The sequence below is a fragment of the Streptomyces sp. JLSY215 genome, from assembly GCF_059682825.1.
In genome coordinates this window covers 5,781,520-6,012,205 of the sequence record NZ_CM185022.1, presented here as the reverse complement: position 1 = coordinate 6,012,205, position 230,686 = coordinate 5,781,520, and the positions used below count along the sequence as shown (strand labels likewise).

194 protein-coding genes, 1 tRNA gene and 2 pseudogenes (2 of these 197 running past the window's edge) are annotated in these 230,686 nt (G+C 71.4%); 81 read left to right on the top strand and 116 right to left on the bottom strand.

The features are described 5' to 3' along the window. The 3 genes from AC5677_RS26965 to AC5677_RS26955 form a co-directional block, all read right to left on the bottom strand. On the bottom strand, positions 1-424 hold the 5' portion of the coding sequence (locus AC5677_RS26965; protein ID WP_497190506.1) for a DUF6114 domain-containing protein. The gene continues 146 nt to the left of window position 1, outside the view; only the first 424 of its 570 coding nucleotides appear in the window; it begins with the start codon at positions 422-424; the stop codon falls past the left edge of the window. Between the two features lie 133 nt (positions 425-557). Next, positions 558-1,175, bottom strand: a complete 618-nt coding sequence (locus AC5677_RS26960; RefSeq protein ID WP_497190505.1) for a DUF6230 family protein — start codon at positions 1,173-1,175, stop codon at positions 558-560. A 619-nt stretch (positions 1,176-1,794) separates the two neighbouring features. Then, positions 1,795-2,766, bottom strand: a complete 972-nt coding sequence (locus AC5677_RS26955; protein ID WP_497190504.1) for a tetratricopeptide repeat protein — start codon at positions 2,764-2,766, stop codon at positions 1,795-1,797. A 412-nt stretch (positions 2,767-3,178) separates the two neighbouring features. Between AC5677_RS26955 and AC5677_RS26950 the strand changes: the two genes are divergently transcribed. Next, complete coding sequence (locus AC5677_RS26950; RefSeq protein ID WP_497190503.1) at positions 3,179-3,826, top strand: TetR/AcrR family transcriptional regulator; 648 nt, start codon at positions 3,179-3,181, stop codon at positions 3,824-3,826. A gap of 16 nt (positions 3,827-3,842) precedes the next feature. Here the strand turns inward: AC5677_RS26950 and AC5677_RS26945 are convergent, their stop codons facing one another. Further along, positions 3,843-4,868, bottom strand: coding sequence for a GDP-mannose 4,6-dehydratase (locus AC5677_RS26945; protein WP_497196772.1), 1,026 nt, complete (start codon positions 4,866-4,868; stop codon positions 3,843-3,845). A gap of 32 nt (positions 4,869-4,900) precedes the next feature. Then, positions 4,901-6,055: a UDP-N-acetylglucosamine--N-acetylmuramyl-(pentapeptide) pyrophosphoryl-undecaprenol N-acetylglucosamine transferase gene (locus AC5677_RS26940; RefSeq protein WP_497190502.1), complete on the bottom strand. Its 1,155-nt coding sequence runs from the start codon at positions 6,053-6,055 to the stop codon at positions 4,901-4,903. Positions 6,056-6,118: 63 nt separating this feature from the next. Here AC5677_RS26940 and AC5677_RS26935 point away from each other — a divergent pair, with 63 nt between their 5' ends. Both AC5677_RS26935 and AC5677_RS26930 read left to right on the top strand, forming a co-directional pair. Beyond that, on the top strand, positions 6,119-6,838 hold the full coding sequence (locus AC5677_RS26935) for a response regulator transcription factor (RefSeq protein ID WP_497190501.1): 720 nt from the start codon (positions 6,119-6,121) through the stop codon (positions 6,836-6,838). Then, on the top strand, positions 6,835-8,238 hold the full coding sequence (locus AC5677_RS26930; RefSeq protein WP_497190500.1) for a sensor histidine kinase: 1,404 nt from the start codon (positions 6,835-6,837) through the stop codon (positions 8,236-8,238). The genes AC5677_RS26935 and AC5677_RS26930 overlap by 4 nt, the downstream gene beginning before the upstream one ends. 11 nt (positions 8,239-8,249) lie before the next feature. On the opposite strand, the gene AC5677_RS26925 is transcribed toward AC5677_RS26930, so the two are convergent. From AC5677_RS26925 to AC5677_RS26915, 3 genes are all read right to left on the bottom strand, one after another. Beyond that, complete coding sequence (locus tag AC5677_RS26925) at positions 8,250-8,618, bottom strand: hypothetical protein (protein WP_497190499.1); 369 nt, start codon at positions 8,616-8,618, stop codon at positions 8,250-8,252. A gap of 35 nt (positions 8,619-8,653) precedes the next feature. Then, positions 8,654-9,850 (bottom strand): WXG100-like domain-containing protein, encoded by a 1,197-nt coding sequence (locus tag AC5677_RS26920; protein ID WP_497190498.1) that lies wholly within the window; start codon positions 9,848-9,850, stop codon positions 8,654-8,656. Between the two features lie 86 nt (positions 9,851-9,936). Beyond that, the gene (locus AC5677_RS26915; RefSeq protein ID WP_497190497.1) at positions 9,937-10,275 is read right to left on the bottom strand and encodes a DUF2563 family protein; all 339 of its coding nucleotides are present in this window, start codon (positions 10,273-10,275) and stop codon (positions 9,937-9,939) included. A 327-nt stretch (positions 10,276-10,602) separates the two neighbouring features. On the opposite strand from AC5677_RS26915, the gene AC5677_RS26910 reads away from it, so the two are divergent. After that, positions 10,603-11,091, top strand: coding sequence for a hypothetical protein (locus AC5677_RS26910; RefSeq protein ID WP_497190496.1), 489 nt, complete (start codon positions 10,603-10,605; stop codon positions 11,089-11,091). A gap of 97 nt (positions 11,092-11,188) precedes the next feature. Continuing rightward, a complete protein-coding gene (locus tag AC5677_RS26905; RefSeq protein ID WP_497190495.1) occupies positions 11,189-11,809 on the top strand; it encodes a hypothetical protein in 621 nt (206 codons plus the stop codon). Positions 11,810-11,890: 81 nt separating this feature from the next. Here AC5677_RS26905 and icmA read toward each other — a convergent pair whose 3' ends face one another. The 4 genes from icmA to AC5677_RS26885 form a co-directional block, all read right to left on the bottom strand. After that, positions 11,891-13,591 carry a coenzyme B12-dependent isobutyryl-CoA mutase large subunit gene (gene icmA / locus AC5677_RS26900; RefSeq protein WP_497190494.1) on the bottom strand — a complete coding sequence of 567 codons (1,701 nt, stop codon included), beginning with the start codon at positions 13,589-13,591 and terminating at the stop codon, positions 11,891-11,893. A 147-nt stretch (positions 13,592-13,738) separates the two neighbouring features. Further along, positions 13,739-14,071 carry a DUF3817 domain-containing protein gene (locus tag AC5677_RS26895; RefSeq protein ID WP_497190493.1) on the bottom strand — a complete coding sequence of 111 codons (333 nt, stop codon included), beginning with the start codon at positions 14,069-14,071 and terminating at the stop codon, positions 13,739-13,741. 99 nt (positions 14,072-14,170) lie between these two features. Next, positions 14,171-14,680, bottom strand: coding sequence for a MarR family winged helix-turn-helix transcriptional regulator (locus tag AC5677_RS26890; RefSeq protein ID WP_497190492.1), 510 nt, complete (start codon positions 14,678-14,680; stop codon positions 14,171-14,173). Positions 14,681-14,769: 89 nt separating this feature from the next. Next, the gene (locus AC5677_RS26885) at positions 14,770-16,080 is read right to left on the bottom strand and encodes an MFS transporter (RefSeq protein ID WP_497190491.1); all 1,311 of its coding nucleotides are present in this window, start codon (positions 16,078-16,080) and stop codon (positions 14,770-14,772) included. Positions 16,081-16,159: 79 nt separating this feature from the next. Between AC5677_RS26885 and AC5677_RS26880 the strand changes: the two genes are divergently transcribed. Then, positions 16,160-17,140 (top strand): ArsR/SmtB family transcription factor, encoded by a 981-nt coding sequence (locus AC5677_RS26880; RefSeq protein ID WP_497190490.1) that lies wholly within the window; start codon positions 16,160-16,162, stop codon positions 17,138-17,140. 5 nt (positions 17,141-17,145) lie between these two features. Here AC5677_RS26880 and AC5677_RS26875 read toward each other — a convergent pair whose 3' ends face one another. After that, on the bottom strand, positions 17,146-17,445 hold the full coding sequence (locus tag AC5677_RS26875) for an MTH1187 family thiamine-binding protein (protein ID WP_497190489.1): 300 nt from the start codon (positions 17,443-17,445) through the stop codon (positions 17,146-17,148). Then, positions 17,442-17,792, bottom strand: a complete 351-nt coding sequence (locus AC5677_RS26870) for a DUF3817 domain-containing protein (RefSeq protein ID WP_497190488.1) — start codon at positions 17,790-17,792, stop codon at positions 17,442-17,444. Before AC5677_RS26870 ends, AC5677_RS26875 begins: the two co-directional genes overlap by 4 nt. 193 nt (positions 17,793-17,985) lie before the next feature. Between AC5677_RS26870 and AC5677_RS26865 the strand changes: the two genes are divergently transcribed. From AC5677_RS26865 to AC5677_RS26850, 4 genes are all read left to right on the top strand, one after another. Then, entirely contained in the window at positions 17,986-18,624 is a 639-nt protein-coding gene (locus AC5677_RS26865) for an AIM24 family protein (protein WP_497190487.1), read from the top strand. Beyond that, on the top strand, positions 18,624-19,274 hold the full coding sequence (locus AC5677_RS26860) for an AIM24 family protein (protein ID WP_497190486.1): 651 nt from the start codon (positions 18,624-18,626) through the stop codon (positions 19,272-19,274). The genes AC5677_RS26865 and AC5677_RS26860 overlap by 1 nt, the downstream gene beginning before the upstream one ends. Further along, the gene (locus AC5677_RS26855) at positions 19,271-20,044 is read left to right on the top strand and encodes an AIM24 family protein (protein WP_497190485.1); all 774 of its coding nucleotides are present in this window, start codon (positions 19,271-19,273) and stop codon (positions 20,042-20,044) included. Before AC5677_RS26860 ends, AC5677_RS26855 begins: the two co-directional genes overlap by 4 nt. A 149-nt stretch (positions 20,045-20,193) precedes the next feature. Beyond that, positions 20,194-20,670, top strand: a complete 477-nt coding sequence (locus tag AC5677_RS26850) for a MarR family winged helix-turn-helix transcriptional regulator (protein WP_497190484.1) — start codon at positions 20,194-20,196, stop codon at positions 20,668-20,670. Positions 20,671-20,700: 30 nt separating this feature from the next. On the opposite strand, the gene AC5677_RS26845 is transcribed toward AC5677_RS26850, so the two are convergent. Together AC5677_RS26845 and AC5677_RS26840 are read right to left on the bottom strand one after the other, a co-directional pair. Then, complete coding sequence (locus tag AC5677_RS26845; RefSeq protein ID WP_497196771.1) at positions 20,701-22,101, bottom strand: sensor histidine kinase; 1,401 nt, start codon at positions 22,099-22,101, stop codon at positions 20,701-20,703. Positions 22,102-22,105: 4 nt separating this feature from the next. Beyond that, complete coding sequence (locus AC5677_RS26840) at positions 22,106-22,780, bottom strand: response regulator transcription factor (RefSeq protein ID WP_497190483.1); 675 nt, start codon at positions 22,778-22,780, stop codon at positions 22,106-22,108. 149 nt (positions 22,781-22,929) lie between these two features. On the opposite strand from AC5677_RS26840, the gene AC5677_RS26835 reads away from it, so the two are divergent. Then, on the top strand, positions 22,930-23,574 hold the full coding sequence (locus tag AC5677_RS26835; RefSeq protein ID WP_497190482.1) for a PepSY domain-containing protein: 645 nt from the start codon (positions 22,930-22,932) through the stop codon (positions 23,572-23,574). 563 nt (positions 23,575-24,137) lie between these two features. On the opposite strand, the gene meaB is transcribed toward AC5677_RS26835, so the two are convergent. Next, on the bottom strand, positions 24,138-25,097 hold the full coding sequence (meaB, locus tag AC5677_RS26830) for a methylmalonyl Co-A mutase-associated GTPase MeaB (protein ID WP_497190481.1): 960 nt from the start codon (positions 25,095-25,097) through the stop codon (positions 24,138-24,140). A gap of 37 nt (positions 25,098-25,134) precedes the next feature. Then, a complete protein-coding gene (locus AC5677_RS26825; RefSeq protein ID WP_497196770.1) occupies positions 25,135-26,310 on the bottom strand; it encodes an acetyl-CoA C-acetyltransferase in 1,176 nt (391 codons plus the stop codon). Between the two features lie 173 nt (positions 26,311-26,483). Here AC5677_RS26825 and mce point away from each other — a divergent pair, with 173 nt between their 5' ends. From mce to AC5677_RS26790, 7 genes are all read left to right on the top strand, one after another. Further along, positions 26,484-26,924, top strand: coding sequence for a methylmalonyl-CoA epimerase (gene mce, locus AC5677_RS26820; RefSeq protein ID WP_497190480.1), 441 nt, complete (start codon positions 26,484-26,486; stop codon positions 26,922-26,924). A gap of 208 nt (positions 26,925-27,132) precedes the next feature. Beyond that, positions 27,133-31,380 (top strand): polarized growth protein Scy, encoded by a 4,248-nt coding sequence (gene scy, locus AC5677_RS26815; protein ID WP_497190479.1) that lies wholly within the window; start codon positions 27,133-27,135, stop codon positions 31,378-31,380. 113 nt (positions 31,381-31,493) lie between these two features. Continuing rightward, positions 31,494-32,432 (top strand): cellulose-binding protein, encoded by a 939-nt coding sequence (locus AC5677_RS26810; RefSeq protein ID WP_497190478.1) that lies wholly within the window; start codon positions 31,494-31,496, stop codon positions 32,430-32,432. A 130-nt stretch (positions 32,433-32,562) separates the two neighbouring features. Next, positions 32,563-33,585, top strand: coding sequence for an ATP-binding cassette domain-containing protein (locus tag AC5677_RS26805; protein WP_497190477.1), 1,023 nt, complete (start codon positions 32,563-32,565; stop codon positions 33,583-33,585). Further along, positions 33,585-34,358, top strand: a complete 774-nt coding sequence (locus AC5677_RS26800; RefSeq protein ID WP_497190476.1) for an ABC transporter permease — start codon at positions 33,585-33,587, stop codon at positions 34,356-34,358. The genes AC5677_RS26805 and AC5677_RS26800 overlap by 1 nt, the downstream gene beginning before the upstream one ends. 129 nt (positions 34,359-34,487) lie before the next feature. Continuing rightward, a complete protein-coding gene (locus tag AC5677_RS26795) occupies positions 34,488-35,687 on the top strand; it encodes an ABC transporter ATP-binding protein (RefSeq protein ID WP_497190475.1) in 1,200 nt (399 codons plus the stop codon). Beyond that, entirely contained in the window at positions 35,684-36,946 is a 1,263-nt protein-coding gene (locus AC5677_RS26790; protein ID WP_497190474.1) for an ABC transporter permease, read from the top strand. Before AC5677_RS26795 ends, AC5677_RS26790 begins: the two co-directional genes overlap by 4 nt. 6 nt (positions 36,947-36,952) lie before the next feature. On the opposite strand, the gene AC5677_RS26785 is transcribed toward AC5677_RS26790, so the two are convergent. After that, positions 36,953-37,270 carry an Rv1322 family protein gene (locus AC5677_RS26785; RefSeq protein ID WP_497190473.1) on the bottom strand — a complete coding sequence of 106 codons (318 nt, stop codon included), beginning with the start codon at positions 37,268-37,270 and terminating at the stop codon, positions 36,953-36,955. A 223-nt stretch (positions 37,271-37,493) separates the two neighbouring features. Here AC5677_RS26785 and AC5677_RS26780 point away from each other — a divergent pair, with 223 nt between their 5' ends. Further along, complete coding sequence (locus AC5677_RS26780) at positions 37,494-38,534, top strand: LLM class flavin-dependent oxidoreductase (protein ID WP_497190472.1); 1,041 nt, start codon at positions 37,494-37,496, stop codon at positions 38,532-38,534. A gap of 169 nt (positions 38,535-38,703) precedes the next feature. Here the strand turns inward: AC5677_RS26780 and AC5677_RS26775 are convergent, their stop codons facing one another. Next, the gene (locus tag AC5677_RS26775) at positions 38,704-39,096 is read right to left on the bottom strand and encodes an SCO5389 family protein (protein ID WP_400068344.1); all 393 of its coding nucleotides are present in this window, start codon (positions 39,094-39,096) and stop codon (positions 38,704-38,706) included. A gap of 250 nt (positions 39,097-39,346) precedes the next feature. Here AC5677_RS26775 and nucS point away from each other — a divergent pair, with 250 nt between their 5' ends. Continuing rightward, positions 39,347-40,009, top strand: a complete 663-nt coding sequence (gene nucS / locus AC5677_RS26770) for an endonuclease NucS (protein ID WP_497190471.1) — start codon at positions 39,347-39,349, stop codon at positions 40,007-40,009. 54 nt (positions 40,010-40,063) lie between these two features. On the opposite strand, the gene AC5677_RS26765 is transcribed toward nucS, so the two are convergent. From AC5677_RS26765 to AC5677_RS26750, 4 genes are all read right to left on the bottom strand, one after another. Beyond that, on the bottom strand, positions 40,064-42,712 hold the full coding sequence (locus AC5677_RS26765; RefSeq protein ID WP_497190470.1) for an ATP-binding protein: 2,649 nt from the start codon (positions 42,710-42,712) through the stop codon (positions 40,064-40,066). Between the two features lie 367 nt (positions 42,713-43,079). Then, complete coding sequence (locus AC5677_RS26760) at positions 43,080-43,403, bottom strand: STAS domain-containing protein (protein ID WP_136742625.1); 324 nt, start codon at positions 43,401-43,403, stop codon at positions 43,080-43,082. 172 nt (positions 43,404-43,575) lie between these two features. Next, a complete protein-coding gene (locus AC5677_RS26755; RefSeq protein WP_497190469.1) occupies positions 43,576-44,424 on the bottom strand; it encodes a 3-hydroxyacyl-CoA dehydrogenase family protein in 849 nt (282 codons plus the stop codon). A 324-nt stretch (positions 44,425-44,748) separates the two neighbouring features. Further along, entirely contained in the window at positions 44,749-45,390 is a 642-nt protein-coding gene (locus tag AC5677_RS26750) for a TetR/AcrR family transcriptional regulator (protein WP_497190468.1), read from the bottom strand. Positions 45,391-45,471: 81 nt separating this feature from the next. On the opposite strand from AC5677_RS26750, the gene AC5677_RS26745 reads away from it, so the two are divergent. The 3 genes from AC5677_RS26745 to AC5677_RS26735 are packed head-to-tail and all read left to right on the top strand — an operon-like array spanning position 45,472 to position 47,635. Then, the gene (locus tag AC5677_RS26745) at positions 45,472-46,257 is read left to right on the top strand and encodes an ABC transporter ATP-binding protein (protein WP_497190467.1); all 786 of its coding nucleotides are present in this window, start codon (positions 45,472-45,474) and stop codon (positions 46,255-46,257) included. Between the two features lie 30 nt (positions 46,258-46,287). Beyond that, positions 46,288-47,052 (top strand): ABC transporter permease, encoded by a 765-nt coding sequence (locus AC5677_RS26740; protein ID WP_497190466.1) that lies wholly within the window; start codon positions 46,288-46,290, stop codon positions 47,050-47,052. Positions 47,053-47,062: 10 nt separating this feature from the next. Beyond that, positions 47,063-47,635, top strand: a complete 573-nt coding sequence (locus tag AC5677_RS26735) for a cob(I)yrinic acid a,c-diamide adenosyltransferase (protein WP_497190465.1) — start codon at positions 47,063-47,065, stop codon at positions 47,633-47,635. On the opposite strand, the gene AC5677_RS26730 is transcribed toward AC5677_RS26735, so the two are convergent. Beyond that, a complete protein-coding gene (locus AC5677_RS26730; RefSeq protein ID WP_497190464.1) occupies positions 47,632-48,222 on the bottom strand; it encodes a hypothetical protein in 591 nt (196 codons plus the stop codon). The genes AC5677_RS26735 and AC5677_RS26730 overlap by 4 nt on opposite strands. 125 nt (positions 48,223-48,347) lie before the next feature. On the opposite strand from AC5677_RS26730, the gene AC5677_RS26725 reads away from it, so the two are divergent. Together AC5677_RS26725 and AC5677_RS26720 are read left to right on the top strand one after the other, a co-directional pair. Beyond that, complete coding sequence (locus AC5677_RS26725) at positions 48,348-49,610, top strand: sensor histidine kinase (protein WP_497190463.1); 1,263 nt, start codon at positions 48,348-48,350, stop codon at positions 49,608-49,610. After that, positions 49,607-50,296: a response regulator gene (locus AC5677_RS26720; protein WP_497190462.1), complete on the top strand. Its 690-nt coding sequence runs from the start codon at positions 49,607-49,609 to the stop codon at positions 50,294-50,296. The genes AC5677_RS26725 and AC5677_RS26720 overlap by 4 nt, the downstream gene beginning before the upstream one ends. A gap of 271 nt (positions 50,297-50,567) precedes the next feature. Here AC5677_RS26720 and AC5677_RS26715 read toward each other — a convergent pair whose 3' ends face one another. The 15 genes from AC5677_RS26715 to AC5677_RS26645 all read right to left on the bottom strand — a co-directional run bounded on the left by AC5677_RS26715 (position 50,568) and on the right by AC5677_RS26645 (position 90,429). Next, complete coding sequence (locus AC5677_RS26715; RefSeq protein WP_497190461.1) at positions 50,568-51,026, bottom strand: DUF2550 domain-containing protein; 459 nt, start codon at positions 51,024-51,026, stop codon at positions 50,568-50,570. A 148-nt stretch (positions 51,027-51,174) separates the two neighbouring features. Then, positions 51,175-51,558 (bottom strand): F0F1 ATP synthase subunit epsilon, encoded by a 384-nt coding sequence (locus AC5677_RS26710; protein WP_497190460.1) that lies wholly within the window; start codon positions 51,556-51,558, stop codon positions 51,175-51,177. A gap of 161 nt (positions 51,559-51,719) precedes the next feature. Further along, a complete protein-coding gene (locus tag AC5677_RS26705; protein ID WP_497190459.1) occupies positions 51,720-52,922 on the bottom strand; it encodes a cytochrome P450 in 1,203 nt (400 codons plus the stop codon). Positions 52,923-53,017: 95 nt separating this feature from the next. Further along, positions 53,018-54,028, bottom strand: coding sequence for an LLM class flavin-dependent oxidoreductase (locus AC5677_RS26700; RefSeq protein WP_497190458.1), 1,011 nt, complete (start codon positions 54,026-54,028; stop codon positions 53,018-53,020). An 87-nt stretch (positions 54,029-54,115) separates the two neighbouring features. After that, the gene (locus tag AC5677_RS26695) at positions 54,116-55,105 is read right to left on the bottom strand and encodes an ornithine cyclodeaminase family protein (RefSeq protein ID WP_497190457.1); all 990 of its coding nucleotides are present in this window, start codon (positions 55,103-55,105) and stop codon (positions 54,116-54,118) included. After that, positions 55,102-56,334 carry an FAD-dependent oxidoreductase gene (locus AC5677_RS26690; RefSeq protein WP_497190456.1) on the bottom strand — a complete coding sequence of 411 codons (1,233 nt, stop codon included), beginning with the start codon at positions 56,332-56,334 and terminating at the stop codon, positions 55,102-55,104. Before AC5677_RS26690 ends, AC5677_RS26695 begins: the two co-directional genes overlap by 4 nt. Next, the gene (locus AC5677_RS26685; RefSeq protein ID WP_497190455.1) at positions 56,327-57,604 is read right to left on the bottom strand and encodes a DegT/DnrJ/EryC1/StrS family aminotransferase; all 1,278 of its coding nucleotides are present in this window, start codon (positions 57,602-57,604) and stop codon (positions 56,327-56,329) included. The genes AC5677_RS26690 and AC5677_RS26685 overlap by 8 nt, the downstream gene beginning before the upstream one ends. Then, positions 57,601-58,818, bottom strand: coding sequence for a cytochrome P450 (locus AC5677_RS26680; RefSeq protein WP_497190454.1), 1,218 nt, complete (start codon positions 58,816-58,818; stop codon positions 57,601-57,603). The genes AC5677_RS26685 and AC5677_RS26680 overlap by 4 nt, the downstream gene beginning before the upstream one ends. A 61-nt stretch (positions 58,819-58,879) precedes the next feature. After that, entirely contained in the window at positions 58,880-59,557 is a 678-nt protein-coding gene (locus tag AC5677_RS26675; protein ID WP_497190453.1) for a DUF5825 family protein, read from the bottom strand. Further along, entirely contained in the window at positions 59,554-61,467 is a 1,914-nt protein-coding gene (locus AC5677_RS26670) for a RiPP maturation radical SAM C-methyltransferase (RefSeq protein ID WP_497190452.1), read from the bottom strand. Before AC5677_RS26670 ends, AC5677_RS26675 begins: the two co-directional genes overlap by 4 nt. Next, a complete protein-coding gene (locus tag AC5677_RS26665) occupies positions 61,464-61,697 on the bottom strand; it encodes an MbtH family protein (RefSeq protein ID WP_497190451.1) in 234 nt (77 codons plus the stop codon). The genes AC5677_RS26670 and AC5677_RS26665 overlap by 4 nt, the downstream gene beginning before the upstream one ends. Beyond that, complete coding sequence (locus tag AC5677_RS26660) at positions 61,694-68,959, bottom strand: amino acid adenylation domain-containing protein (RefSeq protein ID WP_497190450.1); 7,266 nt, start codon at positions 68,957-68,959, stop codon at positions 61,694-61,696. The genes AC5677_RS26665 and AC5677_RS26660 overlap by 4 nt, the downstream gene beginning before the upstream one ends. After that, the gene (locus tag AC5677_RS26655) at positions 68,956-83,307 is read right to left on the bottom strand and encodes an amino acid adenylation domain-containing protein (protein ID WP_497190449.1); all 14,352 of its coding nucleotides are present in this window, start codon (positions 83,305-83,307) and stop codon (positions 68,956-68,958) included. The genes AC5677_RS26660 and AC5677_RS26655 overlap by 4 nt, the downstream gene beginning before the upstream one ends. Next, positions 83,304-89,207 (bottom strand): amino acid adenylation domain-containing protein, encoded by a 5,904-nt coding sequence (locus tag AC5677_RS26650; RefSeq protein ID WP_497190448.1) that lies wholly within the window; start codon positions 89,205-89,207, stop codon positions 83,304-83,306. Before AC5677_RS26650 ends, AC5677_RS26655 begins: the two co-directional genes overlap by 4 nt. 37 nt (positions 89,208-89,244) lie before the next feature. Then, positions 89,245-90,429: a CaiB/BaiF CoA transferase family protein gene (locus AC5677_RS26645; RefSeq protein WP_497190447.1), complete on the bottom strand. Its 1,185-nt coding sequence runs from the start codon at positions 90,427-90,429 to the stop codon at positions 89,245-89,247. Positions 90,430-90,749: 320 nt separating this feature from the next. On the opposite strand from AC5677_RS26645, the gene AC5677_RS26640 reads away from it, so the two are divergent. Then, positions 90,750-91,397, top strand: a complete 648-nt coding sequence (locus AC5677_RS26640) for a LuxR C-terminal-related transcriptional regulator (RefSeq protein ID WP_497190446.1) — start codon at positions 90,750-90,752, stop codon at positions 91,395-91,397. A gap of 143 nt (positions 91,398-91,540) precedes the next feature. Here AC5677_RS26640 and AC5677_RS26635 read toward each other — a convergent pair whose 3' ends face one another. From AC5677_RS26635 to AC5677_RS26520, 24 genes are all read right to left on the bottom strand, one after another. Then, a complete protein-coding gene (locus tag AC5677_RS26635) occupies positions 91,541-91,927 on the bottom strand; it encodes a F0F1 ATP synthase subunit epsilon (protein ID WP_497190445.1) in 387 nt (128 codons plus the stop codon). Positions 91,928-92,035: 108 nt separating this feature from the next. Further along, positions 92,036-93,478 carry a F0F1 ATP synthase subunit beta gene (atpD, locus tag AC5677_RS26630; RefSeq protein WP_497190444.1) on the bottom strand — a complete coding sequence of 481 codons (1,443 nt, stop codon included), beginning with the start codon at positions 93,476-93,478 and terminating at the stop codon, positions 92,036-92,038. A 5-nt stretch (positions 93,479-93,483) separates the two neighbouring features. Then, positions 93,484-94,401, bottom strand: coding sequence for a F0F1 ATP synthase subunit gamma (locus AC5677_RS26625; RefSeq protein WP_497190443.1), 918 nt, complete (start codon positions 94,399-94,401; stop codon positions 93,484-93,486). Between the two features lie 20 nt (positions 94,402-94,421). Then, positions 94,422-96,014: a F0F1 ATP synthase subunit alpha gene (gene atpA / locus AC5677_RS26620; protein WP_497190442.1), complete on the bottom strand. Its 1,593-nt coding sequence runs from the start codon at positions 96,012-96,014 to the stop codon at positions 94,422-94,424. 144 nt (positions 96,015-96,158) lie between these two features. After that, positions 96,159-96,974: a F0F1 ATP synthase subunit delta gene (locus tag AC5677_RS26615; protein ID WP_497190441.1), complete on the bottom strand. Its 816-nt coding sequence runs from the start codon at positions 96,972-96,974 to the stop codon at positions 96,159-96,161. Then, entirely contained in the window at positions 96,971-97,519 is a 549-nt protein-coding gene (locus AC5677_RS26610) for a F0F1 ATP synthase subunit B (RefSeq protein WP_497196769.1), read from the bottom strand. Before AC5677_RS26610 ends, AC5677_RS26615 begins: the two co-directional genes overlap by 4 nt. A gap of 57 nt (positions 97,520-97,576) precedes the next feature. Continuing rightward, positions 97,577-97,822 carry an ATP synthase F0 subunit C gene (gene atpE / locus AC5677_RS26605; RefSeq protein WP_030065540.1) on the bottom strand — a complete coding sequence of 82 codons (246 nt, stop codon included), beginning with the start codon at positions 97,820-97,822 and terminating at the stop codon, positions 97,577-97,579. A gap of 79 nt (positions 97,823-97,901) precedes the next feature. Beyond that, complete coding sequence (gene atpB / locus AC5677_RS26600) at positions 97,902-98,699, bottom strand: F0F1 ATP synthase subunit A (protein ID WP_497196768.1); 798 nt, start codon at positions 98,697-98,699, stop codon at positions 97,902-97,904. A 282-nt stretch (positions 98,700-98,981) separates the two neighbouring features. Next, complete coding sequence (locus AC5677_RS26595; protein WP_497190440.1) at positions 98,982-99,419, bottom strand: hypothetical protein; 438 nt, start codon at positions 99,417-99,419, stop codon at positions 98,982-98,984. 288 nt (positions 99,420-99,707) lie between these two features. Then, positions 99,708-101,045: an MraY family glycosyltransferase gene (locus tag AC5677_RS26590; protein ID WP_497190439.1), complete on the bottom strand. Its 1,338-nt coding sequence runs from the start codon at positions 101,043-101,045 to the stop codon at positions 99,708-99,710. A 109-nt stretch (positions 101,046-101,154) separates the two neighbouring features. Continuing rightward, positions 101,155-102,495 (bottom strand): serine hydroxymethyltransferase, encoded by a 1,341-nt coding sequence (gene glyA / locus AC5677_RS26585; protein ID WP_497190438.1) that lies wholly within the window; start codon positions 102,493-102,495, stop codon positions 101,155-101,157. A gap of 128 nt (positions 102,496-102,623) precedes the next feature. Continuing rightward, positions 102,624-103,301 carry an arsenate reductase/protein-tyrosine-phosphatase family protein gene (locus AC5677_RS26580; RefSeq protein ID WP_497190437.1) on the bottom strand — a complete coding sequence of 226 codons (678 nt, stop codon included), beginning with the start codon at positions 103,299-103,301 and terminating at the stop codon, positions 102,624-102,626. Further along, complete coding sequence (locus tag AC5677_RS26575) at positions 103,298-103,945, bottom strand: L-threonylcarbamoyladenylate synthase (protein ID WP_497190436.1); 648 nt, start codon at positions 103,943-103,945, stop codon at positions 103,298-103,300. The genes AC5677_RS26580 and AC5677_RS26575 overlap by 4 nt, the downstream gene beginning before the upstream one ends. 198 nt (positions 103,946-104,143) lie before the next feature. Next, a complete protein-coding gene (gene prmC / locus AC5677_RS26570) occupies positions 104,144-104,983 on the bottom strand; it encodes a peptide chain release factor N(5)-glutamine methyltransferase (RefSeq protein ID WP_497196767.1) in 840 nt (279 codons plus the stop codon). Positions 104,984-105,090: 107 nt separating this feature from the next. Then, positions 105,091-106,170: a peptide chain release factor 1 gene (gene prfA, locus AC5677_RS26565; RefSeq protein WP_497190435.1), complete on the bottom strand. Its 1,080-nt coding sequence runs from the start codon at positions 106,168-106,170 to the stop codon at positions 105,091-105,093. A 153-nt stretch (positions 106,171-106,323) separates the two neighbouring features. After that, positions 106,324-106,548 (bottom strand): 50S ribosomal protein L31, encoded by a 225-nt coding sequence (rpmE, locus tag AC5677_RS26560; RefSeq protein ID WP_030065532.1) that lies wholly within the window; start codon positions 106,546-106,548, stop codon positions 106,324-106,326. 244 nt (positions 106,549-106,792) lie between these two features. Beyond that, positions 106,793-107,917 carry an LCP family protein gene (locus AC5677_RS26555; protein WP_497190434.1) on the bottom strand — a complete coding sequence of 375 codons (1,125 nt, stop codon included), beginning with the start codon at positions 107,915-107,917 and terminating at the stop codon, positions 106,793-106,795. 370 nt (positions 107,918-108,287) lie between these two features. After that, positions 108,288-110,339, bottom strand: a complete 2,052-nt coding sequence (gene rho, locus AC5677_RS26550) for a transcription termination factor Rho (RefSeq protein ID WP_497190433.1) — start codon at positions 110,337-110,339, stop codon at positions 108,288-108,290. A 377-nt stretch (positions 110,340-110,716) separates the two neighbouring features. Beyond that, a complete protein-coding gene (gene thrB, locus AC5677_RS26545; protein WP_400068394.1) occupies positions 110,717-111,634 on the bottom strand; it encodes a homoserine kinase in 918 nt (305 codons plus the stop codon). 351 nt (positions 111,635-111,985) lie between these two features. Then, a complete protein-coding gene (thrC, locus tag AC5677_RS26540) occupies positions 111,986-113,071 on the bottom strand; it encodes a threonine synthase (RefSeq protein WP_497190432.1) in 1,086 nt (361 codons plus the stop codon). Between the two features lie 8 nt (positions 113,072-113,079). Then, on the bottom strand, positions 113,080-114,372 hold the full coding sequence (locus AC5677_RS26535) for a homoserine dehydrogenase (protein ID WP_497190431.1): 1,293 nt from the start codon (positions 114,370-114,372) through the stop codon (positions 113,080-113,082). 156 nt (positions 114,373-114,528) lie between these two features. Continuing rightward, the gene (gene lysA / locus AC5677_RS26530) at positions 114,529-115,920 is read right to left on the bottom strand and encodes a diaminopimelate decarboxylase (RefSeq protein ID WP_497190430.1); all 1,392 of its coding nucleotides are present in this window, start codon (positions 115,918-115,920) and stop codon (positions 114,529-114,531) included. Between the two features lie 34 nt (positions 115,921-115,954). Continuing rightward, positions 115,955-116,971 carry an ArgS-related anticodon-binding protein NrtL gene (gene nrtL, locus AC5677_RS26525; protein WP_497190429.1) on the bottom strand — a complete coding sequence of 339 codons (1,017 nt, stop codon included), beginning with the start codon at positions 116,969-116,971 and terminating at the stop codon, positions 115,955-115,957. 79 nt (positions 116,972-117,050) lie between these two features. Then, a complete protein-coding gene (locus tag AC5677_RS26520; protein ID WP_497190428.1) occupies positions 117,051-117,632 on the bottom strand; it encodes a response regulator in 582 nt (193 codons plus the stop codon). 226 nt (positions 117,633-117,858) lie between these two features. Here AC5677_RS26520 and AC5677_RS26515 point away from each other — a divergent pair. Beyond that, positions 117,859-117,930 (top strand) — tRNA-Arg (locus tag AC5677_RS26515). A gap of 616 nt (positions 117,931-118,546) precedes the next feature. Beyond that, positions 118,547-119,779, top strand: coding sequence for a hypothetical protein (locus AC5677_RS26510; protein ID WP_497190427.1), 1,233 nt, complete (start codon positions 118,547-118,549; stop codon positions 119,777-119,779). On the opposite strand, the gene AC5677_RS26505 is transcribed toward AC5677_RS26510, so the two are convergent. From AC5677_RS26505 to AC5677_RS26475, 7 genes are all read right to left on the bottom strand, one after another. Next, on the bottom strand, positions 119,763-121,577 hold the full coding sequence (locus AC5677_RS26505) for an asparagine synthase-related protein (protein ID WP_497190426.1): 1,815 nt from the start codon (positions 121,575-121,577) through the stop codon (positions 119,763-119,765). The genes AC5677_RS26510 and AC5677_RS26505 overlap by 17 nt on opposite strands. A 1-nt stretch (position 121,578) precedes the next feature. Further along, a complete protein-coding gene (locus tag AC5677_RS26500) occupies positions 121,579-122,133 on the bottom strand; it encodes a lasso peptide biosynthesis B2 protein (RefSeq protein ID WP_497190425.1) in 555 nt (184 codons plus the stop codon). A gap of 568 nt (positions 122,134-122,701) precedes the next feature. Then, positions 122,702-123,064, bottom strand: coding sequence for a hypothetical protein (locus AC5677_RS26495; RefSeq protein ID WP_497190424.1), 363 nt, complete (start codon positions 123,062-123,064; stop codon positions 122,702-122,704). A gap of 301 nt (positions 123,065-123,365) precedes the next feature. Next, positions 123,366-124,604 carry an HTTM domain-containing protein gene (locus AC5677_RS26490; RefSeq protein ID WP_497190423.1) on the bottom strand — a complete coding sequence of 413 codons (1,239 nt, stop codon included), beginning with the start codon at positions 124,602-124,604 and terminating at the stop codon, positions 123,366-123,368. Then, positions 124,601-125,194 (bottom strand): DUF5819 family protein, encoded by a 594-nt coding sequence (locus AC5677_RS26485; RefSeq protein WP_497190422.1) that lies wholly within the window; start codon positions 125,192-125,194, stop codon positions 124,601-124,603. Before AC5677_RS26485 ends, AC5677_RS26490 begins: the two co-directional genes overlap by 4 nt. Before the next feature lie 177 nt (positions 125,195-125,371). Continuing rightward, positions 125,372-126,298 (bottom strand): hypothetical protein, encoded by a 927-nt coding sequence (locus AC5677_RS26480; RefSeq protein WP_497190421.1) that lies wholly within the window; start codon positions 126,296-126,298, stop codon positions 125,372-125,374. Positions 126,299-126,610: 312 nt separating this feature from the next. Beyond that, positions 126,611-127,222, bottom strand: a complete 612-nt coding sequence (locus AC5677_RS26475; protein ID WP_497190420.1) for a LuxR C-terminal-related transcriptional regulator — start codon at positions 127,220-127,222, stop codon at positions 126,611-126,613. Positions 127,223-127,633: 411 nt separating this feature from the next. On the opposite strand from AC5677_RS26475, the gene AC5677_RS26470 reads away from it, so the two are divergent. After that, positions 127,634-127,831, top strand: coding sequence for a hypothetical protein (locus AC5677_RS26470; protein WP_497190419.1), 198 nt, complete (start codon positions 127,634-127,636; stop codon positions 127,829-127,831). Between the two features lie 301 nt (positions 127,832-128,132). Here the strand turns inward: AC5677_RS26470 and AC5677_RS26465 are convergent, their stop codons facing one another. After that, the gene (locus tag AC5677_RS26465; protein ID WP_497190418.1) at positions 128,133-129,419 is read right to left on the bottom strand and encodes a cytochrome P450; all 1,287 of its coding nucleotides are present in this window, start codon (positions 129,417-129,419) and stop codon (positions 128,133-128,135) included. A gap of 351 nt (positions 129,420-129,770) precedes the next feature. Continuing rightward, positions 129,771-131,021, bottom strand: a pseudogene (locus AC5677_RS26460) (RNA-guided endonuclease InsQ/TnpB family protein). Positions 131,022-131,319: 298 nt separating this feature from the next. On the opposite strand from AC5677_RS26460, the gene AC5677_RS26455 reads away from it, so the two are divergent. From AC5677_RS26455 to AC5677_RS26440, 4 genes are read left to right on the top strand one after another with little or no spacing between them, the layout of a single operon-like run. Next, a complete protein-coding gene (locus tag AC5677_RS26455; protein WP_497190417.1) occupies positions 131,320-132,771 on the top strand; it encodes an FtsW/RodA/SpoVE family cell cycle protein in 1,452 nt (483 codons plus the stop codon). After that, a complete protein-coding gene (locus AC5677_RS26450) occupies positions 132,768-134,264 on the top strand; it encodes a penicillin-binding transpeptidase domain-containing protein (RefSeq protein WP_497190416.1) in 1,497 nt (498 codons plus the stop codon). The genes AC5677_RS26455 and AC5677_RS26450 overlap by 4 nt, the downstream gene beginning before the upstream one ends. A 10-nt stretch (positions 134,265-134,274) precedes the next feature. Next, the gene (locus AC5677_RS26445) at positions 134,275-134,769 is read left to right on the top strand and encodes an HD domain-containing protein (protein ID WP_497190415.1); all 495 of its coding nucleotides are present in this window, start codon (positions 134,275-134,277) and stop codon (positions 134,767-134,769) included. 34 nt (positions 134,770-134,803) lie between these two features. Beyond that, positions 134,804-135,673 (top strand): ABC transporter ATP-binding protein, encoded by an 870-nt coding sequence (locus AC5677_RS26440; protein WP_497190414.1) that lies wholly within the window; start codon positions 134,804-134,806, stop codon positions 135,671-135,673. Here the strand turns inward: AC5677_RS26440 and AC5677_RS26435 are convergent. Then, on the bottom strand, positions 135,670-136,566 hold the full coding sequence (locus tag AC5677_RS26435) for an ADP-ribosylglycohydrolase family protein (RefSeq protein WP_497190413.1): 897 nt from the start codon (positions 136,564-136,566) through the stop codon (positions 135,670-135,672). The two genes, AC5677_RS26440 and AC5677_RS26435, sit on opposite strands and share 4 nt — an antisense overlap. Before the next feature lie 218 nt (positions 136,567-136,784). On the opposite strand from AC5677_RS26435, the gene AC5677_RS26430 reads away from it, so the two are divergent. The 3 genes from AC5677_RS26430 (at position 136,785) to AC5677_RS26420 (ending at position 138,778) form a co-directional block, all read left to right on the top strand. Further along, the gene (locus AC5677_RS26430; protein WP_497190412.1) at positions 136,785-137,186 is read left to right on the top strand and encodes a hypothetical protein; all 402 of its coding nucleotides are present in this window, start codon (positions 136,785-136,787) and stop codon (positions 137,184-137,186) included. A gap of 65 nt (positions 137,187-137,251) precedes the next feature. Next, positions 137,252-138,376, top strand: a complete 1,125-nt coding sequence (locus AC5677_RS26425) for a hypothetical protein (RefSeq protein WP_497190411.1) — start codon at positions 137,252-137,254, stop codon at positions 138,374-138,376. Between the two features lie 90 nt (positions 138,377-138,466). Then, on the top strand, positions 138,467-138,778 hold the full coding sequence (locus AC5677_RS26420; protein WP_497190410.1) for a hypothetical protein: 312 nt from the start codon (positions 138,467-138,469) through the stop codon (positions 138,776-138,778). 52 nt (positions 138,779-138,830) lie between these two features. Here AC5677_RS26420 and AC5677_RS26415 read toward each other — a convergent pair whose 3' ends face one another. Continuing rightward, a complete protein-coding gene (locus tag AC5677_RS26415; RefSeq protein WP_497190409.1) occupies positions 138,831-139,937 on the bottom strand; it encodes a ferritin-like domain-containing protein in 1,107 nt (368 codons plus the stop codon). A 268-nt stretch (positions 139,938-140,205) separates the two neighbouring features. Between AC5677_RS26415 and AC5677_RS26410 the strand changes: the two genes are divergently transcribed. The 4 genes from AC5677_RS26410 (at position 140,206) to AC5677_RS26395 (ending at position 143,455) form a co-directional block, all read left to right on the top strand. Then, positions 140,206-141,153 carry an AurF N-oxygenase family protein gene (locus tag AC5677_RS26410; protein ID WP_497190408.1) on the top strand — a complete coding sequence of 316 codons (948 nt, stop codon included), beginning with the start codon at positions 140,206-140,208 and terminating at the stop codon, positions 141,151-141,153. A gap of 73 nt (positions 141,154-141,226) precedes the next feature. Next, positions 141,227-141,967 carry a TetR/AcrR family transcriptional regulator gene (locus AC5677_RS26405; protein ID WP_497190407.1) on the top strand — a complete coding sequence of 247 codons (741 nt, stop codon included), beginning with the start codon at positions 141,227-141,229 and terminating at the stop codon, positions 141,965-141,967. Between the two features lie 64 nt (positions 141,968-142,031). Beyond that, on the top strand, positions 142,032-142,310 hold the full coding sequence (locus AC5677_RS26400) for a DUF8847 domain-containing protein (RefSeq protein ID WP_497190406.1): 279 nt from the start codon (positions 142,032-142,034) through the stop codon (positions 142,308-142,310). Positions 142,311-142,426: 116 nt separating this feature from the next. Next, entirely contained in the window at positions 142,427-143,455 is a 1,029-nt protein-coding gene (locus AC5677_RS26395; RefSeq protein WP_497190405.1) for a coiled-coil domain-containing protein, read from the top strand. A gap of 90 nt (positions 143,456-143,545) precedes the next feature. On the opposite strand, the gene AC5677_RS26390 is transcribed toward AC5677_RS26395, so the two are convergent. From AC5677_RS26390 to AC5677_RS26370, 5 genes are all read right to left on the bottom strand, one after another. Continuing rightward, complete coding sequence (locus tag AC5677_RS26390; protein ID WP_497190404.1) at positions 143,546-144,799, bottom strand: styrene monooxygenase/indole monooxygenase family protein; 1,254 nt, start codon at positions 144,797-144,799, stop codon at positions 143,546-143,548. A gap of 61 nt (positions 144,800-144,860) precedes the next feature. Further along, complete coding sequence (locus AC5677_RS26385) at positions 144,861-145,478, bottom strand: GTP-binding protein (protein WP_497196766.1); 618 nt, start codon at positions 145,476-145,478, stop codon at positions 144,861-144,863. A gap of 19 nt (positions 145,479-145,497) precedes the next feature. Continuing rightward, the gene (locus AC5677_RS26380; RefSeq protein WP_497190403.1) at positions 145,498-145,899 is read right to left on the bottom strand and encodes a DUF742 domain-containing protein; all 402 of its coding nucleotides are present in this window, start codon (positions 145,897-145,899) and stop codon (positions 145,498-145,500) included. A 73-nt stretch (positions 145,900-145,972) separates the two neighbouring features. Next, entirely contained in the window at positions 145,973-146,461 is a 489-nt protein-coding gene (locus tag AC5677_RS26375; protein ID WP_497190402.1) for a roadblock/LC7 domain-containing protein, read from the bottom strand. After that, positions 146,458-149,301 (bottom strand): sensor histidine kinase, encoded by a 2,844-nt coding sequence (locus AC5677_RS26370; protein WP_497190401.1) that lies wholly within the window; start codon positions 149,299-149,301, stop codon positions 146,458-146,460. The genes AC5677_RS26375 and AC5677_RS26370 overlap by 4 nt, the downstream gene beginning before the upstream one ends. A 628-nt stretch (positions 149,302-149,929) precedes the next feature. Between AC5677_RS26370 and AC5677_RS26365 the strand changes: the two genes are divergently transcribed. Next, the gene (locus tag AC5677_RS26365) at positions 149,930-150,775 is read left to right on the top strand and encodes a protein phosphatase 2C domain-containing protein (RefSeq protein ID WP_497190400.1); all 846 of its coding nucleotides are present in this window, start codon (positions 149,930-149,932) and stop codon (positions 150,773-150,775) included. A 70-nt stretch (positions 150,776-150,845) separates the two neighbouring features. On the opposite strand, the gene AC5677_RS26360 is transcribed toward AC5677_RS26365, so the two are convergent. Beyond that, positions 150,846-151,313 carry a MarR family winged helix-turn-helix transcriptional regulator gene (locus AC5677_RS26360; RefSeq protein ID WP_497196765.1) on the bottom strand — a complete coding sequence of 156 codons (468 nt, stop codon included), beginning with the start codon at positions 151,311-151,313 and terminating at the stop codon, positions 150,846-150,848. Between the two features lie 335 nt (positions 151,314-151,648). Between AC5677_RS26360 and AC5677_RS26355 the strand changes: the two genes are divergently transcribed. Then, on the top strand, positions 151,649-152,527 hold the full coding sequence (locus AC5677_RS26355) for a lysozyme (RefSeq protein WP_497190399.1): 879 nt from the start codon (positions 151,649-151,651) through the stop codon (positions 152,525-152,527). A gap of 136 nt (positions 152,528-152,663) precedes the next feature. On the opposite strand, the gene lon is transcribed toward AC5677_RS26355, so the two are convergent. Further along, positions 152,664-155,081, bottom strand: a complete 2,418-nt coding sequence (gene lon, locus AC5677_RS26350; RefSeq protein WP_497190398.1) for an endopeptidase La — start codon at positions 155,079-155,081, stop codon at positions 152,664-152,666. A gap of 111 nt (positions 155,082-155,192) precedes the next feature. Next, entirely contained in the window at positions 155,193-156,026 is an 834-nt protein-coding gene (locus AC5677_RS26345) for a pentapeptide repeat-containing protein (protein ID WP_497190397.1), read from the bottom strand. A gap of 167 nt (positions 156,027-156,193) precedes the next feature. Here AC5677_RS26345 and AC5677_RS26340 point away from each other — a divergent pair, with 167 nt between their 5' ends. Next, positions 156,194-156,697 carry a YfbM family protein gene (locus tag AC5677_RS26340; protein ID WP_497190396.1) on the top strand — a complete coding sequence of 168 codons (504 nt, stop codon included), beginning with the start codon at positions 156,194-156,196 and terminating at the stop codon, positions 156,695-156,697. Here the strand turns inward: AC5677_RS26340 and AC5677_RS26335 are convergent. Then, complete coding sequence (locus AC5677_RS26335) at positions 156,625-157,443, bottom strand: rhomboid-like protein (protein ID WP_497190395.1); 819 nt, start codon at positions 157,441-157,443, stop codon at positions 156,625-156,627. The genes AC5677_RS26340 and AC5677_RS26335 overlap by 73 nt on opposite strands. Before the next feature lie 193 nt (positions 157,444-157,636). On the opposite strand from AC5677_RS26335, the gene AC5677_RS26330 reads away from it, so the two are divergent. From AC5677_RS26330 to AC5677_RS26315, 4 genes are all read left to right on the top strand, one after another. Then, positions 157,637-158,386 (top strand): spermidine synthase family protein, encoded by a 750-nt coding sequence (locus AC5677_RS26330; RefSeq protein ID WP_497190394.1) that lies wholly within the window; start codon positions 157,637-157,639, stop codon positions 158,384-158,386. Between the two features lie 74 nt (positions 158,387-158,460). Beyond that, entirely contained in the window at positions 158,461-159,201 is a 741-nt protein-coding gene (locus tag AC5677_RS26325) for a response regulator transcription factor (protein ID WP_497190393.1), read from the top strand. After that, positions 159,198-160,328 carry a sensor histidine kinase gene (locus tag AC5677_RS26320; RefSeq protein ID WP_497190392.1) on the top strand — a complete coding sequence of 377 codons (1,131 nt, stop codon included), beginning with the start codon at positions 159,198-159,200 and terminating at the stop codon, positions 160,326-160,328. The genes AC5677_RS26325 and AC5677_RS26320 overlap by 4 nt, the downstream gene beginning before the upstream one ends. A 282-nt stretch (positions 160,329-160,610) precedes the next feature. Further along, the gene (locus AC5677_RS26315; RefSeq protein WP_497190391.1) at positions 160,611-164,378 is read left to right on the top strand and encodes a multifunctional oxoglutarate decarboxylase/oxoglutarate dehydrogenase thiamine pyrophosphate-binding subunit/dihydrolipoyllysine-residue succinyltransferase subunit; all 3,768 of its coding nucleotides are present in this window, start codon (positions 160,611-160,613) and stop codon (positions 164,376-164,378) included. Positions 164,379-164,480: 102 nt separating this feature from the next. On the opposite strand, the gene fxsT is transcribed toward AC5677_RS26315, so the two are convergent. The 7 genes from fxsT to AC5677_RS26280 all read right to left on the bottom strand — a co-directional run bounded on the left by fxsT (position 164,481) and on the right by AC5677_RS26280 (position 176,838). Further along, positions 164,481-167,498, bottom strand: a complete 3,018-nt coding sequence (gene fxsT, locus AC5677_RS26310) for an FxSxx-COOH system tetratricopeptide repeat protein (protein ID WP_497190390.1) — start codon at positions 167,496-167,498, stop codon at positions 164,481-164,483. 152 nt (positions 167,499-167,650) lie between these two features. Beyond that, positions 167,651-168,901, bottom strand: a complete 1,251-nt coding sequence (locus AC5677_RS26305; RefSeq protein ID WP_497190389.1) for an FxsB family cyclophane-forming radical SAM/SPASM peptide maturase — start codon at positions 168,899-168,901, stop codon at positions 167,651-167,653. A 164-nt stretch (positions 168,902-169,065) separates the two neighbouring features. Beyond that, a complete protein-coding gene (locus tag AC5677_RS26300) occupies positions 169,066-169,293 on the bottom strand; it encodes a YxD-tail cyclophane-containing RiPP peptide (RefSeq protein ID WP_497190388.1) in 228 nt (75 codons plus the stop codon). Positions 169,294-169,399: 106 nt separating this feature from the next. Further along, a complete protein-coding gene (locus AC5677_RS26295) occupies positions 169,400-172,693 on the bottom strand; it encodes an SAV_2336 N-terminal domain-related protein (RefSeq protein WP_497190387.1) in 3,294 nt (1,097 codons plus the stop codon). Between the two features lie 5 nt (positions 172,694-172,698). Beyond that, on the bottom strand, positions 172,699-173,757 hold the full coding sequence (locus tag AC5677_RS26290) for an AAA family ATPase (protein ID WP_497190386.1): 1,059 nt from the start codon (positions 173,755-173,757) through the stop codon (positions 172,699-172,701). 364 nt (positions 173,758-174,121) lie between these two features. Continuing rightward, a complete protein-coding gene (locus AC5677_RS26285; protein WP_497190385.1) occupies positions 174,122-176,416 on the bottom strand; it encodes a VMAP-C domain-containing protein in 2,295 nt (764 codons plus the stop codon). Beyond that, on the bottom strand, positions 176,416-176,838 hold the full coding sequence (locus AC5677_RS26280; RefSeq protein WP_497196764.1) for a CU044_2847 family protein: 423 nt from the start codon (positions 176,836-176,838) through the stop codon (positions 176,416-176,418). Before AC5677_RS26280 ends, AC5677_RS26285 begins: the two co-directional genes overlap by 1 nt. 151 nt (positions 176,839-176,989) lie before the next feature. Here AC5677_RS26280 and AC5677_RS26275 point away from each other — a divergent pair, with 151 nt between their 5' ends. The 4 genes from AC5677_RS26275 to AC5677_RS26260 all read left to right on the top strand — a co-directional run bounded on the left by AC5677_RS26275 (position 176,990) and on the right by AC5677_RS26260 (position 180,469). Then, positions 176,990-177,169, top strand: a complete 180-nt coding sequence (locus AC5677_RS26275; RefSeq protein WP_189295496.1) for a DUF6104 family protein — start codon at positions 176,990-176,992, stop codon at positions 177,167-177,169. A 143-nt stretch (positions 177,170-177,312) separates the two neighbouring features. Continuing rightward, positions 177,313-178,185 carry a DUF4097 family beta strand repeat-containing protein gene (locus AC5677_RS26270; protein ID WP_497190384.1) on the top strand — a complete coding sequence of 291 codons (873 nt, stop codon included), beginning with the start codon at positions 177,313-177,315 and terminating at the stop codon, positions 178,183-178,185. 2 nt (positions 178,186-178,187) lie between these two features. Next, entirely contained in the window at positions 178,188-179,291 is a 1,104-nt protein-coding gene (locus AC5677_RS26265; RefSeq protein WP_497190383.1) for a PadR family transcriptional regulator, read from the top strand. Between the two features lie 290 nt (positions 179,292-179,581). Beyond that, the gene (locus AC5677_RS26260) at positions 179,582-180,469 is read left to right on the top strand and encodes an SCO6745 family protein (RefSeq protein ID WP_497190382.1); all 888 of its coding nucleotides are present in this window, start codon (positions 179,582-179,584) and stop codon (positions 180,467-180,469) included. A 48-nt stretch (positions 180,470-180,517) separates the two neighbouring features. Here the strand turns inward: AC5677_RS26260 and AC5677_RS26255 are convergent, their stop codons facing one another. Both AC5677_RS26255 and AC5677_RS26250 read right to left on the bottom strand, forming a co-directional pair. Next, positions 180,518-181,075 carry a Clp protease N-terminal domain-containing protein gene (locus tag AC5677_RS26255; protein ID WP_497190381.1) on the bottom strand — a complete coding sequence of 186 codons (558 nt, stop codon included), beginning with the start codon at positions 181,073-181,075 and terminating at the stop codon, positions 180,518-180,520. Next, positions 181,075-181,284 carry a helix-turn-helix domain-containing protein gene (locus tag AC5677_RS26250; RefSeq protein ID WP_009718008.1) on the bottom strand — a complete coding sequence of 70 codons (210 nt, stop codon included), beginning with the start codon at positions 181,282-181,284 and terminating at the stop codon, positions 181,075-181,077. The genes AC5677_RS26255 and AC5677_RS26250 overlap by 1 nt, the downstream gene beginning before the upstream one ends. A 109-nt stretch (positions 181,285-181,393) precedes the next feature. Here AC5677_RS26250 and AC5677_RS26245 point away from each other — a divergent pair, with 109 nt between their 5' ends. Both AC5677_RS26245 and AC5677_RS26240 read left to right on the top strand, forming a co-directional pair. Further along, positions 181,394-182,194, top strand: a complete 801-nt coding sequence (locus AC5677_RS26245; protein WP_497190380.1) for an antibiotic biosynthesis monooxygenase family protein — start codon at positions 181,394-181,396, stop codon at positions 182,192-182,194. A gap of 2 nt (positions 182,195-182,196) precedes the next feature. Next, complete coding sequence (locus tag AC5677_RS26240; RefSeq protein ID WP_497190379.1) at positions 182,197-182,748, top strand: cupin domain-containing protein; 552 nt, start codon at positions 182,197-182,199, stop codon at positions 182,746-182,748. 108 nt (positions 182,749-182,856) lie between these two features. On the opposite strand, the gene AC5677_RS26235 is transcribed toward AC5677_RS26240, so the two are convergent. The 3 genes from AC5677_RS26235 to AC5677_RS26225 form a co-directional block, all read right to left on the bottom strand. Further along, positions 182,857-183,420: a HutD/Ves family protein gene (locus AC5677_RS26235; protein WP_497190378.1), complete on the bottom strand. Its 564-nt coding sequence runs from the start codon at positions 183,418-183,420 to the stop codon at positions 182,857-182,859. Between the two features lie 3 nt (positions 183,421-183,423). Continuing rightward, a complete protein-coding gene (locus AC5677_RS26230; protein ID WP_497190377.1) occupies positions 183,424-184,386 on the bottom strand; it encodes a zinc-binding dehydrogenase in 963 nt (320 codons plus the stop codon). A gap of 190 nt (positions 184,387-184,576) precedes the next feature. Beyond that, positions 184,577-185,812: an NAD(P)-dependent malic enzyme gene (locus AC5677_RS26225; protein ID WP_497190376.1), complete on the bottom strand. Its 1,236-nt coding sequence runs from the start codon at positions 185,810-185,812 to the stop codon at positions 184,577-184,579. 545 nt (positions 185,813-186,357) lie between these two features. Between AC5677_RS26225 and AC5677_RS26220 the strand changes: the two genes are divergently transcribed. The 3 genes from AC5677_RS26220 (at position 186,358) to AC5677_RS26210 (ending at position 189,182) form a co-directional block, all read left to right on the top strand. Then, entirely contained in the window at positions 186,358-187,332 is a 975-nt protein-coding gene (locus tag AC5677_RS26220) for an ABC transporter substrate-binding protein (protein ID WP_497190375.1), read from the top strand. A gap of 108 nt (positions 187,333-187,440) precedes the next feature. Continuing rightward, on the top strand, positions 187,441-188,382 hold the full coding sequence (locus AC5677_RS26215) for an amino acid ABC transporter permease (protein ID WP_497190374.1): 942 nt from the start codon (positions 187,441-187,443) through the stop codon (positions 188,380-188,382). A gap of 47 nt (positions 188,383-188,429) precedes the next feature. Beyond that, positions 188,430-189,182 (top strand): amino acid ABC transporter ATP-binding protein, encoded by a 753-nt coding sequence (locus AC5677_RS26210; RefSeq protein ID WP_497196763.1) that lies wholly within the window; start codon positions 188,430-188,432, stop codon positions 189,180-189,182. An 84-nt stretch (positions 189,183-189,266) separates the two neighbouring features. On the opposite strand, the gene AC5677_RS26205 is transcribed toward AC5677_RS26210, so the two are convergent. After that, positions 189,267-190,028 carry a class I SAM-dependent methyltransferase gene (locus AC5677_RS26205; protein ID WP_497190373.1) on the bottom strand — a complete coding sequence of 254 codons (762 nt, stop codon included), beginning with the start codon at positions 190,026-190,028 and terminating at the stop codon, positions 189,267-189,269. 105 nt (positions 190,029-190,133) lie between these two features. On the opposite strand from AC5677_RS26205, the gene AC5677_RS26200 reads away from it, so the two are divergent. Beyond that, on the top strand, positions 190,134-190,763 hold the full coding sequence (locus AC5677_RS26200) for a CGNR zinc finger domain-containing protein (protein WP_497190372.1): 630 nt from the start codon (positions 190,134-190,136) through the stop codon (positions 190,761-190,763). Here AC5677_RS26200 and sodX read toward each other — a convergent pair. Further along, a complete protein-coding gene (gene sodX / locus AC5677_RS26195; RefSeq protein ID WP_497196762.1) occupies positions 190,667-191,131 on the bottom strand; it encodes a nickel-type superoxide dismutase maturation protease in 465 nt (154 codons plus the stop codon). The two genes, AC5677_RS26200 and sodX, sit on opposite strands and share 97 nt — an antisense overlap. A 168-nt stretch (positions 191,132-191,299) precedes the next feature. Here sodX and sodN point away from each other — a divergent pair, with 168 nt between their 5' ends. From sodN to AC5677_RS26180, 3 genes and pseudogenes are all read left to right on the top strand, one after another. Then, a complete protein-coding gene (gene sodN / locus AC5677_RS26190; RefSeq protein WP_129244482.1) occupies positions 191,300-191,695 on the top strand; it encodes a superoxide dismutase, Ni in 396 nt (131 codons plus the stop codon). Positions 191,696-192,458: 763 nt separating this feature from the next. Beyond that, positions 192,459-192,972, top strand: a pseudogene (locus AC5677_RS26185) (PP2C family protein-serine/threonine phosphatase); the annotation flags it as partial. Between the two features lie 280 nt (positions 192,973-193,252). Next, positions 193,253-194,521 (top strand): ATP-binding protein, encoded by a 1,269-nt coding sequence (locus tag AC5677_RS26180; protein WP_497190371.1) that lies wholly within the window; start codon positions 193,253-193,255, stop codon positions 194,519-194,521. A 36-nt stretch (positions 194,522-194,557) separates the two neighbouring features. Here the strand turns inward: AC5677_RS26180 and AC5677_RS26175 are convergent, their stop codons facing one another. Next, on the bottom strand, positions 194,558-195,043 hold the full coding sequence (locus AC5677_RS26175) for a DUF5994 family protein (RefSeq protein ID WP_497190370.1): 486 nt from the start codon (positions 195,041-195,043) through the stop codon (positions 194,558-194,560). 605 nt (positions 195,044-195,648) lie between these two features. Between AC5677_RS26175 and AC5677_RS26170 the strand changes: the two genes are divergently transcribed. Then, entirely contained in the window at positions 195,649-195,984 is a 336-nt protein-coding gene (locus AC5677_RS26170; protein ID WP_497190369.1) for a hypothetical protein, read from the top strand. 58 nt (positions 195,985-196,042) lie between these two features. On the opposite strand, the gene AC5677_RS26165 is transcribed toward AC5677_RS26170, so the two are convergent. Next, positions 196,043-197,080 carry a S1 RNA-binding domain-containing protein gene (locus AC5677_RS26165; protein ID WP_497190368.1) on the bottom strand — a complete coding sequence of 346 codons (1,038 nt, stop codon included), beginning with the start codon at positions 197,078-197,080 and terminating at the stop codon, positions 196,043-196,045. A gap of 172 nt (positions 197,081-197,252) precedes the next feature. Here AC5677_RS26165 and AC5677_RS26160 point away from each other — a divergent pair, with 172 nt between their 5' ends. Together AC5677_RS26160 and AC5677_RS26155 are read left to right on the top strand one after the other, a co-directional pair. Continuing rightward, the gene (locus AC5677_RS26160; protein ID WP_497190367.1) at positions 197,253-197,621 is read left to right on the top strand and encodes a YciI family protein; all 369 of its coding nucleotides are present in this window, start codon (positions 197,253-197,255) and stop codon (positions 197,619-197,621) included. 62 nt (positions 197,622-197,683) lie between these two features. Further along, a complete protein-coding gene (locus AC5677_RS26155) occupies positions 197,684-198,973 on the top strand; it encodes an RNA polymerase sigma factor (protein ID WP_497190366.1) in 1,290 nt (429 codons plus the stop codon). Positions 198,974-199,009: 36 nt separating this feature from the next. Here AC5677_RS26155 and AC5677_RS26150 read toward each other — a convergent pair whose 3' ends face one another. Beyond that, positions 199,010-200,008, bottom strand: coding sequence for a LysR family transcriptional regulator (locus AC5677_RS26150; protein WP_497190365.1), 999 nt, complete (start codon positions 200,006-200,008; stop codon positions 199,010-199,012). A 215-nt stretch (positions 200,009-200,223) separates the two neighbouring features. Between AC5677_RS26150 and snpA the strand changes: the two genes are divergently transcribed. Then, entirely contained in the window at positions 200,224-200,871 is a 648-nt protein-coding gene (gene snpA / locus AC5677_RS26145) for a snapalysin (protein WP_497190364.1), read from the top strand. Positions 200,872-201,120: 249 nt separating this feature from the next. Here snpA and AC5677_RS26140 read toward each other — a convergent pair whose 3' ends face one another. From AC5677_RS26140 to AC5677_RS26125, 4 genes are all read right to left on the bottom strand, one after another. Further along, the gene (locus tag AC5677_RS26140; protein ID WP_497190363.1) at positions 201,121-201,693 is read right to left on the bottom strand and encodes a GNAT family N-acetyltransferase; all 573 of its coding nucleotides are present in this window, start codon (positions 201,691-201,693) and stop codon (positions 201,121-201,123) included. A gap of 87 nt (positions 201,694-201,780) precedes the next feature. Then, positions 201,781-202,155 (bottom strand): fluoride efflux transporter CrcB, encoded by a 375-nt coding sequence (gene crcB, locus AC5677_RS26135; protein ID WP_497190362.1) that lies wholly within the window; start codon positions 202,153-202,155, stop codon positions 201,781-201,783. Beyond that, a complete protein-coding gene (locus AC5677_RS26130; RefSeq protein ID WP_497190361.1) occupies positions 202,152-202,580 on the bottom strand; it encodes a DUF190 domain-containing protein in 429 nt (142 codons plus the stop codon). The genes crcB and AC5677_RS26130 overlap by 4 nt, the downstream gene beginning before the upstream one ends. After that, complete coding sequence (locus AC5677_RS26125; RefSeq protein WP_497190360.1) at positions 202,577-203,032, bottom strand: FluC/FEX family fluoride channel; 456 nt, start codon at positions 203,030-203,032, stop codon at positions 202,577-202,579. Before AC5677_RS26125 ends, AC5677_RS26130 begins: the two co-directional genes overlap by 4 nt. Positions 203,033-203,214: 182 nt before the next feature. Here AC5677_RS26125 and AC5677_RS26120 point away from each other — a divergent pair, with 182 nt between their 5' ends. Both AC5677_RS26120 and AC5677_RS26115 read left to right on the top strand, forming a co-directional pair. Continuing rightward, positions 203,215-203,958, top strand: coding sequence for a FadR/GntR family transcriptional regulator (locus tag AC5677_RS26120; protein WP_497190359.1), 744 nt, complete (start codon positions 203,215-203,217; stop codon positions 203,956-203,958). Next, entirely contained in the window at positions 203,951-205,246 is a 1,296-nt protein-coding gene (locus tag AC5677_RS26115; RefSeq protein ID WP_497190358.1) for a CynX/NimT family MFS transporter, read from the top strand. Before AC5677_RS26120 ends, AC5677_RS26115 begins: the two co-directional genes overlap by 8 nt. 15 nt (positions 205,247-205,261) lie before the next feature. Here the strand turns inward: AC5677_RS26115 and AC5677_RS26110 are convergent, their stop codons facing one another. The 3 genes from AC5677_RS26110 to AC5677_RS26100 form a co-directional block, all read right to left on the bottom strand. Next, positions 205,262-206,347: a magnesium and cobalt transport protein CorA gene (locus AC5677_RS26110; RefSeq protein ID WP_497196761.1), complete on the bottom strand. Its 1,086-nt coding sequence runs from the start codon at positions 206,345-206,347 to the stop codon at positions 205,262-205,264. A 106-nt stretch (positions 206,348-206,453) separates the two neighbouring features. After that, positions 206,454-207,617, bottom strand: coding sequence for a winged helix DNA-binding domain-containing protein (locus AC5677_RS26105; RefSeq protein ID WP_497190357.1), 1,164 nt, complete (start codon positions 207,615-207,617; stop codon positions 206,454-206,456). A gap of 49 nt (positions 207,618-207,666) precedes the next feature. Continuing rightward, a complete protein-coding gene (locus AC5677_RS26100) occupies positions 207,667-209,154 on the bottom strand; it encodes an MFS transporter (protein ID WP_497190356.1) in 1,488 nt (495 codons plus the stop codon). A gap of 122 nt (positions 209,155-209,276) precedes the next feature. Between AC5677_RS26100 and AC5677_RS26095 the strand changes: the two genes are divergently transcribed. The 4 genes from AC5677_RS26095 to AC5677_RS26080 all read left to right on the top strand — a co-directional run bounded on the left by AC5677_RS26095 (position 209,277) and on the right by AC5677_RS26080 (position 214,587). Beyond that, complete coding sequence (locus tag AC5677_RS26095; protein ID WP_497190355.1) at positions 209,277-210,296, top strand: helix-turn-helix transcriptional regulator; 1,020 nt, start codon at positions 209,277-209,279, stop codon at positions 210,294-210,296. 181 nt (positions 210,297-210,477) lie between these two features. Beyond that, complete coding sequence (locus AC5677_RS26090) at positions 210,478-212,757, top strand: heavy metal translocating P-type ATPase (RefSeq protein WP_497190354.1); 2,280 nt, start codon at positions 210,478-210,480, stop codon at positions 212,755-212,757. Positions 212,758-213,086: 329 nt separating this feature from the next. Next, on the top strand, positions 213,087-214,031 hold the full coding sequence (locus tag AC5677_RS26085) for a beta-ketoacyl-ACP synthase III (protein WP_497190353.1): 945 nt from the start codon (positions 213,087-213,089) through the stop codon (positions 214,029-214,031). 106 nt (positions 214,032-214,137) lie between these two features. Beyond that, complete coding sequence (locus AC5677_RS26080; RefSeq protein WP_497190352.1) at positions 214,138-214,587, top strand: VOC family protein; 450 nt, start codon at positions 214,138-214,140, stop codon at positions 214,585-214,587. A gap of 46 nt (positions 214,588-214,633) precedes the next feature. Here AC5677_RS26080 and AC5677_RS26075 read toward each other — a convergent pair whose 3' ends face one another. The 4 genes from AC5677_RS26075 to AC5677_RS26060 all read right to left on the bottom strand — a co-directional run bounded on the left by AC5677_RS26075 (position 214,634) and on the right by AC5677_RS26060 (position 217,502). Then, positions 214,634-214,861 carry a hypothetical protein gene (locus AC5677_RS26075; protein ID WP_497190351.1) on the bottom strand — a complete coding sequence of 76 codons (228 nt, stop codon included), beginning with the start codon at positions 214,859-214,861 and terminating at the stop codon, positions 214,634-214,636. 89 nt (positions 214,862-214,950) lie between these two features. Beyond that, positions 214,951-215,895, bottom strand: a complete 945-nt coding sequence (locus AC5677_RS26070) for a glutaminase (protein ID WP_497190350.1) — start codon at positions 215,893-215,895, stop codon at positions 214,951-214,953. Continuing rightward, complete coding sequence (locus tag AC5677_RS26065; RefSeq protein ID WP_497190349.1) at positions 215,877-216,638, bottom strand: hypothetical protein; 762 nt, start codon at positions 216,636-216,638, stop codon at positions 215,877-215,879. The genes AC5677_RS26070 and AC5677_RS26065 overlap by 19 nt, the downstream gene beginning before the upstream one ends. Positions 216,639-216,752: 114 nt before the next feature. Beyond that, positions 216,753-217,502, bottom strand: a complete 750-nt coding sequence (locus AC5677_RS26060; RefSeq protein WP_497190348.1) for a helix-turn-helix transcriptional regulator — start codon at positions 217,500-217,502, stop codon at positions 216,753-216,755. Between the two features lie 192 nt (positions 217,503-217,694). On the opposite strand from AC5677_RS26060, the gene AC5677_RS26055 reads away from it, so the two are divergent. The 3 genes from AC5677_RS26055 to AC5677_RS26045 all read left to right on the top strand — a co-directional run bounded on the left by AC5677_RS26055 (position 217,695) and on the right by AC5677_RS26045 (position 219,671). Beyond that, positions 217,695-217,928 (top strand): hypothetical protein, encoded by a 234-nt coding sequence (locus tag AC5677_RS26055; protein ID WP_403501343.1) that lies wholly within the window; start codon positions 217,695-217,697, stop codon positions 217,926-217,928. A 158-nt stretch (positions 217,929-218,086) separates the two neighbouring features. Continuing rightward, positions 218,087-218,677 (top strand): N-acetylmuramoyl-L-alanine amidase, encoded by a 591-nt coding sequence (locus AC5677_RS26050; protein ID WP_497190347.1) that lies wholly within the window; start codon positions 218,087-218,089, stop codon positions 218,675-218,677. Positions 218,678-218,732: 55 nt separating this feature from the next. Continuing rightward, positions 218,733-219,671: a 1-aminocyclopropane-1-carboxylate deaminase/D-cysteine desulfhydrase gene (locus AC5677_RS26045; protein ID WP_497190346.1), complete on the top strand. Its 939-nt coding sequence runs from the start codon at positions 218,733-218,735 to the stop codon at positions 219,669-219,671. A gap of 44 nt (positions 219,672-219,715) precedes the next feature. On the opposite strand, the gene AC5677_RS26040 is transcribed toward AC5677_RS26045, so the two are convergent. Then, on the bottom strand, positions 219,716-221,314 hold the full coding sequence (locus AC5677_RS26040) for a Na+/H+ antiporter (RefSeq protein WP_497190345.1): 1,599 nt from the start codon (positions 221,312-221,314) through the stop codon (positions 219,716-219,718). 385 nt (positions 221,315-221,699) lie between these two features. On the opposite strand from AC5677_RS26040, the gene AC5677_RS26035 reads away from it, so the two are divergent. The 4 genes from AC5677_RS26035 (at position 221,700) to AC5677_RS26020 (ending at position 224,246) form a co-directional block, all read left to right on the top strand. After that, entirely contained in the window at positions 221,700-221,960 is a 261-nt protein-coding gene (locus tag AC5677_RS26035; protein ID WP_497190344.1) for a UBP-type zinc finger domain-containing protein, read from the top strand. Positions 221,961-222,015: 55 nt separating this feature from the next. Then, positions 222,016-222,516, top strand: coding sequence for a GNAT family N-acetyltransferase (locus AC5677_RS26030; RefSeq protein ID WP_497190343.1), 501 nt, complete (start codon positions 222,016-222,018; stop codon positions 222,514-222,516). 304 nt (positions 222,517-222,820) lie between these two features. Beyond that, complete coding sequence (locus AC5677_RS26025; RefSeq protein WP_497190342.1) at positions 222,821-223,234, top strand: ATP-binding protein; 414 nt, start codon at positions 222,821-222,823, stop codon at positions 223,232-223,234. A gap of 43 nt (positions 223,235-223,277) precedes the next feature. Continuing rightward, positions 223,278-224,246 carry an RNA polymerase sigma factor SigF gene (locus AC5677_RS26020; RefSeq protein ID WP_497196760.1) on the top strand — a complete coding sequence of 323 codons (969 nt, stop codon included), beginning with the start codon at positions 223,278-223,280 and terminating at the stop codon, positions 224,244-224,246. A gap of 84 nt (positions 224,247-224,330) precedes the next feature. Here AC5677_RS26020 and AC5677_RS26015 read toward each other — a convergent pair whose 3' ends face one another. Then, positions 224,331-224,792, bottom strand: coding sequence for a hypothetical protein (locus tag AC5677_RS26015; protein ID WP_497190341.1), 462 nt, complete (start codon positions 224,790-224,792; stop codon positions 224,331-224,333). A gap of 96 nt (positions 224,793-224,888) precedes the next feature. Between AC5677_RS26015 and AC5677_RS26010 the strand changes: the two genes are divergently transcribed. Both AC5677_RS26010 and AC5677_RS26005 read left to right on the top strand, forming a co-directional pair. Next, positions 224,889-225,881, top strand: a complete 993-nt coding sequence (locus AC5677_RS26010; RefSeq protein ID WP_497190340.1) for a diacylglycerol/lipid kinase family protein — start codon at positions 224,889-224,891, stop codon at positions 225,879-225,881. 320 nt (positions 225,882-226,201) lie between these two features. Continuing rightward, positions 226,202-226,459: a WhiB family transcriptional regulator gene (locus AC5677_RS26005; protein ID WP_003983230.1), complete on the top strand. Its 258-nt coding sequence runs from the start codon at positions 226,202-226,204 to the stop codon at positions 226,457-226,459. Between the two features lie 180 nt (positions 226,460-226,639). Here AC5677_RS26005 and AC5677_RS26000 read toward each other — a convergent pair whose 3' ends face one another. Both AC5677_RS26000 and AC5677_RS25995 read right to left on the bottom strand, forming a co-directional pair. Further along, on the bottom strand, positions 226,640-228,115 hold the full coding sequence (locus AC5677_RS26000; protein WP_497196759.1) for a sensor histidine kinase: 1,476 nt from the start codon (positions 228,113-228,115) through the stop codon (positions 226,640-226,642). Positions 228,116-228,520: 405 nt separating this feature from the next. Continuing rightward, positions 228,521-229,198, bottom strand: a complete 678-nt coding sequence (locus AC5677_RS25995; RefSeq protein ID WP_497190339.1) for a TetR/AcrR family transcriptional regulator — start codon at positions 229,196-229,198, stop codon at positions 228,521-228,523. A 141-nt stretch (positions 229,199-229,339) separates the two neighbouring features. On the opposite strand from AC5677_RS25995, the gene AC5677_RS25990 reads away from it, so the two are divergent. Both AC5677_RS25990 and nagB read left to right on the top strand, forming a co-directional pair. Further along, a complete protein-coding gene (locus AC5677_RS25990) occupies positions 229,340-230,113 on the top strand; it encodes an SDR family oxidoreductase (protein ID WP_497190338.1) in 774 nt (257 codons plus the stop codon). Between the two features lie 183 nt (positions 230,114-230,296). Further along, positions 230,297-230,686 carry the 5' portion of a glucosamine-6-phosphate deaminase gene (gene nagB, locus AC5677_RS25985; protein WP_497190337.1) on the top strand. Its footprint extends 393 nt past the window's final position, so 390 of the gene's 783 nt are visible here — the first part of the coding sequence; its start codon is at positions 230,297-230,299; its stop codon lies off the right edge, out of view.

The window sequence follows — 230,686 nt, the reverse complement described above, 5'->3', positions numbered from 1 at the left end:
GTTCACCGGCGTCCTTCTTGCCCTCCGGCGCACCCGGCGCCCAGGCAACCGCCAGCGCACCGCCGATCATCCCCAGCAGATAGCCGGCCAGGAAGCCGCCGAAGTTCGAGACGACCAGGGAGACCAGGGACAGCAGAATGGCCGCCACACCGGCGAACACCCGTGAGACGGGCTGGAACCACATGGTGAGACCGAGCACGACCAGCAGTACGCCGATGATCAGCGAGCCGGCGCCGGCGGTGGTCGCCATGCTGAGGGTCATACCGCCGAGCGAGAGGTGCGCGTAGGGGAAGTACATGATCGGGACGCCGCCGAGCAGAGCCAGCATGCCGCCCCAGAACGGACGGCGGCCCCGCCACTCCCGGAACGAAAGGCGCTTTTGGGCGAGGGTCTCGATCAGCCGTGGTCGCGTGTCGGCGCTCATGTTGTACAGCTCCTCGGGACTGGCAAATCGGTGGTACTGAACTGGAGTGCCTACGTGGCGCAACCGTCGTACGGGCACGGGGCACGGCTCGAAATCGCCGTACAGCTCGCCCCGCGCCCGCACGCTCAGTGCGTCAGTAGCACTCGTTCTTGCCCTTGCTGACGCTCATCTTGAGGCCGCTGAGCTTGAACGTGCCGGCCGTGGTGGCCCAGGCGCGCTGCTTGACATTGGTCAGCACGGCCGAGTCGGCTTCCTGGGCGAAGGAGCCCGGGTCGGCCTTGTCGCCCTTGTGCATGCCGGGGCCCTTGGACGTCGAGCCCGCAGCAACACCGATGTTGATGTTGTTGAAGGTCGCGTCCGCGTCCAGCTGGTCGAGGTCGATGTAGAGGTTCTTCGCCTCGACGGGCGTGCCGCCGCCACCGGCGGACAGCTTCATCGACACATCGCCGAACACCGGGACCGGTACGACGACGGACTGGCACAGGTTCTTGATCTTGGCGTTCGAGAACCCCGAGACCGCCACCGGGACGTTCTTGCCGCCCTTCTGGGCGTCAACGGCTCCGTACTGAACGAATCCGGTGCCGTCCAGACGCTCGGTAGCAACCTTGAACTGCTGGCCGGAAACGCTGAACGACGCCGCGAGCGCACCCTGCGAGAGGGCTACACCGATCGCGGCCGTCGCGGCAACGCTCGGCACCATGACGACGGCGAACCGCTTCCATCTGGTCCCGCCACGAGCCAGGGACTCCATGACTTTCCTCCTTCTCGGACGTACATCTCCGGTACCCGCCCTCGAAGTTGAGAGCAGCCGCACCTGGGATGGGAGAAGTGCTACGTCCTCGGGAAGGAGAGCGCCCGTCCTCGGAGGCGATGTGCGTTCCGATTACCGGCGATCACCCCCGAGCGACAACCACTGGCCACGCTCTCGCGCAACCGCACTGGACAGGCCCTGCCGGAAGGGGCAGAGACCCCCCTGTCCAAGGCCGGCGCTCACTGCCGCCGACCACCCGGTGGGGACCCAAGTACCCCGCGGCGCCGACCGGATGCCGGGCTGCGGGAAGGGACCGAGCGTGGCCGATCGTCGTGCATTCGGAGCCGCCGCACAAGGGGCTCGTTACTTGCGGGTAACGGACCGATAAACGAGCCGCCACTCACCGATACCGAACGGGCACACACCGTGGCACTGACCGTGACGGAACATCGGTCATTCCGGGGCGCAACGACGCAAGGGAGGCGGCCGGACTTACTCCAAGTAACAGCGCCTACGATTACCAAGATTTGGTAAAACGTAGGCGCCGTTCCGTTTGGCGAGACACCCCGCGGAAGGTGTGGAGGTCAGACGGGGTCCACCCGCCGCGGCCGAGGGAAGGTCAGAACAGCACGCGGGCCAGGGCCGTGCGCCCTGCGGTCACCCGCGGGTCGTCCGCGCCGATCACCTCGAACAGTTCCAGCAGCCGCACCCGGGCGGCCTCGCGGTCCTCACCGGAGGTCCGCCGCACCGTGTCGACCAACCGCCCGAAGGCGTCCTCGACATGCCCGCCGACCAGGTCGAGGTCCGCGGCGCGGATCTGCGCCTCGACGTTCGCCGGGTCGTCCGCGGCCTCCCTGCGCACCGCCTGCGGGTCCAGGTCCTGCACCCGGCGCAGCAGCTCGGCCTGCGCCAGCCCCAGCTTGGCCTCCGGGTTGCCCGGGTCGTCGGCGAGGACGTTCTTGTACGCCTGGATGGCCCCGCCCAGATCGCCGGAGTCCAGCGCCTGGCTCGCCGCCTCCAGCAGCGCGTCGTACGGACCGACGGGCGCGGGACGCTCGGCCGCCTGCGGCTCGCCCTCGGCCGCCGCGTCGACCGGCGCGCCCACGATGCCGAACTGCTGCTCGGCGGCCTGCACCAGCTGGTCCAGCACCTGCCGGATCTGCGCCTCGGGGGCCGCACCCTGGAACAGCGGAACCGGCTGGCCGGCGATCACCGCGAAGACGGCCGGGATGCCCTGCACCCCGAACTGCTGGAAGAGCATCTGGTTGGCGTCGACGTCGATCTTGGCGAGTACGAACTTGCCGGCGTACTCGGTCGCGAGGCGCTCCAGCAGCGGACCCAGCTGCTTGCACGGCTCGCACCACTCGGCCCAGAAGTCGATGACGACCGGGACCTCGGTGGAGCGCTGCAGGACGTCCTGCTGGAACCCCGCCTCGTCGACGTCGAACACCAGGCGGGCGCCGCCCGCGGGCGCCTGGCCCGTGCGGGCCGCCTCGGCGCGCGCCTGTTCGGCCTTCTGCTTCGCTTCCCCGGCCGCCTTCACCGCTGCGAGGTCGACGACTCCACTCATGGACATGTTGCGTGGCTGCATGAGTCCATCCTCCCCCCTGGGCGCCTTGTTCCGAAAAGCGATGCGGAAATTGCGGCGGGATGGCACTGTCGTACCTGTCACGCCGGTATCTCCGGCCCCGTACCGCCGTTACCGCTTCCGCCGGACACAGCCCCCCGCGCGTACGCCCCGCCGGAATGCCGGCGTACGTCCGGGAAGGTGCCCGCGCCGGTCCCGAGGAGGACCGGCCCATGGTCCCGAGGAGGACCGCTTCGTTCGGCCCTGGGTCCCCACCCACGGCCTGTGGTTGTCGCTGTGTGAGCCCGTACGCTGCGAGCTCTTACGCTACGACCCGTAGCGTAACTGGCCGCGGCCCCCGCCCGGCACCCCGCCCCCGCCCACCGCGACGTGATCTACCTCACGGGCCTCGCCGACGGGCCGCCTACCGACCGGTATGGTCGCCCGCATGCACGACTCCACCAGCCCCCGGAAAGGCCGCACCGGCCGCCCGCGCAGCGCCGAGACCGACCGCGCGATCCTCGACGCGACCCGGGCCGCGCTCGTCGACCTGGGCTGGGGAAAACTCACCATGGGCGATGTCGCGGCGCGGGCCGGCGTCGCCAAGACCACCCTCTACCGCCGCTGGGCCAACAAGAACGAGCTCGTCGTGGACGCCGTGGCGGTCCTCTTCGACGAGCTCGAACTCCCCGACCGGGGCTCGCTGCAGGCCGATGTCGAGGGCGTGGTGCTCCAGTTCGGGGCGCTGCTCGCCCGGCCCGAGACCAAGACGGCGCTGATGGCCGTGGTCGCCGAGTCCACCACCGACCACGCGCTGCGCGAGCGGATCCGCTCGGCGATCGTCGACCGCCAGAAACGGCTGGTCGTCCTCGGCCGCGAACGCGCCCAGAAGCGCGGTGAACTGCCGCCCGACAGCCCCTGCCCCGAGGGCGCACAGGCCGCCGAGCAGGCCATCGGCCTGATCTTCGACGTCATCGCCGGCGCGATCGTCCACCGCACCCTGGTCAGTTCCGAACCGGTGGACCCCGCCTGGGCCCACCAGTTCTCGACGGTGCTGCTGACCGGACTGATCGGTCTGGGCTGACGGGCCGAGGCGTCGGTCAGACCTGGTAGCGGTCGGCCGCGAACAGGTGCAGGTTGTCGGCCACCCACCGCGAGGTCCGCTCCAGCCCCTCCTCCAGCGACACCCGCGGCCGCCACGAGGCCCACTCCCGCGCCCGGGAGTTGTCCGACAGCAGCCGCTCGACCTCGCTGCCCGAGGGCCGCAGCCGCGCCTCGTCCACCACCACCTCCGCCTCCCGGCCCGAGGCCGCGATGAGCGCCTCGGCGAGCGCCCCGATCGTGATCTCCCGCCCGGTACCGAGATTGACGACCTGCCCGAGCGCCCGGTCGCAGTCCGCCATCGCCAGGAAACCGGCCGCGGTGTCCGTCACATACGTGAAGTCCCGGGTCGGGGTGAGCGAGCCGAGCCTGATCTGCCGGGCGCCGGAGTGCAGTTGCGCCAGGATCGTGGGGATCACGGCGCGCGCGGACTGCCGGGGACCGTAGGTGTTGAACGGCCGCACGACCGTCACCGGCAGCTCGAACGCGTGCCAGTGCGACAGCGCCATCATGTCGGCGCCGATCTTCGAGGCGGAGTACGGCGACTGGGGCTGGAGGGGGTGTGCCTCGCTGATGGGGGCGGTCAGCGCCGTCCCGTACACCTCACTGGTGGAGGTGTGGACGAGGCGGCGGACGGCGTGCCGGCGGCAGGCCTCCGCGATGTTCTCGGTGCCCACGACATTCGTCTGGACGTAGGCGCCGGGCGAGTCGTAGCTGTACGGAATCCCGATCAGCGCGGCGAGGTGGAAGACGGTGTCGCACCCGGCGACGGCGTCGCTCACCCGGCCCGCGTCCCGTACGTCGCCCGCCATCATCTCGACGTCGTGCATCCGGTGGGCGAGATGGCCCTTCTCGGCGTACGGCTTGTAGTGGACGAGGGCCCGCACCTCGGCGCCGGCCTCGACCAGCATGTCGACCAGCGTGGAACCGATGAAGCCCTCGGCCCCCGTGACCAGCACCTTGCGGCCGGTCCAGCGCGTGGTCGGGGTGCTGTTGGCGTTGCCGTTGCCGTTGCCGTTACTCATGCTCATGCTCATGCTCATGCTCATGCTCATGCTCATGCTGCTTCCTTGATCGTCATCGGGTGGGGGTGGCCCGCCAGCTCCAGGGCCTTGGCGGCCAGCAGCTCGGCGGCGTGGGCGTGGGTGCCCGGGTCGGCGGCCGCGCCCATCGCGGCGAGCCGGTCCGGGTCGGCGAGCAGCGGGATCACCAGCGCCTCCAGCCGCTCGGCCGTGGTCTGCGCGTCCGGGAGCAGCAGGGCGGCCCCGGTGTCGGAGAGCACCCGCGCGTTGTGCGTCTGGTGGTCGCCGGGCGCATGCGGATACGGGACGAGGACGGCGGGCATCCCGATGGTGGCCAGCTCCGCGACGGTCGCCGAACCGGCCCGGCACACCACCAGATCGGCGGCGGCATAGGCCAGGTCCATCCGGTCCAGATACGGCACCGCCTCGGCGACCGCCGCCCCGCCGTTGGCCGCCAGCAGGGCCCGGGTCTCCTCCAGGGCGGCGGGCCCGGTCTTGATCAGCATCCGGAGGCCGGAACGGGAACGCCGGCGGCCGGCGAGTTCGACCGCGGCCCCGGTGAGCCGGGCCGCGCCCAGGCTCCCGCCATTGACCAGCAGCAGCCGGGCGTCGTCCGGCACCCCCAGCTCCCGCCGCGCCGCGGTCCGCAGCGCCGCACGGTCCAGCCCCGCCAGCGGGCCGACCAGCGGCATCCCCACCGTCTCCGCCCGCTCGCCGCCCGCCAGATGGGCGCGGCTGCGGTCGAAGGCGAGCGCGAGATGCGGGGTGAGCCGGGCCGCGAACTTGTTGGCCCGGCCGGGCACCGCGTTGGACTCGTGCACCAGGCTCGGCAGCCCGGCCAGCCGCGCCCCGACGATGACCGGAGCGCTCGGGTAGCCGCCCATCCCGACCGCCACCTGGGCGCGCTGCGCCTTGAGGATGGCCCGGCACTGGGCGCCCGATCTGAGCAGCGCGGCCGGCAGCAGATAGCGCCGGGCGCCGAGGGAGGGGTCGAAGGGGATCATGTCCACGGTGTGCAGCCGGTATCCGGCCTGCGGTATGAGCCGGGTCTCCAGCCCGCGTTCGGTCCCGACGAACGAGATCACCGCGTCCGGCACGGCCCGGCGGAGCGCGTCGGCGAGGGCGAGCCCCGGATAGATATGGCCGCCGGTGCCGCCCGCACCGATCACGACAGAGAGTGGTGTGCGCATGGCCGCCACGCTCGCCAAGCGCCGTAAGAAGCTTCTAAGAGAGCCGTTTGGGAGCCTTGGGACATGCCACACCAGCCACCGCAGCCACCCGCCGCCCCCAAGATCCTCGTCGTCGACGACGAACCGGAGGTGCGCGCCGCCGTCGAGGACTCACTCGCCGTCGAGGGCTATGCGGTGCGCGGCGCCGCCGACGGCCTGGCGGCGCTCTCCGAGGTCGCCGCCTGGCAGCCGGACGCCCTCGTCCTGGACGTGATGATGCCGGTCCTGGACGGGCTGGCCGTCTGCCGCCGGCTGCGCGCGCTGGACGACCGCACGCCCATCCTGGTCCTGACCGCACGGGACTCGGTCAGCGAACGCGTCGACGGCCTGGACGCCGGCGCCGACGACTACCTCGTCAAACCCTTCGCCCTGGACGAACTCCTCGCGCGGCTACGGGCCCTGCTCCGCCGCGCCGCGGCCCCCGTCGCCGACGACGACACCCTGGCCTTCGGCGACCTGGTCGTCGACCCGCGCACCCGCGGCGGCCACCGGGCCGGCCGGCCGCTCGAATTCAGCCGCACGGAATGGGCGCTGCTGGAGCTGCTCCTGCTGCACCCGGGGCAGGTGATGCCGCGTGAGGTGATCCTGGAGCGGGTCTGGGGCCGCGACTTCGGGCCGGACTCCAACTCCCTCGCCGTCTACGTGGGGTATCTGCGCCGCAAGCTGGAGGCGGGGGGCGAACCCCGCATCGTCCACACCGTGCACGGCGTCGGCTACCGCCTGGGCCCGCCGGAGGAGGCATGACCGGCCGGCGCGGGCTGGGCGGGCACTGGGTGCGCCGTCGCCCGCTGCGTACCCGGCTGGCGCTGGCCGCCTCCGCGGCGGTGGCGCTGGTCGCCGTCGGCGTCTGCGCGGCCGCGTTCGTGATCATCCGCATCCAGATGACCCGCCAGCTCGACCTCAACCTGGCCCAGACGGCCACCCAGCTCACCCATCAGACCCGGGGCTGGGGCCCGACCGCGGGCGACACCTCCTGCCGGTACCAGGCCGTGCCCTGCGTCCAGATCGTGCCGTCCGACCCCGCCAAGGACCCGCACGAGCGCTACGCGCTCCCGCTCGGGGCCGCCGCCCGCCAGGTCGCCGCCGGGCACCATCCCGCGTACTACACCAACCTGACGGTCGCCGGGCACCCGGTCCGGATGTACACCACGCACCTGGCGCACCGGGACCAGGCGCTCCAGGTGGCGCTGCGCTCCGACACCGTCGAGCGGGGCGTACGGCACGCCGCCTGGGCGCTGTCCGCGGTCGGCGCGACGGGGGTGCTGCTGGCCGCCGCGCTCGGCTACTGGGTGTCCCGTACGGGCCTGGCCCCGGTCGCCCGGCTCACCGCCACCGCCGAACGCATCGCCACCACCCGCGACGCCCGCCACCGCATCGAGCTGCCCGCCGGCCCGGCCGCCCGCGAGGACGAGGTCACCCGCCTGGCCACCAGCTTCAACATCATGCTCGGTGAACTGGAGCAGTCCGTCACCGCCCAGCGCCGCCTGGTCGCCGATGCCTCCCATGAGCTGCGGACCCCGCTCACCGCGCTCCGTACGAACGCCGAACTCCTGGCCCGCGGCGACCGTCTGACCGACGCCCAGCGCAACCGCGCCGCCGCGGCCCTCGGCCGCCAGCTGCGTGAGGTCACCACCCTCGTCAACGACCTGATCGAGCTGGCCCGCGACGAGGAGCCGCAGCCGCTGGTGGAGCAGGTGCGCCCGGCCGCCCTCCTGGAGCATGCGGTCGGCGCGGCCCGCGGACACTGGCCGGAGATCGCCTTCACCGCCCGCATCGACCCGGCCGCGGCCGCCGTCACCGTCCCCGGCGTACCGGCCCGCCTGACCCGGCTGCTGTCCAACCTCCTCGACAACGCCGCCAAGTTCTCCCCGCCGGGCGGCCCGGTCGAGACCGAACTCACCCTCGCTTCAGGGCAGTTGGACCTGACCGTTCGCGACCACGGCCCCGGGATCGCCGCCGCCGACCTCCCCCACGTCTTCGACCGCTTCTACCGCGCCGAGGCGGCCCGCGCCCTCCCCGGCTCCGGCCTCGGCCTGGCCATGGCCCGCCAGATCGCCCGCGCCCACGGAGCCGAACTCACCGCGGAGCAGGCACCGGGGGGCGGCGCGCTGTTCCGGTTGCGGGTACCGGCGGGGGCGCCGTAACGGGGCTGCCGTCAGGCTTCACGAGGCCGGTACGTGGCACCGACCCCCTCGGCCTCCGCCTGCTCCGCCTTCTCCTCGATGTCCGCCCGCAGCGCCTGCCGGTCCTGCGGCGACATCGATCGCCAGCTCTCCCGCATCCCGGAGATGCCGTCGGTGAGCGCCCGGTACCCGGACGGATCGTCCAGCACGTCCTTCAGCTCGACCCGGCCGCCGAGCATTTTGCGGGCGAGGTCCTGGAGTTCGGAGGGCGCGTTGGGGTTGTCGCGCACGGTGCGCAGAGCGGAGGTGAGGTGCTCGTTCTGCTCCTCGGCGAGGTCCCTCTCCTCGATGGGGTATTCGCGGTCGCCGGGGTTGGTGAAGGCGTTGTTGCTGCTGGCCATGGTGGTGGGCTCCTGTCGGGCGGTACGGGGCTGCGTCAGCCGAAGGCGTTGCGGACGCGTGCGGCCTCGTCCTGGCCGCCGTCGTTGTCGGTGTTGGCGTTGCTCTCGGCGCGGGACCTGGCAGCTCCACCCGAGGAGGCGGCGGACGACGAGTTCGAGCCGCCGGAGCCGCCGCTGGAGGCGGACGAGCCGCCGGAGCCACTGCTGGAGGACGACGAATCGCCGGAGCCACCCTCGGAGGAGCCACCGGACGAGCCGCCGGAGCCACCCTCGGACGAGCTGCCGGAGCCGCCTTCGGACGAGGACGACGAGGAGCCGGACCCGCCCTCGGAGGAGCCGCCGTCGCCGCCTTCCGACGACGTGCCGGAACCCGAGGCGGCCGGCTCAGGGTCCTTGTAGGTGGCGCCGTAAGCGGTCTTGGCGACCTTGGCGACCTTCTGCTCCCCCTCGTATGCTTGCTTGGCGCCCTCGGCGAAGTCGCCCTGCGCCATCTTTCCAAGACCCTGGCCCACCTCGCCGACGCCCTTGACGCCGTCGACGACCTCTTTCCCCTTGTCGACAAAGGGCTTGGCCACGGCCTCGCCCGCAGCGCCGAAGTCGAACCCCTTCTGCGCCCCGAAGTGACTCTTGATCCCCTGCGTGGCGAGGTTCCCGGCGAGCTTCTTGCCGGCGTCGATGCCGAGTTCCTTGGCCAGATCGATCACGATCTCCCTGCCCGACCGCTTCACCTTCTTGGCGATGGCGTCCTTGATGGCCTGGATGATCTGGTCCTTCGCCTTGCTGATGATCTGGCGAACCATGACCCGAGTCGTCGCCGTGGCGGCGGCCGCCCCGGCCTCGGAGGCACCCAGCGTGACCGGCGCTGCGGCCTGCGCGGCAGCGAACTCGATCGCAAGCGCGATGAGTTGGGCAATCACGGCGATCTTCATCACCATGATGATCGCGGCCACTATTTGGAGCACGATGGCAAGCGCCTCGGCGGCCTCGGCGGACTCATCAAGGAAGCCGTCGCCGGAAAACTTCTTCCATTTATCGTTGAATGCCTCAATCGCCTCGCCGGAGTTGGCGCCGCACACCGTTTGGGCGGCACCGTCTCCCTGCTGCTGGGCCTCGCGTACGGAGGCGGCGAAGCTGCTCCAGGCTTCGGCCGCGTCGCGCATCTTGTCCTCGTCGATATTGGGCCATTGGAAGCCCAGCAGATCGAGAACCCAGTCGACCTCGGTCGGAAGCATGATGGCCACTATGAGTCACTCCCCCGGGAAGCGTATTTTCGTTGATGTATGGGGTGTATGCGGGGGCGTCCCGAGCTGAATCTACGTCAATTCGCGAATTTGGGGCGGCTCGCCGCGTACTTGGCGAGGTGATCGTGCTGATCCTGCTCGGTGGTGGCGTAATGCTCGCCCGTCGCCTCGAGCTTTTCCCCGATCGTGGAGAGACCTTCACCGAGGGTGGGCATCGACTCGACGAGACCTGCACTCACCGGGGAGTAGACATCCATGAAATACTTGAGCAAATCATCGTCGCCCCAGTCCTCGGCCTCTTTGAGGGCGGCCGCCAACTTCTTGGCGGCACCGCTGAAATCAGAGCCGATGTCCTTGAAGACACCACCCTGCGCCTTGAGGACGGCCGGATCCACATCGTAGCCGGAGCCTGCCACGGGTCCCCCCTTGATCTGCGTTCACGCGAGTTGACAGGAATGCGTACGGATCTCGCAAGGATTGCATAAATCCTATGGCGTACGGTATCCGATGGCCGCGACCGCCGGATGGGAGGGCCGTGAAGATCACCTTCATATCCGGCGCATCGCCTGTTGCGCGACGGAACCACCGACAGCGGTTTCCTTGACCCTCCGAATCGAACAGAAAAGGAAATATCCGCCATGCCCCATTCTGGACGCGTAGCCGAAGTGAAGAGAGTGTGGGGCCGGTTCCTCCACTTGCTCTCCATCGTGATGCTGGTGGCGGCTAGTTGCATTTTCCTCTGGATGGGGCTGACCCAGACAGGCACCGTGGGCACGCACGGAACATTCACGGTCAGGGAGTGCCATCTCGTCACCCATCACACCACCTCCGGCAAGCATGGCGGTTCAATCTCACACAGCTACACCTGCACCGGGACATTCCGCCCGACCGATAGCAAGATCGCGATCGACGACAATTCGTTTATTAGTGATTTCGAGAAGGCGTACCCCAAGGGGCATCAGTTCTCGACCCAGCGGACCGGCGCTTCGGTCCTGCTGAACAGCCCACGCGAGGCCTTGAAGAACTTCCTTATCGGCTTCGCGTTCCTTCTCGCTGACGCCTTTGTGCTCTTCTGGTTCATCACGCGCTTCGACAAAAACGGCAAGACCCTGAAGGAAACCTGGCGTTCGACCAAGGGCACGGCAACCCGCCCGGCCGTGGTCACCATCGCGGCGGTGGCCCTCGCCGGCATGGCCATGAGTCCCGTGCTCGCCTTCACCCTGTCCGGCTGAGCCGGCGGCCCGCCACCGCTACTCCCGCCAGGCACAACTCCCCGGCGTCGCCCAGCCGTCGGATCCCGGCCGATGACCACGAAAGGGAACAACCGTCATGCCCAACTCTCCCCGCATGTCCGGCAGGACGTCTTTTAAGGCCCTATTGGCCTATACTGCGGGGTTCCTTGTCGCCTTGGTAGCCTTCGTCGTTTTGACATTGAAAGGGCTGACCGCAGCGGGCCTCACCGGCACGCACGGAACTTTCACGGTCAAGGAATGCTCCCGGCAAAGCACAAGTCGCCACTCCACGACCTCCCATGATTACGAGTGTGATGGCACCTTCCGCTCGGACGATGGGAAAGTCGTGGACAACAAGGCGTCCATGAGCAACCTCGACGACGAGTACGACCCGGGCGTCAAAATCACGACCCAGGGGCACAACGGCAGCACCGTTCTCAGCATTCTGTCCGCCGGGACCTATACCCTCGCCAGTCGTGGGGAGGTCATAGAGGACTTCTCGCTCGCCTTCTTCGCTGTTCTCCTCATCGTCCCCTATATGATCTTTGCCTGGCGCACGGAAGAAACCGGCGGCCCGCGCCTCAAGACGCGGGAGGCATGGCGATCGATCGCCGGCACCCGAACCCGCAAGATCGTGATCGGCGTCGCCGCAGGGGCCCTCTTCGGCGCGATCGTCGTCAGCCCGGTCCTCGGCTTCGCCCTCACTGCCGGAAGTTGAGCCGACCCGGTACTGATCGAGGGGGCGGGGTCGTCAACACGACGACCCCGCCCCCTCGATCCATACTCGGAAGAGTGGTGCTCAGAACCCGGCCGGCTCCGTGTAGACCCCCCACTCGTCCCGCAGCACCCCGCAGATCTCGCCGAGCGTCGCCTCGGCCCGTACGGCTTCCAGCATCGGCTCGATCATGTTGCCGCCGTTGCGGGCGGCGGCGAGCATGGCCTCCAGCGATGCCTTCACCCGGGCGTCGTCGCGGGCCGCCTTGCGGTCCGCCAGGACGCGTACCTGCTCGCGCTCGACCTCATGGCTGACGCGCAGGATCTCCAGATCGCCGGTGACCGAGCCATGGTGGCAGTTGACGCCGACGACCCGCTTGTCGCCCTTCTCCAGGGACTGCTGGTAGCGGAAGGCGGACTCGGCGATCTCGCCGGTGAACCAGCCGTCCTCGATGCCGCGCAGGATCCCGGAGGTGATCGGGCCGATCGGGTGTTGGCCGTTGGGGACCGCCCGTGCGCCGCGCTCCTTGATCTGGTCGAAGATCTTCTCGGCGTCCGCCTCGATCCGGTCGGTCAGCGATTCGATGAACCACGAACCGCCGAGCGGATCCGCCACGTTGGCGACGCCGGTCTCCTCCATCAGCACCTGCTGGGTACGCAGCGCGATCTCCGCGGCCTGCTCACTGGGCAGCGCCAGGGTCTCGTCCAGCGCGTTGGTGTGCAGCGAGTTCGTGCCGCCGAGCACCGCCGCCAGCGCCTCCACCGCGGTGCGGACGACGTTGTTGTACGGCTGCTGGGCGGTCAGCGAGACGCCGGCGGTTTGGGTGTGGAACCGCAGCCACTGGGCCTTCTCGCTGGTCGCGCCGTAGACATCGCGCATCCAGCGGGCCCAGATCCGGCGCGCCGCGCGGAACTTGGCGATCTCCTCGAAGAAGTCGACATGGGCGTCGAAGAAGAAGGACAGGCCGGGCGCGAAGGTGTTGACGTCCAGTCCACGGCTGAGGCCCAGCTCGACGTAGCCGAAGCCGTCGGCGAGGGTGTACGCCAGCTCCTGCGCGGCCGTCGCGCCCGCCTCGCGGATGTGGTAGCCGGAGACCGAGAGCGGTTTGTACGCGGGGATGCCGCGGGCGCAGTGCTCCATCAGGTCGCCGATCAGCCGCAGATGCGGTTCGGGCTGGAAGAGCCACTCCTTCTGGGCGATGTACTCCTTGAAGATGTCGGTCTGGAGCGTGCCGTTGAGGACGCCGGGGTCGATGCCCTGGCGCTCCGCCGCCACCAGATACATGCAGAAGACGGGGACGGCCGGGCCGCTGATCGTCATGGACGTCGTGACGTCCCCGAGCGGGATGTCCTGGAAGAGGACCTCCATGTCCGCCGCGGAGTCGATGGCGACGCCGCAGTGGCCGACCTCGCCGAGCGAGCGGGGGTCGTCGGAGTCCCGTCCCATCAGCGTCGGCATGTCGAAGGCGACCGAGAGGCCGCCGCCGCCCGCCTTGAGGATCATCTTGTAGCGCTCGTTGGTCTGCTGGGCGTTGCCGAAGCCCGCGAACTGGCGGATCGTCCACGTACGCCCGCGGTAGCCGGTCGGATACAGGCCGCGGGTGAAGGGATACTCGCCCGGCCAGCCGATCCGCTCGAAGCCCTCGACGCTGTCGCCGGGCCGGGGACCGTACGCGGGCTCCACCGGATCGCCGGAGAGCGTGGTGAAGTCCGCGTCCCGCTTCCGGGCGGAGTCGTACCGGGCCTGCCAGCGGCGGCGGCCCTCTTCGATCGCGTCAGCGTCCATACCTTCGAATTTACTAGGACGTCCTAGTAATTGTCGATGGGAAGCGGCCGGTGAGTCCGGTGAGCCCCGTCCGGGCCGCCCCGAACAGCGCAAACGCGCCCGTCCCGGCGGGGACAGGCGCGTCGAGGGGTGAGCGGGAGCGGGGCCTCAGACCTTGACCGGCTCCGGGGCACCCGACGTGAGCAGCGGCTCGACGTCGCGGACGACCTTGCGCTCGACGAAGAAGGCGGCCGTGGGAATCGTCCCGGCGACCAGCACCCACAGCAGATTGCCGAACGGCCACTTGGCCTTGGAGCCCAGGTCGAAGGCGAAGACGAGGTAGATGATGTAGAGCACGCCGTGGATCTGCGAGACGACGAGGGTGAGGTCCTTGCCCATCCCGAAGCCGTACTTGAAGATCATGCAAGTGCAGAGCACGAGCAGCATCACGGCGGTGATGTAGGCCATCACCCGGTATCGGGTCAGGACGCTTCGCTTCATGCCCCAGAGCGTAACCGCCCGTTCCGGGGCGATCTTCGCCGCCCCCCGGCGTACGGGAGGGCCCGCCGCCCCCGGCATGACGGGCCCGTGGCGGCGTGGCTACTCCGCCTCGAAATCCCCCGACGCCACCCGCAGCGGCCGCAGCATCGCGAAGATCTCGCCGCACTCGTCGGCGTCGTACGCGCCGAGCCCGAAGTCCATCGCCATCAGGTCATGGGTCGCGGCATCGCACACCTTGCGACCCTTTTCGGTGATGGAGGCGAGGGTGCCCCGGCCGTCGTTCGGGTTCGGCCGCTTGGCCACCAGGCCCGACTTCACCAGCCGGTCGACGGTGTTCGTCACCGAGGTCGGGTGCACCATCAGCCGCTCGCCGATCTTGGACATCGGCAGCTCACCGGCCTTGGAGAAGGTCAGCAGCACCAGCGCCTCGTAGCGCGCGAAGGTCAGCCCGTACGGCTTGACCACGGCGTCCACCTCGGCCAGCAGGATCTGATGGGCCCGCATGATCGAGGTGATCGCGGCCATCGAGGGCACGGCGCCCCATCTGCGCTGCCACAACTCGTCGGCACGCGCGATGGGATCGAAAGCAAGGCTGAGCGGCTTCGGCACATCTCCGACCCTACCCGCCGGTCATATCGTGGTCAGCCTTGTCTCAGCTTTCGGTCCGCGAGGACGCGCCGCGCACCGGGGCGGGAGCCCTAGGCCGGGCCAGCTCTCCCCGCCGCCGTACGCCCGCCCGGCCGCGCGGCGCCGCCCGCCGTGCGCCGCACCTCGAAGATCACCGCCAGCACGCACACCACACCGGCCACCCCCGCCGCGGGCATCACCACCCGGAGCGGTGCACAGGCGGCCGCCACCCCGGCGAGGGCCATCGCCAGGCCCATGGTCGTCATCCGGCCTGCCTGCATCACGGTCATCGCCTGGCCCAGCAGCTCCTCGGGGACCGCGGCCACGAACCAGCGGTCCACGCCGAAGTTGTACGAGATCCCGGTGCCGGTCAGGACGAGCAGCAGGACCGCCCAGCCGAGGGAGGGGCCCGCCGCGAAGCCGAGGGACGGCAGGACGGCGAAGAGGCCCATGGGGAAGGTGAGGCGGGTGCGGGCACGCGGGGTGAGGAACGTGCCGACCAGGGATTCGGCGATGACCGCGCCGATGGGCATGGAGCACAGCAGCAGCCCCAGCCCCGCCGGGCCGGTGCCCAGGAGGTCGCCGTACGGGATCAGCAGCGCCTCGGGGATCACCACGAAGGTGGGCGGCAGCCAGCCGAGCAGGAGGAGGGCGCGGATCCGGCGGTCGGCCAGCAGGCGGCGGGTGCCGGCCAGGGAGGCGCCCAGCAGCGCGCCGCGGGCCGTGTCGCGGGCGGGCCGGGCGCGGGTCCCCAGGCGCAGCAGGAGCGCCGAGCCGAGGAAGGTGCAGGCGGTGAGGGCGAGCACCGCCCTGGGCGGCACCACGGCCAGCAGCAGGCCCCCGGCCGCGAAGCCGGCCAGCTGGGCGCCCTGGTTGACGATGCGGATGACGGAGCGGCCCAGGACGAACAGCTCGCCGTCGCCGAGGAGGTCACCGAGCGTGCCGGCCCGGGTCCCGGCGAAGACGGGGGCGATGGCGGCGGTCAGGCAGCGCAGGGACAGCAGGACGGCGATCGGGGCGCCCGGGGCCACCATCCCGGCCGCGGCGAGGGCACACAGGACATCGCAGACGACCAGGACGGTGCGGGCCGGGTAGCGGTCGGCGACGGCCGACAGCAGGGTGCCGCCGACGACGTAGGGCAGCAGGCCGAGGGCGAAGGTCAGGGCGCTGAGCAGGGGCGAGTCGGTGAGGTCGAAGACCAGGAGGGAGAGGGCGATCTCGCAGACGACCACGCCGAGGGAGGACAGGAGGTGGGCGGCGAAGACGAAGCGGAATTCGGGGACGGCGAAGACGGCGCGGTAGCCGGCCGGAACGGGCCGCTCGGCCGCGTCGGGGCGTGCGGGGGCGCGGCCCGGCTGTGCGGGCCCGGTGACGGAGCGCATGGCGGCAGCGTGCCGGGGCCGGGCCCCGGACCGTAGTCTTTCGGGTGCAGCCGAATCCTGGGGAGGGGAGGCGCCGCCGGTGCCGCTGGATCTGCATTTCGGGGCGGACGACTTTCTGCGGGTCCGGTTCGCGATTTCGCCGCTGTGCGAGACGCACGAGGCGGTACGGATGCTGCGGCGCACGGACCGGCACGGCTATCACCTGCCGTGGCTGCGGCGGATGCGCGAGACGGTGGCGGGACTGGATCTGACGCCGCTGTGGCTGTTCATGCCGTCGCCCGGGTACACCCCGGATTTCCTGGGGCGCCCGCCGGCCGTGCCGCTGGCCGGGTTCGAGGAGCAGCTGGCGCTGCTGCGGGCCACCGATCCGGCGCTCGCGCGGGCCGAGATGGCCAAGTCGCTGGCGTGTGTGCCGGGGGCGGCCGCCTCGGCGCGCGGCCGGGCGGCGCTGGCCGATCCGGCGCGGGCGGTCCAGGAGCTGGCGGACACCACCGAGCGGGCCTGGCATGCGCTGCTGGCCCCGGACTGGCCCCGGCTGCGGGCCCTGCTGGAGGCGGAGATCGCCTACCGTTCGCGTCAGCTGGCGGGTGGCGGGCTGCGGCGGCTGTTCGCCGATCTGCATCCGCGGCTGTCGTGGTCGGGGGACACGCTCACGGTCCGTACCCGGAGCGACTTCCTGCAGATGCAGGATCTGGACGGGCGCGGGGTGCTGCTGCTGCCGAGCGCCTTCGTCTGGCCGGACGTGGTGAGCGGCTTCGATCCGCCCTGGCAGCCCACCGTGATCTATCCGGCGCGCGGGATCGGCGGCCTGTGGAGCGAGCCGGAGACGGGCCCGGCGCTCGTACGGCTGCTGGGCGCGAACCGGGCCGCCGTACTGGCCGCCCTCGATGCCCCGTCGACCACCTCGGCCCTGGCGCACCGCCTGGGCCTGGCGCCGTCGTCCGTTTCGGCGCATCTGTCCGTGCTGCGCGACGCCGGTCTGCTGGCCTCGCGCCGGCACGGACATCAGGTGCTGTACGAGCGGACGCCGCTGGGCATCGCCCTGGCGGCGGGCGGCTGAGGCTGCTACGCGTCCCGGGCGAGATGGCGTTCGACGGTCTCGACCTTGGAGGTCAGGCCGTCCGTGACGCCGGGCCGGATATCGGCCTTCAGCACCAGCGAGACCCGTCCGCAGCGCGCCTCGACGGCCGCGACGGCGCGCTTGACGACGTCCATGACCTCGTCCCACTCGCCCTCGACGGAGGTGAACATGGCGTCCGTGCGGTTGGGCAGCCCGGACTCGCGGACCACCCGTACCGCGTCGGCGACGTACTCGCCGACGTCCTCACCGACGCCCAGCGGACTGACGGAAAAGGCGACGATCATGCGTTGACGACCCCTTCCTTGCGGGCGCGGGCGGCGATCACACCGGCCTCTTCCTCGCGGCGCAGCACCCGGTCGCCGTAGAGCCCGCCGAAGGGCACGATCGCGAGGGCGAAGAAGAACGCCACCCGCTTGAGGGGCCACTTGGTGCGGTTCCACACGTCCAGCAGCAGCACCACGTACGTGATGAACAGCACGCCGTGGATCAGGCCGAGCGGCATCACCAGGGAGTCGTAGTCGAAGGCCAGCCGGAAGCCGGTGCCGAAGATCAGCAGCGCCGGGAAGGAGATGGCCTCCGGGATGGATGCCAGGCGCAGTCGGTGCAGGGCAGCGGCGGTCTTGATGTCCACGGGAACCTCGTCAGTACGGCGGAGGGAGCCAGCAAAGGGCTTGTGCAAGAGTTCACAAGCTGCGGCCCATTGTGACAGCCGTCCGAATGATCATCGCGCCGGGGGCGGCGAAGCCCGGAAAAGGGCCGGTGCGGGGCAGACCATGACCAAAAGGGCCTGCCCCGGACGGCCGTGGCCGACTACGGTCGGGTCCGTGGCTCAGTTTCGGCTCCAGGGGAGCAAGGTGCTCGCCGTCGATATGACGGGCGACGCCGTCAAGGCGAAAAACGGTGCGATGGTCGCGTACGACGGCCAGATGTCGTTCAAGAAGATGACCGGGGGCGGCGAGGGTCTGCGCGGCATGGTCACCCGGCGGCTGACGGGCGAGCAGATGGCCGTGATGGAGGTGAAGGGCCACGGCACGTGCTTCTTCGCCGACCGCGCCAGCGAGATCAATCTGGTGCAGCTGCACGGCGAGAAGCTGTACGTCGAGGCCAGCAATCTGCTCTGCACGGATGCCGCGCTGCGGACCGGCACGACCTTCACCGGGCTGCGCGGCGCCTCGCAGGGCAACGGCCTGTTCACCACGACCGTCGAGGGCAGCGGTCAGGCCGCGATCACCTCGGACGGGCCGGCGGTGGTGCTGCGAGTGACCAAGCAGTATCCGCTCCAGGTCGACCCCGGGGCGTATGTCGCGCACACCGGCGACCTCAAGCAGCACTTCCAGTCCGGGGTGAACTTCCGGACGTTCATAGGGGAGGGCTCCGGCGAGGCGTTCCAGATCCGGTTCGAGGGCGAGGGCCTGGTGTACGTACAGCCCAGCGAGCGCAACACCGTGGGCGGTGAGGTCTGATGCCGTTCACGGCGCTCAACTCCCGCATGGTGGAGGCCCGGATCACGCCGGGCCAGCGGATGTTCAGCCAGCGCGGGGCGATGCTCGCCTACCGCGGCGAGGTGTCCTTCACCCCGAACATCCAGGGCGGCCAGGGCGGTATCGGCTCGATGATCGGGCGGCGGATCGCGGGTGAGGCGACGCCGCTGATGACGGTGGAGGGCAGCGGGACGGTGATGTTCGGCCACGGCGGCCATCACGTCCATGTCGTCGACCTGACGGGCGAGACGCTGTATGTCGAGGCCGACCGGCTGCTGGCCTTCGACGGCTCGCTCCAGCAGGGCACGATGTTCATGGGCTCGCAGGGCGGGGTGATGGGCATGGTGCGCGGCCAGGTGACCGGGCAGGGCCTGTTCACCACGACGCTCAAGGGCCAGGGCTCGGCCGCGGTGATGGCGCACGGCGGGGTCATCGAGCTGCCGATCACGCCGCAGCGCGCGGTCCATGTCGACCCGCAGGCCTACGTGGCGCACCGCGGCGACGTCCGCAACAAACTGTCCACGGCGCTCGGCTGGCGCGACATGGTCGGCCGCGGCTCGGGGGAGGCCTTCCAGCTGGAGCTGTCGGGCCAGGGCACCGTCTACGTACAGGCCTCGGAGGAGAAGCTGTGACCGGTCCCGTCGTCCACGATGTCGGCACACTGCCGACCGACGACAACGTCAATCCCTATGCCTTCAGCGTGGATCTGAACGGCCAGTGGTTCCTGCAGAAGGGGAAGATGATCGCCTATTACGGGCGGATCGACTTCCACGGGATCGGACACGGCGGCCTCGACCGGCTGATCGCCGGGAGCTTCCACTCCCCGTTGCACGCCGCCGACTGGGTGGTTGCCGAGGGGCAGGGCAAGATGCTCCTCGCCGACCGCGCCTTCGATGTGAACTCCTTCGACCTCGACGAAGGCAACCTCACCATCCGCTCCGGCAACCTGCTCGCCTTTCAGCCATCTCTGTCGCTGAAGCAGTCGATCATCCCGGGGTTCCTCACCCTGATCGGCACGGGCAAGTTCGTGGCCGCCTCCAACGGGCCGGTGGTCTTCATGGAGCCGCCGCTCCGGGTGGACCCGCAGGCGCTCGTCGGCTGGGCGGACTGCCCCTCCCCGTGCCACCACTACGACCACCAGTACCTGCGGGGATTCCTCGGCGGGCTGCGGGCGCACACCGGGATCGGCGGGGCCTCCGGCGAGGAGCACCAGTTCGAGTTCGTGGGGGCGGGGACGGTCCTGCTCCAGTCGACGGAGGTGTTGATGCCGGAGCTGGCGACGGGTGCGGTGCCGGACGAGGCGGGCGTTCCGGGCGGCGGCGGGCACGCGGCGCAAAGTGGCTCACAACTGCCCCAGCTGCCCGGCAGCCTCGGAGGGCTCCAGCGTCGCTTCGGGCTGTGAGCGGTAGTCTGCGGACGGTGACCTCGAACGTCTGACCAACCACACGGGGTCCCGGATGGCGTCTCACGCCTCGACACGGGGACGAGTCCCGGCCAACCGGGGCACGGCAACTTAATTCACTATTCAACTTTTACGGGTAGAATTACTCCATGACGACCGACAGTGACACCCCCTGGCTGACCGACCAGGAACAGCGTGCCTGGCGCACCCATCTGGACGTCAGCAGGCTGCTGATGCACCAGCTCGAGCGCGATCTGCAGCCGTTCGGCCTGACGAACAACGACTACGAGATCCTCGTCAACCTCTCCGAGGCCGAGGACCACCGGCTGCGGATGAGCGACCTGGCGACGGGCACCCTGCAGTCCAAGAGCCGTCTCTCCCACCAGATCACCCGGATGGAGAACGCCGGCCTGGTGCGCCGCGAGAGCTGCGAGTCGGACCGCCGCGGCCTCTTCGCCGTACTGACCGACGAGGGCTGGGAGACCATGCGCCGGGTCGCCCCGCACCACGTCGCCTCGGTGCGCAAGCACTTCATCGACCTGTTCGCCCCCGAGGACCTCGAGGCGCTGCGCAGCTCGCTCACGCCGGTGGCCGAGCACCTCCGGGAACGCCGCGGCGGCCTGTGAGGTGGGGCCGCGGCCCCACCGGGCCGCGGCTCAGGAGGCCACCGGCAGCCGCAGCTCGAACACCGACCCCTCCCGCACGGCCAGCGAGCCGCCGTGCCGCACCGCCACGTCCCGCGCGATGGCCAGCCCCAGCCCGGCCCCGCCGTCGTCCCGCGCCCGCGCGTCATCGAGCCGTACGAACCGCTCGAAGATCCGCTCCCGCTCCCCCTCGGGCACCCCGGACCCGTCGTCGTCGACCCGCAGCACGGCCCACTCCCCCTCGCGCGCCACGGCCACCCGTACGGCCGAGGCCGCATGCCGCTGCGCATTGTCCAGCAGATTGCCCAGCACCCGGCCCAACTGGCCGCGCGACCCGGCCACTTCGACGCCCGCCAGATCCCCCGCCCGCACCGGCACCCGGCCCCCGGACCGCTGCGAAATCTCCTCCCGCACCAGCGCCGCCAGATCGACACGCGCCGACGCGGGCCGCTCCCCCGCGTCCAGCCGCGCCAGCAGCAGCAGATCCGCGGCCAGCCGCTGGAGCCGTACGGTGTCCTCCACCGCGCCCGGCACATCCAGCAACTCCGGGTGCGCGACACCCACTTCCAGCTGGGTGCGCAGCGAGGCGATCGGACTGCGCAGCTCGTGCGAGGCGTCCGCGACGAACCGCCGCTGACGCTCGACGGAGGTCTCCAGGGCCGCCAGCGTCTCGTTGGTCGTACGGGCCAGCCGGCCGATCTCGTCCTGCGCCGCGGGCACCGGCACCCGCCGGCTCAGATCCGCACTGGCGGTGATCGCGGCCATCTCGCCGCGGATTCCCTCCACGGGGCGCAGCGCCCGCCGGGTCACCAGCCAGGTCACCCCGGCCACCACCAGCAGGAGCAGCGGCAGCCCGGTCAGCATCGCGGTGCGCACCGTACCGACGGTGCTGCGCTCGGGCGCCAGCGCCGAACCGGCCCGCACCACGGCCTTCGCGCCGTGGATGTCCTTGGCCTCCAGGGACGCGAAGCGGTAGTCGGCGACCTTGCCGTCGACGTTCGCGGTGCCGTCCCGGTAGTGCGCGTCGTCGTCGACCTCGCCGGGCCGGGGACCGCCCGCGTCGTCGTCATCGCCGCCGTCGTCGTCGGTGGGCGGCGCCACGGACCCTCCCGGGGACGGCGGCACGGTCCGGCCGTCCACCGCCCGCACCTCGTCGCCGGCCGCCAGCACCCGTCCGTCGTCGTCCAGGACCACCACCGGATGGTCGTCGCCGTCCGGCAGGTCCAGCTTCCCGTACGCCGTGCCGGTCGCGATCTGCGCGGCGACCTCCCGCGCCGCGACCTCGGCCTGCAGCCCCGCCTGGTCCTGGAGGTTGCTCCGCAGCACCAGCAGCACCGCCGTACCGGCCGCGATCAGCGCCACCGCGACCACCACCGTCGCACCGGCCGCCGCCCTGGCCCGTACCGAGCCCAGCGCCCTACGCACCGGGCACCAGCCGGTATCCGGCGCCGCGCACCGTCACGATGCGCCCGGCGCCGAGTTTGCGCCGCAGCGCGCTCACATACACCTCGATGATGTTGACATCGCCCTCGTACGCGAAGTCCCAGACATGCTCGAGGATCTCCGCCTTGGACACCACCTCGCCCGCGCGCAGCGCCAGCTGCTCCAGGACGGCGAACTCCTTGGCCGTCAGCGCGACCTCCGCGCCGTCCAGCGCGACCTTGCGGGCCCCCAGGTCGAGGGCCAGCTCCCCCACCCGCAGCACCTGCGGCACGGACCGTCCGCGCCGGCGCAGCAGCGCCTTGATGCGGGCCACCAGGACCACATACGAGAACGGCTTGGTCAGATAGTCGTCGGCGCCGGTGTCCAGCCCCTCGGCCTCGTCGTACTCGCCGTCCTTGGCGGTCAGCATCAGGATCGGTACGTCATGGCCCGCGGCCCGCAACGCCCCGCACACGCGGTAGCCGTTCATGCCGGGCAGCATGATGTCCAGCACGATCAGGTCGTACGCGCCCGCACCCGCCTGGTGCAGCCCGTCCAGGCCGTCGTGCACCACATCGACCGCGTACCCCTCGGCGCGCAGGCCCTTGGCCAGCGACAGGGCCAGCCGTTTCTCGTCCTCCACGATCAGCAGGCGAAAGGGGCGGCGCATTGCGCCTCCGTTGGGGCGGTGGTGGGCGACGGGCGGGAGCATGCGCCCACCCTGACATCTCGTTCCTGAAGGCGTCTTCAGGCGGCTTCAGCTCCCCTTCAGGTTCGTTCGGCAACTGTGGTGTCACAGCCGATCACAGGGGAGAAAACATGAAGCGCCACGTCATCATCGCCACCGCCGCCGCGGCCGTCCTCATCGCGGGCGGCACCGCCACCGCGGTCGCCGTCAACAGCGGCGACGGGCCCGGCAGCGCCCCGTCCGCCGCCCGGACGGACGCGCGGCCCGCGGCACACGGAATCGACCGGGACCGCGGCGACCGGAGCCAGGAGGACCTCCGCGAGGCGAACGCCGCCAAGGTGAGCGCGCCGCAGGCCGCGGCGGCCGCGCTGAAGGCCGTCCCGGGCGCGGTGACCGGCCTCGACCTGGACCGGGACCGGCCCGGCCTGGTCTGGGACGCGGACGTCCTGGGCAAGGACGGCAGGTGGCACGAGATCACGCTGGACGCCGTCAACGGCCGCGTACTGAACCAGCACATCGATCACGAGGACGACGGCCCGCGGCCCACGGGCGCGAAGGTCGACGCCGCGGCAGCCGCCCGTATCGCCGCCGGGCACGGCACGGTGACCTCCGTCGACCTGGACGACGACCACCGGGCGAAGGCCGTCTGGGAGACCGAGACGGTCACCAAGGACGGCAAGGAGCACAAGGTGCTGGTCGACCCGCAGTCCGGGAAGGTGACGGTGGCCCCGGCGCACGACGCTGACGACGACGACAACGGCGGCTCGGACGACTGACCGCCGGCTGGTGGCCGGGGCCGGTTCGCCGTGGCTTGGTGGGTGGGGCCGGAGGGGACGCCCCGTAACCCGTCCTCGGGCCGGGCGCTTCTGGTCCCGGACACAGGAACCCCGGCGTCCGCTCCGGTCCCTGCGGGCGGGTTACGGGACATCCCCTCCGGCGACCGACGCGGGCGCCCGTCCCGCCGTACCGATCACCGTCACACCACACCACACCACGGCACGGCACGGCACGGCCCGAGGCGACGCGACGCGATGCGGCACGGCAAGGCACGGGGCGAGGCGAGGCGACACGATGCGATGCGATGCGGCGAACCCGTCTCCCTGGGCCGGGACGGGCAGTGCCACCGGGCCGCAGACGGGACACGTAGGCCGGAGGGGATGTACGGGTGTCCGCCCGCAGGGACCGGAGCGAACGGGGGGCCGCCCTTCCTACGAACCAGAAGCGCCCGGCCCGAGGACGGACACCCGTGCGTCCCCTCCGGCCCCCCCCGCGGCACCAACGCACCCCGCTCCACACCCGCCCCCACCGAGCCCAGCGGCACAAGCGCACCGCGGCGCCCTCAGCCCCCGTTCGTCAGCCCGTCCACCAGCTCGTCCGCCGCCCGGTACGGGTCCGTCTCACCGACGACGATCCGCTCGGCCAGCGCATCGAGCCGGCGATCCCCCCGGAGATCACCGATCCGCTCGCGCAGCGCCGTGACGGCGATCGTCTCGACCTCCCGCGCCGCCCGCGCCCGGCGCCGCTGGGCCAGTACCCCGTGCTCCTCCATCCAGGCACGGTGCTTCTCCAGCGCCTCGACGACCTCGTCCACACCCTCGCTGCGCGCCGCGACCGTCTTGACGATCGGCGGCCGCCAGTCGCCCGGCGACCGCGCCTCGCCCAGCCCCAGCATGTGGTTGAGCTCACGGGCGGTGGCGTCGGCGCCGTCCCGGTCGGCCTTGTTGACGACGTAGACATCGCCGATTTCCAGGATTCCGGCCTTCGCCGCCTGGATGCCGTCACCCATGCCGGGGGCCAGCAGCACCACGCTGGTGTCGGCCTGGGAGGCGATCTCCACCTCCGACTGGCCGACGCCGACCGTCTCGACCAGGACGATGTCGCAGCCGGCCGCGTCCAGGACGCGGATGGCCTGCGGCGCGGCCCAGGCCAGGCCGCCCAGGTGGCCGCGGGTGGCCATGGAGCGGATGTAGACGCCGGGGTCGGAGGCATGGTCCGACATCCGGACGCGGTCGCCGAGCAGCGCCCCGCCGGAGAAGGGCGACGAGGGGTCGACGGCGAGCACGCCGACCCGTTTGCCCGCCTTGCGGTAGGCCGTCACCAGTGCGGAGGTGGTGGTGGACTTCCCGACGCCCGGTGAGCCGGTCAGCCCGACCACATAGGCGTTGCCGGTGAGCGGCGCGAGCGTCGCCATGACCTCGCGCAGCTCCGGCGCCGCCCCCTCGACGAGGGAGATCAGCCGGGCCACCGCCCTCGGGCGGCCCTGCCGGGCCTGCTCCACCAGCTGCGGGACGTCCACCATCGTTTGCCCGTCTCCTTCGGCTCGGTCCGTTTCGCGGTTACTTACCCGGTACGCGGATGATCAGCGCGTCGCCCTGGCCACCGCCACCGCACAGTGCGGCGGCGCCCACCCCGCCGCCCCGGCGGCGCAGCTCCAGCGCGAGGTGCAGCACGATGCGGGCGCCGGACATGCCGATCGGGTGCCCCAGCGCGATCGCACCGCCGTTGACATTCACCTTTTCCGGGGATACCCCGAGGTCCTTCATTGACTGCACGGCGACGGCCGCGAAGGCCTCGTTGATCTCGATCAGGTCAAGATCTTCGACGGTCAGGCCGTCCTTCTTCAAGGCGTGGTTGATGGCGTTGGAGGGCTGCGACTGGAGCGAGTTGTCGGGGCCGGCGACATTGCCGTGCGCGCCGATCTCCGCGATCCACTCCAGGCCCAGTTCCTCGGCCTTGGCCTTGCTCATGACGACCACGGCGGCCGCGCCGTCGGAGATCTGCGACGAGGTGCCGGCGGTGATCGTGCCGTCCTTCGCGAAGGCCGGGCGCAGCTTGCCGAGGGACTCGGTGGTGGTGTCGCCGCGGATGCCCTCGTCCTTGCTGAAGAGGACCGGCTCGCCCTTGCGCTGCGGGATCTCGACGGGGGTGATCTCGGCCTCGAAGAGCCCGTTCTTCTGGGCGGCGGCGGCCCGCTGGTGGGAGCGCGCGGCGATCTCGTCCTGCTCGGGGCGGGCGATGCCCAGGCGGGTGTTGTGCTTCTCGGTGGACTCGCCCATCGCGACGCCCTCGTAGGCGTCGGTGAGGCCGTCGTGGGCCATCGCGTCGAGCATCTGCACCGCGCCGTACTTGAAGCCCTCGCGGGACTTGGGCAGCAGGTGCGGGGCGTTGGTCATGGACTCCTGGCCGCCCGCGACGATGACGTCGAACTCGCCCGCGCGGATCAGCTGGTCGGCCAGCGCGATCGCGTCGAGGCCGGAGAGACAGACCTTGTTGACGGTGAGCGCGGGGACGTTCATCGGGATGCCGGCCTTGACGGCGGCCTGGCGCGCGGGGATCTGTCCGGCGCCGGCCTGGAGCACCTGACCCATGATCACGTACTGCACCTGGTCACCGCCGATGCCCGCCCGGTCCAGTGCCGCCTTGATGGCGACCGCGCCCAGATCGGCGCCGGAGAAGGTCCGCAGGGATCCCAGGAGGCGGCCCATAGGGGTGCGCGCTCCCGCCACGATCACCGAGGTGGTTGCGTTCGTGCCGTTCGTTGCAGACATGCGGTGCGGCCTTCCTTTGCAGGGAAGTTAACGAGGGTTCTCGTCAATGTACTGAGCGGTACGCCCGGGGTCACCGGGAAGCGGGTGTGACGGCGCGCACGTTGCGTAACCGGCCGTGCGGGCGGTGCACTGGAGCCATGCTGACGCGAATCGACCACATCGGGATCGCCTGTTTCGACCTCGACAAGACCGTCGACTTCTACCGTGCCACGTACGGGTTCGAGGTGTTCCACTCCGAGGTCAACGAGGAGCAGGGTGTCCGGGAAGCGATGCTGAAGATCAACGAGACGTCCGACGGCGGCGCCTCGTATCTGCAGCTCCTGGAGCCCACCCGGGAGGACTCCGCGGTGGGCAAATGGCTCGCCAAGAACGGTGAGGGGGTACATCACATCGCCTTCGGTACGGCGGATGTGGACGGCGACTCCGCGGCCATCCGCGACAAGGGCGTACGGGTCCTCTACGACGAGCCCAGGACCGGCTCGATGGGCTCCCGGATCACCTTTCTGCACCCCAAGGACTGCCATGGTGTGCTGACCGAACTCGTCACCGCGGCGCCCTCCTCCCCGGCGGACCACTGACCTATACGTTCCCCGGCCGGTAGAGTGCACCTTCGGCCGGGGTAAGGGAGTGGGGCTCGGTCCATACTCTGCCGATGATCTGACACCATTTCTTCGGAAGGGTCAGCTCCGATGGGCGCGAGTCCGGTACGACGTGACGTGTACGGGACGAGCATCCGCAGGACGGAGTCGGCCGCCACCATGACCAGGGGACGGATGGGACCGCGCAGTGCGGGGCAACGACCGCTACGAGGCTGACGACCACCTCTCGCAGTTCGAGGCCGAGATGGAGCGGCTGAAGACCGAGCGGGACAAGGCCGTCCAGCACGCCGACGACCTCGGCTACCAGGTCGAGGTGTTGCGCGCCAAGCTGCACGAGGCGCGCCGCAACCTCGCGGCCCGCCCTGCCTACGACAACATCAGCCACCAGGCCGAACAGCTGCTGCGCAATGCGCAGATCCAGGCGGACCAGCTGCGCACGGACGCCGAGCGCGAGGTGCGCGAGGCGCGGGCGCAGACCCAGCGGCTGCTCCAGGAGCAGGCCGAGCGGCAGTCCCGGCTGGAGGCCGAGCTGCATGCGGAGGCGGTCACCCGCCGGCAGCGTCTGGACGAGGAGCTCAACGAGCGCCGCCAGACCGTCGAATCGCATGTCAACGAGAACGTCGCCTGGGCCGAACAGCTGCGGGCGCGCACGGAGTCGCAGGCCCGCCGCCTCATGGAGGAGTCGCGGGCGGAGGCCGAGCAGGCGCTGGGGTCGGCGCGGGCCGAGGCCCAGCGGCTGGCCGAGCGGGCCCGCGAGCGCCTCGACACCTCGGCCGAGGAGGCCCGCGCCGAAGCGGAATCCATCCTGCGCCGGGCGCGCACGGACGCCGAGCGGCTGCTGAACGCCGCCTCCAACCAGGCGCAGGAAGCGACCGATCAGGCCGAGCAGCTGCGCACGACGGCCGGTACGGAGTCGGAGGAGGCGCGCCGGGCGGCCGCGGAGCTGACCCGCACCGCCGAGACGCGGATCCAGGAGGCGGACACCGCGCTGCGCGAGGCGCGCGCCGAGGCCGAGAAGCTCGTCGAGGAGGCCCAGCAGGCCGCCGGCAAGCGGCTGTCGGCCGCCGAGTCGGAGAACGAACAGCGCACCCGTACGGCCAAGGCGGAGATCGCGCGGCTGGTCGCCGAGGCGACCAAGGAATCCGAGGCGCTCAAGGCCGAGGCCGAGCAACTGCGCGCGGATGCCCGCACGGAGGCCGACCGGCTGCTCGCCGAGGCGCAGGAGAGCGCGCGGTCGAAGGCGGCGGAGGACTCCGCGGCGCAGCTGGCGAAGGCGGCGCGGACCGCCGAGGAGGTGCTGACCAAGGCGTCGGAGGACGCCAAGGCCACCACCAAGGCCGCGGCGGAGGAGGCCGAACGGCTGCGCCGTGACGCCGAGTCCGAGGCGGACCGGCTGCGCGAGGAGGCGCATGACACCGCGGCCCAGCTGAAGGGCGCGGCGAAGGACGACACCAAGGAGTACCGCGCCAAGACCGTCGAACTCCAGGAGGAGGCGCGGCGGCTGCGCGGCGAGGCGGAGACGCTGCGGGCGGACGCGGTCGCCGAGGGCGAGCGGATCCGCGGCGAGGCCCGCCGCGAGGCCGTTCAGCAGATCGAGGAGGCGGCCGGTACCGCCGAGGAGCTGCTGTCCAAGGCCAAGGCCGATGCGGAGGAGACCCGTTCGGGTGCCGTCACGGAGAGCGAGCGGGTACGGACCGAGGCCATCGAGCGGGCCTCGGCGCTGCGCCGGCAGGCCGAGGAGGCGCTGGAGCGGGCCCGTGCGGAGGCCGAGCAGCTGCTCCTGGAGGGCACCCAGGTCGCCGAGACGCTGACCACGACGGCCGAGGAGAGCGCCCAGGAGCTGCGCGCGGAGGCCGAGCGGGCCGCCGAGGAGAAGCGGACCGAGGCACAGGCCGAGCTGGACCGGCTGCACACCGAGGCCGAGAGCAGGGTCACCGCCGCCGAGGACGCGCTGCGCGAGGCGCGCGCGGAGGCCGAGCGGCTGCGCCGGGAGACGCAGGAGGAGGCGGCCCGGCTCAAGGCGGAGGCCGCCGACCGGCGCCGCGCGTTGCAGCAGGAGGCCGAGGAGGAGGCCGAGCGGCTGCGCACCGAAGCGGCCACGGACGCGTCGACGGCGCGTTCCGAGGGCGAGGCGGTGGCCGTACGGCTGCGCGCGGAGGCGGCGGCCGAGGCGGAGCGGCTCAAGACGGAGGCGCAGGAGACCGCGGACCGGGTGCGCGCGGAGGCGGCGACGGCCGCGGAGCGCACGGGTACGGAGGCGGCGCAGGCGCTGGCCGAGGCCCAGGAGGAGGCCGCGCGGCGGCGCCGGGAGGCCGAGCAGCTGCTGGGCGAGGCCCGCGAGGAGGCCCACCAGGAGCGCACCGCGGCGCGGGAGCAGTCCGAGGAGCTGCTGGCGTCGGCCCGTACGCGGGTGAGCGAGGCGCAGGCGGAGGCGGAGCGGCTGGTCGAGGAGGCGGACCGGCGGGCCGGCGAGCTGGTCGCGGCGGCCGAGCAGACCGCTCAGCAGGTGCGGGACGCGGTCGCGGATCTGCACGAACAGGCCGAGCAGGAGATCGCCGGGCTGCGGTCGGCGGCCGAGCATGCGGCGGAGCGGACCAAGAGCGAAGCGCAGGACGAGGCGGACCGGGTCCGCAAGGACGCCTACGACGAGCGGGAGCGGGCCTCCGAGGACGCGGCGCGGGTCCGGCGCGAGGCGCAGGAGGCGTCCGAGGCCGCGAAGTCCCTTGCGGAGCGGACGGTTTCCGAGGCGTTCGAGGAGGCCGAGCGGCTGCGCACCGAGGCCGCCGGGGTGGTGGACGAGGCGCGCCGGGACGCCAACGCGGCGCGCGCGGAGGCGGCGGAGCAGGCCGACCGGCTGCTGGCGGAGGCGACCGGGCAGGCCGAGAAGCTGGTCGCGGACGCCACCGCCAAGGCGCAGCAGCTGCGGACCGACGCGTCGGACGCGCTGGCGTCCGCGGAGCAGGACGCGGCGCGGGCCCGTGCGGAGGCGCGGGACGACGCGAACCGGATGCGTTCGGACGCCGGCGAGCAGGCCGACGCGCTGATCACCGAGGCGCGTGCGGAGGCCGAACGGATCGTCACCGAGGCCACCGAGCTGACGTCTTCGGCGCAGGACGACGCGCACCGCATGGTCCAGGAGGGCCGGCAGACCGCCGACCGGCTGCGCGCGGAGGCCGAGCAGCAGGCGCAGGTCACGGTCACCGAGGCGGCCGAGGTCGCGGAGCGGCTGCGGACCGAGGCGGCCGAGGTGCTGGAGAAGGCGCGGACGGACGCCGAGGAGACCGGCGACGAGGCGCGCAAGGCGGCCAACAAGACGCGGTCGGACGCCGCGCAGCAGGCCGACGAGCTGATCTCGGAAGCCGGTACGGAGGCCGAGCGGCTGCGTGCCGAGGCGGCGGCGACCACGGCCACCGCCGAGCGGGACGCGGACCGTACCCGGGCCCAGGCCCGCGAGCAGGCGGAGGCGATGCTCGCCGCGGCCACCGCGGAGGCGGACCGGCTGCGGGCGGACGCGGCCGAAACGGTCACCGCGGCGCAGGAGCACGCCAATCGGACCCGCGGTGAGTCCGCGAAGGTCAAGGAGGACGCCGAGGCCGAGGCGGAGCGCCTGCGGACCGAGGCCCAGCAGGAGTCGGACCGACTGCTGGACGAGGCCCGTAAGGATGCCGCCAAGCGCCGCGGGGACGCCGCCGAGCAGGCCGACCAGCTCATCGCCAAGGCTCAGGAGGAGGCCCTCAAGACGGCCACCGCCGCCGAGGAGCAGGCCGACACGATGGTGGGGGCGGCCCGCAAGGAGGCCGACCGGCTCGTCACGGAGGCGACCACTGAGGGCAATGCGCGGGTGGAGAAGGCCCGTACGGACGCCAACACCCTGCTGGAAGAGGCCCGCGGGGACGCCACGGCCATACGGGACCGCGCCGAGGAGCTGCGGGTGCGGGTCGAGGGCGAGGTCGAGGAGCTGCACGACCGGGCCCGCCGGGAGTCCGCGGAGGCGATGAAGAACGCCGGCGAGCGGGTCGACAAGCTCATCGCGCAGGCCACGGCGCAGCAGGTCGAGGCCAAGGACAAGGCCGACCAGCTGCTGTCGGACGCGAACAGCGAGGCGAGCAAGGTGCGGATCTCGGCGGTGAAGAAGGCCGAGGGCCTGATCAAGGAGGCCGAGAACAAAAAGGCCGAAGCGGTGCGCAACGCCGAGCGGATGCACACCGAGGCGAAGGCCGAGGCCGCCCGGATCGTGGAAGAGGGCAAGCGCGAGCTGGAGGTCCTGTCGCGCCGGCAGGAGGACATCAACGCCGAAATCTCCCGCGTTCAGGACGTATTGGTCGCGCTGGAGTCCTTCGAGGCACCTGCCGGAGCCGCGGACGGCAAGGGGGGCGTCAAGGCGTCCGCGACGGCGGGCGCAACTCGTTCGAGTGGCAAGTCGTCTGAAGGGTAGCCACTCAAATGAGGGGTCATTCTCCATTCCAAACGTGCAACGACTCGATGACACGCCGTTAAGACCCCTAGGATTCCCTTATCACCTCACCGGTCTCTTTCGACAGGAACCCCATGAGCGACACATCCTCCCCCTTCGGCTTCGAGCTCGTGCGGCGCGGTTACGACCGCGGTCAGGTGGACGACCGCATTACCAAGCTCGTCGCCGACCGCGACAGCGCGCTGGCCCGCATCACGTCGCTGGAAAAGCGGATCGAGGAACTGCACCTCGAAACGCAGAACGCCCAGGCTCAGGTCAACGACGCCGAACCGTCCTACGCAGGTCTCGGTGCTCGGGTCGAGAAGATCCTCCGCCTCGCCGAGGAGGAGGCCAAGGACCTGCGCGAGGAGGCCCGCCGGGCCGCCGAGCAGCACCGCGAGCTGGCCGAGTCGGCCGCCCAGCAGGTCCGTAACGACGCCGAGTCGTTCGCCGCCGAGCGCAAGGCGAAGGCGGAGGACGAGGGCGCCCGGATCGTCGAGAAGGCCAAGGGCGAGGCCGCCACGCTGCGGGCCGAGGCGCAGAAGGACGCCCAGTCCAAGCGCGAGGAAGCCGACTCCCTCTTCGAGGAGACCCGTGCCAAGGCCGCCCAGGCGGCCGCCGACTTCGAGACGAACCTCGCCAAGCGCCGCGAGCAGTCCGAGCGCGACCTGGCCTCGCGTCAGGCCAAGGCCGAGAAGCGGCTCGCGGAGATCGAGCACCGCGCCGAGCAGCTCCGTCTGGAGGCCGAGAAGCTGCGCACCGACGCCGAGCGCCGCGCCCGCCAGACCGTCGAGACGGCCCAGCGCCAGGCCGAGGACATCGTGGCGGACGCCAACGCCAAGGCCGACCGGATCCGCAGCGAATCGGAGCGCGAGCTGGCGGCGCTGACCAACCGCCGCGACTCCATCAACGCGCAGCTGACCAACGTCCGCGAGATGCTGGCGACGCTGACCGGCGCGGCGGTGGCCGCGGCCGGCGCCCCCGGCGAGGAGGAGTCCATCTCCCGCGGCGTCCCGGCTCAGCAGACGCGCTGACGCCCGGCAGGTTCTGACCGGCGGCTTCCCGCGCCCCCGTACCGCCACTGCGGCGGTACGGGGGCGCGGTCGTGTGACGGCGCGCCGCGCCCGGTGGCGAGGCCCCAGGGCCGCCCCTAGCGTGCTGTACATGATCGAGCTCGAGGGGCTGACCAAGTACTACGGCGACACGCTCGCGGTGGACCGCCTCACCTGCACGGTGCGGCCCGGCATCGTCACCGGCTTCCTCGGCCCCAACGGCGCGGGCAAGTCCACGACCATGCGGATGATGCTCGATCTGGACAATCCGACCGAGGGCACGGTCCGCATCGACGGCAAGCACTACCGCCAGCTGAAGGACCCGCTGACGTACATCGGCGCGCTGCTGGACGCCAAGGCGGTGCACGGCGGCCGGAGCGCGTTCAACCATCTGCTCTGCCTGGCGCAGAGCAACGGCATTCCGCGCAGCCGGGTCGGCGAGGTGCTGGACACGGTCGGCCTGACCTCGGTCGCCGGGAAGCGCTCCAAGGGCTTCTCGCTCGGCATGGGCCAGCGCCTGGGCATCGCGGCGGCGCTGCTCGGCGACCCCGAGATCCTGATGTTCGACGAGCCGGTCAACGGCCTCGACCCCGAGGGCATCCACTGGATCCGCAACCTCATGAAGAACCTCGCGGCGCAGGGCCGTACGGTCTTCGTCTCCTCCCACCTGATGAGCGAGATGGCCCTGACCGCCGACCATCTGATCGTGATCGGCCAGGGCCGTCTGATGGCGGACACCTCGATGGCCGATTTCATCCAGGAGAACTCCCGCTCGTACGTCCGACTGCGCTCCCCCGAGCAGCAAAAGCTCCTCGATCTGCTGCATGCCGAGGGCATCGACGCGGTGGAGGTCGGCAACGGCTCGCTGGAGGTCGACGGGGTGCCGGCCACGCGGCTCGGCGAGATGGCCGCCCGGCATCAGCTCGTCCTGTATGAGCTGAGCCCGCAGCAGGCGTCGTTGGAAGAGGCCTTCATGCAGCTCACCGCCGAGTCCGTGGAGTACCACGCGCACGACGACCGGCCGGCGGCGGTGCGGCCGCGGCCGGTGGACGGCTCGCCGGTGGACGGCGCGCCGGTTCAGCCGGAGGGCTGGGGCGCGGACTGGCAGCGGCGCGGGCAGAGGAAGGGAAGCTGATGGCGGCGGTCACGCAGGTGCTGCGCTCGGAATGGACCAAGATCAGATCGGTGCGCTCGACGGTGTGGACGCTGGGCATCGCCGTGGTGGTCACCATCGCGCTGGGCGTGCTGATCTGCATTCTGGCCAGGAACGACTTCCAGTCCATGTCGGCGGGCGCCCGGGTCACCTTCGACCCCACCAACATCAGCTTCGCCGGGATGGGCCTGGGCCAGCTCGCGATGATCGTCTTCGGGGTGCTGGTGGTCTCCAACGAGTACAGCACCGGCATGATCCGGGCCTCGCTCGCCGCCGTACCGCAGCGCGCCGCCTTCCTCTTCTGCAAGCTGCTGGTGGCCACCGCGCTGGTCTTCGTCGTCGGCCTGGCGACGAGCTTCGCGACCTTCTTCGCCGGCCAGGCCGCCCTCGGCGACCACCGGGCGCAGCTCGCCGATCCCGGGGTGCTGCGCGCCGTGATCGGCGGCGGCCTCTATATGACCCTGATCGCGCTGTTCTCCATGGGCGTCGCCGTGATGCTCCGCAGTCCGATGCTCTCGCTGGGCATCCTCATGCCGTTCTTCTTCCTGATCTCCAACATCCTCGGCAATGTCTCGGCGACCCGGAAACTCGGCCGTTACCTCCCCGACCAGGCCGGCCAGAAGATCATGCAGGTCGTCCCGCGGGTGGGCGAGGACCTCCCGTACGGCCCCTGGGGCGGCCTCGGCATCATGATCGCCTGGACGCTGGCGGCGCTCGCGGGCGGCTTCGTCCTCCTCAAGAAACGCGATGCCTGAGGGCAGTGCCGCGCCGAGAGTGCCGCAGCACACCAAGATTGACGGGAACCGTCAATGTCCCGATAGCCTCATAACCCTCACGGGGGTACGAGGGCGCCTCTGCCCCGACCACCACGCAAGGGGCGGAGAATGATCGAGGCAGTCGGCCTGACGAAGCGCTACGGCGCCAAGACGGCCGTGCACAACCTGTCCTTCCAGGTACGGCCGGGAACGGTCACCGGCTTCCTGGGGCCCAACGGCTCCGGCAAGTCGACGACGATGCGCATGATTCTGGGTCTGGACACGCCGACCTCGGGGCACGCCACCATCTCCGGTCGCCCCTTCCGCAAGCTCCCCAATGCGCCCCGCCAGGTGGGCGCACTGCTGGACGCCAAGGCCGTGCACGGCGGCCGCAGCGCGCGCCAGCACCTGCTCTCGCTCGCCCAGCTCTCCGGCATCCCGGCCCGCCGGGTGGACGAGGTGCTCGGCGTGGTCGGCCTCCAGCAGGTCGCCTCGCGGCGTTCCAAGGGCTTCTCGCTGGGCATGGGCCAGCGGCTGGGCATCGCGGCGGCGCTGCTCGGCGACCCGCAGGTGCTGCTCTTCGACGAGCCGGTCAACGGCCTCGACCCCGAGGGCATCCTGTGGGTGCGCAACCTGATGAAGCAGCTGGCGGCCGAGGGCCGTACGGTCTTCGTCTCCTCCCACCTGATGAGCGAAATGGCGCTCACCGCCGAGCACTTGATCGTCATCGGCCGCGGCCAGCTGCTCGCCGATATGCCCGTCAAGGACTTCATCTCGGCCAATTCCGCCGACTTCGCCCGGGTACGCACCCCCGACACCGAGCCCGAGCAGCGCGAGAAGCTGACGTCGGCGCTCGATGAGGCGGGCGCCCGGGTCGAACCCGAGCCGGACGGCGCGCTGAAGGTGACCGGGCTGCCGCTGCCCCGGATCAGCAATCTCGCGCACGAGGCCGATGTCCGGCTGTGGGAGCTGTCGCCGCACCAGGCCTCGCTGGAGGAGGCGTACATGCGGCTCACCCAGGGCGCCGTGGACTACCGCTCGACGGCCGATCAGCGGGCGGGCCTGCAGCAGATGCCGGCCGGATATGCGCCCGGCCAGGTCCAGCAACCTCCGTACGGCGGCCAGGCCCCGTACATGCAGCAGCCGCCCGTCGCTCCGGGGCCCGGTTATCCGCCTCCGGGGCAGGTTCCGAGTCACCCGTACGGGGCACCCGCACCCGAGCAGTACGGCGCACCCAACCCGTACGGGCAGCCGCCGCAGCCCGCCGCGCCCATGCCGCCAGCCGCCCCCGCCGCCATGCCCACGCCGCAGAACGAGGACGCCCGATGACCAGCCCTCAGCAGCCGCAGCCCCAGCCGCAGCCTGAGCGCGGACCGCACGACACCGGCTCGCACGAGCAGCCGGTACCGGCTGCGCCGCCGATGCCGCCAGCCGCGCCCCAGGCGGGCCCGCCCGCGCCCGCGCAGGAGGCCGGCACGATGATGCTGCAGGCGCAGCAGCCACCGCAGCAGCCGCAGCCCGCGCCCGGCCCCTCGCTCGCCAAAGAGGCGGGCACGATGATGCTTCAGGCCCAGCAGCCGCTCCCCCAGCCGCACCCGGAGCCCCAGCCGCTCGCGGCACACGGCCCCGGCAAGGATGCGGGCACGATGATGCTGCAGGTCCCGGCCGCCCAGGCGCCGCAGGCTCCCCAGCAGCTGCCGCAGCCGCAGGCACAGCCCGGCTACGCCCCGGTCCCCCCGCAGGCCCACCCCCAGCAGCAGCCGCAGCAGCCCCAGCCGCCCGCCAACTGGCAGGGCGGGCACGCCGGTTACGTCTCCCCGATCCCGGTGAACAACACCCACCTCGGCCACGCCCTGGCCTCCGAGTGGACGAAGATCCGCTCGGTGCGCTCGACGATCTGGACGCTGGGCGTGATGGTCCTGCTGATCGTCGGCATCGGCCTGCTCACCGCCACCGCCATGTCGGGCCACTCCGTCGCCCCCCGGATCGCCTTCGGGTTCTTCAGCGTCATGCTGGGCACCCTGTGCATCATCCCGCTCGGCGTCCTGGTGATCTCCTCCGAGTACGGGACGGGGATGATCCGGACGACCATGACCGCCTGCCCCAGCCGGGCCCGGGTGCTCACCGCCAAGGCGATCGTCTTCTTCGTGCTCTCCTTTGTGATCACGACCCTGTCCACGACGCTCGTCACGCTCGCCATGTCGGGGATGGTGGACGGCCGGCAGCCGACGACCGACGAATGGCTGCGCTGCACGGTCGGCGCCGGCCTCTACGTGTCCTTGCTGGGCCTTCTGGCCCTGGCGGTCGGCTCGCTGCTGCGGCATTCCGCCGGTGCCATCAGCGCCATGTTCGGCGTGGTCCTGCTGCCGATGCTGCTGGCGGTGTTCATGCTCGGCGCGAGCAGCCTCAAGTGGCTCACCGAGGCGCTGGTCAACTACTCGGTGCCCAACTCCCTGGCGACGCTCTACGGCATTCCGTTCCTCGGCGACACCGGCCCGCAGGGCTGGAACCCGCTGTGGATCCTCGCCGGCGTCACCGCGGTCGTTCTGGCCGCCGCCTTCGTCGTCCAGGAAAAGCGCGACGTGTAGCCCGGATCAGTACCTGGGTGCATGACGGGACCGCTGGAGCCGTGCGCTCCGGCGGTCCCGTGCGTTCCAGCAGGCCTTGTGCCAGTGCCGGCGGTCGTCGACATCGCCCTGCTGCGGCCAGGCGACGACATGCGGCACGCCCGGCGGGATCTCCTGGTCGCAGCCGGGGCAGCGGTAGTGCTTGCCCGCGCCGGCGCCGCCGACCTGCCGCACCGTCCAGTCCTCGCCGCGCCATTCCTCGGTGCGTTCCAGGCCGTACCGGTCGCCGCCCGTGCGGTCGATGGGGTTCGCACCGCCGCGCTGGCGGTTTCGACGCGGGGACACTGAGCACCTCGGGCAATCTGCGGGGATGGGAGTCCCCCCGGGCGAGCGGAGTCGAGCGTGGGGAGGGTTGTCACCAGCGTACGCGTCCCGGTCAGGGGCGGACCCCGCCCGGCAGGTTTCTGCGATCATCGGGAAATTTCGCGTCAGGCCGTGCCCTTGGCACGTGTCAGACGTTGTTGCCTGTAAGGGGGAAGCCGCGTCGGCTGCGAGGAGGCAGAGAGCGATGCGCGTTGGCGCTTTCATCCTGGCCGCTCAATTCCCGGGCCAGGGACAGGGGGAAGCACTGCACCGCGCGGTGCGCTCCGCACAGGTGGCGGAGGAGGCCGGGCTCGACGATGTCTGGCTGGCGGAACACCACTTCGTGCCGTACGGCGTCTGCCCGAGCGCGGTGACCCTGGCCGCGCTGCTGCTGGGCCGCACCCACCGGATCGGGGTCGGTACGGCGGTGAGTGTGCTGCCGACCCAGCATCCGGTGGCGCTCGGTGAGCAGGCGGCGCTGCTGCATCTCACCTCCGAGGGCCGGTTCACGCTCGGCGTCGGCCGGGGCGGCCCCTGGGTGGATCTCGAGGTCTTCGGCGCCGGACTGGCCGCGTACGACCACGGCTTCCCGGAGTCGCTCGATCTGCTGCTGCGCTGGCTGCGCGAGCCGCGGGTCGGCGCGGCCGGTGAGCGCTATGCCTTCCGTGAGGTGGCGGTGGTCCCCCGGCCCGGCGAGGCGCTGACCGATCCGGACGGCACGGCGTCCGGGCCGCCCGTGGTGGTCGCCTGCACCTCGCCCGCCTCCGTCCGGCTCGCCGCGGAGCGCGGGCTGCCGATGCTGCTCGGCATGCACTGCGGCGACGAGGAGAAGGCGGACATGGTCGCGCTGTGGCGGTCCGCCGCGCGGGAGGCCGGGCGCGACGGCGACGAAGTGGCCGCGGCCGAGCATGTGTCGGCGGGTGTGGTGCAGATCGCCGATGCCCGGCGGGATGCCGAGGAGACCCTGACGAAGGCGATGCCGGGCTGGCTGCGGCAGGGGCTGGGCGCGCATGTCACGGTCGACGGCCGCTATCGCGCCATGCGGGATCCGCTGGCCTATACGGAGCTGCTGTGCGGGCTGCATCCGGTCGGCCCGCCGCGGCTGTGCGCGGACCGGCTGGCGGCGTCGGCGGAGCGTACGGGCATCGGGCGGTTCGCGCTGCTCGTCGAGGGCTCCGGCGATCTCGCCGCCACCGAGGAGAACGTCCGCCGGCTCGGCGCCGAGGTCCTGCCGCAGCTGGGGTGACTCCGCCGGACGGGGCGGAGCGACGTGCGGTTTTCCCCTGGCAACCTGGCCTGTGATCATGCGATGCGCCGTACTTCCGGGGAGGCCGTGCCGTCGTTCGGTGGTGCTGCCGCTGGCGCATGGGCACGGTGCGCGCCCCCCACGTGCTGCGCAGCGGCAGCAACTCCGATCAGCAGTCGCGCAGTTCCGGCGACTGGTTCAGCAGCTGACCCCGGATCGAGGTGAACTTGGCCAGGCGGTCGTCCACGGCCGGGTCGAGCGGGAAGACCGCGACCCGGTGGCAGTTCTGAAAAGCGAGGCGCACACCGAAGTGGCGTTCCAGCGCTCCGCGGATGGCGTCACTCGCCAGCGCGCGCAGCAGCTGGCCGCGCGCCTGCTCGTCCGGCGGCGGCGTCTGGTTGTCGGCGAACTGACCGCCGTCCACCTTCAGCTGGGCCACCAGTGAGCTGATCATCCCCCATGCGTAGGGCAGGGAGTTCCGGACGCAGTCGACAAATGCGGCTTCGTCGACCTCGCCTCGCTCGGCCTGTTCGAGGAGGGCCGGTGAGACGTCGAGCGACATGAGGTTCTCCTCTCGCGGCCCCGCCGGGACGGACGGGGCCTAGGGACGGGACAAGGGGTCCAGCGACGCAGCGTGTTCGCCTCACAACCCCCCGCTTCAACGGTATGCCGCGCAAGAGGCCCGCACCAGGAGATTGCACATACAACCGGCCAAAGGCGAGCGCCGGGGGTGCGGGGATTTCCCCCGGAAAGAGACCGTGCCCCAAGGGCGAATCGCGCGGGCGGCCTCCGGTCGAGTAGCGTTTCGCACCATGCGTCTCGTCATCGCCCGCTGCTCCGTGGACTACGCCGGCCGGCTCACCGCCCACCTTCCCTCGGCCCCCCGCCTCATCCTGATCAAGGCGGACGGCTCCGTCTCCATTCACGCGGACGACCGGGCCTACAAACCCCTCAATTGGATGTCCCCGCCCTGTTCCCTCAAGGAGGGTGACGGCGAGGTGTGGACGGTGGAGAACAAGGGTGGCGAGAAGCTCATCATCACCCTGGAAGAGGTCCTGCACGACTCCTCGCACGAGCTCGGCGTCGACCCCGGCCTCATCAAGGACGGCGTGGAGGCCCACCTTCAGGAGCTGCTCGCCGACCGGATCGAGACCCTTGGCGAGGGCTACTCCCTGATTCGGCGTGAATACCCCACTGCCATTGGCCCCGTGGATATCTTGTGCCGCGACGCGGACGGCCAGACCGTGGCCGTGGAGATCAAACGGCGCGGCGAGATCGACGGAGTCGAGCAGCTCACGCGCTATCTCGAACTCCTCAACCGCGACCCGCACCTGGCTCCCGTGAAGGGCATCTTCGCGGCCCAGGAAATCAAGCCGCAGGCACGCGTACTGGCCACCGACCGCGGCATCGGCTGCGTCGTCCTGGACTACGACGGCCTGCGCGGCATCGAGGACGACAAGCTGCGGCTGTTCTGAGCCCGCAGCGGGGCGGATGAGCCCGGCCGGCTGATGCCGGGCTCACACCGTCCGTCAGGCGGTCGACGCGCTCCCCGGGTCCGACGGGCTGCCGCTCTGGGTGGCCGCCGGCGTGCCGGATCCGGACGCGGACGGCGCCGCCGCGGACGCCGATTCGGGGCTCGCCGCCGACGGACCGGCGGCCGACGCGCTGGTGGTCCCCGAGGGGCTCTGCGTCGTCGGCTTGCCCGTGGGGTCCTGGGTCGGCGTCGGGTCCGTCGGCTCGGTGGTCGGGTCCTCGGTCGGCGTCGGGGTCGGCCGGCCGGTGGGCTTGTGGGTCGGTCCGGTCGGCCGGCCCGTGGGCGTGGTGGGGTTGCCGGTGGGCCGGGTCGGGCCGGTGGTGGGGTCCGTCGGGCGGGTGCTGGGGCCGGTCGGTGACTGGCCGGTGGTGGGGTCGTCCGCCGACGCGTTCGGGCTTCCCTTGTGGCCGGCGTCGACCGGCGCGGACGTACCGGGACCGGCGGGCGGCAGGCTGGAGCCCGGGGCGGGCTCGTCGGTCGGCAGTTCCGGGTTCTCGCCGTCCGGGGTGGTCTGTTCCGAGGTGACGTGGTCGCCGCCCTTGGAATCGTCGCCGGAGGTCATCCCGAGCGTGACGACGGTGCCGAGCACGGCAACCAGCACGGCACCGGCGCCCGCCGCGACGAGGTTGCGCCGGACCGTCCGCTTGCCGGCGCCGCCCGCGGCGGCGGGCAGGGCGGTGGTGGCGGCGGTGCTCGCCGCGCCCCGGGCGACGACCGTGGCGCCGGTCCCCTGCTGCGTACGCGGAAGGCTCAGCTTGGCCGTCGAAACGGCGTCGGGCGACGGGGTGTCCGTCTCCTCGGCCCGTGCTCCGGGGGCCGGTGCGGCCGGGCCGGTCCTGCTCCCGGCGGCCTTGGGCCCGACGGGCTTGAGGACGGTCGTGTCGGCGGCGGCCGAATCGGCCCGCGAGCGGTCGCTGACCAGCGCCAGCGCCCGCCGCCCCGCGACCGCGCCGCGGCGGTCGGAGAGCACCCCGCGCAGTCCGATGGACGCCTCCAGTTCGGCCCGCGCCCGGTCCAGGCTGCCGGTGCACAGCGCCAGGACGCCCAGCTCATGGTGGAAGTACGCCTCCTCGGCGACCTCACCGGCCCGCCGCGCGGCCTCCTGGCCGTGCCGCAGGCTGCGTTCCCAGGCGCTCCAGTGCAGCGCGGCGGCGAACGCGGGCGCGGCCGTCCGGGCGAGCAGCACGGCCGAGCTGGCGTGGCCGCTCTCCCGGCTGGCGGTCAGCACGCCCATCGCGGCCAGCACCGCATCCGCCTCGGCGGCGACCCGCTCGGGGGTGACCGAGGGGTGGCCGGCCCACCAGGAGTAGTGCTGGGCGGCGGTGTGGGCGCGGGCGGCGGCGTCCTCGGCGTAGCCGACGGCGGCCAGCTGGTCCTGGACGGTCGCGGCCAGTCGGTAGTGCGACCCGGCCGGGGAGATCAGCCCGCTGCCCAGCAGATCGCCGAGGACGGCGTCCGCATGGGTGTCCTCGGTGAGCGCGGGCAGATGCGCCTGGTGCGGCAGCTCGCCGCCGAGCGCGACCGCGAAGCGGAGCGTCTCCTGGGCGGCGGCGCCGAGCCGGGCGGCGAGCAGCGGGACGGGTGAGGCGGCCTCACCGAGCGTGGGCAGCGGGCCGTCCGGGTGCCCGTCGGAGTCGGCGGCCTCGTCCTGGGAGGCGTCGGACCGGGTGACGTGGTCCTGGGCGGCGTCGTCCTGGGTGGCGTCGGCGTCCGGGATGTCGGTCGCGCCGGCCGCGGCCCCGGAAAGGACCCGGTCGCGCCGCCGCAGCAGCGCCGCGGCCTGGACGAACCGGAGCGGCAGCCCCTCGGACTCGAACCACAAATCCCCGGCCCAGGCCTCCTCGTCGGGCGTGAGGGGCCTGTCCACGGCGCGCTCCAGCATCCGCACGCAGGCGCTGCGGCCGATCCCGCCGAGGAAGACCTCCTCGAGGGGCGAGCCGGCGCTGGGCGCCGGGACACCGGGGGTGGTGGCGATCAGGAAGGCGCACTCGGGGGTGGCGTCCAGCAGCTCGTCGAGCGCGGTGCCGCCGAACTCCAGGTCGTCCAGGACGACGATCGCGCCGATGGAGCCGAGCCGGCGCAGCAGCTCCGGGCGGTCGGGACGGTGCTGCGGGGCGCGGTAGACGGCGCCGAACAGCGCGTACAGCACATCGGTGGGGGTGCGGCGGTAGCCGGAGAGCCGGATGACGCCGTCGGGGGCGATGTCGCGGCACGCGGCGGCGACGGCGTCCAGCAGCCGGGTGCGGCCCGATCCGGAGGGGCCGGTGACGCGTACCGAGCGGCCGCGGGAGAGCAGCCGTACCAGGCGATCGGTGTCCTCGGAGCGTTCTTCGAGGACGGTCTCGTGCCCGGCGAACGCGGGCGGTCCCGAGGGCAGCGGCGGCGCGGCGGCGCGGGCGGCCTCGGCGCGCTCCTCGGGCCGGAGCTTGCCGGGGACGGCCGGGCGCTCCCCGGGCGGGCAGGGCTCCATCTCGCTGCCGTCGATGGGGTTGACGGTGACGAGGTAGCCGCCCGAGACCAGCCGTACGACGCGGGCCTGGCCACCGGAGCCGTCCTGCGGGGTGCCGAACGGAGGTGACGGCGCCTCGGCAGGGTGGCCCTGTTCGGCGTACTCCTCAGGTCCCCGGTTCGTGTTCGGGTCCATGCTGCAAGCTCCCAGATCTGGCGTGCCCGACTGCTCTTCCGGCCGTTCGCACCCCCCGGCTGCGGCCGGGATCCCCTGGCCGTGGCGTCTGGTCTGGTCCGGTGCCCACCGCCATACAGGCATACGACGGGCAACCGCACCTTAGCCCCGGGACGCGGGGCGGCGTACCGCTGGGGCCGGACACTGCGCGGAAAGCGGCGAACGTCCCGGTGGGGCGGGAACCTCTGGCTATGCGGCTTTCGCCCCGCCGCGGCGCGTATCCCGCCGCGCTCCCCGCACGGCCTCGCACCCGACGCCTCATATCTGGTGCCGCATGCCCGGCACCCCTTGCCCGGTATCTCACGCGTGCTGCCTCACTCGCCGTGCCTCACACGCGAGGAAGCGATTCGGCTTCGATGCCGCCCTCGATCGCGAGGATGCGGTGCAGCCGGGTGGCGACCAGCAGGCGCTGCATCTGGGGCGGTACGCCGCGGAGCACCAGCCGGCGGTTCACCCGGCCCGCGCGGCGGTGCGCCCCCATGATCACGCCGAGGCCGGTGGCGTCCCAGGAATCCAGCTCGGTCAGGTCCAGCACGAGATCGCCGCGGCCGGAGTCGACGGCGGTGTGCAGGGCCGTACGGGCGTCCGCCGCGCTCCGGACGTCGAGGCGGCCCCCGACGACCAGCTCGACGTGATCGCCCCTGATGTGCATATGCGCTCCCCGATTGATGGGCCCGGTGGTCAATGGGCCTGCTTCCCTTGACGTCTACAGAACTGACTGCCTCTCATGCGGCGAAGTTGCCGCTTGTAAGCGAACCGATACCGAATTCACCCCGCAGGGTGATCGCATCAGGGCCCAGGGCCCTGATGCGGGCTCAGCGGTATCAGTGCTCGTAGAAGCCCTGCCCACTCTTGCGGCCGATATCGCCCGCATCCACCATGCGCCGCATGATCTCCGGCGGCGCGAACTTCTCGTCCTGGGACTCGGTGTAGATGTTGTCGGTGGCGTGCATCAGGATGTCGACGCCCGTCAGATCGGCGGTGGCCAGCGGTCCCATGGCGTGGCCGAAGCCCAGCTTGCAGGCGATGTCGATGTCCTCGGCGGTGGCCACGCCGGACTCGTACAGCTTGGCCGCCTCGACGACCAGCGCGGAGATCAGCCGGGTGGTGACGAAACCGGCGACGTCGCGGTTGACGACGATGCAGGTCTTGCCGACCGACTCGGCGAATTCCCGTGCGGTGGCCAGCGTTTCGTCGCTGGTCTTGTAGCCGCGCACCAGCTCGCACAGCTGCATCATCGGCACCGGCGAGAAGAAGTGCGTCCCCACGACCCGCTCGGGGCGGGAGGTGGCCGCGGCGATCTTGGTGATCGGGATGGCGGAGGTGTTGGAGGCGAGCACCGCCTCGTCCTTGGCGAGCTTGTCCAGGGACTGGAAGATCTCCCGCTTGACCTCGATCTTCTCGAAGACCGCCTCGACAACGATATCGGCGTCGCCGACGGCCTCCAGATCGGTCGTGGTCGTGATCCGGGCCAGCGCCTGCTCGGCGGCCGCCGCCTCCAGCTTCCCCTTGGCGACGAACTTCTCGTACGAGGCCTCGATGCCGCCCTTGCCGCGGGCCAGCGCCTCGTCCGTCACATCACGGAGGACGACGTCCCACCCCGCCTGGGCGGAGACCTGCGCGATGCCGGACCCCATGAGTCCGGCCCCGATGACGGCGAGCTTCCTTGCCACTGCTGTCCCCTAACACCCTGTGCACTTGACGGCTCTACGACGACTCTCAAGGCGACGTTAGCGGTCGTGAGCGATCCTTTGGTGCGTAAGAGATACGCGTCACGCCCACCCGTCACCCAACCACCGCCCCTCAAGGAGCCCCTCCGGGCCGCAGCGCGCATTTCCCGTCACCCAACCACCGCCCCTCAAGGAGCCCCTCCGGGCCGCAGCGCGCATTTCCTGCCCCCCAACACCGCCCCACTCGACGAGCCCCATCGCGCCGCCGCGCCCCTTTTCCATGACGGACGTCACACCGGCGGGACCCGGCGGCGGCGCGCAGGCCCGTCAGTCGGCCACCCGTACGGCGTAGTTGAGGACCTTTTCGCTCAGCAGGTCCTCCATCTCGTCCAGCAGGGCGAGGGCCTCGCGGGAGACGACCGCGGGCTTGCGGCCGGCGATCATCTCGTGGGTGATGGTGGCCATCAAGGTCTCGTGGACCCAGTTGATCTGGCCGGCCATCAGACCGGGCATCGGGTCATCGGCCGGGGCGCCGGTCTCCTGGCGGAGGGTGGCCTCGAGGTTGGTGTACTGCTCCCGCTGAAGGTGCCACAGGCGGGCCTGAAGGGCCGCCGAGCCGTGTACGACCTTCATGAAGCGCTCGTAGCCCTCGATGAGCCCCACCCTGGGCGAGACGCTCACCACTTCCTCGCGCAGTTCCCGCAGTACGGCGGCGGCGGCCGACTCGCCCGCGCCGCGGGCCCGGACGAACCGCGACAGCCGGTCCAGCAGCCCCTTGCTCCGATCGAGGAAGAGGTCTTCCTTGGCGGGGAAGTAGTTGTAAACGGTGTTCACGGAGACGTTCGACGCATCGGCGATCTCCGCGATGGTCACCGCGTCGAAGCCGCGCTCCATGAAGAGACCGGTGGCCACGTCCGAGATGTACTGGCGCGTCTGCCGCTTCTTGCGCTCCCTGAGTCCCTCTGCCATGCCCTCAGCCTATCGTTCGCTGGGCTTCATGAAATTTTGGAGTCATTGCAATTTTGGGGAGACTCTGTTTCTCTGTCCGTCATGCCAGTCATCGACGCGTCCGGACTCGCCCGGACCTTCACCACGAAACGCGGCCCCGTAGAGGCCGTACGCGGCATCGACCTCACCGTCGAGCGCGGCGAGATCCTCGGCTTCCTCGGCCCCAACGGAGCGGGCAAGACCACCACCCTGCGGATGCTGACCACGCTTCTGGCGCCCACCGGCGGCAGCGCGACCGTCGCGGGCTGCGATCTGGTCCGCGATCCCGCAGGCGTGCGCCGCGCCTGCGGCTACGTCGCCCAGTCCGGCGGCGTCGACCCGCATGTCTCGGTGCGCGAGGAGCTGGTCACCCAGGGCCGCCTCTACCGCCTGACCAAGTCCGAAGCGCTCGCCCGCAGCACGGAACTGGCCGCCGACCTGGGCCTGACCGAACTGATGGACCGCAAGACCGCCACGCTCTCCGGCGGCCAGCGCCGGCGGCTGGACATCGCGATGGGGCTCATGCACCGCCCCCAGGTGCTCTTCCTCGACGAACCGACCACCGGACTCGACCCCGGCAGCCGCGCCGGCCTGTGGGACCTGGTCCGGCGTATCCGCGCCGAGCACGGCACCACCGTCTTCCTCACCACCCACTACCTGGACGAGGCCGATGCGCTCGCCGACCGGCTGGTGATCGTCGACAAGGGGACGGTGGCCGCCGAGGGCACCCCGGACGCCCTCAAACGCACCCACGCCGGCTCGTCCGACGCCTCCCTCCAGGACGCCTTCCTCGCCATCACGGGGCGCGGCGCCCCAGCCGACGAGCAGCCCGCCCCGCTGTCCGTCTGACACCGACCTCTCGCACCTCAGGAGCACCTTGTGTCCGCTCTTCTCTCCGATACCGCGCTGGTCTTCGGGCGCTACGCCCGCCAGACCCTGCGCTCCCGGCTCCAGATGCTCTTCGGCATCGTCATGCCGCTGCTGTATCTGCTCTTCTTCGGGCCGCTGCTGACCGGTCTGCCGCTGTCGTCGTCCGGAGTTCCCGGCAGTTCCTGGCAGGTGCTGGTGCCCGGACTGCTGCTTCAGCTCTCGCTGTTCGGGGCCGCGTTCTGCGGCTTCGGCATCATCGTGGAGAAGCAGTTCGGGGTCGTGGAGCGGATGCGGGTCACGCCGGTGAGCCGGTCGGCGCTGCTGCTGGGGCGGGTGCTGCGCGATGCCCTGCTGTTCGTCTTCCAGGCCGTGCTGCTGGTGCTGGCGGCGCTGGTCATGGGCCTGCGTGCGCCGCTGGCCGGCATCCTCATCGGCTTCGGCTTCGTCGCCGTACTGACCGTGGCGCTGGCGTCGCTGTCGTACGCGCTGGCGCTGAAGGTGACCACTCCGCAGGAGTTCGGACCGGTCATCAACACCGTCACGCTGCCGTCGATGCTGCTGTCCGGGCTGATGCTGCCGATGACGCTGGGGCCCAAGTGGCTCGATGTGGTCTCGCACTTCATGCCGTTCCGCTATCTCGTCGATGCGGTCCGGGCGGCGTTCACCGGCGCGTACGCCTCCTCCGCCATGCTCTACGGCGTCCTCGTCGCCGTCGCCTTCGCGGTGGTGGCGACGGCCGTGGGCAGCCGGGCCTTCCGCAGGGCCGCGGCGTAGGCTCGCTCCCATGGTGAATCTGACGCGCATCTACACCCGCACCGGCGACAAGGGCACCACCGCCCTCGGCGACATGAGCCGGACCGCCAAGACCGATTCGCGGATCTCGGCCTATGCGGACGCCAACGAGGCCAATGCCGCCATCGGCGTGGCCCTCGCCCTCGGCTCGCTGCCGGACGAGGTGGCCGCGGTGCTGCTGCGCGTACAGAACGACCTCTTCGATGTCGGTGCCGACCTGTCGACGCCGGTGGTGGAGAACCCGGAGTTCCCGCCGCTGCGCGTCGAACAGGCCTATATCGACAAGCTGGAAGCCGACTGCGACCGCTTCCTGGCCGACCTGGAGAAGCTGCGCAGCTTCATCCTCCCGGGCGGCACGGCCGGCGCCGCACTGCTCCACCAGGCCTGCACGGTCGTACGGCGCGCCGAGCGCTCCACCTGGGCGGCGTTCGAGGAGCACGGCGAGACGATGAATCCGCTGACGGCCACCTATCTCAACCGGCTCTCGGACCTGTTGTTCATTCTGGCGCGTACGGCCAACAAGGAGGTCGGGGACGTGCTGTGGGTGCCGGGCGGCGAGCGCTAGGCGCTGGGCGTCTTCTCCCGTGGCAGGTCCGGGGCCGCTGTCGGCGTGGCCTCGCCCGGATCCTTCTTCGGCCAGATGAGGTATGTGGCGGCGATGACGCCGTGGACGGCGAGGATCTTCAGCGTGGTGAGCTGCCAGGAGCGCAGCGAGCCGCTGTCGCCGTCGTCGCCGACGTACCAGATGGCTATCTGGAGCAGGGTCGCCGCGACGGCCGCCATCAGCACCGTCCGCAGCCACAGCTTTCCTTCGTGCCAGGCGCGGGCGGTGCCGTAGCGCGGGGGTTTGACCGGGGGCGGGCCGCCGGCGAAGCGGTGCGAGAAGTGGCCGTCGATCCAGCTGATCGTGTAGTGGCCGTAGGCGACGGTGTAGCCGATGTAGACGGCGGCCAGGCCGTGCCTCCAGTCCGCGTGGGCGCCGTTCTTCAGGTCGATCGCGGTGACGATCAGCAGCACCAGCTCCAGCAGCGGCTCCAACAAGAGCACCGCCGCTCCGGTGCGGGGCATCCGGGCCAGATAGCGCAGCGCCAGGCCCGCGATCAGCAGCACCCAGAACCCGACTTCACAGGCGATGATCAGCGTGACGACCACGGCGGTTCCCTCTCTGGCTTCCGGTCCCTCGTTGCCTTCCAGACTGGCAAGGGCCGATGGCCGGCGCGTCGTCGCGGGCGACGATCCGGGACTGCAACTTTCGATGTAGCGGGGTGGCTGAAGGGATGAGGCGGCGACGTCTCCGCGGCGTGTTGGATGGAGGGGTGCCCGTCCCCACCGACCGCACCCCCGCCGCGCCCGGCCGGCCGCACCGCATCGATGTGCTCATCGCGGGCGGCGGGCTGCTGTGCGGGCTGCTGCTGTGGACGCTCCATCTGCACGGCGGCCCCCCGCTGTTCGGCCTGTCCGCCTCGCACACCCTCGTCGCGCTCACCGCGATGTCGGGGGCCGAGCTGATGCGCCGTACGGCGCCGAGGACCGCGCTGGCCGTCGCCGTCCTGGCGCTGGTACTGGACAGCTGCAGCGGCACCCTGGTCGCCACGGTCCTGATGTTCACCGACGTGGTCTACGCGGCGGTGCTCTACGGCAGCCCGGCCGCGGCCCGCCGCATCCCGCTCTACAGCGTGCTGCTCACGATCCTGGCCACCATCACGCTGGCCGCGCTCTGGCACGACCCCCAGGTCGTCCTCTTCAGCATCGTCTTCGCCCTGGGCACCATCGCCCCGGCCTGGACCGGAGCCCTTGTCCGTCACCACCGCGACGCCGTCCAGGCCGCCCAGCTGCGCGCCGAGCAGACCGCGCTGCTGGCCGAGATGGACCGTGTGCAGGCGGTGGCCGGGGAGCGGGCGCGGATGGCGCGCGAGCTGCACGACGTGGTCGCCAACCATCTGTCCGCGATCGCGATCCACTCGACCGCCGCGCAGACCATCGACGACCCGGCGGCGACCCGCGAGGCCCTCGGGGTGATACGCGAGAACAGCGTGCAGGGTCTGGCCGAAATGCGCCGTCTTATCGGCCTGTTGCGGGACGCGAAAGCGGCCGGCGCCGACGGTCCGGCCGCGACGCCCACGCTGGAGGGCCTGGAGGCGCTGATCACCCAGGCCCGTACGAACGGCGCGGGCAGCGGGCTGACCTTCGTGCTGGACACCCCGCGGGCGAAGCCCCGCATGGTGGCTCCGGTCGAGCTCGCCGCCTACCGCATCGTCCAGGAGTCGCTGACCAACGCGCTCAAGCACGCCGCGCCCGGCGAGGTCCTGGTCCGGCTCGCCCAGGACGGCGAGGGGCCGCTCACCGTGACCGTCCGCAGCCCGTACGCCGACCGGCCGGATCCCCGCGCGCCCGGCTCGGGTGCCGGGCTGGTCGGGATGCGCGAGCGGATCGCCCTGCTGGGCGGCGAATTCGAGGCCGGCCCCCACGGCGGGCCGGCCGGCAAGGTCTGGCTGGTGCGGGCCGCGCTGCCCGCCTCCGAGGAGGAACAACAACGATGACGGGCGCCGCCGCACAACCGATCCGGGTTCTTGTCGCCGAGGACCAGTCCGCCGTACGGGCCGGGCTGGTGCTCATCCTGCGCTCCGCCGCCGACATCGAGGTGGTCGGGGAGGCGGTGGACGGCGAGGAGGCGATACGGCTCGCCCGCGAGCTGCGCCCCGACCTCGTCCTCATGGACATCCAGATGCCCCGGCTCGACGGGGTCTCCGCCACCCGGCAGATCGTCGCCGAAGCGCTGGCGGACGTGCTGGTGCTGACCACCTTCGACCTGGACGCCTATGTCTTCGGGGCGCTGCGGGCGGGGGCCGCGGGCTTTCTGCTCAAGGACAGCGACGCGGCCGCGCTGCTGGCGGCGGTGCGTACGGTGGCGTCGGGCGAGGGGATGATCTCCCCCGCGGTGACGCGACGGCTGATCGCGGAGTTCGGCCGCCCGCATACGGCGGGGCGGCCGGCGCGGGACGGCGACGCCCCGGATCCCGCCGTCCTGGACGCGCTGACACCGCGCGAGCGGGAGGTGCTGGGCTGTCTGGGGCGGGGGCTGTCGAACGCCGATATCGCGCTGCGGCTGGCGATGGCGGAGGCCACCGTCAAAACGCATGTCAGCCGGCTGCTGGGGAAGCTGGGCCTGCGCAGCCGGGTGCAGGCGGCCGTGCTGGCACAGGAGTTGGGGGTCGACGGGCCTTAGGGGGCGGCCGAACGGATTCCCTAGGGGACGGGTGCGCCCCCTGCGGGGCCACAACGTGGCGGGCGCGGGGGGTATTCCCGTGGCGTGCGAGGTGATCGTAAGAGGGTGGCATTTCCGTCGCTCACGAGGCGACGGACGGGGGTGGCGTTCCTGGGGCGCACAGGGAAAACCGCCGAGGGTGAGGTTCCCGTGGCCCACAGGCGAAACCGCCGAGGGTGGCATTCCCGTGGCGCACGAGGCGACCGGCGTGGACCGACGGCGCGCCGCCCGGCTACGCGACGTTCACCCTCTGGCCGGGAGGGGCCGCTTCCAGCCAGGCCAGGAAGCCGGTGAGCGCGTCCTCGCTCATCGCCAGCTCCAGGCGGGTGCCGCGGTGGGCGCAGGCCAGGACGATGGAGTCGGAGAGCAGCGCCAGCTCCTCCTCGCCCTGGGGGGTACGGCGGTGCAGGACCTCGATGGCGGAGCGCTCCAGGACGCGGCGGGGCCGGGGGGCGTACGAGAACACCCGGAACCACTCGATGCGGTCACCGTTGTAGCGGGCGACGCCGTAGATCCAGCCCTTGCCGCTGGGCTCGCCGGATTTCTCGGGGTGCTCCGGTACGTTCCAGCGCAGGCTGCAGTCGAAGGTGCCGCCGGACCGCTGGATGAGCCGTCGCCGTAGCCCGAAGACGAACAGCCCCAGCAGCACCAGGACCACGACGATGCCGCTCACAAGCAGAGCGAGGACCATCTCGACCGACCTCCTCGCCTCGAAGGGGGTACCTCCGCGCCGTTCCGGCACGGAGGAGACAAACGCACCTGCATCGCCTCAGCCGCGGGCCGCTCCGGAGGATTCCGGGCGGCCCGCGGCTGAGGGTGGATCTCGTCGGTGACGGGGCTCAGCGCACACCCGTCCCCGCACGCAGCCGGACATCGGCACGGCGTTCGGCGGCCGCGTCGGCCTCCGACTTCGCACGCTCCAGCGCCCGCTCCGCGCGTTCGACATCGATCTCGTCCGACAGCTCGACGATCTCCGCGAGCAGCGACAGCTTGTTGTCGGCGAACGAGATGAAACCGCCGTGCACCGCGGCGACGACGGTGCCGTCCCCGCTCTCGCCGGTCGTACGAATCGTCACCGGGCCCGACTGCAGCACGCCGAGCAGCGGCTGGTGTCCGGGCATGACGCCGATGTCGCCCGACGAGGTGCGCGCGACGACCAGGCTGGCCTCGCCGGACCAGACCTGACGGTCCGCGGCGACCAACTCGACGTGCAGCTCGGCCACGATGGCTCCTCGGGTCTCGCACCTGCCTGGGCGGGTCGGTCGGCGCCGCCGCGGAGAAGGACTGCGTTTTGATGGACAGCATAGAGGATGGGCTCGGCAGGCCGAAAAGGCGGTATGGGGGGATGCGGGGCGGCGGGCCGTGGGGACCGCCGCCCCCGCGGTCAGGCCCGGGAGAACACCAGGGGGAGGCTCTTGAGCGCGTGCAGCCCCGGCGCCGAGTAGAACTGGAGGTCGGCTCCGGGCGCGATGCCCACCTGGGAGAAGTGCCGGAACAGGACGCTCAGCACCACCCGGAGTTCCAGCCGGGCCAGCGAGGCGCCCAGGCAGAAGTGAATGCCGTGGCCAAGGGCGAGGTGCGGGTTGGGATAGCGGTGGATGTCGAAGCGGTCGGGGTCGGTGAACTGCCGTTCGTCGTGGTTGGCCGACATCAGGGAGATTCCCACGACGGTTTCCGCCGGGACCTCGACATCGCCGATGACCGTCGCGTGGTTGGTGATCCGGGCCAGCTGGGCGGCCGAGGTGCGGTAGCGGAACGCCTCTTCGATGGCTCCCGGCAGCAGCTCGGGGTCGGCGGTGATCTGCGCCACCGCCTCGGGGTGGTCGATGAGGCAGAGCAGGGCGTTGCCCAGCAGCGCGGTGGTGGTGAAGTGTCCGGCCATCAGCAGCAGGCTGGAGAAGTTCACCAGCTCCTCGTCGTCGAGGCGCTCACCGTCGATCTCGGCCACCACCAGGCGGCTGATGAGGTCGTCGCCGAGCGCGCCGCGGCGTTCCTTGCAGCGTTCCAGCAGGTAGTCGTGCATGGCCTGCTTGCTGGCCTTCACCGAGGCGAGGTAGTCGGGATCGGTGGGGTCGGCGGCGTCGATCGTGAGCATGTCGTCGGCCCACTTGCGGAAGAGCGCGTGATCGGAGTCGGGCACCCCCAGGAGTTCGCCGATGACGGTGACGGGCAGCGGGCGGGCGAGTTCCTCGATGAAGTCCCAGGACTCGCGGCCGGCGGCGGCCTCCATGGTGTCGAGGGCCAGCTGGGTGATGCGGGGCTCGAATTCCGCCACCACGCGCGGGGTGAAGGCCTGGCTCACCAGCGTCCGCATCTGCCGGTGCACCGGCGGGTCGGTCATACCGAGGTTGCCGCGGCTGTACTCGCCGGCGGGTGAGGCCCGGTAGACCTGTGAGGAGAACGTGGTGTGGTCGTTGAGGATGCGGTGGACGTCGGCGTAGCGGTAGGCGGTCAGCATGCCGGTTCGCTCGTCCACGCTGACCGGCGCGTTGTCGCGCCGGTCACGCAGGTGGTCGAGCAGCTGCCGGATGTCGTGGCCGCTGGTGGGGCGCCAGGAGTCCACCCGGTCGTCCTTGGTCTGGGACATCGTGTTCCGTTCCGTTTCGCGCCCCGGGGTCGTGTGCCGGCTGGGGCTGTGGTCATGTGCTGAGGGGGGTGTGCCGTGCGCGCCGGCGGTGGGGGTCAGCCGGGCAGCAGGCCCAGGGCCTGCAGCCGGGCGGTGACGCCGCGTACGGCGGCCCGCTGGTCGTTCTGGCCGAGCAGGAACATCACGCCGTCGACACCGTGTGCGGCGATGTGGTCGATCCGGGACTTCCACTGCTCCTCGCTGCCCCAGACGACGAAGTTCTGGACGATGTACTCGGCCAGCGGGCGGGTGATCAGTTCGAGGTTGCGCGGCCGGGTGTTGTCGGCGTGCACCGCGTAGTCGTAGTTGGCCCACATGGCGTGGATGTCGGGGTGCAGCTCGGCCGGGATGCCCCGCTCGACGAGATCGCCACGGAAGGCGCGGTTGGCGATGGCGACGATGATCGCCCCGATGTCGTCGAAGACGCCCTCCACCGAATCGGCGAGCGAGACCGCCGGGGCGTGCCAGACCGTCTGGTCGGGGCGTACCCGGCCGGCCGCCACCCGGCGGGCGAGCACCTCGGACTTGAGGGTGCCGCTGTAGATCAGGCCGTCGGCGACGCGTCCGGCGAGTGCGGCGCCGCGCGGTCCGTCGGCGGCCACCACGAGGGGACAGCCGCGGCGCTCCACCCCGGTGGCCGGGATGTTGCTGCCGTTGAAGCTGCCGCCCTTGCCCGCCCAGTAGCCGCGGATGCACTGCACCGCCTCTTCCAGTTCGGCGATGGTGGAGGGGCGCAGGCCCAGTCCGCGTGCCGCGCTGTTCCCGGTGGCCAGGGTGCCGACGGTGCGGCCGTCGCCCGCCTCGTTGAGGGTGGCGAAGAGGTTGCCGACGATCAGCGGGTGGCGCACCACCACGTGGGAGACCATGGGGCCGACCCGTAGGCGGCTGGTGACCCGCAGTGCCTCGTGCTGGTGGGCGAACGACTCGGGATAGACCGCGGGCGAGTCCGCGATCCCGAGCCAGGAGTAGCCGGCGGACTCGGCCTCGACGGCGATCTCGCCGGTCTGCTCGACCGTGCGGGGCAGGGTCATGAACCCGAACTCGGGTGTCGTTGTGTCGTGCGACATCACTGTCTCCTTGTTTACGGGCGGGTGGTGCGGGCGGCGGGTCGCCTCGCAGAAGGTGCGGGTCGCCTCGCGGAAGGTGCGGCCGGGTCAGAAGAAATCGACGTCGTCGCCGGCGCCGGCGGCCAGGGCGCGGCGATGGATCAGGTTGCAGGCGACCACGTCCTCGATGGGCAGGCCCAGGGACTTGAACAGGGTCGTCTCGCGGGCGTCGGCCCGGCCGCCGTGCCGTCCGGCGAGGACGTCGCCGACCTCGACGACCGGGTGGTCCGCGGGGAGGCGGCCCTCGCCGACGGGGATCAGCAGGTCGCCGGCTTCCTGGCGTACGGCGTCGCGGCTCTCGGCGAAGACGGTGCTGCGCTCGACGACTTCGGTGGGCAGTTCGCGGCAGGCCGGTCCGAAGGCGCCGACCGCGGTGATGTGGCAGCCTTCGGCGGCGACCGCGGCGGCCGAGACCACCGGTTCGAGTGCGGAGGTCGCGGTCACCAGGACGTCGGCGCCGCGTACCGCCGCGTCGCTGGAGCCGGCGAGGGTCGCCGGGTGGCCCTGTTCCTGCGCCCAGGCGACGAGTTCGCGGGCCCGTTCGGGGCTGCGGCTGAAGACCCGTACCTCGCGCCAGGGCCGGATGGAGCGCAGCGCGGCGATATGGGCCTTGGCCTGTACGCCGGCGCCGATGACGGCGAGCACCTCGGAGTCCTGGCGGGCCAGGCAGTCGGTGCCGACCGCGGAGACGGCGGCGGTGCGCAGTTCGGTGACGACGGTGCCGTCCAGGACGGCGAGGACCTCGCCGTATACCCCGTCGAGCAGGACGATGAGGCCCTGGACGCTGGGCAGGCCCTTCTCCGCGCTGCGCGGGAACATGCTGAGCACCTTGAGGCCGAACGCCGCCGATTCGGGCTCTCCGGCGGGCATCAGCAGCACCCGGCCGCCCTCGCCGGGGGGCTCCACGGTGACCCGCGGGTGCTGGAAGGCCGTGCCGGAGCTGAATTCGGTCAGCGCCGACCGCATCGGTTCGAAGAGGTCCTCCAGGGTCACCAGCTCCCGGACTGTCGCACCGCTGATGATCTTCAACTGCTTCACCGGGTCATCTCTCCGCTCGGTCGGTTCCGGTTCGTGTCGGGCAAGGGGGCGCGGCTCTCGGCCGGCTGGAGGCCGAAGGCCGCGACGTCGTGATCGGTACGGCCGTGCTGCATCAGGTCCACGGCGATCTCCCCGAAGACGGGGATGAACTTGAACGCCCATCCCCCGGCGACGACGGTGATCCGTTCGCCGTCGGGGGTGAGGCCGTCGGCGCGCCCGAGGTAGAACTGCCGGTTCTCGTCCTCGGGGAGCGCGGCCAGGCAGGTCCCGGCCTGCAGGGGCTCGGGGTCGAGGGACGGCAGGTGGCGGGCCACCCATTCCGCGGTCCGCCGCAGTTCGTGTGCGCGCACGGTGTAGCGCGCCTCGCGCGCGTCGGCGAGGGTTTCCTGCTCGAACAGCGGGGCCACCCGGACCAGGTCGTTTCCCGACCAGGGTGCGGTGCCGAAGCCGTAGAAGACGTTGCTGTCGGTCTCGACGGCGTTCTGGAAGGCGAACCAGGTCGGGTAGTCGCGGGTGTCGCGGCGGCGGAAGTACGCGCCGCCCAGCTCGTGGATCCGCAGTCGCAGTGCGATGCCGAGCGGTGCCAGCAGCGGTGCGCTGAACGGTCCGGCCGCGATGATCACGTGGTCGGCGCGCAGGGTGCCGCGTGCGGTGCGTAAGGTCACTCCGCCGCCGTCCGGCAGCAGTTCGCGTACGCTCTCCTGGCCGCGCAGGCGGCAGCCGAGGGCGGTGGCCTTCTCGACCAGGGTCCAGCGGGTGGCGCGGACGTCGATCATGCCGCCGTCGGGCTGGTAGAAGCCCTCGAAGTGGCCGGGCAGGCCGCGGAATCCGTACCGTTCCTCGATGTCGGGTGTCTTCAGCGGCTCGTAGGGCACGCCGAGGCGGTCGAGGACGGAGACGGCGGCGTTGATCTGGCCCTCGCTGTTGGATTCCTGGGCGTCGCCGAACCACAGGCTCCCGGTGCGGTGCACCAGGCGGCGGCCGGATTCCTCCTCCCAGGTCTGCCAGGCCCGGTGGGCCTCCAGGGTGAGGCGGGCCAGGTTTTCCTGGGCGTACTGGATGCGCCACTGACGTTCGGCGCCGCCCGAGCCGCCGTGGTCGCCGTGGAACTCCCGGTCCTCCAGCACCGCGACGGACAGTCCGCGGCGGGCGGCCGAGACCGCGGCCGAGAGCCCCATGGGCCCGCCGCCGACGACCACGACGTCGAAGAACTCCTGTGCGTCAGCCATCCACGCGCACCTCACTTCTCTGCCGGCTTGCGCCCTGTCGGTTGCGGGGTGCGGTCCGGCCCGGTGCGAGCAGGCCGGCCAGCGTGCCGCCGATGTGTTCGACCTGCGTGTCGGAGAGCACCGGGGAGCACGGCAGGTTGACCTGCGAGGTGAACCAGAGCCGTTCGGCGACCGGGCACTCCCCCGGGCCGTGTCCGCGGGCCCGCCATACGGGCTGCAGGTGCAGGGGGAAGTAGCGCTGCTGGAGTTCCACGCCGTCCCGTCGGGCGCGGTGCAGCAGGTCGTTGCGGCCGAGCGCCGCGCCGGGCTCCACGAAGAAGGTGAAGTAGTGGTAGGGGTGCACGCTGTCCGAGGGCACGGCGGGTATCCGGACGCCGTCGATGCCCTCCAGCATGTCCGTGTAGTACGAGGCGACCTGGGCCCGGCGTTCGACGAGTTTGGGCAGTTTGGCGAGCTGGACCGAGCCGACGAGGGCGGCGGCCTCGCTCAGGGTCGCGTTGGTGCCGGCCCGGCGCACGTCCCGGCAGCGGTGGGTGTAGGCGTTGCCGACGTACAGCGCGTCCGCCGGCGATTCGGGGAAGAGGAGGGGGCCGGGGCGCACGGGGTGGAAGTCGGCGTCCGGTTCGTTGCCGCGTATCCGCTCGGCCCGCTCCGCCCAGTCGTCGCGGTCGAAGACGACCATCCCGCCCTCGCCGAGGGTGGTGATGTTCTTGCTGGAGTGGAAGCTGTAGCAGGCGATGTCCGCCCGGGAGCCGGCGGGCCGGCCGTGGCGGAGCGCGCCCAGGGCGTGGGCGCAGTCCTCGACGACGAGGGCGCCGTGTTCGTGGGCGATGGCCATGATGGCGTCGAGGTCGGCGGGCCAGCCGCCGTAGTCGACGAGGAACACGGCGCGGGTGCGCGGCCCGATCAGCTCGCGCAGCCGGTCCGGGTCCATGTTGAGGTTGTCGTCGCGCACATCGCAGAAGCGGACCCGCACGTCGTGGTCGAGCAGCGGCTGGATGGTGGCCTGGTAGGTCTGGGGCGTGACGACGACCTCGTCGCCGGGCTGCAGTCCCAGCAGGTGGGCGGCGAATTCCAGGGCCACGGTGCCGCTGGTGACCGACAGCGCGTGCCGGCGGCCGACGTGGTGGCGGAACTGCTGCTCGAAGTCGGTGCGCCGCTCGCCGGCGGAGAGCGACGCCCCGTCCTCCAACAGCTGGGCCAGTGCCTCCAGTTCGTCGGAGCCGAGCAGGCTGCCGCGCTGGACGGGTCCGACGCGGGTGCCGTTCATCGTTTCCCCGCGGGGGTGACGGTGACCGGCAGGGTGCGGGCGCCGAGGATGCTGCTCGGGACGCCGAAGCCGCCGTGCTCGTACATCTGCACCGTGGCGCCCGGTGTCACCCGCAGGTCGGCGTAGCGGTCCAGGAGGGTGTTGAGCGCGATGCGTCCTTCGAGCCGGGCGAGGGCGGCGCCGATGCAGAAGTGGATGCCGTGGCCGAAGGCCATCTGCTGCCTGCTCTCGCGGTGGATGTCGAACCGCTCGGGATCGGGGAAGCAGCGCTCGTCGTGGTTGGCGGACAGCATCCAGGCCATCACCATCGCGTTCTCCGGTATCTCGGTACCGCCGAGTGACAGCGGCTGCGTGGTGATCCGGGTGGCGAGGGAGATCGGTGTGCGCAGCCGCAGCACTTCCTCGATGGCATCCGGGATCAGGGAGCGGTCGGCGCGCAGTTCGGCGGCCGCCTCGGGGGTGTCCTCGAGGCACAGCACGGTGTTGCCGATCATCATCATGGTGGTGCTGTAGCCGGCGCCGAGCAGCAGCGCGGAGAAGTTGACGAGTTCCTCGTCGTCGAGCCGTTCGCCGTCGACGTCGGCCGTCGCCAGAAGGCTGATCAGGTCGTCGCCGGGGTCGCGGCGGCGGGCCTGGCAGTGCTCCAGGACGTAGGCGTTCATCTCCTCGCGGGCGGATTCGAAGGCGGCGGCGAGGGCGGTGTCGGTGGGGCCGGACACCTGGATCGACTGGGCGCGGTCCGCCCACCGGTCGAAGATCTTGCGGTCCTCGACCGGGACGCCGAGCAGTTCGGTGATCACGTTCACGGCGAGCGGATAGGCGAAGGCGGCCACCAGGTCGAACTCGTCGCCGTCGACCTCGTCCAGCAGTTCGTCCGCCAGGGCTCCGACGCGGTCGGTGAGCCGGGCCATGGTGGGCGGGCCGAACGCCTTGTTGACGAGGCGGCGGAGGTTGCCGTGCTCGGGCGGGTCGATCATGGTCAGGTTGCCTTTGCTGAGCCGCTCCATGCCGGGCATGATCCGGCTGCTGTCGGAGGAGAACAGCTCGGGGCGGGAGAGCACCTGACGGACGTCCGCGTGCCGGAAGACGTGGTGGACGCCGGAGGAGTCGCACCAGACGGGCTGCGTGTCGCGCATCCGCCGCATCCAGGCGAACAGGTGGCGGCCCCCGTCCTCGGGGGTGGGTATCGCCGTGTCATCTGCCTTTTCGGTCAACTGTGGTTCCTCGTTCCGGTGTGAGGGGTGCCCGTTGCGGGGAGTCGCTGGTCTCCGGGGTTCAGATGAGGTCGGTGGCGGTGATGAACATGGCCGGGAAGGGCCAGCGGCGCAGCCGGTAGGGGGCCCACCACAGCCGGTCCCCGGCGTGCAGTACGAGTCCGGCGGCCTCGAATTCGGCCAGCGGCGCGGCGGGCAGGTCGTGGGGGGCCGCGCCGTTGAGCAGCCGTTCGGCGGCTTCCAGGCGTGCGTCCCCCTGGAGGGTGGTCAGTGCGAGGGTGCCGGTGCGGCGGTCGCGGACCTGGAGGAAGCCCGGTCCGCGCCGGTAGGTGAACTGGCCGTAGTGGTAGCCGGCGCGCCATGCGGCGAGCGCTTCCGGGTCCGGGCCGCCGGGTCCCACGACCCGGGCCGGGGGGTGGAGGTGGCGCAGTTCCTGCCAGGCGTCGGGGCGGTCGGTGGCCAGTTCCCATTCGACGGACATGCCCTGGCCGGTCATCTCCCGTACCGCGGCGAGGGCGGGCCCCGCGCCGTCGCCGGGGGTGACCGGTTCGTGCAGCCGTGCGTGCCGGGCGCCGCGCGCGAACAGGTCGTGGACGGCGGTCACCAGATCGCCGCTCAGGGTCTCGGTGCCCATCCGCACGCCGGGCTGGTCGGCGCACTCCTTCTCGTAGTCCTGCCAGGCCTCGATCCGTACCGCGTTGGTGCCGGTCGCCGCCCGTTCGGCGGTGTGCGTGCTCATGCCGGCTGCTCCTGGGGTTGGCGCCGCTCGGCTTCGAGGGCGGCGAGGGTGCGCATGTAGTAGAAGCGCAGCAGGGGTTGGTTGTCGGCGCTGGGCGCCACGTGGATGTACTGGCCGGCCTCCTCGAAGAGCAGGCCGAGCTCCTGCCATCTGCCGAGCAGCGCGGTGAGTTCCTCCTCGGGTACCGGCCGGCCGGCCTGGTCGGGCAGTTTGCGGGCGAGGGAGGCGGCGGAGTGCGGCTGGTCGAGGAGGCGGAAGAGGGCGAGTTCGACCGGGTCGTCGATCCGCAGTACCCGCCAGTCGAACGCCGGGCGGTCGCTGACCAGCCGGATGTGGTCGCCGTTGTCCTGGCAGGTCAGCCGGGAGACCGCCTGGATGCGGCGCCAGTGCATGATGGCCGCGTCGAGACGGGCGGCGGTCTCGTCGCCGATGCCCTGCGGTTTGGAGGCGAACATGTAGGCCAGGTCGCGGAGTTCGCTGTCCGGCAGGTCGTAGATGATGCGGTACTGGTCGTCCGGCTCCAGTTCGCCGAAGCCGAGTTCCGGGCGGTCGAAGTACGGGCTGAAGCGTTCGACGACGAGCCGGACCGAGCCCGCGGCGGGCTGGAGGTGGTGCAGCACCGGCATCTGGCGGACGATCGCGTCGTAGTCCTCGTCGGTCTCGTCGGGGAAGCCGTAGAGGTAGTTCCAGGCCAGGGAGACGCCCAGGGATTCGGCGTCGCGCAGCAGCCGGACGTTCTGGCAGCCGGTGACGCCCTTGTCCATGATCTTCAGCACCCGGCTGCTGAGGTTCTCGATGCCCGGCTGGACATGGACCAGGCCGGCCCTGGCCATGGTTTCCAGCTGTTCCTTGCGCAGGTTGGACTTGATCTCGTACTGGAGCCGCAGGTCGTATCCGGCGTCGATGAGGCGGGGCAGCAGGGTCTTGAGGTACCCCATGTCCATGATGTTGTCGACGACGTACATGTCGAGGATGCGGTAGCGCTCGACGTAGTCGACGATCTCGTCGTAGAAGCGCGTGGGGCTCTTGCTGCGGAATTCCATGAAGGAGCCGTTGAGACCGCAGAACGTGCAGTGGTGCTTCTCGCCCCACCAGCAGCCGCGGGAGCCCTCGACCACGAGTTTGGGCTCGCACCAGTCCCGGACGGCCGAGGTCTGGAGTCGCTGGAAGTACGGCTCGTAGTCGGGGGTGACGATATCGGCGGGCGGCAGCGGCTTGGAGGTCATGGCGTTGGCCGTCGAGGTGCCCTCGGGGCTACGCCAGCACAGGCCGGGGACGGCGGACAGGTCGCCGTCGTCGGTGAGCGCGGCGAGCAGTTGCGGGAAGGCGACCTCTCCCTCGCCGCGGGCGACGAAGTCGACCTGGGGGAAGTTGCGGTGCATGGCCTCGCCCTGGGGGCCGTCGCAGTTGGCTCCGCCGAAGACGGTGCGGATCGCGGGGTTGATCGCTTTGATCGCCTGGGCGGCGGACAGGGCGGCGACGTTCTGCTGGAAGGTGGTGGTGAAGCCGACCAGGTCCGGTTCCAGGGCGGCGATCCGCTCCGCGAGTTCCGCCACGAACTGCGGTGCGAGGTGGTGCAGCGCGACGCTCTTTTCCCAGACGGGCTCGGGTATCCCGGCGCCGTAGCGGGCCTTGAACTCCTCGACGTGCCAGGGCGCGCCGCCGTGCAGCGCCGAGGAGAAGACCCAGTCGCCGGCGCCGATGAAGTAGGACGCCATCGAGTAGTAGACGTAGTCGTTCATGCCGAAGTCGAGGCGTTCGGCGGCCCAGTCGGCGAAGTCGAGGTTGGCGTGCACGGTCTGCACCTCGATGTCCGGGTGCTTGGCGCGTACGGCGTTGCCGAGGATGCCCAGTGCCAGTGAGGGGACGTCCACGGACGCCCAGGGCATGTTGACGAGTACGACTTTCATCGTTCCTCCGTGGTCGCCGTGTGCGCGTCCATGGCCGTGGCCAGGCTCCGGGGGCGCATATCGGTCCAGTGGGTCTCGACGTAGTCGAGGCATTCCTGGCGGGTGCCCGCCTCGCGGGCCACGGTCCAGCCGTCGGGGACCTCGGCGAACGTCGGCCACAGCGAGTGCTGGTTCTCGTCGTTGGTCAGCACCAGGAAGGTGGCGTCGTCGTCCTCGAAGGGGTTGGTCATCCTTCGCTCCTTGTGTGTGGGGTGTGCCGGGGGCCTCGGCGATCGTCGGCCCGTGCCTCGTCCAGCCGTCGCGCCAGGACCTTTCCGATGGCGTCGAGGGGCTGTTGCCAGGTCATCTCGCCGTGTGCGCAGTCGATGTCGTGGTTGTCGATGCGGCCGCTGACATACGGCTGCCATTCGTCGTAGGTGTGCGGTTCGTCGGGTGATTGCCTGCCGGCGGTGAAGAAGAGCAGGTCACCGCGGAAGGTGGCGAAGTCGTGCCCCTTGGTGATCCGGCCACCGTTGATCATGATGCGGACCATGGCGTCGATCACCCGCTCGTCGAGGGTGGCCAGCGCGCTGCCGGCCTGGCGCAGCGCCTCGGCCAGATCCGCGATGCCGGCGACGGCGCCCTCGTCCAGGGGCCGGCCGACCGCCTCCAGGAGATGGGGCAGCACCGCGCTCTCGTCGTGCACCCCTTCCTCCGCCCAGCGGCTGCGCGGGTAGCCGTCGAGGAGCGCCAGCAGGGCGACTTCTTCGCCCGCGCTCTGGAGTGCGGTCGCCATGGCGTGGGCGACCGCGCCGCCGAAGGACCAGCCGAGCAGGTGGTAGGGCCCGGTCGGCTGGACCTCGCGCAGCCTGGCGAGGTACTCGTCGGCCATCTCCGCCAGGTCTTCGGGGAGGGGTGCGTCGGGGTCGGCGAGGCCGCGGGCCTGGAGGCCGTAGAGCGGCTGGTCGTCGTCGAGGGTGCGCATGAGTCCGGAGTAGGACCAGCTCAGGCCGGAGATGGGGTGGACGCAGAACAGCGGTGGCCGGCTGCCGTGCGGGCGCAGCGGCAGCAGGGTGTCGAGGGCGTCGCGTCCGGAGCCCAGGCCCAGCCGTCCGGTGAGCCCGGCGACGGTGGGGGCGGCGAACAGGTCGCGGATGGTCAGTTCGGCGCCGAGTGCCGCGCCGATCCGGCTGAGCAGCCGGGTGGCCAGCAGTGAGTGGCCGCCCAGGTCGAAGAAGTTGTCGTCGATGCCGACCTGCGGCAGTCCCAGGGTCTGGGCGAACAGCCCGCAGATGACCTCCTCCTGCGGGGTGCGCGGGGGCCGGGCGGTGGACAGGAGGGTGAAGTCGGGGGTGGGCAGCGCCGCCCGGTCGAGTTTGCCGTTGCCGGTGAGCGGGAGGCGCGGCAGCGGGACGAACGCGGCGGGGACCATGTAGTCCGGCAGCGTCCCGGCGACGTGCCGGCGCAGCGCTGCGGGGTCGAGTTCGCGGCCCTCGGCGGGCACGGGGTAGGCGATCAGCTGTTTGCTGCCGGGCCGGTCCTCCCGGGCGATGACGGCGACCTGCGCGATGTCGGGGTGCTTGTCGAGCAGTGCCTCGATCTCGCCCAGTTCGACGCGGAAGCCACGGATCTTGATCTGGTGGTCGGCGCGCCCGAGGAAGTCCAGCAGCCCGTCGGGGCGCCAGCGCACCAGGTCGCCGGTGCGGTACATCCGGGTGCCGGGCGGGCCGAACGGGTCGGCGGTGAAGCGCTGCGCGGTCAGGCCCGGACGCCGCAGGTAGCCGCGGGCCAGCTGTCCGCCGCCGACGTAGAGCTCGCCGATGACTCCCGGCGGTACCGGCCGCAGTCCGTCGTCGAGGACGTAGAGGCGGGCGTTGTTGACGGGCCCGCCGATGGGGGAGGCGGCCGGCCAGCCGGGCACCTCGACCGGCAGGGTGTGGGAGGTGGCGGCGTGGACCTCGGCGGGGCCGTAGACGTTGTGCAGTCGGCGGCCGGGCCGCTTGGCGTACAGGGTCCGGATGGTGTCGCTGAGCAGCAGTGCCTCGCCGCCCTGCTGCACATCGCTGAGCGCGGGCAGGGCGCTGCCGAGTTCGAGGGCCGCTTCGCAGACCGCTTCGATGACCAGTGTCGGTGCGAACAGTTCGTTGACCTCGTGCCGGTCCATCCAGCGCACCAGTTCGGCCGCGCTGCGGCGGATGTCGTCGGTGGGCACCACCAGGCATTTGCCCAGTACGAGGGTGGAGAGGATCTCCTGCACCGAGATGTCGAAGCTGATCGCGGTGAACTGGGCGGTGCGGCCGCCGGGGACCGTGGGGAAGGTGTCGGCGTGCCAGCTCAGCAGGTTGGCGAGGGAGCCGCCGGGCATCACCACGCCCTTGGGGCGGCCGGTGGAGCCGGAGGTGTAGATGAGGTAGGCGGGATGGGCGGGTGACAGGGGTGCGGTGCGCTCGTGGTCTTCCAGGTCGGTGCCGGGCAGGTCGGCCAGGGCGGCGCGGACCTCGGGGTCGTCGAGGACGATGCGCGGCGTGGTGGCCGGGAGCCGGCCGGCCTGCTCCGTCATGGTCAGCACGCAGGTGGGTGCGGCGTCGTCGAGCATGAACGCGATGCGTTCGTCGGGGTAGCCGGGGTCCAGCGGCAGGTAGGCGGCGCCCGCCTTGAGGACGGCGACCAGCGCGACGATCATCTCGGCCGACCGCGGCATGCCGAGCGCGACGATGTGCTCGGGGCCCACGCCGCGGGCGGCCAGCAGCCGGGCGAGCCGGTTGGCCGCCGCGTGGAACTGCGCGTAGCTGAGCGTGGTGTCCTCGAAGATCACGGCCGGTGCTTCGGGCCGCCGGGCCGCCTGGGCCTGGAGCAGCGCGGGCACGTCGGTGGCCGCCGCCGGGCGGGGGTTGACGTGCCAGTCGCCGAGCACCAGGGCGCGCTCGTCGTCGGTGAGCACCTCCAGCCGTCCGATCGGCCGCTCGGGGTCGGCGACGGCGGCGGTGAGCAGCCGCCGCAGCCGCGCCACCATGAGGGTGACGGTGCGCCGGTCGTATAGGTCGGTGCGGTATTCGACGACGCCGCGCAGCCCGGCCGGGGTGCCGTCGGCGGTGCGCCGTTCCTGGAGGCTGAAGAGCAGGTCGAACTTGGCGACGCCGGTGCCGACCGGTTCGCGGGCGACGGTGAGCCCGGGGAGTTCCAGGGACGCTTCGGCGTTGTTCTGCAGGGCCAGCATGACCTGGAACAGCGGGTGCCGGGCCAGCGACCTGACGGGATTGATGACTTCCACCAGGCGTTCGAAGGGCACGTCCTGGTGGGCGTAGGCGGCCAGGTCGGCGGTCCGTACCCGGTCGATCAGCTCCCGGAACGAGGGGTTGCCCGAGGTGTCGGTGCGCAGGACGAGGGTGTTGACGAAGAAGCCGACGAGGTCGTCCAGGGCGTCGTCGGTGCGTCCGGCGATCGGCGAGCCGAGCGGGATGTCGTGCCCGGCGCCGAGCTTGCCGAGCAGGGCGGCGAGGCCGGCCTGCAGCACCATGAACAGCGTGGCCTGGCCGTCCCGCGCGACGCGGGCGAGGGCGGCGTGCAGGGCCGGGTCGAGGTCGAACTCGACCGTGTCGCCGCGGTAGTCGGTGACCGTGCCGCGGGCGCGGTCGGTGGGCAGCTCCAGTTGGTCGGGCAGCGCCTGCAGGGTTTCCCGCCAGAAGGCGAGCTGCCGGTTGTAGAGGCTGCCCTCCTCGTCCTCCCCGCCGAGCAGTTCGCGCTGCCACAGGGCGTAGTCGGCGTACTGGACCGGCAGTTCCGCCCAGTCGGGGGCGGCGCCGGTGCAGCGCGCCCGGTAGGCGGTGGCCAGGTCGCGGGCGAGCGGCGCGTAGGACCAGCCGTCGGCGGCGATGTGGTGCAGCAGCACCAGCAGGACGTTCTCCGTGGCCTGTTCGGACGCGCCGGACGCGTCGGATACATCGGATGTACCGGACGCGTCGGCGGCCGGTGTGAACAGGTGGGCGCGCATCGGTGTCTCGGCGGTCAGGTCGAAGCCGCGCCGGGCCGCCGCGTTGAGCCGTTCGGCGAGCCGTTCCGGCGCGGTCGCCACCACTTCGAGGTCCGGCACCGAGCGGGGGCCGTGCAGCACCTGCTGGTACGGCTCGCCCTGCTCGGCGGGGAAGACCGTCCGCAGCGTCTCGTGGCGCCCGGCGACGTCGGCGAGGGCGGCGCTCAGCGCCTCCCGGTCGAGCGGGCCGGTCAGGCGCAGCGCGAGCGGCATGTTGTAGGTGGCGCTGGGGCCTTCCATCTGGTTGAAGAACCACAGTCGGCGCTGCGCGGAGGACAGCGGGACGCGGTCCGCGCGAGTGGCCGGCACGACGGCCTTGCGGGCGGCGGCGGCATCGCGCAGCAGCGCGGCGACGCCGGCGACGGTGGGGGCCTCGAACAGGCGGCGGATCTCCAGCTCCGCGCCGAGGGCGGAGCGGATACGGCTGATGAGCCGGGTCGCGAGCAGGGAGTGCCCGCCGAGGGCGAAGAAGTCGTCGTGCACGCCGACCGACGGCAGCCCCAGGACCTCGGCGAACAGGGTCCGCAGGATCTCTTCCTGGGGGGAGAGGGCCTCGGTGCGCCGCCCGTCGTCCCCGTGGGGCCGCGGGTCGGGCAGCGCCGCGCGGTCGAGCTTGCCGTTGGGGGTGGTGGGCAGGTCGGCCAGCTCGACCACCGAGGCCGGCACCAGGTGCTCGGGGAGCCGCTCGGCGGCGTAGGCGCGGAGCTCTCCGGGGGCGAGGGTGTGGCCGGGTACGGGGCAGACGTACGCGACGAGATGCCGGTCGGCGGTGCCGAGCGTCTTGGGGACGACGGCGGCGCGGGCGACTGCGGGGTGCTGGGCGAGCACCGCCTCGGCCTCGCCGGGTTCGACGCGGAAGCCGCGGATCTTGACCTGTTCGTCGGCGCGCCCGATGAACTCCAGTACGCCGTCGGGCCGGCGCAGTGCCAGGTCGCCGGTGCGGTACATCCGGGTGCCGGGCGGGCCGAACGGGTCGGCGACGAAGCGTTGGCCGGTCAGTGCCGGGCGGCCCAGGTAGCCGCGGGCCACTCCCGCGCCCGCGAGGTAGAGCTCGCCGGCGGTGCCGGGCGGGAGCGGGCGCAGCCAGGGGTCGAGCACGTAGGCGCGGGTGTTCAGGACGGGGCGGCCGATGGGTGCGCTGTGCGGCCAGCCTGCCGCGTCCGCCGGCAGCGTCCAGGACGTGGTGGCGTGGGTCTCGGCGGGTCCGTAGATGTTGTGCAGCCGGCGCTCCGGCCGCCGGCGGTGGACCTCGCGGATCCGGCCGCCGGTGGTGAGGGCCTCGCCGCCCTGGAAGACGTCGCGGAGCGCGGGCAGCCGGCCGTCTTCCCCGGCCGCCTCGTACAGCGCTTCGATGACGAGGGTGGGCGCGAACAGTTCGTTGACGTCCTGCTCCTCCAGCCACCGGGCCAGATCGGCGCCGTCGCGGCGCACCCGTTCCGGCGGCACCACCAGGCATTTGCCGCTCACGAGGGTGGCGAGGATCTCCTGGACGGAGAAGTCGAAGCCGATGGCGGTGAACAGCGCGGTACGGCCCGGCGCCTCGCCCGGCGGGAACGTCGCGGTGTGCCAGGTGAGCAGGTTCCACAGGCCCGCGGCGGGCATGACGACGGCCTTGGGGCGGCCGGTGGAGCCGGAGGTGTAGATGACGTAGGCGGGGTGCTGGGGCGCGTGGGGCAGGGCCGGGTCGGTGGCGGGCAGCGACGCCAGGGCGGCGCGGGTCGCCGGATCGTCCAGGAGCAGCCGGGGCGTGGTGGTCGCGGCGGGCAGGCGGGCGGCGGTGCCGGTCTCGGTGAGGACGAGGGCGGGGTCGCTGTCGCGCACCATGAACCCGATCCGCTCGGCCGGGTACTCGGGGTCCATCGGCAGGTAGGCGGCGCCGGTCTTGAGGACCGCGAGGACGGCGGTGATCAGTTCGGCGGAGCGCGGCAGCAGCAGGGCCACGATCCGTTCGGGGCCGGCGCCGCGGTCGATCAGGAGCCGGGCGAGGCGGTTGGCGCGTTCCTCCAGCTCGGCGTAGGTCAGGGTGCCGTGTGCGGTGGTGACGGCGGGTGCGTGCGGGGTGCGGGCGGCCTGTGCGGTGAACAGGCCGGGTATGCCGTCGGCGGTGAACGGGCGCGCCGTGCCGTTGTCCCGGCCCGGCTCCAGTGCCAGGCGGCGTTGGGCGGGGGTGAGCAGGTCCAGGCGCGCCAGTGGCGTTTCGGGGGCGGTCGCGACCAGTTCGAGGGTGCGGCGCAGCAGTCGGCACAGTTCCTCGGCGGTCTCCTGGTCGACCGCGTCGGGACGGTGGTCCAGCCGCAGCCGCAGCCGCCCGTCCGGGGTGAAGGCGGCGATGAGGGTGACGCGGTAGTGGGTGCCGTCCCGGCCCTCGAAGCCGGTGAGCCGCAGGCCGTCGTGCGAGGCCTGGAGCTGCTCGGCGTCCATGGGGTAGTTCTCCAGGACGGTGGTGGTGTCGAACAGCTCGCCCAGTCCCACGGTGCGCTGGATGTCGGCGAGGCCGAGGTGCTGGTGCGGGAGCATCCGGGCCTGGCGTTCCTGGACGCGGGCCAGGGTGTCCAGCAGCGAGTCCTGGGGCCGCAGCGTGATGCGGACGGGGACGGTGTTGACGAAGAGGCCGACCATGTCGGCGACGTCCCGCAGCTCCGGCGGGCGCACCGCGACGGTCGCGCCGAAGACCACGTCGCTGCGGCCGGTCAGCTGCGCCAGCACCACCGACCAGCAGGCGTGCAGCACGGAGTTGACGGTGACGCCGCGGCGTCGCGCCTGCTCCCGTACCGCGCCCGCCAGGTCGGCGGGCAGCTCGGTGACCACCCGGTCCGGCAGGCAGGGGGTGCGTACGGGCGTGCCCGGGGCGAGCAGCGTGGGGGACTCCAGGCCCGCCAGGTCCTCCCGCCATGCCTGTTCGGCGCCGGTCCTGTCCTGTGCGGCGAGCCAGCCCAGATAGTCGCGGTACGGCGTCGGGCGGGGCAGGAAGCCGGTGTCGCCGCCCCGTGCGTACACGGCGAGCCATTCGCGTACCAGGACGGGCAGCGACCAGCCGTCGAGGATGATGTGGTGGCAGGTCAGCACCAGGCAGTGCCGTTCGGCCGCGAGGCGTACCAGGGTGGCGCGCAGCAGCGGCGGCCGGCCGAGGTCGAAGCGGCGGGCCCGGTCCTCCTCCAGGACGCGGGCCAGTTCCTGGTCCCGTTTCGCGGGCCGCAGCGCCGAGAGGTCGGTTTCCTGCCAGGGCAGGGCCGCGTTCCTGGCCACGGCCTGGACGGGGACGTCGAGGCCCTCGTGCAGGAATCCGGCGCGCAGTCCGGCGTGGCGGGCGAGCACCGCGTCACCGGCGGCCCGCAGCGCCGGGGCGTCGAGCGGTCCGCTGAGTTCCAGCTGCAGCTGGACGGTGTAGACGTCGGGGGAGCTCTCGTCGTAGAGGGCGTGGAACAGCAGTCCCTCCTGCAGCGGCGAGAGGGGCAGGATGTCCTCAAGGCTCGACCGGCTCATTCGGTGGTCCTCCACTTCGCTTCCAGTCGGTCGATCTGCGTCTGGCTCAGCGAGACCAGGGAGAGGTCGGAGGGGGTGTGCCCCTCGGTTTCCCCGCGCTCGGGGAGTTCGGCGAGCGCGCCCAGTACGCGGAACCATTCCTCGGCGAGGGCGCGTACGGAGTCCTCGGTCAGTACTTCTGCGGGCCAGGTCCAGGTCGCGGTCAGTTCGGGCCCGCCGGGGCGGTCCGCGGTGACGGCGTTGAGGGCGAGGGTGTGGGCGGCGGGCAGGGCCGGGTCCTCACCGCCTCGTACGGCGTCGCGTTCGGGGGCGGGCCCCCAGTCGGCGTCCCCGGCAGCGGGGAAGCGCCCCAGGTAGTTGAAGGCGAGCTGGGCGGGGCGCAGCGCGGCGAGTTCCGGCGCGGTGGCCGGGTTGAGGTAGCGCAGCAGGCCGTAGCCGATTCCGTTGTCCGGCAGGTCCCGCAGCTGCTCCTTGACGCGGCGCAGCGCCCGCCGGAGCGCGGTCGGGTCGGCGCGCAGCTCGTCCCGCTCGAGGACGCCCGGGTCGAGCCGGACGGGAAAGAGTGTGGTGAACCAGCCGACGGTGCGGGACAGTTCGGCGGTTTCGGTGATCTCCTCGCGGCCGTGGCCCTCCAGGTCGACGAGGACCGCGGAGCCGCTCCCGCGTCCCGCGTCCCGCCGCCACTGGGCGACGGCGGCGGCGAAGGCGGTGAGCAGGACGTCGTTCACGCTGCCGTGGACGAGGGCGGGGACCGTGGTGAGCAGGGGGCCGGTCTCGTCGGCGGGCAGTGTCAGGGTGAGGGAGCGGGTGGTGCCGGCCAGGTCGCGGCCGGGGTCGAGCGGGCGGCCCCCCAGGGCCGGTTCCGGCTCGGCGAGCATGTTCTTCCAGAGCGGCAGCTCGGCGACCCGCTCGGGCCGCTCGGCCTCGGCGGCCAGGGACTGCGCCCAGTGGCGCAGCGGAGTGCCGGTGGGCGCCGGGCGCGGGTCCCGGCCGTCGGCGACGGCCTGCCATGCGGCGGCCAGGTCGGGCAGCAGGATCCGCCAGGAGACGCCGTCCACGGCGAGGTGATGCACCGTCAGTAACAGGCGGCCGGGCGCCGCGGGCCCGGCGTCGAACCAGACGGCCTGGAGCATGCCGTGCGCCGGGCGCAGCCGGCCCGCCGCGGCCTCCGCCTCCTCGGTCAGGACGTCGTGCAGCGCCGCGTCGCGCAACCCGCGGATGTCCACCCGCCGCAGACAGGCGGCGACGTCGACGGAGCCGGGCGGGCCGACGAGGAGTTCGGGCGGGCCGTCGCCGGCGGTGCGCAGGGTCAGGCGCAGCGCGTCGTGGTGGTCGACGAGGGCGGCCAGGACGTGCACGAGCCGTGCCGCGTCCACGTCTTGCGGGGTGCGCAGGAGTACGGACTGCTGGAAGCGGTCGAAGGAGCCGCCGCGTTCCAGGAGCCAGTGCACGATCGGCGTCGGGGGCAGCGGGCCCGTGGGCTCCGGCGTTGCGGTGTCCGGTGCCGCGCCGGGTTCGGTGACGGCCGACGCGAGCGCCTCGGGCGTCTGGTGGCGGAAGACATCGCGGGGGCTGATCTCCAGGCCCGCCTGCCGCGCCAGGCTGACGAGCTGGATGGAGCTGATGCTGTCCCCGCCGAGGTTGAAGAAGTTGCCCTCGACGCCGACCTCGGGAAGGTGCAGCACCTCGGCGAACAGGCCGCACAGCAGCCGTTCGCGAGGTGTCCGCCCCTGCTGTCCGGCGGCCGCTTCGGCCAGGTCGGGCGCAGGCAGCGCGGCACGGTCGACCTTGCCGGTGGGGGTCATCGGCAGCGCGTCCAGCGTGACGAAGACGGTGGGCACCAGATGGTCGGGCAGCCGGTCGGCGAGGCGGGCCCGCAGGTCGGCCACGTCGGGGGCGTCGGCGGTGTCGGCAGTGTCCTCGGGGACGATGTAGGCGGTCAGGCGGCGATCACCCGGCCGGTCCTCCCGCACCACCACGGCGGTCTGCGCAACCCCCGGCTGCCGGGCCAGGACAGCCTCGACCTCACCCGGCTCGATCCGGAAACCCCGCACCTTCGCCTGGTCATCGGCACGCCCGACGAACTCCAGCTCGCCGCCCGCACGCCAGCGGACCACGTCCCCGGTCCGATACATCCGCCCGCCCGCGGCACCGAAGGGGTCCGCAACGAACCGCTCCGCGGTCAGCCCCGCACGGTCCTTGTAGCCCCGCGCCAGACCCGCACCGGACACATACAACTCACCCGCAACACCCGCAGGCACCGGACGCAACCCACCATCCAGCACATACGCCCGAAAACCCGCCAACGGACGCCCGATCGACGGCACCCCCGCCCCCACACCCAACGACCCACTCATCGACACACACACCGTCGACTCCGTCGGCCCATACGCATTCACCAACCGCCCCACCCGCGGCACCCAACGCTCCACCACCCCCACACCCAACGCCTCACCAGCCACCACCACCGTCACCCCAGACGGCAACACCCCCTCCCCCAACGCCCCCAACACCGCAGGCGGCAACGTCACATGCGACACACCACCCCCCACACACACATCCCGCAACACATCCCCCGACAACAACCCCCCACCAGGCGCCACCACCAACACAGCACCCGACAACAACCCCATACACAACTCCCAAAACGCCGCATCAAAACTCGGCGACGCAAACTGCAACACCCCACACCCAGGCCCCACCCCCAACAACCCCACCTGCGCACCCACCAACCCCGCCACACCCGCATGCGACACCACCACACCCTTAGGCCACCCCGACGACCCAGAGGTATAAATCACATACGCAGCGTTACCAACACGGAGGGGCACGCGACGCCCCCCATCACGCACACCACCGGAATCCAGAGCGGCCGCCTCACGCTCCAACTCCTCAAACAGCTCGACGGAAGAACCGTCCACGGCCGGCAGACGACCCACCGTGCCCTCACCAGCCACCACCAACACCGGCGCACAATCCCGCAACATGAACTCGATGCGCTCCGCCGGATACTCGGTATCGACGGGCAGATACGCACCCCCCGCCTTCCACACCGCCAACACCGACACCACCAACGCCACCGACCTCGGCAACGCCAACGCCACCACACACTCCGGCCCCACACCCCGACCCACCAACACCCGCGCCAACCGATCCGCACGAGCATCAAGCTCCGCATAACTCAACGACACATCACCACACACCAACGCCACCGCACCCGGCGCCGCAGCCACCCGCGCCCCGAACAACTCCGGCGCAGTGGCACCCGTCGGCGGCTGGGGTGCGTCGATGGGTGCGGGCAGCAGGGTCGTGCGCTCTTCAGCGGTCAGTACGTCGATGTCGCCGAGGGTGCGGTCCGCGTCTTCGGCGGCCGTGCGCAGGACACGCTCCAGGCGTTCGGTGAAGGCTTCGGCGGTGGAGTGGTCGAACAGGTCGGTGCTGTACTCCAGCTCCGCCTCCAGACCCGCCGGCTCCCCCTCCGCCGTCCGCCGCTCCCGCACGTTCAACAGCAGATCGAACTTGGCCGCACCGGTCACCACCGGCTCGGCCCGCGTCTGCAGACCCGGCAGAGCAATATCCACCGCAGTGGTGTTCTGGAACGCCAGCATCACCTGGAACAACGGATGCCGCGCCAGCGACCGCGCCGGATTCAACACCTCCACCAAACGCTCGAACGGCACATCCTGATGCGCGAACGCCGCCAGATCCGCATCCCGCACCCGCCCCAACACCTCACGGAACGACGGCTCACCCGACACATCCGCACGCAACACCAACGTGTTCACGAAAAACCCGACCAGATCATCCAGAGCCTCGTCCGAACGACCCGCCACCGGCGTCCCCACCGGAATGTCCGTCCCCGCACCCATCCGCGACAACAACGCCGCAAGACCCGCCTGCACCACCATGAACAACGTCGCCCGAGACTGCCCCGCCAACGCCAGCAGCCCCGCATGCAGCCCCGCGTCCCACGCCACCGCGACACTGCCACCACGATGACTGGCCACCGCCGGACGCGGACGATCAACCGGCAACTCCAACTGATCCGGCAGCCCCTCCAACGCGCCCCGCCAGAACGCCACTTGGCGCCCCATCAAGCTCTCCGGATCCGCCTCCGCGCCCAGCAGCGACCGCTGCCACACCGCGTAATCCGCATACTGCACCGGCAACGCATCCCACCCCGGAACCCGCCCCGCACACCGCGCCTCATACGCCGCCCGCACATCCCGCACCAACGGACCGAACGACCACCCATCCCCCGCCACGTGATGCACCACCAGCAACAACACACACTCATCCGGAGCGAGCACCAGCAGCCGGGCCCTCAGGGGAAGATCGACATCGAGAGCGAAGACCTCGTGGGCGGCCGCGGTGAGCAGTGAGGGCAGCTCCGCCTCCGTGGTGTGCACCTGGTGGAGGGTGGGCTTGGCCAGGGCGGCGCCCAGGACGACCTGGTGGGGTATGCCGTCGATATCGGGGAAGACGGTGCGCAGGCTCTCGTGCCGCTCGACCACATCGCCCAGCGCCGCTTCCAGCGCCACCCGGTCCAACGCACCCGAAATCCGCAACGCCACCGGCAAGTTGTACGCCGCACCCGCACCCTGCAACGCATTCACAAACCACAACCGCTGCTGCGCGAACGACAACGGAATCCGCTCCGGACGCACCACCCCCGACAACGTCGGCCGCGCCGACCCCGCACCCTCCAAAACCCGCGCCACCCCACCCACCGACGCAGCCTCGAACAACTCCCGAATCCCCAGCTCCACACCCAGCACCGCACGCACACGGCTCACCAGACGCATCGCCAACAACGAATGACCACCCAACGCAAAGAAGTCGTCATCCAACCCGACCCCCTCGACCCCCAGCACCTCACCGAACAGACGGCACAAAACCTCCTCCTGCCCCGTCCGCGCCGCCCGCCCCGAACCCACCACCACCACACCCGGCACCGGCAACGCCGACCGATCCACCTTCCCGTTCGGCGTCAACGGCAACTCATCCAGCACCACCACCGCACCCGGCACCATGTACTCCGGCAGTTCACGGGACGCGGCCTCGCGCAGCTCCGCGGGACGCGGCACGGCAGCGGCCCGCGCGGGCACGACGTACGCCACCAGTCGCTGGTCCCCGGGCCGGTCCTCCCGCACCACCACGGCGGTCTGGGCGACTCCCGACTGCCGGGCGAGGACCGCCTCGATCTCACCCAGCTCGACACGGAAACCCCGCACCTTCACCTGATGATCGGCGCGTCCGACGAACTCCAGCTCACCACCCGCACGCCACCGCACCACGTCCCCGGTCCGGTACATCCGCCCGCCGGCGGCACCGAACGGATCCGCAACGAACCGCTCCGCCGTCAGACCCGCACGCCCGCCATAACCCCGCGCCAGACCCGCACCCGACACATACAACTCACCCGCAACACCCACCGGCACCGGACGCAACCCACCGTCCAGCACATACACCCGGGTGTTGCTGACCGGGCCGCTGATCGGCGCCGAGACGGGCCAGTCCTCGGTATCGGCCGGTGCCGTCCAGGTGGTGACCGCGTGGGTCTCGGCCGGGCCGTAGACGTTGTGCACCCGGCGCTCCGGACGCGCGGCGGCGAAGGCGCGCAGCCGGGGGCCGAGAACGAGGGCCTCACCGCCCTGGAACAGCGCGGACAGCTCGGGCAGCGGGAAGTCCTGCTCGTCGGCCGCGGCGAGCACCGCCTCCAGGACCGGGGTGGGCGCGTACAGCTCGTTGACCTCGTGGCGACCCAGCCAGTGCACCAGACGCACCGGGTCGCGGCGCTCGTCCTCGGACGGCACGGCCAGGGTCCGGCCGGAGACCAGCGCCGAGAGGATCTCCTGTACGGAGAAGTCGAAGCCGATCGCGGTGAACTGGGCGGTACGCGTTCCCGGGCCGCCGGGGAAGCGGCCGACGTGCCAGGACAGCAGATTCAGCAGGCCGGCGGTGGGCATGACCACGCCCTTGGGGCGTCCGGTGGACCCCGAGGTGTAGATGACATAGGCGGGGTTGCCCGGACGCAGCGGGGCGCGGCGCTCGCTGTCGCGTACGTCGTCGCCGTCCAGCGCGGCCGCCGCACGTTCCAGGTCTTCGATCAGGGCGGGGGCGGGACCGTCCGCGGCCGGCAGCCGGCCCACGGTGTCCTCGGCGGCCACCACCAACACCGGGGCGCAGTCCTGGACCATGAACGCGATGCGCTCGGCCGGGTACTCGGTGTCGACGGGCAGGTAGGCGGCGCCGGTCTTGAGGACCGCGACGATGGCGACCACGAGGGCGGGTGACCGGGGCAGCGCAAGGGCCACGACCCGCTCGGGCCCGGCGCCCCGCTCGATCAGCACGCGGGCCAGCCGGTTCGCGCGGGCGTTGAGCTGCGAGTAGCTCAGGGACTCTCCCGCGCACAGCAGCGCCGCCGCACGCGGGGTCGCGGCCGCCTGCGCCTGGAGCAGGTCGGGCACGGTGACGTCTGCCGGTGGCAGGGGTGTGGTGGTGGGTGCGGGCAGCAGGGTCGTGCGCTCTTCGGTGGTCAGTACGTCGAAGTCGCCGAGGGTGCGGTCCGCGTCTTCGGCGGCCGTGCGCAGGACACGCTCCAGGCGTTCGGTGAAGGCTTCGGCGGTGGAGTGGTCGAACAGATCGGTGCTGTACTCCAGCTCCGCCTCCAGACCCGCCGGCTCCCCCTCCGCCGTCCGCCGCTCCCGCACGTTCAGCAACAGGTCGAACTTGGCCGCACCCGTCACCACCGGCTCGGCCCGCGTCTGCAGACCCGGCAGAGCAATATCCACCGCAGTGGTGTTCTGGAACGCCAGCATCACCTGGAACAACGGATGCCGCGCCAGCGACCGCGCCGGATTCAACACCTCCACCAAACGCTCGAACGGCACATCCTGATGCGCGAACGCCGCCAGATCCGCATCCCGCACCCGCCCCAACACCTCACGGAACGACGGATCACCCGACACATCCGCACGCAACACCAACGTGTTCACGAAAAACCCGACCAGATCATCCAGAGCCTCATCCGAACGACCCGCCACCGGCGTCCCCACCGGAATGTCCGTCCCCGCACCCATCCGCGACAACAACGCCGCAAGACCCGCCTGCACCACCATGAACAACGTCGCCCGAGACTGCCCCGCCAACCCCAACAGCCCCGCATGCAGCCCCGCGTCCCACGCCACCGCGACACTGCCACCACGATGACTGGCCACCGCCGGACGCGGACGATCAACCGGCAACTCCAACTGATCCGGCAGCCCCTCCAACGCCCCACGCCAGAACGCCACCTGACGCCCCATCAAGCTCTCCGGATCCGCCTCCGCACCCAGCAGCGACCGCTGCCACACCGCGTAATCCGCATACTGCACCGGCAACGCATCCCACCCCGGAACCCGCCCCGCACACCGCGCCTCATACGCCACCCGCACATCCCGCACCAACGGACCGAACGACCACCCATCCCCCGCCACGTGATGCACCACCAGCAACAACACACACTCATCCAGGGAGAGGGTGAACAGCCGGGCGCGCAGGGGTGCCTGGGCCGACAGGTCGAACCGCTCGCGGACGGCCGCGCCGAGGGCGTCGCCGAGTTCTTCCTCGGTGGTCGCCTCGACCAGCAGGGCCGGGCGGGCGGCGGGACCGGTGAGCACCTGCTGGACGGGGCCGGTGGGCGTATCGGGGAAGACGGTGCGCAGGCTCTCGTGCCGCTCGACCACATCACCCAGCGCCGCTTCCAGCGCCACCCGGTCCAACGCACCAGAAATCCGCAACGCCACCGGCAAGTTGTACGCCGCACCCGCACCCTGCAACGCATTCACGAACCACAACCGCTGCTGCGCGAACGACAACGGAATCCGCTCCGGACGCACCACCCCCGACAACGCCGGCCGCGCCGACCCCGCACCCTCCAAAACCCGCGCCACCCCACCCACCGACGCAGCCTCGAACAACTCCCGAATCCCCAGCTCCACACCCAGCACCGCACGCACACGGCTCACCAGACGCATCGCCAACAACGAATGACCACCCAACGCAAAGAAGTCGTCATCCAACCCGACCCCTTCGACACCCAACACCTCACCGAACAGGCGGCACAAAACCTCCTCCTGCCCCGTCCGCGCCGCCCGCCCCGAACCCACCACCACCACACCCGGCACCGGCAACGCCGACCGATCCACCTTCCCGTTCGGCGTCAACGGCAACTCATCCAGCACCACCACCGCACCCGGCACCATGTACTCCGGCAGCAGTCGGCCGACGTGGTGCCGCAGTTCGCCGGGATCGGCAGCGCCGGGCTCCGCCGGGACCACGTAGGCGGTGATCCGCTGATCGCCCGGCCGGTCCTCCCGGACCACGACCACGGCGCGGCGGACCTCGGGGCGGCGGGCGAGGACCGCCTCGATCTCACCCAGCTCGACGCGGAAGCCCCGCACCTTCACCTGATGATCGGCGCGCCCGACGAACTCCAGCTCGCCGCCTGCACGCCAGCGGACCACGTCACCGGTCCGATACATGCGCCCACCGGCGGCACCGAAGGGATCCGCAACGAACCGCTCCGCCGTCAGACCCGCACGCCCGCCATAACCCCGCGCCAGACCCGCACCCGACACATACAACTCACCCGCAACACCCACCGGCACCGGACGCAACCCACCGTCCAGCACATACACCCGGGTGTTCCACAGCGGCCGGCCGAGGGACGGTGTGGCAGCCGGGCCGGGCGGGACCTCGGCGGCGGTCGACCAGACGGTGGTCTCGGTGGGGCCGTAGACATTGGTGACGGTGCGGCCCAGGTCCGCCAGCCGGGCGGCCAGCGGTGCGGGCAGCGGTTCGCCGCCGACGAGGATCCGCAGGCCGCGCAGCCCGTCCGGGTCGGCGGCGACCACGGTCTGCCACAGCGAGGGGGTGGCCTGGACGGCGGTGGCGCCGGACCGGGCGATGCGCCGGGTCAGGGCGTGCGGCTCGCGGACCTCGTCCTCGGTGGCCAGGACCACCGCGGCGCCGTGGAGCAGCGGTGCGTACAGTTCGAGCGCCGCGATGTCGAAGCTGACGGTGGTGACGGCCAGCAGCCGGTCCCGCGCGGTCAGTCGGAGGTGGTCGCCCATCGCGAGGAGCAGGTTGCGCAGGGCGGACCGGGGGACGACGACTCCCTTGGGGGCGCCGGTGGAACCCGAGGTGTAGATGACGTAGGCGGGGTGCGCGTCGGACACCGGCCCGCCGCGCTCCGCGGCGCGCAGATCCCCGGCGTCCTGGGCGGCGAGTTCCGCGGCGGTGTCCGGCAGGCCGGTCACCAGCCGGGGGATGTCCGCGGCCGCGCCGGCCGGGACGGCCGCCCCTGTGGCGTCGGTGAGCAGCAGCGCGGGACCGGCGTCGGCGAGGACGGCGGCGATCCGCTCCGGCGGGTGGCACGGATCCAGCGGCAGGTAGGCGCCGCCGGTCTTGAGGACGGCGAGCAGCGCGACCACGAGGTCGGGGGTGCGGGGCAGGAGCACGGCCACGGTGCGCTCGGGGCCCGCTCCGCGCCGGACCAGCGCCCGCGCCAGACGGTTCGCCCGCGCGTTGAGCTCCGCGTAGTCGAGCTCGGTGTCCCCGTGCAGCAGGGCCGGTGCGCCGGGCGTCCGGGCCGCCCATGCCTCGAACAGCTCGGGCACGTCCTGGTCGGGTACCGGCCGGTCCGTGGCGTTGATCTCGTGGAGCAGGTGGTGGCGCTCCTCGGGGGCCAGGACGTCCAGCTGTCCGACGGGCCGGTCCGGCTCGGCGGCGGCAGCGGCCAGCAGGCGGGTCAGCCGGGCCGCGATCGCGTCGGCGGTGGCGGGGTCGAACAGGTCGGAGCTGTACTCGACGAGGCCGTCGAGACCGCCGGGGCCGCCGTCCGTGTCCCGTTTCTCGGTGAAGCTGAAGGACAGGTCGAACTTGGCCACGCCGACGTCCACCCGCTCCGGGCGGGCGTGCAGGCCGGGCAGCTCGGCGCCGATGCCGTCATGGCCCTGGAGGGCGAGCATCACCTGGAAGAGCGGGTGCCGGGAGAGCGCGCGCTCGGGGTTGAGCGCCTCCACGAGCTGCTCGAACGGCAGGTCCTGGTGGGCGTAGGCGTCGAGGTCGGTGCTGCGGACCCGGGCGAGGAGGGCGCGGAAGCTGGGGTTGCCGGAGGTGTCGGTGCGTAGCACGAGGGTGTTGACGAACAGTCCCACCAGCCCGTCGAGTCCGCTGTCGGTGCGGCCGGCGACGGGGGTGCCGAGAGGGATGTCGCTGCCCGCGCCCAGCCGGTCGAGGAGGGTGGCCAGGCCGGCCTGGAGCGTCATGAAAAGGGTGGTGCCGGTGGCGCGGGCCAGGGTCAGCAGGTGCCGGTGCAGCTCGGCGTCGAGCGTGAAGCGCAGGGTGGCACCGGCGTAGCGGGTGACGGCGGGCCGGGGGCGGTCGGTGGGCAGGTCGAGCTGGTCGGGCAGGGCGGCCAGCGCCGCGCGCCAGTAGGCCAGTTGGCGGGCCGCGACGCCGTCCCGGTCGTCCTCGCCCCCCAGGAGTTCGCGCTGCCACCGGGCGTAGTCGGCATAGCGCAGCGGCAACGGCGCCCAGTCGGGGGCGTGTCCGGCGCGGCGGGCGGCGTACGCGGCGCCCAGGTCGGCGGTGAGCGGCGCCAGGGAGAGGCCGTCGCCCGCGATGTGGTGCAGGAGGACGAGCAGGACGTGTTCGTCCTCGCCGGTCGTGAACAACTGGGCGCGCAGCGGGATTTCGGTGGCGAGGTCGAATCCGTACCGCGCGGCGGCCGCCAGCTCGTCGGGCAGCCGCTCCTCGGTCGTGGGGGTGACGGGCAGCGGCACCTCGGTCCGGTCGTCGTCCAGGACGTGCTGGACGGGCTCGTCCGCCCCGTCACCGGCGGCGGCGGTCGCGGGGAAGACGGTGCGCAGGGTGTCGTGCCGGGCGACGACGTCCGTCAGTGCGGACCGCAGTGCCCCGGTGTCCAGCGGGCCGCGGAGCCGCAGGGCGAGCGGCAGGTTGTAGACGGGGCCGGGGCCGTCGAAGGCGTTGAGGAACCACAGCCGGCGCTGGGCGAAGGAGAGCGGGACCGGTCCGTCGGCGGGGCCGGGGCGCAGCGGCGGGCGTACGGTGCCGCCGCCGTCGAGGCGCGCCGCCAGAGCGGCCGGGGTGGGCGCCTCGAACAGGGTGCGGATCGGGACCTCGGTCCCCAGCACCGTCCGGATCCTGCTGATCAGCCGGGTGGCCAGCAGCGAGTGTCCGCCCAGGACGAAGAAGTCGCCGTCGCCGCCGACGTCCGGCAGGCCGAGGGCCTCGGCGAACAGCCCGCGCAGGATCTCCTCGCGCGGTGTGGCGGCGGCCCGGCCGTCGCCGGCCGGGGCGGCGGCCTCGGGCGCGGGCAGGGCGGCCCGGTCGAGTTTCCCGTTGCCGGTCAGCGGGAGGGCGTCGAGGACCACGTAGGCGGCGGGGACCATGTGGCCGGGCAGGACGCGGGCGGCGGCGGTGCGCAGCTCGTGCGGGTCCGGGGTGGTGTGGGGCTCGGGGACGGTGTAGGCGACCAGGCGCCGGTCGCCCGGCTGGTCCTCGCGCACCACGACGGCGGCGTGCGCCACCTGGGGGTGGCGGGCGAGGACGGCCTCGATCTCGCCGAGTTCGATCCGGAATCCGCGCAGCTTGACCTGCTGGTCGGCGCGGCCGGCGTACTCCAGCGTGCCGTCGGCGCGCCACCGCCCCAGGTCCCCGGTGCGGTACATCCGGCTGCCGGGCGGCCCGTAGGGGTCGGCGCAGAAGCGGTCGGCGGTCAGGGCGGGCCGGTCGAGATAGCCGCGGGCGAGCCCGGCGCCCGCCACGTACAGCTCGCCGGGCACGCCGGGCGGCATCGGCTGGAGGGCGCCGTCGAGTACGTACACCCGCAGGTCGGGGATGCCCCGGCCGATCCCGCCGGACGGTCCGTCGGCGGCCGCGGCGGCGTCCAGGGCCAGATGGCTGACGTGCACGGTCGTTTCCGTGATGCCGTACATGTTGGACAGCCGCGGGGTGTGCGGGTGGCGGCGGTACCAGTCCGTCAGCCGGCCGGTGTCCAGCGCCTCGCCGCCGAAGATCACGTACCGGAGGCGGAGCTGTCCCCCGGTTTCCGGGTCCTCGCGGTCGGCGAGGGAGAGCTGGTGGAACGCGGACGGTGTCTGGTTCAGGACGGTGACCCGCTCGCGGACCAGCAGGCGCAGGAACTCCGCGGGCGAGCGGCTGACGTCGTGCCCGACCACGACCAGGCGTCCGCCGTGCAGCAGCGCTCCCCACAGTTCCCATACCGAGAAGTCGAAGGCGCTGGAGTGGAAGAGGGTCCAGGTGTCGTCGGGGCCGAAGTCGAACCAGCGGCGGGTGGCGGTGAAGAGCCGGACGACGTTGCGGTGCGGGACGACCACGCCCTTGGGGGTGCCGGTGGAGCCGGAGGTGTAGATGACGTACGCGGTGCCGTCCGGCAGCGGCCGGCCGGCCGGTGCGCCGTGGTCGGCGGCGGGGTCGTCGCCGGGGTCCGCGGCGGCGTCGCGGAGCAGTGTCTCCAGGTCGACGTGGGCGACGCCGTCCGTCTCCGGCAGGCGGGCCGCCGTGGCGGCGTCGGTCAGCAGCAGGGCGGGGCGGGCGTCACCGAGCATGAAGGTCAGGCGCTCGGCCGGGTAGTCCGGGTCGAGGGGCAGATACCCGGCGCCGGTCTTGAGGACCGCGAGAAGGGCGACCACCAGGTCGGTGGAGCGCGGCAGGGCGAGGGCGACGAGGCGTTCCGGGCCGGCGCCGCGGGCCGTGAGGCGGCGGGCCAGCCGCGTGGCCCGCTCGTCCAGTTCGGCGTAGGTCAGTGCGGTCCCGTCGCAGGTCACCGCGGTCCGGTCCGGGGTGCGCGCCACCTGGGCCGCGAACAGTGCGGGCAGTGTCGCGGCGGCTTCGCCGAGCTCGTCGCCCGGCTCGTCGCCGGGGTGCTCGTCGTGGGTCCGCCCGGTCCGCCCGGTCTCCCGGGCCCGGCCGAGCGCCAGATCGCGTGCGTCGTCCGTCACCACGGGTATCCGGCCGAGCGGGCGCAGCGGGTCATCGGCGAGGGTGCGGAACAGTGCGGCCAGGCCCGCCAGCAGACGGTCCGCCTCGGACCGCCCGACGGTGTCCGGCCGGAAGCCCAGGCGCAGGACGAGGCGTTCCCCGCGCGGGGAGACGACGAGGGTGAGCGGGTAGTGCGTGGCGTCGTGGCTCGTCAGGCCGCCCAGCCGCAGTCCGGGGGCGAGCGAGCCGAACGCCGCGGGATCGCGGGGGTAGTTCTCGAAGACGGTGGTGGTGTCGAACAGCTCGCCGCCGCCGGCGGCGCGCTGGATGTCGGCGAGGCCGAGGTGCTGGTGCGGCAGCAGCCGGGCCTGTTCCTGCTGGAGCCGGTCGAGGAACGTGGCGAGTTCCTCGCCGTGCCGCAGCCGTACCCGCACCGGCACCGTGTTCACGAACAGGCCGACCATGCCGTCGGCGCCCGGAAGGTCGGCCGGGCGGCCGGACACCGTGGTGCCGAAGACCACGTCCCGACGTCCCGTCAGCCTGCCGAGCAGCAGCGCCCACAGGCCCTGGACGACCGTGTTGACGGTGAGGCCGTGCTCGCGCGCGACGGCCCGGACGCCGGCGGTCACCTCCTCCGGCAGTTCGGCGACGGCCTGCTGCGGCAGGGCGTGGCCCGGTGTGCCGCCCTGCAGGGGAAGCCGGGCCGGTTCGCCGAGGCCGGCCAGCGCCTCGCGCCAGGCCTGCTCGGCGGCGGCACGGTCCTGGCCGGCGAGCCAGCCGAGGAAGTCCCGGTAGGGCCGTACGGACGGTAGCCCGTCCGGCTCGCCGGTGGTGCGGGAGCGGTAGAAGGCGAACAGCTCGCGCACCACGATCGGCATCGACCAGCCGTCGAGCACGAGGTGGTGCACGGCGAGCAGCAGCCGGTGGCGGTCGGGGCCGAAGCGCACCAGGGTGGCGCGCAGCAACGGGGGCCGGGAGAGGTCGAAGCGCCGGGCCCGGTCCTCCTCGGCGATCTCCGCGAACCGGTCCCCGGCCTCCTGCGCGGCGAGTCCGGCGACGTCGTGCGTGGTCCAGGGCAGTTCGACGGCGCGCGGCACGAACTGCACGGGCTGGGCCAGGCCCCGGTGCCGGACGCCCACGCGCAGGTTCGCATGCCGGTCCAGCAGATCCCGCAGCGCGTCCCGCAGCGCTTCGGCGTCGAGCGGGCCGTCGAGGTCGAGGACGAGCTGCACGGTGTACGCGTCGGGCGCCTCGTCGTCGTACAGCGTGTGGAACAGCAGCCCCTCCTGCAACGGAGAGAGGGGAAGGATGTCCTGGATCCCCGGTCGCTTCGTCATGAGTCCCCCCACTCGGCCTCGAGTTCCTCGATTTCGGACTGATCCAGCGTCACCAGCGTGATGTCGGAGGGGCTCAGTCCCCCTGCGGCCGGCTCCAGCGCGTCGGTGCCGAGCCGGACCAGCTCCTCGAACCAGGTCTCGGCGAGCTCCCGCACCGCGTGCTCCGGCAGGAATCCCTCCGGCCATGTCCACGTCGCCCGCAGCCGTGTCCGTCCCGCGCGGCCCACGGCGCGCACGCTCAGCGCCAGCGGGTGCGAGACGGGCGTGTCCGGATGGGCGCCGCCCTGGAGGGCACCGTCGTCCGAGACCGGCGCCCAGGGCGCTTCGTGCACCGTGCCGACGCGCCCGAGATAGTTGAAACGGATCTGCGGGCCGGGCCGGGCCGCGAGGACCGCGGCCGTGTCCGGATTGAGGTGGCGCAGCAGGCCGTAGCCGAGCCCGTGGTCCGGCAGCGCGCGCAGCTGCTCCTTGACGCGCTTGACCGCGCTCCCCGGTGGGGCGCCCGGACCGTCGTCGCCCGGATCGAGGCGGACCGGGTACATGGTGGTGAACCAGCCCACGGTGCGGGACAGATCCGTCCCCTCGGCGATCTCCTCCCGGCCGTGGCCTTCCAGGTCGACGAGCACCGCGGTGCCGTGCCCGGTGCCGCGGCGGCGGCGCCACCGGGCCACGGCCCGCGCCAGGCCGGTGAGCAGCACATCGTCGGCCTTGCCGTGGAACGCGGCGGGGATGTCGGTCAGCAGCGGCTCGGCGTGCTCGGCCGGCAGGTCCAGGCCGATCGACCGGCTGCGGCCCACCGTGTCCCGGGCAGGGTCGAGGGGACGTTCCCCCAGGGACGGTTCGGGGTCCGCCAATATTCCTTCCCATAAAGGGAGTTCGGCGGTCCGTCGTTCGGTGACCGCCTCGGCGGCGAGCAGTTCGGCCCACCGGCGGAAGGAGGTACCGGGCGGCGTCCAGTCGGGCTCCCGCCCGCGCGCGACCGCCTCCGCGGCCACCGCCAGGTCCTCCAGGAGCACCCGCCACGAGACGCTGTCGACCGCGAGGTGATGGACCATGGCCAGCAGCCGGCCCGCCCGGTCCGGCCCGGCGTCGAAGAGCACGGCGCGCACCAGCGGACCGCCGTCCGGCGTCAGCGAGCGCGCCGCACGCTCCGTCTCCCGGGCGACCGCGGCCCCCAGCGCGTCCTCGCCCAGGCCCCGGGCGTCGACGCGGCGGATGCCTTCCGCGGCCCGCAGGCCGCCGGGCGGTGCGACGCACAGCCGCCGCCGTCCCGCGCCGTCGGCGTCGTCGGCGCCCAGGGTGTGCAGCCGCAGCGCCGCATGCCGGTCCAGCAGCAGGTCCAGGCAGCGGGTGAGCGCCGCGACGTCGAAGCCCGCCGGCGTGTGCACCAGGACGGACTGGTGGAACCCTTCGAGCGGGCCGCCCTGTTCCCGCAGCCAGCACATGATCGGCGTCTCCGGCAGCTCCCCGACGCCGTCGTCCGCCGCGCTGTCCCGCGCGGCCGTGTCCACCGTCCGTACGACGCCCGCCAGCGCCGCGACCGTCTTGTGCTCGAACACCTCCCGTGTGGTGACGTCGAGACCCATGTCCCGGGCCCGGCGGACCACCTGCATGGAGCCGATGCTGTCGCCGCCGAGCGTGAAGAAGTTGGCCTCGACGCCGACCCGTTCCAGCCCCAGCACCTCGGCGAACAGCTCACACAGGAGCTCCTCGACCGGGGTGCGCGCGGCGGCGCCGGTGTCCTGGCCGCCCCGGTCGGGACGGGGCAGGGCGGCCCGGTCGACCTTGCCGCTGGGCGTCAGCGGGATCCGGTCGAGCACGACGTACTCGGCCGGGGCGAGGTGGCCCGGCAGCAGCCCACCGAGGCGCCCACGGACGCCGGCCACGAAGGCCGCGGTGTCCAGCGCCGCCCTGGGGGTGTTGGTGCAGGCGGCATCGGGCAGCGGACCGGGCACCGTCTCGTCGGCGGGCGGCCCGGTAACGGAGAAGAGCGCATCGAAGGCGCCGTCGACGGCCCCGGCGGTCCAGCGGGTGCGCACCCGCAGCCCCAGCTCGGCGGCGAGGGCGTGCACCTCCTCGGGGTCGAGGGCACCGCCGGCCGGGGGCGCGGCGTCCGCAGGGCCCGCGTACGGCTCCTCCTCCAGCGCCGCCAGCACCGCCGCCGCGTCGCCGCCGTCGTCCAGGCGGCGCAGCGCGGCCGCCTCGCCCGTCAGTCGCGCGTTGGGGATACCGGTCACCACCAGCGTGTGGTGGTCACCGGAGGTGAGCAGCGTGCGCAGCCGCTCGGTGCCGCCGGACTGCGCCGCCCACTCCAGCACGGTGGCGGGCGGAGCGGCGGGCCGGGCCGCACCGGCCGGGCGCAGCAAGACGTCGTAGCGGTGTCGCGTCAGCTCGTTGCGGGCCCGGCCGCGGCGCAGCCCGACCTCCGCCGACGCCCCGGAGGCCGCCGCGAAGCGCAGGAAGAACCCGGGTGCGACCAGCAACTCCCGCTCCGCCGCGGCGCCCTGGTCAACGGCCCGGCGCAGCGCCTCGTGACCGGCCCCGGCACCGAGCTGCCGCGCCTGGACCGCGGTCTGCAGATGGCGCAGCAGGTGCAGATTGCGTACGTCGCCGACGAACACGGCGCCACCGGGGGCGAGGAGCGGCAGCACCGCGTCCAGCACCCGCGTCAGGTAGTCGCCGCTGGGGAAGTACTGGACGACGGAATTGAGGACGACGGTGTCGAAGTGCCGCTGGGGAAGACCGTCGACCTGGTGCGCGGGACGGGCCAGCAGCGTGACGATGTCGGCGAGGCCGGGCTGCCGCGCGGTCTGCTCCCGCAGGGCGGCGACCGCCTCGTGCGAGAGGTCCGTGCCCCAGTACTCCTCGCAGTGCGGCGCGACCCCGGAGAGGATCAGCCCGCTGCCGACGCCGATTTCCAGCACCCGGCGCGGGCGCAGTTCGAGGATCCGGTCGACGGTGGCCGCCCGCCATTCGCGCATCTGCGCAAGCGGTATGGGGCGTCCGTCGTAACTGCTGTTCCAGCCGGCGAAGTTCTCGCCGAGACCGGCCGACTTCCCCTCGGCCGCGTACAGCTCCTCGTAGGCGCTCCGCCACTCGGCGAGGCGTTCCGGCTCGGCCTCCGCCGGCTGCCCGTCCGCGGTCCGGTCCGGGACGATGTAGGCGGTCAGGCGGCGATCACCCGGCCGGTCCTCCCGCACCACCACCGCACTCTGCGCGACTCCCGGCTGCCGGGCCAGCGCGGCCTCGATCTCACCCGGCTCGATCCGGAAACCCCGCACCTTGACCTGATCATCGGCGCGTCCGACGAACTCCAGCTCGCCGCCCGCACGCCAGCGGACCACATCCCCGGTCCGATACATCCGCCCGCCCGCGGCACCGAAGGGGTCCGCAACGAACCGCTCCGCGGTCAGCCCCGCACGGTCCTTGTAGCCCCGTGCCAGACCCGCACCCGACACATACAACTCACCCGCAACACCCGCAGGCACCGGACGCAACCCACCATCCAGCACATACGCCCGGAAGCCCGCCAACGGACGCCCGATCGACGGCACCCCCGCCCCCACACCCAACGACCCACTCATCGACACACACACCGTCGACTCCGTCGGCCCATACGCATTCACCAACCGCCCCACCCGCGGCACCCAACGCTCCACCACCCCCACACCCAACGCCTCACCAGCCACCACCACCGTCACCCCAGACGGCAACACCCCCTCCCCCAACGCCCCCAACACCGCAGGCGGCAACGTCACATGCGACACACCACCCCCCACACACACATCCCGCAACACATCCCCCGACAACAACCCCCCACCAGGCGCCACCACCAACACAGCACCCGACAACAACCCCATACACAACTCCCAAAACGCCGCATCAAAACTCGGCGACGCAAACTGCAACACCCCACACCCAGGCCCCACCCCCAACAACCCCACCTGCGCACCCACCAACCCCGCCACACCCGCATGCGACACCACCACACCCTTAGGCCACCCCGACGACCCAGAGGTATAAATCACATACGCAGCGTTACCAACGTGAAGGGGCACACGACGCCCCCCATCACGCACGCCACCGGAACCCAGAGCGGCCGCCTCACGCTCCAACTCCTCAAACAACTCGACGGAAGAACCGTCCACGGCCGGCAGACGACCCACCGTGTCCTCACCAGCCACCACCAACACCGGCGCACAATCCCGCAACATGAACTCGATGCGCTCCGCCGGATACTCCGTATCCACCGGCAGATACGCACCCCCCGCCTTCCACACCGCCAACACCGACACCACCAACGCCACCGACCTCGGCAACGCCAACGCCACCACACACTCCGGCCCCACACCCCGACCCACCAACACCCGCGCCAACCGATCCGCACGAGCATCCAACTCCGCATAACTCAACGACACATCACCACACACCAACGCCACCGCACCCGGCGCCGCAGCCACCCGCGCCCCGAACAACTCCGGCGCGCACACCGGCTCCACCCCGGGCCCCGAGGCACCCCAGCCCCACACCTGATCCCGCTCCTCGGCGGTCAGCACATCGACCCGTCCCACGCCCTTGTCCGGCTCACTCGTCACCCCCTCCAGCAGGCGCAGAAAGCGGCGCTGGTGCGAGGCCAGGGAGGCGTCGTCGTAGGTGGCGGCATTGACGTCGAAGAAGAGCCGCAGGCCCGGTCCTTCGTGGGCCTGCCGCCGGTAGATGGACACCGAGAAGTCGTCGACGGGGCGGTAGGAGAGGTTGTGCACGGTGACGGGGTGTCCGGCGAACCGGACGTCGTAGTGCGAGGCCCCGACGTTCACCACGGGGCCGCCGAACCGCTGGTGCCCGGCGCCCGGACCTGCGCCCCTGCGGAGGGCCTCGCCGCGGTAGCGCTGGTGGCGCAGCAGCGCGTCGGTGGTGGCGGCGACGCGCCTGGTCAGGTCCACGAAACTGTCGTCGGGGTGCACCTCGACGCGCAGCGGCAGGATGTTGGACATCATCCCGACGGCGGCACGGTCGGCGTCGCCGACCCGTCCGGTCACCGGCAGGCCGAGCACGAGGTCGGTGGCTCCGACGCAGCGGTGCACATGGGCCGCGGTCAGCGCGATGGCGACGCGGGACCACTTCGTCCCGCACCGGCGGGCGAGCGCATCGATCGCCTCCGCGGTCGGGCCGCTCACCACGGACGTCCTGCGCAGCATGTTCGCCGGCGCGGCGGTGCTCCGCACGGGGGCCGGGTCCGCCAGCAGGACGGGCTCCGGCTGGCCGGCCGACCGCGCCGCCCAGTACGCGCGGTCGTCCGCGCACCGCTGCGACTCCTGGTAGCGGTGGTCCTCGTCGAGCATGGCGCGCAGCGTGGGGAAGGTGCGCTCCGTGACGGGCCGGCCGGCGGCCAGTGCGGAGTAGACGTCGGCCAGCCGGTGGACGAGCAGCGACCAGCTGAAACCGTCGATGAGGATGTGGTGCGTGCGCTGGTACCAGAAGAAGCGGTCGGCGGAGACCCGGAACAGCGCCTGGGCGAACAGCGGGCCGCGGGTGAGGTCGACGGGTGCCCGCAGATCCCGTTCCATCCACTGCACGGCGGCGGCGCGCGGGTCCGGCGCGGCGGAGACGTCCAGGTGGTGCAGCGGCCAGTCGGCGCCGGCCGGGTCGAGTATCTGACGGGTGCGTTCGGGGCTGTCCGCCGGCGCGAACCGGACGCGCAGCGAATCCGCCTCATCGATCACGGTGCGCAGTGCCGCCTCGAACAGCGGCGGGTCGACCGGGCCGTGGATCTCCACGTACTGGGCGACGTTGTAGGACACGTCGTCGGGACCGCTGTGCTGCTGTCCCAGCAGGACTTCCCGCTGCGCAGCGGACAGCGGATGTGCCCCGTTCGGTATTTCGTACGGCGTACTCGTCATCGCTCCCCCTTCGGCCGGCACCCACGGAATTGCCTGTCTAAACAGCGCCCGCCGTACGCAGCCGCTCGATCTCCGGGCCGGAATATCCGAGCCATTCCAGAACCGGTCCGGTGTGCTGGCCGGTTTCCGGCACGGGGCCCATTCGCGGCGGCGCACCCACGGGGACGCCCGGTGGCAGCAGGGTGCGCAAGGGGCCGACCGGGCTGTCCACCTCGCGCCACCGGGCACGGGCGGTCAGCTGCGGGTGGTGGAGCAGCCCGGTGACGTCGTTGAGGTCCGCATGGGCGATTCCCGCCGCGTCCAGGAGCGAGCGGGCTTCCTCGTGGGTCAGTGCATCGAAACGCTCCTGGACGATGCGGTGCACGGACTGCCGGTTGTTCCGGCGGGAGGAATTGTCGGCGAAGTCGGGATGGTCCGACAGTTCGGGCCGGCCGAGGAACTCCGCGCACAGGCGGGTCCATTCACGGTCGTGCTGGACGGCGAGGAGAACATTCACCCCGTCCTTCGTCCGGAAGTCCTCATAAGGGGCAATCAAGGAATGTGCGGTGCCGTGGCGGCCGAGCTCCTGTCCGCTGTGCTCGGTGTAGTGGAGGGGATAGCCCATCCACTCGGCGAGGGCGTCGAACAGCGAGACCTCGACGGGCTGCCCCCGCCCCGTACGGAATCGCTGCAACAGTGCCGCCAGAATCCCGCTGTACGCATACATCCCGGCCGCGAGGTCGGCCACCGAAAGGCCCACTTTGGCGGGATCCCGGGGGGTTCCGGTTATGGACATGACACCTGCTTCGGCCTGAATCAGCATGTCGTAGGCCTTTCGGTCCTGATACGGACCGCCCTCGCCATAGCCCGAGATCGCACAGGGCACCAGCCGCGGCCAGCGTGCGGTCAACTCGGTGTTGGACAGGCCCAGTCGGCGCGCCGCGCCGGGTGCCAGGTTCTGCACGAAGACATCGGCCCGGGACAGCAGCCGCTGCAGCACCTCGGGGGCTTCGGGGTGCTTGAGGTCGAGGGTCAGGGACTCCTTCGAGCGGTTCAGCCAGACAAAGACGCTGGACATGCCGTGTACGGCGGTGTCGTAGTGACGTGCGAAGTCGCCGGTGCCCCGACGCTCGACCTTGATCACCCGCGCGCCCAGATCCGCCAGATGCCGGGTCGCCAACGGCGCGGCGACCGCGTGCTCCACAGAAACAACTGTCAATCCGCTGAGTGGAAGTGACTCCATCGATCCTCCCCCGCTCGCCTTGATCGGCCACGCTAATGATCACGATCAGGGGGGCGCCTCCACCAAAGAGCTGAATTCGGAGGCGCTCTTTCCCGTCAATCGGCGGGTTGCGGGACGCGGCTATTCCCGCCATTAGCAAAGGCAGTCCCACAATTCCTTTGCAATCAAGTCGATGTTGGAAAGCCGAGGACGGTGGCAGGATGATCGTGGATCAAGTCGAACCCGCTCGCGAGCAAGGCTCCGGCCGGGTTTGATCACTGAGTCATACACGGGTTGACCAGCTCACTCAGTGAGTCCCGTGTAGGAAAAGGGGGATTCTCATGCTGAATCTGCTGATCTGCCATGAAGACCCGTCCGCCAGACGTTGGTTGCAGAGCGTAATGCGCTGGGAAACCGACATTGCACTTGCCAAGCCCGCCGCCGACTACGAGACGGCCCGCGAGACCATGGGCCGGCATGCGCCCGACGTCATCCTGATCAGCGGGAAGTGCCTCCAGGAGGACTCGCTGGAGCTGGCCCAGCTCTGCGCGGGGACCTCCGTGGTGCTCGCCCTGCCGGAGAAAACCCCACATCGCGCCGTGGGTGACGCCTTACGACAAGGCGTGTATGCCGTCCTCGTCGGTTCTCCGCCACCGCAGGAGGTCTGTGCCGCCGTGTACGCGGCGGAGGCCCGGCAGGTCTTCCTGCCCCCGGTCGTCGTGGCCGAGCACACCGACGCCATCGCCAAAGTCCTCGGCAGCGGCCTGCCCGCCCCGTCGGACGCCGGCCTGACCCCACGGGAGTTCGACGTACTGCACCTGCTGGCGCAGGGGCTGAGCAATGAGGAGATCGCCCAGAAGCTCTTCGTCTCGATCTCGACCATCCGCTCGCATGTGCTCGGCGTGATGCGCAAGATCGGCGCCCGCAACCGGGCACAGGCCGTGTACCTGGCCCTCACCACAGGTCTGCTGGAGGACAGGGTGGCCTAGCAACACACACGCAGACCGCAGCACCGCAACACCGCAACAAAAACGTCGATCCAGGACGGGTGTACCCGTGCCTGGATCGACTCTGTTGCACATGCCTGCGCAGGGACCGACGGCGCGGACCGCCGACGGCCGGTTCGGGACGACTAGACGCCCACGCTCGTCACCGAACGCAGACGGACATCGGCACGACGCTCGGCGGCCGCGTCGGCCTCCGACTTCGCACGCTCCAGCGCCCGCTCCGCGCGCTGGACATCGATCTCGTCCGACAGCTCGGCGATCTCCGCGAGCAGCGACAGCTTGTTGTCGGCGAACGAGATGAAACCGCCGTGCACCGCGGCGACGACGGTGCCGTCCCCGCTCTCGCCGGTCGTACGAATCGTCACCGGGCCCGACTGCAGCACGCCGAGCAGCGGCTGGTGTCCGGGCATGACGCCGATGTCGCCCGACGAGGTGCGCGCGACGACCAGGCTGGCCTCGCCGGACCAGACCTGACGGTCCGCGGCGACCAACTCGACGTGCAGCTCAGCCACGATGGCTCCTCGGGTCTCCACCTGCCTGGCGTGGCAGATGTTGGGTCAAATACAAGTGGTCTTACGGACCGGGGGCGGCCAAAGCCGCCCCCGGGACCGGTGCCGGGGTCAGGAGACGCCCAGCTCCTTGGCGTTGTTCTTCAGGTCCTCGAGACCACCGCACATGAAGAAGGCCTGCTCGGGGAAGTGGTCGAACTCGCCGTCGGCGATCGCGTTGAAGGCCGCGATCGACTCGTCCAGCGGCACGTCCGAACCGTCCACACCGGTGAACTGCTTGGCCACGTGGGTGTTCTGCGACAGGAAGCGCTCGATACGGCGGGCGCGGTAGACCGTGAGACGGTCCTCCTCGCCGAGCTCGTCCATACCCAGAATCGAGATGATGTCCTGGAGGTCCTTGTACTTCTGCAGGATGCCGATCACGCGCATCGCGCAGTCGTAGTGCTCCTGCGCGATGTAGCGCGGGTCCAGGATCCGGGACGTCGAGTCCAGCGGGTCGACCGCCGGGTAGATGCCCTTCTCGGAGATCGGACGCGACAGAACGGTGGTCGCGTCCAGGTGGGCGAAGGTGGTCGCCGGCGCCGGGTCGGTCAGGTCGTCCGCGGGGACGTAGATCGCCTGCATCGAGGTGATCGAGTGACCACGGGTCGAGGTGATGCGCTCCTGGAGGAGACCCATCTCGTCGGCCAGGTTCGGCTGGTAACCCACCGCGGAGGGCATCCGGCCGAGCAGGGTCGACACCTCGGAGCCCGCCTGGGTGTAGCGGAAGATGTTGTCGATGAAGAACAGCACGTCCTGCTTCTGCACATCGCGGAAGTACTCCGCCATGGTCAGACCCGCCAGGGCGACGCGCAGACGGGTGCCCGGCGGCTCGTCCATCTGACCGAAGACCAGCGCGGTCTTGTCGATGACGCCGGAGTCCGTCATTTCCTCGATGAGGTCGTTGCCCTCACGGGTGCGCTCGCCGACACCGGCGAACACCGACACACCGTCGTGGTTGTTGGCCACGCGGTAGATCATTTCCTGGATCAGAACGGTCTTGCCGACACCGGCACCACCGAACAGACCGATCTTGCCGCCCTTGACGTACGGGGTCAGCAGGTCGATGACCTTGATGCCGGTCTCGAACATCTCGGTCTTGGACTCGAGCTGGTCGAAGGACGGCGCCTTGCGGTGGATCGCCCAGCGCTCGGTGACCTCGGAGGCCGCCTCGGGCTTGTTCAGGATCTCACCAAGGGTGTTGAACACCTTGCCCTTGGTGACGTCGCCGACGGGGACGGTGATGCCGTCGCCGGTGTCGGTCACCGCGGCCTGGCGGACCAGACCGTCGGTGGGCTGCATCGAGATCGCACGAACCAGACCCTCACCCAGGTGCTGGGCGACCTCAAGGGTCAGGATCTTCTTCTTGCCGGCCTCGGCCGGGTCGGAGACCTCGACGGTCAGGGCGTTGTAGATCTCCGGCATCGCGTCGACGGGGAACTCCACGTCGACGACCGGGCCGATGACCCGCGCGACGCGGCCCGTAGCCGTGGCCGTTTCAACAGTGGTGGTCATAGTGGTCAGTCACTCCCCGCGGTCGCGTCGGCCAGAGCGCTGGCGCCACCGACGATCTCGCTGATTTCCTGGGTGATTTCGGCCTGTCGGGCCTCATTGGCAAGCCGCGAGAGCGACTTGATGAGCTCTTCCGCATTGTCGGTCGCCGACTTCATCGCACGACGCGTGGCGGCGTGCTTGGAGGCGGCGGCCTGCAGAAGCGCGTTGTAGATCCGCGACTCGACGTACCGCGGCAGCAGGGCGTCCAGGACGTCCTCGGCCGACGGCTCGAAGTCGAAGAGCGGAAGGATCTCGCCCTTGGCCGACTCCTCCGACTCCGCCGCCTTGTCCAGGCTGAGCGGCAGCAGGCGGTCGCCGAGCGCCGTCTGCGTCATCATCGAGACGAACTCGGTGTAGACGATGTGGAGTTCGTCCACGCCGCCGTCCGCGGTGTCCTTCTGGACGGCCTCGATCAGCGGTGCGGCAATCGCCTTCGCGTCGCCGTACGCCGGGCTGTCGGTGAAGCCGGTCCACGATTCCACGATCTTGCGCTCGCGGAAGCTGTAGTACGACACACCCTTGCGCCCGACGATGTAGACGTCGACCTCTTTGCCCTCGGCCTTGAGCCGCTCGGTGAGCTGCTCCGAGGCCTTGATGACGTTGGCGGAGTAGCCGCCGGCCAGACCGCGGTCGCTCGTGATGAGCAGCAGCGCGGCCCGCGTCGGCTTCTCGGCCTCCGTCGTCAGCGGGTGCTGGGTGTTCGAGCCCGTGGCAACCGCGGTCACCGCGCGGGTCAGTTCACTCGCGTACGGCGTCGATGCCGCCACCTGACGCTGCGCCTTGACGACGCGCGAGGCGGCGATCATCTCCATCGCCCTGGTGATCTTCTTGGTCGCGGTGACGGAGCGGATGCGACGCTTGTAGACCCGGAGCTTGGCTCCCATGGATCAGGTCCCTTCCGTCGTCACTTGCTGGTGCCGGCCGGGGCGTCCTCGCCGAGCAGCTTGCCGTCCGAGGTCTCGAACTGCCGCTTGAAGCCGTCGACGGCCTCGGCGATCGCGCCGATGGTGTCGTCGGACATCTTGGCGCCCTCGCGGATGCTGGTCAGCAGGTCCTTCTTCTCCCGGTGGAGGTGGTCGAGGAGCTCCCGCTCGAAGCGGCGGATGTCCTCGACCGGGACGTCGTCCATCTTGCCGTTGGTGCCGGCCCAGATGGAGACGACCTGGTCCTCGGTCGCGTACGGGGAGTACTGCGGCTGCTTGAGCAGCTCGGTCATGCGCTTACCGCGCTCGAGCTGCGCCTTCGAGGCCGCGTCCAGGTCGGAACCGAAGGCGGCGAACGCCTCCAGCTCGCGGTACTGGGCGAGGTCCACGCGAAGTCGGCCGGAGACCTGACGCATGGCCTTGTGCTGGGCGGAACCACCGACACGGGAGACGGAGATACCGACGTTCAGGGCCGGACGCTGGTTGGCGTTGAACAGGTCCGACTCCAGGAAGCACTGGCCGTCGGTGATGGAGATGACGTTGGTCGGGATGAACGCCGACACGTCGTTCGCCTTGGTCTCGACGATCGGCAGACCGGTCATCGAACCCGAGCCCATGTCGTCGGAGAGCTTGGCGCAGCGCTCCAGCAGACGCGAGTGCAGGTAGAAGACGTCGCCCGGGTAGGCCTCGCGGCCCGGCGGACGGCGCAGCAGCAGGGACACGGCGCGGTAGGCGTCGGCCTGCTTCGAAAGGTCGTCGAAGATGATCAGGACGTGCTTGCCCTGGTACATCCAGTGCTGGCCGATGGCCGAGCCGGTGTAGGGCGCCAGGTACTTGAAGCCCGCCGGGTCGGACGCCGGGGCGGCGACGATGGTGGTGTACTCCAGGGCGCCGGCCTCCTCCAGCGCACCGCGCACGGACGCGATGGTGGAGCCCTTCTGGCCGATGGCGACGTAGATGCAGCGGACCTGCTTCTTCGGGTCGCCCGAGCGCCAGTTGTCGCGCTGGTTGATGATCGTGTCGACGGCCAGGGCGGTCTTGCCGGTCTGGCGGTCACCAATGATCAGCTGACGCTGGCCGCGGCCGATCGGCACCATCGAGTCGACGGCCTTGTAGCCGGTCTCCATCGGCTCGTGCACCGACTTACGGACCATGACGCCCGGGGCCTGCAGCTCCAGGGCGCGGCGGCCCTCGGACTCGATCTCGCCGAGGCCGTCGATCGGGTTGCCCAGCGGGTCGACGACGCGGCCGAGGTAGCCCTCGCCCACGGCGACCGAGAGCACCTCACCGGTGCGCTGCACCGGCTGGCCCTGCTCGATGCCACTGAACTCGCCGAGGACGACTGCACCGATCTCGCGCTCGTCCAGGTTCAGCGCAAGACCGAGCGTGCCGTCCTCGAACTTCAGCAGTTCGTTCGCCATCGCCGAGGGAAGGCCCTCGACGTGCGCGATGCCGTCACCGGCATCGCTGACCGTGCCGACCTCTTCGCGCGAGGCCGCGTCCGGCTTGTACGCCTGGACGAAGTTCTCCAGCGCGTCCCGGATCTCCTCCGGCCGGATCGTGAGCTCCGCCATCTGGGTTCCCTGCTCTCCTTGTTGGGCCCGAAGTTACTTGCGGGTTTCCGAGGGGCTTGTCCCCTCGGGGGGTTTCCGCTTACGGCCCAACTCGGGCCGCCGTCGTGCTTGTGCTGCGTCGCAGCTGTTGAGTTGGTGGCTGGGTCAGCCGGCCATCCGCCGGGCCGCCTCTTCGAGGCGCTCCGCGATGGTCCCGTTGATGACCTCGTCGCCGATCCGGACCTGGACGCCGCCGAGGACCTCGGGGTCCACGTCGAGGTTCAGGTGGATCTGCCGTCCGTACACCGCGGTCAGCGCGGCGCCGAGGCGCTCCCGCTGCCCTTCGCTGAGGGGCACCGCGGAGGTGACCACCGCGACCACGCGGTTCCGACGGTGCGCGGCGAGCTTGGAGAGGGCATCGAGTCCCGCTTCCAGGCTACGGCCTCGCGGCTGGCTCACGAGACGGACCACCAGCCGCTCGGTGACCGGGTTGGCCCGGCCGCCCAGCAGCGAGTGCAGCAGCTCCGTCTTGGCCTGGTCCGGCGCGGTCCGGTCCGTCAGCGCGCTGCGCAGCTGAGGGGCCGAGGCGACGATCCGGCCGAACCGGAACAGCTCGTCCTCGACCTCGTCGAGCGCACCCGAGCGCTGGGCCGCGGCGAGGTCGGCGCTGTAGCCGAGCTCCTCGATCGCGTCCACCAGGTCGCGCGAGCGCGACCAGCGGGAGCGGACCATGCCGGTGACCAGCTGGACGGCCGGGCCGCCGATCTGGTTGCCGAGCAGCCGCTGGGCCAGTTCGGCCCGCGCCTCGCTGCCCTGCGCCGGGTCGGTCAGGACCCGACGCAGCGACACCTCGCGGTCGAGCAGAGCGGTGACGGCAGCCAGCTCCTCGGCGAGCTTCGCCGCGTCGACGGAAGCGTCGTCCGTCAGCGCGTCGAGCTGCTCGCGTGCGGAGGCGAGTGCCTCGCGGCTCGCTCCGTTCATCGGCCGGCCTCAGCCTTCGTCGCGTCCGACGCCGCCTGGGCCTCGAGCTCGTCGAGGAAGCGGTCGATGGTCCGGCTCTGCCGGGCGGCGTCCTCGAGGGACTCGCCGACGAGCTTGCCGGCCAGTTCGGTGGCGAGGGTGCCAACGTCCTGACGCAGCGACTGCGCGGCCGCCTTCCGGTCCGCCTCGATCTGGGCGTGACCGGCAGCGATGATCTCCTCACGCTGCCGCTGGCCCTCGGCCCGCATCTCGGCGATGAGCGTCGCGCCCTGCTCCTGCGCCTCCTGGCGCAGACGCGCGGCCTCGTGGCGGGCGTCAGCCAGCTGAGCCCGGTAGTCCTCGAGGACCTGCTGGGCCTCGGCCTTCATGGCCTCGGCTTCCTCCATCTGGCCTTCGATCTTGAGCCTGCGCTCGTCCAGAACCTTGTTGATGTTCGGGAGGAGCTTCTTGGCCAGGATGCCGAAGACGATGAAGAAGGCGACGAGACCGATGACCAGCTCTGGAATCGGCGGGACCAGGGGGTTCTCGGGAACCTCCGCCGCCATGTTGACCAGGGTCACAACAATGCCTTCCGTCTAAATGGGCGTCGTCGAGCGATGCGCTTACTTGTACGCGTAGCCCATGACGATGCCGATGAGGGCGAGCGCCTCACAGAAGGCGAAACCCATGATCTGGTTGGTGCGGATCAGGCCGGCCGCCTCGGGCTGGCGGGCGAGGGCCTGGGTGCCGTTACCGAAGATGATGCCGACGCCGACGCCGGGGCCGATGGCCGCGAGGCCGTAACCGACGGAGGCGATGTTGCCGGTGAGGCCGGCGGCGAGGTTGACAGTCTCCAGAGCAGCGGACATGCCGTTACTTCCTTCTCTTTCACGGACCGGTGGGGGTTGGCCACCGGAGGACTGAATCGATTTGCGGGAGCCGGGGTGCTCAGTGGTTCTCGGCGAGCGCGCCCTGGACGTAGTTGCAGGCCAGGAGCACGAAGACGTACGCCTGAACGGCCTGGATGAAGAGCTCGAAGGCGGTCATCACGATGGTCATCAGGAACGACGCGCCCGCGTAGACGATGCCTACGCCGTTCAGCAGGTACCAGCTGGCGATGGTGAACATCAGGATCAGCATGTGACCGGCGAACATGTTGGCGAAGAGCCGCACCGCGTGGGTGAAGGGCCGGATGATCAGGTGCTGGAGCAGCTCGAGCACCATGATCAGCGGGAGAACCCAGCCGAGCGACTTGTCGTAGCCGGAGAGGTTCTTCAGGGCGCCGACGAATCCGTGCCGCTTGAAGGTCAGCGACATCCAGATGATGTAGACGACCAGCGCGAGGCCGATGGGGAAGGCGATGACCGAGGTGACCGGGAACTGCGCGACGGGGATGATGGACCAGAGGTTCATGATCCACACGAAGAAGAACAGCGACACCATGAAGGGGACGTACTTGTCGCCCTCCTTCTTGCCGAGCGCGTCATAGACGAGCCCGCGGCGTACGAAGTCGTATCCCGCTTCGCCGATCATCTGCAGCTTGCCGGGGACCACCTTGGCCCTGCCGAATGCGGCCCAGAAGAACCACACGACCACGACGGTGCTGAGCAGGGCGAGCAGCATCGGCTTGTTGAACTCAAAGCCACCGACGGTGAAGAGCGGCTTGAAGACGAACGAATGAAGGCCCGGGGACTCGAAGCCACACCCCGGAATAAAGAGGTGACAGTTCGCGTCGAAGGCGAGCATCGTTTCAGCACTCACCGCGGGCTCCTTCAGCGTGGCGCATGGGTACGGCAACCTCGTTGTGTCGGCGCGGCGTTGAGCCACGGAGCGGCACTGGACTGGTCTTACGGATTAGGGGGCGGCGGCCGGCCGGTGCTGGGCCGGGCCGAATCACAGGCATCGGCCGCGAGAACTGCCCATGGGATTCCTCGGAATCTGGGAGCTCAGCCGCCTGCGCCATCTGTGCCGCAGTTGGCACCGGACGATAGCAGGCCCGCATGAGGGCATTTATCCCGGCCCTACGTCTCACGTCGGCGACCCCGCCGTCTCCGCGTTCTTCGTCTCCGCGGAGTCGGGATTCACGTACAGAATCTTCTCCTTCATATGACCGCGGGTCTGAGCCGCGATCCATACGAGGGTGGCGCCGAGCAGCGTGAACGCAAATACCTTTGTGTCAAAGAGCGTTGTGTCCTTGAACGCGATCACGAAGACCGCGACGAGCAGGATCTGCACGGTGTACAGCAGCAGGCCCATCATCTGGAACAGCTGCGGAAGCTTCTTGGCGGTCTGCTGCAGGATCACGAGCCCGGCACCCATCACGAGCACCACCAGCGCCGTGCCGAGGACGGCACCGAGCACTGCCGTCCCGCCCGCGACCACAGCGCTCAGGGCAGCGGCGATGGCGCCGATGGCGAGCGTGGGCACAACGGCGTGAAGGAGTAGTCGGGCGTCATTCGACTGCATGGCGGCGCTCCGGCAAAAGGTGGGGGTGTGTCGTCGAGGACGAGCGTAGACCCGGCCTGAGGCGGAACCTGAGGCCAAAGGGCCGTCGCACTACGGTCCTTCGGCTCTATCGCCGGGTTTCGTGAACGGTATCACAAACTATTTGATGAGGTCTTTACCTGGTTCGTGTGGACCCTGTCACACCTGAGCGTGAACCTGCGCGTTGGTGCACTGACAGCCAGGTAAATGTCTGGTATTGCGTCAACCATGGCGGTTTCCGACCCCCTTGCGGGTGATGCGGTCACCGTCTCAGCGGTTACTTCCCGCTTTACGGCGGTCCACGAAGCGTGACCGGTCGCCGATCGCGGTGGCTCCGTTGATGCCCGCCGGGACCGGCTCGGGCTCCGCTTCCGCGTCGGCCTGGGCCACGCCGTCCGCCGCCGCCACGGCCTCGGCCGGCCCGCGCCGGCTCCGCCGGTACCGCGGCGGAACCATCCACTCCGCCCAGCGCGGCGCCCGCGGCGTGAAGCGCGGGAGCAACAGCAGCACCAGACCCACCGCGCTCAGCAGCACGATGCCCAGCACGATCCACATGCTGGCGTTGTTCACCGAGTACGCGACCGCCCCGAAGGCGATCAGCGCCGACCAGAAGTACATGATCAGCACCGCGCGGCTGTGCGAATGACCGATCTCCAGCAGCCGGTGGTGCAGATGTCCGCGGTCAGCGGCGAACGGCGACTGGCCCTTCCACGTACGCCGCACAATGGCCAGAATCAGGTCGGCCACCGGCACCGCGATGACCGTCAGCGGCAGCAGCAGCGGGATGTAGACGGGCACCATCGCGTGGGTCGCCTCGCGCACACCGCCGGTCTTCTCCCCCAGCAGATCCGGGTCCACCTGGCCGGTGATCGAGACCGCGCCGGCCGCCATCACCAGACCGATCAGCATCGAGCCGGAGTCGCCCATGAAGATCCGCGCCGGATGCATGTTGTGCGGCAGAAAGCCCAGGCACATGCCCATCAGGACGACCGAGAAGAGCGTCGCGGGCGCGGCGGCCTCGATGCCGTAGCCGTACCAGAGCCGGTAGGCGTACATGAAGAACGCCGCGGCGGCGATGCAGACCATGCCGGAGGCCAGGCCGTCCAGGCCGTCGACGAAGTTGACGGCGTTGATGGTGATGACGACCAGCGCGACGGTCAGCAGCGTGCCCTGCATCGGCGTCAGCGAGACCGTGCCGACGCCCGGGACCGGGATCCACAGGATCGTCAGGCCCTGAAGGACCATCACTCCCGCGGCGATCATCTGGCCGCCGAGCTTGACCAGCGCGTCCACGCCCCACTTGTCGTCCAGCACGCCGAGGATCCAGATCAGCGCGGCGCCCGACAGCAGCGCCCGCGGCTCGTTGGAGCTCTCGAAGACGCTCTTGAGGTTCGTCAGATGCGAGGCGACCAGGAGGCCCGCGCACAGCCCGCCGAACATCGCGATACCACCGAGCCGCGGCGTCGGTTCGCGGTGTACGTCACGCGCGCGGATCTCCGGCATCGCACCGGCCGCGATCGCGAATTTCCGCACCGGACCGGTCAGCAGGTAGGTCACCGCGGCCGTGACGCACAGCGTCAGCAGGTATTCACGCACGGGCTGCCCCATAGATATAGCTGGCCATCACAGCCACACACCATATGCGTGTCCGCCCTCTGGCCGTGAATACAGGGGAAGACGCGGGCCACCCCCGGACGGTTCCCGCGGGCCCCGGTGGTCAGCCGCGATCGGGATAAGGCGGAAAGCGGTGGACCAATGCCACGGTCTCGGCGCGGGCCGCGGTGTCCTCGCGCAGCGCCGCCCCGATCAGTTCGGCGATCAGCCGCATCTCGGCCTCGCCCATCCCCTGCGTCGTCACCGCGGCCGTGCCCAGCCGGATGCCGTACCGCCGGGCCGCGCGCCGCTCGGCCGACTCCGTGCACGGCAGCGCGCAGGTGTCCAGCACGATCCCGGCGGCCGCCAGCCGGCCCCGGGCGGTGCGCGCGTCCAGCTCCAGCGGCGCGGTGTCGGCGGTGATCAGATGAGTGTCCGTACCGCCGGTGCCGACCGTCAGCCCCTGCTCCGCCAGCCCCTGGGCGAGGCTGCGGGCATTGGCGACGACCTGATGGGCGTACGCGCCGAACGCGGGCGTGGCGGCCTCCGCGAAGGCCACCGCCTTGGCCGCGACCGCGTTCATCTGAGCGCCCCCCTGGGTGAAGGGGAACACCGCCCGGTCGATCCGCTCGGCCAGCTTCGCGCCGCACAGCACCATCCCGCCGCGCGGCCCGCGCAGCACCTTGTGGGTGGTGGCACACACCACATCGGCGTACGGGACCGGGCTGGGCGCCGCGCCCCCGGCGATCAGCCCGATCGGGTGCGCGACATCCGCGATCAGATAGGCACCGACCTCGTCGGCGATGTCACGGAAGGCCGCGTAGTCGATGTGCCGGGGATACGAGATCGAACCGCACACGATCGCCCTGGGACGGCGCTCGCGGGCCAGCGCGCGCACCGCGTCGTAATCCAGCAGCCCGCTCTCCTCGTCGAGGCCGTATCCGGCGAAGTCGAACCACCGGCCGGAGAAGTTGGCGGGCGATCCGTGGGTGAGGTGGCCGCCGTGCGGGAGGGACATGGCCAGGACCGTGTCCCCCGGGCGCAGCAGGGCGGCGTAGGCGGCCAGTACGGCCGAAGACCCGCTGTGGGGCTGGACGTTGGCGTGTTCGGCGCCGAACAGGGCCTTGGCGCGCTCCACGGCGATCCGCTCGGCGAGGTCGACGATCTCGCAGCCGCCGTGGTGCCGGGCGCCCGGATATCCCTCGGCGTACTTGTTGCCGAGCGGGGAGCCGAGGGCGGCGAGCACGGCGGGTGAGGTGTAGTTCTCCGCGGCGATCAGCTGGAGGCCGTCGGCCTGCCGGGCGCTCTCGGCGAGGAGCACCCCGGCGATCTCCGGGTCCTGGCTCAGCAGCGCGTCGAAGTCGGGGGCGCCGGCCGGGCGGGCGGTGCCGTCGCGGGCGGATGCCCGCGCCCGCTCCTCGGCGGCCTTGCTCTCACTGCGGGCTGACGCGGTGGTGGCGGACATCGCTGGCTCCGGGCCTCGTACGGGGACGTAGTCCCAATGTAGGCGCGGTGGAGCGATCGGGCGCGGTGTGTGCGGCGCACGGGCTGCGGCCCGGCTCTGGGCCCGGCCCTGACCCCGTGGGGCAGGCCCTAGGCGCGCGCCGGGACTCCCGTTAGCGCCGTGACGACCGGGTCCAGCGCCTGGTTGATCTCGTCCCCGATGGAGCGGAAGAAGGTGATGGGGGCGCCGTAGGGGTCGTAGACCTCGTCGGACTCCGGGTTGGGCGCCAGCAGCCAGCCGCGCAGCGCGGCGGCGGCGCCGACCAGCGCCCGTGCCCGCTCGACCAGCCCGCCGTCCGGCAGGTCCGGGTCGGGCTCGGGCAGCGTGGCGGGGTCTATGGCCCGCACCAGCCGGTTGAATTCCTTGAGCGTGAAGGTGCGCAGCCCCGCGGAATGGCCCATCGAGATGACCTGGGCGCGGTGGTCGCGGGTCGCGGTGAGCACCAGGTCGGCGCGGATGACGTGCTCATCGAGCAGCTCGCGGCCGAGGAAGCCGTCCGGGTCCGCACCGTAGTCGCTGCACACCGTGGCGGCGTGCGCCTCCATGGGGGCGCCTTCGTGCCCCCAGGTGCCGGCGCTCTCCACCAGCAGCCCGCCGCTGCGGTCCGCGCCGAGCCGCAGCTCCAGGGCACGCCGGTGCAGCCGCTCGGTGATCGGCGAGCGGCAGACGTTGCCCGTGCTGACGTGCAGGATCCGGAAGGGACGGGCAGGGGGAAGCAGGAGGTCGTGGTCCGGTCCCGCTATGCCACGCCCCAGGGGCGCCATCAATTGGCCACCTCGAGCTCGGGTACCACCTTGCGCAGCTCCTCCGCGCTGAGCGCGCCCTCGCGCAGCAGCACCGGGATCTTGCCCGTGACATCGACGATCGACGACGGTACGGCGGCGGGGGTGGGACCGCCGTCGAGATAGACGGAGACGGAGTCGCCCAGCATCTCCTGCGCGGCGTCGCAGTCCTGCGGCGAGGGGTGGCCGGTGAGGTTGGCGCTGGAGACGGCCATCGGGCCGAATTCGGTGAGCAGCTCGATCGCGACGGGGTGCAGCGGCATCCGTACCGCGACCGTGCCGCGGGTCTCGCCCAGGTCCCAGGTCAGCGACGGCTGGTGCTTGGCGACGAGGGTCAGCGCGCCGGGCCAGAAGGCGTCGACCAGCTCCCAGGCCTGCTCGGAGAAGTCCGTGACCAGCCCGTGGAGGGTGTTGGGCGACCCGACGAGGACCGGGGAGGGCATCCCGCGCCCGCGGCCCTTGGCCTCCAGCAGATCGCCGACGGCCTCGGCGCTGAAGGCGTCCGCGCCGATGCCGTAGACGGTGTCGGTCGGCAGCACGACCAGTTCGCCGCGGCGGATGGCCGAGGCGGCCTCGCGCAGACCGGTCGCGCGGTCGGTCGCGTCGTTGCAGTCGTAACGCCGTGCCATTGCGTCTCCTTCACGCTGCGATTCGTCAATACGATAGTGCGGAACGTCACCGCATCATTACGATCTGTCCTGTGCCGCGAGGCCGCGGGCAGGGCCTGTCCTTCGTGCGTCCGCTCCGGTGGCCGGGCGAGCGGCCCGTCGGGCGGAGTCACCTGACGGTCCTCCCGGGATACGGGGCGGCATGCTCCTCGGGGCGGCTCACGGCAGCGCCTTTCGGGCGGTCGCGAAACGCGGGCGGTTGTTGAGGTCGGGGTGGTCGGCCGCGTCCGCCCAGCCCTTCTCCTCGGTGAAGATCCATGGCACCTGCCCGCCCTGGGTGTCGGCGTGCTCGATGACCACCACACCGCCGGGCCGCAGCAGGCGGTGTGCGGTCCGCTCGATGCCGCGGATGGTGTCCAGGCCGTCCTGGCCCGAGAACAGCGCCAGCTCGGGGTCGTGGTCGCGGGCCTCGGGTGCGACGTACTCCCACTCGGTCAGCGGGATGTACGGCGGGTTGGAGACGACCAGGTCGACCTGCCCGTCCAGCTCGGGCAGCGCGGTCAGCGCGTCGCCGTGGTGGAGAACGACGCGGGACCCCTCGACGTTCTTGCGCGCGTACTCCAGGGCCTCTTCGGACAGCTCCACGGCGTGCACCCGCGAACGCGGCACCTCCTGCGCGAGGGCCAGGGCGATGGCGCCCGAGCCCGTGCACAGGTCGACGATCAGCGGCTCGACGACATCCATGGCCCGTACGGCGTCTATGGCCCAGCCGACCACCGACTCGGTCTCCGGGCGGGGTACGAACACCCCTGGCCCGACGGTGAGTTCGAGGTAGCGGAAGAAGGCGCGGCCGGTGATGTGCTGGAGCGGTTCGCGCGCCTCACGGCGGGCGATGGCCTCCCAGTAGCGGGCGTCGAAGTCCGCGTCGGGGACCGTGTGCAGCTGGCTCCGCTTGACGCCGTGCACATGCGCGGCGAGCTCCTCGGCGTCGAAACGCGGTGAGGGCACGCCGGCGTCGGCCAGTCGCTGGGTGGCCTGGGCCACCTCTGCGAGCAGCAGAGACCGGGAGCTCGGCCCGCGGCGCGGCCGCTGGGGGTCGCTGTGCCCCCCGGGAGATTGCTGCACTGGGGTCCTCCAGCCGGAACGTACAGGTTGTGCGGACTTGCTTACTGCGCGGCGGCGAGCTTCGCCGCCGAGTCGGCGTCGACGCACGCCTGGATGACCGGATCCAGCTCGCCGTCGAGTACCTGGTCCAAGTTGTACGCCTTGAAGCCGACCCGGTGGTCCGAGATCCGGTTTTCCGGGAAGTTGTACGTGCGGATCTTCTCGGAGCGGTCGACCGTGCGCACCTGGCTGCGACGGGCGTCGGCGGCCTCCTGCTCGGCGGCCTCCTGGGCGGCGGCCAGCAGCCGGGAACGCAGGATGCGCATGGCCTGCTCCTTGTTCTGGAGCTGGCTCTTCTCGTTCTGGCAGGAGGCGACCACACCGGTCGGGATGTGCGTGATGCGCACCGCGGAGTCGGTGGTGTTGACGGACTGGCCGCCGGGGCCCGAGGAGCGGTACACGTCGATGCGGAGGTCGTTCATGTTGATCTCGACATCGACCTCTTCGGCCTCGGGGGTCACCAGGACGCCCGCCGCGGAGGTGTGGATGCGGCCCTGCGACTCGGTCGCGGGCACCCGCTGGACGCGGTGCACCCCGCCCTCGTACTTCAGGCGCGCCCAGACGCCCTGGCCGGGCTCGGTCGCGCCGTTGCCGCCCTTGGTCTTCACGGCGACCTGGACGTCCTTGTAGCCGCCGAGCTCGGACTCGGTGGAGTCGATGATCTCGGTCTTCCAGCCGACCCGCTCGGCGTAGCGCAGATACATGCGCAGCAGGTCGCCGGCGAACAGGGCCGACTCGTCGCCGCCCGCGCCCGCCTTGATCTCCAGGAGGACGTCCTTGTCGTCGCTGGGGTCGCGCGGCACCAGCAGCAGTCGCAGCTTTTCGGTCAGCTCCTCGCGCCGGGCGTCGAGCTCCTTGACCTCGTCGGCGAAGTCCGGATCGTCCGCGGCGAGCTCGCGCGCGGTCTCCATGTCGTCGCCGGTCTGCCGCCAGGAACGGTAGGTGCTGATGATCGGGGTCAGCTCGGAGTAGCGCTTGTTGAGCCGCGTGGCCTCGCGCTGGTCGGCATGGACCGCGGGGTCGGCCAGCCGCTTCTCGAGATCGGCGTGCTCGCCGACCAGTTCCTCGACCGCCTCGAACATCGTGTGTTCCTCTGCTGACTGACTGGACTTGCCGCGGATGCCCTCGTACGGGACCGGGCGCCTCCCGGCGGGACGCGGGGAGGCCTGACGACAAAGACGCCGGCCCGGTCACCCCTGTCCAGGGGCGACCGGAGACCGGCGCCTTGCGGGTCGCTACTTCTTGGCAGCAGCGGCGGACTTGCCGAAGCGCGCCTCGAAGCGGGCCACGCGGCCGCCGGTGTCCATGATCTTCTGCTTGCCCGTGTAGAACGGGTGGCACTCGGAGCAGATGTCGGCGCGGATGCTGCCGCCGGCAACGGTGCTACGGGTGGTGAACGACGCGCCACAGGTGCAGCTGACCTGGGTCTCGACGTACTCCGGGTGGATGTCGCGCTTCAAGGGATTCTCCTAGGTTCGGGAGTGCACCGGGTCGTGTCGCGGGTTACGTCACGTGAACCGGGGCCGACGGTCCAGTCTGCCAGGACTAGCCGTATCTCCCAAAACCGGGGTAGGTCCGCAGCTATTCCCCACCCGGCCCGCCGGGCGTTCCCCACCCGGCCCGGCAGGCATTCCCCACCCGGCCCGCCCGGCTTTCCCCCGCCCGTTGCCGGGGCCCGCACGGCCCCGGCAGCGGGTACGGCGGCTACTTCACGTACCGTCCCGTGCCGCCGGTGTCACCGGCCGAGCCCTTGAGCGCGGCCTTCGGGATGGCCCGGTCCTGCCGCAGCGCGTCCCAGACCTGCTTGCCCTGCTTGACCAGCGGTATCACCCGGTCCGGGTTGGCCGGGTCGTAGGCCACCGGCAGCGTCACCATGTCGATGTGGTCCGAGCCGATGGAGCCCAGGCTCTTGGCCAGCCCGGTCAGCTCGCTCACCGAGTTGAGGTCGGTGTCGGTGGTGATGGCCTTGGTGGCGGTGTCCGCGACGTCGTAGAGCTTGGTGGGGTTGGTCAGCACCCCGACGTTCCTGACCTGGTCCATCAGCGCCTTGATGAAGGTCTGCTGGAGCTGGATACGGCCCAGGTCGCTGCCGTCGCCGCCGGGCACGCCGTGCCGGGTCCGCACGAGGCCGAGCGAGTCCTCGCCGTTCAGCGTGTGCTTGCCGGGCCGCAGGTGCAGGTGGCTGTCGTTGTCGTCGATCGGCTTGGTGGTGGTGATGTCCACGCCGCCCAGCGCGTCGATGAGCCTCTTGAAGCCGGTGAAGTCCACCTCGATGAAGTGGTCCATCCGGATCCCGCTGATCGACTCGACGGTCTTCACGGCGCAGGCCGGGCCGCCGACCTCGTAGGCGGTGTTGAACATCGCCCGCTGCGCACCGGGGACGACCTGGCCGTTCTTGGTGCAGTCCGGTCTCTTGACCATGGTGTCGCGGGGCACGCTGACGACGCTGGCCTTCCGGTGGCCCTTGTAGACGTGGACGACCATGGCGGTGTCGGAGCGGGCGCCGCCCTCGTCCTTGCCGTACTTGCCGTTCTTGCCGGCCCGGGAGTCCGACCCCATCACCAGGATGTCCATCGAGCCGTTGTCGACGTTCTGGGGGCGGTCGTGCCCGAGGGCGGCGTTGATGTCGACGCCCTTGAGGTTGCCGTTCAGCTTGAAGTAGACGTAGCCGAGTCCGGCCCCGCCGAGCAGTACGGCGCTGACCAGCGCGCACATGGTGATCGTCAGTGCCCGGCGGCGCCGGGTCGGGCCCCTGCGCCGGCGGCCCGTGGCACGTATGCCGCGGGCACGGCTTTCGGCCGTCATCGCGGTCCCGTTGCTGTCCGCCATCTGCTCCTCAGTCCTTGGTCTCTCGACTACTCCTCGCCGCACCGTGCTCCGTGCTTCACGGCCTGTGGTGTCTGGTCAGACGGGAGGTAGAGGGGAAGGGTTGCACAGCGTGGTGTGTGCGCTTTCTTAGGAACGGAGCGGGTGCGCGCGCGGCGGTTCGGGACTTTCGTCCTTCTCACCTGCGCTTACGGCGCGTTTTCCGATGATCCGTGAACAGTTGTACGGCGCACGATCCTGTGCGGAAGGTCTCAGGAAGGGCACGGTCGTGCCGCCGTCGGGGGCGGTGCGCATCACACCGGAGAGCACACAGCACGGAGCCCTCCCCACCCATAGGGGTGAGGAGGGCTCCGGAGCGGCGTCGCCGCGGGCGTCAGTCGTTGCTGTTGCCCACGCCCGGCGTCGTCTTCTGGATCTGGAGCAGGAACTCCGCGTTGGACTTCGTCTGCTTCATCTTGTCCAGCAGCAGCTCGATGGCCTGCTGCTGGTCCAGGGCGTGCAGCACCCGGCGCAGCTTCCAGACGACGGACAGCTCGTCGCTGCCCATCAGGATCTCTTCCTTACGGGTGCTGGACGCGTCGACGTCCACCGCCGGGAAGATGCGCTTGTCCGAGAGCTTGCGGTCGAGCTTGAGCTCGAGGTTGCCGGTGCCCTTGAACTCCTCGAAGATCACCTCGTCCATCCGCGAACCGGTCTCGACCAGCGCGGTGGCCAGGATGGTCAGCGAACCGCCGTCCTCGATGTTGCGCGCGGCACCGAAGAAGCGCTTCGGCGGGTAGAGCGCGGTCGAGTCGACACCACCGGACAGGATGCGGCCGGAGGCGGGGGCTGCGAGGTTGTACGCGCGGCCCAGACGGGTGATGGAGTCCAGCAGGACGACCACGTCGTGACCCAGCTCCACGAGGCGCTTGGCGCGCTCGATGGCCAGCTCGGCGACCGTGGTGTGGTCCTCGGCCGGGCGGTCGAAGGTCGAGGAGATGACCTCGCCCTTGACCGACCGCTGCATGTCGGTGACCTCTTCCGGACGCTCGTCGACCAGGACGACCATCAGGTGGCACTCGGGGTTGTTGCGGGTGATCGAGTTGGCGATCGCCTGCATGATCATGGTCTTGCCGGTCTTCGGCGGGGCCACGATCAGACCACGCTGGCCCTTGCCGATCGGCGTGACCAGGTCGATGATCCGGGTCGTCAGGCCGCCCGACTCACCTTCCAGGCGCAGCCGCTCCTGCGGGTAAAGGGGCGTCAGCTTGCCGAACTCCGGCCGCTGGCGGCCCTGTTCGGGCGCCACGCTGTTGACGGTGTCGAGCCGCACCAGCGCGTTGAACTTCTCGCGGCGCTCGCCGTCCTTGGGCTGGCGGACCGCGCCGGTGACGTGGTCACCCTTGCGCAGGCCGTTCTTACGGACCTGGGCGAGCGAGACATACACGTCGTTCGGGCCGGGCAGGTAGCCGGAGGTCCGGATGAACGCGTAATTGTCGAGGATGTCGAGGATGCCCGCGACCGGGATCAGGACGTCGTCCTCGGTGACCTGCGGCTCGTTGCCGAAGTCCTCGCGGCCGCCACGACGGCCACGGCGGTCGCGGTAGCGCCCGCGACGGCCCCGGCGGCCGCCCTCGAAGTCGTCCTCGTCGTCCTGACGGCGGTTGTCGCGGTTGTCCCGCTGACGGTCGCCGCGCTGGCCGCCGTCGCCCGCGTCGCCCTTGCGGCGGTCCCCGCGGTCCTGACGGTCCCCGCGGTCCTGACGGTCGCCGCGCTGGCCGCGCTGGCCACGGTCACCGCGGTCGCCCTTCTGCTGGCGGTCCTGACGGTCGCCGCGGTCCTGACGGTCCTTGCTCGGCCGGCCCTCGGCGGTCTCCACCGCGGTCTCGGCCTTGGCCGTCGCCGTCTCGGTCCGCGCCTCGACCTTGGTGTCGGTCTTGACGTCGCCGGAGACGGTCTCGGGGCTGCCCGCGGCGGCGGTGGCCCGGCGCCGGCGGCGCTCACCGGCCGGCTGCTCGTCGCTGACGGGCTGGCCGGGGATCTCGATCTGCTGCTGGGCGGCCGCGGGCTGCTCGGTGGCCTTGTCGGCCTTGGCGGCCTTGTCGGCGCCCTTGTCGGCCGCGTCCTCGCCCGTACGGGCCTTGGAGGTCGCACGGCGCTTCGGCTTGGTCTCGGTGGCTGCGGGCGCGTCGGCCTTGGCCGCGGCACCGGAGCCCCCGGCCTGCTTCTCCTTGATGACCTCGATCAGCTGGCTCTTGCGCATCCGCGCGGTGCCCTTGATGCCGAGGCCGGAGGCAACCTGCTGCAGCTCTGCCAGGACCATGCCGTCAAGGCCGGTGCCAGAACGGCGGCGCCGCGTGGTTGCGGGCGCGGCGGGAGCGTCCGTGGCGGGCGCGGTGGCACTGCCATCGGTGCGCACGCCCATCAGATCGGTGGTGTCGCTCACGAAGGGTCCTTCCCTGGAGCGGGCGTCGGCCTGTCTGGCTCGGCGACCGGGTTGTGCTGTCCGGCTCGATGTCCTTGGTCTTGCGGACCGGGCCGGGGCGGTGGTCCCGCCGGAAATGGCGGAAAGATCAATTCATGGTTCCGGCGTGAAGAGATGCAGAGTGACTCATGACGCCACGCCGATTCCGGAGCGTGCTCACTTCTGCTCAGGCAATTGCTCCAAGCAGTTTGGGAGGCTCCCGGAAGAAGAGTGGTCCCGACTGGGGACACCAAGCACCGCACCGCATAGGTGTCGGGTACTGACTTGAGGTTAACACTACCGGATCCAACAAACATTCCCCCTCTCCAAGACCGGCAATCAGTCGATCACAAGCGTGATCACCCGGCGAGCGGCAGCACGCAGGTGCCCGCCGCATCGAGGGTCAGCCGATTGGCCGCCCACCCCTCTCCCGCCAGCGCGGCGACCTTGTCGGCCGCCGCGTCCTCAACCAGTGCGAGCACGGTCGGGCCCGCACCGGAGACAACTGCGGGGACGCCGTCCGCGCGCAGTTGGTTCACCAGGGCCACGCTCTCCGGCATCGCGGGGGCGCGGTATTCCTGGTGAAGTCGGTCCTCGGTCGCGGCAAGCAGCAGCTCGGGGCGCCTGGTCAGGGCCTCGACGAGCAGTGCGGCACGACCGGCGTTGGCCGCGGCGTCCACATGCGGGACGGTGCGCGGCAGCAGTCCGCGGGCGGTCTCGGTGAGCACCGGCTTGCCGGGCACGAAGACCACCGGAACGATGGAATCGGCGGGATCCATCCGGATCGCCCGCGCGGTTCCGCCGTCCATCCAGGCGAGCGTGAAGCCACCCATCAGGCACGCGGCGACGTTGTCGGGGTGGCCCTCGATCTCAGTGGCCAGCTCCAGCAGCGCGGTGTCGTCGAGCTTCTGCTCGCCGCCTATGGTCACGGCGCGGGCGGCGACGATGCCGGCGCAGATGGCGGCCGACGAGGAGCCCAGGCCGCGGCCGTGCGGGATGCGGTTGGCGCAGACGATTTCCAGGCCGCGCGGCTGTCCGCCCAGCCGGTCGAAGGCGGCGCGCATCGACCGTACGAGCAGGTGGTTCTCGTCGCGCGGGAGGGTGTCGGCGCCCTCACCTGCGATGTCGACGTGCAGACCGGAGTCGGCGACGCGCACCACGACGTCGTCGTAAAGGCCCAGGGACAGACCGAGGGCGTCGAAGCCGGGACCGAGATTGGCGCTGGAAGCGGGGGTGCGCACCCGGACGGCGGCGGCGCGGAACGCGGGACCGGCCATCGCTCGATGACTCTCCTTGATTGATGCTGCGGTACTGCCCCAGATCACCGGCACCGTGGCGCCCGAGCGACTCATGGGGTCTGTTCTGACTTGCCCTGCGCACCACTGCGTTATGCCGTGGGGAGGGGAGTTGGGTGCCAGCCTATCGAAGGAAGGTTCTGTGGCGACATAGGGCGCACAGGAGGCGCACGATGCGTGTCGCGCGCCTTCCTGTGCCTCGACGTCTTCTTCCGCGGGCTTTGCACCTTTGCACACCGGTCGGTGTGCGGATTTGCGGGGCGGCGGCCGCCCCGTGCCGCGGGTCCGTACGCGCAGTTCCTGCCCGTACGGACCGCGGGTCACGCCGGACGGTCAGGCCAGGCCCAGCCGCTCGGCGGCGGCGTCGGCGTCGATCGGGACCGTGACGGGCTGCGGCGCGCCGGCCACCGCCCAGTCCGGGTCCTTGAGGCCGTTGCCGGTGACCGTGCAGACGATCTTCTGGCCGGGGTCGACCTTGCCCTCTTCGGCGGCCTTGAGCAGACCGGCGACGGACGCGGCCGAGGCGGGCTCGACGAAGACGCCCTCCTGGGAGGCCAACAGGCGGTAGGCGGCGAGGATTTGACGGTCGGTCACGTCGTCGATGAGGCCGCCGGACTCGTCCCGGGCACGCTCGGCGAACTCCCACGAGGCGGGGTTGCCGATGCGGATCGCGGTGGCGATGGTGTGCGGGTCCTTGACGACCTCGCCGCGCACGATCGGCGCACTGCCGGAGGCCTGGAAGCCCCACATCCGCGGGGTGTGGGTGGCGATGCCGTCGGCCGCGTACTCCCGGTAGCCCTTCCAGTACGCCGTGATGTTTCCGGCGTTGCCGACCGGCAGTACGTGGATGTCGGGCGCGTCGTCGAGCATGTCGACGATTTCGAAGGCGGCGGTCTTCTGGCCCTCGATGCGCACCGGGTTCACGGAGTTCACGAGTGCGACGGGGTAGTTGTCCGACAGGCCGCGGGCCAGCGTCAGGCAGTCGTCGAAATTCCCGTCGATCTGCAGGATCTTCGCGCCGTGCACGAGCGCCTGGCCCATCTTGCCGAGCGCGATCTTGCCCTGCGGGACGAGCACCGCGCAGACCATGCCGGCCCGCACCGCGTAGGCGGCGGCCGAGGCGGAGGTGTTGCCCGTGGAGGCGCAGATGACGGCCTTGGCGCCCTCCTCCTTGGCGCGGGTGATCGCCATCGTCATCCCGCGGTCCTTGAAGGAGCCGGTGGGGTTGGCGCCCTCGACCTTGAGATGCACCTCACAGCCGGTGCGCTCGGAGAGCACCTGGGCCGGTACGAGAGGAGTGCCGCCCTCCCGGAGGGTGACGACCTCGGTCGTGTCGCTGACCGGCAGCCGGTCACGGTATTCCTCGATGATTCCGCGCCACTGACGGCTGGTGGTGGTCACGGTGGAATTGGCAGACATGGGTTCCTTTACTCCCCTTCGACCCGCATGATGCTGGCGACACCGCGGACGGTGTCCAGCTCGCGCAGTGCCCCGACGGTCGACGACAGGGCCGCGTCCGCCGCTCGGTGGGTGACGACGACGAGGGATGCCTCGCCGTCCTTGCCCGACTGACGGACCGTATCGATCGATACGCCGTGCTCGGCGAAGACCGTCGCGACCTGCGCAAGAACGCCGGGCTTGTCGGCCACGTCGAGGCTGATGTGGTACCGCGTGACAACTTCACCCATGGGGCTGACGGGCAGCCGCGTGTACGCGGACTCGCCCGGCCCGGTGGTGCCGGCGACCTTGTTGCGGCAGACCGCGACGAGGTCGCCGAGGACCGCGGAGGCGGTCGGCGAACCGCCCGCGCCGGGCCCGTAGAACATCAGCTGCCCGGCCGCGTCGGCCTCGACGAAGACCGCGTTGTAGGCCTCGCGCACGGAGGCGAGCGGATGGGTCAGCGGAATCATCGCGGGGTGCACCCGGGCCGTGACGGACGCGCCGTCCGCGGCCCGCTCGCAGATGGCGAGCAGTTTGACCGTGCAGCCCATCCGCTTGGCGGAGGCGATATCGGCCGCGGTGACCTCGGTCAGCCCCTCGCGGTGCACGTCGTCGATGGTGACGCGGGTGTGGAAGGCGATACCGGCCAGGATCGCGGCCTTGGCGGCGGCGTCGAAGCCCTCGACATCGGCGGTCGGGTCGGCCTCGGCGTACCCGAGGGCGGTCGCCTCGTCCAGCGCCTCGCTGTAGCCGGCGCCCGTCGAATCCATCTTGTCGAGAATGAAATTGGTGGTGCCGTTGACGATGCCGAGGACGCGGTTGACCTTGTCGCCGGCCAGCGATTCGCGCAGCGGCCGCACCAGCGGGATGGCGCCCGCGACGGCCGCCTCGTAGTAGAGATCCGCGCCATTGGCCTCGGCCGCCGCATGCAGCGCGGCACCGTCCGCCGCGACCAGCGCCTTATTGGCCGAAACCACACTGGCGCCGTGCTCGAAGGCCGTGGTGATCAGGCTCCGCGCGGGCTCGATCCCGCCGATGACCTCCACCACCACGTCGATGTCGCCGCGTTTGACGAGCGCGGTCGCATCGGTGGTGATGAGCTCGGCCGGGACGCCCTCGCGCACCTTGTCCGGGCGGCGGACGGCGATCCCGACGAGCTCCACGGGCGCGCCGATACGGGCGGCGAGGTCGTCGGCGTGCGTCGTCATGATGCGCGTCACCTCTGAGCCGACAACACCACAGCCCAGCAGCGCCACCTTCAGCGGACGCGTACGCATCATTCGACCCCTGCTTCTCATCGATCAGCGATTGTTCAGCTTGCTTCATGCAGACAGCGTGCTCATGCACAAGTCTCACGCACCGGACGACAGATTCCGTCCATCGTCCAGATGCCGAGACATTTATTTCATCAGGGGCCCGGCCCCGTGGATCCGCCCCTACCCGACATCCAACCGCAGGAGATCTTCCTCCGTCTCCCGCCGGACGATCACCCTGGCCGCACCGTTGCTGACCGCCACCACCGGGGGCCGCAGCGCATGGTTGTAGTTGCTCGCCATGGACCGGCAGTACGCACCCGTGGCGGGCACCGCGAGCAGGTCCCCCGGCGCCACATCGCTCGGCAGGAACGCGTCCCGTACGACGATGTCCCCGCTCTCGCAGTGCTTGCCGACCACCCGCGAGAGCATCGGCTCGGCGTCGGAGGTCCGGGACACCAGCGCCACGCTGTATTCGGCGTCGTACAGCGCGGTGCGGATGTTGTCCGACATGCCGCCGTCCACGGACACATACGTCCGCAGGCCTTCCAGCTCCTTGACCGTGCCGACCTCGTACAGCGTGAACGCCGTGGGCCCGACGATCGCCCGGCCCGGCTCGACGGACAGCCGCGGCACCGCCAGCCCGGCCGCCTCGCACTCCTTGGTGACGATCTCGCCCAGCGCCTTGGCGATCTCGTGCGGCTCGCGCGGATCGTCGTCGGAGGTGTACGCGATCCCGAGGCCGCCGCCGAGGTCGATCTCCGGCAGCTCCACGCCGTGCTCGTCACGCACCTCGGTCAGCAGCTGCACGACCCGGCGGGCGGACACCTCGAATCCCGCCATGTCGAAGATCTGCGAGCCGATGTGGCTGTGGATCCCGATGAGTTCCAGGCCGTCCAGCTTCAGGACCCGCCGTACGGCCTCCGCGGCCTCCCCGCCGGCCAGCGCGATGCCGAACTTCTGGTCCTCGTGCGCGGTCGCGATGAATTCATGCGTATGCGCCTCGACACCGACCGTGACCCGGATCTGCACCCGCTGCCGCTTGCCGAGCTTCTCCGCGATGTGCGCGACCCGCACGATCTCCTGGAAGGAATCGAGCACTATCCGCCCGACCCCGGCCTCCACGGCCCGGGTGATCTCCTCGGTGCTCTTGTTGTTGCCGTGCAGGGCGATCCGCTCCGCGGGCATCCCCGCCGCGAGCGCCGTGGCGAGCTCTCCCCCCGAACAAACGTCGAGATTGAGCCCTTCTTCGTGCAGCCACCGCACGATGGCCCGGGACAGGAACGCCTTCCCGGCGTAGAAAACATCGGCCCCCGGTCCGAAGGCGTCCTTCCAGGCCCGGCAGCGCGCCCGGAAGTCGTCCTCGTCCAGGAAGAACGCCGGCGTACCGAATTCCTCGGCGAGCGCACGGACGTCCAGCCCGCCGACGGTCACCGCACCGTCGGCGGCACGCCGGACGGTACGGGACCACACACGCGGGTCAAGGGTGTTGAGATCGGCGGGCGGCCCGGCGTAGTGCCCCTCGGGCAGCACGTCGGCGTGCCGGGGCCCGGCAGGATGCGCGGAACGACTCATGACAGCGGGGATCCCCTCAAGTTCTCAAAGCACGTCAAAGGTATTCGGGAGCGGAGACGCCGAGCAGACGCAGGCCGTTGGCGAGCACCGTCCCGGTGGCCTCGGCGAGGGCCAGCCGGGCGCGGTGCACGGCCAAGGGTTTGCACTCCCCGGCGGGCAGCGGCGGGCACGCCTCGCACCACCGGAAGAACGCGTCGGCCGTCGCCTCCAAATGCCGCACCATCCGGTCCGGCGCCCGGTGCCGGGCGGCGGCCTCGACGGTGGCGGGGTAGGTGGCCAGGAGGGTGACCAGAGACTGCGTGGCCTGCGCGGCGGGCGGCTGCGTGGCGGTCGTCTGCGTGGCCGGTCCGGCCGGGGCGGCCTCACCGGGCTCGCTCGCGAACCCGAGATCCCGCGCATTGCACACCAGCGCCCGCGTCCTCGCGTAGGCGTACTGCACCCGGAACCGCGGATTTTCCGCCCGCTGCACCGGCCGCTCGGGCAACCGCACGGCATCCCGCGCCGCGGGCCGCAGCAGCGCCCAGCGCGCCTCGTCGTCGCCCAGCCGGGCCACGATTCCGGCCAGTTCCGCGGCGGCGCCCGGCGTCGGCGGGGACGGCACCGGCCGTCCCGTACCGGCCGCCGTCGTCAGCCGCCCCAGCGCCTCGGCGACGACGACGCCCCGCGCATCGCCGGGCACCCGGCCGTCGACGGCACGCTCCCCCGGCTCCCTCTCGCCGTACCGCGCCCCGTCCGCCAGGACCTTCCGTACGAGCGCGGCCTGCGCACCGTCCCCCAGCGTGATGTTCAAGAATCCCGGCCCGGCGATCTCCACCCGGGCGATCCCGGCGCTGCCCAGCAGGCGCTGCCGCAGGATCTCGGCGATCTCGGTGGCCGGCCGGCCCGCTTCCTTGGCGAGTTGGAGCGCCACGTTCGAGGCGTAGTCCCCGCACCCGGCCCGCTTCGGCGGCCGCACCACGATGCGCTCCGGCACCGGCACGGAGAGCTCCTGCTCCGCCACGGCGCCACGCACGGAGCGCAGGACGGTACGGGAGAGCTCAGCGGGGGTCACACCACAAGCGTATGGGAGAAGAACCTCTGCCATGCGACCGGTTTCGCCCTGTGGACATCTCGCGCTGCGCGCGGGCCACTCATCCCTTGGGCCGGGCCGCGGCCTCCGGCCCCCCGCTCGTCTCCACACCCGCGTCCACATCGAGCTCCAGGACCACGTCGCCCCGGGTCACGTCGCGCAGATCACCCGGATCGGCCGGATCGTCCTGACCGGCGTCCACCTCGCCGCGCGCTCCGCCGGCGCCGGCCGTTCCCCCGCCCTCGCCCTGGCCGCGCTCCCGCTGCCGCCCTTCCCGGACGAGCGTCCCCACGGTCCGTACCAGCTCGGCGGGCTCGAACGGCTTCGCCAGGAAGGCGTCCACACCCATCCACTCGCCGTTGTCCACCTCGCCCTGCGTGCACGCGCTGACGATGGCGATGGGGATGTCCCACGTCCGGGGATCGGAGCGCAGCCGCGCGGCGGTGTGCAGACCATTGAGCCGCGGCATCACCACGTCGAGAGTCACGACATCGGGTCTCACGTGGTGCACGACGTCCAGACATTCGGCACCATCAGCCGCGGTCACGACCTCGAAGCCCTCCAGCTCGAGATTGACCCTGATCAACTGCCGGATCACCTTGTTGTCATCGACCACAAGGATCCGACCGGACAAGCCAGGCACACCATGAGACTAGGGGCCCACCTGCGACTGCGTCCCGGTTTTGCCCACTTCCGCCCCCATGCGAGGGACCTTTCCCGGACCACCGCCGGCACACCCTCCGGATGCGCTAGGCCCTCTTCCGTGCCCCCTCCAACGCCCTCTCCCCCACCCCGCAAAACCCTGTTCCTGAACACCCCATCAGAGCTGGTAGTGTTCTACCCGTCGCCACGAGAACACAGGCGGCAACGCCCCCGTAGCTCAGGGGATAGAGCAACGGCCTCCGGAGCCGTGTGCGCAGGTTCGAATCCTGCCGGGGGCACTCCAGCCAGACCAGCGTGATCATCCCGCTGACCTGCTGAAGTGCCAGACTTCGAGAGCCGGACCCAGTTCCACTGGGTCCGGCTCTTTGTCGTTGCTACGCACTGGTCGCTCGTGAGGGGCGAGCCAACTGGTCTTGAGGCATCCGAGGCCTGCCCTGAGCCGTTCGGCGACAACAAAAAGCATGGCGCTTTCTTTTGTCGTCGGTGCACTTTCTCAGGCCGATGTTGTCCTTGCTGCACATCCCTTGCTGCACATTCAACGAATTACCTCACGGGTGAATGGATCCGCCGGGAATTCGATACGCATTGAGTGGGCGGCTTGGCCGAGAACAGGTGCGTCGATATGGATGCTGCCACTGTTGTCGTCACCAGCAGCCCACCTGGCGAACCGCCGGCTTTCACGTCCGGGGGCGTCCGGATGGCGGCCCGATGGATCGGCACGGACGATGGTGCACGAACCCTCGGCGCGGCGGCAGAACTCCTGAGTCCGCGCTGCACACGTGTAGCGCACGACCGGCGGCCTCAGGAGGTGATCGTGTGCCTACTCCCCCCAAGCCTCACCCCCACTCGCACCCGAAAGCGCGACGGCCCTCGCTGAGTACCTGGCAGTCGCGGGTGGCCCTGGCAGTGATCGTGCTGGCCCTCCTCATGACCACGCTGATGCTGGCTCGGGTCGGTCTCGAGGACTTCGCCCACGATCTGACCTTCGCCGGTCGCCTCACCGGTGCCGTCCTTCTCGTGGTCTCGTTCACCACGCTCGTGGGCACCGCCGCGATCCTGGACCACTACATCCGGCAGACCTTCCCCTACTCCGGCCTGGTCGCGCTGATCGGCACGTTCGCGGCGTTGCTGACGAATGCCATGCTCCTGGTGCAGACGGTCAAGGACGGCGAGTCCGCGACCTACCCGGCGCTGTTCGGCGCGCTCACGGCGGGTTCGGCATACGCCGTCTTCGCGGTGTGGCGGACATCGGTCGCGATCCCCGCTCCGAAGCGGGTGGCCGCCGCGCTGATCGTCTCCTCGGTCATCGCGACCGCCAATTTCGGCTACCAGAATCTCTTTCAGCCGTACCAGCGACAGACCCAGCCTCTCATCACGGTGTCCATGGGAAAGCCGGTACTGAGCAAGGACCGCACGGCATTCGCCATACCGGTCGACATCACTGTCCGGAACCACGGCGACGTGGGTTTCTACGTGCTCGGCACCGAGTTCCACGCCATGGGGAAAAGGGTCCCGCTGAGCTCGAAGGACCGGCTCCGCCGGCAGTGGCGAAGAGATGCCGAGCAGTGGCCCAACTCCTCGGACTGGAACCCGCTCTCCCGCCGGGAGATTCACCAGCCCGGCGAGTTGGTCGAGGCGAAACCATGGATGTCCCAAGGCAACTGGGTCGAGTCGAACGACACCTACGCCACCCGCGTGGTGGTGCAACTGCCCATGAACACTCCGTACGACCAGGTGGCGTTCTATGCCACCGCGAGCCTCGCGCGCAAGGACCGGCTCGTGCTGCAGCCACCGCTCGACTTCGTGGCGTACTCCTGGGGCAAGGAAAAAGTCCCCGGATGGGTGAAGGAGCAACAGAGGAGCGGTCTTGACTCGCTCATCTACCGTGCCAGGGTGCACGAGAACAATGCGCTCGACGAACGCACGAGGGACCCGCGTTTCGTCACCGTCTACTGGCAGTTCGGCACGCACGGCGCGAGAGTGCAGACATCCATTGCGCGAAAAGGCGACGAGAACCGCATCCTCAGTCCGGCGGAAGCAGACGAGGTGGTGAGCCGATACGGCCTCGTCAACCTCCTCACCGGCCCGGTCGAGCGGACCCTGTGGGACATCAAGAAACAGCGGTGACGGGCAGCGCCGCGTCGAGTTCGCCGGGACGTCGGTCCAGTCGTTCCAGCCAGGCCACCAGGGCGAGGGAGCTGTTCAGGCGGTCCCAGGAGTGCGCGTCCCCCAGGCCGAGCTGGGCCTCCCGCACGGCCCGGCACAGGGTCTCGACGTCGAACATCTCCGCGATCAGTGGATGCCGGGCGGAGCGGCACAGGGCGATGAGTTCGTCGCCGTGTGACCGCAGGCCGCGGGCGTAGAGGTCGTTGAAGGGCACCTTGACCGTCCTGCCGCGGATCGGGGCCGGGAGCAGATGCGCCATGGCCGCACGGAGAACGGCCTTCGGGCGGCCCGGCCGGAACGTGGCGGCGGCGGGCAGGCGGCGCATCGTGGCGACGACCTCCGGGTCGAGGAAGGGGTGTGAGAGGAAGAACCCGTCGCGATGTGCGCGCTGCCAGGACAGCGGGTCGGGAGCGGCGACGTAATTGGCGGCGTCGTAGAGCGACTGTTCCGGCCTGCGCCCGAAGACGAACCGGCTCTCCGCGATGCCCGCGTCCCGATAGCCGTGCGCGCGCGCGAATCCGGATCGCAGCCATCCGGGGCGGTTGAAGGTGCCGAGGCCGCCGAGCACCGTTCCGCCGCGGAGGAGCGCGGTGATCCGTTCGGCTGCCAGCGGAGCGGCCGGCTGCACCACGTAGGCGCGGACGATCTCCCACAGGCCCCGCTCGCTTCCCTCGGCCCAGGCGCGCGCCTGCTCGGTCATCTGTCGGAGCGCTCCCGTGCGGGCCAGCCTGTGCAGGGCGAACGGGTTGGCGTCCGCGATCGGATCGGCCCCGCAGCCGGTCAGGAGCGTGTCACAGCCCAGGTCCGCGGCCGCGGCGTGCAGCCTGGCCCAGAACGGGGCGCGGAAGGCGTGCGCATGAGGCTCGTCGGCGTCTCCCGCGTGATGCTGGAAGTCGTCGAAGTCGGCCACGTCGTCGGCATCGACGATCACCGGGCGGGCGGGCGTGTGCCGGCGGATCTCCTCCAGCGCGACGTCGAGGTACGGCCGCTCCGCGGCCAGCTCCCCGCGGGAGAATCGCCCGGCGAGCAGGACCAGGTCCCCGGCGCCGTCCCGTTCCGCGGCCAGCAGGCGTGCGGCGAGCAGCGCGACGCTGGTGGAGTCCGTGCCGCCCGAGACGTGGCATGCCGTTGTCGTGCCCATGCGGCGGCCGACGGCGTTCTCCAGCGCGCGACGCAACTCCCGCGCGGCCTCATCGAGGCAGCGGCCGTCCGCGGTCGGCCCGGGCGGCTCGGTGGCCCGCGGGGCGCGTCGTGGCGAACGACTGCGCATCTGCCCGGTGCGGGACAGCTCGACCACCTCGCCGCCGAGGACGCGGTGCACCCCGGCGAAGGGGGTGAGGTCCCAGTGCGGTTGCGCCATGTTCCCGGTGAGGTACCGGCAGAAGTAGCGGGGGTCCAGGTCCGTGGCGCTTCCCGGGCAGCGGACCGAGGTGCTCACGGCGGTCACGCGGCCACCGGACTCCCTGAAGAACAACGGGATGCGTGCCTGCTCGTCGCGCGTCAGAAGGATGCGGTCGCGGTACACCAGGACAGCCGCGTAGTCGCCGGCGGGCACGGGCGGGGCGGCGCCTTGTCTGCCGAAGTCGTCGAGGAGGGCGCGCGCGCCCGCCGCCCGGTCGCGGGCCGTGCCGACCCAGCCGACGACGGCCGCGGTGCCGGCCTGCGAGGAGACCGTCGTCACGAGTCCCTGACGCGCCATGGCCTCGTTGGTCCGGAGCCTCGGTGCGCCCCCGGCCCACTCGAGGCGGAGCGCGTCCATGTCACTGTCCTCCGCAGTCGATCGAGAGCACCGGTGTGAAGGCGTGCCCTCGTGGATCGGCGTCGGGGATGCACAGGCCGCCCGAGGCTGTCCATGCGTGCAGGGCGAACGGGTGTTCCCGCACGCCGACGTGGAGTACGGCTTTGAGGCCACGCCGCCGCAGCAGCACGAAGGCCGTCACCGCCTCGGACTTGCAGTCGCCGTTGACGAACCAGCTTCTGCTGCGGTGTGACTGCACCGCTCGTTTCAGCCGTCCGACCTCCTCCGTGGAGGGGAGGTCCGCACGGGTGTAACCCGGGGCGGCCAGGGACAGCAGCCGGAGGACCCGCCCGAATCCAACCGTCCGGATCAGCAGGTGCACGCCGCCCAGCCAGAGCCCGACGTCGACGTCCGCGTATTTCTTCCGGCGGACCGTCACGCACCCGGCACGCAGGAGATCGGCGACGAGTTCGGCGCGTTCCTCAGGGCTGCCGAAAGCGAATTTCTGAACTTCCGTCGTCGCCAGTCCGAGAAAACGCGTCCGCTTCCAGTCCGCGATCAGCGCTCCGTCGGACATCCGGATCACCCGGCAATGCGGTGACAGGATCCTTGCCATGGCTGCCAGGGCATCGGTGTCCGCTGCCACCGCGTTTCCTCCAGGATTTCACCGTAAAACGGCGTCAGTGCTGGTATCCGTGACCGTCGTAGAATCCGCCGCTGAAGCCGCGGATCAGACGGCCGTTACCGAGAAGGACGAGCCGATGCGGCTTATGACGCCGCAGCAATCGGAGAAACATCGCCTACCTCCAGATCTGGCAGGACATCAATTCCAGGCTACTCTCCCCAGAATGCCCCGCAACACCGGCGAGGACAGGGGTGCGGGGGCGGCTCTGTCGAGGGTCACCAAAAGGGACACGACCCCTTCCGCGGCCGGTAGTTCACGCCCCGGCGGCTGCCCGCGGACAGGGCATATCACGTCACCCGCCTGCGAAAGTGGCGATGGGCCAAGCACATCGCTGTCGCCCGGCCGCGGCGGCAAGTACGCGGGACAGTCGCTCACTTGCCGCTTCGCGCGTACGGGTGGAGGCCCGGACTCGGTGCGGTTGAGTCCGGGCCTCTGCGCTGCTTCGCACCGTTCGGCGCTATTACAGGCGGATGATGTTGTCGCAGCCCATGGACAGGCCCATCCTCGTGGACTGCACGCCCCGCCCGTGCTTGTGGCCGTGGAAGCCGAGCAGGCCGTTCGCGATCGCGACCTCGCCGAGGACATCGACGTTCTTGTCGTGCGCCCGGCACGAGGTGTGCTGCCGGATGATGGTCTTGTGACCGTGCGACCTGCCGTGCCGGTGGCCGCTCGACTGCTGCTGGTAGGAGTCCTGCTGGTTCGACTGGACGCGGCTGTAGCTTCCGCCGTTGGCCCCGCCGCCGGCGAAGGCGGTGCCGGCACCGAGGAGGCCGACGCTGCCGAGAACGGCTACCACGACGGCGGCCTCGCGAATCTTGCGCATGTCATCTCCATAGATTGACCGGATTCGATCAGTAATTGATCGACTTCATACAGTTAATGGAGGTTAATACGAAATGCCACGCACCCACTCCGTGACGCGCCGAATCACACGCCCGCCTCGAACCGGCGTCAACTCGCTTATCGGTCAACCGGAATTTCAGATGACCGCCGGGCGTCGGCCGTGACATGGGCCTGCGAATGAGCAGGTCAACGATGATGCGCGGGGGTCTCCGTCGATCGGCTTCCCGGCGATCGGCTTCCCGGCGATCGGCTTTCCGGCGATCGGCTTTCCGGCGATCGCTCTAGTGGACGGGCTCGGTCTCCTTCTGGGCCGCCCGCGCCGTGGGCACCGCCTCGCGCGTCCGCGTCACTGCGCGGACCATACGGTCCCCCACCCACCGCAGGATGGGTGTCGGCAGGAAGAGCACATCCGCGGCGATCATCGCCATCGAGAAGAAGGGCAGGCCGAGCAGAACGCCGATGCCCGCATGCATGCCCATCATGATGGCGACCATCACGGTCCTCAGGCGCCTGTTGAACAGCGTGAAGGGGAAGGCGACTTCGGCCATCACCGTGCCGTAGGTCAGCAGCAGGATGATGAAGCTGCTGCTCGCGAGGGCGTGGGACAGCCCGGGCCAGGGGGTGTAGACGCCCACGTGCAAGGGGTAGTAGAGCGCGGTGCCGTTCTGCCAGAGGGAGCCCTGGATCTTGTACCAGCCGGAGGCCGAGTAGATCAGGCACACCTGGACGGCGATCACGAGTATCGCCCCCGCGTGCACGACGTTGCCGAGCATCTCGATCACGGTGCGGGGCTCACCGGGCGCATAGCGGCGCACCAGCCATCGCACCGCCTGCACGACGGCGAAGACCCAGAGCAGCAGGGCCCAGGCCACGCTCACTTTGCCCTGCACGGTGACCAGGGCGAGTACGGCGGTGAGGAACACCCACATGACGATCCCCACGGTGTCCCGGCCGCCGTCCTCGCCTCCCCCGCTGTCGCGGCCGCGCGCGGTACGCCTCGCGTCCAGCGACCAGACCCGGCCGCAGCGCGTGAACACCAGGTAGATCGCGATGACGTGGATGACGTCGTTACCGGCGTTCCCCACGAAGGGGTTGCGGTTCAGGAGCGACAGCACGCCGATCATGAAAAGCAGGGAGGCGGTACGGGTGCGCCACCCGAGGAGCAGCATCACCGACGCGACCATCGCCGCCGCGTAGACGGTCTCGAACCACAGCCGGCCGTCGGACCACATGAGGACGGTGAAGGCCTGGTTCGTGGTGGCCAGTTCGCGGGCCATGCTCCAGTTCAACGGGCTGCCCACCCCGTAGAGCTCGTTGCGGTGCACCCACTCGCGGAGGAGAAAGCCGAGCCAGGTGAGCGAGAATCCGATCCGGACGGCGGCCGATTGATACGGCGCGACGGTGCCGCTGGTAATACGCTCGATGCCCCGCATGAACGCGGTACGGATGCGGCGCCGAAGCCCGGTGAAAGGAGACGGCACGTATGCGCGGGCCGGTGTGGCCGGAGAGTATGCGGTCACTTGAAATCCTCGGGATTGACGGTCCACCACGGCATGAGCTGATAGCTGGTAGTGGTGTCGATTTTGTTGTGAGCCCATGACGGCGTGTCCACGGGGGTCACGGCCCCGCGCACCTGGATGCGGACCACGGTGCCGCCGTCGAGGTGCGGACCGAAGCGATGGGCGACAATGCGCAGCAGATACTGCTGGGTCAGATTTCCCTGCGCGCCGAGTGAGCGGCCCTGACTGTCGTGCAGGTCGGCGTAGTTGCTCCAGGCGGTGAAGAGTTCGCTCTGCTGCGTTTGGCTGGGGAATGGGTTGTGCACGATCCCCGCCTCGGCCACCGCACCCAAATCCACCCAGCTGGTGGTCGTCAGGCTTCCGTCGGGCATGCGGACCATCGTGCGGGCCTGCACATGGGAATTTTCGTTCTGCGGGTTGGGGGCGAAAAGCTTCCAGCCCTGTGTGAAGTCGGGGGAAACGTAGGCGTTGATTCCCGCGGCGTGCTGCTGGGAGAGGGGGTTCCGGGGGGCGACATTAAGGAAGACCATCGCCAAGTGCAGAGCAGCCGCTACCACGACACCCACGACTGCGAGCACGATGATGGTCACCGAGAGGGGTGAAAGACCGGATATTTTGCCCGGTCTGTTGCCCTGATCCGGCGGGAATCCGGTGCCCCGGCCCGCGCCTACCGGAGCTTGTCCGGTAGGCGCGTCCCGGTCCGGCAGTGCCTCGGCCGCCGCTCCGACACGAGGCGGCTTCTTGGCATTTCCGGTCCCCATGGCTAACTAACCGCCTGCGTTGCCGATCGCGTTGCCCTGAGCACCGGCACCGCCTGCATTGCCCTGAGCATTGCCAATGGCGTTGCCCTGAGCACCGGCTCCACCTGCATTGCCCTGAGCGTTGCCAATGGCGTTGCCCTGAGCACCGGCACCGCCTGCATTGCCCTGAGCGTTGCCAATGGCGTTGCCCTGAGCACCGGCACCGCCTGCATTGCCCTGAGCATTGCCAATGGCGTTGCCCTGAGCACCGGCACCGCCTGCATTGCCCTGAGCATTGCCAATGGCGTTGCCCTGAGCACCGGCACCGCCTGCATTGCCCTGAGCATTGCCAATGGCGTTGCCCTGAGCACCGGCACCGCCTGCATTGCCCTGAGCATTGCCGATCGCGTTGCCCTGAGCACCGGCTCCACCTGCATTGCCCCTGGCGTTACCAATGGCGTTGCCCTGAGCACCGGCACCACCGGCATTACCGAGGGCGTTGCCGATCGCGTTGCCCTGAGCACCGGCACCACCGGCATTGCCCGTGGCGTTACCGATCGCGTTGCCCTGAGCACCGGCACCACCGGCATTGCCCCTGGCGTTACCAATGGCGTTGCCCTGAGCACCGGCACCACCGGCGTTACCGAGGGCGTTGCCGATCGCGTTGCCCTGAGCACCGGCACCACCGGCATTACCCCTGGCATTGCCGATCGCATTACCCTGGGCGCCGCCCACGACCTGGCGGCACCTGAGAACTCCGTTCACCCTGATGCACCTGCGGCGGTCCGGAGCCTTCGCCTTCGAGTGGGTTCCTGCACCCTTGACATGGCTCTGTGCTGCCTGTGCAGCTGCCGAGCTCATTGTCTGGGGTGCACTGCTGGCCTCGGTGGCTGTGATGCCGTACGCCCCGGCCGCCAGGCAAACGGCCGTTGCGACACCGAGTATCTTCTTCATGATCAGTCCCGTAAAATTTGAATAATTTCAAAAAGGGAAGTCACGCAATATTTCGTGATTTTCGCCTGAAAAACCGGCGGCGTGAATATAAAAGACCGGTGACGTGAATGCGAAATGTTGTGGATCCCACGTGAGCGCCCTCACGCGTGCCGCACTGCGACGCGACATGCCATTTGGCGCTGCGTCATTGCACTCTTCACAGGCAACGTTTGTCTCATTCGCACGGAATTTCAAGGGGCAGAATGACCTGTCCGCCTGTGGGTAGGCCCGGAGACTTCTCCATGGGTAGATCTACCCAACCTCGTTCGAAAATCAATCACCGGTCAGGCCGTAGCGCAGCGCCAGCCGGGTCAGATCCGCCCTGCGGTGCGAGCCGCTCTTGCTGCGCAGCCGGTCGAGATGTGAATGCACCGTGTTCTCGGTGATGTTCAGCTTGGCGGCGATCTCCCGGTCGGTGGCGCCGTTGGCGACGAGCTGCAGGATCTGCCGCTCCCGGTCGGTGATGTGGAGTGGCGGTACGGGCAGCACCCGGCCATTGAGGTGCGTGGAGAAGTAGCTGTGCCCCGAAGCCACCGCACGGATAGCGGTCAGCAACTCGTCTTCGCCGATTCTCTGCCCCAGATAACCACGCGCGCCGGCCTTGATGCACAAAACGACGTCGGATTGCGTTTCGGAGACCGACAGCACGATGACCGCATATCCCTGCAGATGCAATTGGGAAACAACGCTGGAGGTCTCCAGGGTGGGCAGCTGAAGGTTCAGCAGAATGAGCCCGCCGCCATTTCTCGCACGGCGGTGCTCGTCAACCGTGGTGACCGAGGTCACAATCTGGAGATCCGGCTCGCGATTGATCACATGCGCGAGGCCGTGAATAAAGAGCGGGCTGTCACAGATGACCGTAATCGGTGTCGGCGGTGCGCTCATCTAGATTCCAGGGGAAATGGGGCCACCCGCCACACAACGGACAACGGAGTCGACGGCCGGCGGCCCTACCGTCTGTCTCCAGAATGGACCTCTTTGCGACCGTCGGCATGCCTAGTGGGCCAGGCGGCTCATCCGGCCCGCCCCGTCACCCGCATGGCGCCGTCGGGGTCACGCGGGCCGCATGCGGGCGGTGCGTGGCATCCGCGGCCCGGTCGACGGGGGTCGGAAGGGACCGGGCACGGCGCTTGCGTGGCCGTCGGCGGCTGTCTGGGGTAGGCAGATACCGTCCGCCCGACGGGCTGCCCACTCCATCGGGCGTAACCCGGCCCGTGAATGGAGTAGCCCGGCGCGCGCCCGTGCGCGCCTGTGCCGATCGTGGAGTGACGCATCCCCAACGAACAGGAGCACAGCATGCGTATCCCCACCATCCTCGCGGCGGTAGCACTGGCCGGCACTGCCGTACTGGGTGGCGCGAGCCTGGCCACAGCGGACGACCATGGAGGTTCGCACGGCAAGAGCGTTCTGTCCACGAAATCGGACGGGGGCAAAGAGCAGGACCAGGGCTTCGTGCCCGACCTCCTCCGCGATCTTGGACTGGTAGGCAACTGAGCCATGTGACCGCCCATCCCCGCCGCGCGCCACGGAGACCTTGGGCGCGCGGCGGGGCTTCACCGCAGGCGGATCCGTGCGGTGTGTGCCGGGTGGCCGCTGAAGCTCAGAACGGGGGCGCAGGGCGCACAGGCCACGTACGGCGTGGGCCACGTACCGCATACGCCCCGTACGGCGCGGGACTCGCTGCCGCCGGCGGGGACGGCGGCCGCCGGGGGATGACCACCGCGGAATGCGACGACCGGGCACTCGGCGAACGGGCCGGGTGCCCGGTCGCATGGCGGCGCCGGGAAGCGCTGGGTCAGCCGTCGAGATGGACCGGGAGCGACTCGATTCCGTAAACGATGGACAGCTTGCGGAATTCGAGTTCTTCGGGCTTGGCGGCCAGGCGCATGTTCGGGAAACGGCGGACCAGGGCGGGATAGGCGGCGCGGAGTTCCATCCGGGCGAGCTCGGCGCCGACGCAGCGGTGTATTCCGTACCCGAAGGCGAGGTGGGAGGGAACGTTGCGGGACGGATCGAACTGCTCCATTTCCGGGCCGAGTTTGCCGTCGCGGTCGGCCCCGCTGAGCGAGCACAGGACCACGTCGCCGGAAGCGATGGCCACACCGCCGATCTCGATGTCCTCGCGGGCGAAGCGGGGGAAGGCGACCTGTACGACGGTGAGGTAGCGCAGCAGCTCCTCGACATAGCGCTCCACCGCGTCCTCGCCGTCCTTGACGGCCGCGAAGTGCTCCGGCTCCTGAAGCAGGACCAGGGCGCCGAGGGCGAGCATGCTGGCGGTGGTCTCGAAGCCGCCGGTGAGGACGCCGTCGGCCAGGCCGGCCAGCTCTTCGTCGCTGACGGTGTCGCCGTGTTCCTTGACGATCATGCCGAGCAGGCCGTCGCCCGGGTTTTCGCGCTGCTTCTTGACGATGTCCCGGAAATAGGAAAGGGATTCGGATATGGCGCCGAAGGAGGCGTTTGCCCCGCTGAAGAGATCGAATCGGGCGGCGCTGAGACGTTCGAAGTCGGCGCGGTCCTCGTAAGGGACACCGAGGAGTTCGCAGATGACCAGGGAAGGGATGGGCAGCGCGAAGGAATGCACGATGTCGACCGGGTCGCCGTTTTTGCCCGCCGCCTCCATCGCGTCGAGTCGTTCCTCGACGATCTCGTGGATGCGCGGGGTGAGCCGGCCGAGGCGGCGCATGGTGAATTCGGGGGTCAGCAGACGGCGCAGCCGGGTGTGGACGGGCGGGTCGGCGAATCCCAGGCCGCCGGGGTTCTGTTCGGCGCCCGCGCCGGCCTTGCCGACGAGGTTGGTGAAGTCCGAGCTGAAGGCATCGGCCTTTCCGAGCACCTGCTTGACTTCGTCATAGCCGGTGACCAGCCAGACGTTGGCGGCTATCGGCACCGGAAGTCTGGTGATCGGTTCCTTCTCCCGGACGGCCCCCAATTCGCCCACCGGGTTGAGCCCCTCGCGCCGCAAGGGCATCAGGACGGACTCGGGCAAGAAAGACATCCGAGACAGGTCGAAGCCCTTCTTGCGTGTTCTCGCCAGATACATACGGCCGGCCCAGGCGATGATCCGGGAACGGAGAGTCGTCATGACGCTAATACTGCCTTTCGTCGAGGGGGTCGGTCACCCGCGCTCCGCGGCCCATCGGGCCGAGACGGCACGGGACCTCCACTCGGCGTGCACGGATGAGACGTACGCCATAGCCCCTCGCCCGCGGTGGTCATGGCGCGGGTCCATGCCGTCGACCGATGTCATCGGTCGGCCGCATCGGCGTGACGAGCTCGGCCTTGTGCTTTTCGGTCTGTTCGGACTTTTCGGTCGGGTTGTTGAGCTGCTTCAGGTCGTCCAGGTCGGTCTGGACGAGTTTACAAAGTTTGAATCCTCCCCTCCCTGAAGGGAGGGGATTCCTCGCCCTCCAGGGCTTGTGTGGGGATTTCTGGCTCACGCCGCCAGACCAGGCAGCGCCTGGTCAGGTCTTCCGCGATCAGCACCAGCCGGGTTGAGACCAGCCCGGACCAGCATTACGCGGGCGGAGTTCTTGTCCCGGGGGGATTCGACTCCGCACGCGGTGCAGGCATACGTTCGCTCGGAAAGAGGTAGTGCGTGCTTGGTTCTCGCTCCGCACTGTGCGCAGTCCATGGTGGTGTGCGCGGGGTGTACCAGGTGCACGACCCTGCCATGCTTGCGGCCCATCTCGACCAGGGCCGCTTTGGTGGCTCCGATCGCAGCGTCGGCCGCTTTGCGGGCCATCGTGGTCCTGGCGAGAAACTTCGGGCGGAAGTCCTCCACTGCAAAGGCGTCATGGTCCCGGACAACCCGCTTGGCCCACTTGCGGGCAGTGTCCTGGCGCTGCCGGGCCACCTTCTTGTGCAGCTTCGCAGTCTGCCGCTTCGCTGCCTTGTAGCCGTTCGATCCGGCCTGCCCGCGCTTCGGCTTACGGCGGGCCATCATCCGCTGATAGCGGGCCAGCTTCTGAGCGGCCGTGCTGGGCATGGGGAAGGTCGTGGGCGTCGGATGTGGTAGTTGCGGTCTCCTTCACGCCCCAGTCGATGCCGATCACACGGCCCGTGGAGGGCAGCGGCTCGATCTCGGCCGCAACGACGAACGAGGCGTACCACGCTCCCGTGGTGTCCTGGTGGACGCGGACGCTGGACGTATCGGCCGGAAGGTCCCGCGACCACACCACCGTCAGCACGATCCCGCCCGCCAGGTGCAGACGCCCGTCTTTGAGGCGGAAGCCGCGCCGGGTGTAGCTGAGGCTGGGCAGCGCCTCGCGCTTCTTCTTCCACCTCGGCATACCCGCCCGCCGGCACATCGGCAGCCGGTCCTTGATGTCCTTCTGCGCCTTCGCGCGGGACTTGCCGAAGTCGCGGATCAACTGCTGCTGCGACACCGAGGAGCCCTCACGCAGCCACGGCATACCGGCACGGGCCCGGGTCAGCATCTTGTCGAGCTGCGCCGGACCGCACGTCTGCTTCTCGCCGGTGGCCTTGTTGTGCAAATGGATGGCTCTGGACTTGGCAACGCACTCGTTCCACACCCTTCCCCAAGCTCTCGGCTCCGCTCGAGCAGGGGAGACCCCATGCACCGGTCCCACTCGCCCATCAGGGCAGAGCGGGCCGCGGACGACACACGCAGCCGGAACGTCCACCGGGCATACCCGGCACCCTCCACCGCCGCCTCGACCGTCATACACATCAACCTCATCGGGAGGACTGACAGTTGAGACCAATCGATCTCGGCGGGGACCCTCACCCCTCCCCCGGGCGGACGCCGTTTCGCCCTGACGGCGAAACCGCTATCCCCCTGCTCCACAGGAGACCGGTTCTCCCCCCGCAAGCGGGAGGTACCCCCACCCCGCCCTAAAGGACGGCCCCATCGGAGGAATCCGGTGACGGCATCCGGCCGCGCGGTCCGGCCCCCGCCCCGTCCCCGAACACCGGGTGCGACATAACGGATATATGGCTCGCCGCTTGCTACGTTGCCTGCCATGACGGCAACGGCACCGGCGGCTCCCGCGCGTCCCGCGGACGCTCCCCCACCCGTGCCGCTGCCACCCAGGCGGCGGGGCGTCGAACTGGGCCTCCTGGCAGGCGCCGTGTTCATCAGTGTCTGCGGCTATTTGACCGTGGGGGTCGCCACGGGGCACGCCGTTCCGGTCGGCGCGGCGAAATACGCCGCCGGCCTCGGCGCGCTCGCGCTGCTCGCCCATCTCGCCGTGCGGCTGTGCGCCCCGTACGCCGATCCGCTGCTGCTCCCCATCGCCGTCCTGCTCAACGGTCTCGGGCTGGTCCTGATCTTCCGGCTCGACCTGGAGACGCCCGGCGACCATGCCGCCCCCGCCCAGCTGATGTGGTCCACCGTCGGCGTCGGCCTCTTCATCGGCGTGGTGGTGGTGCTGCGCGACCACCGGATGCTGCAGCGGTTCGCCGCCCCCTGCGCCGCCCTCGCGTTGCTGCTGATGACCGCGCCGATCGCGTTCCCGGCCATCAACGGCGCCAAGATCTGGATCCGGATGGCGGGGCTCTCGCTCCAGCCCGGCGAATTCGCCAAGGTGCTGATCACGGTCTTCTTCGCGGCCTATCTCGCGACGCACCGCGGTGCGCTGGGCGCCGGGGGCACGAGGTGGAGCCTGCGGCTGCCCACCGGCCGGGTGCTGGGTCCGGTGGTGGCGATCTGGCTGGTGAGCGTGGGCGTCCTGGTGCTGGAGCGGGATCTGGGGACCTCGCTGCTGTTCTTCGGGATCTTCGTGGTGCTGCTGTACGTGGCCACCGGACGGATCGGGTGGCTGGCGGTGGGGCTGCTGCTGGCGGCGGCCGGTGCGACGGCGGTCGCCACGCTGGAGCCGCATGTGCACGGGCGGGTCGAGGACTGGCTGCATCCGTTCGCGGGCATCGCGGCGGGCAAGGGGCCGGGCCAGCTCGCCCAGTCGCTGTTCGCCTTCGCCGCGGGCGGGCTGCTGGGGACGGGGCTGGGGCAGGGCGACTCGCAGCTGATCGGGTTCGCCATGAAGTCCGACTTCGTGCTGGCGACCTTCGGCGAGGAGCTGGGGCTGGCCGGGCTCTGCGCGCTCTTCGTGCTGTACGCCCTGCTGGTGGGGTGCGGCTTCCGGGCCGCGCTCGGCATCCGCGAACCGTTCGGTGCCCTGCTGGCGGTGGGGCTGGCCGCGCTGCCCGCCGTCCAGGTGTTCGTCATCGCGGGCGGGGTGATGGGGCTGATCCCGCTGACGGGGATGGCGTTGCCGTTCCTGGCGCAGGGCGGGTCGTCGGTGGTGACGAACTGGATCATCGTGGCGCTGCTGGCGCGGATCAGCGACCGCGCGCGGGGGCCCGAGCGGCCGCGGCGGCGGTGGCCGCAGCGGCCGTGGCGGGCCGGGGCCCCCGCCGCGGAGCGCGCCCACCGCACGCCGGAGCCCCGCCCCGCGCCGGGGGCCCGCCGGTGACCCGCTGCATCCGCCAGACCGCCGCGATCTGTGTCCTCCTCCTGCTCGCGCTGCTGGTCAACGCCGCCCGGGTGCAGGTGTGGGAGGCCGGCTCCTACACCGCGAACCCGGCCAACCGCCGTGCCGCGCTGGCCCGTTACGCCCAGCCGCGCGGCGCCGTGCTGGTCGCGGGCAGACCCGTCACCGGCTCCCGGGACAGCGGCGGCCGGCTGCGCTACGAGCGGACGTACACCGACGGGCCCTTGTACGCGCCGGTCACCGGCTACTCCTCACAGCTCTACGGCACCTCCCTGCTGGAGCGCGCCGAGGACGGCATCCTGGCCGGCACCGACGACCGGCTCGCCACCTTCCCCTGGGGCGACCGGGCGGCCCATGGCCACCGGCCCGGCGGCAGCGTCGCCACCAGCATCGACCCCGCGATGCAGCGCGCCGCGTTCGAGGGGCTGGGCCGCAAGAAGGGCGCGGTGGCCGCGATCGAGCCGCGTACCGGACGGATCCTGGCGCTGGTGAGCACCCCTTCGTACGACCCCAACTCCCTTTCCGGGAACGGCACTTCGGTCAGCGATACCTGGCGGCGGCTGACCGGCGCGGGCCGCCGGCCGATGCTCAACCGGGCGATCCGCAAGGCCTATCCGCCCGGCTCCGTCTTCAAGGTCGTCACCGCGGCGGCGGCGCTGGAGAGCCGTCGGGTCACCGACATCGACGCACCCACGGACACCCCCGATCCGTACACCCTGCCCGGCACCGTCACCCGTCTGGGCAATGCGGCGAAGGGCTGCCACAACGCCAGTCTCAAGGACGCCTTCCGCCTCTCCTGCAACACCGTTTTCGCGCGGCTGGGTGCCCGGGTCGGGCTGTACGGGATGGCCGAGGCCGCGGAGCGGTTCGGGTTCAACGACCGCCGGCTGCGCATCCCCTCCCCCGTGGCGCCGAGCACCTTCGGCACGCAGATGGACGCGTCACAGGTCGCGCTGTCGGCGATCGGACAGTTCGACACCACCGCCACCCCGCTCCAGATGGCGATGGTCGCGGCGGCGGTCGCCAACGGCGGGATTCTGACGCCGCCCTACCTGGTCGACGAGGTGACCAACGCCCGGGGAACCACCCTGGACGCCGGGCCGCCGCAGCGCTCCCCCCGCCAGGCGATGGGACCGTCCGTCGCCGAGCAGCTCCAGGAGATGATGGTCGACGTCGTCGAGCACGGCAGCGGGAGACAGGCCGCCATCAAGGGCGCCACGGTCGGCGGGAAGACCGGTACGGCGCAGCACGGGCCGCGTAACGAAGGGGTGCCGTACGCCTGGTTCATCTCCTGGGCGAGGGCCAAGGACAGCAGCGAGCCGGCGGTGGCGGTGGCGGTGGTGGTCGAGGACGCCGCCGCGGACCGGTCGGACATCAGCGGCGGCAGCGTCGCGGCGCCGATCGCCCACGAGGTGATGGCGGCCGCGCTACGGCACGACGGCACAGGCCCCGGCACCGGCACCGGCCCCGGGTGACAATGGCCGTATGGCCGATACGACACCGCCCGCGCCGCTCTCGCTCACCGAGGTCGAGGGACTGGCCCGGCGGGCCCATGCGGGACAGACCGACAAGGCGGGCCGTCCGTACGCCGAGCATCTCGCCGCGGTCGCGGCGGGGGTGGCGGCGCGGGGCGGCAGCGACGAGCAGATCGCGGCGGCCTGGCTGCACGACGCCGTCGAGGACGACGCGCTGAGCCGGGAGTGGCTGGCGGGCGCGGCGCTGAGTGCGGCCACCAAGGCGATGGTCCTGGCCGTCACCAAACGGGCGGGCGAGCCGGTCGGGGAGTACACCGCCCGCATCCTGGCCACGCCCGGCGCGCTGCTGGTCAAGGAGGCCGACCTCGCGCACAACGCGGACCCGGCCCGGCTGGCCGTGCTGGACGGGCCGACCCGGGAGCGGCTGACCGCCAAGTACGCCGTGGTGCGGGGCCTGTTGGGGCTGACGCCGGGCCCGCCGGAGGTCCAGGCATCGGACGACTGAGCAGAAAGATGGCAGGCACAGCTACTCTGCGGCGATGACTCTCCCGCAGCCTTCGGACCCGTCATCGGCCCCGTCATCGGCCCCGTCCCCGGACTCGTCCTCGGACCCGCGAGCCGCCCGTGTGATCGCCGCGCTGAACGGCGTCGGCGTCCGCCGCCACACCACCGACCAGGTCATCCTCGACGCCATCGACTGGTCCGTACGCTCCGGTGAGCACTGGGCGCTGCTCGGCGCGAACGGCGCGGGCAAGACGACCGTCCTGCGGCTCGTCGGGGCGCTGATGTTCCCCACCGTCGGGACGGTCGAGGTGCTCGGGCACCGCCTCGGCAAGGTGGACGTCCGCGAGCTGCGCGCCGTCATCGGCCTGGTCTCCAGCGCCCAGAAGGTGCCACAGGACGCCACCGGGCACACCGTCGTGCTCACCGGCGCCACCGGCACCGTGCAGCCGCTGTGGCGCAAGTACGACGCGGCCACCCGCGAGCGCGCCCATGAGCTGCTCGCCGAGCTGGACTGCAAGGAACTCGCCGACCGTCCGTACGGGGTGTGTTCGGGGGGCCAGCGGGCCCGGATCCTGATCGCCCGCGCGCTGATGTCCGATCCCTCGCTGCTCCTGCTCGACGAGCCGTTCAATGCGCTGGACCTGCCCTCCCGCGAGGACCTGATCGATGCACTGCACCAACTGGCCACGGAGCGACCGGAGTTGGCGACCGTGACGGTGACGCATCACCTGGAGGAGCTCTCCCCGGCCATCGGCCACGCCCTGCTGCTGCGCGACGGGCGCGTGCAGGCGCGCGGGCCGGTGGCCGAGGTGCTGACCGGGGAGCGGATGACGGCGTGCTTCGGGCGGCCGATCGAGGTGTCCCGGCACGAGGGACGCTGGATGGCGCGGTCGGGCAGGCGCTAACCGGCGCGGTGCGGCAGCGGTTCGCGGCGCCGCGCCCACTCCTTCGGCAGCGCGCCCGTTCCCGTACGCGCCGCCACCACCCCGCCCACGATGGCGCAGGTGGTGTCCACGTCGCCGAGGCCGGCGGCGGTGGTCCAGAGGGCGGATTCCAGGTCGTCGGGGTGCCGGGCGGCGCACCAGAGGGCGAAGGGGACGGTGTCGTCGGCGCGGATGCGGCGGCCGCTGCCGAGGGTTTCCGCGGCGGCTGCGGGATCGGTCTTCGGCGGGAGCGCGGCCGCGCGCAACAGGCCCTGGCGCACCGGGCCGTCGGGGGTACGGTCGGCGACGGTGGCGAGTGCCGGCGCCTCGCCACGCGCCGAGAGGGCCGCCGCGACGGCCACCGCCACCGCGCCCGCGATGCCCTCGGGGTGGGCGTGGGTGACGCGGGCGGACGCGGCGGCCTGTGCGGCGGTGCGGTCGAGGTCGTCGTGGAACCAGGCGCCGAGCGGGGCGACCCGCATGGCCGCGCCGTTGCCGAGGCTGCCCTCGCCGCCGAAGAGGGCGGAGGCCAGCGACTCCCACGCGTCGGGCGTCGCGGCGACGCGGGACAGCAGGGCGTGCATCCCCGAGCCGTAACCGCGCCCGGAATCGGCCTGATAGGTGGCGGCGAACCGCTCTGCCAGCGGCCGCGCCGCCACCTCGCCGTGCGCCTCCAGGACGGCGAGGAGATCCGCCGCCATGGCGGTGTCGTCCGTCCAGTTCCAGTGGGGGTCGGGCGGGATCCGACGGGCCGCGATCAACGACCGGGACTCGTCCACCGGCCGGAAGATCCGGAAGAACCGCTCCCCGAAGGCATCACCGAACGCCAACCCCTCCATGCTCGCGCGCGCCGCGGCCCGTCGTCGTGCATCCATGACGGGGATCCTGCCATGCGGGCCGTCCGCGCCGGAACGGATTTCCCGCTGGAGCCGAGCATTATTCGCATATAGCCGCCGAGCAGTACATTAATAAACCTTTACGTTGTCTTTACTTCTCGACAATCCCGAATTACGCGGCAATCCCCACGGACGCCGGCCGCACATCATCTTTTTGCTGTACCCTTAACGGGAATTTAACGCGCCTAGGGGGATTCATGCCCAGCGAACCGCAGAAGCAGGTTGACGAGTCGGAATTCATGGACATCGCCAGGGATCCGGCGGAAGCGCGGGCGCTGCGCAAGTCCCTTGAGCAGATTTCCAAGGGCGGGGCGGGGGACGCGTTGACGGAGATGGCCCAGGAGGTGCTCTCCGGCCGCGCCGGTCTGCGCCAGGCGACACAGACCTCCGGTTACACCGACGCCCTCATCGAGAAGGTCCAGCCCTTTCGGGAGCAATGGGACGCAATGTCCGAAGCCGAGCGCGAGGCCCGCGCCGTCGAAGGCGAGCAGGCCCTCGAAGAGTACCGGCGCGAAATAGCGGAAGAGCGCCGCGCGGCGCAGGAAAAGAATGCGAAGTCCGGGGGCGCGCACACCGGAAAGGGCTGGTCACTGTACTGACGCCGGCGGCTTTCATGCATGACAAGACCTGCATTCATGACAAGACCTGAGGAAACGGGGAGAGCGTGAGTTTCGCGGTAGAGGCTGCGGACCTGGACGGCTACGCAAAGCTGGTGTCGCGCGCCGGCGATGACCTCCAGGCCGGCGTTGATTTCATGCAGAAGAACGCCACCGTCGAGGACATGCCCGGAGATCTCTGGCAGACCGTCTTCGTACCTCATGATCAGAACCTGCAAGACGCAAAGAAATGCCTCAACGGTTTCCAGCGCATCCTCGACGCCTCTTCGCACGAACTCACCAAGTCCGCCAAGTACTACCGGGAAACCGATGCGGAGCAGGCCCAGAAGATCGATGCCACCTATCCGCAGAGCAAGGTGGACCGCAAGGGCGACCTCCGGGAGGCGAAGGGGACGTCCTCAAGTTTCGCGGACAAGGAGGACGCCGGCGCGCAGCTGAAGGCCCCCGGCGGCGGGGACAGCTACGTAGCCGACTGGGCGGGCGAGTTCCAGGTACACCCGGTCGAGAAGACCGTGGGCACGATCCTCGACTTCGCCAGTCCATCCGCCACCGTTCTCGAATTCATCAAGATGATGACCGGGTGGGACCCGCTCGGAGACTTCGTCAGTTCGATGGCCGGGGACTGGGAGTCGTTCCAGAACTGCTCCGACGTCTGGGGATCCCTGGCCGCCTGCTCGGCGTCGATCTCCCGGAACATCAAAGCCGGGAACCTCGAACTCGACGCGACCTGGCAGGGCAACTCCGCGGACGCCGCCTACGCCTACTTCGATGAAGCCGGCAGCAAGCTCCTCGTTCTCGAGGAGACCTTCAACTCCCTCAAGGAGAACTACTCCCAGATCTCCGCCGCCGTTTATTCCTTCGCGGAGTTCTACAAGGGCATGATCGTGGACGTCCTCGATCTGGGCGTCAAGGCGATGCTCAACTTCATTGCCGGCGATGCGGCGCTGGCCACCGGCGTCGGTGCCGCCGCCGCGGCACCCTTCTACGCAATGTCCGCGCTGCAGATAGTCAAGGTGATGAAGCGGTGGGGGGAGGCGACCTCGCGGCTGGGCAGTGCAATGAAAATCGCGAACGCCGCGGCAGGTGTGGTCAATGCCACGCTCTCGGAAACCTACAGCACCATCAACGGCTTCCCCGTTCCCGGTTCCGCATACGACAACCGGGCAGCATAGCCGCGCGGGGCGGACCGGGTCGGCCGCCGCCCGACAGCTTTCACCGCCGTCGGACACGTTCCGATTGCCGTCGATCCACGGAGGAACAGCATGAGTACGCCGGAACTCCCCGATATGGGAGACCCCATTCCACGGGACGGGCCCACCCGCAGCGAGTACCTCACGCACCGGAATTGGCTGCTCGTCATCGGTGCGGTGGCCCCGTGGGCTTTCCTCTACGTGGGAACGAGGAATCCGGGACTGCTCTGGCTCCCGGTGCTGAATCTGCTCGGTTCCTACGCGGGAATGTTCGTCATGGTCCGGAGCTGGCGGCAGAACAAGAACCGCCGGCTGTACGTGGCGCTGGCGGCAGTACTGGTGTGCTGGATCGTCTGCACGGAGGTGTTCCGGCGCCTGAACTGAGGCGGGGGCCGCACAGCGCCGCCCCCGCCCCGCTCACCTGCCCCCGCCCCCGTCACCCCTCCGCGCCCTGCGCGATCGCGTCGGCCACCTCGGCCGTACGGGCCGCTTCCTCGGCGGCGAAGCGTTCCGCGTCCAGCTTCTCGGCCAGCTCCTCGTCCTGGGCCATCAGCAGGTCGAGGTTGGAGTCGCCCATCTCGAAGACGCCCATGTCCACGTAGGCGCGCTGGAGGCGTTCGCCCCACAGGCCGATGTCCTTCACACACGGCACGATGCGGCTGAAGAGCAGCTTGCGGAAGAGGTGCAGGAATTCGGAGCGCTCGGTGAACTCCGCGGCCTCCTGCTTGGGGATGCCGAAGTTCTCCAGCACCTCCAGACCACGCAGCCGGTCCCGCATCAGGTAGCAGCCCTCGATGACGAAGTCCTCGCGCTCGCGTAGTTCGGCGTCGGTGAGCTGCTTGTAGTAGTCGCGCAGCGCCATCCGGCCGAAGGCGACATGGCGCGCCTCGTCCTGCATGACATAGGCGAGGATCTGCTTGGGCAGCGGCTTGGTGGTGGTGTCGCGGATCATGCCGAAGGCGGCCAGCGCCAGGCCCTCGATCAGCACCTGCATGCCCAGGTAGGGCATGTCCCAGCGGGAGTCCTTGAGGGTGTCGGCGAGCAGCGCCTGGAGGTTGTCGTTGACCGGGTAGAGCATCCCGATCTTCTCTTTGAGGAAGCGGCTGTAGATCTCGGCGTGCCGGGCCTCGTCCATGGTCTGGGTGGCGGAGTAGAACTTCGCGTCGAGGTCCGGGACGGATTCCACGATCCGCGCGGCGCACACCATCGCGCCCTGCTCGCCGTGCAGGAACTGGCTGAACTGCCAGGAGGTGTAGTGCTGGCGGAGATCGCCGCGGTCCTTCTCCGTCATCTTGTCCCAGTACTTGGTGCCGTAGAGGGACATGGATTCATCGGGGGTGCCGAGCGGGTCCTTGGGGTCGACCTCCAGGTCCCAGTCGATGCGCAGATTGGCGTCCCACTGCTTGTCCTTGCCCTTCTGGTAGAGGGCCAGCAGCCGTTCGCGGCCGTCGTCGTACTCCCAGCTGAAGCGGGCCGCGCCGGAGGCGGGCACCGTCCACAGGGGGTCGCCAGGGTCCTGTACGTAAAGATCGCGGCTCGACACCGACGCCTCCTCAGCTCACCGAATTCACCGCACACGCACCACAGCACTCGTCACCGTCTCGCCGGGGCGCCCGCGGGAACGCTCACCGAAGCGCTCACCACACGCTTATCAAACGCCCCACCACGGGCAGTCGTTGGCAGGCTCACACGTTTCTTACCGGCGGGTCAATAAGTCGTGCGCGAGGGATTGACGGGCTTGCTGACGCGCAGTCTCATAAGAGGCGATGCCACGTGACCGCCGGTAACCCCGTGAGTGAGGTAGCCACGCAATGACGAGCGCGCCAACCGCAATGACCGTGACGGACACCGAAGTCCTGCGGGACGCCCTCGGGCTGCTCAAGGACCGGGAACAGGTCGCCGAGCGCCTGCTCGACTCCTCCGCCAAGCACTCCTTCGACCCCGACACCGAACTCGACTGGGACGCGCCCCTCGAGGACGGCAAGTGGTTCTGGCCGCCGGAGCTGGTCTCGCTCTACGACACCCCGATGTGGAAGAAGATGTCGCTGGAGCAGCAGCAGGACCTCTCCCGGCACGAGGCCGCCTCGCTCGCCTCGCTGGGCATCTGGTTCGAGATCATCCTGATGCAGCTGCTCGTCCGGCACATCTACGACAAGCCGGTGACCAGCGCGCACGTCCGCTACGCGCTCACCGAGATCGCCGACGAGTGCCGGCACTCCAAGATGTTCGCGCGGATGATCCAGCACGGCGGGGCGCCCACGTACCCGGTCTCCCGCCTCAACCACAACCTCGCCCGGATCCTCAAGACGGTGTCCACCACCCCCGGCTCCTTCGCCTGCACCCTGCTCGGCGAGGAGATCCTGGACTGGATGCAGCGGCTGACGTTCCCCGACGAGCGGGTGCAGACCATCGTGCGCGGGGTGACCCGCATCCACGTCGTCGAGGAGGCCCGGCACGTCCGCTACGCCCGCGAGGAGCTGCGCCGCCAGATGGTCACCGCGCCGCGCTGGGAACGGGAGTTGACCCGCATCAGCTGCGGCGAGGCGGCCCGGGTCTTCTCCCTCGCCTTCATCAACCCCGAGGTCTACACCAACGTCGGCCTGGACCGGCGCGCGGCCCTCGCCCAGGTCAAGGCGAGCGGCCACCGCCGCGAGGTGATGCAGTCCGGCGCCCAGCGGCTGACCGATTTCCTCGACGAGATCGGCGTCATGCGGGGCCTGGGACGCCGGTTGTGGCGCAGCTCCGGGCTGCTGGCCTGAAGCCGACCGCGCGGGACACCTCCGGTACGAGCAGGTGTACGAGGCGAATTCCGGGGCGGTTACGCTGCTGCTCATGAACGGCAGCGGCACCGCCCCAGCAGTACCCCGACCCGCCTACCGCAGGCTGAGCGTCGAGCAGCGCCGCTCTCAACTGCTCGCCGCCGCGCTGGGCCTGTTCGCGCAGCGCGCGCCCGAGGACGTCTCGCTGGACGATGTGGCGACCGCCGCCGAGGTCTCGCGGCCGCTGGTCTACCGCTACTTCCCGGGCGGCAAGCAGCAGTTGTACGAGGCGGCGCTGCGCAGCGCCGCCGACATCCTGGAACGCTGCTTCGCCGAACCGGAGACCGGCCCGCTCACCCAGCGGCTGTCGCGTGCGCTGGACCGGTATCTGGCGTTCGTCGACGAGCACGACGCCGGGTTCAGCGCGCTGCTGCAGGGCGGCAGCGTCGTGGAGACCTCCCGGACCAGCGCGATCGTGGATGAGGTGCGGCGCGCCGCCGCCGACCAGATCCTGCGGCATCTGGGCGAGCCCGAGCCGGGACTGCGGCTGCGGATGACGGTCCGGATGTGGATCACCGCCGTCGAGGCCGCCTCGCTGATCTGGCTGGACGAGGACAAGCGGCCCGGCCTGGACGAGCTGCGCGACTGGCTCGTCGATCATTTCGTGGCGCTGCTGACCGCGACCGCGGCCCGGGACGAGCAGACCGCGCGGGTGACCCGGGCGGCGCTGGCGCTGGAGACCGCCGAGGGGCCGGCCGGCGATCTGGCCCGCCGCGTCCTGCCCGTCGTCGGCGACGCCGCGCACCTTCTGTGACCTGCCGCGACGTCTCGCCGGTGGCGGGCTGCGGCGGATGCCGACGCCGCCGTACGGTGGAACGGTGAGAAGCGAGAACACCCCGTTCGTCGGCGGTCCGCTGGACGGCCGGGTCCTGCCCGTGCTGGTCGGCGCGACCGGCCAGCCGCCGAAGAGCTATGAGATCCCGGTGCCGAACGACGACGGGCGGCCGCCGACGGTCCATGTCTACCGGCGGGCCCCGGGGCGGGTGGGACGGCTGGGGCTGCCGAGCGGCTGGAAGTACGTGTACGACCCGGAGGGGACGGCGCAGGGCGGCGGCACGCTCCGGCGTCTCTTCCGGCGCGCCCGCTCCCGCGACTGATCGGGTGGTCCGGGCGCCCCACCGACGCCCGTTCATCCGAAATGTACGACTGTCGTGACAGCATCCCAATCGCCCGGACACACGGGCGACTCGGAGCTTCCGGCGGAGGTGAATCGGTGTCCCGACGTCTTCTGCCCTGGGCCGGCACCCTGGGTCTCATCGGCGTGGTGGCGCTGACGCTGCCGTCGTCGGTCCTGGCCGATCCCGGGCCCCACGCGGTACCCGCGGAGTTGACGCCCGGAGGGTCGAGGTCCGCGGGATGGGAGGACAGCGAGCCGTCGAACAGCACGCCCCGGGCCGACCACTCCCCGGACACCCGGCACCGGGACACCAAGCCTCCCCACGGCAAACCGACCCCCGGCACCAAGGGCACCGGGACGGCGACCACCGGGACCACGGACACCGGCACGGCCGACACCTGGATCCCGGACACCGGCGAGGGCGAGCTGGGGCGGGTCACCGAGGGCGTCGACGGCGGGGACCCGGACGGCCCGGACGGAATGCCGGACGGTACCGGCGGCGGCGCCGACGAGCCGTCGGACACCGGCCCCGCCGGCGGCCCCTCCCCCGGCTCCGCCGAACGCAGCCCGGTCGCCCTGCTCCAGAAGCTGCAGACGCTCTACCGCCAGTCGGAGGAGTCCGCCAGGGCCTACCGGCAGACGGAGGACGACCTCCGGTCGGTGCGGCAGCAGTCCGACACCCTCACCACCCAGCTGGCACGGGCCCGCGCCCAGCTGGCCGGCGGGAAAGCGGACGCGGGGCGGCTGGCGCGGCTGCAGTACCAGTCATCGGTGTCGCCGGTCTCGTCGTATCTGCGGGTGCTGCTGGCCAGGAATCCCCAGCAGGCCATGGACACCCGGCATCTGATCCGGGAGGCGGCGCGGGACCAGCGGGCCGCGGTGGCCCGGTTCACCACCGGCGAGCGGAAGGCCGACGCGCTGGCGGCCAGAGCCCATGCGGCGCTGGACAAACAGCAGGCGCTCACCGACCGGGCCCGCTATCAGCGGGAGACGGCGGCGAGGAAGCTCAAGGAGGTCGAGGCGCTGCTCGCCACGCTCACCCCCGAACAGCTCACGGAACTGGGGCGGCTGGAGGCTCAGGCGACCGACGGCATGCGGCGTGACGACCGGCCGGCGGAAGCCTGATGGCAAGGAGCCCGGCCGGCGGACCGTCTGGAGGAGTCCGCCGGCCGGGAGTGGCACGAGCCGGTATGCCGGCCCGGCCGCCGAGCCCGTTCAGCCGCTGAACGCGGCGAGGTAGGCGTTCGCCTTGTCCGGGTCGTAGAAGAAGTTCTCGAAGTCGGACGGGTCGTCGAAGCCGTTGGCGAACCGGTCGGCGATCGGCTGGATCTGGCCGGCCGCGCCGAGGATGTTCAGGACGTGCTCCGGCGGCGGGGCCAGCATCGCGTTGGTCCACTTGGTGACGTGCCGGACGGTGTTCCAGTAGCGGTCGAAGGTGGCCTGCATCCAGTCGGCGTCGAAGGGCTCCTCGCCGCGCTCGACGATGGAGCCGAGGTAGGAGGCGGCGCACTTGGCGGCCGAGTTGGAGCCCTGGCCGGTGATCGGGTCATTGGCGACGACCACGTCCGCGACGCCGAGGACCAGACCGCCGGACGGCAGCTTGCCGATCGGGTTGCGGACGGTCGGGGCGTAGCGGCCGGCCAGCGTGCCGTTGGCGTCGGTCAGCTCGGCCTTGGTGCAGCGCGCGTACTCCCAGGGCAGGAACGTCTTCATCAGTTCCAGCGTGGTGGCCAGGTGCTCCTGCGGGTCCTTGACGGAGCCGAAGACGTCCACCGGGCCGCCGGGGATGCCCTCCCAGAAGAGGATGTCGGCGCGGCCGGAGGTGGTCAGCGTCGGCATGACGAAGAGCTCGCCGACGCCGGGCACGAGATTGCAGCGGACCGCGTCGAACTCGGGGTGCTCGGGGCGCGGGCCCACGCCCTGGACGTACGCGACGGCCAGCGCGCGCTGCGGGGCGTCGTAGGGGGAACGGGAGGCGTCCCGGCCGAACATGGACACCAGCTCGCCCTTGCCGGCCGAGACCAGCGTCAGGTCGTAGCGGCTCGCGAAGAAGTCCAGGTCGGAGACGGCCGCGCCGTGGATGACGAGCTGGCCGCCGCGCTGCGCGAAGGTCTCCATCCAGCCGGCCATCTTGACCCGCTGGTCGACGGACTGGGCGTAGCCGTCGAGCGTGCCGACCCAGTCGATGGCGCGCTGCGTGCCCTCGGGCGACTCGTGGCTGCCGGGGGCGGCGACCGAGACGCCGAGGCCCTCGATGCGCGGGGCCTGGTTCTCCCAGAAGTTGATCTGGAGGTCGCGCTCGTGCTGGAGGGCGGTGTCGAACATGCACTGCGTCGACATGACCCGGCCGGAGCGGATCTCGTCGGCGGTGCGGTTGGACATGAGGGTGACCTCGTAGCCCTTGTCCTGGAGGCCAAGGGCGAGCTGGAGACCGGACTGGCCGGCTCCGACGATGAGTATCTTCCGCATGGCGGTGCTCTTCTCTGTTCCTGCTGTTGAGGGGAGGTGTCTCGGGAGGGGGCGCGGCGGCCTACTGGGGAGCGGTCTCCATCGCATGGCCGACCAGCGACAGCAGCGCGGTCACCACGGTGGCCCGCTCCCGCGCGTCCATGATCACGACGGGGATGTGCTCGGGCACGGTCAGCGCCTCGCGGACGTCGTCCACGGCGTAGGACCGGGTGCCCTCGAAGTGGTTGACGGCCACCACATACGGCAGGCCGCAGCTCTCGAAGTAGTCGAGCGCCGGGAAGCAGTCCTCCAGCCGACGGGTGTCGGCCATCACGACCGCGCCGATCGCGCCGCGCACCAGGTCGTCCCACATGAACCAGAAGCGCTGCTGTCCGGGCGTGCCGAACAGGTAGAGCACCAGGTCCTGGTCGAGGGTGATCCGCCCGAAGTCCATCGCGACCGTGGTCGTGGTCTTCTCCGGGGTGGCGGTCAGATCGTCGGTGTCCTCGCTGGCCTGCGTCATCACCGCCTCGGTCTGCAGCGGGGTGATCTCCGAGACCGAGCCGACGAAGGTGGTCTTGCCGACGCCGAAGCCGCCCGCCACCACGATCTTGGTGGCGATCGGTGCCCGGCTGCGGTCCGTCTGCCAGCTCTGCAGTCCCGTGTCGGCGGCCGCTCCCGCGGCACCACCGCTCGTCATCGGCCCGGCCGACGTCGTGTCAGAGCTTGTGAAGTCCACCGAGCACCCTTTCCAGCAGCGCGCGGTTCGGGCGGCCGGTGCCGTGCCCGGTGCCGTAGACGCGGATCTTTCCCTGGTCGGCGAGATCGCTGAGCAGTACGCGGACCACGCCCAGCGGCATCTTGAGCAGCGCGGAGATCTCCGCGACGGAGCGCATCCGGCGGCACAGCTCGACGATCGCCCGCATCTCGGGCATCACGCGGTCGCCCCACCCACCGGAGGTCAGCTCACGCCGCTCCTCGGGTGCCTCGATCGCCGCCACGAACGTCTCGACGAGCAGGACGTGGCCGAACCGCGTCCGGCCGCCGGTGAGCGAGTACGGCCGTACCCGCGCGGGTTTTCTGTCCCCGCCGCGTTTCGGGAGTTTGGGGTTGCCGCTCATGCCGGAACCTCGCTTCGCCGGGCCTGGCGCCGGCCCGGTATGTGGCTCGGAAGGGCTCGCTCACTACGGTCGTTCACTGGGCGTTCTCCATCGACTGACGCAGTTCGGTGCGGAGTTCGGGGGTCAGGACATGGCCGGCCCGGCCGACGAAGAGCGCCATGTGGTAGGCGATGACGCTCATATCGCAGTCGGGGGTGGCATACGCGCCGAGCAGCGAGCCGTCGCTGACGGACATGACGAACAGGCTGCCGTCGTCCATCGCGACCATCGTCTGCTTGACCTCGCCGCCGTCCATCAGCTTCGCCGCACCGCCGGTGAGGCTGCCGAGCCCGGACACGATCGTGGCCAGGTCCGCGCTGGACCCCTGGGGGCCGTCGGCTCCCGGCTGTGCCTCGTCCGCGAGCCCCGGGTCGGAGGCCAGCAGCAGCAGTCCGTCGGAGGAGACCACCGCCACCGAGCGGATGCCCGGGACCTCATCGACCAGATTGGTCAGCAGCCAGTGCAGATTTCTCGCCTGACTGCTCAGCCCGTGTCCGTAACCAGCGGGCGCTTGCGCGTTCACTCGCGTGCCTCCTCGACAACGTGGCTCTCTCCCGGGGCCCCCGCTCCGTCGGTGTCGGTCTGTGGAATGGTCTGCTCCGCGGTGCGTTCCGCGATCTCGGCCTCGACCTCGCGGCGGCCGTCCCGCGCCCCCTGCTGGAACCCGCCGAGCCGGCGCCGCAGCGCATCGGCCGTGGCGGCGCCGCTCTTGCGCGGCGCGGCGGGTGCCGACTGCTGTGCCACGACCTTGGGCGTGCGCTTGGGCAGGCCGGTGGCGGTCCGCCGCTTCTGAGGAGATGCGGCGGGGGTCTCTTCGGCGTCCGGTCCGGCCGCCGCTTCCGCCGCCTCGGCGGGCGCCGCTTCGGCCGCCGCTCCGGTGGCGGGCGGCGCATCGGAGGACGGCTTGTCCGCGGACGGCGCGTCGGCGGAGGGCTCGTCGGCCTCGGGCGCGGCGGCCGGGGCCGGGGCGCCGTCGGCGCGGGTGTGTGCGTCCGGGCCGATGGCGTACGGGTCGTCGCCGGCGGCGGGCGCGTCCGTCGCCTCCGTGGGTGCCTGCGGCGTCTCGTCGGCGGGCCGGGTGTGCTCGCCGGCCCCTTCCGCGCCGGCCCCGGCCGCCTCGATGGCCCGCTCCGCGGCGGCCACCAGCGCATCGGGCTCGGCCCCGGCCGCGCCGCTCTCCGCATCCGCATCCGCTGCGGGCACCGGGGCCTCGGCCCGCGCCACCCGCGTCGGCAGGGCGTTGGAGTTCGCCTCGGCGACCGAGCCGGGCAGGCTCGGGGTGTGCGCCAGGTCCTGCGGCACGGTCGACGGCGTGGCACCGGCCGGCGACGGGCGGGTGGGCAGGATCGACTTGGGCAGGACGACGACGGCGGTGACGCCGCCCTGCTTCTGGTCGCGCAGCTGGACCCGTACGCCGTGCCGGGCGGCCAGCCGCACCACGACATAGAGCCCGAGGCCCAGCGCCTCGTCGATGGTCTCGGAGGCCGAGGCCGCGTCGACGTCGGCGAGCCGCTCGTTGAGCTCCGTCATGCGGTCGGGGGTCATCCCTATGCCCTCGTCCTGGACGGAGAGCATGACCTCGCCGCTCTCCAGCAGCCAGCCGGAGAGTTCGACATGGGCGTTGGGCGGCGAGAACGCGGTGGCGTTCTCCAGGAGTTCGGCGACCAGATGGCTGAGGTCGTCCGCGGCGAAGCCGGCGACCTGGGAGTGCGGGGGCAGCGACTGGATGTGCACCCGCTCGTACCGCTCGATCTCGCTGATGGCGGCGCGCAGCACGTCCAGCAGCGGTACCGCGCCCGGATGGCTGTTGCCGTGCTGTTCGGCGCCCGCCAGGACCAGGAGGTTCTCACTGTTGCGGCGCATCCGCGCGGCGAAGTGGTCCAGTTTGAAGAGGGTGTCGAGGCGCTCCGGGTCCTGCTCGCTCTCCTCCAGCGACTCGATGACGGCGAGCTGGCGCTCCACCAGGCCCAGGGTGCGCAGCGAGAGGCTGACGAACCGCCCGTGCACGCCGGAGCGCAGCGCCGCCAGCCGCTCGTTGAGGTCGGCGATCTCCTGCTTGAGTTCCGCGGCCTGGTCCTGGAGCACCTCGCGCTCGGCGACCAGCCGCTGCCGGCCGCCGACCAGCCGCTTGCGTTCGCCCGCCAGTTCCTCGTTCTTCTGCGCCAGCTCGCTGACCTGGGCGTGCAGCGCGTTGACGGACCGTACGGCGGCGGCGAATTCGTCGTCGCGGCCCTTGTAGGTGATGGGCTCCTCGTGACCGGGGTCCTCGGCGAGCCGCTTGGCGCCGATGCGCAGCGCGGCCAGCGGCTGGGTCATCGTGCGGGCGGCCCAGATGCCGGCGCCGACGGCCAGCAGCAGGCACAGGCCCTCCAGTCCGATACGGACCTCCAGCGCCGTCACATCGTCGTCGCGCAGGGTGCTCAGGCGCTCGATGTCGGCGGTGGCCATCCCGGACTCGACGCCGCGGATCAGCCCGACCCGGGCGGTGAGCGTGGACTGCACCCGTCGGCGGTTGAGCCGCAGATCGGTGGCGTCCAGGCGGGGCTGGTCGGTGAGGCGGGTCAGATAGCGCTCGGCGGTGGTGACGTCGCCGCCGGTCACGGTGCGGTCGTAGTGCTCCCGGGCACCGTCGCTCGCGGCCTGCGCGAAGTCGCCCAGGGCGCCCTGTTCGCGCAGATGGGCCACCTGGGCGGCGGCGGTCAGCCGGGGCTGCGGGCCGCCCGCGCCCAGTGCGGCGAGCAGCAGGCCGCGGGTGCCGGCGGCCTGGTCGGCGGCGCGGCCGAGGGCGGGCAGCGCACGGGTGTCGGCGTCCGCGGCGTCCGCGCGGGCGGGCAGTCCGCGGGCGATGTCGTCGCTGATCGCGCCGAGCGCCTGGACGACCTCGGTGTAGGCGGCGTAGGTCTCCTCCGGCGTGCCGGGCCCGGTCAGCGCCTCGTGACGGGTCTGCTGGAGCCCGGCCAGGAGCTTTTCGGCGGCGGCGAACACCTTGGTGTCCCCGGAGGCGTCGTTGGCCTCCTGGCGCAGCTCCTTGATCTGCCGGTCCACCCGGTCGCGCTGGGAGGCGGATTCCGCGCTCTCGGCGCCGGCCCGGGTGCCGGTGGCGGCGGCGCGGGCCCGGGTGCCGGTGGCGCCCGGCGTGCCGAGGGTGCGGGTGCCGCGTCCGGCCGCCACATACGCGGTCATCGCGTCACGCTCGTCGGCCAGGGAGTGCGCGAGCGCGATGGCGCGCGCGTTCAACTCGGCGAGGTCGACCAGCTGCTGGGAGGTCTGGGCGTTGTCGGCCGCGGTGCCGACGGCGGGGGCACCGGCCCCCAGGACGGCCGCGGCGACCACCGCCACGGCCCCGACAAGGCGGTTGCGCACCCGCGCGGGACGCCGTCCCGTGGAGCCCGCACCGTCGGCCGTCGTGCCCGGCCCTGCGCCTGTGCCCGGTCCCGAGCCCGTGCCCGGCCCCGAGACCGAACCGGCCGGTGAACCCGGCTTCCCTGCGCCGCCCCGAAGCCGCTTCATCCGCACCGCTGCTCGCATTCCTGTCTCGCCTACGCACGCCGTGTGGCGGCGCCGACCCGGCTCATTTCTCCGCCCGCGGAGGAGACCTGTGCGAAACCGCAGCAGCGCACACTTCCGCGAAGGAGAAACAGCCCGGCTCTGCGCGTCGCGACGAACGTCATGGCCCCGCCCCATGATCCGGGCATCGACCATTCCACCGGCACCGCGCAGTGGCTCGGCAACACATGCCCGGCCACCTGAAGGAGTGAACATCAATCGGAGTTTGACCATCAACCTGCGTGCGTCGGCGGTTGCGGCTGCAACCCGGCGCAATCCCGAGACAGGTTTGGAGATGCGCCCCGGTCCTGGAAGGATGCGCGCCCGCACCCGCCCGGCACCCCGGGCCCCGCCCTCGGTACGGCGCCGGCCTGCCCGTACGCCCGCACCGCCGTGGCCGCCCGGCGCCGACGCCGGATCCGCCCGCTCCGGCAGACTTTTCCGTATGCGCATCGAACTCGCCTCCGAGCCCGGCGACCCCCAACGCCCAAACGAGGACTACGCATCGGTCGCCCTGCCCGCCGACGGGCAGGGCGGAGTCCTGGTGCTGCTGGACGGGGTGACACCGCCGGAGGGGGACTACGGCTGCCGCCATTCGGTGCCGTGGTTCACCGCGCGACTGGGGGGCGCAATGCTCGAACTGTCTGGTTCACACCGGGATATGACGCTCACGCAGGCGCTCGCCGCGGCCATCTCCCGGACGGCCGACGCCCATCGGGCCTCCTGTGACCTTTCTCACGTCCGCACTCCGCAGGCAACTGTCGTCGCCGCGCGGTGGTCCGGGGACACCGTCGAGCACCTGGTGCTGTCCGATTCCGTGCTGCTTCTGGAGCACCCGGACGGATCGGTACATCCGGTGCTGGACTCCCGGCTGGACGCACTGCCCCCGGCCGTCCGCGCCCGGCGGGACGCCGTACGGGCACTGCCCCGCGGCTCCGCCGAACGCGCTGCCGCGGGCCGGGAGTACGGCCGGGCGGTCGAGGCGCTGCGCAACGCCGAGGGCGGCTTCTTCACCGCGGCGGCGGATCCGGCGGTGGCCGGGCGCGCGGTGACGGGCAGCACCCCGCGCTCCGAGGTCCGCTCGCTGACCGCGCTGAGTGACGGCGCGGGCCGCTGGGTGGAGGTTTTCCGCGAGGGGTCCTGGGACCGGTGCGCGGAGCTGGTCGCGGGGCAGGGGCCACAGGCGCTGATCGACCGGGTCCGGGCGGCGGAGGCGGCGGATCCGGAGGCGACGGCGTATCCGCGGGGGAAGGCGCGGGACGACGCGTCGGTGATTTTTGTGGCGCCGTGACAAATTTCCGTGGCGCGGCGGCGCCGACGGGCCCCGGCGCCGTGCCGCCGGCCGGCGCGGCGGCGCCGCGTCAGCCCTCGTCCCCTTCCTGTTCCGCGTTGAGGCGGTGCAGGAGGCGGGCCAGCTCGGCGACCTCGGCGCGGTCCCAGGCGGCGAGGTTGCGGGCGTAGCGGGCGCGGCGGGCGGTGCGGACGCGGTTGAAGCGCTCGTGGCCCTCGTCGGTGATGCGTACCAGGACCGCCCGGCCGTCGGCGGGGTCCGGTTCGCGGGCGACGAGTCCGAGCTTTTCCAGGGCGTGCAGCTGGCGGCTCATGGTGGCCTTGCCGACGCCGAAGAAGGCGGCGAGTTCGGTGGCGCGCTGAGCCCCGGCGTCGGCCAGCCGGAAGAGCAGGCCGTAGGCGGCCGGCTCCAGATCGGGGTGGACCTCGCGCGCCAGCTCCCCGGAGGAGGCTCGGGCCCGGCGGAGGAATACCGCCAATTCGCGCTCCAGGGACAGGAATACGTGGTCCACACCAGTTTGTTCGCCGTCCGCCGTCATTCCGTCGGCTCCGGTGTTGTGCACGTCAGGGCCCTTTCCCGCTTTCCTTGCCTGAAAGTTTCTTTCGCCGGCGGCCGAAGCCGCAGCTCGGCCAGTATTTCGCAGGATTAGACCAACGGCAGCCCCGTCCCCCTCTTTTGTCACGCTGGTCTACGCGCGTATCGTCCTTTGTGGCATGGCCACACCAAGTGGGTAGCAAGTAGGTACGCAGGTAAGCACGCAGCCAAGTACGAGTGTCATGCCGGCCGATCCTTCTCTTCGGACGACCCCTCAGGTCACTCGACCTTCCCCCCTCAGGTCACTCACCTGGATCCTCGAGATCTACGGAGGCACGTATGCCCGTGCTCAGATCCGGCTCCCCTCACTCCCGCCCCCTTCCCCACCGCCCGGCCCGTTCCCTGGCGACCGTGGCCGGGATCCTGGTGGCGGTCCTCTCCCTCCTGCTCGGCGCTTCCGGCACCGCTGGTGCCGCGGCCCCCGGGCGCGCGACGGAGCCCACCCACCCCGAACAGGACTGGGCCGGCTCCCAGATCGCCAAGCACGAAGGGGCCACGACCGGTATCGCCGCGTCGTCGTCCTCCCTGGCGGCGTCCGTCGAGGGCGTGGACGTCAGCAGCCATAACGGCAATGTCGCCTGGTCGACGCTCTGGAACAGCGGGGCACGGTTCGCGTACGTCAAGGCGACCGAGTCCACGAGCTACACCAATCCGTACTTCGCGCAGCAGTACAACGGCTCCTACAACGCGGGGATGATCCGTGGCGCGTACCACTTCGCCACCCCCAACACCTCCAGCGGCGCCGCCCAGGCCAACTACTTCGTCGACCACGGCGGCGGCTGGTCCAAGGACGGCAAGACCCTGCCCGGGGCGCTCGACATGGAGTACAACCCCTACGGCTCGACCTGCTACGGGCTGAGCGCGGCGGGGCTGGTGAACTGGATGAAGGACTGGTTCGCCACCTACAAGGCGCGCACCGGCCGGGACGCCGTCATCTACACCTCCACCAGCTGGTGGAAGCAGTGCACCGGCAACTCCGCGGCCTTCGGCAGCATCAATCCGCTGTGGGTCCCGCGCTACGGCTCCTCGGTCGGGGAACTCCCGGGCGGCTGGGGCTTCCACACCATCTGGCAGTACACCTCCAGCGGCGCGACGGTCGGTGACCACAACCGCTTCAACGGCGCGCTGGACCGCCTGCAGGCCCTGGCCAACGGCTGACGGCCCCTTTTTGCGCCTAAGCCGGCGCCGCTCTCGCGGAGGTGGCCGGGCGCCGTTGGGGTTGCTCAACCGATGGTTGCGGTGCGGTGGGGCGGCCGGTCCCTGGTGGGAGGGACCGGCCGCCCCACCGTCATGCTCACGCCGCCACCGGCACCTCCGGCGCGGAGCCCTGGGAGGCCGGCACCAGCGCCAGCTCCAGGACCTGGCGGACGTCCGAGACCGGGTGCACCTCGAGGTCGTCGAGGATCTCGGCCGGTACGTCGTCCAGGTCCGGTTCGTTGCGCTTGGGAATGACCACCGTGGTGATCCCGGCACGGTGCGCGGCGAGCAGCTTCTGCTTGACGCCGCCGATGGGCAGCACCCGGCCGGTGAGGGAGACCTCGCCGGTCATCGCGACGTCCGGGCGGACCTGGCGGCCGGAGAGCAGGGAGGCCAGGGCCGTGGTCATCGTGATGCCCGCGCTGGGGCCGTCCTTGGGGACCGCGCCGGCCGGGACGTGCAGATGCACCCCGCGCTCCTTCAGATCGCCGACCGGAAGCTCCAGTTCCGCGCCGTGCGAGCGCAGGAAGGAGAGCGCGATGTGCGCGGACTCCTTCATGACGTCGCCGAGCTGGCCGGTCAGCTGCAGGCCGGACGCACCGGTCTCGGGGTCGGCGAGCGACGCCTCGACATAGAGCACATCGCCGCCCGCGCCGGTGACCGCGAGGCCGGTGACCACACCGGGCACCGCCGTGCGCCGCTCGGCCGGGTCCTGGGCGGACTCCGGGGTGTGGTGCGGCCGCCCGATCAGCGGGCGCAGCTCGTCCACGCCGACGGTGAACGGCAGCTCCCGTTCGCCCAGTTCGTGCTGGGCCGCGACCTTGCGCAGCAGCCTGGCGACGGCCCGTTCGAGGTTGCGTACGCCGGCCTCGCGGGTGTACTCGCCCGCCAGCTTGCGCAGCGCGGCGTCCTCCAGGGTCACCTCGCCGGACTCCAGGCCCGCCCGCTCCAGCTGACGCGGCAGCAGGTGGTCCCGGGCGATGACGACCTTCTCGTCCTCGGTGTAGCCGTCCAGCCGGACCAGCTCCATCCGGTCGAGCAGCGGCTCGGGGATGGCTTCCAGGACGTTCGCCGTGGCCAGGAAGACGACATCGCTGAGGTCGAGCTCGACCTCCAGGTAGTGGTCGCGGAAGGTGTGGTTCTGCGCCGGGTCCAGGACCTCCAGAAGGGCGGCGGCCGGGTCGCCCCGGAAGTCGGAGCCGACCTTGTCGATCTCGTCGAGGAGGACGACCGGATTCATGGAACCGGCCTCCTTGACGGCGCGGACGATCCGGCCGGGCAGCGCGCCGACGTAGGTGCGGCGGTGGCCGCGGATCTCCGCTTCGTCCCGTACGCCGCCGAGCGCGACCCGGACGAACTTGCGGCCCATGGCCCGCGCGACGGACTCGCCGAGCGAGGTCTTGCCGACTCCGGGCGGCCCGACCAGCGCGAGCACCGCCCCGCCGCGGCGGCCCCCGACCAGCCCCAGCCCCCGCTCCGAGCGGCGCTTGCGCACCGCCAGATACTCGGTGATCCGCTCCTTGACGTCCTCCAGACCGGCGTGGTCCGCGTCCAGGATCTCCTTGGCGCCGGCGATGTCGTAGGCGTCCTCGGTGCGTTCGTTCCAGGGCAGTTCGAGGACGGTGTCCAGCCAGGTGCGGATCCAGGAGCCCTCGGGGCTCTGGTCGCTGGACCGCTCCAGCTTGTCGACCTCCTTGAGGGCGGCCTTGCGGACGTCCTCGGGCAGCTCGGCGGCCTCGACGCGGGCGCGGTAGTCGTCGCCCTCGTCCTCGGGATCGCCGTTCAGCTCGGCGAGCTCCTTGCGCACCGCCTCCAGCTGCCGCCGCAGCAGGAACTCCCGCTGCTGCTTGTCGACGCCCTCCTGGACGTCCTTGGCGATGGACTCGGCGACGTCCTGCTCGGCGAGATGCCCGCGCAGGATGTCGGTGGCGGCCTTGAGCCGGGCGACCGGGTCGACGGTCTCCAGCAGCCGGACCTTCTGATCGGTGGTCAGGAACGGCAGATAGCCGGAGTTGTCGGCGAGCGTGGAGACGTCGTCGATGCCCTGCACCCGGTCGACGACCTGCCAGGCACCGCGTTTCTTCAGCCAGCTGGTGGCCAGCGCCTTGTATTCGGTGACGAGTTCGCCGACCGAGCCGGGCAGCGGGGCGGGCACCTCTTCGGCGACGGTGGCCCCCTCCACCCACAGCGCGGCGCCGGGCCCGGTCGTGCCGGAGCCGATCCGCACCCGGCCGAGCCCGCGGATCAGCGCGCCCGGGTCGCCGTCGGACAGCCGCCCGACCTGCTCGATGCGGCCCAGCGTGCCGATCGCCGCGTAATTCCCGTCGATCCGGGGCACAAGCAGCACCTTCGGCTTGTTACCCGAAGAGCCCGAGTCGGCGGCGGCCTGCGCGGCCTCCACCGCCGCCCGTACCTCCGCGTCGGACAGGTCCAGGGGCACCACCATGCCCGGCAGTACGACCTCGTCATCGAGGGGCAGCACGGGCAGAGTGAGCGGTGTGGACGTCGATGCCATGATCTCCCCTTCGGCAAACAAGTTGAGCTTTACTCACTCAATGCAAGGGGCCCGGGAGATGTTCCCCGTCGTCCGTTCGCTGTCAGCGATCAGCCGCGGCGGCCGCTCCCGCTACCAGTGCGCCGGACGGCTCAGGGCGGCCGGCAGCCTGGTGGCGGCGTCACCCTTGGCAGCGTTGAGCTGGGACTGCGTCAGGAAGATGCTGCCGGTGAGGTCCGCGCCGCGCAGATCGGCGTCCCGCAGGTCGGCGCCGATCAGATCGGCGGACCGCAGATCGGCGCCCTGGAGGTCGGCGGCGATCAGACACGCCCCGCGGAGATTGGCGCCCCGCAGCGCGGCGCCCTTCAGCCGCGCCCCGATGAGATCCGCCCCGCGCCGGTCCTTCTTCTTCCCCGGCACCTTGGCCCGTACGAGCTCGCTCGTGCGCAGCAGCAGCGCATTGACCTCGCCCCGGTGCGCGGGCATGTCCAGCCCGGCCAGCTCCTGGGCGGTGCCGTGGGTGAGGCGCTCGGTGGCGTCGAGCGCACTGCGCAGACCGGCGTGCACCGGGCGGGCGTCGGGCAGGGTCAGCGCCTCGGCCAGGTACCAGAGCAGCTCGTGCAGCTGCCGCATGACGGGGAACGCCTCGAACATCTCACGCGCCGTTCCCGGTGCCCGGCGCCAGTCCTGGCCGCCGAAGGTGACCTGCGAGACCTTCTGGCCCGCCCCGAAGCAGTCGAAGACGGTGCACCCGGAGAAACCGCGCTGCCGCAGATCGGCGTGGATCCCGCAGCGGAAATCCTTCTGGAGGTTCCGGCAGGGCGTGCCGGCCTCCTTGTCGACCGCGAAGTCCGACGAGGCCGCGAACGGCAGCGCCACGCAGCAGAGCCCGAAGCAGCTGCCGCAGTCGGATTTCAGGCCGAGTGCGGCGGGGTCGGGCACGGGGTATTCCTGGGCGCGGGACAAGGCGGGTGAACTCCTGTTGCGGGGTGGGCAAGGGGCCGCGGCACGCGGTGACGCGATGGCCATTGTCCCAGTCGACGGAGGATTCCTGGCCGGAATTGATCCCCGCACGCGCGGGCCGCTGCGTCGGGTGCCCGGCGTTGTCAGTGCCCGCTCCTAGCATCCGGACCATGAGCATGATCGGAGAGTACGCACGGGTCACGGCCGCCGAACTCGACCGGGCGACCGGGGCTCCCGAGTGGGCCTTGAAGCTGGTCAGCGGACGGTGGGAGGCGGCCGGAGAAGCCGTGGAGGAGCCCGGCGAGGCGCGCTGCCTCGACATCGACAAGGCCTGGGACGCCCTGGGCTTCCTGTTGCGCCGTACGGGCTTCCCGGTGGACGTCGTCCATGGCGAGGAGGCCATAGCGGACGCCGAGGACTGGGGGTACGGGCCGCCCCGCTATCTCACCCCGGCCCGGGTTCAGGTGGCCGCCGAGGCCATGACCCGGCTGTCCGGCGCGAGCCTGGTCTCGGGCGTCGCCCCGGCCGAGCTCGCCGAGGCGGAGGTCTACCCGGCCATCGTCTGGCGGCGCGGCGAGTCCCTGGACTATGTGAGCGGGCACTACGAGCGGCTGCGGCAGTTCTTCCGTGCGGCGGCGGACGAGGGGGAGGGGATGCTGATCTGGCTCGGCTGAGCCACCCGCCGGTCCCGCCACCGGCGCAGCAGCGGCCGGCTCGCCACGCCGAGGGTGAGCGAGAGCAGATGGCCCCAGTCGGTCATCGGGTCGGCGTAGGCGAGCAGGCCGGCGATCACGAAATAGCCGGCGCCGGCCAGCAGCGGCCAGCGGCACCAGGCCGGGAGCAGCCCGGCGAGCGCGCCGATGCAGGTCATCACGCCGAAGCTGATGCCGTAGTCGAGGCGCTGGAGGGAGCTGTCGGGCAGCTGCCCGGCGGCGACCGCGAAGCCGACCGGGAGTTCGGTGGCGAGGGTGGCCAGCGCATGGCCGCCGAAGAAGACGGCGGCGGTGCGCAGGCCGCCGATCCGCCGCTCCAGGGCGGTGAGGGTGAAGAGGAAGGCGAGGGCGTAGCCGGAGGTCAGACCGCCCGCGATCCAGAGGGCGGAGGCGACGAGCACCAGGAGCGGGGCCTGCGCCAGATGGACGATGTCGGTGCTGGAGCCGCGGAGCAGCTCGGAGACCAGGGTGGGGTCGGCGTGCGCCGCGAACAGCGAGGTGGCGGCGAGGACGACGGCGTAGCCGAAGGTGAAGGGGGTGCCGGTGGGGGTGGGCAGCAGCCGCCAGGGCCGCGGGCGGCGGCCGGACGGTCCCGTTCCGCCGCGGGGCTCCGCCGGGGCCTCGCGGCGCTGCCGCGGAATGCCCGCGAGGGCGCCCGGCCGCGCGGTGTCGGCCGGCCTGCCGCCGACGGTGTCCACCCAGCTCATACGGCGAGCCCCCTTCCGTCCCGGAGTACGTTCGCGACCACCCTGCACGCTCAACCCATGAGTGAGCTGTGGAGGTGAGATGCATCACTCCGCTCAACCTCGATGAGAAGTCTCACGTTGTGCGCGAAACGCCCGACCGCCCCTTCCGCAATCGGTTGGACCGGCGCCGCCGCCGTCGCCCAAGATGGCCCGCATGGCTCCCGTTCCTTCGCACCAGACGGCCGACGCCCCGTTCGACCAGGAGGCACCGCGCACCCTCGACCGCCGCGAAGGCCCTTATGGAGAAGTCGTGTTGCGGCAACGGGGCGGGGGACCCGGCCCCGGCGGGACCGGGGAGGAACCCGCGGTCTACGAGATCATCGCCAACGGCTGTTTCCTGATGGACACTTCCGACGGCCGCTCCGAGCGACTGCTGATGGATGCCGCCCTCGACGCCCTCCCCGCCGGCCGGCCGCGGCCCGCGGTCCTGATCGGCGGCCTGGGCGTCGGGTTCTCGCTGGCGCGGGCGGCCGCCGAGCCGCGCTGGGGCCGGATCACCGTGATCGAGCGGGAGGACGCGGTGATCGACTGGCACCGTACGGGCCCGCTGTCCGCCGTCTCGGCCGACGCGCTGGCCGACCCCCGGACCGAGATCGTGCACACCGACCTCGTCGGGCATCTCCACGGCGGCGGCGCCCCGTTCGACGCCCTGTGCCTGGACATCGACAACGGCCCCGACTGGACCGTCACCGACGACAACACCGGCCTCTACTCCCCCGCCGGTCTCGCCGCCTGCCACGCCCGGCTGACGCCCGGCGGAGTGCTCGCCGTATGGTCCGCCCAGCCGTCGTCCGCTTTCGAGCGGGCACTACGGAATGCCGGATTCATTGGGGTACGCACGGAAGAAATCCCCGTTGCCCGAGGTGTCCCCGACGCGGTGCATCTTGCGCGCAAGGGCGCGTAGCCGACAGTGACGGCATGGCTTTACGCTGCTGCCCAGTAAGACGCGACCACGCAGGGGCAATGCAGGGGCGGGCGATGGACCAGACTCAGACAACCCAGGGCGGCACCACCGCGGCCACGCCGGGCGCCCAGCGCCGGGTGCTGGTCGTGGAGGACGACCCGACGATCGTCGACGCCATCGCGGCCCGGCTCCGCGCCGAGGGCTTCCAGGTGCAGACGGCCACGGACGGCCCGGCCGCGGTGGACACCGCCGAGGCCTGGCAGCCCGATCTGCTGGTCCTCGACGTGATGCTGCCGGGCTTCGACGGCCTGGAGGTGTGCCGCCGGGTCCAGGCCCAGCGGCCGGTGCCGGTGATGATGCTCACCGCGCGCGACGACGAGACCGACATGCTGGTCGGCCTCGGGGTCGGCGCCGACGACTACATGACCAAGCCGTTCTCGATGCGGGAGCTGGCGGCGCGGGTGCACGTCCTGCTGCGCCGGGTGGAGCGGGCCGCGCTGGCCGCGCACACGCCGCGCAGCGGGATCCTGCGGCTGGGCGAGCTGGAGGTCGACCACGCGCAGCGCCGGGTCCGGGTCCGGGGCGCGGATGTGCACCTCACCCCGACCGAGTTCGATCTGCTGGTCTGCCTGGCGAACACCCCGCGCGCGGTGCTCTCCCGTGAGCAGCTGCTGGCCGAGGTGTGGGACTGGGCGGACGCCTCCGGCACCCGGACGGTCGACAGCCACATCAAGGCGCTGCGCCGCAAGATCGGCGCCGAGCGCATCCGCACGGTCCACGGCGTCGGCTACGCCCTGGAGACCCCGTCCGCATGATGCGGCGAAGGCGGTGGCGGATCCCCACGCGGGGCCTGTGGGAGCGGATCTGGGAGGGGCTGCGGCCGCTGGATCCCTACCGCTCCGTCAAGGCGGCGCTCGGTGCGCTGGTCATCGTCTCGGTGATCATCACCACGCTGCTGGTGTTCGTGGCGATCGCCTCCGCGACCGAGCTGCGGGTGATCACGGTCTTCTCGATCATCGCCTCGCTGCTGATCACCCAGTTCGTGGCGAACAGCCTGACGGCGCCGCTCGACGAGATGACGGACGTCACCCGGGCGATGGCACACGGTGACTACTCGCGGCGGGTGCGCTCCGAGCGGCGGGACGAGTTCGGGGACCTGGCGGATGCCTTCAACCGCATGGCGGCCGACCTGGAGGCGGTGGACACCCACCGCAAGGAGCTGGTCGCCAATGTCTCGCACGAGCTGCGCACGCCCATCGCGGCGCTGCGGGCGGTGCTGGAGAACGTCGTCGACGGGGTCTGCGAGCCGGATCCGGAGACGATGCGCACGGCGCTGAAGCAGACCGAGCGGCTGGGCCGCCTGGTCGAGCACCTCCTGGACCTGTCCCGGCTGGACAACGGCGTGGTGCCGCTGCACGCCCGGCGCTTCGAGGTGTGGCCGTATCTGTCCGGGGTGCTCAAGGAGGCGAACATGAGCCGGAGCGCCTCGACGCTGGCCGGGGTGACCGGCTCGAACACCCACACCCGTACGGACGTCCATCTTCACCTCGACGTCTCGCCGCCGGAGCTGACCGCGCACGCGGACGCCGAGCGGCTGCACCAGGTCGTGGCGAATCTCATCGACAACGCGATCAAGCACAGCCCCCGGCACGGCCGGGTCACGGTGCACGCGCGGCGCGGCGAGGGGCCGGAGAGCCTGGAGCTGGAGGTGCAGGACGAGGGCCCCGGGATCCCCGCGTCCGAGCGCTACCGGGTCTTCGAGCGGTTCAACCGCGGCGGTCCGGCACCGTCCGGTCCGGGCAGCGACGGCGGCACGGGCCTGGGCCTGGCCATCGCCCGCTGGGCGGTGGATCTGCACGGCGGACGCATCGGGGTGGCCGAATCTCCTCGTGGCTGCCGGATCCGGGTCACTCTTCCGGGGCTGGAGTCGGCCCGGAGCTGACGCCCGGCCGGGGCCGCTGACGTAGGGTCGAAGGCGGACGCACCCATTCCGGGCTCATTCCGGGCTCATGCCGGTCTCCGCCAAGGGGTGCGACCGCGGTGAGTCGTACCCGCACGCGGGCAAACTTCGTGTGTTTCCCGCCAAGTCAAGCGCTGAAACCCGTCGAGGAATGTGACGTGCGCGACGAGTGGCCCTCCCGGACTGCACCAAAGGTCACAAGAGGCGTAGCCTTTATTCCCGCTGTCCACCACCTTTAGGAAGCGGAAGAGGGCGGTTGCCGCCGTGTCGCTACAGTCCCCCAACAGTGCGAGTGTCTCGAGTGACCAAGAGGGGCAGGGCAAGAACCCTGCTGCCGCTTTCGGTCCGAACGAGTGGCTCGTCGACGAGATCTACCAGCAGTACCTCCAGGACCCGAACTCGGTAGACCGAGCCTGGTGGGACTTCTTCGCCGATTACAAGCCGGGCGCCACCGCGCCGGGCCAGCCGGCGGAGGGAAATACTCCCGCTCCGGCCGCCCCGGCCCCGTCCGCCCCGGCCGCGCCGCCTGCGCCCCCGGTCGCGAAGCCGGAGACCCCGGCCGCCCCGGCCCCGGCGAAGCCGGCCGCCAAGGCCCCGGCCGCCCCGGCCAAGCCGGCCGAGAAGCCCGCGCCCGCGAAGCCCGCCGCGGCGGACGTGACCCCCGACGGTCCCGAGTTCGTCACCCTGCGCGGCCCGTCCGCCGCCGTTGCGAAGAACATGAACGCCTCCCTGGAACTGCCGACGGCCACGTCCGTCCGCGCCGTCCCGGTGAAGCTGCTGTTCGACAACCGCATCGTCATCAACAACCACCTCAAGCGCGCCCGCGGCGGGAAGGTCTCCTTCACGCACCTGATCGGGTACGCGATGGTGCAGGCCCTCAAGGCCATGCCGTCGATGAACAACTCCTTCGCGGTGAAGGACGGCAAGCCGACGCTGGTCAAGCCGCCGCACATCAACCTCGGCCTGGCCATCGACCTGGTGAAGCCGGGCGGCGAGCGCCAGCTGGTCGTCGCCGCCATCAAGAAGGCCGAGACGCTCTCCTTCTTCGAGTTCTGGCAGGCCTACGAGGACATCGTCCGCCGGGCCCGCGACAACAAGCTGACGATGGACGACTTCACCGGAGTCACCGCGTCGCTGACGAACCCGGGCGGCATCGGCACCGTCCATTCGGTGCCGCGTCTGATGCCCGGCCAGTCCATGATCATGGGCGTCGGCGCGATGGACTACCCCGCCGAGTTCCAGGGCACCTCGCAGGACGCCCTGAACAAGATGGGCATCTCCAAGGTCATGACGCTGACCAGCACCTATGACCACCGGGTGATCCAGGGCGCCGCCTCCGGCGAGTTCCTGCGCGTCATGAGCCAGCTGCTGCTCGGCGAGAAGGAATTCTTCGACGAGATCTTCAAGTCGCTGCGGATCCCCTACGAGCCGGTCCGCTGGCTGCGTGACATCGACGCCTCGCACGACGACGACGTCACCAAGGCCGCGCGGGTCTTCGACCTGATCCACTCCTACCGGGTCCGCGGCCACGTCATGGCCGACACCGACCCGCTGGAGTACCACCAGCGCAAGCACCCCGACCTCGACATCATCGAGCACGGCCTCACCCTGTGGGACCTGGAGCGCGAGTTCGCGGTCGGTGGCTTCGCCGGCAAGTCCATGATGAAGCTGCGCGACATCCTGGGCGTGCTGCGGGACTCGTACTGCCGCACCACCGGCATCGAGTTCATGCACATCCAGGACCCCAAGCAGCGCAAGTGGATCCAGGACCGCGTCGAGCGCACCCACAAGTCGCCCGAGCGCGAGGAGCAGCTGCGCATCCTGCGCCGGCTGAACTCCGCCGAGGCCTTCGAGACGTTCCTGCAGACGAAGTACGTCGGCCAGAAGCGCTTCTCGCTGGAGGGCGGCGAGTCCGTCATCCCGCTGCTGGACGCGGTCATCGACTCCGCCGCCGAGTCGCGGCTGGACGAGTGCGTCATCGGCATGGCCCACCGCGGCCGCCTCAACGTCCTGGCGAACATCGTCGGCAAGTCCTACGCGCAGATCTTCCGCGAGTTCGAGGGCAACCTCGACCCGAAGTCGATGCACGGCTCCGGCGACGTGAAGTACCACCTGGGCGCCGAGGGCACCTTCACCGGCCTCGACGGCGAGCAGATCAAGGTCTCGCTCACCGCCAACCCCTCCCATCTGGAGGCCGTGGACCCGGTCGTCGAGGGTGTCGCCCGCGCCAAGCAGGACATCATCGGCAAGGGCGGTACGGACTTCACGGTCCTGCCGATCCAGCTGCACGGTGACGCGGCGTTCGCCGGCCAGGGCGTGGTCGCCGAGACGCTGAACATGTCGCAGCTGCGCGGCTACCGCACCGGCGGCACGGTGCACGTCGTCATCAACAACCAGGTCGGCTTCACCGCCGCCCCGGAGTCGTCGCGCTCGTCCATGTACGCCACCGACGTGGCCCGCATGATCGAGGCGCCGATCTTCCACGTGAACGGTGACGACCCCGAGGCCGTCGTCCGCGTCGCCCGTCTGGCCTTCGAGTTCCGCCAGGCGTTCAACAAGGACGTCGTCATCGACCTGATCTGCTACCGCCGCCGCGGTCACAACGAGTCGGACAACCCGGCCTTCACCCAGCCGCTGATGTACGACCTGATCGACAAGAAGCGCTCGGTGCGCAAGCTCTACACCGAGTCGCTGATCGGCCGGGGCGACATCACCCTCGAAGAGGCGGAGCAGGCGCTCCAGGACTTCCAGGGCCAGCTGGAGAAGGTCTTCACCGAGGTCCGCGACGCCACCACGGCCCCGGCCGTGCCCGAGGTGCCGCAGCCCACGGCGGAGTTCCCGGTCCACGTCGACACCGCGATCTCCCAGGAGGTCGTCAAGCGGATCGCCGAGTCGCAGGTCAACATCCCCGAGCACATCACCGTGCACCCCCGGCTCCTGCCGCAGCTCCAGCGCCGTGCGGGCCAGGTCGAGGACGACACCATCGACTGGGGCATGGGCGAGACCCTGGCCGTCGGCTCGCTGCTGATGGAGGGCACCCCGGTCCGGCTCGCCGGCCAGGACTCCCGCCGCGGCACGTTCGGCCAGCGGCACGCGGTCCTCATCGACCGGGAGACCGGCGAGGACTACACCCCGCTGCTCTACCTCTCCGAGGACCAGGCGCGCTACAACGTCTACGACTCGCTGCTGAGCGAGTACGCGGCGATGGGCTTCGAGTACGGCTACTCGCTGGCCCGCCCGGAGGCGCTGGTCATGTGGGAGGCGCAGTTCGGTGACTTCGTCAACGGCGCCCAGACGATCGTCGACGAGTTCATCTCCTCCGCCGAGCAGAAGTGGGGCCAGACCTCCGGCGTCACCCTGCTGCTGCCGCACGGCTACGAGGGCCAGGGCCCGGACCACTCCTCGGCCCGGATCGAGCGCTTCCTCCAGCTGTGCGCGCAGAACAACATGACGGTCGCCATGCCGACGCTCCCGTCGAACTACTTCCACCTGCTGCGCTGGCAGGTCCACAACCCGCACCACAAGCCGCTGGTCGTCTTCACCCCGAAGTCGATGCTGCGTCTGAAGGCGGCGGCGTCGAAGACGGAAGAGTTCACCACGGGCGGCTTCCGGCCCGTCATCGGCGACTCGACGGTCAAGGCCGAGGACGTCCGCAAGGTCGTCTTCTGCTCCGGCAAGCTCTACTACGACCTCGAGGCCGAGCGGGAGAAGCGCGGCGCGACCGATACGGCGATCGTCCGCATCGAGCGGCTCTACCCGCTGCCCGGCAAGGAGCTCCAGGCGGAGATCGCCAAGTTCCCGAACGCCGAGAAGTACCTGTGGGCCCAGGAGGAGCCGGCGAACCAGGGTGCCTGGCCGTTCCTCGGTCTCAACCTGATCGACCACCTGGACCTGGCCGTCGGCGCGGACGTTCCGCACGGCGAGCGCCTGCGCCGCATCTCGCGGCCGCACGGCTCCTCGCCGGCGGTCGGCTCCGCCAAGCGGCACCAGGCCGAGCAGGCACAGCTGGTGGCGGAGGTCTTCGACGCGTAACCGTCGAGGCCGCCCGTAGCGCCCGAAGGGCCCGTTCCCACACAGGTGGGGGCGGGCCCTTCGGGCTGTTCGTACGGCGGTGGAGTTCGGGCGACGGACGGGCTACACGGGCTGCGGCTCGAAGTCCCAGTAGGGACGGCGGCGCCGCCGGGCGGAGAGGGTGTGCGGATGTTCGGTGCCCAGCGTCTCGCTCAGCTGCCCGATCGCCTCCTGCTCCAGCTTCGCCGCCTCCTGGCTGCGGCGCAGGGCGCGCAGATCGTCGGCGAGGGCGGTCTTGGCGGAGAGGGTCATCGGATGCGTCTCCCCGAGCGTCCCCTTGGTCCGCTCCAGGGTGTCGCGGCTCAGTTCCACCGCGCCCTCCGCATCGTCGGCCCGGCTGCGGGCCGCGCCGGTGTTCAGCGCGCAGCCCAGCGTCCAGGGGTGGTCGGGGCCCATCGCCGCGGTCATGCCGTGCAGCGCCCGCTCGGCGATGGCCAGCGCCTCCGTGTGCTCGCCGAACTCGGCGCGGACCAGACCGGTGTTGCCGAGGGTGCCCACGGCGTACGGATGGCTCTCGCCGACCAGGGCCCGGTAGCGTTCGGCCACCTCGTCGGCCAGCTCCCCGGCCTCGCCGAGGTCGCCGTGCTCGCGCAGCAGCGTGGCGTGGTCCGCCTGCACCATGAGGGTCTCCGGGTGCCGCGGTCCCGCGATCCGGCGGGAGCGCTCCACCACGTCCTTCATCAGCTCGGCGGCGTCGTTCGGCCGGCCCGAGCGGCGCAGGCACAGCGCGAGGTTGTGGTCGGCCCGCAGGGTCTGCGGGGTGTGCCGGCCCATGACCTGGTGATGGAGGCGGGCGTTGAGCTCCTGGCGGGAGGTGGCCTCGCGGTAGCGGCCCAGCAGGCGCAGCATATGGGCGTAGACCATGCCGGACCTGAGGGTGAGGTGGTGGCGGGCGCGCAGCTCCCGCTCGCGGACCGCGAGCAGTTCGCCGTGCGTGGTCAGCGCGTCTTCGTAGCGGCCCAGCAGGCTCAGGACCTCGCCGAGGTTGTTGCGGGCGGAGAGCGTGCGGGGCGCCTCGGGGCCGAGCAGTTCGACGAAGCCGCGCCAGACGCCGTCGAAGATCTCGTACGCCTCCTCGAACGCGCCGAGGGCCATGTACGTACCGCCGAGGCCGTCCTTGGCCCGCAGCACGGCGGGGTCGTTCTCGTCCCGCTCGGCGCGCAGCTGGTCGACGATCGCGCTGCCGACGGCCTCGGCCTCGCGGTAGCGGCCCAGCAGCCGCAGCATGTTGGCGTGCTGGTGGGTGAGGGTGAGCATGGTGCGCTGGGTGGGCGCCAGCCGGGTGCGCCAGCGGGCGATGAACTGCTCGCACAGCCTGAGGCCCATGCGGTACTCGCCGCGCACCCGGAGGTATTCGGTGCAGTTGACGAGGAGTTCGTGGACGGCGGGCTCGGGGCTGTCCAGGACGCAGGCGGGCTCCAGATGCGGGATCAGCGCGGCGTAGCGGTCCCAGTTGCGGGTGTCGACGGGGTTCTGCGGATCGGCGGAGACCAGCACCCGGCAGGCCGTGGCGGCCTTCGCGTCGCGCTCGTCCTCGGTCATGTCGCTGCGCAGGAACCGGTGGTAGAGCCGGTGCATCAGCGCGGTCTCCACGGCCGGGTCGGCGTCCTCCGAGACCTGGTAGTCCAGGCGTACGGCGGTGGACTCGGTCAGCCGACGCAGCGCGGTGTTCCAGCTGATCGGCTCGGCGGCCAGGTCGGCGAGGTGCTCGGGCAGATCGCCGCGGCGGGCCTTGGCGAGCATCGGGACGGGGATGGCGTCCGGGGCGAAGAACGCGAACAGCTTGAGGAGTTCGACGGCCGCGGGGCTGCGTTCGCGCAGCGTGTTGAGGGTTATGGCCCAACTGGTCTGGAAGGCCATCGGGTAGTCGGAGGAGATCCGGATGCCGACGAGGCTGGGTTCGCCGCGCCGGATCAGCTCGATGTACTCCTTGGGCGGCATCGGGTTGGCATCGAGCCAGGCGGCGGTCTGGGCGAGCAGCAGCGGCAGGTCCTGGACGGCCTCGGCGAGCAGATCGGCCTCGACCGGGGTGAGCCGCCGTGCCCGGCGCCGGGCGTAGGCGACGGACTCGACCCGGGTGAAGGGCGGTACCTCGATCTCCTGGGCGCTGCCGGACCCCGACCAGTCGCGGGTGAGGGTGGTGATCAGGACGTGGCCGCGGCCGTCCGGGACGAGGTCCTCGATCTGCTCCATGTCGTCGGCGCTGTCGAAGATCAGCAGCCAGCGGCGGTACGGGCGGCCGATGCGCAGCGCTTCGTGGACGGCGCGGATCCGGTCGCCCAGCTCCCGGCCCACGGGGAGCCCGAGCCGGGTGGCCAGCTCGGCGAGCTGTTCGCGGGCGGCGCCGCGGTTGATGGCGCTGACCCACCACACCACGTCGTAGTCGTTGCCGAAGCGGTGCGCGTACTCCTGGGCGATCTGGCTCTTGCCGACGCCGGAGGTGCCGTAGAGCGCGATACGGGTCTCCAGCGGCGGGGCCGCGCCCACGCCGGAGCCCGCCAGCTTGTCGTGCAGCTCCTCCAGGACGTCGTCGCGGCCGGTGAAGCGGTTGTTGCGGCGTGGGATGTTCCACACCTCGGGCGGGTTGTTGGGGAAGCGGGGCGCGCCGGGGGCGTTCTCGTCCAGGCCGCGGCCGGCGCCCTTGATGCCGAGCCGGTGCAGCACCCTGCGCTGCGCCTCGCGGGCGTCGAGGTCGCGCAGGTCGGCGGGCCGCAGCAGGCCCGCGGTGGCGGGCAGGCTCTGGGTGGCCACGCTCACCGCGGCGAAGCGGTCGGCGTGCGGTGGCACCACTTCCCGTAGCGCGGCGGTCCATTCCTCCTGGGTCTTGGGTCCCAGCCGGAAGTACCAGTCGTCGAGCACCATCAGCAGCCGGCCCTCGGCCTCCAGCAGGCCCGACAGCTCCTCGGCCAGCGCGGCGTCCGCCTGGGGGTCCCAGCGCAGCAGGGTCGTGCCGTGGCCGAGCTGTTCCAGCTGGTGGGAGATCCACGCGGCCCAGGGCCGGGCGAAGCCCGCATAGCTGATGGTGATGTGCCCGATGGCACCGGGGCCGGACGATCCGGCAGAAGCGGACTGATCGACCATGCGACCGTCTCCCTGGGATGCGAGGTGCGCGCGTGCAGAAGCTGATGCTGGGGCCGGCCCCCGGGGTGGTTCCGGGGCTGGTTTCTGCGGACATGCCTGGCTGATTTGCACGATAGCCCAAGTGTCCCCGCATTCCGCGACAGTGCGTCAGGTCATGTTGGGGGAAGGTGAGTTGGACCGGGAGGGGGATCGCGCGGCGATTCCGGGGCGGGCGGTGGCGGGCGGCGGGCGGGAGAGACGGCTGCGTCCAGACGGGACGCGATATGCCGGATGAGGCGTTCGAGGTCGGCGCAGTACACGGACGGATTGGCGAATCCGGTGGAGCCGGCCCGATAGCGGTGCGCGTAATTGCCGCCGCCGCACACCGCCATCAGGGCGCAGCCACGGCACTGGGCGCCGAGCCCGTCCCGGCCGCGCTGGCGGGCGGCGATGGCGGGGTGCGCCAGGGCGTCGTCGAAGGTGTGCCGGAAGACGTCGAGGCCGGTGGCGGCGGCGCCCTCGTAGGCGGACCGCAGGGAGTCGACCTGCTCGATGGCGCCGTCGGTGTCGACCACGGCGGCGACGACCGGCGAGAGGCCGATCGCCTCGCTGGAGCTGGGGCGGCCCAGGAGGAGGCCGATGATCTCGGTGAACATCCGCACCCGGGGCTGCGGTTCCCTGCGGGGGTCGCCGTCCCACCACAGGTCGAAGACCGTGCACAGCCAGTCGCCGTACGGGGCGCGGCCGGCGGGGCCGTGGGGGACCCGCCCGGGGGTGGCCGGGGGCGGGCTGGACCAGTTGGCGTGCGGGAGGAGGAAGTCGAGCATCGGGGGGTCCAGGGCGCGCAGCGAGCGGTAGACCTCAGCGGGGTCGTCGGTGATGTCGAGGGTGCACAGGATGCCGGCGAAGACGTCGGGGCGGTCGCGCAGGAGGCGTGCGGCGCGGGCGGCCGCGGGCCAGGAGGGGCGGCCGGCGTGGTCGAGGCGGCGGCGGTTGTGGGCGGGGGTTCCGCCGTCGAGGCTGAGGCCGATCCGGAATCCGGCGGCGGCCAGGGCGTCGATGGTGTGCGGGGTGAGCAGGGTGCCGTTGGTCTGGACGCCGAAGGTGGCGGTGCAGTGGGCGGGGAGCGCGGCGCGCACGGCGGCGGCCTGGTCGAGGAGCGGGCCGGGGCCGGTCAGCAGCGGTTCGCCGCCGTGCAGATCGATCCGGATCTTGCGCAACCGGTGGGTGCGGGCGTGTTCGGCGATGCGCAGCGCGGTCCGGCGGATCGTGTCGGCCGGGACGAGCGGTGGGCGGTCGCGCCAGCTGCGGTCGGGCCCGGCGTAGATGTAGCAGTAGGTGCAGGCGAGATTGCAGCGGCTGTGGATCTTGATGACGAACTGCCGGAAGGGTACGGCTGCGGTCCGGCCACGCTGTCCGCCCACGGCCGCCCCCCGCTCTCGCCGACGTCCGGGATCCGGGATCGTCACCTCCCGCCCTTGGGTACATGGCTCCGCCACCGGTCCAGGAATCGAACTCGTTCGACAACTGGCCGGTTCCCTAGCTCGATTGCCCAAAAACACCCGCCTGCGGCCGCGGCCGCGCGCCGTCAGTTGCCGGGGTCCGTGGCGCTGTCCTCGTAGTAGGCCACCGCCTCGTCCTCGGACGGCCAGTGGCGCAGCAGCAGCGCCGCCACCTGCCCCAGTACGGGATGGCCGCCGCGCACCGTCAGCGCGCCCACCTCCACGCCCGTGAAGTCCGGCAGCGGCTCGGCCGACGGGGCCCACGGGGCGGCCGCAGCCGGTGCGGTGCGGTCATTCCCGGAAGACGCTGTCACACTGCTCTCCTCTTGGGCCGGCTGGACGGGTGTGTTCCCGAACTCCCGTCCACAGAAACACGTTCGCCGATCGATGGACAGGCATCGGCCAGGGCGTGCGGGGCGGTCAGCCGGTGGATTCGAGGGCGCGCATCCGGGCGCGGGTGCGCTGGGCCTCGGGGCCGGTGTCCTCGGCCGCCCGCTGCCACTGCTCCCAGCTCTCGCGGTAGGCGATGAGGGCGGACCGGGCTCCGGCGGCGTCCTCCAGGACCTCGCCGCGCCGGTGGTGGGCGCGGGCGGCCAGCACGGCGCTGCCGGCCTCCAGGGCGGCGGTCGCGGCGCGGCGGTAGCAGGCGGCGGCCCGGTCGTGGCGTTCCCGGGAGTCGAAGCGGCGGTCCAGCAGCAGCTGGACGTCGCCCACCTCCAGCCAGGCCTCGGCCGCCACGGTCGGTATGTCCGTGCCGCGCGCGGCCAGTTCCAGGATCCAGTCGGCCTCGTGCAGATCGGCGAGCGAGGGCTGGCGTTCGTGGCGCAGCCGCAGGGCGCGGCCGAACAGCAGACGGTGGCCGGCCAGCGCCGGATCCTGCGGCGCGACCCGGGCCAGCGCCTCGCGCAGCACATGCACGGCCTCGTTGGCCAGGCGTCTGCCCGGCCCGGCGGCCGGCTCCAGCCGGGCGCGGGCGAGCAGCGCGGCGCCGCGTTCGGCGAGCAGCGCGCTGTGTTCGGGCGAGTCGGGGACGGTGAGGCGGAGCGCGGCGGCGAGTGCGGTGATGGCGGCGTCGAGGGCGGCCAGGGAGCCGGTACGGGTGTGGGCGGCGCTCTGCGCGGCGGCGATCCGGCGCAGGCTGTCGGCCTCCAGGGCCGGGTCGGCCAGCTCATGGGCGATCGCGCGGGCGCGCTCCAGGGTGGGCAGTACGGACGGCAGGCCGGCGCCGCCGGAGAGCGAGCGGGCCGCGGCGAGGTCCAGCAGCGTCCCGCAGACCAGCCGGTCGGCGGCGCTGCCGCGGCGGCGCAACAGGACGGTGGCGGTGTCGAGGTCGTCCGCGGCGCGCACCGCGAGGGCGTCGGCCGGGCCGGGTCCGGTGGCGCGGCGGGCCCGGTCGAGCAGGACGCCGCCGCGCGCGGCATAGACCTCACCGGGGACCTGGCGGCCGCTGGGCCACTGGTCGAGGAGCGTGGTGAGGGACCGTTCCGCCTCGTCCAGGGGGCCGGCGTCCGGCGGGCCGTCCTCGGCGTCCGCCGCGGGCAGCTCGGCCAGCCGGCGCAGCATCTCGGTGCGGAGCACCATGCTCTCCAGTACGCGGGGGTCCAGCAGGCTCATCAGCCCGCAGGCGGCGTGCAGACGGCGGGCGGCGTCCTCCAGGGCCGTGCGCTCCCCGGCGGCGTCGCCCGCGGCGCGGCGCTCACCGGCGCGGGCGTGCCGGACCCGGCCGAGCACGATCAGCGCCCGGGTCCGCTCGGCCTCCGCGCCGCCGTCCGCCGCCGCGGCCCCGGCCGCCCGTTCGGCCTCCTCCAGGGCGTCGGGCTGCCGCCAGGTCGCCCAGGCGTGCAGCAGGGCGCGGGCGAGGTCGGTGCCCGCCACCGGCTGGCGGCCGACCGCGGCGCGCAGCAGCCGCACGGCCTCGACCAGGTCGCGTACGGTCCGCTCCTGTTCGTAGCGCTCCAGGAGGGCGGCGCCCTCGGCCGCCGGGCCGCCGGGCTCGTACGGCCGCCGGTCGGGCGGCCGCAGCGTCGGTTCGAAGCGGCGCAGGACCCGCTCGGAGACCCGCGCGAACGGCTCGGGGACGGCGCGCTGCCCGGTCTCCGGCTCGCGGCCGCTGCCGGAGAGCAGGGCGACCGCGACGGCCGGGAAGTTACGGGCGCTGCGGCCGAAGGTGCGCTCGATGTAGAGCGAGCAGTGCTTGAGGACCAGCGCCGCCTCGCCCGCACTCAGCCGGCCCAGCAGCTCATCGCGTACGCCGGGCACGAAGTCGTACCACGGGCCGCTCGCCGCGGTCTTCGCCCCGGGGCCCGCGGAGCCGGGAGGTACCCCCATCTCCGGCGGGAGCTGGGTGACCAGGCCGCTGAGCAGGACCTCGGCCAGCTCCGCCGGGCCGGTCTGCGGGAGCATCGCGCGCTGCACGAGCTGGATGACCGGGAGGGCGAGCGGTACGGCGGAGAGATGGACCGCGAGCAGCCGGGCGGCGGGGGACGCCAGCTGGTCGAACTCCCGGACCATGGCGGAGGGTTCGGGACGCGGGGGCGGCGGCGGGGGCGCGGGCTCGGCGCCGTGGTCGGCCCGTACGACGGTGGCCGCGCCGGGCAGCGAGAGACCGGCGTCCGCCGCGGCCAGCCGGGCCCAGGTGCCCAGGGCGGAGGGGGTCGGCGACAGGACCGGTACGACGCGTTCGCGGGCCCGGCCGGACGGGGCGGCCGGTGCTGCGGCACGCCGGCGGCGGCGCCGGGCGGGCCGGAAGCCGAGGGCCTGGTAGGGGCCCTGGCGACGGACGAGGGTGCCGGCGACGGCGGGCAGCAGCGTGCGCGCCCACATGCGCTGCGGCAGCGGCTGGACCACGGCGAGCGGGGCGTCGGCGGCCCAGCGGTAGAGCAGCCGCTGCATCCGGCCGTCCCGCCACAGGGGTCCCGCGCAGTCGCTGATGACGAGGGTGAGGTGGTGGCCGGTGGGGTCGTGCAGCTGGTCGGCGGGGCGCAGCGGGCTCCCGGGGCCGGGGGTGGCGGCGACGCCGACGTCCGGGCCGTGCGGGTGGAGGTAGTGCACCGTGACATCGCGGAAGGCGCCGATGCGTTCACAGACGTGACGCAGATCGAGCAGCATCTGCTCCCATACGGCCATCGAGGACGAGCCGTCCATCAGGAGCCGCAGCGCAGCCGCGCGGCGGTGCACCCCGCGCAGCACCGGGATGACCATTTCGGCGTGTGCGGAGAGTTCGGCGGTGGCGTCGTCGTCCAGCTCCCGGCGCAGCGGGGCGGCGGGCGGGTGGTAGCGCTGGATGGGCCGCAGGGCGCGCTGGAGCGGTAACAGGCCGGGGAAGGCGGAGGCGATGGGGACCGCGATCTCGCCCAGGCGGTGGTGGTCGGGGTCGGCGAGCCGGGCGTCGTGGGCGGGCAGCAGCGCGGCGTCCCGGCGGCGCGGGCGTGCTTCGGCCGCGTCCGAAGGCTCCGGTGCGCGGGTGTCCGCCGCCGTTGTGTGCGCGCCCGTGGGCTGCCCGGCCTCCCCTGCGGAGAAAGTGGCCGGATCCCGGCGGTCCGGTACGGGCGGTGCGGTCGCGTCGGCGTCCGTGCCGTGCGGCGTGATCCACTGGGCGAGCCAGAGGGCGTCGGCCATTCCCCGGGCGTCGGCCGGCACACCGGCCGCCGTCAGCCGCCCGACGAATTCGCCGAGTCCGTCGTGGGGACCTGGGCCAGGCTCCCCGAGAGGCACCGCGCTCACCTCGTCCGATCAAGAGGTCGCATCAACTCGGCCGTCAGCCGCCGCCGCGTCTCCTCCTCGTCCTCGTCCGTCCATCCGGCCTGCTGGGTGAGGTGGATGGCGTTGAACAACTGGTCGACGGCGCGCACATCGCCTGGTTCGCGCTCCAGGAAGCGGTCGATCACCGCTTCGTGGCGCTCGGCCGCGCCCTCGCCGAAGTGGGCCCGCACCATGGAAGCCAGCCGCTCCTTGTCCGGGAGCGGGATGTGGAGGTGGATACAGCGACGCAGCAGGGGCGCCGGGAAGTCCCGTTCGCCGTTGCTGGTCAGGACGATGAACGGGAAGGCGCGGCAGCGCACCCGGCCGTCGCGCACCGTCACCCGGGTGCCGTCGTCGCTGAGCACCGGCACCTCGGGGGCGGAGCCGCCCAGCCGCTCCAGTTCCGGGATCCTGAATTCGCCTTCCTCCAGGACGTTCAGGAGGTCGTTGGGCAGGTCGATGTCGCTCTTGTCCAGCTCGTCGACGAGCAGCACCCGGGGCCGGGCGGCGGGCAGCAGGGCCGTGCCGAGCGGGCCGAGGCGGATGTAGCGGCCGATGCCGCCGCCCGGCTCGGCGGCGGGGTCCGGCGCCGCGTCCTGGTCCGGTGACGGCTGTTCCTGGGGTGCCGCACGGGCGATCTGGAGATCCTGAAGGCGCCCGATCGCGTCGTAGGCGTACAGGCCGTCGCGGAGCGTGCTGCGGCTGACGACCGGCCAGCTGAGCACCCGGCCCAGGCCCAGTTCGTAGGCGACCGCATGCGCCAGGGTGCTCTTGCCGCTGCCCGGGGCGCCGGTCACCAGCAGCGGTCTGCGGAGGTAGAGGGCGGCGTTGACCAGCTCGCGCTCGGTCTCGCCGGGCCGGTGGTGGCGGGCCTCGGCGGGCCGTACGCCGAGCCGGCGTTCGGAGGCGGGGTCGAGGGCGGCGGGCGGCGGCACGAGCGGCCCGCCGTCGAAATCGCGCCAGGGCGGGGGCGGCGGAAGGTGCTCAATTCCGTCGTGCGGTGCCCCCGCGCCACGGTAGATGAGCCAGTCGCTCACGTCGGAACTCCTCGTCGCCGGCCAGGCATCGGGCAGGAGCGACAGTCCTGGAGGACCACCCGGGAGACGTCGGCATTCGCCCCCGGCGCTCCCCCACGTCCGCCACGCCATCACGAAAGACTGTGTCTCGCTTGTCTCCCACGACGCTATGACAGTACCCAGTCGTACGGAAGGTCACGGGGCGGTTTCCGGTCTCCGATGTTTTCGCGGACCGGGCGCCAAGTGCCGTTCAGAGGGCGCGACTTGCACGGACCGGGCGTCCACCGGAAGGACGGCCGCCGGGCGCGTGCGGGGGGACGCGGGCGCCTGCGGGGCGCGCGCAGGAGCGTACGGGGGCGGCGGCCCGCGCCGGGGGCGACGGGGCTCATGGCGGCGACACCGTCGGCCGGTCCGCGGCCGGCTTCGGGAGCGGGTCGAGCGGATCGTCGTAGAGGAGCACCAGATCGCGCGCCCAGTGTCTGCCGTTCTCCGCCGGCCCGGCGGCGTCGGCGCGCAGCTCCCGGACGAGCTCGGGCAGGCGGGCCACCCCGCCCGCCCCCTGGAGGAGCTTGCGCACGCCGAGGTGGAACTCCTCGCAGGCGGCGTCGCATTCCCGCGCGCCGTGGCCGGCCGACGCCCACAGCCCGGCCGGGAAGCCGCTGTCCAGGGCGATACCGACCGCGGTCCGCCCGAAGCCGTCGGCGACGGAGTGGCACAGCGCGGGCACGGTGCCGTCCTCCGCGCCCTCCAGGAGCCGCAGCAGTGCCTCCTCGGAATCCGGCCCCGTCCCCCAGCTCTCGGCTCCGCCTCCAAGCTCTCGACTCCGCTCGGAGAGGGGGGAGCCTGCTGCGCCGGGCAGTCCCCGGTCGGCGCCGGGCGGCCGGTCCGGCGGAAGGCGCAGCGCGCGCAGTTCCCCGGCGGCGGCGATGCCCTGCCAGCGGCGCAGCCAGGCCGGGTCGAGGTCGTCGCGGCGCGCCTGGTCGCGCAGCACCACGGGGCGCCGGGGACCCACCGGCCAGCCCCTGGCGGTGCGTCGGGTGGAGGCCGCGACCTCCCACTGGCCGACCGGGGTGTGCCAGCGGCCCTCGGGGACGGCGACCTCCAGGCGGACCCGGCCGCCCGGTCCCGCTTCGTCGTCGGCGTGCAGCAGCCTGGCGCCGAGCCGTCGCAGCACCTCGTCCCGGGCCTGTTCGAAGGGCACCCCGCCGTCGGATTCCCGGACGTCGACGCGCAGCCACTCGCCGCGCCCATAGCCCTCGCTGACGGACCAGTTGAACAGTTCGCGCCCGGCCTCGTCGGGGAAGAAGAGCGGCTCGAACTCGACGAGCACGGAGCGCGGCGCGCGCCGTACCGGCCCGATCCGGCGGCGGTCCTGGGGCCGCAGCACCACCGCCTTGGCCTGGACGAACTCCCCGAGCCTGGCGGCCTCTTCGCGGACCGCGGCGGCCGCGTCGCCGGGGACGCCGCGGGCCTGGTCGGCGGTCCGCTGCGCCACGATCCGCAGATAGTGCACAAAGGTGCGCAGTTCGGTGTACGGATCGCTGCCCTGGTAGAGCGCGCCATGGCCGTCCCGCCAGGTGCGCAGCGTCCAGGCGCCGGACCCGTTGCAGGCGAAGTCGCGGTCCAGGGCGCTCGCGACCGCCTCCTCGACGTCCAGCGGATCGCGGGGCGCGGGCAGACGGGCGAGCAGGTCGAGCGCCTGGAGGCGTTCCTGGACGCCCCACAGGCGGCCGCGTCCGGCCATGATGGCGTGCTGGGCGTCGAACCAGGTGGGCCCGCCGTCGCGACCGAGGTCCTGGCCGCTCCAGTGCCAGCGGTCGTGGGCGCTCAGCAGCGCGTGGTACGGGTCGGGGCCCAGGCCCGTGGCGCCCGCCACCAGGTGTTCGGGGCCCAGCCCGCGCAGCGCGGTGACCGGCACCGCGAGCCCGAGGTGGTCCTCGCGGTGGGCTCCCTTGACGATGCCGACCACCTCGCCGCGGTCGCATTCGACCAGCGGCCCGCCGGAGGCGCCGGGCGTGACCCGGACATCGCTGCCGAACTGGAGGCCGCGGCCGTCCCGGGCGCCGAACCGGACCGCGATGAAGGGGTCGACCGGGCCACCGGGCCCCGGGGCCGCCCCGTTGCCCCCGACGGTATGCCCGTACCCGCCATACCCGCCGTACCCGCCGTCACCGTTGGATCCGCCGGCCCCGTCGACGTCACGTAGTACGCGTTCCCGCGCAGCGCCCGGGACCATCGCCGGCTCGTCGTGCCCGCGGAAGATGTACGCGTCCTCCAGGAGCGTGGCCGGCTGATCGCTGATCCAGGCGCAGGGGTGCTCGACGGGCGGGCCGAGCAGCCTGATCAGCGCGAGGTCGGCGCGGGCGGCGGCGGGCCCGGCCTCCGGGGCGGGACGGCTGAGGTCGTATTCCAGCCGCGCGGGGACCACCCGGCCGCCGAGGACGACGCCGAGGACACCGTCCGGGCCGAGCTCGCGGCGCCGCCCGTCGTGCGGGGCGGGCACATGGGCGCAGGTCAGCACCCAGCCCGGGGCGATCAGCACCCCGCTCCCCCAGGTGCGCGTCTGCCGGAGGCCGGGCGCGGCGCACAGCCCTACGGTCGTGCGTCCGGCGTGTTCGAGCAGCTGGGCGTATCCGGCGCGGTCGCCGCGGGTGCGGGCCGTGCCGTCCGGGGGCGCCATCAGCGGCCCGAATCATCCGGCTCCCGGCAGTCGGCCGGCCGGTCGGGGTGGTGGGGATCGTCGGCGGCCGCCGGGCCGTCGTCGCGCCGCCAGGTCAGCGTGATGGAGAGGTTGGCCTTCGCCTCGCCGTCCGCGAGCAGGGCGACGGCCTTGCCGGGCTTGGCCGAGACCTCCACGCCGAAGGTCACACTGGTCTCGTGCGGCGCGACCCGCGCGGTGGCCGCGCGCACGCTGGCGGCGACGCCGCCGACCACCTCGCGCAGGCCTTCGACCCGGGCGCCGAGCGCGTCCCAGGCGCCGACGTCCTCGAATTCCCCATCCGCGGCGTCCCAGCCGTCGAGGCCCGGCGCGTCCAGCCGGGAGACGCGGGCCCAGATGCCCGTACCGTCGGGCAGCTCGATGTACTGCGCGCGATCTTGCATCACGGCCTCCCGCTCCCCCTAGGCGGCAATTCCCCATTGCCGCAGGACCGTTGACGGACGATCAGGTTAGCCCTCGGGTGCCTGTGGCGCGAGAGGTCCGTGAGCCTCCTATCCTGACCAGGAATGTCCCATGACCCCTGGTGGAGAGCGCGTGTATTTCACTGACCGTGGCATCGAGGAGCTGGAGAACCGGCGCGGCGAGGAGGAGGTCACCCTCGGATGGGTGGCCGATCAGCTGCGTACGTTCGTCGATCTGAACCCGGACTTCGAGGTTCCGGTGGAGCGGCTGGCCACCTGGCTGGCGCGGCTCGACGACGAGGACGAGGAGTAACCCGGCCGGCACACGGCCGACGCCCGGCGCCCCGGCCGACCGCTGCTTGACTTCCCCCTTCCGCGATATATCGTGTCTAGCGAAGACACGATATGTTGCGTTGCACGCTACCCGTGTGCGTGCCCAGCCAGGGGAGGCTTGGTATGTCAGCCCGGACCGAGTGGTCGATCTCCGAGCCACGCAAGCTGGAGTTCGACGAAGGCGTCCACGCCCTGCGCGTGCGCATCGCCGGCGGCACCGTCAACGTCGTCGGCACCACGGACGACGGCCCGCCCCGCCTGGAGATCGGCGAGGTCCACGGCGAGCCGCTGACCGTCTCGTACGCCGACGGCACCCTCTCCGTCGTCTACGAGGACCTCCCCCGGGAGTTCCTCAAGTTCCTCGACCGCAGGGGCTGGAACCGCCGGGCCGTGGTCACGGTCACCGTGCCGACCGCCGCCCGCGTCGAGGTCGGCACGATCGGGGCGAGCGCGGTGGTCTCCGGGATCTCGGGACGTACGGACGTCCGCGGCGTCTCCGGTGGCATCACGCTCGTCGGGCTGACCGGCAAGGTACGGGCGGACACGGTGTCGGGCAGCGTCGAGACCCAGGACGTCACCGGCGAGGTGCGCTTCCACTCCGTCTCCGGGGATCTGACGATGATCGGCGGCGGCTCGGTGCGCGCCGACTCCGTCAGCGGCGACATGACCGTGGATCTGGAACCGACCGCGAACCGCGCGGACATCGCCCTGACGACGGTCTCCGGTGAGGTCGCCATCCGGCTGCCCGACCCGGCCGACGCCAAGGTGGAGGCCAACACCACCAGCGGCACGGTCGCCAACGCCTTCGACGACCTGCGGGTCGACGGCCGGTGGGGCACCCGGCGGATCACCGGCACGCTCGGCGCGGGCACCGGCCGGCTCAAGGTCACCACCGTCTCCGGCGGACTCGCCCTGCTGCGCCGTCCCGCGTTCGAGGACCGCCAGGACACCGCCCCCGCGGGCCCGCCCGCCGACCCCGAGAAGAAGGTGCTCTGAGCATGCCCCCCGTCTTCGCCCACGGCCGCCTCCGGCTCTACCTCCTCAAGCTGCTGGACGAGGCCCCGCGCCACGGCTACGAGGTCATCCGCCTCCTGGAGGAGCGCTTCCAGGGCCTGTACGCCCCGTCGGCCGGCACGGTCTACCCGCGGCTGGCCAAGCTGGAGGCCGAGGGTCTGGTCACCCATGCCACCGAGGGCGGCCGCAAGGTCTACTCCATCACCGACGCCGGCCGTGCCGAACTCGCCGACCGGGGAGGCGAGTTGGCCGATCTGGAGCTGGAGATCCGGGAGTCGGTCGCGGCGCTGGCCTCGGACATCCGGGAGGACGTGAGCGGTTCGGCGCGGGATCTGCGCCGCGAGATGCGGGAGGCCGCGCAACAGGCCCGCACGGGCGGCGGGTCCCGGACGACGCCCCCCACGGGCGACGGCGCGGGGCGGCGGCCGTTCCCCGAGGCCTCCGACTACTTCGACGGCGCGTTCGGCGACAAGGAGTCCTGGCGGCAGGCCAAGGAGGAGTTCCGGCGCGCCAAGGAGGAGTGGAAGGAACAGGCCCGCCGGGCGAAGGAGGAGAGCCGCCGGGCCCGACAGGACGCCCAGCGGGCCCGCAAGCAGGCCAGGGACGCGCAGGTGTTCGCGCGCGAGGAGGTCCAGCGGGTCATCAAGCGCGTCCAGGAGCAGACCCAGGAGCACGTACGGTCCGGGGACTGGTCCGGGGTGGTGCGCGAGGCGCTGTCGGAGGTCTCGCGCGAGGTCGGCCGCTTCACGGCCGGCCAGTCCGGCCGGCCGGGCGCCGGGCACGACGCCGGTGACACCGATGCCCAGGTGACCGTCGAACGCATCGACCTGACCAAGGACGACGCGGCGGCCGAGGCTCCCCCGGCCCCGGAGTGGGCGGACGACCCGGCGACCGGCGACCCGGCGCGCGATTTCGACCGCCTGCTGGACCGCTTCCGCGACGATCTCCGGGACGCGGCCCGCGACCACGGCATCACGTCCGAACAGCTGACGGAGTCCCGCCGGCGGCTCTCGACGGCCGCCGCCCATATCGGAGCCCTGCTGCGCAGCCCCCGGGGGGACGCGCCTGCGACCGACGGGGAGAAGTAGGCGCGGGGCGGAGCGAGCGGGGGCGGGGAACAGCGGGCGGGCCGGGGGCGGAGGCGCCGGGGGTGCCGAGGCGGGGGTGTGGCGCGGCGGATTCGCCGCCCCGGGCCCGCGGCCGGATCCCCTTCCCGACCGACCGGCAACTAGTTACCCAGAGTTAATTATCCCAGCTGGGATTCACGGCCCGTAATCGGGGAATTCCTTTCATCGCATGGTTCGCCATGTTCGGGTCACGGTCACCCGCCCCCAACTTCCCCTGTTCGCACGCATCGTGAAGGCCAAGAGGTACAGCGATGTCGGATTACCTTTCGGTCGCCCGCCGGATGTGGCACCAGATCGAGCCACTGCACGCCACGCTCTATTACGCCCCCGAGGCCCGCCAGGTGGCCTCGGACCTCGGTTATGACGTCGCCTCGCGATGGCCCAGCTACTTCGCCTGGCGCACGGCGCCGCTGGGCGCCGCCGGGCCGGAGCTGGTGGCCGCGACGTACTACAGCTTCAGCCCGCGACTGATCGCCCGTCACGTCCCGGGGATCTGGACCACCGCCGACCCGGCCAAGGTGCTGGACGCGCGGCTGCTGGCCATGGACCGCGCGCTGACCGCCCTGCTGGGCGCCCGGCTGACCGGCGGCCAGCTCGCCGAGGCGGCCCGGCTGGCACGCCAGGCCGCCGAGAACGCCGGCCCCGCGGCCCGTCCGCTGGCCGCCGCCAACCGCGATCTGCCCTGGCCCGACGCACCGCATCTGGTGCTCTGGCAGGCCGCGACGGTACTGCGCGAGCATCGCGGCGACGGCCATCTGGCGGCCCTGCTGACCTTCGGCCTCGATCCCTGTGAGGCGCTGGTGTCGTTCGCGGCGATCGGCGCGGCCCCGGCCGCCGACTTCGGGGGGCGCGGCTGGACCGCCCAGGAGTGGAGCGAGGCCCGGCACCGCCTCGTGGCCCGCGGCCATATGACCCCGGACGGCGGCGCGACCGACCGCGGCCGCAAGGAACGCGAGGCCATCGAGCACATGACGGACCGCCTGGCCGCCGGCCCCTGGCGGGCCCTGGGCCACTCCCGCGCCGAACGCCTGGCCCAGCTCCTCAAGCCCGTGGTGGCCGCCGCGTTCGAGGCGGGCTATCTGCCCCGGCAGAGCACACTGGGCATCAGGACGACCGCCTTCTCGGCCGCGAGCTGCTGAGCCCGCGGGCCCGGCCGTACCCGCCCCGCCGCGCGCCGGGCCGCCCCCTCAACCCGCCCTGGCCGCCTCCCCCACCGCCCGCTCCACATCGCCGTACGCCACCCCGTGGTCGGCGAGGACCGCCGCGGCCGGGCCGGGCAGGGCGGTCAGGGCCAGCAGCAGGTGCTCGTCACCGATGTGCCGCTCGCCGCGGCCGAGCGCGATCCGCAGCGAACGGGCCAGTACGGACTTCGCCTCCGGGGTGAACCGCCGACGGGCGCCCTTCCACCGCCCGGTTGGACCGCTCGCCGCGAGCGCGCCCACACCGTGCTCGCGCTCCACCCGCGTCACGATCTCCTCGACGTCGATGCCGAGCCCGGCCAGCGCCCGCGCATCGGCCGTCGAGATCCCGCCGCGCCGCCGGGCCGCCGCCAGGGCCGCCGCCACCGACTCCCGCCGTTCGCGCAGACCGAGGGCGCCCAGCGCCGCGGCCGCGGCCGAATCCGTACGGTCCAGCAGCGCGAGCAGCAGCTCCGGTGCGCCGACCGTGCCACTGCCCGTACGGTCGGCGAACGCGACGGCATCGCCGACCACCGCACGTGCGTCTTTCGTGAACCTCTCGAACATCAACGCCTCCCGTGCTTCTTGTGGACCGCCTGCCTGCTGACGCCCAGCTCGGCGGCGATCTCCTGCCAGGACCAGCCCTTCGCGCGAGCGCTGCGCACCTGTACGGCTTCGAGCTGCTCCAGCAGCCGCCGGAGCGCGGCCACGGCACGCAGCCCGACCCTGGGGTCCCGGTCGCCCGCCCGCTCGGCGAGATCCGTTGCTTCGGTCATGCTGTCAATTTACGTTGACAGCGCGCATCCGTCAACCATCGTTGACACGAGCGAGGTTCCGCACAACACCCCTTGACCTCAAGTGCAGTTGAGGAGAAACGCTGCACCCATGAACGGCACAAACAGCAGCAGTGACAGCGGCAGCGGGAGCACCACGGACACCGCGGCCACCCCGCAACCGCTCTTCACCACCCACTTCCCCGAGGTCACGCGCGCCGACGCCGCCACCGCGCTGGTCAGCGCGTGGATCGTGCCGGAACCCGCGCTGCAGCGCCCGGCGGCCGAGGCGATCCTCGGCGAGTGGGAGCAGCAGTCACGTCCGGAAGCAATGCTCTCGCTCAGCGTCTTTCTGAGCGACGACGGCGGTCATCTCCTCAACTACGGTCAGTGGACGAGCGACGACGCCCACCGGGATTGGGTACGCACCCGACGCCCCGCGGCCATCGACCGTATCGATGCGGCCCTCCCCGGAGTCCGGCGGCCGGGCCTGGTGCGCTATCGGCGGCACCACAGCAGCTACGTCCCCGCGGCCCCGACCGGCGGCCGGCCCACCCTCCTGGTCACGCCCTCCTTCACCACCGCCGGCCCGGACGTCCAGCGCGCCCTCGCCGACGCCGTCGTCGCCGGGCTGACCCGCGAACAGGTGCCGGGTCTGCTCGGCACCCACCTCCATCTGAGCCAGGACGGCGAGCGCGTACTCCTCTACGCCGAGTGGGCGGACCTGCCGGCCTGGCAGGAGTACGGGGCGAGCGGGGCGTCGGCGCGGCTGCGGGAGGCGATCGCGGCCCTGGACGGCGTGACACCGATCCCCTCGGTCCCCGACGGTCCGGAGATGGCGCACTACCGGCTGTACAAAAGCCTGGTCAATGTCCAGCCCCCGGAGACCACCTCACCAGCTCAAGGAGTCTGAGCATGTCCTACCCCGAGCCCCGTTATCTGGGCGAGAACGGCGAGATCTCCGCGGTGCACCGCCCGGCGGACACCCCTCCCGACCTCGTCCGGGGCGCCAGCCGGACCCACTACCTGGCGACGCACGCCGCCACCGGGGGCGAATTCGGCCTCTACCGCCTCGACATGGGCCCCAAGGCGCCCGGCCCCAGCACCCACTTCCACCGGACCATCTCGGAGTCGTTCTTCGTGCTGTCCGGCTCGGTGCAGCTCTACGACGGCGAGCGCTGGGCCACCCGCGGCGCCGGGGACTTCCTGTACGTACCGCCCGGCGGGCTGCATGCGTTCAGGAACGACTCCGACGACCCCGCGTCGATGCTGATGCTCTTCTCGCCGGGCGCGCCCCGCGAGGAGTACTTCGAGCGGGTCTCGGAGGTGGCGCAGCGCGGCGGTCAGGAGTTCGCGGACTTCCTGGTCCGGCACGACAGTTACTTCGTGCCGGAGGAACCGGAGAAAGCGGAGGAACCGGAGCAAGGGGACGCGAGGCAGGAGGGGGCGGGGACCGCGCGGAAGTGACCCCCGGGCCCGAACACCCGCGGCGCCGTGCGGCGTTGACCGTCGCACGGCACACGAAGGGCGCGGCCCCGCGAGAGGCACGGCGGCGAGCGGGCCGAGGACGGCCCGTCAGCCTCCGCCGAACGAGATCAGCGCCGCGACCCCGTCGGTCCGCAGCTCACCGCCCGGCCGCTCCGCCCCGGTGAACAGCACCGCGTCGAACCGTCCCAGCCGCACCGCGGCCGCCCCCGGCGCGCTGACCTCCGTACCGCCCTCCAGCGCGACCACCAGCGCCTCACCTGGCGGCACGGTCCGGCTCCCCCGCACCATCTCCACCCCGGCGCGCGCCCGCCCCTCCCGCACCATCACATTGAGGTTGATGACCGGACCGTCCAGCAGACGGGAACCGGTGGCGGCGCCGCCGGGGAAGGCGAACGGGCGGAAGCGGTCCGGGAGCAGGCGGGTGGTGCCGTCCACGGTCAGTTCCAGGCCGCCGCCGTCGACGACGGTGAGGATGCGCCGGATGCCGGGCAGCGGGGAGTACGGGCCGTCCCGGGTGACATCGGCCAGGCTGACCCGCCAGGCGAAGGCGTCCCAGCCGGCGCCGGGCGGATGGGCGGCGATCTCACGGGTCACCCCGGCGCCGTTGCTCCAGGGCTGCGCCTCGCGCCCGTCGGCCCGCAGGATCCGCATGGCTCAGACCGTCAGCACGATCTTGCCGAACAGATCGCCCTGCGCCATCTTCTCGAAGCCCTCGCGGGCCCGGTCCAGCGGCAGCGTCGAGTCGATGACGGGGCGGATGCCCTTGGCCGCGCAGAAGCTGAGGAGCGAGGCGAGCTCCTCCTTGGTGCCCATGGTGGAGCCGACGACCTTCAGCTCCAGGAAGAAGATCCGGTTCAGCTCACCGTTCTTCGGGGTGAAGCCGCTGGTGGCGCCGGAGATGACGAGCGAGCCGCCGGGCTTGAGGGACTTGACGGAGTGCGACCAGGTGGCGGCGCCGACCGTCTCGATGACCGCGTCCACGCGCTGCGGCAGCCGCTCACCGCTCGCGAACACCCCCTCGGCGCCCAGCTCCAGTGCGCGCTTGCGCTTGGCCTCGTCGCGGCTGGTGGCGAAGACCCGCAGTCCGGCGGCGGCACCGAGCACGATGGCGGCGGTCGCCACCCCGCCGCCCGCGCCCTGGACGAGGACGCTGTCGCCGGGCCGTACACCGGCGTTGGTGAAGAGCATCCGGTACGCCGTGAGCCAGGCGGTGGGCAGGCAGGCGGCGTCCTCGAAGGACAGCTCCTTGGGCTTGGGCAGGACGTTCCAGGAGGGGACGGTGACCTGTTCGGCGAAGGTGCCCTGGTAGCGCTCGGTGAGGATGGAGCGCGGCTCATCGGGGCCGACGCCGTGGCCGCTCTGGCCGATGACGGAGTGCAGGACGACCTCGTTGCCGTCCGCGTCGATCCCGGCGGCATCGCAGCCGAGGATCATCGGCAGGGACTCCTCGGTGATGCCGACCCCGCGCAGCGACCACAGGTCGTGGTGGTTGAGGGAGGCGGCCTTGACGTTGACGGTGGTCCAGCCGGGGCGGGCGTCGGGGGCCGGGCGGTCGCCCAGTTCGAGGCCGTTGAGGGGCTGGTCGCGGTCGATGCGGGCGGCGTAGGCAGCAAACATGATCCCAACGTAGGCCGCGGGCGGGCGGTGCGGTACCGCGAACGGGTGTGACACGCACCGCCTCCACGCCGTCACTCAGCGGACCGGGCCGGCCGCCCGCCCGGGACCCGCTCCGCAACCCCAACGGGCCGGGCCCGCACCCATGACAGGTGCGGGCCCGGCCCGTTGGCGTCCGTACGCGCCCACCAGGTCAGCGGCGGGCGACGCCCTCCGCGCGGGCGGCGGCGGCGACGGCGGCGGTGACGGCCGGCGCGACGCGCTCGTCGAACGGCGAGGGGATGACGCGGTCGGCGCTGAGTTCATCGGCGACGACGGCGGCCAGCGCCTCGGCGGCGGCGAGCTTCATTCCCTCGGTGATCTGCGAGGCGCGCACCTGCATGGCGCCCGCGAAGATGCCGGGGAAGGCCAGCACGTTGTTGATCTGGTTCGGGAAGTCGCTGCGCCCGGTGGCGACCACGGCCGCGTACTTGTGCGCGACGTCCGGGTGGATCTCCGGGTTGGGGTTGGCCATCGCGAAGATGAACGAGTTCTCCGCCATCTTCGCCACCGCCTCCTCCGGCACCGTGCCGCCGGAGACGCCGATGAAGACGTCCGCACCGGCCAGGGCGTCCTCCAGCGAACCGGTCAGCTTGCCCTTGTTCGTGAAGCCGGCCACCTCGCGCTTGACGTCGGTGAGGTCACCGCGGTCGGCCGAGACGATGCCCTTGCGGTCGCAGACCGCCACGTCGCCGATGCCCGCCTCGATGAGGATCTTGGCGATGGCGACACCGGCCGCACCGGCGCCCGAGATGACCGCGCGCAGCTGCCCCAGCGAGCGGTCGGTGAGCTTGGCGGCGTTGCGCAGGGCGGCCAGCGTGACGACGGCGGTGCCGTGCTGGTCGTCGTGGAAGACCGGGATGTCGAGCCGCTCCTTGAGCTTCTGCTCGATCTCGAAGCACCGCGGCGCCGAGATGTCCTCCAGGTTGACGCCGCCGAAGGACGGAGCCAGCCGGACGACGGTGTCCACGATCTCGTCGGTGTCGGTGGTGGCGAGCGCGATCGGAACCGCGTCCACGCCGCCGAACTGCTTGAAGAGGATGGCCTTGCCCTCCATCACCGGAAGGGAGGCCTCCGGGCCGATGTCGCCCAGGCCCAGCACCGCGGTGCCGTCCGTGACGACGGCCACAACCTGGGACTTCCAGGTGTAGTCGTGCACCAGCTCGGGATGCTCGGCGATGGCGCTGCACACCTTCGCCACGCCCGGTGTGTACGCGAGGGACAGGTCGTCCTTGTCCCGGACCGGCACGGTCGCCTGGACGGCCATCTTGCCGCCGCGGTGCAGCGCAAAAGCCGGATCGAAGAAGGCTTCGTCCGTGCTGCCCTTTGCACCGGCCGCGTCCGCGCCCGTAGTGCTGTCGCTGCGAGGATTGACGATCTCCGCTGCCACTTGTTCCAACCCCTTTATTTCTTCGTAAATCAGTTGAGGGTGACCACTCCCTGGTTGAGGGGTGGGCGGGCACCGCGTCCGGTCCCTGCGAGGCGGATAGCCGCCGCGCGGGGGGAGGTACGGACGCCGGGCGCGCCGCACGCGCGCCCTGAGCCCCGGATGAGGGGTGTAACGAACCTTTCTACCGGACGGGCGCGGGCCCCGACGAGTCAGATTCATTACCCACCGGTTGAGAGATCCGACATTAGCGGCGAAATATATAAAGACACCGAAGGGCCACCCGAAGGCGTCCGGAATCCGAGACAGGCCAGGCGGCGCAAGACAGGGGTAGACGCATCGCCCGAAGTGGTTCACCCTTACGCCACCTGGGCCACACGTCGGGCTCGCTCGTCCGTTATCCGATTTTGACCTGAGGGACAGTCCGAATACCGGAGTCCGGATGGCAGGATTCCGACGCAGCCGAGGTCGCGACGCTCGAAGGTGTGTGCCCGACCCTGCCCCACCGGCCCCGCCCGTCGGACCACGTCTTCCGCAGGAGGATCAGCATGACCGCAAGTACCACCCGTCGCCCGGCTGCCGGCAGGTCGCGTACGGCCGTGGCCGCGGTGGCCGCGGTCGTCGTCTCCACCTTGGCACTCAGCGCCTGCGGAGATCAGACCAACGAAGCGATCGCCCGGCGCGAGGCGCAGAAGAACCGCAATGTGCACGCGCCGCTGTTCAAGGCGCTGCCCAAGGACGTCCAGGACAAGGGCTTCCTCCAGGTCGGTTCGGACATGACGTACAAGCCGGTGGAGTTCCGTACGAACGGGCAGATCGCGGGCATCGACCCCGATCTGGCGAGGGCGATGGAGAAGGAGCTGGGCATCAAGCTCAACTTCAACAACGCCACCTTCGACACCCTCATGGGCGGCCTGAAGTCCGAGCGGTACGACATCGCGATGTCGGCGATGACGGACACCAAGGACCGCCAGGAGGGCGTCGACAGCACGACCGGCAAGAAGATCGGCGCGGGTGTCGACTTCATCGACTACCTCAATGTCGGTGTCTCGCTCTACACGCAGAAGGGCAAGACCAACGGCATCGACGGCTGGGACACGATGTGCGGCAAGAAGCTCGCCGTACAGCGCGGCACGGTCTCGCACGACCTGGCCAAGGAGAAGTCCAAGGGCTGTGAGAAGGCCGGCTCGGGGGCCATCTCCATCGAGGCCTTCGACAACGACTCCGAGGCCCAGACCCGGCTGCGCACCGGTGGCGTCGACGCCGTCTCCAGCGACTACCCGGTCGCCGCGTACGCGGTGAACGTCTCCGGGAACGGCAAGGATTTCCAGATGGTCGGGGGCGCCCCGCTCAAGGCCGCCCCGTACGGCATCGCGGTCCCCAAGGGCCACGCGAAGCTGCGTGACGCACTCAAGGCCGCGCTGGAGCGCGCGATCAAGAGCGGCTCGTACGCCAAGGTCCTCAAGAAGTGGGACGTCAAGGACGCCGCGGTCAAGGACGTGCAGCTCAACGGCGGCACCTGAGCCGCCGCACACCACCCGAGGCGCGCCACGGTCCGGCGGACTCCGCCCGTGGCGCCCACCCTGCACCCCCTGCCCGCACCTCCCGCCACACGCTGAAAGGCAACACCCGTGTCAGTTGACGTCGACAAGTCGGCCCAGCCGCCGGCGGACGCCCCGCCGCCCCAGCCCGAGCCCATCAAAGCCATTCCGGTCCGCCATTACGGGCGCTGGGTCGCGGCCCTCGTCGTCATCGCGCTGATCTTCGCGCTCGGCCGCGCCTTCGCCTCCGGCGACGTGAACTGGAACGCCATCCCCCAGTACATGTTCAACGCGGACATCCTCAAGGGTCTGCGCAACACCCTGCTGATCACCGTCCTGTCGATGATCATCGGCATTGTGGGCGGCGTGATCCTGGCCGTGATGCGCCAGTCCAAGAACCCGGTGACCTCCACCGTCTCGTGGTTCTACATCTGGTTCTTCCGTGGCACGCCGGTCTACGTCCAGCTGTTCCTCTGGTTCAACCTCGGCCTCGTCTTCAAGTACATCGACATCATGCCGATCTACAAGGACGAGTGGTCGGACTTCATGACCCCGTTCCTGTGTGCGCTGCTGGGCCTGGGCCTGAACGAGGCGGCGTACATGGCGGAGATCTGCCGGGCCGGCCTGAACGCCGTCGACGAGGGCCAGACCGAGGCCGCGCACGCGCTGGGCATGAGCCACGGCAAGACGCTGCGCCGGATCATCGTGCCGCAGGCGATGCGGGTGATCGTGCCGCCGACCGGCAACGAGGTCATCAACATGCTGAAGACCTCCTCCCTGGTCATCGCCGTCCAGTACTACGATTTGCTGCAGGCCGCGCAGAACGTCGGACGTGACTCCGGTGTCGTCGTCGAGATGCTGATCCTCGCCGCCGCCTGGTACCTGATCGCCACGACCGTCCTGAGCATCGGGCAGTACTACCTGGAGCGCTACTACGCCCGCGGCTCCAGCCGCCAGCTTCCGCCCACTCCCCTGCAGCGTCTGAAGGCGCGGCTGGCCGGTGGCTTCAACCGCGCCGGAGGTGCCGCATGACCACCAGCAAGCTCACCGAGAAGACCGCCGGCGAGTCCGGCGGCCCGATGGTCAAGGCGGAGGGCGTCCACAAGTCCTTCGGCTCCGCCCACATCCTCAAGGGCATCGACCTGGAGGTGGCGCCCCGCGAGGTCTTCTGCCTGATCGGCCCGTCCGGCTCCGGCAAGTCGACGTTCCTGCGGTGCATCAACCACCTGGAGAAGGTCAACGCCGGCCGGCTGTCCGTCGACGGCGAACTGGTCGGCTACCGCGAGCACAACGGCAAGCTCTACGAGCTGCGCGACCGCGAGGTGGCCGCCCGGCGCCGCGACATCGGCATGGTCTTCCAGCGCTTCAACCTCTTCCCGCACATGACCGCGGTGGAGAACATCATGGAAGCGCCGATCCAGGTCAAGGGCGAGACCAAGGCCAACGCCCGGGAGCGCGCGGTCAAGCTGCTGGACCGGGTCGGCCTCGCCGACAAGGCCGGCAACTACCCCTCGCAGCTCTCCGGCGGCCAGCAGCAGCGGGTGGCGATCGCCCGCGCCCTGGCCATGGAGCCCAAGCTGATGCTCTTCGACGAGCCGACCTCGGCCCTCGACCCGGAGCTGGTCGGCGACGTCCTGGACGTCATGAAGGACCTGGCGGCCGACGGTATGACGATGATCGTCGTGACCCATGAGATGGGCTTCGCCCGGGAGGTCGGCGATTCGCTGGTCTTCATGGACAACGGCGTGGTGGTGGAATCCGGCCACCCGCGCGAGGTCCTGGGCAACCCCCAGCACGAGCGGACCAAGTCGTTCCTGTCGAAGGTGCTGTAGCGCGGCAGGGTGCACCGTGGCGGCGAGCGCTCTCCCCCTCCCGGGAGAGGGCGCTCGCCGCGGCGTTTTCCGTGCCGCCGCCCCTTACTTCAGCGCCAGCACCAGCGCGTCCGAGGGCGAGGCCCACACCGTGCGCGCCTCGGCGAAGCCGGCGGCGCGCAGGACGTCCGCGTGCCACTGCGCGGAGGGCGTGTCCCCGTCCGCATGCTCGCCGTAGATCGCGAAGCGCTCGGCGGTCGGGCCGGCCAGGTGCGGATCGGCGGCGGCCAGCCGCCACCACTGGGCCCAGTCGGCCGCACCGGCCGCCTGCGCCTGTGCCATCCGCTTGTGCCGCAGGACCTGGTCGGCGGCGTTGAGCCGCGGGGTGGCCGGGTCCGGCATGTGATCGGCGTTCATGAAGACCCCGCCGTCCCGCACCAGGCCGCCCAGCTGCCCGTACAGTCCGCGCAGATCGTCGGAGTACAGCCAGTGCAGCGCGGTGGCGGTCAGCACCGCGTCGTACGAGGCGTGCGGCAGCTTCGCCGTCCACTGCGGGTCCTTGAGATCGGCTCGTACGAACCGGACCCGGGGCTCGTCGGCGAAGTACCCTTCCGCGATGGCCAACAGCGCGGGATCCAGATCCACCCCCACACTCTCGGCCTCCGGGAACCGCTTCAGCAGCCGGTCGGAGATACTGCCCGTACCGCAGGCGAGATCCAGCACCCGGGGGGCGGGGCCCACCAGTGCCTCCACCATGTCGAGCATGACCCGGAACCGCTCCTCGCGGTCGGGGAGGTATCCCTCCTGCTGCCGGTCCCAACTGTCCTGCCAGGCCTGCCAGTCGGCCCCGGCCATGGTCTCGGTCATCGCAACCCCTCCAGCCCGTACTACCCTGGTAATAGCCATATAGCAGTGGCGCCCATTACGAACAGCGCGCATCCGCACCTTATTCCCACCCCGTAAGGACTACAAGTGGAACTGGCCTATTACTCGGACTTCGCCGTGCGACTGGTCAACACCGAGCAGCCCGAGCGCGGTGGCGACACCCTCACCACGGTCGAGGCGGTGCGCGACCTCTTCGGCCCGGCCCAGCAGGCCGCCCGGCGCGCGACCGACAGCGACGTCACCCGGCTGCGTACGGTCCGCACCCGGCTGCGCGCCGTGTTCGAGGCGGCCGACGCCGGCGACGAGGTGCTGGCCGTGGACCTCCTCAACGCCCTGATGATGGAGTTCCCCGTCAGCCCGCAGATCTCCGGCCATGAATTCCGCGACGACGGCGGCCGCCCCCACTGGCACATGCACATCGCCGACCACGCCGCCAACGCCACCGCGAGCTACACCGCGACCGCCTGCATGGGCCTGGCGTTCCACCTCACCGAACTCGGCATCGACCGGCTGGGCATCTGCGAGGCGCGGCCGTGCCGCAACGCCTACCTCGACACCTCGACCAACCGCTCCCGGCGCTACTGCTCCGACCGCTGCGCCACGCGCGCCAACGTCGCCGCCTACCGGGCCCGCAAGCGCCTGGCGAGCGAACGGTCCGCCCGCAGCGGCCGCACCGCCGAGAGCACCCAGGAGAGCACCGCACGCGGCGACCGCTGAACCCCGCGCGGCGACCGCAGCCGCACCCAGGCGCGGGCGATGACCAGTTCGTCCGGAACCGCGCCGAATTCCCGGCTGTCGTTGGTGACATACGGGTTGTCGCCCTGCACCCACCATCCGCCGTCCCGGCGCTCCACCGCCCGCTTGACGATCAGCAGATCCTGCCGGAACGGATGCCGCACCACCACCACATCACCGGGCCGTACCACCGCGCCGTACTGCACCACCAGCTGGTCGCCCGGCAGGAGCGTCGGCACCATCGACGGGTTGTAGACCTCGGCCAGCCCGAACGCCCGCAGCGGCCCGCCGCCCGGCTCTCCGGCGCCGCCCACAGGCTCCTGCCCGCGGTCATCCACCCGCTCCGGCATCCCGTACCTCCCGGCCTCGCCCCGGTCCGACCCGCTCACCGGTCCATCCTCCATCAGTCCCGGCCCGGCACTGGACTTTTGCCCTAAGACCCCCGGGGCGCCCGAGAAAAGCCTTCCCCCACCGAGTAATCTCGCACCTGAGAAGACGATCACGAGGAAGGACTGAACATGCTCTCCCGCCTGTTCGCCCCCAAGGTCAAGGTCAGCGCCCACTGCGACCTGCCCTGCGGCGTGTACGACCCGGCCCAGGCCCGCATCGAGGCCGAGTCCGTCAAGGCCGTCCAGGAGAAGTACCAGGCCAACGAGGACGCGGACTTCCGCACCCGCGCGGTCCTGATCAAGGAGCAGCGCGCCGAGCTGGCCAAGCACCACGTCTCGGTGCTGTGGAGCGACTACTTCAAGCCCCCGCACTTCGAGAAGTACCCGCAGCTGCACCAGCTGGTCAACGACACCCTCAAGGCGCTCAGCGCCGCCAAGGGCTCCAACGACCCCAAGACCGGCGAGAAGGCCCTCGAGCTGATCGCCGAGATCGACCGGATCTTCTGGGAGACCAAGAAGGCCTGACCTTGGCTAGGCCGTTTGACCTGCGGTTTCGCGGGTCGCATTGCCTACCTGCCCGCACCCGGCCCGCAGGCCGCCGAGCACGGCGTCCATGGCGGTCCGGGTGCGGTCTTCTTCGCCCGGCCGCAGGTGCGCGCAGTTCCACTCCGTCTTCCCGCGGCGGTAGTTGAGGGGCTCGCCCTCCTCCCTCGTGAACAGCCGCTCGCCGGCACGCCCGGGTCCGGTGGGTCGACGTCGACGCAGCCCCCGAGAACTTCCCGGACACCACCCCAAGCGCCCTCCGCCAGTACCTCGCGGGAGGCCCGGAGGTCTGCCGCGACGGCCGGCGACAGAGGCGCGCACTGCGGCGCGACGGATTGCCGGGGCGGGGCTTCGTACGGTGCCGCCCCGTGGAGGATGTGGTGCACAACGGGGTGGAAAGCCATCTGTCCTGATCACATGTGACATGCCAGGTTTGGCGTAATGGGCGCTTCGGCCCGGTCGGCCGCGTCACTCCGGAAAAGTTGATCACGGTCGTGTCGGGAGCCCTGTGTACGGAGCACGTGAGAGGTTCGAGCGGCTCGGCCATGACCGCCGGACGGCCCCGAGCGTGTCGGGGCGGGCGCCGCATCCGCGGCACGAGGTCAGCAGGGACGCGGTGACCGAGACCTTGAGGACATCGGTGCACGGGCGCGGCCACGGCACAAGGTGAGCGGCGGCCGGACAACGGCATGGTGGACCGTTCGGAAGGGTTCGGCGAGCGGCTGCCGGGGGTGCTGCTGGACCCCTCAACGAGGACATCCTGCACCTGACCATGGTCGATGCGAGGGGCCACGGCCTGGACGCCGCCCCGACGGCGACCGTCGCCGTCGGGGCCCACCGGCACGCCGGACGCGCCGACATCGGCCTGTCCGAGATCTACGCGTTCACGGACCGGGCCATCGCGGAGCAGTTCGGGCCCGAGCACTTCGTCACCACGCAGACGATGCGCCTGAACATCGCAACGGGCCACCTGCCGTGGGTCAACGCGGGCCACCCCGCTCCGCTACCCCGCACCGCTGCTGATCCGCAACCACCAGGTCGTGCGGCAACTGACCGGCCCGACCACCTTGCCGGTCGGCTTCGGCGGTGAAGAGCCCCGGATCGGCGAGCAGATGCTCCAGCGTGGCGACCGGGTGCTGTGCTTCACCGACGGGCTGGTCGAGGAACACGAAGCCGGTGGAGAGCAGTCCGGCGAGGAGCAACTCATCCGCTGGGTCAACCGCATCGAACACACGGAGAAGGGAGTACGCGCGGGGGTGCCGCCGACCACCTCGCCCTCCTGGAGTGAGCCGACCGCCGAATCATCATGGACACGGCCGACGGCACGCACGCGGCCCGTTCCCCTCCCGCCGCTGCCCGCGAACGCCCTACCGGCGGAGCCGGCGACGCGATCCTCCATCGGCGGGTTCACTCTCCGTACCGCGGTGGTGCGGGCGAGCGATCCGTGCCACCAGGGCGGACGCGCGGCCGGCGCCTGTCGCGCGCGACCTCCGGTCATCGGCCGATGATGGGAGTACGGCCGAACACGCGGAGCTGATCATGACGGGTTGGCGGGTCAGGGACTACACCCAGGACGATCTCGAAGCGCTGATCCGAGTCGACATGGAGAGCGGCACGACCGAGGAGCCGCCGCTCTTCCCGCTCTCGGACGCCGTGACGGCCCTCCAGGCCCGCCACCCGGCCGTGGTGGCCACGGCCGACGACGTGCTGATCGGCGCCGCGGTGAGCAGGGTGGAGGGCGAACGGGCATGGATCCTGCGCATCAGCATGGCGCCCGGCTGGCGGCAGCGCGGGCTGGGCAGCGCCCTGATCACCGCCCTTGAGCAACGGCTCTTCGCCGCCGGTGTCCGGGCCGTGCACGCCGTCCTCCCCGAGGGCGAGACCGGTGCCACCGCCCTGCGCAACTGCGACTTCGGCGCCCGCCCCGGGCTGGTCTTCTTCGAAAAGCGCGGGCCGGTGACGCCGCAGTCGGCCGGCACGCTGTCCTCGCTCGGAGCGGAGCTGCCGCCGGGGGGACTGTGGCAGAAGGTCGCCGGCATGGAACGGGAGAAGCGGCTCATCGAGCGGCGCCTGGTCCTGCCGCTGGCCCATCCCGAACTGGCCGCCCAGCACGGAGTGGAACTGCCCCGGGCGGTGATGCTGTTCGGCCCGCCCGGGACCGGTAAGAGCACATTCGCGCACGCGATCGCCAGCCGCCTGGGATGGCCCTTCCTCGAACTGTTCCCCGCCCGTCTGGCCGCCGAGTACGGCCTGGCGACCGGGCTGAACCGGCGCTTCGACGAGATCGCCCGGCTCGACCACGTCCTCGTCTTCATCGACGAGGTCGAGGAGATCGCCGGCGAACGCGGCGGCGCGGACGCGACCGCTGTCGGCGTCGTCAACGAACTGCTCAAGGCGATCGTCCGGTTCCGGAGCCAGGACGGACGGCTGCTCGTCTGCGCCACGAACAACGTGACCGCGCTCGACTCCGCGTTCCTGCGACACGGCCGCTTCGACTACGTGCTGCCGATCGGCCCTCCCGACCCCACCGCCAGGACCGCGCTGTGGGAGAGCTATCTGGCCCGGGCGGGCGCGCGGGCCGACAGCGCGGTTCTCGCGTCCGCCAGCGAGGGGTTCACCCCCGCCGACATCGCCCATGCGGCGCGCACCGTCTCCCAGGCCCAGTTCGAGCGCACCTTCGACACCGGAGACCGGGCCGCCCCCACCACGGACGACTACCTGGACACGATCAGCGACACCAAGCCCACGGTCAGCGCCGCCATGGCCCGGGAATTCGCCCAGCAGACGGTGAAGTTCGCCCGCATCTAGCGTCCGGGCCGGCGGGGGGCGTCCGCGGCGGACGTGTCAGGCCGGCGTAGGTGGCGTGTCGCTGCCCGTATCGATGAGGATCTGTTTGGCCTCGGTGACGTTGTCGGCCCGTACGGCCCTGGCCATCGCGTCGCGTGCCGCGTCGGGCGACGTGTCCGGAGGGACCAGCATCAGGGAGAAATGGTCGCGGTCGCCCCGGGTGATGAGGACGGTGTCGTCACCGACGGGGAAGGAGTCGATGTGCACGACCCGGCCGTCGACCATCACCCGGGTGGGCAGTTCGTCCCAGGCGCTGCTGTCCAGGCCGACTCGGGTGACCGGCCCGAGATACTCGGTCAGCGCGGTGATCAGCGAGGGAAGCTCGGCGCCGATGTCCCGGGACCGCGGCCACCATGCGCCGTCCAGGATTCCCTCGCGTGCGTGTGTCGTCTCCAGCCGCAGCAGGGCCGTGCCGGGCTTCGCCGACCGGTGGACGGCGTCCGGCAGGAGCCTGGGGATGCCGGGGGTGTCTGAGTCGGCCATGGTGTCCGCCCGTCCGCAGAGAGCAGTGCGACCGCAGAGCGTGCGACCGCGATACGGCCCTGCTACCTCACCGTACTCCGCACGACGCGCGCGCGAGCGCTTCGCCGCAGGGCGCGCTGACGGAAGCAGGCCAACGGCTCCGGCGTATACCCGCCGGAGCCGCCCTTCCGGGTCATCGCACGTGAGCGTGCTCCGACCCGCTTTCCACGTTACGCCAAAAGGGATCAATCCGACATGAACCATCCTTGCGAAGGTTCGCTTCGGTCCGGGAGGCCGACGCGGCGGCTCAGCCTTCGCCCGTCGGATACATACAGGCAGCGGGGCATCGCGCGGACCTGCCCCCGGGCCCGCGGGTGCGGCCCGGCGTTGTCGATCAGCGGAAACGGCACCCGCGGCGGAGCCGGTACGCGAGGAACTCCCGGCGCCTTGGTGTCTTCGCACCACTCCGCCCACCGGCCGGAAAAGTCTGGGGTGACCAGGTATTTCCTGCGTATTTCCGGCCTTCCGAACCTGGTCGCCGGTGCCCGGCACGGGGCCGGTCGGGTCCGGGCTCGCGTCCCAGCGGCCCAGGTTTTTCTTCCGCCCCGCTTCCGTAGCCTGGCGCGATGGACGACACCTACCCCTTCACCGACGGGCACCATCTCGCCTGGGAGCTGACCGGTTTCGGCCCCGACGATGAGCTCGTGGCGTACGCCAGGCTGCCCCGGGAGCAATTTCTCCGCGTCCGGCACCTTTTCGACCTGGGTGAGGACGTATGGATGACGGGCGGGGAATATCCCCTTGAGGCGGGCATGCGGGGAGCGCTGACGGAGATCCTCGGCGCCGGGACCCTCGCGGAGGGCGTGGACTACTTTCTGGGGGCCCGTCAGGATCTGCCCGAGGGGCGGATGTGGCGCCCGGCGGCCGGCGAGCGGGCGCCCGGCCCGGTACCGCCGCCCTGACCGGCACCGCCGACCCGGTACGCAGGGACGCGCGGCGCGAGGGCCGGGTTCCGTGTGTTCAGCCGCCGCACCGTTCCGTCGGCCCCGCGGCGTCGAGTTGCTTCAGGGACAGTGAGACCAGTTCCCGTCCGGGGTCGACGTCGATCACCTTGACCGTCACTTCCTGGCCGGTGGTGAGGACGTCGCCGGGGTGGCCGATGTGCTGCCAGGAGATCTCGGGGATGCGGATCAGGCCCTCCAGCCCGCCGAGGTCCACGAAGGCGCCGAAGGGAGCGATCCGGGTCACCACGCCCGTACGGACCTCGTCGCGGTGCACGGTGATGAGGACGGCCCAGCGGGCGTCGTCCGGGGCCGGTTCGGGGCGCCAGCGGGCGCGGAGGACACCGTCGCCGTCGGGGAGGACCGCGGTCAGGAGGGGGTCGCCGTCGCGCAGGACGGTGAGTTGGGCGCGGGGCGCGAGGGCGGCGCGGACCGTGTCGAGGGTGGCGCGGGTGAGGCGGTGCCGGCGGGAGGCGTTCGCGACGGGGGACTCCTCCAGGGTGAGGTCGCCGTCGGAGTTCAGGAGCCAGGCCAGCCGGTCCCAGAAGACGTCGTCGGCCGGGCGCTGTGGGCCGGGTGGCAGCGCCGCGGGGTCGAAGGCGTACGGGGAGGCGGGCAGCGGCTCGGGGAAGAGGCCGAGGGCGCGGGTGCGGGCGAGGGCCTCGGGGCAGGGGGCGTGGCTGCCGACGTAGACGTACTGGTCCCGGCCGACGTGGACGAAGAAGGTGTCCGCCGCCTCCAAGGTGTCCGCCGCCTCCAGTCGGCACCAGCCCCCGGACCCGCGGAGCATGCCGCGGATCAGTTCCAGAGCGGCGGGGAGCGGGACCCGTGCCCCGTCGTGGAAGCCGGGCGGGACGGGGTGGCCGGTGTGCTCGGGTTCGCGTACGGACAGCGTGCCGACGCCGGATTCCTCGGCGAAGGCGGCGACGGCGCCGAGATACGCCGCCTCGACGGGGCCGTGGTCGCTGTCGGTGTCCTCGGGGCCGGTGTAGCGGCCGCGGTCGTCGCGGTCGCGGGGGTCGTACTTGGTGATGCGATGGACATGGGGCAGCTGCACGGAGCGGTTCCTCCCAGGGGCTCGGGAAGCGGTTCGGGAAACAGGGAAGCGGTTCGGGAAACAGGGTGCAGAAAAATCTTCGCGGGGGTGTCGAATACGGCGCGGTCCGTTCGTCGCGTAAGCAAGGGGGCGGTTCACGCCCTGCGGATCACACACTGCACAGGAGATCGCGATGCGCTTCATGATGCTGCTCAACGTCGACGAGAAGTCGATGCCGGCCGGCGGCCCGAGCCCGGAGCTGATGGCGGAGATGGGCAAGCTGCTCGACGAGATGACCAAGGCGGGGGTGCTGCTGGACACCGCCGGGCTGCGGCCGACCGCGGAAGGGACCCGGCTGCATCTCAAGGGCGGGAAGATCGATGCGACCGACGGGCCGTTCACCGAGGCCAAGGAGGTCATCGGCGGGTACGCGCTCATCCAGGCCGCGTCGAAGGAGGAGGCGGTCGAGTGGGCGACGCGGTTCCTGCGGGTGCACGGCGACGAGTGGGAGCTGACCTCCGAGATCCGCCAGGTGGAGGAGCCCGGCGAGGACCTCGGCTGAGCAGGCCGTGGCCCCCGCCCCGCGGTGCGGATTGCCGGGGCGGGGACGGACTGCTCTGATGGGTGCCCGTGACGGCAAGTAGCGAGGTGCACCGCGCGATCGAGGCGGTCTTCAGGATCGAGTCGGCGCGGCTGATCGCCGGGCTGACCCGGATCGTGGGGGATGTGGGGCAGGCCGAGGAGCTGGCGCAGGACGCCCTCGTCGCCGCGCTGGAGCGGTGGCCGGAAACCGGCGTTCCGCAGAATCCGGGCGCCTGGCTGATGGCCACCGCCAAGCACCGTGCGATCGATCTGCTGCGCCGACGGGAGCGGCTGGCCCGCAAGGTGGAGGTCCTGGGGCGCGAGACGGAGAGCGAACCGGGCTGGGCGGAGGCCGATTTCGAGCGGGTCGTGGCGGGCGCGGAGATCGAGGACGATCTGCTGCGGCTGGTGTTCATCGCCTGCCATCCGGTGCTGCCCACACAGGCGCGGGTCGCGCTGACGCTGCGGCTGGTGGGCGGGCTGCGGACGGAGGAGATCGCGCGGGCCTTCCTGGTGTCGGAGGCGACGGTCGCCCAGCGGATCGTGCGGGCGAAGAAGAAGCTCGCCGAGGCGCGGGTGCCGTTCGAGGTGCCGGCCGGGGAGGAGCTGGCCGCGCGGGTGTCGTCGGTACTGGAGGTCATCTACCTGGTCTTCAACGAGGGGTATGCGGCCACGGCCGGGGACGACTGGATGCGTCCGGCGCTGTGTGAGGACGCGCTGCGGCTGGGGCGGATGGTGGCCGAACTGCTGCCGAAGGAACCGGAGGCGCACGGCCTGGTGGCGCTGATGGAGCTGCAGGCCTCGCGGTCGGCGGCGCGGACCGGGCCGGCGGGTGAGCCGGTGCTGCTGCTGGAGCAGAACCGTTCGCGCTGGGACCGGTTGCTGATCCGGCGCGGGCTGGCCGCCCTGGCGCGCGCCGAGGAGCTGGGCGGCACGGTCGGCCCGTACGCGCTGCAGGCCGCGATCGCCGCCTGCCATGCGCGGGCGCGGACACCCGGGGCGACGGACTGGCCGCGGATCGCGATGCTCTACGAGGCCCTGGCGCACATCGCGCCGTCACCGGTGGTGGAGCTGAACCGGGCGGTGGCGGTGGCCCTGGCGTTCGGGCCGGAGCACGGCCTGCCGCTGGTGGACGAGCTGGCGGCGGAGCCCTCCCTCGCGGGCTATCACCTGCTGCCGAGCGTACGGGGCGACCTCCTGGCGCGGCTGGGGCGGACGGCGGAGGCGCGGGAGGAGTTCCTGCGGGCGGCGTCCTTGGCCCGCAATGCCCGGGAGCGGGCCCTGCTGGAACAGCGGGCGGCGGAGCAGGGCGGCGAGAACCGGCCGTCGTAGCGGCAAGAACCGGCCGTCGTGGCGCGGGCGGGCCGGTCAGGTGGCGGCGACCGGCAGCGGCAGCGGCAGCGGGCCGTCATGCCGGATGAGCCAGTCGCGGTAGGCCTCGGTGGCCCAGGCGATCTCCATGTACGACGAGGTCAGATCGGCGAAGAGCGCCTCGGCGGGGACGGCCGGGGTGCCGTCGGGGCGGCAGGCCATGAAGAGGCGTACGGCCAGCGGGTCGCCGTGCAGCGGACGGACGGCCATACCGGGGCGGGAGCGGGCGGTCGGCTGGCAGGGGGTGACCACCTCGCCCGCCGTGACCAGGTCGACGGCGGTGAGGTAATCGCCGTGCACCACACGGGGGTTGATCCCGGCGGCGGTCCAGATGCGGCGCAGGCCCGCCCATTCGCCGTCGACGGTCGGGTCGACCATCCACTGGTCGTCGGCGAGGTCCCGCACCCGCACGACGGCGCGGGCGGCGGCGGGATGGGTGTCGGACATCGCGATGAACTGCGGCTCCCTGGCGATCAGTTCATGCTCGACCAGGCCGTCGGGTACCCGTAGCGGCGCGCCCTCGACCTCGTGCACGAACGCCACATCGAGCTGGCCCGACGCGACCATGTGCAGCAGCGCATTGGCGGAGACGTCGGTCCGGATGGTCGTGTCGGTGTCCGGGAGGCGGACGCGCAGGCGGCGCAGCCAGCCGGCGACGGCACGGCTGTTGGTGCTGCCGATGTGCAGTCGCGCACCCCGCTCGCGTACCGACGCGGTGGCGATCTCGTCGACCAGCGCCCGCATTTCGGCCACTATCGGGCGGGCCCGGCACAGCACGGTGTGCCCCAGCGGCGTGGGGCGGCTGCCCGTCGGCTCCCGGAAGAACAACTGGCCGCCCAGCGCCTTCTCGATGCGCCGTAGCTGAGTCGTCAAGGAAGGCTGGGTCATCCCCAACTGCCGGGCCGCCTTGCGTACGCTGCCGGAGTCGGCGATGGCGCACAGCGCGCGCAGATGCCTTACCTCGAGCTCCACGTCCGGAGCATAAAACGTCGGCATCGGTCACACCAGCCTCTCAAACCCGCCCGAACTCGGTCTTTTTCCGGCGGCATTGGTGCGGGTATCGCCGGGGTATTGCCTGGTGCTATCACCACTTAACATCTCCGCCCCGTGGGTGAACTCCGTCCAGACTCAACGGCACCAAGAAATCCGCAGGGCCCCGGTCGCCGCCCCACACGGCGACCGCGGCCCTCGGAAATTAAGGAGCCCCCCACATGAGCTCTCCCAAGACGGCGCTGTCGGCAGCGCTCGGCCTGGGCCTGGCCGCCGCGCTCGCGGCCGCCGCGCCGGTCTCGGCAGCTTCCCCCGCCACCCACACCTCCACCCACCAGAGCACGCGGGCCTCCATCGCCGCGTACACCGGCTCGGCCGCCGAGAAGGCCGACACCAAGGCGTTCTTCGACGCCGTCATGAAGTCGGCCATGGCGAAGATGAAGGCGCACCCGGGCCTGAAGTCGGTCACCGTGACCTACGACGCGAGCGCGGCACCGACGTTCAAGAGCCAGATAGCCGAGAGCGCGTCCATATGGAACGGCGCCGTGCAGAACGTCAAGCTCCAGGAAGGCAGCGGCGGCGACTTCCAGTACAAGGAGGGCGACGACCCGCGCGGCTCGTACGCCAGCACCGACGGCCACGGCAAGGGCTTTGTCTTCCTGGACTACAAGCAGAACCAGGAATACAACTCCACCCGCGTCACGGCCCATGAGACCGGCCATGTGCTGGGGCTGCCGGACCACTACGAGGGTCCCTGCAGCGAGCTGATGTCCGGTGGCGGGCCCGGCACGTCCTGCCAGAACACCCAGCCGGACGCGAACGAGCGTGCCCAGGTGGACCAGCTCTGGGCCAACGGCCTCAAGCGCTGAACCACCCCTTGACCAGCTGCGACAGCGGCTGAGGCCACGACTGCGGCGTGGCTGCCGAGGGCCGGTACCTGGCGGCCGGCCCTCGGACCCTGGCGGCGCGGGCGATGCGGGCAAGGCCGGCGGCAACGGCGCCGCCGGCGGCGACCGCGTTCCTCCCACGCGTTCGCGACAGCGGTGGGGCCCGGTGAGTTCGTTCTCCCGGGCCCCAGTGCTTTTCTCTCTGCAGAGTGCCGCCCTTTACGGCAACGGCTACGGCAACGGGCGCGTCCACGCCTCCCGTCGGGGCCCGGCGGCGCCGGACGGTGACGGACCCTCGTCGAGCGGCCGCCAGCCCCAGGAGCGGAACGCGGCCCTGGCCGGGGCGTTGTCGGCGCCGAGCGCGGCCAGCGCCAGTACGGCGTTGCTCCGGATCAGCAGCGTCTCCAGGAGGCGGGTGGCGACCCCGTTCCGCCGGTACGCGGGCAGCACCATCAGTCCGGCGATCAGGAACAGCCGCCCCGTGGCGGCCGGTTCGCGCAGCTCCGGGGGCAGCTCCCCCGCCGGCCCGAGGGAGTACTCCCCGCGCCGGTCGCCCTCGCGGTCGGCGGGATAGCCGTAGCAGCAGCCGGCCAGCGCCGGATCGCTGCCGATGACCATCTCGAAGCCGGGGCGCTGGATGTCGTGCCCGGTGAACCGCCGCAGGAATTCCGCCCGGTCCGGCCGGCCCGGGGCCGCGTCGGCGGCGGGCGGATCGCGGTGCGCCGCGACGTAGAGATCGGCGACCGATTCCCGTTGGTTCTCCGCCTGCCACCTGGTCAGACGCCGCAGGAACACCTCTGCCATGGGCCCTCCCCCGTTCCGCCGATCGCTACGATCGCGCCGGATACGCGGAGGGTACCCGCCAGACTCCGGGAAATACCGGGTCCCGCGTCAGCCCCACAGCCCCTGTGCGCAGGCGATCCCGGCGAACGCGGCGGCCAGCCCGGCCACCACACTCCCCACGACGTTGGCCGCGGCATAGAGACGGGCGCCGTCCGCCGCCAGCCGGAGCGTCTCGTAGGAGAAGGTCGAGTAGGTCGTCAGGGCGCCGCACAGCCCGGTGCCGAGCAGCAGCTGGAGGTGCGAGGAGGCGGCGCCGGCCGTGACCGCACCGGTCAGCAGCCCGAGGATCAGCGAGCCGCAGACATTGACGGTGAACGTCCCCCAGGGGAAGACGCTGTCGTGCCGGGACTGCACCAGACGGTCGGTGAGATACCGCAGCGGCGCCCCGACCACCGCACCGGCCACCACCAGCAACCAGTTCACCCGCGCCCGCCCGCCGCCGCGCCGCCGGCACCCGTACCGCCGTCGTCGTCCGTACCCTCGTCGTCCGTACCGCCGTGGCCGGTACCGCTCGGCGCACCGGGCGAGAGCACCTCACAGCGGTCGAGGGTCACCAGCCCGGTCTCCCCGACGAGTTCCACCACCTGCGGCGCGAAGGCCCGCACCCGCTCCGGCGCATCCACGACGACGACCGCGACCGGCAGGTCCTCGCTCAGGGAGAGCAGCCGCTGGGTGTGGATGAGAGACGAGGCGCCGAAGCCCTCGATGCCGCGGAAGACGCTCGCGCCGGCCAGCCCGGCCGCGTGGGCGCGGTGCACGATCTCCGCGTAGAGGGGCTTATGGTGCCGCACCTGGTGTTCGCCGACGATCGCGGTGAGCCGCAGCGCCGGGCCGCCGAACCGGGTCATGCCGATCGCCGCCTCTGTCCGGGGAGTTCGAGGAATTCGAGGAGGGTGCGGGTCAGGGCCGCCGCGCCCCATACGGCCGCCAGCGCGGCGAGCAGGGTGGCCGCCAGGTAGGCCAGGCCCAGCGCCGCCCGCCGGGCGTCCACCAGGCGCGCGATGTCCACCACATACGTCGAGAAGGTGGTGAAGCCGCCCAGGATGCCGGTGCCGAGGAAGGGGCGCACCAGCCGGTGCGGCGACCACAGCTCGATGATCAGCACCATCAGTACGCCCATCAGCGCACAGCCGATGACATTGACGGTCAGGGTGGTCCAGGGAAAGGTGCCGGCCGCCGTCGGCCACAGCAGCGCGGCGCCGTAACGGGCCACGGCGCCGATGGCGCCGCCCGCCGCCACCACGCCGATCACCGGCCATTGGCCCTGCCAGGGCGCCGCCCGCCGGGCTCGCATGTCCATGGTCGTTCGGCTCTCTCCGCAGCGTTCCCGAGATCGTCCAGTGGCCGGTGCCCGGTGTCCGGCGGTCCGGTGTCCGGCCGAGATCATCGGCGGCCTCAGGCTAACCCCCGTCGTTTGACAGCGCGAAACATGGGATGTTCCCATCACCGGTAGAATCGCGACGGAGAAGACGGAGGAGCCCTGTGCCACTGCGCAGCACCGCCCGTACCAGCCTGGTGGACCTGGTCATCGAGCAGATGGAGAGCCTGATCGCCAGCGGCGAATGGGCGGTCGGGACGAAGATCCCCGCCGAACCGGTGCTCGTCGAGAAGCTCGACGTCGGCCGGAACACCGTCCGCGAGGCGGTGCGCGCCCTGGTGCACACCGGAATGCTGGAGCCGCGGCAGGGCGACGGCACCTACGTCCGCGCCAGCAGCGACTTCGGCGCGGCCGTCCAGCGCCGGCTGCGGCGGGCCGAGGACCTGGAGGCGTACGAGGTCCGCGCCTGTCTGGAGCGGGACGCCGCGCGCCATGCCGCGCGGCGCCGTACCGACGAGGACCTCGCCGCGCTGCGCGGCGCCCTCGCCGCACGCGATCTCGCCTGGCGGAGCGGCGACACGGCCGCGTTCATCGACGCCGACATGGACTTCCACCGCACCGTCGCCGCCGCGGCCCACAACAGCGTCCTCGCCGAGCTGTACGCGCACCTCAGCGACGCCCTGCGCGCGACGCTCCAGTCGGTCGTCGGCGCCCCCGTCCCCGATGCCGTCCGCAATCAGTACGCGTCCCACGAGGCCATCGTCGACGCCATCGAGGCCCGGGACCCGGAGGCCGCGGAACGGGCGGCGCTGGCGCATCTGACCGAGGCGATGGACGCCCTGCGCGGGACGGACGAGCGGATCCCCGGAGACGACGCGGATGCTTCCGGAGGCGACGCAGATGCCTGACGACGGCCCGATAGCCACCCGGGAGCCGGGATCCGCCCCCACGGCCCCCGCCCCCACTCTCACCCCCTCCCCCGCCCCCTCCGTCACCGGCCGCCGCGCCCTCTGGCTCGGCATCGGCGTCGTCCTGCTGGCCCTGAACCTGCGCCCCGCGCTGGTCGCCGTGTCGCCGCTGGCCGGGACCATCCGCGACGACAGCGGAATGTCGGCCGCGGCCACCAGCCTGCTCACCGCGCTGCCGCTGCTCTGCTTCGGGCTGCTGGCGCCGGTCGCGCCGCGGCTGGGGCGGCGGCTGGGAACGGAGCGGTCGCTGCTCGGCACCATGGCGCTGATCTGCGCGGGCACCGCCCTGCGGCTGCTGGACTCCGTGGTGGCGCTGTTCGCCGGAACGGTCGTGATCGGCGCGGGCATCGCCGTCGCCAACGTCCTGCTGCCCGGCCTGATCAAGCGCGACTTCCCGGCCCGCGCCGGGCTGATGACCGGCCTGTACTCCATGTCGCTGTTCGGCGGCGCGGCCCTGGCCGCCGGGATCACTGTCCCCGTGCAGCAGGCGGCCGGTCTCACCTGGCAGGCGACGCTGGCCTGTTGGGGCGCGCTCGCGGTCGTCGCGCTGGTCGTGTGGCTGCCGCAGGTGCGCTCCCGTACGCGGGTGACGGCGGCCGCGGCGCGGCAGGCGGCGCACCCGGTACGCGGCCTGTGGCGCGACCCGCTGGCCTGGCAGGTCACCGGCTACATGGGCCTGCAGTCGCTGAGCTACTACGCGGCCGCCGCCTGGCTGCCGACCATGCTCGAGGACGCCGGGACGAGCGCGGGCGACGCCGGCTGGATGCTCTCGTTCTCCTCGCTGCTGGGCATCGCCGGCTCGTTCCTCTCCCCCGTCGTCGTGGGCCGCCGGCTGCGCGCCGGGGTGCTGGCGGCGCTGGGCGCGGCGCTGTGCGCGACGGGCCTGGCGGGGATGCTGGTCGCGCCGGCCGGCGGCGCCTACGTGTGGATGACGCTGCTGGGCCTCGGCCAGGGCGCGGCGATCAGCCTGGCGCTGCTGTTCATCGTCCAGCGCGCCCCGGACGCCCGGCACGCCGCCCAGCTTTCCAGCATGGCCCAGTGCTTCGGCTACATCCTGGCCGCCACCGGCCCGGCCGTCCTGGGCGCCGTACACGACGCCTCCGGCGGCTGGACCGTCCCGCTGGCCGTCCTGCTGGCGCTGCTGCTCCCGCAGATCGCGGCGGGGTGGGGCGCGGCCCGGCCCCGGCAGGTGGCGGGCCGGGGCCCACGGACATCGGACAGACCCTAGGACATCGGACAGACCCTAGAGCCACCCGTTCCGCTTGAAGCCGCGGTGGATCACCCAGCAGATCGCCACGATCAGCGCCATCACCAGCGGATAGCCGAACGTCCAGTGCTTCTCCGGCATGTACTCGAAATTCATGCCGTACACGCCGCACACCATGGTCGGTACGGCCAGGATCGCGACCCAGGCGCTGATGCGGCGCATGTCCTCGTTCTGGGCGACGGTGACCTGGGCGAGATGGGCCTGGAGTATGGAGTTGAGCAGTTCGTCGAACGCGGTGATCTGCTCGGTGACCCGGTCGAGGTGGTCGGCGACGTCCCGGAAGTACGTCTTGATCCGGGGGTCGACCTCCCGCATCGGCTGGGTGGCCAGCTCCTGCATCGGGCGGTCCAGGGGGGCCACCGCGCGCCGGAGTTCCAGCAGCTCGCGCTTGAGCTGGTAGATCCGGCCGGCCCCGCCGCCGCCCCGTACGGAGAAGACCTCGCTCTCGACGTCGTCGATGTCCACCTGCACGGCGGCCGTGACGTCCAGATAGTCGTCGACGACGAGGTCGGCGACGGCGTGCAGGACCGCGGAGGGGCCGAGCGCCAGCTGCTCGGGGACGGACTCCAGCTGCTCCCGGAGCGGGCCGAGCGAGCCATGTCCGCCGTGCCGCACCGTGATCACGAAGTCGGCGCCGGTGAAGACCATGATCTCGCCGGTTTCCACCACTTCGCTGGTGTCGGTGAGCCGGTCATGCTCGACATAGCGGACCGTTTTGAAGACCGTGAAGAGCGAATCGTCGTAGTGCTCCAGCTTGGGCCGCTGGTGGGCGTAGACCGCGTCCTCGACGGCGAGGGGGTGCAGCCCGAACAGCTCGACAATTCCAGCGAATTCCTTCTCGGACGGCTCATGCAGCCCGATCCAGACAAATCCGCTCCCGGATTGACGGACCCGGCGTATCGCGACATCGGCCGGGTGGTTGCCGTCCTGCCGCACGCCGTCCACGTACACCGCGCAGTTGACCACGGCGGTGCCGAGCGGTGAGCGTGCCGGGTGACTGAGGTCGACTCCCCGGGTGCGCGGCTGCGGCAGCCGGACGGCCTTGCGGAGGTTGCTGATCATCGACACCCGGCCAGTATGAAGGCCCCGGCCCGGGAAGGGCAGGGAGAAGGGCCTGTTTTTACGGCCCGGCGGGGGCCCGCGGGCGGGTCCTCGCGGCGGCGTCCGGCTAGGCGTGCGCGCCCACCGTGACCGTGCCGATCGTCAACTCCGCCTCGCCCTCCAGGATTTCACCGGTCCGGCCCACCTGGGCCGCCAGTGCGCGCCGCTGCCCGGCGGTCAGCGGCGCCAGCGGCTCGACCGTGACATGGACGCGACGACCCGCGCGGCGCTGGTGCCAGACGCCGCCGACGACCCCGTCGATCAGCAGCAGCGGATAGTTCCCGGCCTGCCGCCCGGCCAGCGCCCGCTCCGCCGCCCGGCCGGGAAAGAGCAGGTCGCGGGGCCGGCAGGCGATGCCGTACGCATCGAAATACGGCAGCAGCCGGATGCCGGCGGGGTCGGCGGCGGGGCCCGCGGTGTCGCCGGCCAGGATCCAGGCGCGCGAGCCGGCGAAGTCGACCTGCTGGAGGCCGTCGGCCAGGGAGGCGAAGAGCTCCGCCGCCCATCGGGGCGGGGCGCCGAACCAGCTGGCGAAGTCGGCGGAGGTGGCCGGGCCGTAGGCGTGGAGGTAGCGCCGCACCAGCGCGGCGAGGGCTTCGGGGCCCGCCATCGGGCGGAAACCGGGCAGGGCGCGCCGGGGGCCGGTGTAGGTGACCTTGCGGCCGCGGTTGGGGCCGAAGCACAGCGCCCCCTGCTGGCCGGCCCGGTGCATCACCTGCCGCCAGCGCGGCCACAGCGTCTGGAAGGCGGGCATCACGAGGTCGCCGGCCCAGGGCCCGGTGGCGGCGACCACCGCCTCGCCCAGCTCGTCGATGGTCAGCTCGGCGTCCGCCAGCGCGTCCTCGATGGCGGCGAGGACCTGGTCGGTCTGGTCGGGGGTGAGCCGTACGTCCTGCGGGAAGGGGCTGTTGCCGAGCGGTACGGCGGACAGCGCGCCGGTCCACATCGGCAGGTCGGCGGTGGGCAGCAGATGCACCGTGCCGCGCGGGCCGTAGGTCTTGACGAGGGTGCGCCGGGTCCACAACGCGTCGCGTACGGCGGTGCGGGTGCCGCGGTCCGTCCGCAGCATCAGCGAGAGCTCGGCGGCGGACAGCACCTGGGCGTGCGCCCCGCACATCGCGGCGGCGATCCGGGCCGGGTCCGGCGCCAGGGGCGCCCCGGCGAGCCCCGCGCGCTCCAGGCGGCGGGTGCTGACTTCGGGCCAGGTGAGGGGGAAGGCGGCCGGCGGCATGCTCGGGGCTCCTTGGCTTCGGGACGGCGGGGGGCGGGGCGCGCGGGTGTCAGACGGCCGGGACGTCCGGCGTCCGCACCCGGCGCGGCAGCAGGAACAGCAGGCCGAGGACGACGACCAGGCCGCCGGAGACCCACCACAGGGCGTGGGTGGTGGCCGAGACGAAGGCGGCGCCCGGCGTGCCGCCGCCCGCCCCGTCCGTCACCGCGAAGAAGGCCACCGACGACAGGCCCAGTCCGAGCGCCATGCCCAGCTGGCCGGTGGTGTTGAAGATGCCGGAGGCCGATCCGGAGTGCTCGGTGGGCACCTCGGAGAGCACCGAGTCGGTGATCGGGGCGACGATCAGGCCCATGCCCGCGCCCATCAGGAGCATCGCGGGGACCATCTGCCAGGACTGCAGCGCGGTGCCGTAGTGCCCGGCCTCCCAGAGGTAGAGCAGTCCCCCGGACAGCATGATCAGCGCGCCCGCCTGGAGGACCTTGCGGCCGAAGCGCGGCACCAGCTTCTGTACGGACATCCCGGCCGCGGCCGAGCAGGCGAGCGAGAACGGCACCCCGGTCAGCCCGGCGTGCAGCGGGCCCCACCCCAGACCGAGCTGCATATGGAGCGTCCAGATCAGGAAGAACAGGCCGCTGACCGCGCCGAAGGTGAGCTGGACGCCGGCACCGGCCGCGAACGTCCGGATCCGGAAGAGGGAGAGTTCCACGAGCGGCGAGCCGTCCTTGCGGGCCTTGGCGCGCTCGTAGCGGACGAAGACCACGAAGACGAGCGGACTCGCGGCCATCGCGACGAAGCCCCACAGTGGCCAGCCGGACTCGCGGCCCTGGGTGAGCGGGTAGAGGATCATCAGCAGGCCGAGGGTGGCCAGCGCGGTGCCGACGAGGTCGAGGCGGAGGGCGCGCGGGGCCCGGGACTCGGTGACGAAGCGGCCGCCGAGCAGGATGCCGGCGATGCCCACCGGCAGGTTGATCAGGAAGATCGGGCGCCATTCCAGGCCGGCGATGTTGCCCTGGGTGAGCAGCGCGCCGATCAGCGGGCCGCAGACCGCGCCGAGGCCGATCACCGCGCCGAACATCCCGAAGACCTTGCCGCGCTCGTGTACGGGAAAGGTGACGTGGATGATCGCCAGCACCTGCGGAACCATCAGCGCGGCCATCGCGCCCTGCAGCACCCGCGCACCGACCAGCATCCCGGGGTCCCCGGCGAACCCGCACAGCGCGGAGGCGAGGGTGAAACCGCCCATGCCGAGCAGGAAGAGCTTCTTGCGGCCGTAGATGTCGCCGAGCCGGCCGCCGGTGATCAGCCCGAGGGCGAAGGCGAGGGCGTAGCCGGCGGTGACCCACTGGAGGGCGCTGAAGGAGGCGCCGGTGTCCCGCTGGATGCTGGGGATGGCGATATTGACGATGGTCGCGTCGACCAGGTCCATGAAACTCGCCGTCAGGACGATGGCGAGGGCGATCCAGCGTCTGCGGTCGGCGGGGGCCGGTGCGGGCGCCGCTTCGGCCGCCTCTGCGGGGGCGGGGACGGTCGTGGTCAAGGCGTTCTCCTGAAAGGTCCTGAGCGGGGGACGAGGCGTCCGGCGGAGATCCGCGGACGTCTTCGACAGTAGGTGCCGTATAGGACAGCTCCAGTCCTATTTCCTCCTGCATCATCGACGGCATGAGTGAGACATCGGCGCGACTCCTGAATCTCCTGTCCCTGCTCCAGACCCCGCGCGAATGGCCCGGCAGCGAGCTCGCCGAGCGGCTGGGGGTCACCTCCCGGACCATCCGCCGCGATATCGAGCGGCTGCGCGATCTGGGCTATCCCGTGCACGCGACGATGGGCGCGGTGGGCGGCTACCGGCTGGCCGCGGGTACGGCGATGCCGCCGCTGCTGCTCGACGACGAGGAGGCGGTGGCCATCGCGGTGGGCCTGCGCTCGGCGGCCGGGCACACCATCGCGGGCATAGAGGAGGCGTCCGTACGGGCGCTCGCCAAGCTGGAACAGGTGCTGCCGGCCCGGCTCCGGCGGCGGGTGGGCACGCTCGGCAGCGCCACGGTACCGATGCCGGCCGGCGACGGTCCGACCGTCGACCCGGAACAGCTGACGGTGCTCGCCGCGGCGATCACCAACCACGAGCGGGTGCGGTTCCGCTATCAGGCGGGCGCGGGCGAGCGCACCAAGCGCCTGGTGGAGCCGCACCGGCTGGTGGCGGCCGGGCGGCGCTGGTACCTCGTGGCGTACGACAACGACCGCGAGGACTGGCGGACCTTCCGGGTGGACCGGCTGACCGAGGCGTTCGCGACGGGCGCCCGAACCGCGCCGCGCGAGCTGCCCGCCGCCGACGCCGCGGCCTACGTCCAGGAGCGGATGCAGGGGATGGGCCCGGCGCCGCTGCGGGCGGTGGCGACGGTGTACGCGCCGGCCGCGGAGGTGGCGGCGCGGCTGGGCGGCCGGGCGGGCGAGGTGGAGGCGATCGACGCGCGGTCGTGCCGGTGGCGCAGCACGCCGGATTCGCTGGAGTGGCTGGCGATGCGGCTGACGATGCTGGGGCACGAGTTCACGGTGCAGGAGCCGGCGGAGCTGGTCGCGTATCTGCGCGCGATGGGCGACCGGGCGCGGCGGGCGGCGGGAGCGGAGGGGCCCGAGCGAGCCGAAGGGGCCGAAGGAGCGGGCCGGGAGACGGAGGCGCGGTGACGACCTGACGGCTTGGCGGAATACCCCTAGGGGGTATATCGTTCTGTGTACTGGACGCCGCAGGCCTCGGCCGCGCGGTCAGCGGTGCCGGGTCGCCCCGGCCCGGCACCGTCCGGTACGGCACGGCCCCGCACACCCCCGGAAAGCACGCGCAGCACTCGCAGCACATGGAGGAGCAGTCATGACGACCGCGATCACGGAGCACCGCGTCGAGCTGGAGATCGGCGGGATGACCTGCGCCTCCTGCGCCGCCCGTATCGAGAAGAAGCTCAACCGCATGGAGGGGGTCACCGCCTCCGTCAACTACGCCACCGAGAAGGCGCAGGTGACGGTCGCGGAGGACAGCGGGGTCGAGGCCGCGGACCTGATCGCCACCGTGGAGAAGACCGGCTACACCGCCGCGCTCCCCGAGCCACCGGCCCCGGCACCCCCCGAGGACGGCGGCGGCGGGCCCGCCGCACAGGACGACACCCTCGCCGCGCTCCGCCGCCGGCTGCTCGTCGCCCTCACCCTCACCGTCCCCGTCGTCCTGATGGCGATGGTCCCGGCCCTTCAGTTCACCAACTGGCAGTGGCTGTCGCTGACCCTGGCCGCCCCGGTGGTGGTCCACTCCGCCCTGCCGTTCCACAAGGCCGCCTGGACGAATCTGCGGCACGGCGCCGCCACGATGGACACGCTCATCTCGATGGGCACCCTCGCCGCGCTCGGCTGGTCGCTGTGGGCGCTGTTCTTCGGCACCGCGGGCATGCCCGGTATGACGCACCCCTTCGAGCTGACCATCGCCCGTACGGACGGCAGCGGCAGCATCTATTTGGAGGCGGCGGCCGGCGTCACCACCTTCATCCTGGCGGGCCGCTACTTCGAGGCCCGGTCGAAGCGCAAGGCGGGCGCGGCGCTGCGGGCGCTGCTCGAACTGGGCGCCAAGGATGTCGCCGTCCTGCGGGACGGCCGTGAGGTGCGCATCCCCACCGCCGAGCTGCGCGTCGGGGACCGGTTCGTCGTACGGCCCGGGGAGAAGATCGCCACCGACGGGCAGGTGGTGGAGGGCGCTTCCGCCGTGGACGCGTCGATGCTCACCGGCGAGTCCGTGCCGGTGGAGGTCGCGCCCGGCGACAGCGTCACCGGGGCGACCGTCAACGCGGGCGGCCGGCTCGTCGTCGAGGCCACCCGGATCGGCGCGGACACCCAGCTCGCCCGGATGGCGCGCCTGGTGGAGGACGCGCAGAACGGCAAGGCCGCGGCGCAGCGGCTCGCCGACAAGATCTCCGCGGTCTTCGTCCCGATCGTCATCGCGCTGGCCGTCGGCACCCTGGGCTACTGGCTGGGCACCGGCGCGGGCGCGGTGACCGCCTTCACCGCCGCCGTGGCCGTACTGATCATCGCCTGCCCGTGCGCCCTGGGCCTGGCCACCCCGACCGCGCTGATGGTCGGCACCGGCCGGGGCGCCCAGCTGGGCATCCTCCTCAAGGGCCCCGAGGTCCTGGAGTCCACCCGCAAGGTCGACACCATCGTCCTGGACAAGACCGGCACGGTCACCACCGGCGTGATGACGCTGACCGGCGTCCACCTCGCCGAGGGCGTCTCCCGCAACGAGGCGCTGCGGCTGGCCGGCGCCCTGGAGCACTCCTCCGAGCACCCGATCGCCCGCGCCATCGCCACCGCCGCCGAGGAGGCGACCGGGACGCTGCCCACCCCGGAGGACTTCGCGAACGTCCCCGGACTCGGCGTCCAGGGCATCGTCGAGGGGCACGCCGTCCTGGTGGGCCGCGAGCGGCTGCTGACCGACTGGAGCCAGCAGCTGCCGGCCGCGCTGGCGGCGGCCAAGGCCGAGGCGGAGGCGGCGGGCCGGACCGCGGTCGCCGTGGGCTGGGACGGCGCGGCCCGCGCGGTGCTGGTCGTCTCCGACGCGATCAAGCCCACCAGCGCCGAGGCGGTGCGCCGGCTGCGCGACCTGGGTCTGACGCCGGTGCTGCTCACCGGCGACAACAAGGCGGTGGCCGCATCGGTCGCCAAGGAGGTCGGCATCGACGAGGTGATCGCCGAGGTGCTGCCCGAGGACAAGGTGGCTGTCATCGAACGCCTCCAGGGCGAGGGCCGCTCGGTCGCCATGGTCGGCGACGGCGTCAACGACGCGGCCGCCCTGGCCCGCGCCGACCTGGGGCTGGCGATGGGCACCGGCACCGACGCCGCCATCGAGGCCGGCGACCTGACCCTCGTACGGGGCGATCTGCGCGCCGCGGCGGACGCCATCCGCCTCGCCCGCGCCACCCTCGGCACCATCCGCACCAACCTGTTCTGGGCCTTCGGCTACAACGTCGCGGCGCTGCCGCTGGCCGCCGCCGGCCTGCTCAACCCGATGATCGCGGGCGCCGCGATGGCCTTCTCCTCGGTCTTCGTGGTCGGCAACAGCCTGCGGCTGCGGCGCTTCCGGGCGCTGACGCCGGAGCGGACCGCCGGCTGACGGCACCGTCCAGGACCGCGGCCCCGGCAGCACCCCGCTGCCGGGGCCGCGGCGTACCCGGCGGCGCGCCCACGGGCGGCTCAATCTCCCTGGGGCGGCGCGGCCCTGCCGTTGGATCGGGCGGACGGGACCGCTGTCCCCTGTCCGTACGCGCCCGCCCCGCACCCTGCGCGTCCCCGGCACGGTGCGGGGCGCCCGCGGACCCGGCCCGGCGGTTGGATGTCTCCAGTTCTGACGGCGGAACATTGGCGGATCGCGCAACCGCCGGCCGGCACCGAGGGGTGAGACTGGTCGCGTACCCGCCCGCCCACGTACCTACAGGGGAACTCATGACGGGGTCACGCGTCCTGGCGCTCGGCCACTACCAGCCCTCCCGGGTGCTCACCAACGCCGACCTCGCCGAGCTCGTCGACACCGATGACGCCTGGATCCGCAGCCGCGTCGGCATCCGGACCCGGCACATCGCGGCGGCGGACGAGACGGTCGACTCGATGGCGGCCGCGGCCGCCGCCAAGGCGCTGGCCGCGAGCGGACTGGCCGCGCAGGACATCGACCTCGTCCTGGTCGCCACCTGCACGGCCGCCGACCGCAGCCCGAACGCCGCGGCCCGGGTCGCCGCCCGGCTCGGCCTGGGCGCCCCGGCCACGATGGACATCAACGTCGTCTGCTCCGGCTTCACCCATGCGCTGGCCACCGCCGACCACGCCATCCGGGCCGGCTCGGCGCGGCATGCGCTGGTCATCGGGGCGGAGAAGTTCACCGATGTGGTCGACTGGACGGACCGCTCGACCTGCGTCCTGGTGGGCGACGGGGCCGGCGCCGCTGTGGTCACCGCGTCCGAGGAGCCGGAGCCGGGGATCGGCCCGGTGCTGTGGGGTTCGGTCCCGCAGATGGGCAACGCCGTACGCATCGAGGGCGAGCCGGCCCGCTTCGCCCAGGAGGGCCAGACCGTCTACCGCTGGGCGACCACCCAGCTCCCGGCCATCGCCCGCCAGGTCTGCGAACGCTCCGGCATCCTCCCCGAGGACCTGGCCGGCGTCGTGCTGCACCAGGCCAACCTGCGGATCATCGAGCCCGTCGCGGAGCGTATCGGCGCGGTCAACGCCGTGGTCGCCAAGGACGTGGTCGACTCCGGCAACACCTCCGCCGCCTCGGTGCCGCTGGCCCTGGCCAAGCTGGTGGAACGCCGCGAGATCCCCTCCGGCGCGCCCGTCCTCCTCTTCGCCTTCGGCGGCAACCTCTCGTACGCGGGGCAGGTCATCCGCTGCCCGTGAGGCGGGGCGGGCGCCCGCGCCGGGCCACCGGCGTGCGGCCCGCCCGCGTTCCCCCGCGTCCGATTCGTTCAAGACCACGCGGCGGCGCCCTCCCTAGGCTCGCCGCATGACCACTCCTTCCGCCTCCCCGGCCCCGTCCCCGGCCCCCTCTCCCTCTCTCTCCTCGTCCCCCCGTTTCGCGGCCATCGGCATGGTCGTCTCCGACATGGCCGCCTCGCTCGCCTTCTACCGCCGCCTCGGCCTGGACATCCCCGCCGACGCCGACGCCGCCCCGCACGCCGAGGCGCAGCTCCCGGGCGGCCTGCGCCTGATGTGGGACTCGTACGCGACCGCCCGCGCCGTCGACCCGGACTGGACCCCGCCCCAAGGGGGCACGCCGACCGGCCTGGCCTTCGCATGCGCGGATCCCGCCGCGGTCGACCAGGTCTATGCGGAGCTCACCGACGCCGGCTACGCGGGCGAGAAGGCCCCCTGGGACGCGTTCTGGGGGCAGCGCTACGCCGTCGTACAGGATCCGGACGGCCATGGGGTGGACCTGTTCGCGCCGCTGGCCTAGTCCTGGGGGGGCCTGGTGGCGGGGTCGTGAGCGCCCCACCCGTGTCCTACGGTCCGGGGTGCTCACGCAGGTACTGGGCACCGCACAGGAAACAGAACGGCTCGGCCTTGGGTGTGCCCCAGTGGTCGGCCGGCTGGACGGCGGCGGCCGGGGCCAGTTCCCGCCCGCACATGGCCGTGAGGCTGGTCACGCGGCACATGTGCCACAGCTTGACGGGTGTGTCCTCGTGCGGCAGCACACCTTCCTCGTATTCGGCGCGGATCTCATGGTCCATGGCGGTGCACCTCCTAGCCCCACGATGCGCCGAGCGGGGGCGGCCCACAACGCGTGGCGGCCGAAGCGGCCCCCGGCCCCGCGCAGCCCTCAGAAGACCGACCACCCGGTCAGCGTCGTGAAGTGGTCCAGGGCCGCCGCACCGGCGACCGAGTTGCCGCGGGCGTCCAGCCCCGGGCTCCATACGCACAGCGTGCAGCGGCCCGGCACGACGGCCACGATCCCGCCCCCGACGCCGCTCTTGGCGGGCAGCCCCACCCGGTAGGCGAACTCGCCCGCCGCGTCATACGTCCCGCAGGTCAGCATCACCGCATTGATCCGCTTGGCCTCGCGGGCCTCCAGCAGCCGGCTGCCGTCGGCGCGCAGCCCGTGGCGGGCCAGGAAGCCGCCGGCCGTGGCCAGGTCGCGGCAGCTCATCTCTATCGAGCACTGCCAGAAGTAGTGCTCGATGACGCTGGGGACCGGATTCTCCAGGTTGCCGAAGGACGCCATGAAGTGCGCCAGCGCGGCGTTGCGATCGCCGTGGTCGGCCTCGGAGTCGGCCACCGCCTGGTCGAAGGCCAGCTCCGGGTTGCCGCTCTCCTCGCGCAGGAAGTGCAGCAGCGCGGTGCTGGCGTCACCGGTGAGGGTCAGCAGCCGGTCGGTGACCACCAGGGCGCCGGCGTTGATGAACGGGTTGCGCGGGATGCCGTTCTCGGCCTCCAGCTGGACCAGCGAATTGAACGGCGTACCGGACGGCTCGCGGCCCACCCGCCGCCAGATCTCGTCGACGCCCTGCGCGTCCCGGCCGCCCTGGCTGCCGTGGCTCTGGGCCATCACCAGCGCCAGGGAGAACGTCTTGGAGATGGACTGGACGGAGAACGGCACCTCCCAGTCGCCGGCCCCGTACACCTTGCCGTTGAGGTCGGCCACCGCGATCCCGAAACGGTCGGGGGCCACCTTCTCCAGCGCCGGTATGTAGTCGGCGACCTGTCCTTGTCCCACGTAGGGCCGGGCATGGGCCGCTACCTCTTCGATCACGGCCTGGTAGTCCATGACGCACACGCTAACCGTTCCTGGCGATGTTGACCGCTGTCGGCCGCATCACCGTGAGCCGGGCCGGGCCCGGTTCGTCTCCCCGAACGGTCTTGGGAGACCGGGAACATGCGGGCCGCGTCCCACCTGCGGTGCCACTCGTGCTTGGCGAGCTGAGCCTCGGGCAGGTTATGCCGCACCTTCGCCAGACGTCTGCCACCTACCACGATCGCCGGGCGGCCGGCCTCGATGCGCTGCTCAACTTGGGCCAGACGTGCGCTCAGCGCACCGCGGGGGCGCTGCTTCTGGAAGCGTTCAGCCTGATCGGCGTAGCCGCGTACACCCTGCTCGCGGCGCCCGCACCCCACCTTCAGGCGGGCGGACATCTTGCCCACCGCGCGGCGCAGTGCGGCCCGCTCGTCGAACAGGCAGCGCGTCGACAGTTGGTACTGGTCCTCACAGGCTCGGGTGATTGCTCCGGCCCAGCGGGAGGATGACACAGCCGTCAGCCGCCTCTTCCGCCCTGCTCGCTGATTGTCCTTCGCCGGGACATCGCCGATACGGACACGCGCGGCCAGATCAGCCCGCGCCAGACGGCCACGATGCTCCCCGACCCGCCGCAACACCTCCACATCTCCAGCGGACACGCGCAATCGGTCCCGGATACGGGCACCACACGGCGCAGCCACCGTGAACGGCTCCACCAGCACCCGCAACCCCCGCGCCACGCCCCGGCCTCCCTCCCCAGCGACGATCACGAACATTCGTACTGGGAACAACAATCCACTCCCCTCACGGCGTGCACCAGCAAACTCAACCAGAACCATCCATACGGGTGACTATGTGGCCGATGACAACCAACGCCTGGGCAATAGTCGCTAACCCGGCGCGAGGAGGACCCCCATCGGAGCCCCCGCCAGCGACTTCACCTCGCGTGCGAGATGCGCCTGGTCCGCGTATCCGGCGCGGGCCGCGACCTCGGCGTAGCGCATGCCGGAGCGCGCCAGATCGAGGGCGCGGACCAGGCGCAGCACCCGGGTGAGGGTCTTGGGGCCGTAGCCGAAGGCGTCCAGGCTGAGGCGGTGCAGCTGGCGTTCGCTCAGCCCGACGCCGCGGGCGACCTCGGCGACGGGGCGGCCGCGGGCCAGGGCCGCAGCGACGGCGGCGGTCCTGGGTGCCGTCCCCGGGGCGGTGTCCTCCAGGCGGGCCCCGGCGGCCTCCTCCAGGGCGCGCGACCCCTCGGCGGCCACCCGTCCGGCCAGCGCCCGCACCCGCTCCGGGGCCCAGAGCTCCTCCAACGGGACCCGCAGATTCCGCAGTTCATGGGCCGGCGCGCCGAGGACGGCGGGACCCTGTCCCGGGGCGAAGCGCAGGCCCGCGAAGAAGGTGCCCGGCGACGCGCCGGTCCGGCCCGGGTGATACGGCCCGGTGTCCGGTCCCGCCACCAGGAGCCGGCCCTCGGTCCAGATCAGGTCCATACAGCCGTCGGGCAGCACCGGCCGCGCCGAGGGTGCCAAGGTGTTGGCCCACAGCACCGCGCCGGCCAGCCGGGATCTCCGCTCGCGGTAGGCGCTCGCAGCACCGGCGCTTGCGCCGTGCGGCCCACCCGTGTCGCGCTCTTCGCCCACATGTCCCAGCCTGGCACGGGAACCCCACGGCCGTCCGCGCCGTTGATTCCATTGATCGCTTTCATCGTTTTCATCGCTTTCACCGCTTTGATCACTTGACTGCAGTGATGGTTCGACTGCAGTGATCGCTCGACCGCGGTGATCGCTTGACTGCTTTGATCCCTCACGGCACCGACCTTCACGGAGGCAGCAATGTCAGGGTTTCTCGACCGGGCCAAGGAGCAGGCGCAGCGCGGACTGGCGCAGGGCAAGCAGAAGGTCGACGAAGTACAGGCGCATCGCGCCGGGTCCGACCTGCTGAAGAAGCTGGGCGCCGCGTACTACGCCGAGCGCAGCGGCACGGGCACACCCGAGGCGACCCGGGAGGCGCTCGGCGCGCTGGAGGCGCACATCAACGCCCACGGCGACGCGTTCCTGCGGGGGTAGCCCGCCGCCGGCCTGCCGTCGGCCGGAATCGCTCGCACACCCACCGAACAACCGGTCCGTTTTATGCCGTTCCACTCCCTCGCTCCCGGCGATCACGTAGAAGCGAGACATGAGGCGGTGCGCGGTCGGCGGCCGCCACGTAACGATCGGAGCCGGTGATGGCCCTACCGCTGTCCGCTGACCGTTTTCTCGAAGCGCTCGAGGCCGAGGGGCTGCGGGTCGTCGAGGTGGGCGACTGGAGGACGCACAACCGCGACCACATGGGCCCCTGGGGGCCGGTGCACGGCATCGTGGTGCACCACACCGCGACGTCCGGCGCCGAGTCCACCGTACGGCTCTGCTACAACGGCCACACCGATCTGCCCGGCCCGCTGTGCCACGGCGTGATCACCAAGGACGGCACGGTGCATCTGGTCGGCCACGGCCGCGCCAACCACGCCGGGCTCGGCGACGGCGACGTCCTGCGCGCGGTGATCGCCGAGAAGCGGCTGCCGCCGGACAACGACACCGACACCGACGGCAATCAGGTCTTCTACGGCTTCGAGTGCGAGAACCTCGGCGACGGCAAGGACCCCTGGCCGGACGCCCAGATGACCGCCCTGGAGAAGGCCACGGCGGCACTGTGCCGGGCTCACGGCTGGGGCGAGCGCTCGGTGATCGGCCATCTGGAGTGGCAGCCGGGCAAGGTCGATCCCCGGGGCTTCACCATGGACGCGCTGCGCGGACGCATCCGCGAACGCCTGAAGTGACCGCGCGGGCCGCGGGCCGGGCGGGGCACCCGGGACACCCCGGACAATGGGAGGCATGTCCCGCCCCCCTCGCCCAGAGCCCGGCCCCGGCCCCGACACCTTGCGGCCCCGCCTCCCCTCCCCCCTCCAGGAGATCGAGGACGCGCCGTTCGCGCGCCGCGGCGTACGGCTGCTGCTCAAGCGGGACGATCTGATCCACCCCGACCTGCCGGGCAACAAGTGGCGCAAGCTCGCGCCCAACCTGCGGGCCGCCGCCGCGGCCGGCGAGCGCGCGCTGCTGACCTTCGGCGGCGCGTACTCCAACCACTTGCGGGCCACCGCGGCGGCCGGCCGCCTCCTCGGCTTCGCCACCATCGGCGTGGTCCGCGGCGACGAGCTGGCCGCCGCGCCGCTCAACCCGTCCCTGGCCCGCTGCGCCGCCGACGGCATGCGGCTGCACTTCATCGACCGGGCCCGTTACCGCCGCAAGACCGACCCGGACGTGCTCGCCGCCCTGCACGAGAGCTTCGGCGCCTTCCGCGTCATACCCGAGGGCGGCAGCAACTCCCTAGCCGCACAAGGCTGTACGGAGCTGGGCCGGGAACTGCGCGGCGCCGCGGACACGGTCGCGGTGGCCTGCGGAACGGGCGGCACGCTGGCGGGGCTGGCCGCGGGGCTGGGCCGGGACCAGCGCGCCCTCGGCATCCCCGTCCTCAAGGGCGGCGACGGCCCCGGCTGCCCGCACTTCCTCCAGCGCACCGTCGAGGAGCTCCAGCGCGCGGCCTTCGGCGGCCCGCGCGGCGACTGGCGCCTGGACGGCCGCTTCCACTGCGGCGGATACGCCCGCACCACCCCCGAACTGGACGCCTTCGCCGCCGCCTTCGAGGACCGCCACGGCCTCCCGGTGGAACGCGTCTATGTCGCCAAGCTGCTGTACGGACTGACGGCGCTGGCCGAGGAGGGCGCCTTCGCCCCCGGCAGCACCGTCGCGGCCGTGATCACCGGCACGCCGTAGCCACCAGGCACCGCACCCGGCCCGACCCGGCCCGGCCCCGCGCCCTATGCCCCCTCCCGGTACGCCGCCGCCTCCTCCAGGTCCAGCCGGCGCAGCAGGGTCCGCAGCATCTCGTCGTCGATCCGGCGGGCGTCGCGCAGCTCGACGAAGACCCGGCGTTCGGCGTCGATCATGTCGCGGGCGAGGCGCCGGTAGGTCTCGTCGGCGGACTCGCCGGTCTCCTCGTTGACCGTGCCCAGCCGTTCCCACACCGCGTTGCGGCGCCGCTCCACAACGATGCGCAGACGGTCGGAGAGGGGCCCTGGGAGCGCGTTGCGGGGGTCCTGGAGGAGTTCGTCGAGCAGCGCCTCGGCGGCCCGTGAGGCATCGTTCTGGGCCTGCGCCTCGGCGAGCGTCTCGGCGCGTTCGTCGCGGCCGGGCAGCTTCAGCGCGCGAATCAGCGGCGGCAGCGTCAGACCCTGGACGACAAGCGTGCCGATGACGGTGGTGAAGGTCAGGAAGAGGACGAGGTTGCGGGCGGGGAAGTGCCCGCCGCCGTGCACGGTCGCGGGCACGGAGAAGGCGATGGCCAGCGACACCACCCCGCGCATCCCGGCCCAGCCGACGATCACCGGCGAGGTCCAGTTCGTATCGGGTTCGCGGGCACGGATCCGGGCCGACAGGGCGCGCGGCAGAAAGGTGGCGGGGAAGACCCATGCGAAGCGGGCGAGGACCACGACGGCGAACAGCACCGCCGCGTACCCGAGGGCCTCCGCCGTACCGAACTCCCCCAGGCCGCGCAGCACGACCGGCAGCTGCAGCCCGATCAGCGCGAAGACCGCGGATTCCAGGATGAAGGAGACCATCTTCCACACGGCCTCTTCCTGGAGCCTGGTCTCGAAGTCGACCTGCCAGGACCGGTGGCCCAGATAGAGGCCGACCACGACGACGGCGAGCACCCCGGAGGCGCCGAGCTGTTCGGCGGCCGCATACGCCGTGAACGGGATCAGCAGCGAGAGGGTGTTCTCCAGCAGCGCCGAATCCCGCAGCCGGCAGCGCAGCCAGTGCAGCGGCACCATCAGGACCAGGCCGGTCCCGATGCCGCCGAGGGAGGCCACGGCGAACTCCCTGATGCCGTCGGACCAGGTGGCGCCGACCCCTACGGCCGCGGCCAGCGCCACCTTGTAGGCGGTGATCGCGGTGGCGTCGTTGACCAGCGATTCGCCCTGCAGAATCGTGGTGATCCGGCTCGGCAGCCCGAGTTTGCGGGCGATGGCGGTGGCCGCCACGGCGTCGGGCGGCGCGACGACCGCGCCCAGCACGAGCGCCGTTGTCAGGGGAAGACCCGGGATGACCAGGTAGGCGGCGTAGCCCACCACCAGGGTCGCGAAGAGGACATAACCGAAGGACAGCAGCGCCACCGGCCGCAGGTTGGCCCGCAGGTCCAGATACGAGCTGTCCAGTGCGGCGGTGTGCAACAGCGGGGGCAGCAGCAGCGGCAGCACGATGCCCGGGTCGAGGGTGTAGTCGGGGATGTTGGGGATGTACGAGGCCCCGATCCCCGCGGCGACCAGCAGCAAGGGCGCCGGCACGGGGGTGCGCCGCGCCAGTCCGGCGACCGCCGCGCTCCCCGCGACCAGCAACAGCAGCGGCATCACATCCATGGCCCGTCCCGTCCCCGTACCCACGCCTTCGCCGGTGATCGCTTCACCGGCCGTCCCGGCGATCTAACCTGGCAATCATGAGCGAGCGCAGCGAGCGAATCATAAAAAGGTGCGCGCCTCGTGAATGCGAGGCCGAGCGGAGCGAGGGGGCGGCATGAGCGAGCGCAGCGAGCGAATCACAAAAAGGTGCGCGCCTCGTGAATGCGAGGCCGAGCGGAGCGAGGGGGCGGCATGAGCGAGCGCAGCGAGCGAATCACAAAAAGGTGCGCGCCTCGTGAATGCGAGGCCGAGCGGAGCGAGGGGGCGGCATGAGCGAGCGCAGCGAGCGAATCACAAAAAGGTGCGCGCCTCGTGAATGCCAGGCCGAGCGGAGCGAGGGGGCGGCATGAGCGAGTGCACGCATGTTCCCGAACTGCCGCGCGCCGAACCGGCCCCGCTGAGCGCCACCTGCCTGGAGTGCCTGGCGGCCGGCAGCCACCCGGTGCAGCTGCGGCTGTGCCTGAGCTGCGGCCATGTCGGCTGCTGCGACTCGTCTCCGTACCGGCATGCGACCGCGCACTACAAGGAGACCGGCCACCCCGTGATGCGGTCGTTCGAACCGGGCGACGACTGGCGCTGGTGCTTCGTCCACCAGCTTCTGGTGTGAGGCCCCGGCGGGAGGCGACGGCGGCGGCCCGCGGCGCCTTGTTTAGCCTTGCGGCATGATCCGCGAAGCGACGCCCGACGATGTCCCCGCCATACTGGCCATGATCCGCGAGCTGGCCGCGTACGAGCGCGCGGCGGAGTCCGCGCAGGCCACCGAGCCGCAGCTGAAGGAGGCCCTCTTCGGGGCCCACCCGGCGGCCTTCGCCCTGATCGCGGAGGCGGACGGAGAGACGGAGGCAGGCCCGGTGGGCTTTGCCCTGTGGTTCCGGAACTTCTCGACCTGGACGGGCACGCACGGTGTCTACCTGGAGGATCTGTACGTACGCCCCGAGGCGCGCGGCGGCGGCCACGGCAAGGCGCTCCTCGCGGCCCTCGCGGAGATCTGCGTGACCCGCGGCTACGCACGTTGTGAGTGGTCAGTCCTGGATTGGAACGAACCGTCCATCGGTTTTTACCGTTCGATCGGTGCGCAGCCCATGGACGAATGGACGGTCTTCCGGCTCACTGGAGATGCGCTGCACAACCTTGCCGGCGCTTCGCGTGTCAACGGAGCGTAATCGGGATGGATTTGGCGGCGCAGACCTCTAGCCACCGTCCGTACTCATAGCCGTACAATAAGTAACAGCCAGTGACAGCGTAGGCGCGGGGCGACCGCGGCCCGGAGCGCCTTCCGGAAGGCAGCCGTGCTCCTTCCGGGCGACACCGGCCCGCAGATCGCGATAGCGTCACAGCCGAACCATGTGCTGCACCGGTTCGTTCTCCTTTCACCCGACAGGAGAACGCATCCGGCGGGGATGTCCCGAGGCCCTCGGGACGTCCCGCATTCCAGCTCAACCAGCTTGTGCCACCTTGGAGGTGAGGGTGTCCCAGATCGCAGGCGAGCCCGGGACTCAGGACTTCGTGGAAGTCCGTCTGCCCGCTGCGGGTGCCTACCTGTCCGTGCTGCGTACGGCCACGGCCGGGCTCGCAGCCCGCTTGGACTTCACCCTCGACGAGATCGAGGATCTGCGCATCGCGGTCGATGAGGCCTGCGCGATCCTGCTGCAACAGGCCGTCCCCGGCAGTGTGCTGAGCTGCGTCTTCCAGCTGATCGACGACGCGCTGCAGGTGACCGTGTCGGCTCCGACGACCGACGGCCGTGCCCCGGAGCGCGACACCTTCGCCTGGACGGTGCTCTCCGCACTGGCCGGCAAGGTCGATTCCGCCGTCGCCGAGGACCAGACGGTCACCATCAGTCTGTACAAGGAGCGCGGCGCCGGTCCCGGACCGTCATGACCGAACAGGGGGCCCCGTGAAAGATCTCGAACGCGGCACGCGGATGGCGCCCGGTGTGGCCATCCCCGAGCAGCAGGCCCGGCCGCATCCGGTGGGCACGGACGACCACGGCGGCCGGTTGGACGCGGCGGAGCAGGCAGAGCGGGCGGACCACATGGACCAGAGCGAGCAGCAGGGGCAGCAGGCGGACCGGCACGATCCATCCGGAACCGACCAGAAGCCCCAGGAAGAACAGCATCACCACGAGCCGCACGGCCCACAGGACCGCAGCGGCGCGCGGGCGATGTTCTACGAGCTGCGCGAGCTTCCCACCGGCTCCGCGGAGCGCGCGGAGCTGCGCAACACCCTCGTACGGATGCATCTGCCGCTCGTCGAGCATCTGGCGCGGCGGTTCCGCAACCGCGGCGAGCCGCTGGACGATCTGACCCAGGTCGCCACCATCGGCCTGATCAAGTCGGTGGACCGCTTCGACCCGGACCGCGGCGTGGAGTTCTCCACGTACGCCACCCCCACGGTCGTCGGCGAGATCAAGCGGCACTTCCGCGACAAGGGCTGGGCGGTCCGCGTCCCGCGCCGCCTCCAGGAGCTGCGGCTGTCGCTGACCACGGCGACCGCCGAGCTCTCCCAGCGCCACGGCCGGGCACCGACGGTCCATGAGCTGGCCGAGCATCTGGGGATCTCCGAGGAGGAGGTCCTGGAGGGGCTGGAGTCGGCGAACGCGTACAGCACGCTCTCGCTGGACGTGCCGGACACGGACGACGAGTCCCCGGCCGTTGCCGACACCCTCGGCACCGAGGACGAGGCGCTGGAGGGGGTGGAGTACCGCGAGTCGCTCAAACCGCTCCTGGAAGATCTTCCGCCGCGCGAGAAGAAGATCCTGCTGCTGCGCTTCTTCGGCAACATGACCCAGTCGCAGATCGCCCAGGAGGTCGGCATCTCCCAGATGCATGTCTCGCGCCTCCTGGCCCGCACCCTGGCACAGCTGCGGGACAAGCTCCTGGTCGAGGAGTAACGCCTCAGTCGAGGAGTAACGCCTGATACGAAGGGGGCGGGGCCGCCATGGCCCCGCCCCCTGTCGCTCACTGCCCGTCGGCGCTCATTCCGCTTCCCGGGGGCCGATGCCCAGCGCCACGGTCGCGGTCGGATTCACCAGCAGGACGAGCACCACGGCCGCCACGGCGGCCAGCCCGGCGCCGGCGGCGATCAGTGCCCCGCCGCCCTTGATCAGCGTCCAGGCCACCGGCAGCGCCACGATCTGCGTGATCAGCGAGGGGCCGCGGCTCCAGCGGCGGCGCAGCCACAGCCCGCGCGCGGCGACGAGCGGCAGCGCGGCGAGCGCCAGCACGGTCACACCGCCCATCTCGGCCTGCTGCGGACTGTCCGGCGAACCGACCAGCCCCATGATCAGCATGTACACGCCCATGGCGGCCAGCGCCAGCCCCTCGACGGCGGTGAGCGCCGCGGCGACGCTCAGCCGGGCGGGCCGCGGCCCGGTCGGCTCGGGTACGGCGGCGGTGCCGGCGGCGCGGTTCGCGGACTGCTTCTGCTTGCTGCTCACCCCAGCAGGGTAGCGCCGCGGATACCGGGGCCCGGGGCCGCCCGAACCCCGGACGGGGCGTGAGACAAGTACCTGCAGGTAGGTACGCTGCTCCATATGCGCGCACTCCTCGTGGTCAATCCCGCAGCAACCACCACCAGTGCCCGCACCCGCGAAGTGCTCGCCCATGCGCTCGCCAGCGACCTCAAGCTGGAGGTCGCCGAGACGAAGTACCGCGGGCACGCCCGTGACCTGGCCCGGGAGGCCGCCGAGGACGGCCGGACCGAGCTGGTCGTGGCGCTCGGCGGCGACGGCACCGTCAACGAGGTCGTCAACGGCCTGCTGGCGAACGGCCCCGATCCGGACTCGCACCCGCGGCTGGCCGTCGTCCCCGGCGGCTCCACCAATGTCTTCGCCCGCGCGCTCGGCCTGCCCAATGACGTGGTGGAGGCGACCGGCGCCCTCCTGGACGCGCTGCGCGATCGCAGCGAGCGCACCGTCGGCCTGGGCCTGGCCTCCGGCACCCCGGGCAGCAAGGACGAGGGCGCGCCACCCCGCTGGTTCACCTTCTGCGCGGGGTTCGGCTTCGACGCCGGCGTCGTGGGCCGCGTCGAGCAGCAGCGCGAACGCGGCAAGCGTTCGACGCATGCCCTGTACGTGCGGCAGTTCGTACGCCAGTACCTGGGCGAGCAGAACCGCCGGAACGGCTCCATCACGCTCGAACGTCCGGTCGGCGAGGACGGCACGGACGGCGGCACGGCGGTCGTCGAGGACCTGGTGATGTCCATAATCTGCAACACCGCCCCCTGGACCTACCTGGGCAATCGCCCGATCTACCCGTCCCCCCGGGCATCGTTCGACACCGGGCTGGATCTGTTCGCACTGGGCAAGCTGTCGGCCCCTGCGGTGGCCCGCTACGGCACCCAGCTGCTGACGTCAACACCGCACCACGGCCCCCGGGGCAAGCACGCGGTCTCCCTCCACGACCTCACCGAGTTCACCTTGCATTCGCAGGCGCCACTGCCGTTTCAGATGGACGGGGATCACCTGGGACTGCGTACGAGCGTGACGTTCACAGGCGTTCGCCGTGCACTGCGTGTGATTGTGTGAGCAGCAGGGCCTAAAGTCCTTTCACTCGAACGTTTAGACTGTCTTCCACCCCCTGGAATGACGGCTGTGACCGATGCGACACCAAGGAATCAAAAAAAAGTTTCCGGAAGGGGTTGTATCCGCAGCCGAGGTTTGCGAGTCTCTTCATGGCGATCGGGACGGCCACTTAACCGGCCCCCTTGAGAGCCCGAATCCTCCCCCTCATTCCACTGGACCGCCCCAGTTCACAACTGGGTTACGGCCCTTCCCTTGCGGGGGGATTCGTGAAAGCGTTCACATTCACAAGCAACGATCCCGTCACACGAGGAGATGGAGCAGCCATGGACTGGCGTCACCGCGCCGTTTGCCGCGAGGAAGACCCCGAGCTCTTCTTCCCTATCGGCAACACCGGTCCTGCGCTGCTGCAGATCGAGGAAGCCAAGGCCGTCTGCCGCCGCTGCCCCGTCATGGAGCAGTGCCTGCAGTGGGCGCTCGAGTCCGGCCAGGACTCCGGCGTCTGGGGTGGTCTGAGCGAGGACGAGCGCCGCGCAATGAAGCGCCGTGCAGCTCGCAACCGGGCGCGCAACGCCAGCGCCTGAGCCAGTAGCCCCGTGGCCCCCGAGCCGCAGCGCGCAGTACCCCCGATGCAGCCCCGGCGCTGAAAAGACCGGTCGTTATCGCATCGCAACAGCTTTGAGCCCCGGACCAGATGGGTCCGGGGCTTGCTGCTGTTCAGGGGCTTTACGGCCCGCCGGTGCGGTTCACCGGCGGGCCACCTGTCAGTGCTGCTGCTTCTCCGCCCGTACGGGCACGTCCAGGAGGACCCGCGTACCGCGGTCGGACGCCCGCACCATGTCGAACGTTCCGCCCAACTCCCCCTCCACCAGGGTCCTGACGATCTGCAGCCCCAGGTTTCCGGTCCGCTGCGGATCGAAACCCTCCGGCAGCCCCCGGCCGTCGTCCTGGACGGTGACCACCAGCCGCGGCTCCGCACGCGTCCCGCCGCGCACCGCGCCGACCTCGACGGTGCCGCCTTCCGCCTGGTCAAAGGCGTGCTCCAGGGCGTTCTGCAAGATCTCCGTGAGCACCATCGACAGCGGTGTGGCGACCTCGGCGTCCAGGATGCCGAAGCGGCCGGTGCGCCGCGTGGTCACCTTTCCGGGGGAGATCTCCGCCACCATGGCCAGCACCCGGTCGGCGATCTCGTCGAACTCGACCCGCTCATCGAGGTTCTGCGACAGCGTCTCGTGCACGATCGCGATCGAACCGACCCGGCGTACCGCCTCGTTGAGCGCCTCTCGGCCTTGCGGGGAATCCATGCGCCGGGCCTGCAAACGCAACAATGCGGCAACGGTCTGGAGATTGTTCTTCACCCGGTGGTGGATTTCCCGGATGGTGGCGTCCTTGGTGATCAGTTCCCGCTCACGGCGTCGCAGTTCGGTGACATCGCGCAGCAGCACGAGGGAACCGATGTGCGTTCCCTTCGGCTTGAGCGGAATGGCGCGCAATTGGATCACGCCGTCACTGCCCTCGACCTCGAATTCCCGGGGGGCCCAGCCGCTGGCGAGCTTGACCAGCGCCTCGTCCACCGGACCGCGGGCGGGCGCCAGTTCTGCGGTGGCCTGTCCGAGATGGTGGCCCACCAGGTCGGCGGCGAGGCCGAGCCGGTGGTAGGCGGAGAGCGCGTTGGGGCTGGCGTACTGGACCACTCCGTCGGCGTCGAGCCGGATCAGTCCGTCGCCGGCGCGCGGCGAGGCATCCATGTCGACCTGCTGGCCGGGGAAGGGAAACGATCCTGCAGCGATCATCTGGGCGAGGTCGGAGGCGCTCTGGAGGTAGGTGAGCTCCAGGCGGCTCGGGGTCCGTACGGTCAGCAGGTTCGTATTCCGGGCGATCACTCCGAGCACCCGGCCGTCGCGGCGGACCGGGATGGACTCGACCCGGACCGGCACCTCCTCCCGCCACTCCGGATCGCCCTCGCGCACGATCCGGCCCTCGTCCAGGGCGGAGTCCAGCATCGGCCGGCGGCCGCGCGGAACGAGATGGCCGACCATGTCGTCCTGGTAGGAGGTGGGGCCGGTATTGGGCCGCATCTGCGCGACCGAAACGTAACGGGTGCCGTCCAGGGTGGGAACCCACAGCACAAGATCGGCGAAGGAAAGGTCGGAGAGCAGCTGCCACTCCGAGACCAGCAGATGCAGCCACTCGAGGTCCGAGTCACTCAGAGCGGTGTGCTGGCGTACGAGATCGTTCATGGAGGGCACATATGCGAGCCTACCGGCGTAGCGTGTACCTGGCGTTCAGGCGTATCTTTTGTCCGCTCTCTTGTTCGCCCCCTCACCGGAGCGCATCCGCGGTCCTTGCAAGGGCATGGACAACCGAGAATGGTCTAGTCCACAATGTTGGGTACGACACACCTTCTGGGGGACTCTCCAGATCCTGATCCTCCGTTCTCCCCGCACAGGAGAGCGGAACGAGGCCCGAGGCGCTCTCTGCCCTGACTGCGCCGAGGCCTCCGATCGACCGGCCTCGGCCGGGACCGTGCCCCTACCGCACATGGGGCACATCCCGGCTGCACACGAGGTCGGCCGATGTCAGCTCCGGGCTGCGGTGCCGGACAGGTTGAGGGTCCTGTCCCGGCGCCGCGGCCCGCGGGTGCTTCAGGGGGTTCCGGCCGCTGTACCGGCCGCTTTCTGTGCCTTTCCCCGTTTCTGCGGGCTCTTCGGCCAGACCTTCATCGCCAGCTCTCCGATCGCCTCCAGCGCCGCCCGGTCCGCGCCGTCCCGCGCCTGCTGCGACATGCCCTGGACGACGGCCGCCACGTAATGGGCGAGGGCGACGGCGTCCGTATCGGCGGGGAGCTCTCCGGAAGCGATGTCCGCCGTGATGGCCCGCTCGTAATCCCGGCGGTTCGCCTGCCTCATCTCCCGCAGGGACTCGGCGACTTCGGCGGACGCGGGGGCGGTGTTCTGGGCTGCGCTGATCACGAGGCAGCCGCGAGGGCGGCCGGGCAGGGTGTATTCGACCGCGGCCTCGCGCAGCGCCCGTTCGACGCCGCGGCGTGCGGTCGGCTCCTCGGCCACGGCGCGGGAGATGAAGCCGCCGTAGAGCCGCCCGTACTCGGCCACCACCTCGTCGAACAGGGCCCGCTTGTCGCCGAAGGCGGCGTACAGGCTGGGGGCGCTGATGCCCATGGTGCGGGTGAGGTCGGAGATGGACGTGGCTTCGTAGCCCTGCTCCCAGAAGGAGCGAATCGCCTGCTCAAGGGCCGTCTCCCGGTCGAAGGAGCGGGGCCGGCCGCGCTGTTTCGTCTCCTTGCTCGTCTCCTTGGTCGCCATGGGGTGAATTCTATAGCGGTCGGTACGGAAGCCGTGCTACGGTTTTTTTGTAGTGAGCGATACAGAAAGTGCTCGGTGCGGGATGCGTGTGCGCGTACGCCCGTACCGAGCGGCACATACGACATCGGGAGGGGCACGGCCATGAGTGCGCTCAGGGGCAGGACGGCGCTGGTGACGGGCGGCAGCAGGGGGATCGGCCGGGCGATCTCGCAGCGGCTGGCGCGGGACGGGGCGCGGGTGGCCGTTCACTACGGACGCGATGAGACGGCGGCCAAGGAGACGGTCTCGGCGATCGAGGCCGCGGGAGGCCAGGCCTTCGCGGTCCGGGCCGAGTTGGGAGTGCCGGGCGGTGTCGAGGCGCTGTGGGCCGCGTTCGACGAGCAGGCCGACGGAGTGGACATCCTGGTCAACAACGCGGGAATCAACAAAGCGGTCGACGGGACGCTGAAGCGCCTCGGCGAGATGACGGAAGAGGATTTCGACCGCCTCTTCGCGGTCAACACCAAGGCGCCGTTCTTCCTCGTCCAGCAGGGGCTGACCCGGCTGCGGGACGGCGGCCGGATCGTCAATGTCTCGACGGGGCTGACGCATGGCGCGGCCAAGCCCGAGCTGATCGCCTACGCCATGAGCAAGGGCGCGATCGATGTGTTCACCTCGACGCTCGCCAAGGACCTGGGCGGGCGCGGCATCACGGTCAATGCGGTGGCGCCCGGTGCGGTCGATACGGATATGAACGCCGAATGGCTGCGCGGGGAGAGCAATGCCGGGGCGCGGCAGGCGCTCGGGGCGATATCCCCGCTCGGCCGGGTCGCGGATCCGACCGACATCGGCGACATCGTGGCCTTTCTCGCCTCGGACGACAGCCGTTGGGTGACGGGGCAGTGGATCGATGCGACGGGGGGTGCGCTGCTCTGACGGGTGCGGCCGCCGGGCGGCCCACCCACCCCCCGGCCCGTCGACCCGCCGGTCGGCCGTCCGGTCGCCCGATCGACGACAAAACGTGCCCCGCCATTCCATGACAGCACCCGGTTCCGCGGGCCCCGCTCTGTTAGATTGGTCTATACCACATAGCCCATTCTTCAGAACGGCAGGCCAAGCGTGGAAGTTGTCATCGTCCCGGACGCCACGGCAGGTGGCGAGCTCATCGCGGAGGCCATCGCCACCCTGATGCGCCGCAAGCCCGACGCGCTGCTCGGCGTGGCCACCGGCTCGACCCCGTTGCCCATCTACGAGGCGCTCTCGGCGAAGGTCCGGGCCGGCGCGGTGGACGCCTCGCGGGCCCGCATCTGCCAGCTCGACGAGTATGTGGGCCTGCCGGCCGGACACCCCGAGTCCTATCGTTCGGTGGTTCTGCGGGAGGTGGTGGAGCCGCTGGGTCTCGGTGAGGACTCCTTCATGGGGCCGGACGGTTCGGCGGCGGACGTCCAGGCCGCATGTGCGGCGTACGACAGGGCGCTGAGCGAGGCCGGAGGTGTGGACCTCCAGCTG

Bases quoted from the DNA above. Each gene is read 5' to 3' on its own strand.
- AC5677_RS26905 (WP_497190495.1), top strand. From the start codon at position 11,189: ATGCCCAACTCTCCCCGCATGTCCGGCAGGACGTCTTTTAAGGCCCTA.
- AC5677_RS26500 (WP_497190425.1), bottom strand. From the start codon at position 122,133: ATGTCCGACGGAGCGCTGATCGCGGACTGGAAGCGGACGCGTTTTCTC.
- AC5677_RS26555 (WP_497190434.1), bottom strand. From the start codon at position 107,917: ATGGCGGACAGCAACGGGACCGCGATGACGGCCGAAAGCCGTGCCCGC.
- AC5677_RS26235 (WP_497190378.1), bottom strand. From the start codon at position 183,420: ATGCGGATCCTGCGGGCCGACGGGCGCGAGGCGCAGCCCTGGAGCAAC.
- AC5677_RS26355 (WP_497190399.1), top strand. From the start codon at position 151,649: ATGCCCGTGCTCAGATCCGGCTCCCCTCACTCCCGCCCCCTTCCCCAC.
- AC5677_RS26725 (WP_497190463.1), top strand. From the start codon at position 48,348: ATGAGGCGGCGACGTCTCCGCGGCGTGTTGGATGGAGGGGTGCCCGTC.
- AC5677_RS26285 (WP_497190385.1), bottom strand. From the start codon at position 176,416: ATGGCGCCCCCGGACGGCACGGCCCGCACCCGCGGCGACCGCGCCGGA.
- AC5677_RS26140 (WP_497190363.1), bottom strand. From the start codon at position 201,693: ATGGCAGAGGTGTTCCTGCGGCGTCTGACCAGGTGGCAGGCGGAGAAC.
- AC5677_RS26115 (WP_497190358.1), top strand. From the start codon at position 203,951: ATGCCTGACGACGGCCCGATAGCCACCCGGGAGCCGGGATCCGCCCCC.
- prfA (WP_497190435.1), bottom strand. From the start codon at position 106,170: ATGTTCGAGGCGGTCGAGGAACTGGTCGGCGAGCACGCCGATCTCGAG.
- AC5677_RS26385 (WP_497196766.1), bottom strand. From the start codon at position 145,478: ATGACGAGCGGTGGTGCCGCGGGAGCGGCCGCCGACACGGGACTGCAG.
- AC5677_RS26610 (WP_497196769.1), bottom strand. From the start codon at position 97,519: ATGGCGGCGGAGGTTCCCGAGAACCCCCTGGTCCCGCCGATTCCAGAG.
- atpE (WP_030065540.1), bottom strand. From the start codon at position 97,822: ATGTCCGCTGCTCTGGAGACTGTCAACCTCGCCGCCGGCCTCACCGGC.
- AC5677_RS26085 (WP_497190353.1), top strand. From the start codon at position 213,087: ATGACGGGGTCACGCGTCCTGGCGCTCGGCCACTACCAGCCCTCCCGG.
- AC5677_RS26435 (WP_497190413.1), bottom strand. From the start codon at position 136,566: ATGGATGCACGACGACGGGCCGCGGCGCGCGCGAGCATGGAGGGGTTG.
- AC5677_RS26360 (WP_497196765.1), bottom strand. From the start codon at position 151,313: ATGACGGCGGACGGCGAACAAACTGGTGTGGACCACGTATTCCTGTCC.
- AC5677_RS26750 (WP_497190468.1), bottom strand. From the start codon at position 45,390: ATGGCAGAGGGACTCAGGGAGCGCAAGAAGCGGCAGACGCGCCAGTAC.
- AC5677_RS26625 (WP_497190443.1), bottom strand. From the start codon at position 94,401: ATGGGAGCCAAGCTCCGGGTCTACAAGCGTCGCATCCGCTCCGTCACC.
- AC5677_RS26875 (WP_497190489.1), bottom strand. From the start codon at position 17,445: ATGATCGTCGCCTTTTCCGTCAGTCCGCTGGGCGTCGGTGAGGACGTC.
- AC5677_RS26245 (WP_497190380.1), top strand. From the start codon at position 181,394: ATGAACGGCACAAACAGCAGCAGTGACAGCGGCAGCGGGAGCACCACG.
- AC5677_RS26945 (WP_497196772.1), bottom strand. From the start codon at position 4,868: ATGAGTAACGGCAACGGCAACGGCAACGCCAACAGCACCCCGACCACG.
- AC5677_RS26045 (WP_497190346.1), top strand. From the start codon at position 218,733: ATGTCCCGCCCCCCTCGCCCAGAGCCCGGCCCCGGCCCCGACACCTTG.
- AC5677_RS26075 (WP_497190351.1), bottom strand. From the start codon at position 214,861: ATGGACCATGAGATCCGCGCCGAATACGAGGAAGGTGTGCTGCCGCAC.
- AC5677_RS26670 (WP_497190452.1), bottom strand. From the start codon at position 61,467: ATGAAAGTCGTACTCGTCAACATGCCCTGGGCGTCCGTGGACGTCCCC.
- AC5677_RS26420 (WP_497190410.1), top strand. From the start codon at position 138,467: ATGAGTACGCCGGAACTCCCCGATATGGGAGACCCCATTCCACGGGAC.
- AC5677_RS26790 (WP_497190474.1), top strand. From the start codon at position 35,684: ATGACCAGCCCTCAGCAGCCGCAGCCCCAGCCGCAGCCTGAGCGCGGA.
- AC5677_RS26175 (WP_497190370.1), bottom strand. From the start codon at position 195,043: ATGGCCGACTCAGACACCCCCGGCATCCCCAGGCTCCTGCCGGACGCC.
- glyA (WP_497190438.1), bottom strand. From the start codon at position 102,495: ATGTCCGCCACCACCGCGTCAGCCCGCAGTGAGAGCAAGGCCGCCGAG.
- lysA (WP_497190430.1), bottom strand. From the start codon at position 115,920: ATGAGTCGTTCCGCGCATCCTGCCGGGCCCCGGCACGCCGACGTGCTG.
- meaB (WP_497190481.1), bottom strand. From the start codon at position 25,097: ATGGTGGACGTCCCGCAGCTGGTGGAGCAGGCCCGGCAGGGCCGCCCG.
- AC5677_RS26240 (WP_497190379.1), top strand. From the start codon at position 182,197: ATGTCCTACCCCGAGCCCCGTTATCTGGGCGAGAACGGCGAGATCTCC.
- AC5677_RS26665 (WP_497190451.1), bottom strand. From the start codon at position 61,697: ATGACCAACCCCTTCGAGGACGACGACGCCACCTTCCTGGTGCTGACC.
- AC5677_RS26280 (WP_497196764.1), bottom strand. From the start codon at position 176,838: ATGCAAGATCGCGCGCAGTACATCGAGCTGCCCGACGGTACGGGCATC.
- AC5677_RS26255 (WP_497190381.1), bottom strand. From the start codon at position 181,075: ATGTTCGAGAGGTTCACGAAAGACGCACGTGCGGTGGTCGGCGATGCC.
- AC5677_RS26125 (WP_497190360.1), bottom strand. From the start codon at position 203,032: ATGGACATGCGAGCCCGGCGGGCGGCGCCCTGGCAGGGCCAATGGCCG.
- AC5677_RS26745 (WP_497190467.1), top strand. From the start codon at position 45,472: ATGCCAGTCATCGACGCGTCCGGACTCGCCCGGACCTTCACCACGAAA.
- AC5677_RS26410 (WP_497190408.1), top strand. From the start codon at position 140,206: ATGACGAGCGCGCCAACCGCAATGACCGTGACGGACACCGAAGTCCTG.
- AC5677_RS26260 (WP_497190382.1), top strand. From the start codon at position 179,582: ATGTCGGATTACCTTTCGGTCGCCCGCCGGATGTGGCACCAGATCGAG.
- sodX (WP_497196762.1), bottom strand. From the start codon at position 191,131: ATGCCGGAGCGGGTGGATGACCGCGGGCAGGAGCCTGTGGGCGGCGCC.
- AC5677_RS26920 (WP_497190498.1), bottom strand. From the start codon at position 9,850: ATGCTTCCGACCGAGGTCGACTGGGTTCTCGATCTGCTGGGCTTCCAA.
- AC5677_RS26250 (WP_009718008.1), bottom strand. From the start codon at position 181,284: ATGACCGAAGCAACGGATCTCGCCGAGCGGGCGGGCGACCGGGACCCC.
- AC5677_RS26655 (WP_497190449.1), bottom strand. From the start codon at position 83,307: ATGACGAAGCGACCGGGGATCCAGGACATCCTTCCCCTCTCTCCGTTG.
- AC5677_RS26885 (WP_497190491.1), bottom strand. From the start codon at position 16,080: ATGCGCTCCGTCACCGGGCCCGCACAGCCGGGCCGCGCCCCCGCACGC.
- thrC (WP_497190432.1), bottom strand. From the start codon at position 113,071: ATGTCTGCCAATTCCACCGTGACCACCACCAGCCGTCAGTGGCGCGGA.
- AC5677_RS26105 (WP_497190357.1), bottom strand. From the start codon at position 207,617: ATGCCGCCGGCCGCCTTCCCCCTCACCTGGCCCGAAGTCAGCACCCGC.
- AC5677_RS26895 (WP_497190493.1), bottom strand. From the start codon at position 14,071: ATGAAGCGAAGCGTCCTGACCCGATACCGGGTGATGGCCTACATCACC.
- AC5677_RS25990 (WP_497190338.1), top strand. From the start codon at position 229,340: ATGAGTGCGCTCAGGGGCAGGACGGCGCTGGTGACGGGCGGCAGCAGG.
- atpA (WP_497190442.1), bottom strand. From the start codon at position 96,014: ATGGCGGAGCTCACGATCCGGCCGGAGGAGATCCGGGACGCGCTGGAG.
- AC5677_RS26955 (WP_497190504.1), bottom strand. From the start codon at position 2,766: ATGCAGCCACGCAACATGTCCATGAGTGGAGTCGTCGACCTCGCAGCG.
- AC5677_RS26700 (WP_497190458.1), bottom strand. From the start codon at position 54,028: ATGTCGCACGACACAACGACACCCGAGTTCGGGTTCATGACCCTGCCC.
- AC5677_RS26940 (WP_497190502.1), bottom strand. From the start codon at position 6,055: ATGCGCACACCACTCTCTGTCGTGATCGGTGCGGGCGGCACCGGCGGC.
- AC5677_RS26010 (WP_497190340.1), top strand. From the start codon at position 224,889: ATGCGCGCACTCCTCGTGGTCAATCCCGCAGCAACCACCACCAGTGCC.
- AC5677_RS26320 (WP_497190392.1), top strand. From the start codon at position 159,198: ATGATGCGGCGAAGGCGGTGGCGGATCCCCACGCGGGGCCTGTGGGAG.
- AC5677_RS26685 (WP_497190455.1), bottom strand. From the start codon at position 57,604: ATGAACGGCACCCGCGTCGGACCCGTCCAGCGCGGCAGCCTGCTCGGC.
- AC5677_RS26835 (WP_497190482.1), top strand. From the start codon at position 22,930: ATGAAGCGCCACGTCATCATCGCCACCGCCGCCGCGGCCGTCCTCATC.
- AC5677_RS26205 (WP_497190373.1), bottom strand. From the start codon at position 190,028: ATGACCGAGACCATGGCCGGGGCCGACTGGCAGGCCTGGCAGGACAGT.
- AC5677_RS26170 (WP_497190369.1), top strand. From the start codon at position 195,649: ATGGACGACACCTACCCCTTCACCGACGGGCACCATCTCGCCTGGGAG.
- AC5677_RS26960 (WP_497190505.1), bottom strand. From the start codon at position 1,175: ATGGAGTCCCTGGCTCGTGGCGGGACCAGATGGAAGCGGTTCGCCGTC.
- thrB (WP_400068394.1), bottom strand. From the start codon at position 111,634: ATGGCCGGTCCCGCGTTCCGCGCCGCCGCCGTCCGGGTGCGCACCCCC.
- AC5677_RS26675 (WP_497190453.1), bottom strand. From the start codon at position 59,557: ATGAGCACGCACACCGCCGAACGGGCGGCGACCGGCACCAACGCGGTA.
- AC5677_RS26160 (WP_497190367.1), top strand. From the start codon at position 197,253: ATGCGCTTCATGATGCTGCTCAACGTCGACGAGAAGTCGATGCCGGCC.
- sodN (WP_129244482.1), top strand. From the start codon at position 191,300: ATGCTCTCCCGCCTGTTCGCCCCCAAGGTCAAGGTCAGCGCCCACTGC.
- AC5677_RS26575 (WP_497190436.1), bottom strand. From the start codon at position 103,945: ATGGCACGGCGTTACGACTGCAACGACGCGACCGACCGCGCGACCGGT.
- AC5677_RS26910 (WP_497190496.1), top strand. From the start codon at position 10,603: ATGGGGCTGACCCAGACAGGCACCGTGGGCACGCACGGAACATTCACG.
- AC5677_RS26270 (WP_497190384.1), top strand. From the start codon at position 177,313: ATGTCAGCCCGGACCGAGTGGTCGATCTCCGAGCCACGCAAGCTGGAG.
- AC5677_RS26065 (WP_497190349.1), bottom strand. From the start codon at position 216,638: ATGTTCGTGATCGTCGCTGGGGAGGGAGGCCGGGGCGTGGCGCGGGGG.
- AC5677_RS26715 (WP_497190461.1), bottom strand. From the start codon at position 51,026: ATGGTCCTCGCTCTGCTTGTGAGCGGCATCGTCGTGGTCCTGGTGCTG.
- AC5677_RS26340 (WP_497190396.1), top strand. From the start codon at position 156,194: ATGAGCATGATCGGAGAGTACGCACGGGTCACGGCCGCCGAACTCGAC.
- AC5677_RS26795 (WP_497190475.1), top strand. From the start codon at position 34,488: ATGATCGAGGCAGTCGGCCTGACGAAGCGCTACGGCGCCAAGACGGCC.
- AC5677_RS26465 (WP_497190418.1), bottom strand. From the start codon at position 129,419: ATGACGACTCTCCGTTCCCGGATCATCGCCTGGGCCGGCCGTATGTAT.
- AC5677_RS26265 (WP_497190383.1), top strand. From the start codon at position 178,188: ATGCCCCCCGTCTTCGCCCACGGCCGCCTCCGGCTCTACCTCCTCAAG.
- AC5677_RS26805 (WP_497190477.1), top strand. From the start codon at position 32,563: ATGATCGAGCTCGAGGGGCTGACCAAGTACTACGGCGACACGCTCGCG.
- AC5677_RS26840 (WP_497190483.1), bottom strand. From the start codon at position 22,780: ATGCGCCGCCCCTTTCGCCTGCTGATCGTGGAGGACGAGAAACGGCTG.
- AC5677_RS26095 (WP_497190355.1), top strand. From the start codon at position 209,277: ATGAGTGAGACATCGGCGCGACTCCTGAATCTCCTGTCCCTGCTCCAG.
- AC5677_RS26180 (WP_497190371.1), top strand. From the start codon at position 193,253: ATGACGGGTTGGCGGGTCAGGGACTACACCCAGGACGATCTCGAAGCG.
- AC5677_RS26850 (WP_497190484.1), top strand. From the start codon at position 20,194: ATGACGACCGACAGTGACACCCCCTGGCTGACCGACCAGGAACAGCGT.
- AC5677_RS26030 (WP_497190343.1), top strand. From the start codon at position 222,016: ATGATCCGCGAAGCGACGCCCGACGATGTCCCCGCCATACTGGCCATG.
- AC5677_RS26000 (WP_497196759.1), bottom strand. From the start codon at position 228,115: ATGAACGATCTCGTACGCCAGCACACCGCTCTGAGTGACTCGGACCTC.
- AC5677_RS26220 (WP_497190375.1), top strand. From the start codon at position 186,358: ATGACCGCAAGTACCACCCGTCGCCCGGCTGCCGGCAGGTCGCGTACG.
- AC5677_RS26860 (WP_497190486.1), top strand. From the start codon at position 18,624: ATGCCGTTCACGGCGCTCAACTCCCGCATGGTGGAGGCCCGGATCACG.
- AC5677_RS26690 (WP_497190456.1), bottom strand. From the start codon at position 56,334: ATGGCTGACGCACAGGAGTTCTTCGACGTCGTGGTCGTCGGCGGCGGG.
- AC5677_RS26800 (WP_497190476.1), top strand. From the start codon at position 33,585: ATGGCGGCGGTCACGCAGGTGCTGCGCTCGGAATGGACCAAGATCAGA.
- AC5677_RS26505 (WP_497190426.1), bottom strand. From the start codon at position 121,577: ATGGACGCGCTCCGCCTCGAGTGGGCCGGGGGCGCACCGAGGCTCCGG.
- AC5677_RS26090 (WP_497190354.1), top strand. From the start codon at position 210,478: ATGACGACCGCGATCACGGAGCACCGCGTCGAGCTGGAGATCGGCGGG.
- AC5677_RS26150 (WP_497190365.1), bottom strand. From the start codon at position 200,008: ATGCCGACGTTTTATGCTCCGGACGTGGAGCTCGAGGTAAGGCATCTG.
- AC5677_RS26055 (WP_403501343.1), top strand. From the start codon at position 217,695: ATGTCAGGGTTTCTCGACCGGGCCAAGGAGCAGGCGCAGCGCGGACTG.
- AC5677_RS26475 (WP_497190420.1), bottom strand. From the start codon at position 127,222: ATGAGCGCACCGCCGACACCGATTACGGTCATCTGTGACAGCCCGCTC.
- fxsT (WP_497190390.1), bottom strand. From the start codon at position 167,498: ATGGTCGATCAGTCCGCTTCTGCCGGATCGTCCGGCCCCGGTGCCATC.
- AC5677_RS26405 (WP_497190407.1), top strand. From the start codon at position 141,227: ATGAACGGCAGCGGCACCGCCCCAGCAGTACCCCGACCCGCCTACCGC.
- AC5677_RS26035 (WP_497190344.1), top strand. From the start codon at position 221,700: ATGAGCGAGTGCACGCATGTTCCCGAACTGCCGCGCGCCGAACCGGCC.
- snpA (WP_497190364.1), top strand. From the start codon at position 200,224: ATGAGCTCTCCCAAGACGGCGCTGTCGGCAGCGCTCGGCCTGGGCCTG.
- AC5677_RS26390 (WP_497190404.1), bottom strand. From the start codon at position 144,799: ATGCGGAAGATACTCATCGTCGGAGCCGGCCAGTCCGGTCTCCAGCTC.
- AC5677_RS26935 (WP_497190501.1), top strand. From the start codon at position 6,119: ATGCCACACCAGCCACCGCAGCCACCCGCCGCCCCCAAGATCCTCGTC.
- AC5677_RS26050 (WP_497190347.1), top strand. From the start codon at position 218,087: ATGGCCCTACCGCTGTCCGCTGACCGTTTTCTCGAAGCGCTCGAGGCC.
- AC5677_RS26925 (WP_497190499.1), bottom strand. From the start codon at position 8,618: ATGGCCAGCAGCAACAACGCCTTCACCAACCCCGGCGACCGCGAATAC.
- AC5677_RS26480 (WP_497190421.1), bottom strand. From the start codon at position 126,298: ATGAAGAAGATACTCGGTGTCGCAACGGCCGTTTGCCTGGCGGCCGGG.
- atpB (WP_497196768.1), bottom strand. From the start codon at position 98,699: ATGCTCGCCTTCGACGCGAACTGTCACCTCTTTATTCCGGGGTGTGGC.
- AC5677_RS26535 (WP_497190431.1), bottom strand. From the start codon at position 114,372: ATGATGCGTACGCGTCCGCTGAAGGTGGCGCTGCTGGGCTGTGGTGTT.
- AC5677_RS26810 (WP_497190478.1), top strand. From the start codon at position 31,494: ATGAGCGACACATCCTCCCCCTTCGGCTTCGAGCTCGTGCGGCGCGGT.
- AC5677_RS26930 (WP_497190500.1), top strand. From the start codon at position 6,835: ATGACCGGCCGGCGCGGGCTGGGCGGGCACTGGGTGCGCCGTCGCCCG.
- AC5677_RS26430 (WP_497190412.1), top strand. From the start codon at position 136,785: ATGCCCAGCGAACCGCAGAAGCAGGTTGACGAGTCGGAATTCATGGAC.
- AC5677_RS25995 (WP_497190339.1), bottom strand. From the start codon at position 229,198: ATGGCGACCAAGGAGACGAGCAAGGAGACGAAACAGCGCGGCCGGCCC.
- AC5677_RS26495 (WP_497190424.1), bottom strand. From the start codon at position 123,064: ATGCGCAAGATTCGCGAGGCCGCCGTCGTGGTAGCCGTTCTCGGCAGC.
- AC5677_RS26760 (WP_136742625.1), bottom strand. From the start codon at position 43,403: ATGCACATCAGGGGCGATCACGTCGAGCTGGTCGTCGGGGGCCGCCTC.
- AC5677_RS26070 (WP_497190350.1), bottom strand. From the start codon at position 215,895: ATGGACTACCAGGCCGTGATCGAAGAGGTAGCGGCCCATGCCCGGCCC.
- icmA (WP_497190494.1), bottom strand. From the start codon at position 13,591: ATGGACGCTGACGCGATCGAAGAGGGCCGCCGCCGCTGGCAGGCCCGG.
- nucS (WP_497190471.1), top strand. From the start codon at position 39,347: ATGCGTCTCGTCATCGCCCGCTGCTCCGTGGACTACGCCGGCCGGCTC.
- AC5677_RS26020 (WP_497196760.1), top strand. From the start codon at position 223,278: ATGGCGCCCGGTGTGGCCATCCCCGAGCAGCAGGCCCGGCCGCATCCG.
- AC5677_RS26325 (WP_497190393.1), top strand. From the start codon at position 158,461: ATGGACCAGACTCAGACAACCCAGGGCGGCACCACCGCGGCCACGCCG.
- AC5677_RS26445 (WP_497190415.1), top strand. From the start codon at position 134,275: ATGGCCGATACGACACCGCCCGCGCCGCTCTCGCTCACCGAGGTCGAG.
- AC5677_RS26765 (WP_497190470.1), bottom strand. From the start codon at position 42,712: ATGGACCCGAACACGAACCGGGGACCTGAGGAGTACGCCGAACAGGGC.
- mce (WP_497190480.1), top strand. From the start codon at position 26,484: ATGCTGACGCGAATCGACCACATCGGGATCGCCTGTTTCGACCTCGAC.
- AC5677_RS26380 (WP_497190403.1), bottom strand. From the start codon at position 145,899: ATGAGCGGCAACCCCAAACTCCCGAAACGCGGCGGGGACAGAAAACCC.
- AC5677_RS26110 (WP_497196761.1), bottom strand. From the start codon at position 206,347: ATGATCAGCAACCTCCGCAAGGCCGTCCGGCTGCCGCAGCCGCGCACC.
- AC5677_RS26130 (WP_497190361.1), bottom strand. From the start codon at position 202,580: ATGACCCGGTTCGGCGGCCCGGCGCTGCGGCTCACCGCGATCGTCGGC.
- AC5677_RS26365 (WP_497190400.1), top strand. From the start codon at position 149,930: ATGCGCATCGAACTCGCCTCCGAGCCCGGCGACCCCCAACGCCCAAAC.
- AC5677_RS26230 (WP_497190377.1), bottom strand. From the start codon at position 184,386: ATGTTTGCTGCCTACGCCGCCCGCATCGACCGCGACCAGCCCCTCAAC.
- AC5677_RS26645 (WP_497190447.1), bottom strand. From the start codon at position 90,429: ATGGAGTCACTTCCACTCAGCGGATTGACAGTTGTTTCTGTGGAGCAC.
- AC5677_RS26210 (WP_497196763.1), top strand. From the start codon at position 188,430: ATGGTCAAGGCGGAGGGCGTCCACAAGTCCTTCGGCTCCGCCCACATC.
- AC5677_RS26720 (WP_497190462.1), top strand. From the start codon at position 49,607: ATGACGGGCGCCGCCGCACAACCGATCCGGGTTCTTGTCGCCGAGGAC.
- AC5677_RS26775 (WP_400068344.1), bottom strand. From the start codon at position 39,096: ATGTCGCTCGACGTCTCACCGGCCCTCCTCGAACAGGCCGAGCGAGGC.
- AC5677_RS26335 (WP_497190395.1), bottom strand. From the start codon at position 157,443: ATGAGCTGGGTGGACACCGTCGGCGGCAGGCCGGCCGACACCGCGCGG.
- AC5677_RS26040 (WP_497190345.1), bottom strand. From the start codon at position 221,314: ATGGATGTGATGCCGCTGCTGTTGCTGGTCGCGGGGAGCGCGGCGGTC.
- AC5677_RS26735 (WP_497190465.1), top strand. From the start codon at position 47,063: ATGGTGAATCTGACGCGCATCTACACCCGCACCGGCGACAAGGGCACC.
- AC5677_RS26440 (WP_497190414.1), top strand. From the start codon at position 134,804: ATGACTCTCCCGCAGCCTTCGGACCCGTCATCGGCCCCGTCATCGGCC.
- AC5677_RS26590 (WP_497190439.1), bottom strand. From the start codon at position 101,045: ATGGGGCAGCCCGTGCGTGAATACCTGCTGACGCTGTGCGTCACGGCC.
- atpD (WP_497190444.1), bottom strand. From the start codon at position 93,478: ATGACCACCACTGTTGAAACGGCCACGGCTACGGGCCGCGTCGCGCGG.
- AC5677_RS26080 (WP_497190352.1), top strand. From the start codon at position 214,138: ATGACCACTCCTTCCGCCTCCCCGGCCCCGTCCCCGGCCCCCTCTCCC.
- AC5677_RS26650 (WP_497190448.1), bottom strand. From the start codon at position 89,207: ATGACGAGTACGCCGTACGAAATACCGAACGGGGCACATCCGCTGTCC.
- AC5677_RS26950 (WP_497190503.1), top strand. From the start codon at position 3,179: ATGGTCGCCCGCATGCACGACTCCACCAGCCCCCGGAAAGGCCGCACC.
- AC5677_RS26660 (WP_497190450.1), bottom strand. From the start codon at position 68,959: ATGAGCCGGTCGAGCCTTGAGGACATCCTGCCCCTCTCGCCGCTGCAG.
- AC5677_RS26005 (WP_003983230.1), top strand. From the start codon at position 226,202: ATGGACTGGCGTCACCGCGCCGTTTGCCGCGAGGAAGACCCCGAGCTC.
- AC5677_RS26455 (WP_497190417.1), top strand. From the start codon at position 131,320: ATGACGGCAACGGCACCGGCGGCTCCCGCGCGTCCCGCGGACGCTCCC.
- AC5677_RS26615 (WP_497190441.1), bottom strand. From the start codon at position 96,974: ATGAACGGAGCGAGCCGCGAGGCACTCGCCTCCGCACGCGAGCAGCTC.
- AC5677_RS26595 (WP_497190440.1), bottom strand. From the start codon at position 99,419: ATGCAGTCGAATGACGCCCGACTACTCCTTCACGCCGTTGTGCCCACG.
- AC5677_RS26640 (WP_497190446.1), top strand. From the start codon at position 90,750: ATGCTGAATCTGCTGATCTGCCATGAAGACCCGTCCGCCAGACGTTGG.
- AC5677_RS26780 (WP_497190472.1), top strand. From the start codon at position 37,494: ATGCGCGTTGGCGCTTTCATCCTGGCCGCTCAATTCCCGGGCCAGGGA.
- AC5677_RS26330 (WP_497190394.1), top strand. From the start codon at position 157,637: ATGGCTCCCGTTCCTTCGCACCAGACGGCCGACGCCCCGTTCGACCAG.
- AC5677_RS26470 (WP_497190419.1), top strand. From the start codon at position 127,634: ATGCGTATCCCCACCATCCTCGCGGCGGTAGCACTGGCCGGCACTGCC.
- lon (WP_497190398.1), bottom strand. From the start codon at position 155,081: ATGGCATCGACGTCCACACCGCTCACTCTGCCCGTGCTGCCCCTCGAT.
- AC5677_RS26705 (WP_497190459.1), bottom strand. From the start codon at position 52,922: ATGTCCCAGACCAAGGACGACCGGGTGGACTCCTGGCGCCCCACCAGC.